At 66.5% G+C, this 228,813-nt stretch carries 190 protein-coding genes, 7 tRNA genes, 1 other RNA gene and 50 pseudogenes (2 of these 248 running past the window's edge); 114 read left to right on the plus strand and 134 right to left on the minus strand.

From position 1 onward, the window contains the following. From H0I39_RS03995 to H0I39_RS04040, 14 genes and pseudogenes are all read right to left on the minus strand, one after another. Positions 1–116 carry the 5' portion of a hypothetical protein gene (locus H0I39_RS03995; RefSeq protein WP_180549643.1) on the minus strand. 28 nt of this gene lie to the left of the window's left edge, so only the first 116 of its 144 coding nucleotides appear in the window; it begins with the start codon at positions 114–116; its stop codon lies beyond the left edge, outside the window. Positions 117–181: 65 nt separating this feature from the next. Further along, a pseudogene (locus H0I39_RS04000) lies at positions 182–2,283 on the minus strand (3'-5' exonuclease). 19 nt (positions 2,284–2,302) lie between these two features. Beyond that, positions 2,303–2,548, minus strand: coding sequence for a hypothetical protein (locus tag H0I39_RS04005; RefSeq protein ID WP_180549644.1), 246 nt, complete (start codon positions 2,546–2,548; stop codon positions 2,303–2,305). 37 nt (positions 2,549–2,585) lie between these two features. Further along, positions 2,586–3,062, minus strand: coding sequence for a hypothetical protein (locus H0I39_RS04010; RefSeq protein WP_180549645.1), 477 nt, complete (start codon positions 3,060–3,062; stop codon positions 2,586–2,588). A 5-nt stretch (positions 3,063–3,067) separates the two neighbouring features. Continuing rightward, positions 3,068–3,658 carry a hypothetical protein gene (locus H0I39_RS04015; RefSeq protein WP_180549646.1) on the minus strand — a complete coding sequence of 197 codons (591 nt, stop codon included), beginning with the start codon at positions 3,656–3,658 and terminating at the stop codon, positions 3,068–3,070. A 467-nt stretch (positions 3,659–4,125) separates the two neighbouring features. Continuing rightward, on the minus strand, positions 4,126–4,323 hold the full coding sequence (locus tag H0I39_RS21555; protein WP_257645609.1) for a hypothetical protein: 198 nt from the start codon (positions 4,321–4,323) through the stop codon (positions 4,126–4,128). Positions 4,324–4,343: 20 nt separating this feature from the next. Next, positions 4,344–5,546, minus strand: coding sequence for a helicase-related protein (locus tag H0I39_RS21560; protein WP_257645610.1), 1,203 nt, complete (start codon positions 5,544–5,546; stop codon positions 4,344–4,346). A 129-nt stretch (positions 5,547–5,675) separates the two neighbouring features. Further along, entirely contained in the window at positions 5,676–6,302 is a 627-nt protein-coding gene (locus H0I39_RS21565) for a hypothetical protein (RefSeq protein ID WP_257645611.1), read from the minus strand. Further along, entirely contained in the window at positions 6,275–7,150 is an 876-nt protein-coding gene (locus tag H0I39_RS21570; RefSeq protein WP_308645764.1) for a DEAD/DEAH box helicase, read from the minus strand. Before H0I39_RS21570 ends, H0I39_RS21565 begins: the two co-directional genes overlap by 28 nt. A gap of 101 nt (positions 7,151–7,251) precedes the next feature. Continuing rightward, on the minus strand, positions 7,252–8,850 hold the full coding sequence (locus H0I39_RS24580; RefSeq protein WP_444547277.1) for a DNA methyltransferase: 1,599 nt from the start codon (positions 8,848–8,850) through the stop codon (positions 7,252–7,254). Further along, positions 8,733–9,986: a DNA methyltransferase gene (locus H0I39_RS24585; RefSeq protein ID WP_444547265.1), complete on the minus strand. Its 1,254-nt coding sequence runs from the start codon at positions 9,984–9,986 to the stop codon at positions 8,733–8,735. The genes H0I39_RS24580 and H0I39_RS24585 overlap by 118 nt, the downstream gene beginning before the upstream one ends. 99 nt (positions 9,987–10,085) lie before the next feature. Continuing rightward, positions 10,086–13,169, minus strand: a pseudogene (locus H0I39_RS23905) (BPTD_3080 family restriction endonuclease). A gap of 8 nt (positions 13,170–13,177) precedes the next feature. Then, a complete protein-coding gene (locus H0I39_RS04035) occupies positions 13,178–13,519 on the minus strand; it encodes a type I restriction-modification system subunit M N-terminal domain-containing protein (RefSeq protein WP_180549647.1) in 342 nt (113 codons plus the stop codon). A gap of 48 nt (positions 13,520–13,567) precedes the next feature. After that, positions 13,568–14,008: a hypothetical protein gene (locus H0I39_RS04040; protein ID WP_180549648.1), complete on the minus strand. Its 441-nt coding sequence runs from the start codon at positions 14,006–14,008 to the stop codon at positions 13,568–13,570. A gap of 64 nt (positions 14,009–14,072) precedes the next feature. On the opposite strand from H0I39_RS04040, the gene H0I39_RS04045 reads away from it, so the two are divergent. Beyond that, on the plus strand, positions 14,073–14,360 hold the full coding sequence (locus tag H0I39_RS04045) for a hypothetical protein (RefSeq protein ID WP_180549649.1): 288 nt from the start codon (positions 14,073–14,075) through the stop codon (positions 14,358–14,360). Here the strand turns inward: H0I39_RS04045 and H0I39_RS04050 are convergent. Together H0I39_RS04050 and H0I39_RS04055 are read right to left on the minus strand one after the other, a co-directional pair. Then, positions 14,314–14,976 carry an SOS response-associated peptidase gene (locus tag H0I39_RS04050; RefSeq protein WP_180549650.1) on the minus strand — a complete coding sequence of 221 codons (663 nt, stop codon included), beginning with the start codon at positions 14,974–14,976 and terminating at the stop codon, positions 14,314–14,316. The two genes, H0I39_RS04045 and H0I39_RS04050, sit on opposite strands and share 47 nt — an antisense overlap. Positions 14,977–15,104: 128 nt before the next feature. Beyond that, positions 15,105–16,583, minus strand: a complete 1,479-nt coding sequence (locus H0I39_RS04055) for a hypothetical protein (protein ID WP_180549651.1) — start codon at positions 16,581–16,583, stop codon at positions 15,105–15,107. Positions 16,584–17,317: 734 nt separating this feature from the next. On the opposite strand from H0I39_RS04055, the gene H0I39_RS04060 reads away from it, so the two are divergent. From H0I39_RS04060 to H0I39_RS04075, 4 genes and pseudogenes are all read left to right on the plus strand, one after another. Next, the gene (locus H0I39_RS04060) at positions 17,318–17,665 is read left to right on the plus strand and encodes a hypothetical protein (RefSeq protein WP_180549652.1); all 348 of its coding nucleotides are present in this window, start codon (positions 17,318–17,320) and stop codon (positions 17,663–17,665) included. 63 nt (positions 17,666–17,728) lie between these two features. Further along, positions 17,729–18,708: pseudogene (locus tag H0I39_RS04065) on the plus strand (DUF932 domain-containing protein). Between the two features lie 78 nt (positions 18,709–18,786). After that, a pseudogene (locus tag H0I39_RS04070) lies at positions 18,787–19,805 on the plus strand (YqaJ viral recombinase family nuclease). Positions 19,806–19,818: 13 nt separating this feature from the next. Beyond that, positions 19,819–20,745: pseudogene (locus H0I39_RS04075) on the plus strand (recombination directionality factor). Here the strand turns inward: H0I39_RS04075 and H0I39_RS04080 are convergent. Together H0I39_RS04080 and H0I39_RS04085 are read right to left on the minus strand one after the other, a co-directional pair. Then, on the minus strand, positions 20,684–21,400 hold the full coding sequence (locus H0I39_RS04080; protein WP_180549653.1) for a hypothetical protein: 717 nt from the start codon (positions 21,398–21,400) through the stop codon (positions 20,684–20,686). The pseudogene H0I39_RS04075 and the gene H0I39_RS04080 sit on opposite strands and share 62 nt — an antisense overlap. Before the next feature lie 25 nt (positions 21,401–21,425). Continuing rightward, positions 21,426–22,502, minus strand: a complete 1,077-nt coding sequence (locus H0I39_RS04085; RefSeq protein WP_180549654.1) for a hypothetical protein — start codon at positions 22,500–22,502, stop codon at positions 21,426–21,428. 162 nt (positions 22,503–22,664) lie between these two features. Between H0I39_RS04085 and H0I39_RS04090 the strand changes: the two genes are divergently transcribed. Further along, positions 22,665–23,342: a hypothetical protein gene (locus tag H0I39_RS04090; protein WP_180549655.1), complete on the plus strand. Its 678-nt coding sequence runs from the start codon at positions 22,665–22,667 to the stop codon at positions 23,340–23,342. A gap of 1 nt (position 23,343) precedes the next feature. On the opposite strand, the gene H0I39_RS04095 is transcribed toward H0I39_RS04090, so the two are convergent. The 3 genes from H0I39_RS04095 to H0I39_RS23910 all read right to left on the minus strand — a co-directional run bounded on the left by H0I39_RS04095 (position 23,344) and on the right by H0I39_RS23910 (position 25,132). After that, positions 23,344–24,138, minus strand: coding sequence for a YagK/YfjJ domain-containing protein (locus H0I39_RS04095; RefSeq protein WP_180549656.1), 795 nt, complete (start codon positions 24,136–24,138; stop codon positions 23,344–23,346). 86 nt (positions 24,139–24,224) lie between these two features. Further along, positions 24,225–24,587, minus strand: coding sequence for a hypothetical protein (locus tag H0I39_RS04100; protein ID WP_180549657.1), 363 nt, complete (start codon positions 24,585–24,587; stop codon positions 24,225–24,227). Positions 24,588–24,835: 248 nt separating this feature from the next. After that, on the minus strand, positions 24,836–25,132 hold the full coding sequence (locus H0I39_RS23910) for a helix-turn-helix transcriptional regulator (RefSeq protein ID WP_373368330.1): 297 nt from the start codon (positions 25,130–25,132) through the stop codon (positions 24,836–24,838). 243 nt (positions 25,133–25,375) lie between these two features. On the opposite strand from H0I39_RS23910, the gene istA reads away from it, so the two are divergent. Together istA and istB are read left to right on the plus strand one after the other, a co-directional pair. After that, positions 25,376–26,920, plus strand: coding sequence for an IS21 family transposase (istA, locus tag H0I39_RS04110; RefSeq protein WP_086250723.1), 1,545 nt, complete (start codon positions 25,376–25,378; stop codon positions 26,918–26,920). A gap of 36 nt (positions 26,921–26,956) precedes the next feature. Continuing rightward, positions 26,957–27,694, plus strand: coding sequence for an IS21-like element helper ATPase IstB (gene istB, locus H0I39_RS04115; RefSeq protein ID WP_011805003.1), 738 nt, complete (start codon positions 26,957–26,959; stop codon positions 27,692–27,694). 720 nt (positions 27,695–28,414) lie between these two features. Here istB and H0I39_RS04120 read toward each other — a convergent pair. The 8 genes and pseudogenes from H0I39_RS04120 to ompA form a co-directional block, all read right to left on the minus strand. Continuing rightward, positions 28,415–29,654: pseudogene (locus H0I39_RS04120) on the minus strand (tyrosine-type recombinase/integrase). Between the two features lie 184 nt (positions 29,655–29,838). Further along, positions 29,839–30,213, minus strand: a transfer-messenger RNA (tmRNA) gene (ssrA, locus tag H0I39_RS04125). A 13-nt stretch (positions 30,214–30,226) separates the two neighbouring features. After that, positions 30,227–30,891, minus strand: a pseudogene (locus H0I39_RS04130) (HAD family hydrolase). A gap of 8 nt (positions 30,892–30,899) precedes the next feature. Next, a pseudogene (ubiG, locus tag H0I39_RS04135) lies at positions 30,900–31,615 on the minus strand (bifunctional 2-polyprenyl-6-hydroxyphenol methylase/3-demethylubiquinol 3-O-methyltransferase UbiG). 45 nt (positions 31,616–31,660) lie between these two features. Continuing rightward, on the minus strand, positions 31,661–32,359 hold the full coding sequence (locus tag H0I39_RS04140) for a hypothetical protein (RefSeq protein ID WP_180549659.1): 699 nt from the start codon (positions 32,357–32,359) through the stop codon (positions 31,661–31,663). A 92-nt stretch (positions 32,360–32,451) separates the two neighbouring features. Then, positions 32,452–32,886 carry a hypothetical protein gene (locus H0I39_RS04145; protein WP_180549660.1) on the minus strand — a complete coding sequence of 145 codons (435 nt, stop codon included), beginning with the start codon at positions 32,884–32,886 and terminating at the stop codon, positions 32,452–32,454. Beyond that, positions 32,877–33,206 (minus strand): hypothetical protein, encoded by a 330-nt coding sequence (locus tag H0I39_RS04150; protein WP_180549661.1) that lies wholly within the window; start codon positions 33,204–33,206, stop codon positions 32,877–32,879. The genes H0I39_RS04145 and H0I39_RS04150 overlap by 10 nt, the downstream gene beginning before the upstream one ends. A 282-nt stretch (positions 33,207–33,488) precedes the next feature. Further along, a complete protein-coding gene (ompA, locus tag H0I39_RS04155) occupies positions 33,489–34,145 on the minus strand; it encodes an outer membrane protein OmpA (protein ID WP_180551678.1) in 657 nt (218 codons plus the stop codon). A 237-nt stretch (positions 34,146–34,382) separates the two neighbouring features. On the opposite strand from ompA, the pseudogene gyrA reads away from it, so the two are divergent. From gyrA to H0I39_RS04205, 10 genes and pseudogenes are all read left to right on the plus strand, one after another. Next, positions 34,383–37,038, plus strand: a pseudogene (gene gyrA / locus H0I39_RS04160) (DNA gyrase subunit A). A gap of 102 nt (positions 37,039–37,140) precedes the next feature. Beyond that, positions 37,141–37,617, plus strand: a complete 477-nt coding sequence (locus tag H0I39_RS04165; protein WP_180549662.1) for a DUF2059 domain-containing protein — start codon at positions 37,141–37,143, stop codon at positions 37,615–37,617. 71 nt (positions 37,618–37,688) lie between these two features. Next, a pseudogene (gene pheA, locus H0I39_RS04170) lies at positions 37,689–38,797 on the plus strand (prephenate dehydratase). Beyond that, positions 38,790–39,662, plus strand: a complete 873-nt coding sequence (locus H0I39_RS04175; RefSeq protein ID WP_180549663.1) for a prephenate dehydrogenase — start codon at positions 38,790–38,792, stop codon at positions 39,660–39,662. Before pheA ends, H0I39_RS04175 begins: the two are co-directional and overlap by 8 nt. 14 nt (positions 39,663–39,676) lie before the next feature. Then, positions 39,677–41,682: pseudogene (locus H0I39_RS04180) on the plus strand (bifunctional 3-phosphoshikimate 1-carboxyvinyltransferase/cytidylate kinase). A gap of 210 nt (positions 41,683–41,892) precedes the next feature. Continuing rightward, on the plus strand, positions 41,893–43,572 hold the full coding sequence (gene rpsA / locus H0I39_RS04185) for a 30S ribosomal protein S1 (RefSeq protein ID WP_180549664.1): 1,680 nt from the start codon (positions 41,893–41,895) through the stop codon (positions 43,570–43,572). A gap of 46 nt (positions 43,573–43,618) precedes the next feature. Further along, complete coding sequence (locus tag H0I39_RS04190; RefSeq protein ID WP_180549665.1) at positions 43,619–43,933, plus strand: integration host factor subunit beta; 315 nt, start codon at positions 43,619–43,621, stop codon at positions 43,931–43,933. Between the two features lie 67 nt (positions 43,934–44,000). Beyond that, a complete protein-coding gene (locus tag H0I39_RS04195) occupies positions 44,001–44,270 on the plus strand; it encodes a LapA family protein (protein WP_373368253.1) in 270 nt (89 codons plus the stop codon). Further along, positions 44,260–45,419, plus strand: a pseudogene (gene lapB / locus H0I39_RS04200) (lipopolysaccharide assembly protein LapB). The gene H0I39_RS04195 and the pseudogene lapB overlap by 11 nt, the downstream one beginning before the upstream one ends. Before the next feature lie 129 nt (positions 45,420–45,548). Beyond that, the gene (locus H0I39_RS04205; protein ID WP_307776772.1) at positions 45,549–45,788 is read left to right on the plus strand and encodes a ComEA family DNA-binding protein; all 240 of its coding nucleotides are present in this window, start codon (positions 45,549–45,551) and stop codon (positions 45,786–45,788) included. 193 nt (positions 45,789–45,981) lie between these two features. On the opposite strand, the gene H0I39_RS04210 is transcribed toward H0I39_RS04205, so the two are convergent. The 3 genes and pseudogenes from H0I39_RS04210 to H0I39_RS23915 form a co-directional block, all read right to left on the minus strand. Further along, complete coding sequence (locus H0I39_RS04210; protein ID WP_180549667.1) at positions 45,982–47,307, minus strand: TRAP transporter large permease; 1,326 nt, start codon at positions 47,305–47,307, stop codon at positions 45,982–45,984. Further along, on the minus strand, positions 47,304–47,843 hold the full coding sequence (locus H0I39_RS04215) for a TRAP transporter small permease (RefSeq protein ID WP_180549668.1): 540 nt from the start codon (positions 47,841–47,843) through the stop codon (positions 47,304–47,306). The genes H0I39_RS04210 and H0I39_RS04215 overlap by 4 nt, the downstream gene beginning before the upstream one ends. 105 nt (positions 47,844–47,948) lie before the next feature. After that, positions 47,949–48,991 (minus strand): annotated as a pseudogene (locus H0I39_RS23915) (TRAP transporter substrate-binding protein). 245 nt (positions 48,992–49,236) lie between these two features. On the opposite strand from H0I39_RS23915, the gene gloA reads away from it, so the two are divergent. Beyond that, positions 49,237–49,653 carry a lactoylglutathione lyase gene (gene gloA, locus H0I39_RS04225; RefSeq protein WP_257645614.1) on the plus strand — a complete coding sequence of 139 codons (417 nt, stop codon included), beginning with the start codon at positions 49,237–49,239 and terminating at the stop codon, positions 49,651–49,653. Between the two features lie 99 nt (positions 49,654–49,752). Next, on the plus strand, positions 49,753–51,279 hold the full coding sequence (locus H0I39_RS04230; protein WP_180549670.1) for a CYTH and CHAD domain-containing protein: 1,527 nt from the start codon (positions 49,753–49,755) through the stop codon (positions 51,277–51,279). Between the two features lie 222 nt (positions 51,280–51,501). Here the strand turns inward: H0I39_RS04230 and H0I39_RS04235 are convergent, their stop codons facing one another. Beyond that, positions 51,502–51,984, minus strand: coding sequence for an OmpA family protein (locus H0I39_RS04235; RefSeq protein WP_308645765.1), 483 nt, complete (start codon positions 51,982–51,984; stop codon positions 51,502–51,504). A gap of 173 nt (positions 51,985–52,157) precedes the next feature. Here H0I39_RS04235 and H0I39_RS04240 point away from each other — a divergent pair, with 173 nt between their 5' ends. After that, the gene (locus tag H0I39_RS04240) at positions 52,158–52,796 is read left to right on the plus strand and encodes a gamma-glutamylcyclotransferase (RefSeq protein ID WP_180549671.1); all 639 of its coding nucleotides are present in this window, start codon (positions 52,158–52,160) and stop codon (positions 52,794–52,796) included. Positions 52,797–52,840: 44 nt separating this feature from the next. Continuing rightward, on the plus strand, positions 52,841–53,476 hold the full coding sequence (gene pdxH, locus H0I39_RS04245; RefSeq protein ID WP_180549672.1) for a pyridoxamine 5'-phosphate oxidase: 636 nt from the start codon (positions 52,841–52,843) through the stop codon (positions 53,474–53,476). Between the two features lie 84 nt (positions 53,477–53,560). Here pdxH and H0I39_RS04250 read toward each other — a convergent pair whose 3' ends face one another. Further along, positions 53,561–53,767: a hypothetical protein gene (locus H0I39_RS04250; protein ID WP_180549673.1), complete on the minus strand. Its 207-nt coding sequence runs from the start codon at positions 53,765–53,767 to the stop codon at positions 53,561–53,563. A 252-nt stretch (positions 53,768–54,019) separates the two neighbouring features. Next, positions 54,020–54,580, minus strand: coding sequence for a hypothetical protein (locus H0I39_RS04255; protein WP_180549674.1), 561 nt, complete (start codon positions 54,578–54,580; stop codon positions 54,020–54,022). Between the two features lie 557 nt (positions 54,581–55,137). Between H0I39_RS04255 and H0I39_RS21590 the strand changes: the two genes are divergently transcribed. Further along, positions 55,138–55,266 carry a hypothetical protein gene (locus H0I39_RS21590; protein WP_257645615.1) on the plus strand — a complete coding sequence of 43 codons (129 nt, stop codon included), beginning with the start codon at positions 55,138–55,140 and terminating at the stop codon, positions 55,264–55,266. Here H0I39_RS21590 and H0I39_RS04260 read toward each other — a convergent pair. From H0I39_RS04260 to H0I39_RS04275, 6 genes and pseudogenes are all read right to left on the minus strand, one after another. Next, positions 55,259–55,534 (minus strand): hypothetical protein, encoded by a 276-nt coding sequence (locus H0I39_RS04260; protein ID WP_180549675.1) that lies wholly within the window; start codon positions 55,532–55,534, stop codon positions 55,259–55,261. The two genes, H0I39_RS21590 and H0I39_RS04260, sit on opposite strands and share 8 nt — an antisense overlap. After that, complete coding sequence (locus tag H0I39_RS21595) at positions 55,531–55,665, minus strand: hypothetical protein (RefSeq protein ID WP_257645616.1); 135 nt, start codon at positions 55,663–55,665, stop codon at positions 55,531–55,533. Before H0I39_RS21595 ends, H0I39_RS04260 begins: the two co-directional genes overlap by 4 nt. Positions 55,666–55,823: 158 nt before the next feature. Continuing rightward, complete coding sequence (locus tag H0I39_RS04265; RefSeq protein ID WP_180549676.1) at positions 55,824–58,784, minus strand: response regulator; 2,961 nt, start codon at positions 58,782–58,784, stop codon at positions 55,824–55,826. A gap of 145 nt (positions 58,785–58,929) precedes the next feature. Next, positions 58,930–59,256, minus strand: a pseudogene (locus tag H0I39_RS23920) (type 1 periplasmic-binding domain-containing protein); the annotation flags it as partial. Next, positions 59,175–59,954, minus strand: coding sequence for an ABC transporter substrate binding protein (locus H0I39_RS04270; RefSeq protein WP_180549677.1), 780 nt, complete (start codon positions 59,952–59,954; stop codon positions 59,175–59,177). The gene H0I39_RS04270 and the pseudogene H0I39_RS23920, both read right to left, overlap by 82 nt. A 115-nt stretch (positions 59,955–60,069) precedes the next feature. After that, the gene (locus H0I39_RS04275) at positions 60,070–61,029 is read right to left on the minus strand and encodes an AEC family transporter (RefSeq protein ID WP_180549678.1); all 960 of its coding nucleotides are present in this window, start codon (positions 61,027–61,029) and stop codon (positions 60,070–60,072) included. Positions 61,030–61,415: 386 nt separating this feature from the next. On the opposite strand from H0I39_RS04275, the gene ribBA reads away from it, so the two are divergent. From ribBA to tolA, 8 genes and pseudogenes are all read left to right on the plus strand, one after another. Then, positions 61,416–62,510: a bifunctional 3,4-dihydroxy-2-butanone-4-phosphate synthase/GTP cyclohydrolase II gene (gene ribBA, locus H0I39_RS04280; protein ID WP_180551680.1), complete on the plus strand. Its 1,095-nt coding sequence runs from the start codon at positions 61,416–61,418 to the stop codon at positions 62,508–62,510. Positions 62,511–62,587: 77 nt separating this feature from the next. After that, positions 62,588–63,039 (plus strand): annotated as a pseudogene (gene ribH / locus H0I39_RS21600) (6,7-dimethyl-8-ribityllumazine synthase); the annotation flags it as partial. A gap of 80 nt (positions 63,040–63,119) precedes the next feature. Then, positions 63,120–63,548, plus strand: a pseudogene (gene nusB / locus H0I39_RS04290) (transcription antitermination factor NusB); the annotation flags it as partial. A gap of 188 nt (positions 63,549–63,736) precedes the next feature. Continuing rightward, complete coding sequence (locus H0I39_RS04295) at positions 63,737–64,966, plus strand: pyridoxal phosphate-dependent aminotransferase (protein WP_180549680.1); 1,230 nt, start codon at positions 63,737–63,739, stop codon at positions 64,964–64,966. Positions 64,967–64,977: 11 nt separating this feature from the next. After that, positions 64,978–65,394, plus strand: coding sequence for a tol-pal system-associated acyl-CoA thioesterase (gene ybgC / locus H0I39_RS04300; RefSeq protein WP_180549681.1), 417 nt, complete (start codon positions 64,978–64,980; stop codon positions 65,392–65,394). Further along, on the plus strand, positions 65,391–66,125 hold the full coding sequence (gene tolQ, locus H0I39_RS04305) for a protein TolQ (protein WP_180549682.1): 735 nt from the start codon (positions 65,391–65,393) through the stop codon (positions 66,123–66,125). The genes ybgC and tolQ overlap by 4 nt, the downstream gene beginning before the upstream one ends. 1 nt (position 66,126) lies before the next feature. Then, positions 66,127–66,546 (plus strand): ExbD/TolR family protein, encoded by a 420-nt coding sequence (locus H0I39_RS04310; RefSeq protein ID WP_180549683.1) that lies wholly within the window; start codon positions 66,127–66,129, stop codon positions 66,544–66,546. A gap of 30 nt (positions 66,547–66,576) precedes the next feature. Continuing rightward, positions 66,577–67,683: a cell envelope integrity protein TolA gene (gene tolA, locus H0I39_RS04315; RefSeq protein WP_180549684.1), complete on the plus strand. Its 1,107-nt coding sequence runs from the start codon at positions 66,577–66,579 to the stop codon at positions 67,681–67,683. 233 nt (positions 67,684–67,916) lie between these two features. Here tolA and dnaE read toward each other — a convergent pair whose 3' ends face one another. Then, complete coding sequence (gene dnaE / locus H0I39_RS04320) at positions 67,917–71,414, minus strand: DNA polymerase III subunit alpha (protein WP_180549685.1); 3,498 nt, start codon at positions 71,412–71,414, stop codon at positions 67,917–67,919. A gap of 326 nt (positions 71,415–71,740) precedes the next feature. On the opposite strand from dnaE, the gene H0I39_RS04325 reads away from it, so the two are divergent. From H0I39_RS04325 to H0I39_RS04345, 5 genes are all read left to right on the plus strand, one after another. Beyond that, entirely contained in the window at positions 71,741–72,454 is a 714-nt protein-coding gene (locus H0I39_RS04325) for a hypothetical protein (RefSeq protein WP_180549686.1), read from the plus strand. A gap of 16 nt (positions 72,455–72,470) precedes the next feature. Next, on the plus strand, positions 72,471–72,959 hold the full coding sequence (locus H0I39_RS04330; RefSeq protein WP_257645618.1) for a GTP-binding protein: 489 nt from the start codon (positions 72,471–72,473) through the stop codon (positions 72,957–72,959). Positions 72,960–73,009: 50 nt separating this feature from the next. Then, positions 73,010–73,402: a roadblock/LC7 domain-containing protein gene (locus H0I39_RS04335; RefSeq protein ID WP_180549687.1), complete on the plus strand. Its 393-nt coding sequence runs from the start codon at positions 73,010–73,012 to the stop codon at positions 73,400–73,402. Next, positions 73,399–73,764 carry a roadblock/LC7 domain-containing protein gene (locus H0I39_RS04340; RefSeq protein WP_180549688.1) on the plus strand — a complete coding sequence of 122 codons (366 nt, stop codon included), beginning with the start codon at positions 73,399–73,401 and terminating at the stop codon, positions 73,762–73,764. The genes H0I39_RS04335 and H0I39_RS04340 overlap by 4 nt, the downstream gene beginning before the upstream one ends. Positions 73,765–73,869: 105 nt before the next feature. Next, the gene (locus H0I39_RS04345) at positions 73,870–74,229 is read left to right on the plus strand and encodes a hypothetical protein (protein ID WP_180549689.1); all 360 of its coding nucleotides are present in this window, start codon (positions 73,870–73,872) and stop codon (positions 74,227–74,229) included. 243 nt (positions 74,230–74,472) lie between these two features. Here H0I39_RS04345 and H0I39_RS04350 read toward each other — a convergent pair whose 3' ends face one another. Beyond that, on the minus strand, positions 74,473–74,841 hold the full coding sequence (locus H0I39_RS04350; protein ID WP_257645619.1) for a DoxX family protein: 369 nt from the start codon (positions 74,839–74,841) through the stop codon (positions 74,473–74,475). Positions 74,842–75,026: 185 nt separating this feature from the next. Continuing rightward, complete coding sequence (locus H0I39_RS04355) at positions 75,027–75,728, minus strand: pirin family protein (protein ID WP_180549690.1); 702 nt, start codon at positions 75,726–75,728, stop codon at positions 75,027–75,029. A 105-nt stretch (positions 75,729–75,833) separates the two neighbouring features. Between H0I39_RS04355 and H0I39_RS04360 the strand changes: the two genes are divergently transcribed. From H0I39_RS04360 to gluQRS, 3 genes and pseudogenes are all read left to right on the plus strand, one after another. Continuing rightward, entirely contained in the window at positions 75,834–76,769 is a 936-nt protein-coding gene (locus H0I39_RS04360; RefSeq protein WP_180549691.1) for a LysR family transcriptional regulator, read from the plus strand. Positions 76,770–76,778: 9 nt separating this feature from the next. Next, a pseudogene (locus H0I39_RS04365) lies at positions 76,779–77,835 on the plus strand (NAD(P)/FAD-dependent oxidoreductase). Between the two features lie 162 nt (positions 77,836–77,997). Further along, positions 77,998–78,950: pseudogene (gluQRS, locus tag H0I39_RS04370) on the plus strand (tRNA glutamyl-Q(34) synthetase GluQRS). A gap of 21 nt (positions 78,951–78,971) precedes the next feature. Here gluQRS and H0I39_RS04375 read toward each other — a convergent pair. Beyond that, a complete protein-coding gene (locus H0I39_RS04375) occupies positions 78,972–79,793 on the minus strand; it encodes a hypothetical protein (protein WP_180549692.1) in 822 nt (273 codons plus the stop codon). A gap of 447 nt (positions 79,794–80,240) precedes the next feature. Here H0I39_RS04375 and H0I39_RS04380 point away from each other — a divergent pair, with 447 nt between their 5' ends. The 8 genes from H0I39_RS04380 to H0I39_RS04415 all read left to right on the plus strand — a co-directional run bounded on the left by H0I39_RS04380 (position 80,241) and on the right by H0I39_RS04415 (position 87,272). After that, a complete protein-coding gene (locus tag H0I39_RS04380) occupies positions 80,241–81,581 on the plus strand; it encodes a tyrosine-type recombinase/integrase (RefSeq protein ID WP_180549693.1) in 1,341 nt (446 codons plus the stop codon). A gap of 45 nt (positions 81,582–81,626) precedes the next feature. Next, complete coding sequence (locus tag H0I39_RS04385) at positions 81,627–81,956, plus strand: type II toxin-antitoxin system RelE/ParE family toxin (protein WP_180549694.1); 330 nt, start codon at positions 81,627–81,629, stop codon at positions 81,954–81,956. Further along, entirely contained in the window at positions 81,953–82,282 is a 330-nt protein-coding gene (locus tag H0I39_RS04390) for a helix-turn-helix domain-containing protein (protein ID WP_180549695.1), read from the plus strand. The genes H0I39_RS04385 and H0I39_RS04390 overlap by 4 nt, the downstream gene beginning before the upstream one ends. A gap of 92 nt (positions 82,283–82,374) precedes the next feature. Next, a complete protein-coding gene (locus H0I39_RS04395) occupies positions 82,375–82,941 on the plus strand; it encodes a hypothetical protein (RefSeq protein ID WP_180549696.1) in 567 nt (188 codons plus the stop codon). A gap of 782 nt (positions 82,942–83,723) precedes the next feature. Then, positions 83,724–84,491: a ParB N-terminal domain-containing protein gene (locus H0I39_RS04400; RefSeq protein WP_180549697.1), complete on the plus strand. Its 768-nt coding sequence runs from the start codon at positions 83,724–83,726 to the stop codon at positions 84,489–84,491. Further along, entirely contained in the window at positions 84,434–84,616 is a 183-nt protein-coding gene (locus H0I39_RS04405) for a hypothetical protein (RefSeq protein WP_180549698.1), read from the plus strand. Before H0I39_RS04400 ends, H0I39_RS04405 begins: the two co-directional genes overlap by 58 nt. Continuing rightward, positions 84,613–86,709: a DEAD/DEAH box helicase gene (locus H0I39_RS04410; protein WP_180549699.1), complete on the plus strand. Its 2,097-nt coding sequence runs from the start codon at positions 84,613–84,615 to the stop codon at positions 86,707–86,709. Before H0I39_RS04405 ends, H0I39_RS04410 begins: the two co-directional genes overlap by 4 nt. Next, positions 86,613–87,272, plus strand: a complete 660-nt coding sequence (locus tag H0I39_RS04415) for a primase/helicase family protein (RefSeq protein ID WP_180549700.1) — start codon at positions 86,613–86,615, stop codon at positions 87,270–87,272. The genes H0I39_RS04410 and H0I39_RS04415 overlap by 97 nt, the downstream gene beginning before the upstream one ends. Positions 87,273–87,935: 663 nt before the next feature. Here H0I39_RS04415 and H0I39_RS04420 read toward each other — a convergent pair. Both H0I39_RS04420 and H0I39_RS04425 read right to left on the minus strand, forming a co-directional pair. Further along, positions 87,936–88,259 (minus strand): BrnA antitoxin family protein, encoded by a 324-nt coding sequence (locus H0I39_RS04420; protein ID WP_308645767.1) that lies wholly within the window; start codon positions 88,257–88,259, stop codon positions 87,936–87,938. A 25-nt stretch (positions 88,260–88,284) separates the two neighbouring features. Further along, on the minus strand, positions 88,285–88,569 hold the full coding sequence (locus tag H0I39_RS04425; RefSeq protein ID WP_180549702.1) for a DNA-binding protein: 285 nt from the start codon (positions 88,567–88,569) through the stop codon (positions 88,285–88,287). Positions 88,570–88,597: 28 nt separating this feature from the next. On the opposite strand from H0I39_RS04425, the gene H0I39_RS04430 reads away from it, so the two are divergent. From H0I39_RS04430 to H0I39_RS04455, 6 genes are all read left to right on the plus strand, one after another. Next, positions 88,598–89,656, plus strand: coding sequence for a hypothetical protein (locus H0I39_RS04430; RefSeq protein WP_180549703.1), 1,059 nt, complete (start codon positions 88,598–88,600; stop codon positions 89,654–89,656). Beyond that, positions 89,637–90,131 carry an LPD3 domain-containing protein gene (locus tag H0I39_RS04435; RefSeq protein WP_180549704.1) on the plus strand — a complete coding sequence of 165 codons (495 nt, stop codon included), beginning with the start codon at positions 89,637–89,639 and terminating at the stop codon, positions 90,129–90,131. Before H0I39_RS04430 ends, H0I39_RS04435 begins: the two co-directional genes overlap by 20 nt. An 88-nt stretch (positions 90,132–90,219) precedes the next feature. Continuing rightward, the gene (locus H0I39_RS04440) at positions 90,220–90,420 is read left to right on the plus strand and encodes a type II toxin-antitoxin system Phd/YefM family antitoxin (protein ID WP_257645620.1); all 201 of its coding nucleotides are present in this window, start codon (positions 90,220–90,222) and stop codon (positions 90,418–90,420) included. Beyond that, on the plus strand, positions 90,417–90,830 hold the full coding sequence (locus H0I39_RS04445; RefSeq protein WP_180549705.1) for a PIN domain-containing protein: 414 nt from the start codon (positions 90,417–90,419) through the stop codon (positions 90,828–90,830). Before H0I39_RS04440 ends, H0I39_RS04445 begins: the two co-directional genes overlap by 4 nt. Positions 90,831–91,035: 205 nt before the next feature. Further along, the gene (locus H0I39_RS04450) at positions 91,036–91,194 is read left to right on the plus strand and encodes a hypothetical protein (RefSeq protein WP_180549706.1); all 159 of its coding nucleotides are present in this window, start codon (positions 91,036–91,038) and stop codon (positions 91,192–91,194) included. Positions 91,195–91,224: 30 nt separating this feature from the next. Further along, entirely contained in the window at positions 91,225–91,407 is a 183-nt protein-coding gene (locus H0I39_RS04455; protein WP_180549707.1) for a hypothetical protein, read from the plus strand. A gap of 222 nt (positions 91,408–91,629) precedes the next feature. On the opposite strand, the gene H0I39_RS04460 is transcribed toward H0I39_RS04455, so the two are convergent. From H0I39_RS04460 to H0I39_RS04485, 6 genes are all read right to left on the minus strand, one after another. After that, the gene (locus tag H0I39_RS04460) at positions 91,630–93,756 is read right to left on the minus strand and encodes a UvrD-helicase domain-containing protein (RefSeq protein ID WP_180549708.1); all 2,127 of its coding nucleotides are present in this window, start codon (positions 93,754–93,756) and stop codon (positions 91,630–91,632) included. A gap of 4 nt (positions 93,757–93,760) precedes the next feature. Continuing rightward, positions 93,761–95,155 carry a hypothetical protein gene (locus tag H0I39_RS04465; RefSeq protein WP_180549709.1) on the minus strand — a complete coding sequence of 465 codons (1,395 nt, stop codon included), beginning with the start codon at positions 95,153–95,155 and terminating at the stop codon, positions 93,761–93,763. Beyond that, entirely contained in the window at positions 95,139–95,540 is a 402-nt protein-coding gene (locus H0I39_RS04470; RefSeq protein WP_257645621.1) for a DEAD/DEAH box helicase family protein, read from the minus strand. Before H0I39_RS04470 ends, H0I39_RS04465 begins: the two co-directional genes overlap by 17 nt. A gap of 500 nt (positions 95,541–96,040) precedes the next feature. Continuing rightward, a tRNA-Lys gene (locus tag H0I39_RS04475) sits at positions 96,041–96,116 on the minus strand. Next, entirely contained in the window at positions 96,107–96,937 is an 831-nt protein-coding gene (locus H0I39_RS04480) for a tRNA threonylcarbamoyladenosine dehydratase (RefSeq protein ID WP_180551682.1), read from the minus strand. Before H0I39_RS04480 ends, H0I39_RS04475 begins: the two co-directional genes overlap by 10 nt. Before the next feature lie 5 nt (positions 96,938–96,942). After that, positions 96,943–98,061 (minus strand): YeeE/YedE family protein, encoded by a 1,119-nt coding sequence (locus H0I39_RS04485; RefSeq protein ID WP_180549710.1) that lies wholly within the window; start codon positions 98,059–98,061, stop codon positions 96,943–96,945. A 241-nt stretch (positions 98,062–98,302) separates the two neighbouring features. Here H0I39_RS04485 and H0I39_RS04490 point away from each other — a divergent pair. Continuing rightward, positions 98,303–101,156: pseudogene (locus H0I39_RS04490) on the plus strand (valine--tRNA ligase). Between the two features lie 159 nt (positions 101,157–101,315). On the opposite strand, the gene H0I39_RS04495 reads toward H0I39_RS04490, so the two are convergent. Next, the gene (locus H0I39_RS04495; protein WP_180549711.1) at positions 101,316–102,284 is read right to left on the minus strand and encodes an NAD(P)-dependent oxidoreductase; all 969 of its coding nucleotides are present in this window, start codon (positions 102,282–102,284) and stop codon (positions 101,316–101,318) included. Between the two features lie 98 nt (positions 102,285–102,382). Between H0I39_RS04495 and galU the strand changes: the two genes are divergently transcribed. Next, positions 102,383–103,270 carry a UTP--glucose-1-phosphate uridylyltransferase GalU gene (gene galU / locus H0I39_RS04500; RefSeq protein ID WP_180549712.1) on the plus strand — a complete coding sequence of 296 codons (888 nt, stop codon included), beginning with the start codon at positions 102,383–102,385 and terminating at the stop codon, positions 103,268–103,270. On the opposite strand, the gene H0I39_RS04505 is transcribed toward galU, so the two are convergent. The 3 genes from H0I39_RS04505 to cysM all read right to left on the minus strand — a co-directional run bounded on the left by H0I39_RS04505 (position 103,271) and on the right by cysM (position 105,030). Beyond that, positions 103,271–103,603, minus strand: coding sequence for a sulfurtransferase TusA family protein (locus H0I39_RS04505; protein WP_180549713.1), 333 nt, complete (start codon positions 103,601–103,603; stop codon positions 103,271–103,273). Continuing rightward, positions 103,512–104,060 (minus strand): NUDIX hydrolase, encoded by a 549-nt coding sequence (locus tag H0I39_RS04510; protein WP_180549714.1) that lies wholly within the window; start codon positions 104,058–104,060, stop codon positions 103,512–103,514. Before H0I39_RS04510 ends, H0I39_RS04505 begins: the two co-directional genes overlap by 92 nt. 67 nt (positions 104,061–104,127) lie before the next feature. Continuing rightward, positions 104,128–105,030 (minus strand): cysteine synthase CysM, encoded by a 903-nt coding sequence (cysM, locus tag H0I39_RS04515; RefSeq protein ID WP_180549715.1) that lies wholly within the window; start codon positions 105,028–105,030, stop codon positions 104,128–104,130. A 39-nt stretch (positions 105,031–105,069) separates the two neighbouring features. Between cysM and H0I39_RS04520 the strand changes: the two genes are divergently transcribed. Continuing rightward, positions 105,070–105,154 (plus strand) — tRNA-Leu (locus tag H0I39_RS04520). Between the two features lie 45 nt (positions 105,155–105,199). Here the strand turns inward: H0I39_RS04520 and H0I39_RS04525 are convergent. From H0I39_RS04525 to H0I39_RS04540, 5 genes and pseudogenes are all read right to left on the minus strand, one after another. Continuing rightward, complete coding sequence (locus H0I39_RS04525) at positions 105,200–106,333, minus strand: amino acid permease (protein WP_308645768.1); 1,134 nt, start codon at positions 106,331–106,333, stop codon at positions 105,200–105,202. A gap of 271 nt (positions 106,334–106,604) precedes the next feature. After that, positions 106,605–106,907 carry a hypothetical protein gene (locus H0I39_RS04530; RefSeq protein ID WP_180549716.1) on the minus strand — a complete coding sequence of 101 codons (303 nt, stop codon included), beginning with the start codon at positions 106,905–106,907 and terminating at the stop codon, positions 106,605–106,607. Then, positions 106,796–107,557 (minus strand): class I SAM-dependent methyltransferase, encoded by a 762-nt coding sequence (locus H0I39_RS21610; RefSeq protein ID WP_307776869.1) that lies wholly within the window; start codon positions 107,555–107,557, stop codon positions 106,796–106,798. The genes H0I39_RS04530 and H0I39_RS21610 overlap by 112 nt, the downstream gene beginning before the upstream one ends. 246 nt (positions 107,558–107,803) lie before the next feature. Beyond that, a pseudogene (locus H0I39_RS21615) lies at positions 107,804–109,006 on the minus strand (acyl-CoA dehydrogenase family protein); the annotation flags it as partial. Positions 109,007–109,324: 318 nt separating this feature from the next. Continuing rightward, positions 109,325–110,238, minus strand: a pseudogene (locus H0I39_RS04540) (NAD-dependent epimerase/dehydratase family protein). A gap of 48 nt (positions 110,239–110,286) precedes the next feature. Between H0I39_RS04540 and H0I39_RS04545 the strand changes: the two are divergent. Both H0I39_RS04545 and H0I39_RS04550 read left to right on the plus strand, forming a co-directional pair. Next, positions 110,287–111,327 (plus strand): CDP-6-deoxy-delta-3,4-glucoseen reductase, encoded by a 1,041-nt coding sequence (locus tag H0I39_RS04545; protein WP_180549718.1) that lies wholly within the window; start codon positions 110,287–110,289, stop codon positions 111,325–111,327. A gap of 289 nt (positions 111,328–111,616) precedes the next feature. Beyond that, positions 111,617–112,581, plus strand: a pseudogene (locus H0I39_RS04550) (Bug family tripartite tricarboxylate transporter substrate binding protein). 497 nt (positions 112,582–113,078) lie between these two features. Here H0I39_RS04550 and H0I39_RS04555 read toward each other — a convergent pair. The 8 genes and pseudogenes from H0I39_RS04555 to H0I39_RS04590 form a co-directional block, all read right to left on the minus strand. Further along, positions 113,079–113,795 carry an ABC transporter ATP-binding protein gene (locus H0I39_RS04555; RefSeq protein WP_180549719.1) on the minus strand — a complete coding sequence of 239 codons (717 nt, stop codon included), beginning with the start codon at positions 113,793–113,795 and terminating at the stop codon, positions 113,079–113,081. A gap of 1 nt (position 113,796) precedes the next feature. Continuing rightward, a complete protein-coding gene (locus tag H0I39_RS04560) occupies positions 113,797–114,570 on the minus strand; it encodes an ABC transporter ATP-binding protein (RefSeq protein WP_180549720.1) in 774 nt (257 codons plus the stop codon). 18 nt (positions 114,571–114,588) lie between these two features. Next, complete coding sequence (locus H0I39_RS04565; protein WP_180549721.1) at positions 114,589–115,776, minus strand: ABC transporter permease subunit; 1,188 nt, start codon at positions 115,774–115,776, stop codon at positions 114,589–114,591. Positions 115,777–115,927: 151 nt separating this feature from the next. Next, positions 115,928–116,856 (minus strand): annotated as a pseudogene (locus tag H0I39_RS04570) (branched-chain amino acid ABC transporter permease). 251 nt (positions 116,857–117,107) lie between these two features. Continuing rightward, positions 117,108–118,441 (minus strand): annotated as a pseudogene (locus H0I39_RS04575) (replication-associated recombination protein A). Positions 118,442–118,752: 311 nt separating this feature from the next. Next, positions 118,753–119,424 (minus strand): outer membrane lipoprotein periplasmic chaperone LolA, encoded by a 672-nt coding sequence (gene lolA, locus H0I39_RS04580; protein ID WP_180549722.1) that lies wholly within the window; start codon positions 119,422–119,424, stop codon positions 118,753–118,755. A 154-nt stretch (positions 119,425–119,578) separates the two neighbouring features. Beyond that, positions 119,579–121,917 (minus strand): annotated as a pseudogene (locus tag H0I39_RS04585) (DNA translocase FtsK). 89 nt (positions 121,918–122,006) lie between these two features. Further along, a pseudogene (locus H0I39_RS04590) lies at positions 122,007–122,680 on the minus strand (Crp/Fnr family transcriptional regulator). A 134-nt stretch (positions 122,681–122,814) separates the two neighbouring features. On the opposite strand from H0I39_RS04590, the gene trxB reads away from it, so the two are divergent. The 8 genes from trxB to H0I39_RS04630 all read left to right on the plus strand — a co-directional run bounded on the left by trxB (position 122,815) and on the right by H0I39_RS04630 (position 127,688). Then, complete coding sequence (gene trxB, locus H0I39_RS04595) at positions 122,815–123,765, plus strand: thioredoxin-disulfide reductase (protein WP_180549723.1); 951 nt, start codon at positions 122,815–122,817, stop codon at positions 123,763–123,765. Between the two features lie 178 nt (positions 123,766–123,943). Then, positions 123,944–124,177 (plus strand): 50S ribosomal protein L28, encoded by a 234-nt coding sequence (rpmB, locus tag H0I39_RS04600; protein WP_180549724.1) that lies wholly within the window; start codon positions 123,944–123,946, stop codon positions 124,175–124,177. Between the two features lie 23 nt (positions 124,178–124,200). After that, the gene (gene rpmG / locus H0I39_RS04605) at positions 124,201–124,371 is read left to right on the plus strand and encodes a 50S ribosomal protein L33 (RefSeq protein WP_124863365.1); all 171 of its coding nucleotides are present in this window, start codon (positions 124,201–124,203) and stop codon (positions 124,369–124,371) included. Between the two features lie 104 nt (positions 124,372–124,475). Continuing rightward, positions 124,476–124,563: transfer RNA gene (locus H0I39_RS04610), tRNA-Ser, on the plus strand. Positions 124,564–125,289: 726 nt separating this feature from the next. Beyond that, complete coding sequence (locus tag H0I39_RS23925; protein ID WP_180549725.1) at positions 125,290–125,517, plus strand: helix-turn-helix transcriptional regulator; 228 nt, start codon at positions 125,290–125,292, stop codon at positions 125,515–125,517. 12 nt (positions 125,518–125,529) lie between these two features. Then, complete coding sequence (locus H0I39_RS04620; RefSeq protein ID WP_180549726.1) at positions 125,530–126,891, plus strand: AAA family ATPase; 1,362 nt, start codon at positions 125,530–125,532, stop codon at positions 126,889–126,891. 57 nt (positions 126,892–126,948) lie between these two features. Beyond that, positions 126,949–127,266 (plus strand): hypothetical protein, encoded by a 318-nt coding sequence (locus H0I39_RS04625; RefSeq protein ID WP_180549727.1) that lies wholly within the window; start codon positions 126,949–126,951, stop codon positions 127,264–127,266. Next, entirely contained in the window at positions 127,263–127,688 is a 426-nt protein-coding gene (locus tag H0I39_RS04630) for a hypothetical protein (RefSeq protein WP_180549728.1), read from the plus strand. Before H0I39_RS04625 ends, H0I39_RS04630 begins: the two co-directional genes overlap by 4 nt. Positions 127,689–127,707: 19 nt before the next feature. Here the strand turns inward: H0I39_RS04630 and H0I39_RS04635 are convergent, their stop codons facing one another. Beyond that, positions 127,708–127,947, minus strand: a complete 240-nt coding sequence (locus H0I39_RS04635; protein WP_180549729.1) for a helix-turn-helix domain-containing protein — start codon at positions 127,945–127,947, stop codon at positions 127,708–127,710. A gap of 94 nt (positions 127,948–128,041) precedes the next feature. Between H0I39_RS04635 and H0I39_RS04640 the strand changes: the two genes are divergently transcribed. From H0I39_RS04640 to H0I39_RS04690, 12 genes and pseudogenes are all read left to right on the plus strand, one after another. Further along, positions 128,042–128,701 (plus strand): uracil-DNA glycosylase family protein, encoded by a 660-nt coding sequence (locus H0I39_RS04640; RefSeq protein WP_180549730.1) that lies wholly within the window; start codon positions 128,042–128,044, stop codon positions 128,699–128,701. Between the two features lie 482 nt (positions 128,702–129,183). Further along, positions 129,184–129,267: pseudogene (locus H0I39_RS23930) on the plus strand (Arm DNA-binding domain-containing protein); the annotation flags it as partial. A gap of 125 nt (positions 129,268–129,392) precedes the next feature. Next, positions 129,393–130,328 carry a tyrosine-type recombinase/integrase gene (locus H0I39_RS04645; RefSeq protein ID WP_373368331.1) on the plus strand — a complete coding sequence of 312 codons (936 nt, stop codon included), beginning with the start codon at positions 129,393–129,395 and terminating at the stop codon, positions 130,326–130,328. An 18-nt stretch (positions 130,329–130,346) separates the two neighbouring features. Beyond that, on the plus strand, positions 130,347–130,970 hold the full coding sequence (locus H0I39_RS04650; protein ID WP_180549731.1) for a YbjQ family protein: 624 nt from the start codon (positions 130,347–130,349) through the stop codon (positions 130,968–130,970). Between the two features lie 63 nt (positions 130,971–131,033). Beyond that, positions 131,034–131,183 (plus strand): hypothetical protein, encoded by a 150-nt coding sequence (locus tag H0I39_RS04655; RefSeq protein ID WP_180549732.1) that lies wholly within the window; start codon positions 131,034–131,036, stop codon positions 131,181–131,183. Beyond that, positions 131,164–131,445, plus strand: a complete 282-nt coding sequence (locus H0I39_RS04660; RefSeq protein WP_180549733.1) for a hypothetical protein — start codon at positions 131,164–131,166, stop codon at positions 131,443–131,445. Before H0I39_RS04655 ends, H0I39_RS04660 begins: the two co-directional genes overlap by 20 nt. Further along, positions 131,442–131,570 (plus strand): DnaB-like helicase C-terminal domain-containing protein, encoded by a 129-nt coding sequence (locus tag H0I39_RS04665; RefSeq protein WP_180549734.1) that lies wholly within the window; start codon positions 131,442–131,444, stop codon positions 131,568–131,570. The genes H0I39_RS04660 and H0I39_RS04665 overlap by 4 nt, the downstream gene beginning before the upstream one ends. Positions 131,571–131,687: 117 nt before the next feature. After that, positions 131,688–132,017 carry a hypothetical protein gene (locus H0I39_RS04670; protein ID WP_180549735.1) on the plus strand — a complete coding sequence of 110 codons (330 nt, stop codon included), beginning with the start codon at positions 131,688–131,690 and terminating at the stop codon, positions 132,015–132,017. Positions 132,018–132,446: 429 nt separating this feature from the next. Then, positions 132,447–132,742 (plus strand): annotated as a pseudogene (locus tag H0I39_RS23935) (DUF4031 domain-containing protein). A 16-nt stretch (positions 132,743–132,758) separates the two neighbouring features. Then, entirely contained in the window at positions 132,759–133,766 is a 1,008-nt protein-coding gene (locus H0I39_RS04680) for a thymidylate synthase (RefSeq protein ID WP_180549736.1), read from the plus strand. Then, positions 133,763–133,990 (plus strand): hypothetical protein, encoded by a 228-nt coding sequence (locus H0I39_RS04685; RefSeq protein WP_180549737.1) that lies wholly within the window; start codon positions 133,763–133,765, stop codon positions 133,988–133,990. The genes H0I39_RS04680 and H0I39_RS04685 overlap by 4 nt, the downstream gene beginning before the upstream one ends. Positions 133,991–133,998: 8 nt before the next feature. Then, entirely contained in the window at positions 133,999–134,685 is a 687-nt protein-coding gene (locus tag H0I39_RS04690) for an alpha-glutamyl/putrescinyl thymine pyrophosphorylase clade 3 protein (RefSeq protein ID WP_180549738.1), read from the plus strand. A gap of 26 nt (positions 134,686–134,711) precedes the next feature. Here the strand turns inward: H0I39_RS04690 and H0I39_RS04695 are convergent, their stop codons facing one another. After that, on the minus strand, positions 134,712–135,455 hold the full coding sequence (locus tag H0I39_RS04695; protein ID WP_180549739.1) for an ImmA/IrrE family metallo-endopeptidase: 744 nt from the start codon (positions 135,453–135,455) through the stop codon (positions 134,712–134,714). A gap of 537 nt (positions 135,456–135,992) precedes the next feature. On the opposite strand from H0I39_RS04695, the gene H0I39_RS04700 reads away from it, so the two are divergent. Continuing rightward, on the plus strand, positions 135,993–137,192 hold the full coding sequence (locus H0I39_RS04700) for an ISNCY family transposase (protein WP_257645624.1): 1,200 nt from the start codon (positions 135,993–135,995) through the stop codon (positions 137,190–137,192). Positions 137,193–137,317: 125 nt separating this feature from the next. Here the strand turns inward: H0I39_RS04700 and H0I39_RS04705 are convergent, their stop codons facing one another. The 10 genes and pseudogenes from H0I39_RS04705 to folC all read right to left on the minus strand — a co-directional run bounded on the left by H0I39_RS04705 (position 137,318) and on the right by folC (position 145,308). Then, the gene (locus tag H0I39_RS04705) at positions 137,318–137,509 is read right to left on the minus strand and encodes a hypothetical protein (protein WP_180549740.1); all 192 of its coding nucleotides are present in this window, start codon (positions 137,507–137,509) and stop codon (positions 137,318–137,320) included. A 293-nt stretch (positions 137,510–137,802) separates the two neighbouring features. Further along, positions 137,803–137,879: transfer RNA gene (locus tag H0I39_RS04710), tRNA-Asp, on the minus strand. Positions 137,880–137,926: 47 nt separating this feature from the next. After that, positions 137,927–138,002: transfer RNA gene (locus H0I39_RS04715), tRNA-Glu, on the minus strand. A gap of 27 nt (positions 138,003–138,029) precedes the next feature. Then, positions 138,030–138,105, minus strand: a tRNA-Ala gene (locus H0I39_RS04720). Positions 138,106–138,154: 49 nt separating this feature from the next. Further along, a pseudogene (gltX, locus tag H0I39_RS04725) lies at positions 138,155–139,560 on the minus strand (glutamate--tRNA ligase). A 44-nt stretch (positions 139,561–139,604) separates the two neighbouring features. Then, a pseudogene (locus H0I39_RS04730) lies at positions 139,605–140,827 on the minus strand (O-succinylhomoserine sulfhydrylase). A gap of 110 nt (positions 140,828–140,937) precedes the next feature. Beyond that, positions 140,938–142,443: an amidophosphoribosyltransferase gene (gene purF / locus H0I39_RS04735; RefSeq protein WP_257645990.1), complete on the minus strand. Its 1,506-nt coding sequence runs from the start codon at positions 142,441–142,443 to the stop codon at positions 140,938–140,940. Between the two features lie 114 nt (positions 142,444–142,557). After that, positions 142,558–142,980: pseudogene (locus tag H0I39_RS21625) on the minus strand (CvpA family protein); the annotation flags it as partial. A gap of 1 nt (position 142,981) precedes the next feature. Continuing rightward, complete coding sequence (locus tag H0I39_RS04740) at positions 142,982–143,998, minus strand: SPOR domain-containing protein (protein WP_180549742.1); 1,017 nt, start codon at positions 143,996–143,998, stop codon at positions 142,982–142,984. A gap of 10 nt (positions 143,999–144,008) precedes the next feature. Beyond that, positions 144,009–145,308 (minus strand): annotated as a pseudogene (folC, locus tag H0I39_RS04745) (bifunctional tetrahydrofolate synthase/dihydrofolate synthase). Positions 145,309–145,361: 53 nt separating this feature from the next. Here folC and H0I39_RS04750 point away from each other — a divergent pair. The 6 genes from H0I39_RS04750 (at position 145,362) to mepK (ending at position 151,186) form a co-directional block, all read left to right on the plus strand. After that, positions 145,362–145,718, plus strand: a complete 357-nt coding sequence (locus tag H0I39_RS04750) for an arsenate reductase (protein ID WP_180549743.1) — start codon at positions 145,362–145,364, stop codon at positions 145,716–145,718. Positions 145,719–145,723: 5 nt separating this feature from the next. Next, positions 145,724–147,181 carry a cardiolipin synthase gene (cls, locus tag H0I39_RS04755; RefSeq protein WP_180549744.1) on the plus strand — a complete coding sequence of 486 codons (1,458 nt, stop codon included), beginning with the start codon at positions 145,724–145,726 and terminating at the stop codon, positions 147,179–147,181. A gap of 303 nt (positions 147,182–147,484) precedes the next feature. Further along, a complete protein-coding gene (locus H0I39_RS04760; protein WP_308645907.1) occupies positions 147,485–148,975 on the plus strand; it encodes an NAD-dependent succinate-semialdehyde dehydrogenase in 1,491 nt (496 codons plus the stop codon). Between the two features lie 249 nt (positions 148,976–149,224). Continuing rightward, positions 149,225–149,563, plus strand: a complete 339-nt coding sequence (locus H0I39_RS21630) for a L,D-transpeptidase scaffold domain-containing protein (protein ID WP_257645991.1) — start codon at positions 149,225–149,227, stop codon at positions 149,561–149,563. After that, entirely contained in the window at positions 149,536–150,573 is a 1,038-nt protein-coding gene (locus tag H0I39_RS04765) for a L,D-transpeptidase family protein (RefSeq protein ID WP_308645908.1), read from the plus strand. Before H0I39_RS21630 ends, H0I39_RS04765 begins: the two co-directional genes overlap by 28 nt. A 46-nt stretch (positions 150,574–150,619) precedes the next feature. Then, positions 150,620–151,186 carry a peptidoglycan L,D-endopeptidase MepK gene (gene mepK / locus H0I39_RS04770; RefSeq protein ID WP_180549745.1) on the plus strand — a complete coding sequence of 189 codons (567 nt, stop codon included), beginning with the start codon at positions 150,620–150,622 and terminating at the stop codon, positions 151,184–151,186. Between the two features lie 510 nt (positions 151,187–151,696). On the opposite strand, the gene H0I39_RS23700 is transcribed toward mepK, so the two are convergent. After that, positions 151,697–154,966, minus strand: coding sequence for a UvrD-helicase domain-containing protein (locus tag H0I39_RS23700; protein ID WP_308645771.1), 3,270 nt, complete (start codon positions 154,964–154,966; stop codon positions 151,697–151,699). A gap of 232 nt (positions 154,967–155,198) precedes the next feature. After that, positions 155,199–157,723: pseudogene (locus tag H0I39_RS04780) on the minus strand (PD-(D/E)XK nuclease family protein). 102 nt (positions 157,724–157,825) lie between these two features. Between H0I39_RS04780 and trxA the strand changes: the two are divergent. From trxA to H0I39_RS04805, 5 genes and pseudogenes are all read left to right on the plus strand, one after another. Beyond that, positions 157,826–158,158 carry a thioredoxin TrxA gene (gene trxA, locus H0I39_RS04785; RefSeq protein WP_180549746.1) on the plus strand — a complete coding sequence of 111 codons (333 nt, stop codon included), beginning with the start codon at positions 157,826–157,828 and terminating at the stop codon, positions 158,156–158,158. Positions 158,159–158,396: 238 nt separating this feature from the next. Then, positions 158,397–159,662: a transcription termination factor Rho gene (gene rho, locus H0I39_RS04790; protein ID WP_180549747.1), complete on the plus strand. Its 1,266-nt coding sequence runs from the start codon at positions 158,397–158,399 to the stop codon at positions 159,660–159,662. A 247-nt stretch (positions 159,663–159,909) separates the two neighbouring features. Next, positions 159,910–160,164, plus strand: a complete 255-nt coding sequence (locus tag H0I39_RS04795; RefSeq protein WP_180549748.1) for a type B 50S ribosomal protein L31 — start codon at positions 159,910–159,912, stop codon at positions 160,162–160,164. An 868-nt stretch (positions 160,165–161,032) separates the two neighbouring features. Further along, entirely contained in the window at positions 161,033–161,986 is a 954-nt protein-coding gene (locus tag H0I39_RS21645) for a hypothetical protein (protein WP_257645625.1), read from the plus strand. A 55-nt stretch (positions 161,987–162,041) separates the two neighbouring features. Then, positions 162,042–163,426, plus strand: a pseudogene (locus H0I39_RS04805) (MATE family efflux transporter). On the opposite strand, the gene H0I39_RS04810 reads toward H0I39_RS04805, so the two are convergent. The 7 genes and pseudogenes from H0I39_RS04810 to pstS all read right to left on the minus strand — a co-directional run bounded on the left by H0I39_RS04810 (position 163,401) and on the right by pstS (position 170,103). Continuing rightward, positions 163,401–164,192 (minus strand): ATP-binding protein, encoded by a 792-nt coding sequence (locus tag H0I39_RS04810; RefSeq protein ID WP_307776774.1) that lies wholly within the window; start codon positions 164,190–164,192, stop codon positions 163,401–163,403. The pseudogene H0I39_RS04805 and the gene H0I39_RS04810 sit on opposite strands and share 26 nt — an antisense overlap. 603 nt (positions 164,193–164,795) lie before the next feature. Further along, on the minus strand, positions 164,796–165,524 hold the full coding sequence (gene phoB, locus H0I39_RS04815; RefSeq protein WP_180549749.1) for a phosphate regulon transcriptional regulator PhoB: 729 nt from the start codon (positions 165,522–165,524) through the stop codon (positions 164,796–164,798). After that, positions 165,521–166,221, minus strand: a pseudogene (phoU, locus tag H0I39_RS04820) (phosphate signaling complex protein PhoU). The gene phoB and the pseudogene phoU overlap by 4 nt, the downstream one beginning before the upstream one ends. Before the next feature lie 20 nt (positions 166,222–166,241). Further along, entirely contained in the window at positions 166,242–167,063 is an 822-nt protein-coding gene (pstB, locus tag H0I39_RS04825) for a phosphate ABC transporter ATP-binding protein PstB (RefSeq protein WP_180549750.1), read from the minus strand. Between the two features lie 41 nt (positions 167,064–167,104). Continuing rightward, positions 167,105–167,971: a phosphate ABC transporter permease PstA gene (gene pstA / locus H0I39_RS04830; RefSeq protein ID WP_180549751.1), complete on the minus strand. Its 867-nt coding sequence runs from the start codon at positions 167,969–167,971 to the stop codon at positions 167,105–167,107. A 1-nt stretch (position 167,972) separates the two neighbouring features. Beyond that, positions 167,973–168,911: a phosphate ABC transporter permease subunit PstC gene (gene pstC / locus H0I39_RS04835; RefSeq protein WP_180549752.1), complete on the minus strand. Its 939-nt coding sequence runs from the start codon at positions 168,909–168,911 to the stop codon at positions 167,973–167,975. 167 nt (positions 168,912–169,078) lie between these two features. Further along, positions 169,079–170,103 (minus strand): annotated as a pseudogene (pstS, locus tag H0I39_RS04840) (phosphate ABC transporter substrate-binding protein PstS). A 165-nt stretch (positions 170,104–170,268) separates the two neighbouring features. On the opposite strand from pstS, the gene H0I39_RS04845 reads away from it, so the two are divergent. After that, a complete protein-coding gene (locus H0I39_RS04845; RefSeq protein ID WP_180549753.1) occupies positions 170,269–171,777 on the plus strand; it encodes a Ppx/GppA phosphatase family protein in 1,509 nt (502 codons plus the stop codon). A gap of 256 nt (positions 171,778–172,033) precedes the next feature. Here H0I39_RS04845 and H0I39_RS04850 read toward each other — a convergent pair whose 3' ends face one another. Further along, positions 172,034–172,783: a tyrosine-protein phosphatase gene (locus H0I39_RS04850; protein ID WP_180549754.1), complete on the minus strand. Its 750-nt coding sequence runs from the start codon at positions 172,781–172,783 to the stop codon at positions 172,034–172,036. A gap of 181 nt (positions 172,784–172,964) precedes the next feature. Between H0I39_RS04850 and H0I39_RS04855 the strand changes: the two genes are divergently transcribed. Together H0I39_RS04855 and H0I39_RS04860 are read left to right on the plus strand one after the other, a co-directional pair. Next, entirely contained in the window at positions 172,965–174,440 is a 1,476-nt protein-coding gene (locus H0I39_RS04855; RefSeq protein WP_180549755.1) for an AI-2E family transporter, read from the plus strand. Then, positions 174,428–175,378, plus strand: coding sequence for a GAF domain-containing protein (locus tag H0I39_RS04860; protein WP_180549756.1), 951 nt, complete (start codon positions 174,428–174,430; stop codon positions 175,376–175,378). Before H0I39_RS04855 ends, H0I39_RS04860 begins: the two co-directional genes overlap by 13 nt. A gap of 63 nt (positions 175,379–175,441) precedes the next feature. Here the strand turns inward: H0I39_RS04860 and H0I39_RS21650 are convergent, their stop codons facing one another. The 12 genes and pseudogenes from H0I39_RS21650 to H0I39_RS04910 form a co-directional block, all read right to left on the minus strand. Then, positions 175,442–175,987, minus strand: coding sequence for a sensor histidine kinase (locus H0I39_RS21650; RefSeq protein ID WP_257645627.1), 546 nt, complete (start codon positions 175,985–175,987; stop codon positions 175,442–175,444). Positions 175,988–176,058: 71 nt separating this feature from the next. Continuing rightward, positions 176,059–176,790, minus strand: a complete 732-nt coding sequence (locus tag H0I39_RS23145) for a HAMP domain-containing protein (protein ID WP_308645772.1) — start codon at positions 176,788–176,790, stop codon at positions 176,059–176,061. After that, a complete protein-coding gene (locus tag H0I39_RS04870) occupies positions 176,777–177,457 on the minus strand; it encodes a response regulator transcription factor (protein ID WP_180549757.1) in 681 nt (226 codons plus the stop codon). The genes H0I39_RS23145 and H0I39_RS04870 overlap by 14 nt, the downstream gene beginning before the upstream one ends. 5 nt (positions 177,458–177,462) lie before the next feature. Next, on the minus strand, positions 177,463–177,771 hold the full coding sequence (locus H0I39_RS04875) for a hypothetical protein (RefSeq protein ID WP_257645628.1): 309 nt from the start codon (positions 177,769–177,771) through the stop codon (positions 177,463–177,465). Between the two features lie 22 nt (positions 177,772–177,793). Further along, positions 177,794–178,267: a Spy/CpxP family protein refolding chaperone gene (locus H0I39_RS04880; RefSeq protein WP_180549758.1), complete on the minus strand. Its 474-nt coding sequence runs from the start codon at positions 178,265–178,267 to the stop codon at positions 177,794–177,796. Between the two features lie 93 nt (positions 178,268–178,360). Next, the gene (locus H0I39_RS04885) at positions 178,361–179,383 is read right to left on the minus strand and encodes an aldo/keto reductase (protein ID WP_180549759.1); all 1,023 of its coding nucleotides are present in this window, start codon (positions 179,381–179,383) and stop codon (positions 178,361–178,363) included. 132 nt (positions 179,384–179,515) lie between these two features. Next, positions 179,516–180,474 (minus strand): annotated as a pseudogene (locus H0I39_RS04890) (Gfo/Idh/MocA family oxidoreductase). A 145-nt stretch (positions 180,475–180,619) separates the two neighbouring features. Further along, complete coding sequence (locus H0I39_RS21660) at positions 180,620–181,522, minus strand: class III extradiol dioxygenase subunit beta (RefSeq protein WP_308645909.1); 903 nt, start codon at positions 181,520–181,522, stop codon at positions 180,620–180,622. A 96-nt stretch (positions 181,523–181,618) separates the two neighbouring features. Then, positions 181,619–181,987 (minus strand): annotated as a pseudogene (ligA, locus tag H0I39_RS21665) (protocatechuate 4,5-dioxygenase subunit alpha); the annotation flags it as partial. A gap of 15 nt (positions 181,988–182,002) precedes the next feature. Continuing rightward, positions 182,003–182,937 (minus strand): annotated as a pseudogene (locus H0I39_RS04900) (amidohydrolase family protein). 149 nt (positions 182,938–183,086) lie between these two features. After that, on the minus strand, positions 183,087–183,770 hold the full coding sequence (gene ligK, locus H0I39_RS04905; protein ID WP_180549761.1) for a 4-carboxy-4-hydroxy-2-oxoadipate aldolase/oxaloacetate decarboxylase: 684 nt from the start codon (positions 183,768–183,770) through the stop codon (positions 183,087–183,089). A 3-nt stretch (positions 183,771–183,773) separates the two neighbouring features. Next, positions 183,774–184,820 carry an amidohydrolase family protein gene (locus H0I39_RS04910; protein WP_180549762.1) on the minus strand — a complete coding sequence of 349 codons (1,047 nt, stop codon included), beginning with the start codon at positions 184,818–184,820 and terminating at the stop codon, positions 183,774–183,776. A gap of 137 nt (positions 184,821–184,957) precedes the next feature. Here H0I39_RS04910 and H0I39_RS04915 point away from each other — a divergent pair, with 137 nt between their 5' ends. The 5 genes and pseudogenes from H0I39_RS04915 (at position 184,958) to H0I39_RS04935 (ending at position 189,975) form a co-directional block, all read left to right on the plus strand. Beyond that, a complete protein-coding gene (locus tag H0I39_RS04915) occupies positions 184,958–185,878 on the plus strand; it encodes a LysR substrate-binding domain-containing protein (RefSeq protein ID WP_180549763.1) in 921 nt (306 codons plus the stop codon). A gap of 220 nt (positions 185,879–186,098) precedes the next feature. After that, complete coding sequence (rpoH, locus tag H0I39_RS04920; RefSeq protein WP_180549764.1) at positions 186,099–187,037, plus strand: RNA polymerase sigma factor RpoH; 939 nt, start codon at positions 186,099–186,101, stop codon at positions 187,035–187,037. Positions 187,038–187,148: 111 nt separating this feature from the next. Then, complete coding sequence (locus H0I39_RS04925) at positions 187,149–187,796, plus strand: 7TMR-DISMED2 domain-containing protein (protein WP_180549765.1); 648 nt, start codon at positions 187,149–187,151, stop codon at positions 187,794–187,796. After that, positions 187,787–188,902: a 7TM diverse intracellular signaling domain-containing protein gene (locus H0I39_RS04930; protein ID WP_180549766.1), complete on the plus strand. Its 1,116-nt coding sequence runs from the start codon at positions 187,787–187,789 to the stop codon at positions 188,900–188,902. The genes H0I39_RS04925 and H0I39_RS04930 overlap by 10 nt, the downstream gene beginning before the upstream one ends. Before the next feature lie 81 nt (positions 188,903–188,983). Then, positions 188,984–189,975: pseudogene (locus H0I39_RS04935) on the plus strand (Bug family tripartite tricarboxylate transporter substrate binding protein). Positions 189,976–190,079: 104 nt separating this feature from the next. Here H0I39_RS04935 and H0I39_RS04940 read toward each other — a convergent pair. The 5 genes and pseudogenes from H0I39_RS04940 to H0I39_RS04960 all read right to left on the minus strand — a co-directional run. Beyond that, a pseudogene (locus tag H0I39_RS04940) lies at positions 190,080–190,693 on the minus strand (SCO family protein). Next, positions 190,690–191,601 (minus strand): heme o synthase, encoded by a 912-nt coding sequence (gene cyoE / locus H0I39_RS04945; protein ID WP_180549767.1) that lies wholly within the window; start codon positions 191,599–191,601, stop codon positions 190,690–190,692. The pseudogene H0I39_RS04940 and the gene cyoE overlap by 4 nt, the downstream one beginning before the upstream one ends. Beyond that, positions 191,598–192,772 (minus strand): annotated as a pseudogene (locus H0I39_RS04950) (COX15/CtaA family protein). The gene cyoE and the pseudogene H0I39_RS04950 overlap by 4 nt, the downstream one beginning before the upstream one ends. A gap of 110 nt (positions 192,773–192,882) precedes the next feature. Continuing rightward, positions 192,883–193,518: a redox-active disulfide-containing membrane protein gene (locus tag H0I39_RS04955; RefSeq protein ID WP_257645997.1), complete on the minus strand. Its 636-nt coding sequence runs from the start codon at positions 193,516–193,518 to the stop codon at positions 192,883–192,885. A 168-nt stretch (positions 193,519–193,686) separates the two neighbouring features. Further along, positions 193,687–194,271, minus strand: a pseudogene (locus H0I39_RS04960) (SURF1 family protein); the annotation flags it as partial. Positions 194,272–194,316: 45 nt separating this feature from the next. Between H0I39_RS04960 and H0I39_RS04965 the strand changes: the two are divergent. Next, complete coding sequence (locus H0I39_RS04965) at positions 194,317–194,553, plus strand: twin transmembrane helix small protein (RefSeq protein WP_257645629.1); 237 nt, start codon at positions 194,317–194,319, stop codon at positions 194,551–194,553. A gap of 68 nt (positions 194,554–194,621) precedes the next feature. Here the strand turns inward: H0I39_RS04965 and H0I39_RS04970 are convergent, their stop codons facing one another. The 9 genes from H0I39_RS04970 to H0I39_RS21675 form a co-directional block, all read right to left on the minus strand. Continuing rightward, complete coding sequence (locus tag H0I39_RS04970) at positions 194,622–195,503, minus strand: cytochrome c oxidase subunit 3 (protein WP_180549770.1); 882 nt, start codon at positions 195,501–195,503, stop codon at positions 194,622–194,624. A gap of 83 nt (positions 195,504–195,586) precedes the next feature. After that, a complete protein-coding gene (locus H0I39_RS04975; RefSeq protein ID WP_180549771.1) occupies positions 195,587–195,826 on the minus strand; it encodes a DUF2970 domain-containing protein in 240 nt (79 codons plus the stop codon). Continuing rightward, positions 195,823–196,434 (minus strand): cytochrome c oxidase assembly protein, encoded by a 612-nt coding sequence (locus H0I39_RS04980; protein ID WP_180549772.1) that lies wholly within the window; start codon positions 196,432–196,434, stop codon positions 195,823–195,825. Before H0I39_RS04980 ends, H0I39_RS04975 begins: the two co-directional genes overlap by 4 nt. A gap of 10 nt (positions 196,435–196,444) precedes the next feature. After that, positions 196,445–196,558, minus strand: a complete 114-nt coding sequence (locus H0I39_RS21670; RefSeq protein ID WP_257645630.1) for a cytochrome oxidase small assembly protein — start codon at positions 196,556–196,558, stop codon at positions 196,445–196,447. A gap of 22 nt (positions 196,559–196,580) precedes the next feature. Next, entirely contained in the window at positions 196,581–198,230 is a 1,650-nt protein-coding gene (ctaD, locus tag H0I39_RS04985; RefSeq protein ID WP_180551687.1) for a cytochrome c oxidase subunit I, read from the minus strand. 25 nt (positions 198,231–198,255) lie between these two features. After that, complete coding sequence (locus tag H0I39_RS04990; protein WP_180549773.1) at positions 198,256–198,507, minus strand: OmpA family protein; 252 nt, start codon at positions 198,505–198,507, stop codon at positions 198,256–198,258. Further along, positions 198,470–199,843, minus strand: a complete 1,374-nt coding sequence (coxB, locus tag H0I39_RS04995) for a cytochrome c oxidase subunit II (protein WP_180549774.1) — start codon at positions 199,841–199,843, stop codon at positions 198,470–198,472. Before coxB ends, H0I39_RS04990 begins: the two co-directional genes overlap by 38 nt. Positions 199,844–199,886: 43 nt before the next feature. Beyond that, positions 199,887–200,429: a DUF2244 domain-containing protein gene (locus tag H0I39_RS05000; RefSeq protein WP_257645631.1), complete on the minus strand. Its 543-nt coding sequence runs from the start codon at positions 200,427–200,429 to the stop codon at positions 199,887–199,889. A gap of 43 nt (positions 200,430–200,472) precedes the next feature. Next, the gene (locus tag H0I39_RS21675) at positions 200,473–201,060 is read right to left on the minus strand and encodes a biotin synthase (RefSeq protein WP_257645632.1); all 588 of its coding nucleotides are present in this window, start codon (positions 201,058–201,060) and stop codon (positions 200,473–200,475) included. A 386-nt stretch (positions 201,061–201,446) separates the two neighbouring features. On the opposite strand from H0I39_RS21675, the gene H0I39_RS05010 reads away from it, so the two are divergent. The 3 genes from H0I39_RS05010 to H0I39_RS05020 all read left to right on the plus strand — a co-directional run bounded on the left by H0I39_RS05010 (position 201,447) and on the right by H0I39_RS05020 (position 203,170). Continuing rightward, a complete protein-coding gene (locus tag H0I39_RS05010; protein ID WP_180549775.1) occupies positions 201,447–202,175 on the plus strand; it encodes a ComF family protein in 729 nt (242 codons plus the stop codon). Positions 202,176–202,220: 45 nt separating this feature from the next. Continuing rightward, the gene (gene trmL / locus H0I39_RS05015; RefSeq protein ID WP_180549776.1) at positions 202,221–202,688 is read left to right on the plus strand and encodes a tRNA (uridine(34)/cytosine(34)/5-carboxymethylaminomethyluridine(34)-2'-O)-methyltransferase TrmL; all 468 of its coding nucleotides are present in this window, start codon (positions 202,221–202,223) and stop codon (positions 202,686–202,688) included. Positions 202,689–202,846: 158 nt separating this feature from the next. Continuing rightward, a complete protein-coding gene (locus H0I39_RS05020; protein WP_180549777.1) occupies positions 202,847–203,170 on the plus strand; it encodes a hypothetical protein in 324 nt (107 codons plus the stop codon). 19 nt (positions 203,171–203,189) lie between these two features. Here the strand turns inward: H0I39_RS05020 and H0I39_RS05025 are convergent, their stop codons facing one another. From H0I39_RS05025 to H0I39_RS05035, 3 genes are all read right to left on the minus strand, one after another. Then, on the minus strand, positions 203,190–203,642 hold the full coding sequence (locus H0I39_RS05025; RefSeq protein ID WP_180549778.1) for a MaoC family dehydratase: 453 nt from the start codon (positions 203,640–203,642) through the stop codon (positions 203,190–203,192). 58 nt (positions 203,643–203,700) lie between these two features. Continuing rightward, positions 203,701–204,318: a nucleotide-binding protein gene (locus H0I39_RS05030; RefSeq protein WP_180549779.1), complete on the minus strand. Its 618-nt coding sequence runs from the start codon at positions 204,316–204,318 to the stop codon at positions 203,701–203,703. Positions 204,319–204,462: 144 nt separating this feature from the next. Next, positions 204,463–205,215 carry a sulfite exporter TauE/SafE family protein gene (locus H0I39_RS05035; RefSeq protein WP_180549780.1) on the minus strand — a complete coding sequence of 251 codons (753 nt, stop codon included), beginning with the start codon at positions 205,213–205,215 and terminating at the stop codon, positions 204,463–204,465. A gap of 169 nt (positions 205,216–205,384) precedes the next feature. Between H0I39_RS05035 and H0I39_RS05040 the strand changes: the two genes are divergently transcribed. Further along, positions 205,385–206,026, plus strand: coding sequence for a trimeric intracellular cation channel family protein (locus tag H0I39_RS05040; RefSeq protein WP_180549781.1), 642 nt, complete (start codon positions 205,385–205,387; stop codon positions 206,024–206,026). A 21-nt stretch (positions 206,027–206,047) separates the two neighbouring features. Here H0I39_RS05040 and H0I39_RS05045 read toward each other — a convergent pair. From H0I39_RS05045 to H0I39_RS05065, 5 genes and pseudogenes are all read right to left on the minus strand, one after another. Next, positions 206,048–207,006: pseudogene (locus H0I39_RS05045) on the minus strand (Bug family tripartite tricarboxylate transporter substrate binding protein). 139 nt (positions 207,007–207,145) lie between these two features. Continuing rightward, positions 207,146–207,850, minus strand: a complete 705-nt coding sequence (locus H0I39_RS05050) for an SDR family NAD(P)-dependent oxidoreductase (RefSeq protein WP_180549782.1) — start codon at positions 207,848–207,850, stop codon at positions 207,146–207,148. 7 nt (positions 207,851–207,857) lie between these two features. Beyond that, a pseudogene (gene pcaF, locus H0I39_RS05055) lies at positions 207,858–209,059 on the minus strand (3-oxoadipyl-CoA thiolase). Positions 209,060–209,082: 23 nt separating this feature from the next. Next, entirely contained in the window at positions 209,083–209,727 is a 645-nt protein-coding gene (locus H0I39_RS05060; RefSeq protein WP_180549783.1) for a 3-oxoacid CoA-transferase subunit B, read from the minus strand. A 27-nt stretch (positions 209,728–209,754) separates the two neighbouring features. Next, positions 209,755–210,470 (minus strand): annotated as a pseudogene (locus tag H0I39_RS05065) (3-oxoacid CoA-transferase subunit A). 269 nt (positions 210,471–210,739) lie between these two features. On the opposite strand from H0I39_RS05065, the gene H0I39_RS05070 reads away from it, so the two are divergent. Further along, a complete protein-coding gene (locus tag H0I39_RS05070) occupies positions 210,740–211,483 on the plus strand; it encodes an IclR family transcriptional regulator domain-containing protein (protein ID WP_308645773.1) in 744 nt (247 codons plus the stop codon). A 266-nt stretch (positions 211,484–211,749) separates the two neighbouring features. Here H0I39_RS05070 and H0I39_RS05075 read toward each other — a convergent pair whose 3' ends face one another. Further along, a complete protein-coding gene (locus tag H0I39_RS05075; protein ID WP_180549784.1) occupies positions 211,750–212,697 on the minus strand; it encodes a 3-hydroxyacyl-CoA dehydrogenase NAD-binding domain-containing protein in 948 nt (315 codons plus the stop codon). A 63-nt stretch (positions 212,698–212,760) separates the two neighbouring features. On the opposite strand from H0I39_RS05075, the pseudogene H0I39_RS05080 reads away from it, so the two are divergent. Then, positions 212,761–213,200: pseudogene (locus H0I39_RS05080) on the plus strand (DUF1841 family protein). A 140-nt stretch (positions 213,201–213,340) separates the two neighbouring features. On the opposite strand, the pseudogene H0I39_RS05085 reads toward H0I39_RS05080, so the two are convergent. Then, positions 213,341–214,005, minus strand: a pseudogene (locus H0I39_RS05085) (c-type cytochrome). A 109-nt stretch (positions 214,006–214,114) separates the two neighbouring features. On the opposite strand from H0I39_RS05085, the gene H0I39_RS05090 reads away from it, so the two are divergent. The 3 genes from H0I39_RS05090 to H0I39_RS05100 all read left to right on the plus strand — a co-directional run bounded on the left by H0I39_RS05090 (position 214,115) and on the right by H0I39_RS05100 (position 216,924). Further along, positions 214,115–214,957, plus strand: coding sequence for an AAA family ATPase (locus tag H0I39_RS05090; protein WP_180549786.1), 843 nt, complete (start codon positions 214,115–214,117; stop codon positions 214,955–214,957). A 144-nt stretch (positions 214,958–215,101) separates the two neighbouring features. Beyond that, a complete protein-coding gene (locus tag H0I39_RS05095) occupies positions 215,102–215,743 on the plus strand; it encodes a GNAT family N-acetyltransferase (protein WP_180549787.1) in 642 nt (213 codons plus the stop codon). Beyond that, positions 215,737–216,924, plus strand: coding sequence for a vWA domain-containing protein (locus H0I39_RS05100; RefSeq protein WP_180549788.1), 1,188 nt, complete (start codon positions 215,737–215,739; stop codon positions 216,922–216,924). Before H0I39_RS05095 ends, H0I39_RS05100 begins: the two co-directional genes overlap by 7 nt. A gap of 33 nt (positions 216,925–216,957) precedes the next feature. Here H0I39_RS05100 and H0I39_RS05105 read toward each other — a convergent pair whose 3' ends face one another. After that, the gene (locus H0I39_RS05105; protein ID WP_180549789.1) at positions 216,958–218,382 is read right to left on the minus strand and encodes a patatin-like phospholipase family protein; all 1,425 of its coding nucleotides are present in this window, start codon (positions 218,380–218,382) and stop codon (positions 216,958–216,960) included. 94 nt (positions 218,383–218,476) lie between these two features. Then, a complete protein-coding gene (locus H0I39_RS05110) occupies positions 218,477–219,025 on the minus strand; it encodes a hemerythrin domain-containing protein (RefSeq protein WP_257645633.1) in 549 nt (182 codons plus the stop codon). 137 nt (positions 219,026–219,162) lie between these two features. Here H0I39_RS05110 and H0I39_RS05115 point away from each other — a divergent pair, with 137 nt between their 5' ends. Together H0I39_RS05115 and H0I39_RS05120 are read left to right on the plus strand one after the other, a co-directional pair. After that, positions 219,163–221,094: an autotransporter assembly complex protein TamA gene (locus tag H0I39_RS05115; RefSeq protein ID WP_180549791.1), complete on the plus strand. Its 1,932-nt coding sequence runs from the start codon at positions 219,163–219,165 to the stop codon at positions 221,092–221,094. Next, positions 221,094–221,858 (plus strand): AsmA family protein, encoded by a 765-nt coding sequence (locus tag H0I39_RS05120; protein ID WP_180549792.1) that lies wholly within the window; start codon positions 221,094–221,096, stop codon positions 221,856–221,858. The genes H0I39_RS05115 and H0I39_RS05120 overlap by 1 nt, the downstream gene beginning before the upstream one ends. Before the next feature lie 267 nt (positions 221,859–222,125). On the opposite strand, the gene H0I39_RS05125 is transcribed toward H0I39_RS05120, so the two are convergent. After that, complete coding sequence (locus tag H0I39_RS05125) at positions 222,126–222,653, minus strand: hypothetical protein (protein WP_180549793.1); 528 nt, start codon at positions 222,651–222,653, stop codon at positions 222,126–222,128. Between the two features lie 1,478 nt (positions 222,654–224,131). On the opposite strand from H0I39_RS05125, the gene H0I39_RS21680 reads away from it, so the two are divergent. From H0I39_RS21680 to H0I39_RS05140, 3 genes and pseudogenes are all read left to right on the plus strand, one after another. Continuing rightward, positions 224,132–224,722, plus strand: coding sequence for a translocation/assembly module TamB domain-containing protein (locus H0I39_RS21680; protein ID WP_308645910.1), 591 nt, complete (start codon positions 224,132–224,134; stop codon positions 224,720–224,722). Beyond that, a pseudogene (locus tag H0I39_RS05135) lies at positions 224,635–225,345 on the plus strand (translocation/assembly module TamB domain-containing protein); the annotation flags it as partial. The gene H0I39_RS21680 and the pseudogene H0I39_RS05135, both read left to right, overlap by 88 nt. A 36-nt stretch (positions 225,346–225,381) precedes the next feature. Next, positions 225,382–225,456 (plus strand) — tRNA-Arg (locus H0I39_RS05140). Positions 225,457–225,489: 33 nt separating this feature from the next. On the opposite strand, the pseudogene H0I39_RS05145 reads toward H0I39_RS05140, so the two are convergent. After that, positions 225,490–226,871 (minus strand): annotated as a pseudogene (locus H0I39_RS05145) (L-serine ammonia-lyase). Between the two features lie 293 nt (positions 226,872–227,164). Here H0I39_RS05145 and H0I39_RS05150 point away from each other — a divergent pair. After that, the gene (locus H0I39_RS05150) at positions 227,165–227,404 is read left to right on the plus strand and encodes a hypothetical protein (protein WP_180549796.1); all 240 of its coding nucleotides are present in this window, start codon (positions 227,165–227,167) and stop codon (positions 227,402–227,404) included. A gap of 77 nt (positions 227,405–227,481) precedes the next feature. Here H0I39_RS05150 and H0I39_RS05155 read toward each other — a convergent pair whose 3' ends face one another. Both H0I39_RS05155 and H0I39_RS05160 read right to left on the minus strand, forming a co-directional pair. Next, positions 227,482–228,144: a LuxR C-terminal-related transcriptional regulator gene (locus H0I39_RS05155; RefSeq protein WP_180549797.1), complete on the minus strand. Its 663-nt coding sequence runs from the start codon at positions 228,142–228,144 to the stop codon at positions 227,482–227,484. 76 nt (positions 228,145–228,220) lie between these two features. Next, positions 228,221–228,813 carry the final stretch of a sensor histidine kinase gene (locus tag H0I39_RS05160; RefSeq protein ID WP_308645774.1) on the minus strand. It continues 664 nt past the right edge of the window, so 593 of the gene's 1,257 nt are visible here — the last part of the coding sequence; its start codon lies beyond the right edge, outside the window; it ends in the stop codon at positions 228,221–228,223.

The raw sequence follows: 228,813 nt of genomic DNA on the forward strand, positions 1-228,813 counted from the left end.
TACAACCCCGCCGGCCCCAGCAGCACGTTCTTGATCCCGGCCCTCACCCACTCCGAATCCAGCGCCTGTCTGCTCATGATCTGATGCCGCTCGAAGGCTTCGATGATGGCGCGCATCCTCTTCAGATTCAGTCCGTCCTTAGCCCGTCCGAATACCCTCAAAAATCTCTGATCGGCAGTTGTCAGTCGGTCAAGTCCGCCAAGAACTCCGAGGCCGGATTCACGCCGGAAACGTGCAGAAATTCTCTCGCACGCGTGCAGGCCACATAAAGAAGATGGCGCTCGGTCGCGTAAACCTCGTCCAGATCGCTTTCGTCGCTCACGCACTCGATGCGTGACTGCAGGGGATCACCTCGTCGTCACAGGCCATCACGGCGACGGCACGGAATTCCAGCCCCTTGGCGAAGTGCATGGTGGCTACGGATGCCTTGCCGATGACCGACTGCACTCTCTCGTCCAGGATCACGAAAGGCACGTCGGCGTGTTGCAGAGCTTCTCGGGCACGCTCCAACTCGGCCTCGCTGCGGACGAACACGCCGATCTCGTGCGCAGCCAATCCGGCATCGACCTGACTTCTGATCCAGTCGCCCACGACCTTGCTTTCGTCCTCCGGGGTCTTGAATTCCTGGACCGTGGGCGATGGACCGTTGAAGACAGACACTGTGCCCTTGCGAGATTCGCTATTGCCATCCACATCGGCGATTTCAGTACCGAGAAGCCGATCGGCCTGCGCACGGATCTGATGCGAGGTCCGGTAGTTCACCATCAAGGAACGCGAGCGTCCACGCACGTCCACGCCGAGTGATTTCCAAGAGAAAGCCGTCTGGAAGATCCGCTGGCCGAGATCGCCCGCAAAGAACAGGGCGTTCGGGCGCCCGCCGCCGACAGCGGCCAAAAACTTCAGCTGCGCTACCGACACATCCTGCGCCTCATCCAGCACCACATGCTCGAACGGCGGATGCTTGCGTTTGGGCACTTCTATGGCCAGCCGCGTGAACACCCCCGCCAACGAGACCAAGCCGTCGGCTTGCAGCTCCTGCCGAACCGCATCAAACACCGACCACAGCAATTGCCGCTGCCCTTCTGACAGCCGAGTCTTACGGCCCAGCCTCACAACGTCGCGATACTCCTCCCAGGTCTGCAACTGCCACGCATCAACGACCTGGTGCCACTCGCCGAACAGAAAGGATTCGCCAAAACGCGAGCCAGACACTTTCGCCGCGTGCTTGGCGAGTCGTGCCCGCACATCGCTGGCCGTAGCGAGCCGAGCCTTGCCAAAGCTGACCTCATAGAGGCGCAGGCCCACGGCGTCAAGTGCCGCCACCTCGATGCGTTCACCCAAGCGCGGTTCGGAACTGATGAGAAGCCGAAGCCTGGTTCGCAGCGCGGTCGCCAGACCTTCCGAAAATGTGGTCAGCAGCACCCGTGCGTCGGCATTGACGCGCGCCAGGTGCGCAGCACGGTGCAACGCTACGATGGTCTTGCCGGTGCCCGCAGAGCCGGATACGCGCGCAGGACCGTTGTAGTCACGCTCCACGAACTGGCGCTGATCCGGGTGCAGGAAAATCGTCCACTTCTCCCACGGATACTCGAAGGCGCGCTCCAGTTCCTCCACGTTCGCCACCACGCGAAAGCGTCGCAGGGCATCGGGGTGCTCGAAGGGATCGGCATTGGGCTGCACCACCACCGGCGCAGCCTTGGGCGTGCCACCCGTAGCCAGTTCCAGCAAGGCTTCGCCTGCTTCCGCGGGCAGGTGCTCGACCAGATCGAGCAGCGAGTCTTCGTCTGCCTTGCGCACATCCTCCAGCCATTCCACTGGCACGCCGAAGCCCAGCAGCAACTGTTCTGCCGTCTGTGCGAACAGCAAGGGCTTCGGTGTGGGTGAGGCGGATGCTGGCACGCGCACCGATGGCACCGGCTCGTCCACGTATTTGGGGACGCGGATTTCTTCCACACGCTCGCGCACTTCCACGAACTGTGCTGCGCCGGTAGTGGGATGCACTTCCAGCTTGCGCCGTTCCGCCCACGCATAGGCCTTGTCGTGGTGATCCACGTAGCAGAGCAGCAGACTGCTCGCAGATTTGTGGACGATTAGACGGATGTCGGAGCCCGCCCGCACCGACCAAAATCGAGTGTCCTTGGCGCGGTCGAGCTTGTGGAAGCTCATCCCCGGATGGGCCGGATTGAGTTGCAAGTCGAATGCAGTGGTCTTGACGACCTTCTGCTCGTCACCGGTCAACCGTGCGAGACTGTCAGTGAACGTGTCGGCAATGCGGAAGTTCATCGTTAACACGCATCCTTGCTTACATAGTTGTCACGCCATGCTCCACTTGGCGTTTCTCGCAACTTGGGCAGGGGAGGGCTTTGCGAAGATTGCCAATATCGACTCTGCTCAAACCGTACGCGACAGAGAGGCGATCGAAATCTTCCGTCGTTATGCCTTCCGCATCGAGATCCTCGGGGACGCCTAAATGCCACGCCTCCGCCCGCAGCCAGGACAGCCCCGGAACGGACGCAAGAGACTTCTCCAATTCAAGGTAGAACTTCATTCGCCCACCCCTCCACACAGGAAGAACGGTATGTCCGTCAGGGCTGATTGGTCCAAAGCCCGTTTCTCCAAGCGCGCCAGAACGCCCTGCCTTGCACTTGGGCCAGCACATTGGAGCTGTAGAACCCCTCATCGGGAGTCTTCGAATCTTTCGGGAACTGGATCGCGATTCCGCTGAAATAATCTCGGAAGCTCTCAGGCACGGCCCGCTGCTGATCGGTGGCGAACTTCGCATCCTTGAGCGGTTCCGTCAAAGCGGCGTCCGCTCGACTCTGGTCGAGAGCAGTGCTCCACCAATTCACTCGATGTCGATGAAGGTTGCTGACCCCGTTCGGCTCAACCACCGAGGTAAAGAACTCGAAGTCCCATTTGCCTCCTCGCGAAGGCTTTACATGGAATAGGGACGCATCGATCGTCCCCGCGCCGATGTCGGCCATCAGAAAGATGTTTCGGGCATTGACGTCAAAACTGGTCGAAACCACGAAGCCGTAAATCTGTGCGGCGATCTCGGGCAACGCAATCACCTCTGCATCATCTTCATCAGTCGGTTCCCCGTTGCGCGATCCAGCGCCGCTTGCACCGAGGCGAGACCCACGTCGCCAGCGGCGTTGGCACACGCCCACGCGGCGGAACCGATGCGCTGAAACAGTCTTGCGGTCTTCGGCGAATCGAGGTGATGGGCGGCTGGCAACCCGATGGCGAGCTTCCAGAAGAGTTGCGTGCTTCGGTAGAGCCCGCCACGAGTGCTAAGCAACCATCCGCGCGAGCGTCGGATGATGAGTGCTAGAAAAGCCACGGCACGACATTGCAGTGCAACTTGGTCTGGATCGGAGAGCAAGGAGAGCTTCAAGTCTCTGTGACACTCCGCGCCGTCCGTGAGTGAAAACCGCTCTCCAGTTTGGTACAGCCTAGAAGGAAGCAGATACTGCTCGATCCCTGTACCAGACCCCAGCGGCACAGCGAATGCTTGGCCCAGTTCATGGTCCCCAATGACCACCTTGACGCACGAGGTGCCGAAATCCAATCCCATCGTGACCTCATGCTGGTCCTCGACCTTGCCATGATGCGCTTGAGTAACGATACCGGAGAGCTCAAAGTCGTCTGACTGCACCGACGCGACGGGCATAGCTGGCCCAAGGTTGAATCTTGCATTGGCAGCGATGGAAAGCCTAATGGTCTGATCTGGCGGTTTCGGCGGTGAATTTTGCGCAGCAGGCCTACTCCGTGTCTGGGCTGATCGTAAACCCGCCTGCCCTGAGCGAGTGGGACCCCGGAGATGCGAGACTAGGCGCCCGTTCTTGGAATCGCTACGTGCCGGCCGTTCTGGTGGGACACCACCCATCGTCTCTCGTCGATTGTTGCTCCTCGTGTGATCAGGGTGAGAGTGAATAGGTTGTGCGTTGGCTCTCGATGCGCTGACGTCAGTAGGAGGCGGCCCCTGCGCAGCGCGACGAGTTGAGTCATCTGCACTTCGGTTCGCCAGGGCGCGATCAGGGCTGGATGCGCCCTTACGATCTGCTTCCTGTTGCGCCTTGATGAACGCCTCCCTTATTGATCGCGCCACCTTTGTCCCCTTCTTCAAACAACTTTGATAACACCCGCCGATACCAGGCTGCTCTGCTCGGTTGCCTTCGCCTTGAGTTCAAGCAAGGCGATGCGCTCCTCGATACGTTGCCGCTCATTGGCCTTGCGCTTTTCTTCCGCAGGCCGCATCCGCAGCTTCTTGGGATCGGCTGAGTGGGTATAGGCACGAATTCTCGCGTCGTACTTTTCCATCTTGTCGTCAAGGTGCTTTCTCAATGCACTGACGTTGAAGCGAATTCGATCCGCATCTTCGCGACGCGTGGACTCAACGAACTCTTTAAACTCCCGTTCAAGAATCTCGCGGCATTCGTCCTGAAGGTTGGCCGTTCTCGCTGTGTCGAGTTCTCCTGTCGCTCCCAGCCATTCCCGGCCTTGCAACGCGCCGACGTTGACGAGACGCTCCGCTGCACTGCCTTCGACAACCCGGCCGGTGTGCAACGATTTTGCAACGTACTCAAGCCGCTCCAGTTCGCGCGAACCTGACACAGACCAACGCATGACTGTGTAGACATAGATGTCAGGCGGCTGGCCTGCATCGGCACTGGATTCAAGCTGCACTGCTGCGACGGGGAGATACCTGGGGTCGCCGCCTGTCGCTTTGATGCGTTCGCTGACAAAGCGAACGAGTGGATGGTCCTGACTGACAATTTCCAAGCTGGATTTGGGTCCGCCAACCTTGTTGTCGAACCTAAGCAGCGGCGGCTTGACGACAACAATGCGGTCCGCGATTGCAGGCGATGAGCCTGCAAAAAATCTCCAAATGCCTGCTTGGCGTCTATCGACAACTCTGCGGTTTGAACAAGCGGCTCACCGGCGGCGGCAATGAGTCGAGTGCCTTCGAACTCATGCTTCAGGAAATCGCGCACATAGGCCAGTAGATCGTCACCGCGAATGTAGCGACCCAGTTCGTTCGCCGCCCTGACTTTGTTGGTGATGAACTCGCCGTGCGCGATCAGGTTTGACGCCTCCTCCTCAAGCTTAAGCTCTTGCTGCGTCCGGGTTTCAATCGCAACAGCGGCTCGATCGACTCGATCGCGCTCTTCGGCTGCCGTTAACCTATGCGATAGCAGTTCGTAACCCAGCTTGCGAATCTCCTCTCCGAGTACGGCCTCCATGCTGCCGAGTGCATTTCGGAATGTGTCCAGGCGCTGCATCAAGCGAGACTGGACGCGCTCGTCAATGGTGTCCGCATAGACCATGTTCCAAATCAGTATTCGTTCGGCTTGTTGCCCGATCCGGTCAATGCGACCAATACGCTGCTCGATCTTTGCGGGATTCCACGGCAGGTCGTAGTTGATGAGCAGACTTGAAAACTGGAGGTCTACGCCTTCAGAGGCCACCTCCGTGGACAACAAGATGTTGGCGCCATCGGGTTTCTCGAACCGCGCCAGTGCATCGTGCTTGTCCATCCCCATGGAGCACGATCGAGGTGATGCCGTCATCCTTTAGACGCTCTGCCAAGTAGTACAGCGTTTGCTTGTAAAAAGTGAACAGGACGACCTTGCGGCCCGGGTACTCCTTCCAATACTTGCTCAGCCGTTTCGTTAGCTCGCGATACTTCGAATCGTGTCTGGAGAGTTCCGCGGAATCGCCGACTGCGGCACTGATCTTCGCCAACTCACGCAGCAGCACACCGTCCTTTTGGTCTCACGATCGGCGAAGAACTCGTCCGCGTCCAGCTCGTATGCTGTTTCGGCCAAGCCCTCCCGATCGGACTCGCCGGTCAGCTTGCTGCGCCAGCCTGCACAGGCAGCAGCCATCGAACTAGCCATCTGGCGTTGAGGGATGGTGAGCATGAAACCTTCAGAGATTTCGAGGTTTTCACAGAACTCCCGGACTTTGTCCGTGACCAGCGTGTAGAACCTGGCCTCCACAGGCGCCATCGTCGCCTTTACAACCTCAGCGTATCGCTCCACCCTGTGCTCGTTGACGTCGCGTTTGAGTGTGCGGGTGATGATCTTGCTGAGCGGATTGATCCGATCCAGCCTGTCCGCGATCTCCGCGCGTCCCCGCGCGCTGGCCAGCACGGCGTCGCTTGGTGGGTTTTCCTGCAGGTAGGCGAGCTGCTCGTTATCGTCGAGATGGCCAGCACCGAGGGCCTCCTCGACCGCAGCGAGAAACTCCGCCTGACTAACGACAGAGTTCAGAACCCTGTCTCGCAGCCTGACCATCGGTACGTTGGCTTCCAGCGTCCACTCAAAAGTCCATTCAAAGGGAATGACTCCTTGTCGAGCAGGTGCAGAAGATTGAATAGATCGCGGTTATGTAACTGGATCGGTGTGGCAGACAACATCACCATGTTCTGCGCAGCCGATCTGAGGAACTCGCCCAGCCGATGGGTCTTCGTTTCCCTGTTGCGCAGGTAGTGCGCTTCGTCGATGATGACCAAGTCCAGCGGTGCATCGTCAAAATCAGCGTCGTCGAGAAACCGCGCTAGCTTCGCTGCGCCGGATTGTGGCGCATCGTCGGTCTCGTCCCAGTCCCGTGGTGGACGGATGCCCTGCAAGCTGGCAATCAGTGCGAACTCTTCGTGTGGGTCCCGAACCGCCTTCTCAAGACGCGCGAGGAGCTCTCCGGCGTTGACGATCTCGGCGCGCACGCCAAAGCGTTCGTTCAGTTCGTGACGCCATTTCTCGCAGAGCATGGCAGGACACGCCACCAGCAGGCGTCGTGCGTCCTGACGAGCTCGAAGTTCGGTCCAAATAAGCCCAGCTTCGATGGTCTTGCCCAAGCCAACTTCGTCGGCGATCAGGATGCCGTTGCTCGGGGAGTCCAGAAACTGGAGCACAGGCTTGAATTGATACGCGAGAAACTGCGTATTGGTGGAGTTGAGGCTGTAGATCAGGTTGGCCAGCTTCCCACTCAACCTGTAGTAGGTGATGGCACCCCGCAGATCGTGGACGCGGCCAAACCGACCGTGCAAGATCATCTCGTAGGGTCCTTGCGGCGTCCTATCGACCTTCTCCAGTGCGCCGGGAAGAAAGAAATCCTCGCTTCCGTCGAAGAAGTTGACAAGCACTCTCCGCCGTGACGCGGGGCCATCCGATTCGTTTGTGAGTATTCCGATTCGGCCAGGATTGGCCTTCAGTCTGACCCTGTCGCCTGGCTGCATGCGACCCCCTAGACGCGAAACACCTTCATGACTTCATCGCCGAGGTGATTGATCACCTTCACCGCGATTCGTCCCGACTTCGGCTTCTCGAACGGGCGCGAGGTGTCGCTGTTCAAGCTCGCCCACGCCTCCGCGTCGATCTCGGCCTTCAGTGTGGTCTTGAGTGCCTTGTACGGGTCGTTCGCGCCGAGGAAGTAGGCGTGGCGGACGAAGAAGCTCTCCTCGTTGTAATCGGTGTCGATGAACCAGCAGGCGATGCCGTCTGCGCCGTCGCTGCGGATTTCGCCGCTGTTGGGATGGAACACGTCCACGCCGTTCACCTTGACGCGCATCTGGTTGGCAGCGTCGTCCTCGCCGCCGTCGAGCAGGTCGATGTCCGGTTCACCGAAGATCACGAACAGGTTGCCCTTGCCGGTGTTCTTCAAGTCCTCGGCCATGTGCAGATCGGCGTTCATGCGCGCCTGCAGCACGCGGATGCGGCCGAGCTTGCCCAGCTCGCTGGCGTGGGCGTCGAAGCTGAAGGCGCAGGCGATCAACACGTCGAAGTCGGCCTCGGCCGCTTCGCGCGCGGCGGCGGCGAGGTCAACGCGGGTGACGGTGCCGAACTCGGGGCCGATGAAGATGGCGGCGCGCTTTTCATCCGTGCCTTCAAGATAACGCGCCTCGGCGCAGATCAACTCACCCGGCCAGGGTTCCAGCGCGGTGAAGTCGATCTTGTCGGCCTTGTGCGCCTGCTGCACGCCAGCGGTGCGCAGGTTCTCCAGGATGATGGCGTTGAAGTCTCGCCCGTATTCGGCCTGCGCTTCGGCAACGTGGTCGATGAGTTCGTCGTTTTCGTCCACACCCAGCACGCGGTGCGGGCTGAGACTTTCCACCGTGAACGGCCCGGCCACGCGCACCTTCTTCTTGTCTTCGTAGGGGCGGTCGTAGAGGAACTCGGAATCGGCCTTGGCGGCGATGCTGGCGTCGATTTCCTTCTGGCGGGCGATGCGCTGCTGCCACCAGTCCTTGTGCGCCTGCTTGGTGGCATCCGGCCACTTGGCGTCAAGCTCGCGCGGGATCTCCCATTCCTGCCACTGCTTACCAAGTGCCTTGTTCAGGGCTTCGCGCAGCGGTTCCAGTAGTTGCTGGAACTTGTCCCAGATGACATTAATCTCGGCGTTGTTGGCGATGGACTTCAGCGTGATGTGCGGCACGCGCTCATAGACGAAGCCGTGGCGGATGTTGCCGCTGGTGGGCTTGCTGCTGGGCGCGCTGCGGGTGATCTCGGCTTCCTTCTGCTGGCCTTCGCGGCTGTCGGCGAGCAGATAGAACGGATAGCGCGCGCCCATGACGCGGGCGCGGGCCAGTGCGAGCGCAACGCGGCTGGTGTCAATCGTGATCCAGCGACGACCCCATTGCTCGGCGACGTAGGCAGTAGTGCCGGAACCGCAAGTAGGGTCGAGCACGAGGTCGCCGGGGGTGGTTGCCATCAGAATGCACCGCTCAATCAACTTGTTCGCGGTTTGAACGACATAGATCTTGTCGCCACCAAACTGGTTTTGGCCAACAGCATCGCTCCAGATATTGTTAAATGGAAATGCAGGGAAATCATCGAGGTAGCGAATGTAGCCAAGATTACTTCCTGAGCTGCGTGAACGCGATTCGCGGCAAGCAATCGCGTCATGCCAGTTTGACCAGTTTTCCAAACGCCCGATGCAGGTCGAAATTCTCGACCTGATACGTTCACTGGATAACGAGTCTTGTCCACACCAGATGACGAAGTCAGATTATCAACGCCAAAAATCCGCGCTCCTTCAGGAATCGTTGCTCCGGTTTTCTCTTCTCTTTGTAGCGGTCGACGCAGGCCGGTTGCCTCCTCAACTTGCGTGTAGAGACTTCCGCCAGCAGCGCCAGCGACCTTTTCACGCCAGAGTTGCTTGTATTTCACAACCTCAATATTCCGGGCGAACCACAGAATGTTGTCAGCAACACCCGGGAGCGTCTTAAGTTCACCTGGACTGCCTGCGCCAGTGGTTTTCTGAGCAACAATGGATACAACGAAGTTTTGCTCGCCGAAAACCTCATCCATCACCGCCCGCACCCGATGCACGTTCTCATCCCCAATCTGCACGAAGATCGACCCACTCTCCGTCAGCAGATCCCGCGCCACCGTCAACCGATCGCGCAGATAGGTCAGATACGAATGAATGCCATCGCGCCAGGTATCGCGGAACGCCTTCACCTGCTCCGGCTCGCGCGTGATGTGCTCGGCGTTGCCGTCCTTCACGTCGCGGCTGGTGGTTGACCACTGAAAGTTGCTGTTGAATTTGATGCCGTAGGGCGGATCGAAATAGATGCACTGCACCTTGCCGCGCAAGCCCTCGCGCTCGGCCAGTGACGCCATCACCTGCAAGCTGTCGCCGAGGATGAAGCGGTTGGCCCAGTGCGCGTCGTGCTGGTAGAACTCGGTGCGCGCGGCCTCGTTGGGCAGGCCGTTGAAGTCGGCGAATAGATCGGCGAAGGTACCTTGCTTCTGCTGCGCCTGTGCCTGTGCCTCGCGGCGCGCTTCGCTCTGGCGGCGCAGGTCATCGACCAGCACCTTGGGATGCACCTTCTCCTGAATGTAGAGCGGCGCGGCCTGCACCACGAGGTCGACTTCGTCCTGCGCATCCTTGCCGCGCCAGACCAGTTGCGGGTCGAGATCGCGGTTGCGCCGCTCCATCGCCACGCGCACCGGCGCTTGCTCGGTCTTGGCCAGCACGGCCTGGTACTCCGCCGTGGGGATGTTCTTGCGCGTGGCTTCCTCGTGCTTGAAGGCTTCGACGCTGATCGGTGTTTTTCTTTCTTTCTCGTGGCCATATCAGGCGTCCTTCTTCGCAACGGTTTCCGTCATGGCGGCGTCGACCATGTGCTCGAAATGCTCCTTGATCTTGGCGGCAAAGTCATCTTGCATCTCGTACACGTCGGTGAACTCGGCGAATGCCCAGCGTCCGTATTTGCCGGCGTGGTTCACGCCGGGCACCCAGTAGGTTTCCATCGTCATCTTCTTCACCACCGCGTCTTCGCGCCGGTAGCCTTTCACTTCCACAATCAGGTGCAGGGGTCGTCTTCACCGTGGCCGTCGTCGAGCTTGACGATGAAGTCGGGGATGTACTTGCGCGTCTCGCTGCCTGCGCGGTAGGGCACTTCCAGGCCCAGGTTGTGGTTCTTGGTGTAGGCCAGCACCTTGGGGTGCGCTTCGGCCACGCGGCAGAACTCGGCCTCCCAGTCGCTGTCGAGGATGACCCAGTTGACGTGGTTCTTGGGCGGCGGCCCCAGCGTCTCAAAGCGGTCGCTGCGCGAGGTGTTGAAGGCGACATGCTTTGTGCTGCCTTCGGGGTTGTAAGGGTCGAACACGGCCTTCACCGGGCGGCCTTGCTTCAACTCCACGCGGGTGATGGCGGCGGTGATGCGCTCGCAGGCCTTGTCGGCCAGTTCCTGATAGAGCAACTGGCCGGGGAAGGTGCCGCCCTTGCAGACGAGGCAGGTGTCCAGCCATTGCTTGACGATGCGCTTCAACTGGCCGAACAGGTGCAGTTGCGGGGCGTCGCCCGCGTCGCGCCATTTGCTGAGGAGCAGGTGCTTGGTGAGGTGCATCAGCACGGTGGACGGGCGCACGTCGTCCAGATGCTGCAGGTTCAGTTCGACCGCCTCGCCGATGATGCCTGCCTGCACGTTGCGCGACGGGCCGACCAGTTCCGGCGTGAGTTCCAGCACGGAGTCTTCGTTGAACTCGGCGCTCAGGCGATCCTGCGGCAGTTCCACGCGGTAGCCGACCACGCGCGGGAAGCGGATTTCCAGCGCATCGCGTTCCGGGCGCACGGCGCGGACGCGGATCACCTCCGCAGGCGGCTCGGGCGGGATCACCACGGGTTGCGCCGTGAAGTTGAAGGGGATGCCCAGCACGTCGGCGTATTCGACGTTGAACAGGCCCTCGGCGTTGAGTTCGTAGGACTGGCGGCGCAGGGCGCGGCCCACGACCTGTTCGCACAGCAATTGGGTGCCGAAAGCGCGCACGCCCAGAACGTGGGTGACGGTGTTGGTGTCCCACCCTTCGGTGAGCATCGCCACCGACACCACGCAGCGCACCGATTCGCCGAGGCGGCCTTCCTTGCCGACGGTGTTCATCGCCTCGCGCAGCAGTTCCGAGTCGGTGAGCTTGTCGGCGGCGTGGGCGTCGCCGGTGCGCTCGATGATTTCGCGGCGGAAGCGGTCGATCTCGTCGCTGGCGATGGTGCGGAAGTTGTCGTCGAGGGCCTCGCCGGATTCAAGCTGTTCGCTGTCTACCAGCAGGGTGCGCGGCCGCGCCAGCGGGTTGCCGTGCTCGTCGTGGTTCTGGAACAGCTTGAGGCGCCCTTCCACCAACTGGCTGCTGCCGTCGTCGTTCTCCTGCTGAAAGCCGGAGATGAAGTCATAGACCAGCTTGGACGTGGAGGTGTTGTTGCACACCACGATGAAGCACGGCGGCACCTTGATGCCGGCCTTTGCCAGTGCTCGAACACCTTGACGTAGTGGCCGTAGAGGGCTTCGAGCGCGGTTTGCAGCTCCACCGGAAGGCTGAGCGGGTCAAGCCGGTTGCCCTTGCCGCGACCCTTCTTGGGCATGCGCTTGCCGATGTGCTTCCACAGCTCCCGATACACCGGCACCTCGTTGCCGGGGATGTTGTCGGCCACCGGCACGCGCGGCAACTTGACGATGCCGCACTCGATGGCATCCATCAGCGAGAAGTCGCTCATCGTCCACGGGAACAAGGTGCCTTCGGCGTAGCCTGATCCGCGCAGGAAGAAGGGTGTGGCGGAAAGATCGAACACGCGCGCGAGGCCGAGCTTGCGGTTCACCGCTTCGAGGCCGGAGATCCACAGCCGAGCGGCCTCGTTGTTCTCCTCGGCTTCCTTGCGGTCGTCGCCCTTGAGGTCTTCGTCTTCGTCGCTTTCGCTGGGCGGCTTCTCGCGGTAGCAGTGGTGGGCTTCGTCGTTGATGGCGAGGATATTCTTCAAGCCCATCAACTCCGGCAGCACGCGCTGGAGCATCTGGCCTTCGGTTTCCAGCGTCTGCATTTCCTCGCCGCCGCGCCCTTGCAGCAGACGGCGGCCACCGCTGGAGACTTCGAGCCGCTCGCGCAGGCGGAAGGCGTGGTAGTTGGTGATGACGATGCGTGCGTGGGCGATGTCCGGCAGCATGTCGCTGGGAACCAGCTCGCGGTTGGCGTAGTAGCTTTCCGTGTCGTTGGGAAGCAGCACGCGCAGGCGATCCTTGATGGTCAGACCCGGTGCGACGATGAGAAAACCGCGTGTGAACTTCTGGCTGTTGGGGCGGCGCACGGCATTGATGGTCTGCCACGCGATGAGCATGGCCATGACCGTGGTCTTGCCCGCGCCGGTGGCGAGCTTCAGGGCAAGACGGCTGAGTTCGGGGTTGGCCTCGGTGTTGGCCTTGGAAAGATGGTCGAGGAAACGCTGGCCGCTCTTGCCCAACTGCGGCGCGACCTCGGTGAGCCAGATCGCGGTTTCCACCGCTTCGACCTGACAGAAGAACGGTCGGATGCCAGAGAACGGGTGACCGCGCCAGTGCTGCAACAAGCGCGCGGTTTCCGGTGTGACGCGCCACTGAGCGGGTGGCAGCATCCGCCACTTGTCCACCTCTTCGCGCACCGCATTGATGACGGCGGTGTGGTCGTACTGCTGCTTATCCGTGGACAGACCCTGCCCTTCGTCGAACACCAGTGACGCCTGATCCCCGCCACCTTTTGCTTGCGCGGCTTCGGGATCGGAGTGATGAAGTCAGCTTGGCGGCGCGACTCTTTGATGATTTGCGTGGGCTGACCGGAGCTGTCCAGTTCCCAATGACGCGCAGGACGCGCGTAGGGCGAGTTCAGGATGGGCTGATCGAAGAACGGGTTGGACATGGCCCCTTTCATCCTTTGCTGTTTGTCTCTATGGGATGCCCCGGCATGTGGCGAGCAGCAGTGGCGCGGATCGGGTGAAGCTGCAACTTGTCCAAATTGAGCAGGTACTGGTTGAAGAACGGCAGGCCAATCTTGCGCGCGAGAAAGGAATCTGGATTGGTGCCGCGCTGCCGCCTGGTGGTCAGCTCAGCAAGGACGGCGTGCTTGGTCAATTCGATTTCGCAGCCTCGACGGCGCAGAACAGTGAACGGGAAGATGACCTTACCGCAAGCGGACTGCATGTAGTCGCCGCGCAGCAGGTCTGTAACGGACCTGATGAAAGAAGAGAAAGGTGTGGGCTCGAAGACCATGTGACTAAGTGTATCGGGGCGTGCCGCGCCCTCCCTGTCTTCACGCCCTCAGGCGGGCGAAGGCAGGCACCACCAAGTCTGCCGGAACGGCATGTTCCCGCCTGGACAATCGCTCTCGATCAAGACACGCTCGTAGCCTGTCAGCAGAACACCGCCCCGGTCGATCTGCAACAGCCGAACCTGCACCAGCCCCGGCAGTGGTCGAGTGCCATCGGGCAACTCAAAGCTGGCGAGCAGTTCGGCACGCCGGTTGCGGTCAGCCACGTGGCTCCACACCGTCAGGCGTCCGACCAGTGCACCGGCGCGCACCGCGTCGGCAGCTACCTTCTGCCCATGGTGACGCAGGCGATACACACGCCACAAGCCGCCCAAGTCGGAATCTGCAGGAGTTTCGGCCAACCCGGCATCGCCGGCCCGTACCCGGTCAGCTTGGACATTGCGATTTCCCAGACCATCAAAGAACGCTTGCGACAGGGTGGGGTTTGGCATGGTGCTTCTTGACGGCCTCCGGTGTACTGTGCAAATATACAGTATCTCTTGAAGGAGTCCGATCATGGACACGTCCCCGAACACTTCTCAATTGACCGCCCTGGAAGGGATCGTGCGTCGCCTGGTGCAGCAGCACATGATCGCCAACCCGGCCCACGGTGGCCCGGGTCACCTGGATGTGCCTGAGTTGCGCCAACTGATCTTCGACGCCCGTGCCTTGTTCAGCGCGGAGGAGCTGGAAGAGATGGAATTCGCGGCAATGGAATACAACGAGGACGGGGTTCACAGCGCGCCGCGCGCCGTTCTCAGGCCACCGCCGCTGCGTCGAAAGCCTCAGCCTCGGTCAGCCTGAGCAGTTCCTGGGCCTCGGCCATGGTGCCGGCCAGCCATTGATCGACGTCACTGGATTCGATGGGAATCACGCTGCGCTTGTCTTGGCTGTCCGGCGGCAGCTTCGGGTCGGGCTTGTGCATGCGGCTCATCAGCGGGTGGTGGTCAGCGTTGAGGGTGAGCATGGTGTAGCTCTCGTGCACCTCACCGGTGGCTCGGTCGGTCCAGGTGTTCCACAGGCCGGCCAGACCCCAGGGCGCGCCATCGGCACGGCGAAAACGCCACCAAACGTTCCTTCCAGTCTCCCAGCAGGGTTCATCGAAGCTGTCTGCCGGGATGATGCAGCGCTGGCCTTTGGCCCAGGGGGTGCGGTAGGTAGGCTTGGCGGCCAGTTCCTCGGACCGGGCGTTGTTGGTGCTGTAGGGCAGCTTGGCCGACTTGGCGAAGTGCGGGATCAGGCCCCACTGGCCGGCGACCAGTTCGCGTGAGTAGGCGGCATCGTGCACGGCGCGCCGGATGAAGACACCCCGGCCGCGAGGGAACACGACTTCATCCCACCAGCGCACCGGGTTGCGCCCGCCTATGTGCCAGGCACGCTCGATCTCGGCTTCATCGGGGGTGACGTAGCGGTTGCACATGGGGGCATTGTGCGGCGTCAGATTAGACGCGCCGCGGCTCAAGGCACGCAGAACCTCGACCAATGCAACGACAGCACACCAATCGAACCGCGCCTGGGTCCGAACCCAATCTCAAGCGTTGAAGGCCCTCAGTTGCACCGAACGGTCTCGCCACCCCAATTTCGTGCCAGCAACTGAGGTTGACATTGCTGACTGCGCACCTCGATCTCGCCCCATGCGGCTCGATAGCGACAGGCCTTCAACTCAGGCAAGACAGATTCCGCGACTGCGGACTGGCCAACGAGACAGGCGGTCACCTTCTCCGGCGCCTGTGCGCGCCGCCACACCTTGAGCTGCTCAAGCTGCGGCTCACAGTCGTACAACTGGGACGGAACAAACCATGAGTCGTTGTCCCCAACGAAAGCAGTCTGGCTTGCCGTTGCCGCGTGTTCCGCTGGGTGGGCTCGTGTGCCTGGCTTGGTCTTGCTGAACTGCCGGACATAGCAGCCGCACCAGGCGTCTGCGGAGCCATCGCCTCCTTGGCGCCGGCAGTTCTCGAAAATGGCCCGATACCGACCTTGCTCGCGGTCCCCGTCGGCCCAAGCAAGAGGTGAACGCATCTCGGGCGGCATCATGAGCCATTTCCCCAGGTTGGCGGTAAATCGCCTGGTTTCATTGCTGGTGCAGGCATGGCGTTTGACCAACAGGGAAGCGTCTTGCACTGCGTCTCGTGATTCCGGCAAGGTCATCAGGTCTTCTTTGCCTCTTTCACAGCGTTGTCGCTCTTCGTGGGAGTCCTTCGCATCGCAGTTCTCCATCATTACCATCCCTACAACGATGCTCGCAACGATCGATTGCGCCTCTTCGCGCGTGACTTGACCCCGTGCGGCTCGCGCCATGACCTCCTGTTGCCGGCGCACCAGTTGCTGAGTCATTTGCAGCTGGATCGCTTCGACCCCGAGTGCGGGACACATTTCGCCGAGCTGTCCAAGTGCCTGGTGAAAGTAGGTGCCGTCCCCGCGAATCGGGGGTACTTGGCTGAAGTTGCCTGCATGAATGGCCGCCATGGCCGCAGGCTGGCGGTAGCCATTGCTGGGCAACGAGGTGCTGACGGTTTCCGGCGCCGAACTCAAGATTCGGGAGGTCATCATGCCTTCCATGTGCGAGGCTTTTTCGAGGCACGTGTAGATGGCGAATTGTTCCGAGCGGTTTTCGTTGTTCTGAACCCATTGCGAGCGGCAGCGCTCGACAGCCGCACTGGAAACCAAACCCAACTGAAGCGCTTGCTCGACCAATGTACGGGGGCAGTAATCGCGATCACGCGGCTGTCCGGGTGTGCTTTCCTGCGCACAACGGCCGTAGTTGGCAGCACTCCAGTAGCTGAAGCTTCTTAGCCTTGGTGCCTGGGTCGCACCGCGGCACATCGGATGATCCGCATCCAGCGAACACATCCTGGCCGCCTGATCGGCACTGGCTCTTGGCGTCGCGTTGGTGGAGCGGGAGGCTGAGTCAGCCGACGGGGATTCGGTGCGCCCGACTGCGTGGCAGGCCGCGCCATCGATGAGGGTCGCGCCATCGATCCTGTCGAGCTGGTACCGGCGCCCCTGTCCGGCGGCAATGCGCCACACATGCGCTCATACTGTCTGCGCGCACTTGCGATCAGCGGTAGGTCGACGGAACGCTGTTCCAATCTTGCCAGGTTCTGACTCATGCGCTCGCATTGAGGTGAGCCCGATGCTGCCGCGTTGTGCGCCACGACAAGGAGGGACATGATCCCGAATGGCACTGATCGCCAGAGCAACCTTCTCACGGCAACCCACATGAAGTCGACCGTGGCATTCATGCCCGCTTGACGGACGCCATACGCAGCGAATCCCATGAGTCACATCCTCTCGATGAGAGTTTGAGTTCTGGTTTCTCGACGCCCATGCAGATGACCACATGGCGCGGCAAACGTGGATGCGAAGCAGAATGTAACGAACAAATTGTTCTTGTCAATTGTCGTTATTGGCTCCGCTCATCGGGACGTGCCACCGTAGGTGGAAGGTGCGACAGGTGTGTGAAGAAGATGTTGCTGGCACCTGCGAATCATGGCCAGGCAAGCCGTCTACCTGCCGCGCGGCCGGCAGACTTCACCTCGCGGAGACTCGGTCAAGGTCCCCATCAATCCAGAATTTTTCAACCACATATTACCCAGTAAGCACTTGACCCAGTGCTTGCCCCAGGCCCTCGCCAGCGCCCCTGAGCCCCCGCGGCTTTCTTCCTCCCCGACACCAACGCCCGGCCAGCCCCGCTGCGCCGGGCGTTGTGCCGTCTGCTGGCGTGATGGCCTGTTCCCTCTCATCCCTTTCAAGGAGTTCCCATGTTGACCTGCCCCAACTGCCAATCCACCCGCGTGGTCGAACGCCACATCGGCCGCGACACCGGTGGCGCCCTCGGCACCATCGCCGGCTCTGCCACCGGTGTGGCCGCTGCCCTGCGCGGCGCCACCGCCGGCGCCGAAACCGGAGCCGCCGTCGGCCTGATCGCCGGCCCCGTCGGCTCCTCCCTGGGCGCCATCGCCGGCGCCTGCGTCGGCGGCCTCATCGGCGGCGCCATCGGCCGCGAAGTCGGCCTGGAGATCGGCCACGCCATCGACACCCATTGGCTCGAAAGCCACCAGTGTGTCGTCTGCGGCCACACCTTCACGCCCCGCCTGCAGGTCGCCTGATCGATGGCTGTTCTCTTCCCTGTCTTTTCTTGTCTTGGCCCTTCGGGGCCTTTTTTGTATCTGTTGAAGGAGTATTCCCATGTCCGTAGCCTTAGCCACCCTCACCCCCGCCGAAACCCCTGGCAAACCCTGGGCAGCGACCTGCCCCGAAGCAACCCCTCGAAGCCTGGGCACGCGCTGCCGGCATGGACTGGCAAATCCGCGAAACCCCGGTGCGCTTTCTCACCGAGCAGGCCGGCTCGCTCGGCGCCATCCAGAGCTTCGACGAGCAGAAGGTGCTCTACCGCAGCGACACCCAACTGCCGCTGTCGGTGGTGGGATCGCGCTACCAGGTGGTGCAGCCACGCGAAGTGCTGGAGTTCTACCGCGACCTCGTGGCCGTCTCCGGCTACGAGCTGGAAACCGCCGGCGTGCTCAAGGCCGGGCGCAAGTTCTGGGCGCTGGCGCGCACCGGCCAGGAAACCGTCCTCAAGGGACGCGATCTGGTCAAGGGCTACCTGCTGCTGGCCAGCTCCTGCGATGGCAGCCTGGCCACCACCGCCACCCCGACCACGGTGCGCGTGGTGTGCCAGAACACCCTTGGCATCGCCCTGAACGGCGCCACCGGCGCCGTCAAGGTGCCGCACTCGACCCGCTTCGACGCCCAGGCCGTCAAGCAGCAACTCGGCCTGGCCGTCTCCCAGTGGGACGGCTTCATGTACCGCATGAAGACCCTGGCCGAGCGCAAGGTCAAGAGCCACGAGGCGATGAACTACTTCCTGCAGGTGCTGTGCCACGCCGATGGCCCGGGCGAGCCCCGCATGAAGCTCAGCAACGAGCAGGCCCTGAAGAAGGTGCAGAGCCTGTACGACGGCCAGGGGCGGGGTGCGGAAGTCGGCGCTGCCCACGACACCGCCTGGGGCCTGCTGTGCGCCGTCACCGAGTTCGTCGACCACGAGCGGCGTGCCCGCAGCCCCGAGTACCGGCTCGACAGCGCCTGGTTCGGCCCCGGTGCCCAGCTCAAGCAGCGGGCGCTGGATCAGGCCTTGCAGCTGGTGGCCTGAAGCGGCCTGGTATCCACCAACCCATGGCCCCGGTAGCCCAAAGGCACCGGGGCTTTTTTGTTTCTGAAGGAGAGCGTCATGAATCCCTTGATTGAATCGACCGGGCAACCCTCTGCGGTGCCCAAGTCCCGCCCGGCCCTGCGCCTGGTCAAGACCCAGCAACTCAGCCGTGCCGACTGGCTGCAGGTGCGCCAGCAGGGTATCGGCAGCTCGGATGCCGCGGCCGCCGTGGGCCTGAGCCCGTACAAGTCACCGCTGCAGCTGTGGGCGGAGAAGACCGGACAGGCCCGGTTTCCCGAACCCGATCCCCAGGATGACCGCCACCCCATGTACTGGGGCACCTTGCTGGAGCCCATTGTGGCGGCGCACTACACCCGGCGTACCGGGTTGCGGGTGCGCCGCATCAACGCGGTGCTGCAACACCCCCAGCACCCCTGGATGCTGGCCAATGTGGACCGCGAGGTGATGGGTTCCCCGGAAGTGCAGTTGCTGGAGTGCAAGACGGCCGGACTCCACGGTGCCCGCCTGTGGCAGGACGGCGTGCCGGAGTATGTGCAGTTGCAGGTGATGCACCAGCTGGCGGTGACGGGCAAGGCGGCCTGCGATGTGGCAGTGCTGATCGGGGGCCAGGAGCTGCGCATTCACCGCATCGAACGCGATGAGACGGTGATCGGGCGGCTGATCGCGCTGGAAGCGGCGTTCTGGCGCTGTGTCGAGACCCGGCAGGCGCCGCCGGTGGATGGTTCGGAGTCGGCCGAAGCCGCCTTGTGGGCGCTGTACCCGCAGGACGATGGGCAGACGCTGGATTGGACGCAGGACACGGAGATGGGGGCACGTTCTCCGATCTGCAGGCGATCCGCCAGCGAATCCAGGCCGCTGAGCTGGAGGAAGCCCGCTTGCGCCAGCGCATCGAGGAACGGATGGGCGAGGCGTCGAAGGCGGTGTTCGAGACCGGTGAGGTCAGCTGGCGCCGCAGCAAGGACAGCGTGGTGCTGGATACCAGGCGGCTGTTGCAGGAGCAGCCGGACTTGAAGGAGCGCTACGGCCAGGTCAGGCCGGGCAGCCGGCGTTTCCTGATGAGCGCGTCCAACGAATGAAGGAGAAACCGTTATGTTGAAAGGCTTGGCCATTACCCCGCCCGTGATCGGGCGGATTTCGATTGGGCGCGTGGTGGAGAGAAACGGCAAGCGCCTGCCGGAGAAGGACGATGAGTTCACGCTGACCAGCCAGGTGCAGGGCCTGGAAGGCTGGGTGCGGCATCCGCTGGATGCGGCCTTGCGCAAGGACGCCACCGCGAAGCTGCGCAGTATTCCGGTGCGGCTGGTGTTCGGAGCGCCGGAGTTGAATCTGCGAGCCAGTTTCACCCTGTTCGATCGCAGCAGCGGGCGGCCCTGGTGTGTCGGAGACGGGGAGCGCTGCAAGCGGGTGACGGAGCAGGGGATCGAGAGCTTGCCGTGTCCGACGCCGGTGGCCTGTCCCCTCGGGCAGGACGGGCGCTGCAAGCCGTATGGGCGGCTGCATGTGCGGGTCATCACGCCCGAGGCGGAAACGGGGGCTGGAGAAGACGATGGGCTGGGGAGCTTTGTGTTCCGCACCACGGGTTTCAACAGCATCCGCACGCTGGCGGCGCGGCTGGCTTACTTCAAGGCGGTGTCGGGGGATGCTGGCGTCCTTGCCCTTGATGCTGAGGCTCAGGGGCAAGTCGACGACGCTGTCGCACCGCACGCCGATCTACTACGTGGATCTGACGACGCCACCGGGCACCAGTCTGGAGCAGGCGATCGCGCAGGCAGCGGAAGTGGAGGAGCGGCGCCAGCAGCTGGGCTTCGATCAGTGGGCGCTGGATGAGGCGGCGCGCGAGGGCTATGCGGCCGGAGCGTTCGAGGAGTCAGAGGAAGAGGGGTGGCTGTGGTGGAGGAGTTCTATCCGGACGAGTCCTCGCAGGACCTGCCGGCACCTCAGGCGAGCCAGGGCATCAAGGCCAAGCTGGAGCGCCGGGTGCAGCAGGTGCAGCGGTCGGGCGATGGCGCCTCATGAAGCTGGTCGTCGGCGGGTCATCAAGACCCGTCGGCGGCGCCGCAGCAGGTGCCTGATGTAGCGCAGCCGTCTGCGCCACCAACCGAGCTGTTCGCGACGACAGGCCTGGGGGCTGGCGTTTGGATGATCCTGATCGGGCAGCCCGGTGGATTTCGAGCAGGTCGGAGATGGTCTGCACGCGCTGCAGAGTTTCCTGCTCCGGAGAGTACGTCAGGAAGTCGCGAAGACAGGCGAGCAGTTTCATGATTGCACCGCCTGATCGGAGGTTGAGGACGGGATTGCGGACGGTGCGAGGGCATCGTCCGCGGTCCTGGCCTTTGTTTTTGGGAGGCACGGGTGCGTCTGCAGCGGGAGCCGGTCTGGGGCAGTTGCGGATGCAGTGAACGTACGACAGCGGCTGCGTGAATTTGTTCGCGTAGTGGGCAACGAAGTGATTGCGATTAAAGCCGCCTGCGACGACCTGGATCTGATGGATGGGTCGGTTGGCAGCGTGGCGAGGGTGCAGCCTGAGCAGGTCTTGCAGGTCGGTCTGGTCGGCGGCGCTGATGGCCTGGCCGGGTTCGTAGCGGCGCAGCATGGCGCTGTAGTGCAGGCGTGCCTGGTTCTGGCTGGCGAACTCTCGATCTTCGAGTTTGACAGGAATGGCCGTTGGCATGGAAGCTCCTTTGCATTGGGATGGATCAACGAGTACGGGGAGCGCGTGGCTCCCCATAGGATTGGCTTCCGGTTTGCATTGGCATCGCGCGCACATGCTCACAGTCTGGTCGCCCAAGGGCCGCTGCCAAGCATCTCGGGGAATGGATAGGCTGCGCGCGTTGAAGCTGCTCGGGGACTTTGGGGACCGTTCCCATGCCATGGGTCTGAACTCCTGGCGAACGCTTCAGGGCAGCGAAGCGATCCGTCCACCGCAGATACACCGCCATGCGACGAAGGTGCTCTTCCACCGGCGTGTAGCGACGCTCGTCCTGACTGATGCCGCGGAAGCGAAACCGCAGGTCATTGGCCGCCAAATTGTTGTAGGCACAACCGTCGCCGCCCGTGACGTCATCACGCCAGGATCGGGCGACCTCGTGAGCCAGTGCGAAGGACTCGTTGCTGTCGATGTCGTCCTTGAGCAGCAACAGCAAGTGACCAACGTTGCCGCACCCCAACATGGCATCCTGGCTCCACGCATGGCCCAGCACGGCATCGCCGAACGTCGTCCTCACGTTCTCCACCAGCGAAGCGAGGTGACTGCTCACGATTTTCAGCGCAGGCACAGCATCCGCGGCACCGCTCGGCGCGCCGTTTCGATACGTGAAGTCCAGCGTGATGGGCAGCAACCTGGGATGCAGCTGAAGGATGGCCATCAGGTAGCCCTTCAGAGCCGTGTAGTTCTTCAAGGTCGCACGGACGTGCGCATTGACCTTCGACTGAAATCCTTTGCGCGCATGTCGTTGCCGCACGGCCTGTACGAACCCGTTCAAGGCGTCCACGCTTGCCAGCACGAGCGACTCATCGGTCCATGGTTGGACAGCGACGACGGTTGCCAGTCCTCGCCGGTCGGCCTCGTCCCAGAACATGTCAACCCGAGGGTCGAGGTCGTAGAGCACGAGCGACTGCCGCAAGTGATGGGCAGGCATCGCCAGCAGGCCCGCCACATCCCTGCCAAGCTCATCCGATCGGATCGCGATGCCACCCTGTGGAGTCCGAATGTGCCGAAACAACGGCTTCTGCGAGCGAGCGATCCGCTCAACGGCGTTGACGATGTCGACCAACCTGGGGACCCAGCCACTGTGCATGCCAGGCAGGTTGAGTACTGGATTACCGTGGTAAAAAAGTGGCAAAGCGCGCTCTGAAAGGGCGCAGATGATGTCCTCCGTCGAGGGGGCTTGGTTTGGGTTTTTACGTTCATGTCAAGAAATTTATTAGGTGAATTGATGGAGGAAAGCGAGCGTAGCTTTGGCCTGCAGGAGGCTCGCATCGCTTTGCTTTTGGATCTAGAACAATATGCCGAAAAGTATTTCGATATGAGTTTGGAGGAACTGGCACTGATAAAAACATTTGCGTTAGACAGGGGCGATCCGCAGGAGAGCAAGGTCCTGAGGAAGATCCAACTCCGAGAGGAGCCGAAGGACGCCTTTGTTGACCTGAGGCGAGATTTGAAAACGGCATACACGATCTTGCAGGAAGCCACACGACTCCTGGATGAGGACGAAAACGGCAGAGCGCTGCGCTGCCTCATTGACGCAGCGCAATTTGTTGGAAGAGTCGCTGCATATGAACGTATCGAAAACTTCGCATCCATCACCAAGAAGCGATCCGCAAAGAACCGCAGCAACGCGGTATCCAAGAAAAATAGTGAACTTAAGAGCTATATTGTTATTAAGATCGAGCGCCTTCCACTTGAGCAAAAGAAAAGTCTGTCCATGGCTTTGAAGCAGCTGGGTCCAGAAATCGAAAAATATGCATCCTCCATAGGCGTTGAACCTTCGTGGGGCGACGATAGCCTTGTGCGTGAGCGATTGAAGGACTGGCGCAAGCGGGATCCCGAATTTAAAGAAAGAATCGATGCTGCCCTGAGGAAAGAAATGCCATCGAATCTGCTGCCCAGCTGACTCATAGTGGATTACCCTGTAGCCCAAAAGATTTTCTCCGATGGGGGCCTGGTTTGTTCGTAGTGAGCCTGGGAATCACACTGGTGCCGAATGTCCGGTGCTTTTGATCAGAAGGAAGTTTCAATAGAACATAGTAGTCCGGCTTGCTCAGGTAATTGGCAATATGGCTAAGGCCTTTCCAGTGCCGCGATTCATGATATTGAAGCATCCCGACAGCCGGAAACTTGTAGTACCCACGATTTGCATTGCAGTTGCGAAAAATTCCCAGGCCGTTGGGAGCGTAGTCGGCCCAGATTTTTCCGATTTGGTTTCCTATGCTGATGTCCTGCCGATGGACGGAACCATTCAGCAGGAACACGCAGTGGTAATGGAAGCCTTTTCTTGCTCCATACTCTAGTTTCCAGATATACCCCAGCAAACCGGATCCGAATACGTCACGAATGCGGCGCAATGATTTTTCGCGCGCTGTATCAATTTCATCAAAGCCAAGTTGCTGGAGTAGATTTTTGAGCCGTTGGTCTTCGGCCTGTACTTGAGCGCCGGCGTGAGGGGCGTTGGGATTGACCGTCGCCTGTGGCCAAGGCGTCCTCGGTTCCTTGGAGTTGTAGAGCTCGTGGCGCTTGAGGCCGAAGTCAATGCGGACGACCATGACCTTGGAATGCCTGGCGAGGGTGGCCTTGAAGAGTTTAAAGAAGCGCCACCGGGCTCGGGAGGTGCGTCTGGCCCAATTCTTCTCAGCAGCACGGAAGGACGGCTGCGCCATGGCGATTTTCAGTTCGGCAACAATTTTATTCAAGCTGTCAATCCAATCCCGCATGTTGGCCGTAAAACGCGCATTTGGATGTAGGCGCAGCTCGTAAATCGCCGCATGACGCGTGTGCGCTAAAAAGCCTTCACCCAGGGGTTAAGCTCGTGGAGCGGGAAGGCCTCGACAATAGGCAGCATCGGTCGGCCGCACAGGCGGATGAAACTCTCCCCGAGCGGGTGCTGGTAGTAGTGGCGCCTGCCCCGTGTGTCAAGATCTATCCTAAAAAGTTCTTCATCGGTGTTCTTCAATGCTTTCATAAATGAAACGATTCTGTAAATAAGCTGTACAGCGTCTTGGTCTGCCGTGGTTTCAAGCTCGTCTGGATCTGACCTTTCAAAATTCAGGTTGGCAAGCCTCAATGCGACCGAATCGGTGACTCCGGCATCGCCCTTCTTCCGAGGGCGACTTTGAAATCGCCTGTTTTCGACGATGGGCATGCTGCGTGTTGAGGGGTTTGGGTGTAGCGCCTCTTGATGTGCATTAATCAAATTTTGATCCTTTGTGTGTAGTTGTTGATACTTAAAATCTTCGACCTTTCATCCAAGCTAGTTGCAGTTCAGAACGTAACGGGCAAGTACATCCTTTCAACTATCCTTTCAATAACATAAGAACCGAGTTTGCAGGGCGTCCCCGCCCCTAAAACCAGAGGACAGCTTCGGCCTAAAGGCTGAATATTCGGCATCCTCTATCGCGTCGACTTGTGCCCCTCCATGTTTCTTGCAATCCAGGCTTCTAGGTCGCAACTGCGAAACCCAATTGAGCGTACGCTGAGGTACACTTTTGCTGGAAATTCATCCTTGTAGTAGGGGCTATGCTGGTTCAGCCAATTGGCCAAAGTCGATCGCGAAATACCCAGCAGGCCTGGAACGTCTCGTTGACGGACGATTCGAGTTGAGGTCATTTGAATGCGTGCTTTGCGAGCGATGTGTTGAACACGACGCCACTGTCTCAAATCGCCAAAATTTCGAAAAGGCGCGAGCATAATTAAGGGCGATCGAGAAGTTCGCTCGCCCCTTGTCTCTGGTGAGAATTCGTGGTAGCCTGCGTATTCCACGCGATGGCGGACACGATTCCATGCTGATGGCGGACAGTGTTCCAGCGTGATGGCGGACAGTGTTCCACGCTGAAGGCGGACAGCATTCCAAACTGATGGCGGACACCTGCGGGGTGTTCTGAGTGACCCGAACGCGGCATACGCTGCCCGGTTTTTTGACCGGAACCAGCGATGCCCACACCCAGGGTCACCATGAGCAAACTACGACACACACTGCAACTGCTGCACCGCGGGGCCTTGAGCACCCGTCAAATCGGTGCCGCCCTCGGCATCTCCAAATCCACTGTCAGCGAGATAGCCAGCTACGCGCGCGTGGCCGGCGTGGACTGGGCACTGGCCCAGAGCCTGAACGACGACGAACTCCAGGCCCGGCTCTACAAGCCACCCGTGGCGCGCGAGTCCCGGCACCTTGAACCCGACCACGCCCACATCCACCGCGAACTGCGCCGACCTGGCGTGACGCTGCAGTTGCTTTGGGAGGAATACCAGCAACAGCACAGCGGGCAGGCGTACAAATACAGCGCCTTCTGCGAGAAGTACAAGGCCTGGGCCCGGCGCCTGCAGCGCTCCATGCGCCAGACCCACACGGGCGGTGACAAGCTCTTTGTGGACTACGCCGGCCAGACCGTTCCCGTGGTGGATGCCGACACTGGCGAGATACGCCAGGCCCAGGTCTTCGTGGCCGTGCTGGGCGCATCGAACTACACCTACGCCTGCGCCACCGCCAGCCAGAAGGCCACCGACTGGGTGGCCAGCATCATTAGCGCGCTGGAGTTCATCGGCGGCGTGCCCCGCCTGCTGGTGCCTGACCAGCCGCGCGCCCTCATGGCCCGACCCGACCGTTACGAGCCCACCGCGCACCGCCTGCTCGAAGAGCTCTGTGCGCACTACAGCCTGGCCGTGATGCCCGCGCGCCCGGCCAAGCCACGCGACAAACCCAAGGTGGAGGTCGCTGTGCAGGTGGTCGAGCGCTGGATTCTGGCCAGGCTGCGCCACCAGACCTTCTTCAGCCTGGCCGAGCTCAACCGGGCGATTGCCGCCTTGCTGGTGGACTTGAACCAGCGCGCGTTCAAGAAGCTGCCGGGCAACCGCACCAGCGCCTTCGCCGAACTCGACCGGCCAGCCCTGCGCCCCCTGCCGCCGGTGCGCATGCCCATCGCGCGCTTCAAACCCGCCCGCGTCAACATCGATTACCACGTTGAGCTCGATGGCCACTACTACTCGGTGCCCCACGCCCTGGTGGGTGAGCCGGTGGAGTTGCGCATCACGGCCGGCACGCTCGAAGTCCTGCACGGCAGCAAACGCGTGGCCGCCCACGCCCTCAATCCCCGACGGGGTGCACACACCACCACGCCCGAGCACATGCCGGCCTCGCACCGGGCGCACCTGCAGTGGACGCCGGCCAAGCTCATCGCCTGGGGTGAGCGCGTGGGCGCGGCCACCGCCGCCGTGGTGCGCTGGCAGATGGAGCACCGCCAGCATCCCGAGCAGGGTTACCGCTCCTGTCTGGGCCTCATGCGCCTGGGCCGTGAGTACGGGGCTGACCGGCTGGAGGCCGCCTGTGCGCGGGCGCAGTCGATTCGCTCACCGTCCTACAAGAGCATCGCCTCCATCCTGGGCTGCGGCCTGGACCAGCGGCCGCTGGATGCGCCGATGGCCGCACAGGCGAGCCTGCCGCTGCACGAGAACGTGCGCGGGCCGGGCTACTACCACTGAACTCCAACGTGCAAGCAAACCTAACAAGGAAGAACCATGCTCAACGAACAGACCTTGAACCAACTGCGCGCCCTGCGCCTGGACGGCATGGTGGCCGCCCTCAGCGACGCGGCCACCCACATCACGGCCAGCGAGCTGCCCTTTGAACAACGCCTGGCGCTGCTGGTGCAGCGCGAGGTGGACTGGCGTGACAGCAAGCGCCTGGAGCGCCTGTTGAAGGCGGCCCGCCTGAAGGTCTCCAGTGCCTGCCTGGAGGACATCGACTGGCGCGCCAGCCGGGGCCTGAGCCGAGAGGTCATCACCAGCCTGGCCGGCGGGGACTGGCTGCGCCATGGCCACAACGTGCTGCTCACCGGCGCCACCGGGTGCGGCAAGACGTGGCTCGCCTGCGCACTGGGGCAGCAGGCCGCGCGCCTGGGCTTCTCGGTGCTCTACACCCGCGCGCCACGGCTGCTGCAGGAGCTGCACGTGGCCCACGGCGATGGCAGCCTGGGCAAACGGCTGGCGCAACTGGCGCGGCTGGACCTGCTCATCCTGGACGACTTCGGCATCGCGCCGATTGCCGCGCACGAGCGAAACGACCTGCTGGAATTGCTGGACGACCGGGTGGGCACGCGCTCGACGCTCATCACCAGCCAGTTGCCGGTGACGGCCTGGCACGCCTGGCTGGACGAGCCCACGCTGGCCGACGCCATCCTGGACCGCATCGTGCACGGCTCGCACAAGATAGCCCTCAAGGGCGAGTCGATGCGCAAGCTCACCAAGGCCGTCTGAGCCGGCCGCGCCGACCGCCATTCCACGCTGATGGCGGACACTTCGGCTACGATTTGAGCGTCACTCAGGACACCCGCGCAACGTGTCCGCCATCGCCTGGAACGCTGTCCGCGATGGGAATGGAATCACTGTCCGCCATCAGTGGAATGCGCAGTAGCCGGTTTGGGCGAGCCGAAAGTGCTCTACCAAGTGCGGCGTGATGTCTCGCCAGCACTGCCCATTCAGGGCAGCGTCAGACACGAGAGCCACGTCGAGTTAGTGGTATCCGGCTCTCAGAGAATCGCGCAAGACGCGCCCTGGGAGCGGATGGCCAAGGTCGGCCCGGCCCGGAGGGCTCGTCGCGGGCGCTTCAACCGGGAGTGGAGGGGGTGGCTTGGTGCCTTCTGCGCTTTGAGCAGTCAGAAACCTGCTGCGGAGATCGGGGCGCCGGCCCTGGATGTTGTGCGTGGGCGACAAACGCGACCGGGACCGATCGGTCGGTTTGTCTCAAAAAGGACGCCAATCGGCACGCGTTCAGTACCAGGTCGCCCCCGGTCCGGAGTGTCGGGCTGCTGCCGTTGGTCTCCCAACTTGTGGTCAGCACGTCTTGCTGGCTTGCCGGCATCCGCCTTTTGAGTGGGTGGTGCCAGCGACCGCCGTTGTTGCGGCTCAGCTGCCCGTGATTGGTGGGTGGAGTCCCGCCACCACACCGGTCAGGCTGCACCAGGATATCGGGGCTTCTCAGGCAATCGCACGCAATGGGATCACGTCTGCGCCAGCAGCGAGTTTGTCGAGGTAGTCGGCCCAGCGCTGCATCATCTCTGTGCGCTGTTTCAAGTACGTGGTGCGGTTGTAGGCGCGTCCATTCGCATCCTTGACCGCATGTGCAAGCTGTGCCTCGATCACCAGCGGGTCGCATTCCAGTCGCTCGGCCAACATCGTCCGAGCCGTTGCCCTGAAGCCGTGCCAAGTCTGCACTTCTGACGTGTAACCCATGGCTATCAAGGCTGTACGCACAGAGTTTTCGCTGATCGGGCGATCATGGCTGCGCTCACCAGGGAAGACCTTGACGCCGTGCCCGGTGTAGCCATGAAGCCCCTCAGAATCTCCACGGCCTGACTTGGCAAAGGTACCAAGTGCGGATCGCCGTGTTCCTTTCCGTCCTTGCTGCGCTTCATCCTCGCCGAAGGGATCGTCCATAGCCCCGCATCCAGGTCAATCTCCGACCATTCAGCCGCACGCAGTTCGCCGGGCCGCTGGAAAAGAATCGGGGCCAGTTGCAGAGCGGCGCGCACGATAGGGCCGCCCTTATATGCCCTGATTGCGCGGATCAATTCACCCAACTTCACTGGGTCGGTAATGGCTGCAAAGTGTTTGCCACGGTACCGCGACAGCGCGCCCTTCAGGTCGGCTGTGATGTCTCTCTCCGCCCGTCCCGTTGCCACCGCGTATCTCCACACTTGCCGGGCGAGCATCAGGCCACGGTCAGCAGTTTCCACAGCCCCGCGCGCCTCAACCTTGCGCAAGGCCGCCAACAACTCCATGGGCGTAAGTTCCACCATCCTGCGTTCCCCAACCAGGGGAACAAGTCACGCTCCAACTGCCGCTTAGAGCGCACGGCGTGGGCCTCACTCCAATGTGGTTCCTGCTTCTCATACCACTCCAGCGCCACCACCTTGAAGGTATCGCCGGCCGGATTTGCGGCAACTAGCTTTTTGACTTTGCGAGCTTGCACCGGATCAACGCCGTCCGCCTTCTGCAGTTTCGCGACATCGCGCGCGCGCCGCGCCGCCGTCAACCCCACTGCAGGGTAGCTGCCCAGTGCCAGTCGCTTCTCCTTGCCTCCAATCCGGTACTTGAGAAACCAGCGTTTGGAGCCCTTCGGTGTCACTTCGAGATACAGGCCTCCAGCGTCAGCAAGCCGAGTTCGAGACTTCTCGGCAGGGCAGCTTGCCGTCTTGCATTGCACGTCAGTCAGCATGATGGGGAACTCCCTTTCCGTTCTTGTTCCCCCAACGGGGAAAAAATCACCTGTGTTCCCCCGATGTTCCCCTCTACCAACTGGATGTCAATGCGCTCCCTTGGACACCATTGGCACATAACCTATTGATTTACCAGGAAAAAGGCCGCCGGATGGACATCCTTGGCGGCCTTTGGATCAAAAATGGTGGAGCTGGCGGGATTTGAACCCGCGTCCGCAAATCTTCCACGCCCAGTTCTACATGTTTAGCGGTCTGTTTTGAGTCTCGCCACCTCGATCGCGCAGTCGCACGCTATCGAAGCAGCCAGTGCCCTTGAATCTCGTTCACGCCCAAGGCACCCGGACGTGAACCAGCCGATGTGGATTCCCTCGCAGCCGGGAGGTCTTGCGACCCCCTTGCCCAGCCCATCGGCCTGCTGTTGCGAGGCTCACCGGTGTTTAGGCGGCGAGTGCGAAACGTTCGTCGTTTGCAGTTAGTTTTTTCAGCGGTTTTACGAGGTGACTGAACCTCGACATGCCCTGAGGCGATTCCAACCCACGTCGAAACCAATGCAGCCCCTGTACCGGCTATTTTAGGCTGTATCGAACAAATTCAAGAGCTGGATGGGCGAATCGATGATGGCGTCCGCCAACCAGCGTGAAACATCGGCGCCGGCGCCAAGGTAGCCGTAACGTGCCGCCACGGTGGCCACGCCCGCGGCGCGCCCGGCCTGCATGTCGCGCTCGTCGTCGCCCACGTACACGCAATGCGCTGGTGACACGTTCATCTGTCGCATGGCCTCCTGCACCGGCGCGGGATGCGGCTTGATGTGCGGTGTGGTATCGCCGCAGACGATGGTGCCGGCGGCGCTGAACAGCGACATGGTTGCCGTGAGCGGAACAGTGAAGCGCCTCGACTTGTTGGTGACCACACCCCAGGCGATGCGTTGGCGCGTCAGCGTGAGCAGGAGTTGGTCGACCCCCTCGAACGGGCGGGTGAGGCGCGTCATGCGCTGCTCGTAGCGGTCGAAGAACTCTTCCTTCAAGGCGCCAAATTCGGCGTGCTCGGGGTGACGCCGAACGCCGTGCCCAGCATGCCCCGGGCGCCGGCGCCCGCGTGGGCCCGGTACGCTTCGATGGGCAGCGACGGCAAACCACGCGCGACGCGCATCTCGTCGGCGGCCAGGCCCAGGTCGGCAGCGCTGTCGATGAGGGTGCCGTCGAGGTCGAACAGCACGCAGCGGATGTGACCGAACATCTGCGCACTCAGCCAGCGGCCGGCGGCTTGCGTGCTGCCAGCATGAAGTTGACGCTGGTATCGCGCGACAGCCGATAGCGGCGCGTGATGGGGTTGTATTCGAGACCACAGCTGTGCTGCAGGTCAAGCCCCGCCGCACGGCAGAACTGGCCCAGTTCGCTGGGGCGCAGCAGGCGCGCGTATTCGTGCGTGCCGCGTGGCACCAGGTTCAGCAAGTACTCGGCACCGACGATCGCGAGCAGAAAAGACTTGGGGTTGCGGTTGATGGTCGAGAAGAACACCCAGCCACCGGGTTTGACCAGTTGCGCGCAGGCGCGGACGATGGAGGCCGGGTCGGGCACGTGCTCCAGCATCTCCATGCAGGTGACGACGTCGAACTGGCCAGGCAATTCATCCGCCAGCGCTTCTGCCGAGATCTGTCGGTAGGCGATGTGGGGCGTGCCGGCCTCCAGCGCATGCAGTTGCGCAACCTTGAGGGATTTTTCCGCCAGATCGATGCCCAGCACATCCGCGCCTTTGCGCGCCATCGCGTCGGCCAGAATGCCGCCGCCACAACCCACGTCCAACACACGATGCCCGTTCAGCGGTGCGATGCTGTCGATCCATTCGAGGCGCAGGGGTTGATGGCATGCAGGGGGCCGAACTCGCCCGCTTGGTCCCACCAGCGGTGCGCCAAGGACGAAAACTTGGCCAGTTCGGCATGGTCTACATTGGCTGTGTTCATGGCGGGCATTGTCCCATGCACGGGCCGCTGAACCAGAGCGGCTACTCAATCGCTCAGGCCATGGAACCGCGCAAACCTCGTGCGCTCTGCTGCCACTTCATCGTGCGTGATGCAGGCTTTTGGCGCATTCTCACCGCGTGACTTCCAGTAGCTGCGATACGCATGGCTTTGATAAGGGTCGGCGACGACGTAGCCGGCCTGCTCCGGGCAGCGCTGGGCGTCAGCGCAGTCACGCCATGTCGCACCGTAGATGACGCGCCCGTCCCGTGTCAGACCCGGGAACGCGCTGGCCAGCACCCGATGCTTGGCGTGCTCCAGCCTGAATGTCTGCCTGAGATCGCGGTCGTGCACATAAACATGGCCGAGATCGCTGTACGTCAGCCACGCGGAAGTGCCGGCGCGCGGGAAGCCAAACACGGCCTTGCTGGGCGACAGGCCCAGGTCTGCGCGCAGATCGCATGGGTGATCAAGCGCATCGGCGGCCGGCGCCAGCCCATAGACACGCATGGATGGCTGACCAGCACGCGGTGCTTGCGGAATGGCCGAGAACTCCGCGCCGTCAACCGACAGCATGGGCAGCGCATACACGTTGCCGTCGGCCGCGGCGCGATGGCCACAGATAAAGCGTGGGCCGACGGTATTGACGACCTTGGCAGTCGCCCCTGCATCCTGCACCTCGATGGCAGCCACTTGCAGAGGCCCGACGCCTTGCGCATCCGAATCGGCATTCTGGGGCCAGCTCAAAGATCGAATCTGCACGCGTTGGCCGCTTCCAGAAGAACCCTCCCCGCGGTCAACCCATGGTCCCAGTTCGGACGCTGCTGCGTAGAAGCCCGTCATTCCCCCTTGAACAGTGGCTTGGCCGCTGTCTGCAGACGCGGAATGTCGCTGAAGCGATAGTGTTCGCCAGAAACGTCGACAAGGTATCGCCATGTGCCCTGGACAGGAAATGCCTCGTTGGAAAACGGCGTGCGATAAGCCTTGACAGCGCCGCTGGATGTTGCAGGCAGTTCCATCAAACTCACCTTGCCCAACTGAGCGCCAGAATACGAGCGCAGGATGAAACGTCCGTCCGGGCTGATGCGTTCGTACGTTCCCAACGCTGCTACGCCGTGCGTGTCGCGGCCAACGATGTGGGCGTCCAGCGGCAGATAGGTCAAGGGCGGAATGCATGCCGGCCCTGCGGCGTGAGCCATCGCCATGGCGGCGCCGACGCCCAGCGCCAGCACACCCGCATGCCGGCCACCCCTGAACGCCCTGTTCAACGGCATGACACGGCCTCCAGTTCGGTGCCCCGCGCTTGCAGCAGACCATGCCATGCAGCGTCCGGCATGACGCCGAGGATCGGCCACGGGTGCGCGCGCCCACAACGGACAACGATGGTGGCGGGAGAGTGATTCAGCACTTGACAAGCCCGCCCGGTATCCGGGTCGAGCGCGGGAGCTTCGGTCAACTCCATTGCGCCGGCAGCAGCGACAGCCTGCAGCCACTCATCCTGAGCAACCCGGGGATCGCGAAAGACAACGACGTGGAATCCAGCCTCGCGGGCCACCCCAGCCATCCGGCGCCATTCCTGCAGCGCGTAAGGCATGCGGGGTGACAGCACCATCTGCGCGACAGGCTGCGTCCCAGGCTCCATGCGTGAGAGCCCTGCTCGAAAGTCACAAGGCGCCTCAAGAGCCCCGGCGACGACGTGATCACCTTGCGAACCGGCATTCACCGCCGGAGCAAGGCCAAAAAGGGCACCAGAGATCAGGACGATGGCCCCAACGCCACGGCACTTCATCGCGCAGACAATTTCATCGGTCCAATGAAAAAGCCCCGGGAGCTGACGCTCCCAAGGCTCTTTGAGTAATGTCCGAAAAGGATCGGATTACTTCGTGGCGCGCGTGCCCACCACTTCCACTTCCACGCGACGGTTCTTCGCGCGGCCTTCGGCGGTACGGTTGTCAGCCACAGGCTGCTTTTCGCCCTTGCCTTCGGTGTAGATGCGGTTGCGCTCGATGCCCTTGGACACCAGGTAGGCCTTCACGGCTTCGGCACGGCGGACCGACAGGCGCTGGTTGTAGGCGTCAGAGCCGACCGAGTCGGTGTGACCCACAGCAATGATGACTTCCAGGTTGATGCCTTGGATCTTGCTGACCAGATCGTCCAGCTTGGCGCGGCCTTCGGGCTTCAGCACCGACTTGTCGAAGTCGAAGAAGGCGTCGGCAGCGTAGGTCACCTTCTGGGCGGCCAAAGGAGCAGGTGCGGGAGCAGGTGCCGGAGCAGCTGCGGCAGGAGCCGGAGCGGCGGCAGGAGCGGGAGCGGCGGCCTTCGGTGCTTCCAGAGCGCCATCGCAGCCAGGAGCAGCGGTAGCGGGCGTCCAGAAGGCATCGCGCCAGCACAGTTCGTTGGTGCCGTTCTTCCAGATCAGGTTGCCGTGGCCGCTGCGCCAGTTGTCGGAGTTGATCGTCGAGCCAGCTGCGAAGGCGGAACCAGCCACGGTTGCAACAGCGAACATGATCGCTACTTTGTTCAGTTTCTTCATGGTTCTCCTCATGGGGAAAAAGCCGCAGCCGGGCTGCGATAAATCGGACGCTTCAAGTGACCACCACCAAAAACGTTGGATTGATTGTGCCACACGTCTTTGTGCATTCTTAACAGAACCGCGGCGCGCCCCGTCAGACAAGCGCTCAATTCAAGCCGAATGTTGCTGTGATACGACACCGCAAAGCGCCTAGAATCAGCGACTTTCGCCCGCTCGGGCGGGACTCTCTATATAGATATGACTTCATTCGCCAAAGAAACGCTCCCGATCAGTCTGGAAGAGGAGATGCGGCGAAGCTACCTGGATTACGCCATGAGCGTGATCGTGGGACGCGCACTTCCCGACGCACGTGACGGCCTGAAGCCGGTGCACCGCCGCGTGCTGTTCTCCATGCACGAGGCCAACAATGTCTGGAACCGTCCTTACGTGAAGTGCGCCCGGGTGGTCGGTGACGTGCTCGGCCGCTTTCACCCGCACGGCGACTCTGCCACTTATGAAGCACTGGTGCGCATGGCCCAGGACTTCTCCATGCGGTACCCACTGATCGACGGCCAAGGCAACTTCGGCTCGGTCGACGGCGACAGCGCCGCCGCTTACCGCTATACGGAATGCCGGCTGGAGAAGATCGCCGGCGAGATCCTCGCCGATATCGACAAGCAGACCGTCGACATGGTGCCCAACTACGACGGCAAGGAGCTGGAGCCCACCGTCCTGCCGACGCGCGTGCCCAACCTGCTGGTCAACGGCTCGGGCGGCATCGCGGTGGGTATGGCCACGAACATCCCGCCGCACAACCTCAACGAAGTGGTGGATGCCTGCCTGCATCTGCTGCGCCAGCCCGAAGCCAGCATCGACGAGCTGATGGAGATCGTGCCGGCGCCAGACTTCCCCACCGGGGGCATCATCTATGGCATCCAGGGCGTCAAGGACGGCTACCGCACCGGCCGTGGCCGTGTGGTGATGCGCGCCAAGGTGCACTTCGAGGACATCGACAAGGGTCAGCGCCAAGCCATCATCGTTGACGAACTCCCTACCAGGTCAACAAGAAGACGCTGCAGGAGCGCATGGCCGAGCTGGTGCACGAGAAGAAGCTCGAAGGCATCAGCCACATCCAGGATGAGTCCGACAAGTCGGGCATGCGCCTGGTGATCGAGCTCAAGCGCGGCGAAGTGCCCGAGGTGGTGCTGAACAACCTGTACAAGCAGACGCAGCTGCAGGACACCTTCGGCGTCAACATGGTGGCGCTGATCGACGGTCAGCCCAAGCTGTGCAACCTGAAGGAACTGCTGCAGGTCTTCATCCAGCACCGCCGCGAAGTGGTGACGCGGCGCACGGTGTACGACCTGCGCAAGGCCCGCGAGCGGGGCCACGTGCTGGAAGGCCTGGCGGTGGCGCTGGCCAACATCGACGAGTTCATCCGCATCATCCGCGAATCGCCCACCCGCCGGTGGCCAAGGCCGAGCTGATGGCGCGCAGCTGGGACAGCGCTTTGGTGCGCGAGATGCTGACGCGCACACGCGAGGACGGCGTCACCATTAGCGCCGACGACTACCGCCCGGATGACCTCGACCGTGCCTACGGTTTGCAGGCGGATGGCCTGTATCGCCTGTCGGACACGCAGGCGCAGGAAATCCTGCAGATGCGTCTGCAGCGCCTGACGGGGCTGGAGCAAGACAAGATCGTTGCCGAATACAAGGAAGTGATGTCCGAGATCGAGGATCTGCTCGACATCCTGGCCAAGCCGGCGCGCGTATCGACCATCATCAGCGAGGAGTTGACCGCGCTGAAGACCGAGTTCGGCCAGACCAAGGAAGGTGCGCGCCGCTCCACCATCGAGCACAACGCGCAGGACTTGGCCACCGAAGACCTGATCACGCCGACCGACATGGTGGTGACGCTGAGCCATACCGGCTACATCAAGGCGCAGCCCCTGAGCGAGTACCGCGCCCAGAAGCGCGGCGGCCGCGGCAAGCAGGCCACGGCGACCAAGGAAGACGACTGGATCGACCAGCTCTTCATCGCCAACACGCACGACTACATCCTGGGCTTTTCCAACCGCGGGCGGCTGTACTGGCTCAAGGTGTGGGAAGTCCCCTCGGGCTCGCGCGGCTCGCGCGGGCGCCCCATCGTCAACATGTTCCCGCTGGCCGAGGGCGAAAAGATCAACGTCGTGCTGCCGCTCACTGGTGAAGCACGCAGCTTCCCGGAGAACCGCTACGTCTTCATGGCGACGTCGATGGGCACCGTCAAGAAGACCGCGCTGCCCGAGTTCAGCAACCCGCGCAAGGCCGGCATCATCGCCGTCGACCTGGACGAAGGCGATTACCTGATCGGCGCCGCACTGACGGACGGCGAGCACGACGTGATGCTGTTCTCCGATGGCGGCAAAGCCGTGCGCTTCGACGAGAACGACGTGCGCCCCATGGGCCGCAACGCGCGCGGCGTGCGCGGCATGCAGCTGGAAGAGGGCCAGAGCGTCATCGCCATGCTGGTGGCCGACGCCGAGGCAGCCGAACCCGGCACGGAACCAAACGCCCGCAACAGCGTTCTGACCGCCACCGAGAACGGTTACGGAAAGCGCACCAACATTACCGAATACACACGCCACGGCCGTGGCACCAAAGGCATGATCGCCATCCAGCAGAGCGAGCGCAACGGCAAGGTCGTCGCCGCGACCCTCGTCGGCGTTGAGGATGAGATCATGCTGATCACCGACAAGGGCGTGCTGGTGCGCACCCGCGTGGCCGAGATTCGCGAGATGGGGCGCGCCACGCAGGGCGTCACCCTCATCGCCCTCGACGACGGCGCTCAGCTGAGCGGCCTGCAGCGCATCGTCGAGAACGATGCGCAGGAAGCCGCAACCGATGAACCCCAGGATCCCCCAATGGAGTAAACCTTGAAAGTCACTTATCTTCGCCTTCCTGCTGCTATCGTATTGGCAGCTGCTTGCGCACTATCCATGCCGGCTACAGCCCAAAATGATGGCAAACGTGCCTTGGCCACCAAGCTGGCGCAAATCCAGCTGAAGGCCGACAGTGCAGCGCTGGCCGAGCAGTTGACCGCCACCGCGGTGCAGCCGGTGCTGGCCAACTGGTCGCAACGCCTGGACGAAACCGTGCCGCCGGCCAAGCAGAAAGAAGTACGCGACAAGCTGGATGTCGAGTTGAAGAAGTTCGCGGACAGCACGCACAAGACCGTGGAAGCCCAGGTCGGCAAGGCTGGCGAAGCCGCGCTGGTGCCGATCTTCATGGAGAAGCTCACCGAAGACGAACTGAAGACCATCATCGCCTACCTCGAATCGCCGGTCAGCACCAAGTTTCAGGCACTGGGCCCAGAAGCCACCAACGCCTGGGCCAAGCGCGTGATCGACGCCACCCGCAGTTCAGTTGAAGCTGGTGCCAAGAACTTCGACACGGCAGCGAACCGCATCGTCAGTGCCAGTACGGGCTCTTCCAACGGCGGCAAGAAGTAAGAAACCGGCTCACCCCATGCTGCGCCGGCAACCTGCCGGCGCATTGTCGTTTTCCGGAGCATTCTGATCCCATGAGTTCGCCACCTCCCATCCAGTCCGAAGCACTGGCCAGGCTTCGGGTGCAGATCGACAGCCTGGACGCCCAGTTGCTGTCGCTGCTGAATCAGCGCGCCCGAGTGGCCGAAGAGGTGGGCGACCTCAAGCGCGAAGAAGGCACGCCTTTTTCCGCCCCGATCGCGTGGCGCAGGTCATCGAGAAGATACAGGCCGCCAACCCAGGGCCGCTGCTGAACCAGCACGTGGCCGCCATCTGGCGCGAGATCATGTCCGCCTGCCTGGCACTGGAAGTGCCGCAGCGCGTGGCGGTGCTTGGTCCGCAAGGCACGTTCTGCGAGCAGGCTGCCATCGAATTCTTCGGCAGCGCCGCCAACCTGATCTACTGCAACAGCTTCGACGAGGTGTTCCACGCCACGGCCGCCGGCACTTCGCAATTCGGCGTGGTGGGCATGGAGAACTCCACCGAGGGCGTGGTGGCGCGCTCGTTCGACCTGTTCCTGCATTCACCCGTGCACACCGTGGGCGAGGTCAGCCTGCTCGTGCGCCACAACCTGCTGCGGCAGGTCAATTCGCTCGAAGGCATCGAGGTCGTGCTGGCCCATCCCCAGGCCCTGATGCAGTGCCAGGGCTGGCTGTCAGAGCATCTGCCGAAGGCCGAGCGCCGCGCGGTGTCCAGCAACGCCGAAGGCGCTCGCCTGGCGTCCACCAACCCGGCCTGGGCCGGCCTGGCCAGCGAGCGAGCCGCATCGCGGTTCGGGCTGCACATCGTCGCCCATGCCATCCAGGACGAGGCCTACAACCGCACGCGCTTCGCCGTGATCTGCCTGCCGCAGACCCTGGCGATGCCCGCCGCCACTGCACGCGACTGCACCAGCATCGTGGTGTCGGTGCCCAACAAGCCCGGCTCGGTGCACGACATGCTGACTCCGTTGAAAAAGCACGGAGTCTCGATGACGCGCCTGGAGTCGCGCCCGGCCAAGTCCGGCAAATGGGAATACTATTTCTACATCGACCTGCAGGGGCACCCGAGCCAGCCCAACGTGGCGGCAGCACTGGCCGAACTTCAGGCCTACTGCGCGTTCTACAAGATGCTGGGCGCCTACCCTCTCGGACAAGATGTTTGAACAACTCGGACTGATCGGCTGCGGCCTGATGGGCGGCTCGTTCGCCCTGGCGCTCAAGCGCGCCGGCCTGGTGCGCCGGGTCGTCGGCTACAGCAAGTCGCCCTCCACCACCGCGCGGGCCTTGCAACTGGGCGTGATCGATGTCGAGGCGCCGTCTGCCCTGCTCGCCGTCTCTGGTGCCGATCTGGTGCTGCTGGCCGTGCCCGTGGCCGCCACCGAAACCACGCTGAAAGCCATCCGCCACCTCGTCAGTCCCGACATGCTGATCATGGACGTCGGCTCCAGCAAGCGCGATGTGGTCGACGCCGCGCGCCGCGTGCTCAAGCATGACGTCGGCGTGTTCGTGCCCTGCCACCCGATCACCGGCCGCGAAGTGTCGGGCGTCGAGAATGCCGACGCCGGTCTGTACGCCGGCAGGCAGGTCATCCTCACGCCGATCGAGCGCACCCTGACCACCAAGCTCGACCAGGCCGTCGCCCTGTGGCGCGCGCTCGGCTGCGAGGTGGTCACGATGTCGCCCGAGGCACACGACGCCGCCTTCGCCGCGGTCAGCCACCTGCCGCACCTGCTGGCGTTCGCGCTCATGAACAGCATCACCGGCCAGCCCGAAGGCAAGGACTACCTCTCGATGGCGGGTCCGGGGTTCCGCGACTTCAGCCGCATTGCTGCGGCTGATCCGCAGATGTGGCGCGACGTGCTGATCGCCAACCGCGAGGAGCTGGCGCGCCAGACCGAGCAATTCCAGCTCGCCCTGGCTGAATTCCAGCACTTGATCGTCAATGGCCAGGCCGACGAACTGGAGCGCCTGATCAACCGCGCCAGCCACGCACGGGCCAACTGGCGCGTGTCACCCGGCGCACGTTGACGCCGCTTCACCCCGTGTTCGATACCGAATTTCTCGACATACCGGCGCTGCGCTCTGTCTCCGGTACGGTGCGCCTGCCCGGCTCCAAGAGCATCTCCAACCGCGTGCTGCTGCTGGCGGCGCTGTGCGAAGGTCGGACCACCGTCCACGATCTGCTCGACTCCGACGATACGCGCGTGATGCTGCAGGCCTTGCGGCAGCTGGGTTGCAGTGTGACGGTCGAGGGCGCAACCGCCGTCATCAATGGCTTGGGCAGTCGCCCGCGCCAGCCGCAGGCCGACTTGTTCCTGGGCAACGCCGGCACGGCCATGCGACCTCTGACGGCCGCACTGGCGGTGCTGGGTGGCGACTACACGCTCAGCGGGATTCCACGCATGCACGAGCGGCCCATCGGCGACCTGGTCAATGCGCTGCGGGCCGTGGGCTGCCGCGTCGACTACCTCGGCCAGGAAGGCTACCCGCCGCTGCGCATCGGCCAGCCCCAGTTGCGGCTCGGCCAGCCGATCCCCGTGCGCGGCGACGTGTCCAGCCAGTTCCTCACAGCGCTGCTGATGGCCCTGCCGCTGGCTGCGCAGACGCAGGATGTCGTCGTTGACGTCGTGGGCGAGCTGATCTCCAAGCCCTACATCGACATCACGCTGCAGCTGCTGGCGCGCTTCGGCGTGCAGGTGCGGCGCGAGAACTGGGCACGCTTCGTCATCCCCGCAGGCAGCCGCTACCAGTCGCCCGGCCAAATCCATGTCGAAGCCGACGCTTCTTCAGCTAGTTATTTCATAGCTGCTGGCGCTTTATCGGCGCCGCCTGAAGGCCAGAAAGGCTTGAAAATAGAGGGCGTGGGCGAAACCTCCATCCAGGGCGACATCCGCTTCGTCGAAGCCGCACGGATGATGGGCGCCGAGATTCAAAGCGGTCCCAATTGGCTTCACGTGCGGCGCGGCCAGTGGCCGTTGAAGGCCATCGACTTGATTGCAACCACATCCCCGACGCGGCGATGACGCTGGCGGTGATGGCACTCTATGCCGACGGTCCGACCACGCTGCGCAACATCGCCAGCTGGCGCGTGAAGGAAACCGACCGCATCGCCGCCATGGCCACCGAGCTGCGCAAGCTGGGTGCGGAGGTCGAGGAAGGCGCCGACTTCATCCGCGTGATGCCATTGCCCGACGCTGGCGCCTGGCGCGCGGCGTCGATCCACACCTACGACGACCACCGCATGGCCATGTGCGGCTCGCTGGCAGCCTTCAATCCCGCCGGCCTGCCGGTGCGCATCGAAGACCCCAAGTGCGTCGCCAAGACCTTCCCGGATTACCTCGAAACACTGTTCGCCATCGCACAGCCAGCAGGTGCCGTGCCCGTCATCTGCATCGACGGCCCCACGGCCTCCGGCAAGGGCACGCTGGCCAGCGAAGTGGCGCGCCGGCTGGGCTATCACTACCTCGACTCCGGTTCGCTGTACCGGCTCACCGGCTTGGCCGCTCGCCGCGCGCAGCTGGAACCCGATCCGTGCAACGAGGCAGCAATCAGCGCCCTGGCCCAGTCCCTGCCGGTGCGCTTTGTGGCCGATCGCATCCTGCTCGGCGACGAGGACGTCAGCGACGCCATTCGCACCGAAGCTGCAGGCATGGATGCATCATGCGTTTCCGCCTTGCCTAGCGTGCGCCAGTCGCTCCTGAATTTGCAGCACGGCTTTGCCTGCCTGCCCGGCCTGGTGGCCGATGGGCGCGACATGGGCACCACCATCTTTCCGCAGGCGGCGCTCAAGGTCTATCTCACTGCCGGTGCTGCGCAGCGCGCCGAAAGGCGCCATAAGCAATTGATTTCCAAGGGAATTCCTGCTAATATCAACAGTCTTCGCGCCGACTTGGAAGCGCGCGATGCGCGGGATCAGTCCCGCACCGCATCGCCTCTCAAGCCCGCGCAAGACGCCCTGCTGCTGGACAACTCGCAGCTGACGGTCGAGGAATCGGTCGATCAGGTGCTCCGCTGGTGGCAGGAGAGGCAGCCGTTTCGCACCTCCTGAAGGTGTGGCTGCCCACCCGGTCAAGACACGTTGCTGCGCCTTGACCGGCCACCCGCCCCATTGGCTTCCCTCCGCGCGTTCAAGCGCACTGAGTCCATGGGTTGTTCAACCTGACCGCGGTCCTGCCGCAAACCACGTCCCCGCCACCAGCCTTTAGAAACGATTGCACCGTGCCGTCGTGAACCTGTGTGTGCGGACAAGGAACCTTTCATGTCTGAATCTTTTGCCCAGTTGTTCGAGGAATCCCTGCAGCGCACCGAAATGCGCCCGGGTGAAGTCATCACCGCCGAAGTCGTGCGCGTCGAGCACAGCTTCGTCGTCGTGAATGCCGGCCTCAAGTCCGAGGCCTACATCCCGATCGAGGAATTCAAGAACGACCAAGGCGAGGTCGAGGTCGAGCCCGGCGCCTTCGTGCCGGTGGCCATCGGCTCCATCGAAAACGGCTACGGTGACACCATCCTGAGCCGCGACACCGCCAAGCGCCTGGCCTCTTGGCTGGCGCTGGAACAAGCCCTCGAATCGGGCGACTTCGTCACCGGCACCACCGCCGGCAAGGTCAAGGGTGGCCTGACGGTGCTGGTCAACGGCATCCGCGCCTTCCTGCCCGGCTCGCTGGTCGACACCCGCCCCACCAAGGACCTGACGCCCTACGAGAACAAGACGCTCGAGTTCAAGGTCATCAAGCTCGACCGCAAGCGCAACAACGTGGTGCTGAGCCGCCGCGCCGTGGTCGAGGCCAGCATGGGCGAAGAGCGCGCCAAGCTGATGGAGACGCTGAAGGAAGGCGCCATCGTCAACGGTGTGGTCAAGAACATCACCGAATACGGCGCGTTCGTCGACCTGGGTGGCATCGACGGCCTGCTGCACATCACCGACATGGCCTGGCGCCGTGTGCGCCACCCCAGCGAGGTGGTGCAGGCTGGCCAGGAAATCACCGCCAAGATCCTCAAGTTCGACACCGAGAAGAACCGCGTGTCGCTGGGCCTCAAGCAGATGGGCGACGACCCGTGGCTGGGCGTGAGCCGCCGCTACCCGCAGGGCACGCGCATGTTCGGCAAGGTCACCAACATCGCCGACTACGGCGCCTTCGTCGAACTGGAGCCCGGCATCGAAGGCCTGGTGCACGTGTCCGAGATGGACTGGACCAACAAGAACGTGGCCCCGAGCAAGATCGTGTCGCTGGGCGACGAGGTCGAGGTCATGGTGCTCGAGATCGACGAGGACAAGCGCCGCATCTCCCTGGGCATGAAGCAGTGCCGCGCCAACCCGTGGCAGGAATTCGCGCAGAACACCAAGCGCGGCGACCGCGTCAAGGGCCCGATCAAGTCGATCACCGACTTCGGAGTGTTCGTCGGCCTGGCCGCCGGCATCGACGGCCTGGTGCATCTGTCCGATCTGTCGTGGAACGAGCCCGGCGAAGCCGCCGTCCGCAATTACAAGAAGGGCCAGGAAGTCGAGGCCATCGTGCTGGCCGTCGACGTCGACCGCGAGCGCATCAGTCTGGGCATCAAGCAGCTCGACCAGGACCCGTTCACCACCTTCGTGACGGTGAACGACAAGGGCCAGACGGTGACCGGCAAGGTCAAGAGCGTCGATGCCCGCGGCGCCGAGATCGACCTGGGCCAGGACGTGGTGGGCTACCTGCGCGCCTCCGAAATCAGCCGTGACCGCGTGGAAGACGCGAGCCAGGTGCTGAAGGTGGGCGACGAAGTGACTGCCGTGGTGGTCAACGTCGACCGCAAGACGCGCAACATCCAGTTGTCCGTCAAGGCCAAGGACGCTGCCGACCAGCAGGAAGCCATGTCCAGCCTGAGCCAGAGCAGCGGCACGGCCGGCACCACCAGCCTTGGCGCATTGCTGCGTGCCAAGCTGGACAGCAGCGAGAAGTAAGAAGGAAAGCACGGCCAGGCACCACCTTGGCCGTGCCTTCGGGAACATGACCCGCTCCGACCTGGTCGAACTGCTGGCCGAACGCTTCGGTCAGCTCACGCAACGCGACGCCGACGCGGCCGTCAAGACGATTCTTGACGCCATGAGCGATGCGCTGGTGCGTGGGCATCGGATCGAGATCCGCGGCTTCGGCAGCTTTTCCATCAACCGCCGGCCACCACGCCTGGGCCGGAATCCCCGCACTGGCGAGAGCGTGCACATCCCCGAAAGGCGGGTGCCGCACTTCAAGCCAGGCAAAGCCTTGCGTGAAGCCGTCGGCGCGCAACCCGTCGAAAGCGACGAGCGAGCGCCAGACTCCTGAGTGCCCGCCGCTAGAATCTTCTTCGACGCTGAAGAAGACACATGAACAAGCTCACCAGGCTGCTGACGTGGATACTGAAGGCAGCCGTTTTTTTGCCCTGTTCGCCTTTGCGCTGAACAACCAGCAAGACGCCACCGTCCATCTTCTGTTCGGTCACCAGTGGCGTGCGCCCATGATGTTGATCGTGCTGGCCGCGTTTGCGCTGGGCCTGGTGGTGGGCGTGCTCGGCATGCTGCCGGGCTGGTGGTCGCGCCGCAAACCTGCGCCCAGGCCAGCACCACACTCTGACCTCGCCCCGCTCGGCGACGAGCGGACGGACCCGCCGCATGGAGTTTGACCTCAGCTGGATCCTGCTGGGCCTGCCGATCGTGTTCGCGCTCGGCTGGATCGCATCGCGCCTGGATCTGCGCCAACTCCGCATCGAAAATCGCCAGGCGCCCAAAGCCTACTTCAAGGGCCTCAATTACCTGCTGAACGAGCAGCAGGATCAGGCCATCGACGCCTTCATCGAAGCGGTTCAGAGAGATCCTGACACGTCGGAACTGCACTTCGCGCTGGGCAACCTGTTTCGCCGCCGCGGCGAATACGAGCGCGCTGTCCGGGTTCACGAGCACCTGCTGTCCCGTGCCGATCTGAGCCAGGCCGACCGCGATCGGGCGCAGCACGCCCTGGCGCAGGATTTTCTGAAAGCCGGCCTGCTCGACCGGGCCGAAGCCGCACTGCACAAGCTGGACGGCACACATTACCAGGAGCAAGCCTGGCTGACCTTGCTGTCGCTGCACGAGCGCTCACGCGACTGGGTGCAGGCACGAGACATTGCCCAGCGCTTGCAGCAGGCGCATCAGGGCGACTTCACCGCCCGCCTGGCACATTACCAATGCGAGTTGGCCGCCCATGCCTGGGACAAGAAGAAGGATGCCGACACCGCCCGCACGTTGCTGGAGCAGGCCATCCAGGCAGCCCCTCACGCCGCCCGACCCCGCATCCAGATGGCTGGCCTGCTGGCCATGCAGGATGATCTGCGGGGCGCGTTCGAGCATCTGCTTGACCTTGAACCGCATGCGCCGCAAGCCCTCCCGCTGGTCGCGAGCGAGTTGGTGCGCATCGGCCAGGCCATTGGCGAACTGCCGCAGGCCACCGAGTTGCTCCAGCGACGCTATGCCGCAGCACCATCCGTCGACGTGGTGGATGCCATCGTCCAGGCGCAGATGATCGCGGGAGCGCCCCTGAAGGACGCGCGTGAGGGCTATGTCCGCCACATGTCGCAGGAACCCTCGCTGATCGCCGCTGCCCGCTGGCTCAGCCACGAGCCGTTTGCCCAGGAAGGGGCGCATCCTGTGGTTCAACGCTCCCTGGAGCATGCGGCCCGCCCGCTGGCCCGTTATCGCTGTGCCGCCTGCGGCTTCGAGGCCCAGGGCTATTTCTGGCAGTGCCCAGGCTGCCAGGCTTGGGAGAGCTTTCCCCCAAACGCATCGAAGAGTTGTAGCCGCGGCGCCACAAGCTCTACCCTGTACAGGGGATGCCCTGCAGAGCGCGGGCTTCCAGGCCGGGCGCGTCATGGCAAGATCATTGGCCGGCATGTGCCGGCTCTTCATCGTTACATCGGAGGAAACCCATGTTGAAAAAGCTTTTGGCGGCATTGACCATGTTCTACGCGGCCGTTTCGTTTGCCGCTGTCGATGTGAATACGGCCACGGCGGCCGATCTGGACAGCGTCAAGGGCATTGGCCCCGCCATGTCCACGCGGATCATCGATGAGCGCAAGAAAAGCAAATTCAAGGATTGGAATGACTTCATCGCCCGCGTGAAAGGCGTGGGCGAAAAAGTGCCAGCCGCTTCTCCGACAACGGACTGACCGTCAACGGCGCTGGCTATGCCGGTGCCCCCACCAAGCCGGCAGCCCAGAAGCCTGCGGCACCCGCAGCCGCCGCCACGGCCAAGCCTGCTGCGGCAGCGGCCAAGTAGCCGGACCGGCCTCGGCACAGGCCGCTCCCGGACATGAAAAAGCCGCGCGTTGCGCGGCTTTTTCGTGCCCATCGGGGTTGACGTCACGTCCCCAGGTTCACCAACCAGAGCGCCAGCACCGGGAACAGCACCAGCAGCACGATCCGGGTCAGGTCGGAGACCAGGAAGGGCAGCACACCGCGGGCGATCTCCATCAGTGGCACGGTCCGCGAGAGCTTCTGGATGATGAACAGGTTCATGCCCATCGGCGGCGTGATCAGGCCGATCTCGACCACCATCAAGGCCAGAATGCCGAACCAGATCGACTTGTCGGCCTGACTCAGGCCCCAGAAATCCAGGCCCATGATGATGGGATAGAAGATCGGGATCGTCAGCAGGATCATCGCCAGCGAGTCCATCACGCAGCCCAGCACCAGGTAGATGACCAGGATGGCGACCAGCACCATCATGGGCGGCATGCCGCTGTCCTTGACCCAGTTGGCCAGTTCCACCGGCATCTGCGTCAGTGCCAGGCCGGAGTTGAGCAGGTCGGCACCCACCAGCACCAGGAAGATCATGGCGGTGGCGTGGGCGGTGCCGATCAGGCTCTCGCGCAGGCCCTTCCAGCGCATGCCGTTGACGATGGCCAGCACCGCACAGGCGGCAGCGCCAATGGAGGCCGCCTCGGTCGGGTTGGCCCAGCCGCCGTAGATGCCGTAGATCACCACAATGAATACCAGGATCACGGGAATCACCGCCACCAAGGCAGCCAGACGCTCGCTCCAGCTCGACTTCTCGCCGGCCGGGCCGGCGCTGGGATTGAGCGCCACCACGATGCGGATGACCAGCATGTAGCCCAGCGTGGCAATGATGCCGGGGATGACGGCGGCCACGAACAGCTTGCCGATCGACTCCTGCACCAGCACGGCGTAGATCACCAGCGGCACCGAGGGCGGGATCAGGATGCCGAGCGTGCCGGCCGCAGCCAGTGTGGACGTGGCCAGCTTGCCCGAGTAGCCGTGCGCGCGCAGCTCGGGCAGCGCCACCTGCGCCATGGTGGCGGCGGTGGCCAGCGACGAGCCGCAGATGGCACCAAAACCCGCGCAGGCACCCGCTGCCGCCATGCCCAGCCCGCCCTTCAGGTGACCCAGGAAAGCCGCAGCGCAGCGGAACAGCGCCTTCGACAGCCCGCCGTGCGTGGCGAACTGGCCCATCAGCATGAACAGCGGCACCACCGCCAGATCGTAGTTCGACAGGCGCGCGTAGGCCGTGGTGTTGAGGGTGAACAGCAGCGCCGACGGGTCGCCCCCGTTCATGGCCAGGAAGGCCGCCGCGCCGCCCAGGAACATGCCGACACCCACGTGCACGCGGATCGCCAGCAGAAACAGCAGGATCGCGAAGATCCACAGACCGACCGTCATGCCGCTCATGCCGCACCTCCCGTAGCCGTGCGCAGCGACATGCCCAGGCGCGCCAGCGCCGCCACGGTCAGCAGCAGAAAGCTCGGCACCAGCATCGACACCGGCCACCACAGCGGCACCAGCAGCAGGGCAGATACTTCCATCGTCTCCTTGGCCGACACGGCGTACAGCGCGGTGCGCCAGGTCAGCATGGCGCCCATCAAGGCCAGCAGGCCGTGGCCCAGCACATCGAGCCAGGCACGCGCACGGGCGCTCAGGCCGTTGGTGAAGGCATCCACCTTGATGTGGTGGTCATACACCTCGCACAGCGGCAGGAAGGCCGCAGCCCCGATGGCCGAGCCCATCTGCAGCAGTTCCATGTCGCCCTGAATCGGCGCGGAGAACAGCTTGCGGCCGACGATGGAGATGATCGACATGACCACGATGGCGCAAAACAGCAGGCCGCCGAACAGCGCCCACCACGTGGCGATGCGGTCGAGCCAGCGCCCTGCGGCGCTGGTGAACGGACTCGGTTCTCCGGTAGCGCCCGGCGCAAGTTCAGCCACGCTGCCTCCTCGATGTGTTCTTGAATGATGAAAAGCCTGCCAGGAACGCAGCGCGTGTCCGTGGCAGGCCGGGCGTTCATGGGCGCGTTATAAGCCCATCCATCCTCACTTCGGCATGTATTTCGCGCCGATGGCGTGGGCCTCGGCAGCCAGCTTCTTGCCGTCCAGGCCGCGCGCGGTGGCCTGCTTGATCCAGTCGGCCTCGACGCTGGCGGTCTGCTTCTTCATCGCCGCCAGGTCTTCGTTCTTGATCGTCAGCACCTTGTTGCCGCGGGCAGCCAGCGACTTGCGGGCGTCGTTGTTGCCGTCGTCCCAGACCTTGCCCAGCCACTCGGCCGCGACCAGGCCGCTGTTCTTCTCCACCACGGCCTTCAGGTCGGCCGGCAGGCTGTCGAACTTGCGCTGGTTCATCAGCAGCGCCATCGGCGTCTGCGTGAAGCCGGGCTGGTTCGCCTGGCCTTCCATGTGGAACTTCACCACCTCGTCGATCTTGGTGGCCGGCAGCACCTCCCACGGCGCCATGGCGCCGTCGATCACGCCCTTGGACACACCCTCGGTCACCTGCGCCACCGGCATGTTGACGGGCGTGCCGCCCAGCGCCGTGAGGAACAGCGCGGCAAAGCGCGAGGGCTGCGCAGCTTCACGCCCTTGAAGTCGGCGGCGGTCAGGATCGGCTTGCTGGCGGTGGACAGCACCACGTTGGAGGCGCTCCAGATCGTCAGGACCTTGAAGTCCTTGTAGTCGTCGCGTGCGTGCTTCTCATAGAACTCCCACATGGCGCGGCTGCCGCCCATGCCATCAGGCGGCATGGTGAAGGGCAGTTCCAGCGCCTCGGTACGCGGGAAGCGGCCGGTGGAATAGCTGGGCGAGGTCCACACGATGTCGGACACCCCGTTCTTGACCTGATCGGCCAGCTGCGCGGGCGTGCCGCCCAGTTGCAGCGCCGGGTAGATCTGGCACTTGAGCTTGTCGGCCGAGTCCTTGGCGATCTTCTCGCACCAGGGCTCCAGGAAGTTCTTCTGGAAGTTCGAGCCCGGCGGCAGGAAGTGCGAGACTTTCAGCACCGTCTGTGCGTGGGCGCCCGTCAGCGCGCCCAGACCGAGCAACAGGGTGGCGGCGGCACGGGCCACCAGACGCTTGGATGTCATAGGAACAGTCTCCTGCAATAAAAGAAGCCAGCTGGGAATTCAGCTGGGCAGTCTAACGGTGCGGATCGCCCCTGCGTTTACGGGCCATCCCTAAACGCCGCATTTTATAAGTGTGCTAATAGTTGCGGGCGCAACCTGCATTATATTGCCTATTCCGTGCCAAGGTGCAAGCGATTTCTCCATTGCAGGCGCCAATGCGGGCTTGGCCTGGCGACGCTGTCACGCAGGCAGGTCACAATGGGCGCATGAGAATCCTGCACACCATGCTGCGCGTGGGCAACCTCCAGCGCGCCATCGACTTCTACACCCAGGTGCTCGGCATGCAACTGCTGCGCACGTCGGAAAACCCCGAATACAAGTATTCGCTGGCCTTTCTGGGCTTCGACGGCGGCAACCCCGGCCAGGCCGAGATCGAGCTGACCTACAACTGGGGCACCGAGCAGTACGACATGGGCACGGCCTATGGCCACATCGCCATCGGCGTGCCCGATGCCTATGCCGCCTGCGCCAAGATCAAGGCCGCCGGCGGCAAGGTCACGCGCGAGGCCGGCCCCGTCAAGGGCGGCACCACCGTCATCGCCTTCGTCACCGATCCGGACGGCTACAAGATCGAACTGATCCAGCGCGCGACCGACGGCGCCGGCGAAGGCCTGCGGTCATGATCGACCAACCTGGTTACTCACTTATTTATAGCTGCTGGCGCTTTATGTACGGCGCCTCAGACCATTTTTGACTTGAACAAGACCACCCCTCGAACCCCCATGACCTCCGCGACCAGCGCCGAGATCGAGCTCAAGCTCGCCATGCCCGGCGCGGATCCCAAGGCCATCGGCGAGCAGCTCGCCGCCCTGCCCTTGCTGGCCGCCCTGCCCGTCACCCAGCAGAAGCTGCGCAACATCTACTTCGACACCCCGGCCCAGCACCTGCGCCAGGCCCGCGCGGTGCTGCGCCTGCGCAGCCAGCGCCAGGACGGCGGCAAGGTGCACTGGCTGCAGGCCCTGAAGACCGAAGACAGCAGTGCCGGCGGCCTGAGTCAGCGCGGCGAGTGGGAAGCCACGGTGCGCGAGGGTAAGCTCGACCCCGTCGTGCTGCAGGGCACGCCCTGGCCCACGCTGGACGCAGACGGCACGCTGCTGCCGCAACTCGCGCCCTGCTTTGAGACCGACGCCACGCGCACGCTGCGCCTGTTCACCGGCGACGACGGCAGCCGCATCGAGGTGGTGCTGGACGTCGGCGCCATCCGCGCCGGCGACGAGCGTGCCGAGCTGTGCGAGCTGGAGCTGGAGCTGCTGAAAGGCGCGCCCGACGCCCTGTTCGCGCTGGCCGACCACATCGCCAGCCACCTGCCGGTGCTGCCCGACCCGGTGAGCAAGGCCGAGCGCGCCTGGCGCCTGGTCGACGGCACCACCCGCGCGCCGCGCCGCGCGCGCAAGCTGGAGCTGGCCGAGAACACCCCCGTGCTGCTGGCCGCGCAGACCGTGCTGGGCGAAATGCTGGGCCAGTTCATCGAGAACCTGAGCGGCATCGTGCGCGCCGACGGCCCCGAGCTGGTGCACCAGGCGCGCGTGGGCTGGCGGCGCTGGCGCAGCGCGCTGTGGCTGTTCAAGCCGCTGCTGGCCGACGCCCACCCGGCGCCCGACAGCGCCGGCCTGCGCCCGCTGCTCAATGCCCTGGGCGCCATGCGCGACCTGGACGTGGCGGCGCTGGAAAGCCTGCCGCAATGGGCCGACGCCTACATCGGCGGCACCGACGAAGCAGCCCGCGAGCGCGCGCAGGAATGGCAGACCATGGAAGCGGCCGTCACCGCCGAGCGCCGTATCCGCCGCGCCGGCCTGCTGGCCGCGCTGGGCGCCACCGGCACCGGCCAGGCGCTGCTGGGGCTGGAGCGCTGGCTGCACGCGCTGCCGCAGGCCGCATGGACGCCCGAGCTGGCCGAGCGCAGCATCGGCGACTGGGCCGCCAGCCGCACCAAGCGCCTGCACGCGCGCCTGGCCGCCGAGATCGAGGAAATGGAAGCCGCCGACCTCGACACCGAAGAAGGCATCGAGCACCAGCACAACGTGCGCCTGCTGGCCAAGCGCACGCGCTACGTGCTGGAGGCGCTGCGCACCGTGCTGCCCAAAGAGCGTACGCGCCGCTGGCAGGAGCAGGCGACCGAGCTGCAGACCAGCATCGGCGCCGCGCGCGACCTGATGCTGCTGGCCACGCTGCTGGAGCCGCTGGGCATCGACCGCGGCATCCTGGGCTTTCTGCGCGGCGTGGCGGCGGGGCGCATGGCGGAAGCCTGAACGCCGGTCCGTGCGACGCGGACAGCTCTGTCACGGACAGCGCCTTCCCCACCACGGCACAGCCCCAAAACAGGGAGTATGCATCGCCAGCGCCCATTCTACGGGCGCTATCGGCATGCATATAGGGAGTATCTGAAAATCCGGGGTGTGCGCCGCCTGCCGCCGCAACCCACGAAAAAGCCCGGCCAGGCCGGGCTTGATGCGCGCGTTTGCAGCAGCCGCTTACTGCAGGCTCACCTCGACGCGGCGCGCCTCGGCGTTGCTGCCGGTGGCGGTGGTCACCTCGGGCTTCTTCAGGTCCAGCTTGTCGTCGCCGATGCCCAGCGCCTTCAGCGCATCGCGCACGGCCAAGGCGCGCTGCTTGGCCAGCTCCTCGTTCTGTGCCGGATCGCCCGTGGTGTCGTGGTAGCCGCTGATCACGGCCGTCTGGCCGGCGGCCACGCCCTTCACCACGTCGCCCAGCGCATCGGCCGCGCCCGGCGCCAGGTCGGCGCTGCCGCTGGCAAAGTAGAACTTCACCACGCCGTTCTCGACCCGGATGCTGGGGCCATCGGCCGCGGCGGTGGTCATGTCGGCGGTGCTGGCCGGTGCTGCGCCGCCTGCGGCGGCCACGCCCGTCGCCGTGCCGGCGGCACCGTCAGCAGACGCCGTGCCCACCGCACCCGGCGCGGCACCACCGGCCACGCCCGTGCTGGCGCCCGCCACGGCCGTGGTGGGGCCGCACCCTTGCCGGTGCGATACAGCCCAAACCCGATGGCCAAGCTGATGGCGAGCAGGACCACGCCGATCAGCACGGTCCACACCACGCCCTGGTTGTCATCGTTCTGTGTACTCATGAGTTCTCCAAAGAAATTGGGGCGATTGTATAAAGTCCCGCCATGCAGCCCACTGACGCCGCCTATGCCCCCTACGAACATCTGCGCCCGCCCGGCCGCGACCCGCAGCGCATGCTGGCGCAGGCGCGCGCCGAATGGCACCGCCGGGCCGGCCCGCAACGCGACCTGTGGGTGTTCGGCTACGCCTCGCTGATCTGGCGGACCGATTTCGACTTCACCGAACGCCACGCCAGCCGCATCCACGGCTGGCACCGCGCGCTGGCCATGTGGAGCCGCGTCAACCGCGGCACGCCCGAGCTGCCCGGCCTGGTGTTCGCCCTGCTGCCGGGCGGCAGCTGCCAGGGCATGGTGTACCGCGTGCCCGGGCAACAGGCCGAGGCCGTGTTCGACACCCTGTGGGCGCGCGAGATGCCCAGCGGCGTGTACGACGCGCGCTGGCTGCCCTGCGCCACGCCGCACGGTCCCGTGCCGGCGCTGGCCTTCACGCTGTCGCGCCGCAGCCCGTCCTTCACCGGCGAGCTGGCGCCCGAGCAGTACCGCCACATCTTCCGCCACGCCAGCGGCCGCTACGGCACCACGCTGGACTACGCGCGCCGCACGCTCGACACGCTGCGCGAACACGGCATCCACGACCGGCGGCTGCGCGCACTGCTGGCGCTGGCGGACGACCCCGAGGCCTGACGCAAGCGGGGCCGCGCCCGCGCCCGCTGCCTATACTTCGGCGCATGAGTGACATCGCCCACCTGCGCAAGAGCTACGAGCGCGCCGAACTGTCCGAAGACGCCAGCCATGCCGACCCGATGGCGCAATTCGCCCAGTGGTTCGACGAGGCGCTGAAAAGCGAGCTGCCCGAGCCCAACGCCATGACCCTGGCCACCGTGGGCAGCGACCTGCGCCCCAGCACCCGCGTGGTGCTGATCAAGGAATACGACGCGCGCGGCATCGTCTGGTACACCAACTACCAGGGCCGCAAGGGGCTGGAGCTGGCCGGCAACCCGTATGCGGCGCTGCAGCTCCACTGGGTCGAGCTGGAGCGCGTGGTGCGCATCGAGGGCCTGGTCGAGAAGGTGAGCGAGGCCGAGAGCGACGCCTACTACGCCAGCCGCCCGCTCGACCACCGCCTGGGCGCCTGGGCCAGCCCGCAAAGCCAGGTGATCCCCGGCCGCGCCTGGCTGGTGGCTGAGGCGGCCAAGGTCGGCGCCAAGTTTCTGCTGCACCCGCCGCGCCCGCCGCACTGGGGCGGCTACCGCCTGAAGCCTGATCGGTGGGAGTTCTGGCAGGGGCGCAAGAGCCGGTTGCATGACCGGCTGCGCTACCGGCTGGAAGGCGGCGGCTGGGTGCGCGAGCGGCTGGCGCCTTGAAGCTTTTTCGGGCTCCAGCGCTTTACTGGCAAGCGCAGACAGCTATGATTTTCAAAGTGCCGGGCGTCTTCAGTAGCGCGCCGATCAACGCGACACGGTCACCGGCACCACGTCGCCATTGGCGCGCCTGGCATACACGTCCTGCCCCACCAGCCGGATGTCGTTGCAGGCCGAGGGGAAGACCTTGAACTCGAAGCAGACACGACCGCCCTCCTCGGCACGCCAGGTGCCGGTGTCCGAACGACCCGCGACGAAAACCTTCAGATTGTTCGAGTCGGCGGCGTAGTCCACCCGGATCGTGCCGCCGTTGGATAGGGGGCGTTGGTGGACTTGCCGCGCAGCAGCGTGGCCAGTTCGGCCGCCGAAGGCGCGCGGGCGCCGGCAGGAAGTCCTTGGCCGGCGGCGCGCTGGCGGCGCAGGCGGCGAGCAGCAGGGGTGACAGCAGAATCGATAGGCGGGTGGCGGTGTTCATGTGGGTCTCCAGCAATGAATGCAAGACAGGAGAGACGGACGCCCCAACCGGCGTCCGCCCCCGAGGGACCGTCAGAGTCCCAACTGGGTCTTCATGGCCGTCCAGGCCGCCTCGTTCAGGCGATGGGATGCCGCCTGACGCGAGACGAGGCCGGGCTTGGTCTCGTGGGCGCGGTACACCCACTGGGAATTCGGGTCGCCGGCAACCCAGCGGATCTCGCTGTACACCACGTGGTAGCGGATGGCTGGCGTCGGCGGCTGGCCGGTGAAGCGCAGCACGCGCTCGCCATTCACGTCGTCGATGCTGTAGGTGCCCGTGGTGGACGGCACGCAGTTGGACACCACGGTCTGCTCGGCATTGAGATCGCACTCGTAGTACTGCGCCGAGCCCTGGGTGGCGCTGGACGGCGCCATCGACACCCGCAGGTTCTTCAGCGCGCTGGTGGTCAGCGCCAGGTTCAGGGTGTTGGCCCCGGTGGGCGCAGCGGCGCCCGAGGTCGGGTAGTGGTTGATCAAAGCCTCCAGCGTGTTTCGACTCTGCGGCTGAGCGCGGTTCGCCAGGGCGTCGATCTGGATGGTCGACCCCAACACCACATTGGTGCGCAGCAGTTCCTCGGCACCCGCAGGGAACACGGTCGCGCCGAGCGCCCTTCAAGCCCACCGTCGGCATTCCGACGTTGATGGTGTTGGTGGGCAGGGTCTGCCAGCGGTCCACCAGATCGGCCATGGCCTGACCGGCCACACTGCTGGCGCGGGTGGAGCCCAGCGTTGTTTCGCCGTCGCAGTACACCGTGCGGCTCGGATTGCCGACCGTGGACCGGTGGACCACATCGCGCGTGCAGTAGGTCCAGCCGCTGGGCGTGAGAAAAGCGGTGCCGTAGAGCGCATTGTCCGGGCTGGGCTGACCGCCGCTCTTGCCGCTGCGGTTATCGACAAACTGCACGCCGGCACTGCCCGCCGCCTTGGCTTGCCGATCGTTGCTGCGCTCAAAGTAGTCGTCAGGGCCGACGTAACGCAGCGCGCGCAGCGTGGTCGATGCCGGTGCAGCCGCCTGCTGGTCGCCCACCTCCAGCGGCACACCGGTGCGCAGCATGCCGGAAACGACCGCGGCCGCCATGCGCGCCGTGTCGTGTATCTGGTTGGCATCCCAGGCCGGATCGTCCTGGTAGGCGTCGATCTTGGTGGCGTCGATGGCCAGCTGCAGCGCCACGTTGGCGCGCGCCGCCGCGTCGGTCATGCCGGCAGCCACGCCGGCCTGCACCAGGGTGGTCAGCGGGTTGATGGCGCCGCCCGAGCCGGCCGGTCGGTGCATCACGTAGTCGGCGTCGGTGGCGGCCACCCCGGGGTGGCCGAATCGATGGCCGTGGTGGCCGCGGCCGGATCGCCCGTCTTGACGAGTGCGATGAGGCGGGCCGACGCGGCGCCCGGCACGGCGGACGGGTCGTAGGTCAGGCTGTAGCGGCCATCGGCGCCGGTGGCGGCCGAGGTGGGTTCGCCGTCGTCGCAGGCGTCGTTGGCGTTCAGGTCCAGACAGACCACCACGTTCTGGAGGGGGCCGATGCGGGCCACTTCACCGCTGAGGGTCACGGGGGAGGCGGCGGTGGCGGCGGGGACGAATCATCGTCGTTATCGTCGCCGCTGCCGCCACAGGCGGCCATTGACAGTGCGGCGGTGGCGGCAAAGGCGTGGATCAGCAGGCTTCGCGTGCGGGGTTTCATGAGGCTCCTCCTGGGGTTGCTGGGGCTTGTCTATCGACACGAGAGACACTAAAAGAAACATTTCCCCGTACATCACCCAGTTGGGTGAGCGTGGCGTACCTCTCTTTGCTTTGACAACGGGCTTGGACGACGGCGGTGTCCACCGCGAGCGCCGCGGTTCAGGTGGAAGCGTCGTCCCCCAGCACCAGCCCCATGCGATTTGCCGCCACGATCGCCTGCGTGCGCGTGGTGACGGCGAGCGCGCGCAGCACGGCGCTGACGTGGGTCTTGGTGGTGTTGGGGCTGAGGCCCAGCTCGCGCGCGATCAGCTTCATCGGCTTGCCCTCCAGGATCAGCCGCAGCACCTGCGTCTGGCGCGGGGTGAGTCCGAGCTCGGCCGGGCTGGTGCAGGCCCGCGCCGGCACGGGCAGCGCGATGCCCGCCAGGCTGAGCGGGGGCACGTAGATGCGCCGTGCCAGCACGGTGCGCAAGGCCTCGAACATCTGGCCGGCCGGGGCCGACTTGGGGATGAAACCCATCGCGCCCAGCTGGATCGAGCGCAGCACGGTGACCTGGTCTTCCTGCGAGGACAGCATGACGAGCGGTACGCCGGGGTGGCGTTCGCGCAGCGTCTCCAGCGCCTGCAGGCCGTGCATGCCGGGCAGGATGACGTCGAGCAGGATCAGGTCGATGTCCGCGCTGTCGCCCAGGGTGGCCAGCGCCTCGTCCAGGCTGGCGGCATGCGAGACCTGTACCGCCGGGTCGAGCTCGCGCAGCAGCAGCGCGACGCCGTCGCGAAACAGCGCGTGATCATCGACCAGCAGGATCCTCATGGCCGGAGTCTGAGGGCGTTTCCGCCGCTGCGCCTCCCCAGTTGGGTGAGCGTCCAGCGCCGCCTCGATCGCCGCCAGCAGCCGGTCGGCGCCGACCGGCTTGTGCAGCAGCGGCAGGCCTGCGTCGGTGACGCGCCGCAGGTCGGCGGCGGCAATGTCGCCGGTGACGATGATCGCCGGCACCGCCTGGCCGATGCGCGCGCGTATCTGTTCGACGGCGTCCAGGCCGTCGCGGTGCTGGCGCAGCCGGTAGTCACTCAGGATCAGGTCGGGGTCGCGCAGGTGCTCGCCCAGCAGCGTCAGGCATTGCTTGGCCGACGCGGCGGTGAGCACGTGCGCGCCCCAGCTGTGGCACAGCGCCTGCATCGCGCGGCGCGTATCGGCCTCGTCGTCGATCACCACGATGAACGCGCCGACGACGCGCCGCCCGCTCGCCAGTGCGGCAGGCTGCGCCGGCACCTGCGGCAGCGCCTCGGCGCCCGGCAGCAGGATCGAGAAGCAGGTGCCGCGGCCCGGCGTCGAGCGCAGCACGTGCGGATGGCCCAGCAGATCGAGCGTGCGCTTGACGATGGCCAGGCCCAGCCCGAGCCCCTTGCCGCGGTCGCGCTCCGGGTTGTCGATCTGGTAGAACTCGTCGAAGATGTGCGGCAGCTGCTCGGGCGCGATGCCGATGCCGGTGTCCCAGACCTGTAGCTCGACGCCGCCGGGGCGCCGCCGGCAGCCCACCAGGACCTTGCCGCGTTCGGTGTAGCGAATCGCGTTGGCCACCAGGTTGCCCAGCACCCGCTCCAGCAGCACGGCGTCGGTGCGCACGGCACAGCGAGAAGGCACCACGACCAGGCGCAACTGCTTGCGCTCGGCTGCCGGCCCGTGGCTGGTCGCCACCCGGTGCAGCAGATCGGCCAGGGCGTGGTCGCCCAGCACGGGCTTGGCCGTGCCGGCGTCCAGCCTCGAGATGTCGAGCAGGCCGACGAACAAGGCTTCCATGGCGGACACCGACGCCTCGATGTGACTCACCAGCTTGCCGACCTCGGGCGTGACCGCCTGCCGGCGCAACACGCCGACCAGTAGGCTGATGGTGTGCAGCGGCTGGCGCAGGTCGTGGCTGGCCGACGCCAGAAAGCGCGTCTTGGCCTGGCTCGCCTGCTCAGCTTCGTTGCGCCGGGCACGCAGCAAGGTGTTGGCGCCAGCCAGCTCGTGGGTGCGTTCGGCCACGCGGGCTTCGAGCAACTGGACCGAATCGCCCAGGCGTTCGGCCATCTGGTTGAAGCGCGCCGCCAGCTGGCCCAGCTCGTCGCCGCGCCGCAGCACGATGCGGTGGTCGAGTTGGCCTTCACCGATGCGGTCGGCCCCCTCGGCGAGCTCCCGGATCGGCCGCACCACCCGGCGCGCCAGCACGATGCCCACGGCCGAGCCCGCCAGCACGGCGAACACCAGGATCAGCAGCGCCGTCGCCAGCGCGCGGCGGATCGGCGCGTAGGCTTCGTCGCGCGGCTGCTCGGTGATCAGCCGCCAGCCGGGCACGCTCAGCGGGGCGGCGCGAGCGACCATGGCGCGGCCCTCGGGCGTCGTGAATTCGATCAAACCGCCGCGATCCGCCCCCGCCGGCCTGATGGCCGCGCGCACCGGCGGATGGTCGGCCCAGTCGGGGCGTGCCAGCACCTGCAGAAAATCCGGATGCGCCAGCAGGCGGCCCTCGCCATCGACGACGTAGGCCTGGCCCTCGCGGCCAAAGCGGGTTTCGTCGATGATCTCGCGCAGCTGCGCCAATTCGACCTCTGCCGCCAGCACGCCGCTCTGCGGGAGGCTGCCGCGCCGCGCCAGGACCACGCGAGGCTGGTTGACGACAAAGGTGACCGGGCCGAACCACGGCGCCTCGGCGCTGGCGTACAGGAACTCGGGCGACTGGCTGCGGTCTTCGCGCACGCCGATGCGGTCGGGCTCCATGCGCGAGATGTGCACACGCTCCTGCCCGTGCTGGTCGATCCAGTACAGCGCCTGGATCGCGCGCGACTGCTTCATCAGCCGGTACAGCTCGAACTGGATGTCGGCATCAGCATCGTCCAGGTGGCGTGAGTCCTGCAGCGCCAGGGCGGCGCGCAGCAAGGCACCGGTCTGGCCGATGAAGCGTTCGATCCGGGCCGAGGCCCTGGCGGCTTCGAGCGCCTGCAGCGCCTCCACGGCAATGCGCGTCTCGCGCTGGATCAGCCAGAGCTGTGCCAGACCGCTGACGGTGAGCACCAGCGTCACCAGCCCGGCGACCGACAGGGCATAGGTCTGCCACAGGCGCTGGCCAGGTGGGCGCATCAGCGGGAGGGGGCTGGGCGGCAGCCCCGGCGTCACCCTTGGCGTCCGCCGTCGGCGGCAGCATACGGTCGCCCGGCCGGATCAGGCGGTCGGCACGCGCCAGCAGCGCGGGTGGCAGCGTCACACCGATGCGCTCGGCGGTGTCGAGGTTGACAACCAGCGCCGCCTCGTACAGCTCCTCGACCGGCAGCTCGGCCAGCGGGCGACCGCGCAGCACCTGGTCCACATAGCGCGCCCCGCGCCCGCACATGCTGACGCGGCCGATGGCGCCGTAGCTGAGCAGGCCACCGTGGCGGGTGGTGAACCAGGACGTGTGGGCGATCGCCGGCAGGCGCACCCGCAGCGCCTGCCGCGCGTGCTCGCCGTGGAATACCGCCGAATCCGGCCAGATCAGGACTGCATCGACCTGGCGCCGGGCCAACTCGTCCCAGGCGCCGGCAATGCCGGCCTCGCCAGAGAAGCGCACGCGCACCCCTCGACGCCGGCCTGCCCCAGCATGTCGGCGAAAGGCCCGAGGTCCTTCATCGCCTCGTGCCTCGGGTTGCCGTCGTTCGTGACCATGCCGACGCGGCGCGCCTGCGGGAACGCCTGCAGCAACACCTCCATCGGCTTGAGCAGGAACTGGCCCGACAGGCCCAGCGTGACGCCGGTGACATTGGCCAGCGGGCGCAACTGGGCATCGAGAACCTGGCGCAGGTTGGTCGGGCCCAGCACGACGATCGGCACCTCCTGCGTGGCGTTCATCAGTGCCTCGGATTCCGGATTGTTGGTCGCGAGCAGCACGGCAGGCCGGCGCGCCACCATCGCCTGCGCCACGGCTGCGTAGCGTGCCGGGTCGTTGGCCACGTCGTTCCATTCGATTCTCAGTTGCCGGTCGAAGGACCAGCCGGCCGCTTCCAGGCCGGCACGCACCTCGTTCATGCAGAGCCGGTTCGACTCGCTCGGCCCGAGGGTCAGGTAGGCGATGACGCGGGGCGCGGCGGCGGGCGTGGCGGCGCCCGGTGCGCTGGGGGCCGGCGGGGCGCTCTGCGCCGAGACCGGCGGACTGGCCACCAGCGCGGCGATGAACGCCGTCACGCTGATGGTGAGCCGCAAGCGGCCGAAAACCAGCCTGTCGGCGCGTGCTCTGGTTCTCGTTACCTCGTCGTACTGCTCCAGGCTGATCGACATGTCCTCTCCCCTCACGTTTGGACACAAAGATACCTTACCCGGCGAGCCGACGCCACGGGGTAGACGCTACAGATTGGGTGAATATTCACCATCCGGCGGGCCGCCAGCCGGTCATTCAGCCCGGCCAGCGCGCCAGCAGCGCCAGCGCGATCGAAATCGTCGCCACCGCCATCGCCGTCGACACGGCCACGCTGGCGGTGACCAGGTCCTCGGCCTTGTGGTAGCGCTGCGAGAACAGGAACACGTTGGCGCCCACCGGCAGCGCGGCGGCAGTCACCATCACGGCCAGCGGCAGGCCGCGGATGCCCAGCGCCCAGCCGGCCGCGGCCATCAACACCGGGTGCAGCACGGTTTTCAGCAGCGAGATGCCCAGCGCACCGCGCAGGTGCGGTCCGATGGCGGTCTGCGCCAGCGTCACGCCCACCAGCACCAGCGCCACCGGGCCGAAGGCGTCGCCCAGCAGCTTCAGCGGCCGCTCCACCACCGGGTGCAGGCCCCAGCCCGTCAGTGAATACAGAAAGCCCGCGATGATGGGCAGCGGCACCGGGTGCAGCACGGCGTTCTTCACCGCCTGCGCCACGGTGGCGGCAATGTGGCGGCGCGGCCCCTGGCCTGCCGCGGCCTGCTCGCGCGCCACCAGCAGCTCCAGCACCACGGTAGCCAGCGTCAGCAGGATCAGCGCGTGCATCGAGATCAGCGTGAACAGGTGCACCAGCCCGGCCTGCCCGTAGGCCAGTTGCACCAGCGGCACGCCGATCATCAGCGTGTTGCTGAAGATGGCCGCCAGCGCCAGCACGGCCGAGCGGCTGGTCAGCCCGCGGATGAACAGCAGCGCAAAGAACATGGCCCCGGCCACGATGTAGTACAGCGCCACCGATCGCAGGTCCAGCCGCGCCAGATCGGCCGTGGCCATGGTGCGGAACAGCAGCGCCTGCACCAGCACCAGGAAGACGAGGTTGGACAGATCGCGCACCGCCTCGCCGCGGATCAGCTTCAGCCGCCCGGCGGCGAAGCCGATGCCGATCAGCAGCACCACGGGGAGCAGGGACGAGGCGACGGGGTGATCGAGCGTCATGGGCGGCGGCGATTATGGGCTGAGCACGCCATGCACGCAGCGGCACGACCGCAGGTTTTTGAATGAAATCAGCCTCCAGCGCCCGCCCCACGAGCGCAAGCAGCTATCAAAACAGGACTTTTGTGGGAGCGGGCTTGCCCGCGGTGCCGCGCCTGCTTCCCTCATGACGCTCATCGCGGGCAAGCCCGCTCCCACAGCAAGCCTGCAACGCCAAGCCCACCACCGACGATGGCCCAGGCAAAGCGGGATAATCGCCCTTTACCGACGCGGCCCCCGCGCGGTGCCGTTCTTTGCAGGTGCGCCCTTCGGCGCACGCCGGCGCCGACGCGGCGGCCGGCCACCGCCATGAACGCCCCCACACCCCCACCGCCCCCGCCTCCAGCGCCATCTCGCCCGTCGAGGACATCGTGGCCGATCTGCGCGCCGGCCGCATGGTGATCCTGGTCGACGAGGAAGACCGCGAGAACGAAGGCGACCTGATCCTGGCCGCCGACCACGTGACGCCCGAGGCCATCAACTTCATGGCGCGCTTCGGTCGCGGCCTGATCTGCCTGACGCTGACGCGCGAGCGTTGCGAGCGCCTGCAGCTGCCGCCCATGGTGGCGCGCAACGGCACCAAGATGGGCACCGCCTTCACCGTCAGCATCGAGGCGGCCGAGGGCGTGACCACCGGCATCAGCGCCGCCGACCGCGCCCGCACCGTGCAGGCCGCCGTGGCGCCCAATGCCCAGGCGGCCGACCTGGTGCAGCCCGGCCACATCTTCCCGCTGCAGGCCGTCGACGGCGGCGTGCTGATGCGCGCCGGCCACACCGAGGCCGGGTGCGACCTGGCCGGCATGGCTGGCTGCTCTCCGGCCGCGGTGATCTGCGAGATCATGAAGGACGACGGCACCATGGCGCGCCTGCCCGACCTGCAGCTCTTCGCCGCGCAGCACGGGCTGAAGATCGGCACCATTGCCGACCTGATCGAGCACCGCAGCAAGACCGAAACCCTGGTCGAGAAGATCGCCACGCGCCCGCTGCGCACCGCGCACGGCGAGTTCATCGCCCACGCCTACCGCGACCAACCCAGCGGCGAGCTGCACCTGGCGCTGGTGGTGGGCCAGTGGCAGCCGCAGGACGCCGTGCCCGTGCGCGTGCACGAGCCGCTGTCGGTGCTCGACGTGCTGGAAAGCGGCCGCGGCACGCATTCGTGGAGCGTGGATGCGGCGCTGAAGCGCCTGCAGCAGGAAGGACGCGGCATGGCCGTGTTCCTGAACTGCGGCGAAAGCGCTGAGCAGTTGTTGGCCCAGTTCAGCGGCACGGCGCGCGCAGCGCACGCGCCCGCGCGCGGCCGCATGGACCTGCGCAGCTACGGCGTGGGCGCGCAAATCCTGCGCGACTGCGGCGTGCACCGCATGCAGCTGCTGGGCACGCCGCGCCGCCTGCCCAGCATGGCCGGCGGCTACGGGCTTGAAGTGGTCGGCTACATCACCGAATAAGGCGTGCGCCGGCCGCCCGTGCGCCTGGCGTCGCGCGGCCGTGCACGTTGCAACCATCAATATGAAAAGGACTCCGCATGTTCGGCGCTGACAAAGGCCATACCCCTCCCTCGACGGCAGCCGCCTGCGCGTCGGCATCGTGCAGGCGCGCTTCAACGAAGGCGTGACCAACGCCCTGCACGCCGCCTGCCTGGCCGAGCTGACGGCGCTGGGCGTGCGCGACGAGAACATCACCCATGTCACCGTGCCCGGTGCGCTGGAAGTGGCCAGCGCGCTGCAGATGCTGGCACGGCGCGGCGACGTGGACGCGCTGGTGGCGCTGGGCTGCATCATCCGCGGCGAGACCTACCACTTCGAACTGGTCGCCAACGAATCGGGCGCCGGCGTGACCCGCGTGGCGCTCGACAGCGGCCTGCCCGTGGCCAACGCCATCCTCACCACCGAGAACATGACGCAGGCCATCGTGCGCCAGATCGAAAAAGGCAAGGACGCGGCGCGCGTGGCGGTGGAAATGGCGCTGCTGAAAGAAAACTCCAATGAGCACCGCGAAAAAGACGCCGGGCGCCAAACCGTCCAACCCCGGCACGCGCAAATCGTCCACCAAGTCGGCCCGCTCGCGCGCGCGAATTTGCGCTGCAGGGCCTGTACCAGCACTTCGTCGGCGGCAGCGACGTGGCTGTCATCGACGCCTTCACGCGCGAGTTGCAGGGCTTCAACAAGGCCGACTCGGTGCACTACGACGCGCTGCTGCACGGCTGCATCGAACTGGCGGCCGACCTGGACGCACTGATCGTGCCGCTGCTCGACCGCGAGCTGGGCCAGATCTCGCCCATCGAGCACGGCTGCATGTGGATCGGCGCCTACGAGTTCCTGAAATGCCCCGACGTGCCCTGGCGCGTGGTGCTGAACGAGTGCATCGAACTGGCCAAGGACTTCGGCGGCACCGACGGCCACAAGTACGTCAACGCCGTGCTCAACGGCATCGCGCCCAGGCTGCGCACCGTCGAAGTGGAAGCCGACCGCGCCGCCAAGGCCTGAGAGCTGCCTGCGGCCGGGCGCCCCGCGACGTGCATGGCATTCGCCGCCACGCCGCATCGTCAGCGCTCGCCATTGATTGAAAACGATAGCTGCTCGCGCCCGTCATTAGCCGTTTTCAGATGATTTTTCATCTGAAACCATTGCATATAAAGCGCCAGCAGCTATCATATTGAAAGTACATTGACGCCATGAGAATCTCCGCCCGCGCCCAGCGCATCGAGCCTTTCTACGTGATGGAGATGGCCAAGTCGGCCGCCGCCATCGCGCGCGAGGCCGCCGGCAGCGACCGGCCGATGATCTACCTGAACATCGGCGAGCCCGACTTCACCGCGCCGCCGCTGGTGGCCGAGGCGGCCGAGCGGGCCATCCGCGACGGCAAGACGCAGTACACCCAGGCCACCGGCCTGCCCGAGCTGCGCGAGCGCATCAGCGGCTGGTACCGCCAGCGCTTCGGGCTCGACGTGCCGGCGCGCCGCATCGTCGTCACCGCCGGCGCCTCGGCCGCGCTGCAGCTGGCCTGCCTGGCGTTGATCGAAGCGGGCGACGAGGTGCTGATGCCCGACCCCAGCTATCCCTGCAACCGCCAGTTCGTCAGCATGGCCGAGGGGCGCTCGGTGCTGATCCCGTCCACGCCGGCCGAGCGCTTCCAGCTCAGCGCCGACAAGGTGCAGCAGGCCTGGGGTGCGCACACGCGCGGCGTGATGCTGGCCTCGCCCTCCAACCCCACCGGCACCTCGATCCACCCGGACGAGCTGAAGCGCATCCACGACGTGGTGACCGAGCGCGGCGGCATCACGCTGCTGGACGAGATCTACCTGGGCCTGAGCTTCGACGACACCTACAGCCACAGCGCGCTGGGTTTGAGCGACCAGATCATCAGCATCAACAGCTTCAGCAAGTACTTCAACATGACGGGCTGGCGCCTGGGCTGGCTGGTGGTGCCCGACAGCATCGCCGGCACCGTGGAGCAGATCGCGCAGCACCTGTTCATCTGCGCCAGCACCGTGTCGCAGCACGCGGCGCTGGCCTGCTTCGAGCCCGAGAGCCTGGCCGAGTACGAACGCCGCCGGGCCGAATTCAAGGCGCGGCGCGACTGGTTCGTGCCGCAGCTCAATGCGCTGGGTCTGGATGTGCCGGTCACGCCCGACGGCGCCTTCTACGCCTGGGCCGACTGCAGCGCGGCATGTGACAAATTGTTCGGCACGCACAGCGCCGCGCGCTCCGAATACAATAGCGGCATGCAAGCAGCCGGCAGTTGGGATTTCGCCTTCGAGCTGATGAAGCGCGCGCACCTGGCGGTGACGCCCGGGCGCGACTTCGGCCACGCCGACACGGCGCGCTACATCCGCTTCTCCACCGCCAATTCGATGGCGCAGTTGGAGACGGCCGTCGCCCGCCTGCGCGAGGTGCTGGCCTGACAGGCGGGTTGATGACGGCGTTCGAATTCCCGATCCGCATCTACTGGGAAGACACCGATGCCGGTGGCATCGTGTTCTACGCCAACTACCTGAAGTTCTTCGAGCGCGCGCGCACCGAATGGCTGCGCGCGCTGGGCATCCACCAGCGTACGCTGCGCGAGCAATCCGGCGGCATGTTCGTGGTGGCCGATGCCGCGCTCAAATACCTGCGGCCGGCGCGGCTGGACGATGAACTTGTCGTCACCGCGCGGCTCCAAGAAGCCGGCAGGGCAGGCATGGTGCTGGCCCAGCAGGCGTTTCTCATCGAGCCCGGCACGGCTGCGCGCACGCTGCTGTGCGAGGGCACCATCCGCGCCGGCTGGGTCGATGCGCAGACCATGAAGCCGGCACGCATTCCTTCCGACATCCTGCAAAAGCTCCACCCATGAATCAGGACCTCTCCATCCTCCACCTGGTGGTCAACGCCAGTTTCATCGTGCAGCTGGTCATGCTGGTGCTGCTGGTGGGCTCCATCACCAGCTGGGCCGCCATCTTCCGCAAGCTGCGCGCGCTCAAGATCATCAAGGCACAGAACGACGAGTTCGAGCGCGACTTCTGGTCGGGCACCAGCCTGAACGACCTGTACGCCAGCGCGGCGCAGAACGCCAAGCACGGCGGGCCCATGGAGCGCATCTTCGCCAGCGGCATGCGCGAATACCAGAAGCTGCGCGAGCGCCGCATCGCCGACGCCGGCACGCTGCTCGACGGCGCCCGCCGCGCCATGCGCGCCAGCTACCAGCGCGAGCTGGACGCGGCCGAGGTCAACCTGTCCTTCCTTGCCTCGGTCGGCTCTGTGTCACCGTACGTGGGCCTGTTCGGCACCGTGTGGGGCATCATGCACGCCTTCACCGGCCTGGGCGCGCTGCAGCAGGTCACGCTGGCCACCGTGGCGCCCGGCATTGCCGAGGCGCTGGTGGCCACGGCGCTGGGCCTGTTCGCCGCCATCCCGGCCGTGGTGGCCTACAACCGCTTCGCGCGCGACATCGACCGCATTGCCATCAAGCAGGAGACCTTCATCGAGGAGTTCTCCAACATCCTGCAGCGCAACCTGGGTGTGCAGGCGCCGCCGGCTTCTTCTTCAGGCCCGTCGTCGCAGTTCGGCAGCCCCACCGGATACTGACATGCCCAACGTCGCCTCCCGCGGCCGCGGCCGCCGCGCCATGAACGAGATCAACATGGTGCCCTTCATCGACGTGATGCTGGTGCTGCTGATCATCTTCATGGTCACCGCCACCGTCATCACGCCCGGCAGCATCAATATCCCGCGCTCCGGGCAGTCCAGCAAGGCGCCCGACAACCCCGTCACGGTGATGATTGCCGCCGACGGTGCCATCACCGCCGACGGCGGCAAGAACGGCCCCAACCTGCAGAACGCGGGCGAGGGCGACATCTTTGCCGCCATCAGCGATGCCGCCAGGGGCAACCCCGACCTGGCCGTGATGGTGGCCGCCGACAAGGATATCGCCTACCAGAAGGTGATCGACGTCACCTCGCGCCTGCGCCAGGCCGGCGTGGCCCGCGTGGGCCTGGCCGTCAGGTAAGCACCGCGCACGCAGGAGTTCCAGCAGTACATGAACGCCACCACCGTCGAACGCAACGAGTTTGCCCCGCCGCCGCCGCGCGGCCTGGGCCGCGCGCTGGCGCTGGCGCTGCTGGCACACCTGCTGCTGATCCTGGCCTTCACCTGGGGCCTGCGCTGGCAGCGCGACGCGCAGGACGACGCGGTGGAGGCCGAGCTGTGGTCGCCCACCGTGCAGCGCGCCGCACCCAAGGCCGCGCCACCCCCGCCACCGCCCGCGCCCGCGGTGGAGCGCGCCCCGCCCCCGCCGCCCAAGCCGCAGCCAGGCGCCAAACCCGAGCCCGTCGCCAAGGCCCCGCCCCCACCACCGCCCAAGCCGCAGGTGGACGAAGAGCGCGACGCCGAGATCGCCCTGGCGCAGAAGAAGAAGCAGGAAGAAGCCCGCAAGGCCGCCGCCGCCAAGCGCGAGGAAGAGCGCCGCCGCGAGCAGGAGCGCCGCGAGGCCGAGCAGGAAAAGCGCGAACTGGCGCAGAAGAAAGCCGCCGAGGAAAAGCAGCGCAAGGCCGAAGAGCAGCGCAAGCTGGCCGAGAAGAAGAAGGCCGAGGAAGCCGAGCAACGCAAGCTGGCCGAGGCGAAGAAGAAAGCCGAAGCGGAGGCTGAACGCAAGGCCGAGGCCGAAGCGAAGGCCAAGGCGGTGGCCGACGCCAAGGCCAAGGCCGCCGCCGAAGCCAAGGCCACCGCCGCGCGCGAGGCGCGCGAATCCGACGCACGCCGCAAGGCGGAACTGGCGCGCCTGGCCAAGCTGGCGGGTGCGGGCGCCGAGGGCGGCAGCGCCGCCGGCCGGAGCAAGGGTGGCGGCACGGCGGGTGGCGACGACGAGCACGACGCCGGCCCGTCGGGCAACTACGCCGGCCGCATTCGCGCCGCGGTGCGGCCCAACATCGTGTTCACCGACGACGTGCCGGGCAACCCGGTGGCCGAGGTGGAAGTGCGCACTGGTCCCACGGGCCAGATCATCAGCCGCCGCGTCACCAAGTCGAGCGGCGTCAAGTCGTGGGACGACGCCGTGCTGCGCGCACTGGACCGCACCGAGAAGCTGCCCTCCGACAACGGGCGCTACTGGAACCCGATGCTGATCACCTTCAGGCTGCGCGACTGATGCGAACTTGCTTTCAAAATGACCAATGACTTCGCTGCGCTTCAGTGACCAAGCGGCCGTTCGTCATTGGTCATGCGGCGCCAGCCGTGGTCATTGGTCATCGCTTTGAACGCATAGCGGCATGCAGCCCAGTGGTGGGGAAATCCGCCACGCTCCTCATATACTCCCCATATAGCAGTCCGCTAGCGCCCGCTCAATAAGCGCTGCAGACCGATACCCCCATATCGGCAACCCTACTCGTACACCACGCTGGCCCGCCCCTCATCCGCCTGCGCCATCCAGCTGGCCAGCGCGGCGTCGCTGGGGAAGAATTGCGCCTGGTCACCGAGTTGAATCTGCGCCATCACGCCGCCCTTCTCGCCGCGCCGCTCCACCAGCAGGCGCACCGGCAGGCCGCGCAGCAGATCGCCCTGCTCGGTCTGCTCGACCTGCGGCGGGTATTCCGACAGCAGGCGCCGCACATCGGGCGCCTTGCCGTTGACGGCCACGCGCAGGAACTTGCCGAAGCGGCAGCGCGCCGTGGGCAGGTCCCAGATCTGCGTGATGTTGAGCTGCAGCCCGCCCGAGAAGCGATCCGGCAGGGCCTTGGCCATGACGACGATGAATTCGTCGTCCTTCAGCAGGTTGCGGTGCTGGTGCAGCAGGCCTTCCTCGACGCGCGCATCCAGCGTGCCCGACTTGTCGTCGAGCTTGAACAGGCCCAGCCGCCCGCGCTGGCCGTTGATGACGCGGAAGTCGCCCACGATGCCGGCCAGCAGCTGCGGCTCACGGCTGTCCACCAGTTCGTCGATGCGGCGGCGCACGAACTGGCGCACCTCGCGCTCCACCTCGTCGAACAGGTGGCCCGACAGATAGAAACCGATGGCCGTCTTCTCCAGCGACAGGCGCTCCTTCACGCCCCAGGGCGTCACCTGCGGCAGCTCCGGCTCCTGCGCGCTGGAGCCGTGGCCGTCGTCCATCAGGTCGAACAGGCCGCCCTGGTTGGCGTTGGCTTCGTTGGCGGCGGCGTAGTCGAAGGCGAGGTCGATGGATGCGGCCAGCGCGGCGCGGTTCATGTGCAGTGAATCGAAGGCGCCGGCGCGGATCAGCGCCTCGACGGTGCGCTTGTTCACGCGCGTGCGGTCGATGCGGCGGCAGAAGTCGAACAGGCTGGTGAACGGCCCGCTCTCGCCGCCGGCGTTGCCCTCGCCCCGCCCCTCGCGCGCGGCGACGATGGATTCGATGGCCTGCTGGCCCGTGCCCTTGATGGCGCCCAGGCCATAGCGGATCAGCGTGTCGCTCACCGGCTCGAAGCGGTAGCCGCCGCGGTTCACGTCGGGCGGCTCGAACGCCATGCCCTCTTTCAGCGCGTCTTCGTACAACACCTTCAGCTTGTCGGTGTTGTCCATTTCCACCGTCATGTTGGCGCAGAAGAACTCGGCCGTGTAGTGCACCTTCAGCCAGGCCGTGTGGTAGGCCAGCAGCGAGTAGGCGGCGGCGTGCGACTTGTTGAAGCCGTAGCCGGCGAACTTCTCCATCAGGTCGAAGATCTCGTCGGCCTTGGCCTCGCTGATGCCGTTCTTGGCCGCACCGTCGCGGAAGATCAGGCGGTGCTCCGCCATCTCCTCGGGCTTCTTCTTGCCCATGGCGCGGCGCAGCAGGTCGGCGCCACCCAGGCTGTAGCCGCCCAGGATCTGCGCCGTCTGCATCACCTGCTCCTGGTAGACCATGATGCCGTAGGTCTCGCTCAGCATGTCGGCCACCAGCGGGTGCGGGTACTCGACCGGCTCGCGCCCGTGCTTGCGCGCGACGAAGCTGGGGATCAGGTCCATCGGGCCGGGGCGGTACAGCGCGTTCAGGGCGATCAGGTCTTCCAGCCGCGTCGGCCGCGCGTCGCGCAGCATGCCCTGCATGCCGCGGCTTTCAAACTGGAACACGGCCTCGGTGCGGCCGTCCTGGAACAGCTTGTAGGTCTTGGCGTCGTCGAGCGCGATGTTCTCGAAGGCGAAATTCTGCTGGCCCGCATGGCGCTTGACGATCAGCTCCTTGGCTATCTCCAGGATGGTGAGCGTGGCCAGGCCCAGGAAGTCGAACTTGACCAGGCCCACGGCCTCCACGTCATCCTTGTCGTACTGGCTCACGGCCGACTCGCTGCCGGGCTGCTGGTAGAGCGGACAGAAGTCGGTCAGCTTGCCGGGCGCGATCAGCACGCCGCCGGCGTGCATGCCGACATTGCGCGTCAGCCCCTCCAGCTTCTGCGCCAGCGCCAGCAGGGTCTTGACCTCGTCCTCCTTGGCCAGGCGCTCGGCCAGCAGCGGCTCCACCTTCAGCGCGCCGTCGATGGTGATGTGCTGGCCCGGCTTGTTGGGGATGAGCTTGCTGATGCCGTCGCAGAACATGTAGCTCATGTCGAGCACGCGGCCCACGTCGCGGATGGCGGCGCGCGCGGCCATGGTGCCGAAGGTGGCGATCTGGCTCACCGCCTCCTTGCCGTACTTGGCCTTCACGTAGTCGATCACCCGGTCGCGGTTGGCCTGGCAGAAGTCGATGTCGAAGTCGGGCATCGACACGCGCTCGGGGTTCAGGAAGCGCTCGAACAGCAGCTTGTATTCCAGCGGATCCAGGTCGGTGATCTTCAGCGCATAGGCCACCAGCGATCCGGCGCCCGAGCCACGGCCCGGCCCCACCGGGCATCCGTTGTTCTTGGCCCAGTTGATGAAGTCGCCCACGATGAGGAAGTAGCCCGGAAAGCCCATCTTGAGGATGGTGTCGATCTCGAACTCCAGCCGCTCCAGGTAGCGCGGGCGCTCGGCGTCGCGCTTCGCCGCATCGGGGTACAGGTGTTGCAGGCGCTCTTCCAGCCCGTCGATGGAGGCCTGGCGGAAGTAGGTCTCGATGGTGTGGCCCTCGGGCACCGGAAAGTCGGGCAGCTGCGGCTTGCCAAGCACCAGCGTGAGGTTGCAGCGCTTGGCGATCTCGACCGCGTTGGCCAGGGCCGAAGGCACGTCGGCGAACAACGCCTGCATCTCGGCCGTGGACTTGAAGTACTGCTCGGACGTGAAGCGGCGCACGCGGCGCGGGTTGCCCAGGATTTCGCCCTCGGCAATGCACACGCGGGCCTCGTGTGCCTCGTAGTCGTCGGGCGTCGCGAACTGCACCGGGTGCGTGGCCACCACCGGCAGCTTCAGCCGTGCCGCCAGTTGCACGGCCGCGGCCACGTGCGCTTCGTCGTCGGCGCGGCCGGCGCGCTGCAGCTCCAGATAGAAGCGGTGCGGAAACAGCTCGGCCAGTTGCAGCGCCACATCGCCCGCCAGCCGCTGGTTGCCCTGCAGCAGCGCCTGGCCCACCGGGCCGGCCTGCGCACCCGACAGCAGGATCAGCCCCTCGGAAAGCTCACCCAGCCAGTCCCAGCGCACCGTGGCCTGGGCCTTCACCACGCCCTGCGTCCAGGCGCGGGCCAGCAACTCGGACAGGTTCAGGTAGCCCTGGTGACTGGCCGCCAGCAGCAGCACGCGCGAGGGCAGGTCATTGTCGGCATCGCGCCCCGCCAGCAGCACCTCGGCACCGATGATGGGCTTGACGCCCTTGCCGCGCGCGGCCTTGTAGAACTTGATGGCGCCGAACAGGTTGGACAGGTCGGTGATGGCCAGTGCGGGCTGGCCGTCACGCGCGGCCGCGGCCACCATGTCGTCGACGCGCGTGGTGCCGTCGACCACGGAGAACTCGGTGTGCAAACGCAGATGGACAAACATGGGCGGAGGGCGTGAACAAGGCGTCTGCAAAGTGGCGATGAACGCCGCTTGCAACGCGGGTGTGACTTAGTTGCAGGGTAGGCGCCGAGGCCCTGTGCGGCTTGCGGCGGGCTTCTGCGCATTAGTGCGCACATTGCGCTGAACGAGTCGCCGATGCGAGTGAAGTCAAAAATATACTTCTTTCCAGCAGTCGCCCAGGTGCCTCGCGAGTATCCGCCAGAACGTCGGATGAGGCATCACCCACAGGCAACGCACCGCCCGCAGCCATGGCTGCAGCGCGCCGCAGACTGACCCTTCAGAACCCAGAACAAAGCGATCACAAACCGATGTCGACCTTGAGGCTTGGCGCCTACAAACTACCTGCCGCCGAAGTGGTGCTGGTGCAGACGTTGTTCCGCCTGTACGCGCACGGCGACGCGTTCCGCTGGACCTTCGTCACCGCACCGCCCTACGACGCGCTGCTGGCCGACGGCACCACCGACGAGGGCATGAGCCCGGCCGTGGATGCCATGGCCAAGGCCGTGCTGCGCCTCACACGCATGAACTCGGGCCAGGCACCCAACACGCTGGAGCGCCCGATCCGCGCCGACCGGCTGCAGGACTGGCTCAAGTCCACCGAGCACGACCTGCTGCAGACGCGCCCGGCCACGCTGATCGAGGAAGCGACGCAGCCCGATGCCGTCGAGGCCGAGGCGACGACCCCGGCGGCGCCGATCAACCCGGTGCGCTTCAAGCTGCGGCGCTGGCCGCCGGCGGCGCTGCTGCGCTCCGACCCGAACCACATCCGCATGGCCACGCTGCTGTCGCGCCGCGCGCTCAACGCCGCCGAGCTGGCCACCATCAGCCAGCAGCCGGTGCAGGAGTGCCAGGCCTTCCTGACGACCCTGCAGACCACCGGCCTGGTGGACGTGCAGAAGGAGCCCGCGCCGGCCCCCGCACCCGCCGCCGCCGGCGCGCCCGCGCCCGCCGCGCCGCCCAAGCCGGCCCCCACGTTTGCCCGCGGCCTGATCTCCGGTATCCGCCGCCGCCTCGGCCTCTGATCCCGCTGCAGCCATCATGAACGAATACAAGATCCTCTTCACCGGCACCATGGGCGCCGGCAAGACCACCGCCATCGGCGCGGTGAGCGAAACGCCGCCCATCGTGACCGACGTGGTCAACAACGACCAGTCGCACACCAAGGAACGCACCACGGTGGGTCTGGACTTCGGCCAGTTCACGCTGGACAACGGCGACCGCATCCGCATGTTCGGCACGCCGGGCCAGTCGCGCTTCGACTTCCTCTGGAAGATCCTGTCGAAGAACGCGCTCGGCATGATCATCCTGACCGACAACTCGCGCCCCGACCCGCTGGCCGACCTGCGCGTGTACCTCGAAGGCTTTGCCGACGACCTGGACATCATGCCCTGCGCCATCGGCATCGGCCGCCTGGGAGAACACCCTCGCCGTCGATGGACGACTACATCGAGGAGCTGGCCAGGCACAACCGCGTGCTGCCGGTGCTCGAGGTCGACGTGCGCAAGCGCGATGACGTCATCCTGTTGATCGATACCCTGCTGGCCCAACTCGAGGCCGGCATGTTTGGAGAGTAAGCCATGTCCGTGAATCTGAAACTGTCGCCGACGGCGAAAGTCATTGCCGCGCGCGAAGCGCAGAACTTCCTCGACGAGGTCAACGGCGTCACCGCCGTGGTGATCGCCACCGTCGACGGCTTCGACGTGGCCTCGGCCATGCGCGCGGGCGATGCGGCGCGCGTGGCGGCCATGGCCAGCTCGATCTCGGCCATCAGCTCGGTGGTGTCGCAGGAGGCCAACCTGGGCCGCAACAAGAGCGTGACCATCGACACCGAATCCGGCTTCGCCATGGTGTACAGCGTGCACCGCGACGATGCCGAACTGGTGATCAACGTGATCGCCGACGGCAGCGCCATCCTGGGCCAGGTGGCCTACCGCATCGCGCAGTTTGCCCGCACGCTGGCCGAAGCATGACACAGAAAGCACTGCGTGATGCGCTGGAGTCCATGGCCGCGATGCCCGGGCTCGAAGGCTGCGCACTGGTCGAGATCGAGGCCGGCATGGTGTGGCACCACGCCGGCCAGATCGAAGGCGTGCAGACCTTTGCCGAAGCGGCCAGCGACTACTGGCGCCTGTACAACCGCCTGTCGCACCAGTTCAAGGACCTGGGCGACCTGAAGGCCTCGGTGATGATGCACGCGCAGGGCCGCATCACGCTGCTGCCCTGCGGCACCGGCATGCTGCTGGTGACGCTGACGCGCCAGAAGTCCGACATCGACTGGGCGCTGTGGCAGGAAAAGACCAAGGAACTCGCCCGCCTGGTGGACGAGCTGTAAACCCCACGGTTTCCAACCGGGAGACGGCGTTTTTCTGCGTGGCGCCCCTCCTGCTGAATCACTTCCCACGCAATGGCTGAATCAACCCAACGGAGAAAAGGCGGCATGGCCAATATCAAGCAAACCCTCGACGAACTGATGACCCTGGACGGCGCCATGTGCGCGGCCGTGGTCGACTCTGCCAGCGGCATGATGCTGGGCTCGGTCGGCTCCGGCGTCGATCTGGAAGTGGCTGCCGCCGGCAACACCGAAGTGATCCGCTCCAAGATGAAGACCATGCGTTCGCTGGGTCTGAACGACGTGATCGAGGACATCCTGATCACCCTGGGCAAGCAGTACCACATCCTGCGCCCGTCGGCGCGCAAGGACGGCGTGTTCATCTACTTCGTGCTGGACAAGCAGCGCGCCAACCTGGCCATGGCCCGCCGCAAGGTGCTGGACGTGGACAAGGAAATGAACTTCTGATCTGGCGCCCGCGCCACATCGCATGAACGAAGCCCCGGCATGCCGGGGCTTTTTCATGGTCACCATCGAGGCATTTTTACTATACTTTTTATAGCTTGGTGCGCTTGATCAACGGGCGATACAGGCATTTTTCATCAAAATTACCCCTGTCCACCAGCGCCCTGGCCATGGCAGATGGATGGCGCCAGACTGCCGGAACCAAAGAAGGCCCCCGAAGGGGCCAGCGTGCGGAATCCGAGGGTTTCAGCCCCTGCGTCGGCCATCCAGCCCCAGCGCACCACCACCCAGGGCCGCCATCGCCAGCAGGCCGCCGGCGATGCCCAGGTTCTTGGTGAACATCAGCTTCTGCACCATCTGCTGGTCGGCCGGAACGCCCCAGTAGTTGTGGAAGAACACGGCCGCGCCCAGCGTGAACAAGGCCAGCAGCAGGGCCGACCAGCGGGTCTTGAAGCCGACGAGCAAGGTGATGCCGGCGCCGATCTCGACCACGATGGCCAGCGCTGCCAGCACCTCGGGCATGGGCAGGCCCTTGGAGGCGATGTAGCCCACGGTGCCGGCAAAGCCCGCACCCAGCTTGCCGATGCCGGCGGGAATGAAGACGTAGGCCAGCAACAGGCGACCCAGCAGGGCCAGGGATTTTGCAGTGCGTTCATGGTGGTTTCCTTGTGACAACAAAGTGGGATGAAAAAGGGCGAGCCTGCCCACGGTGCGCCGCCAGCGGGCACAGCCGGGCCGCGCCGACCTGCGACAGGTCGGCGCGAGCAGACAAACTCGGTGAAGCGTCTGGAAGTGGGCGGTCAGGCCGCCAGGTCGAACACCAGCACCTCGGCGTCCTGGCCGCCATCCAGGCGGATGCGGCTTTCCTGCTCGATCAGCGCGGCATCGCCGCCACTGAGGCGCTGGCCGTTCACGCTCAGCTGGCCGCGCACCAGGTGCACGTAGGCCTTGCGGGCGGGGTCGATGGCCAGCTCGGTGCTTTCGGCGCCGTCGAACAGGCCGGCGTACAGGGCGGCGTCGGCGTGGATCTTCACGGCATCGCCCTCCGGCTCGCACGCCGCCACCATCCGCAGCTGGCCGCGCTTGTCGGCATCGGGCACCGTCTTCTGCTCGTAGCTGGGCGCGATGCCGGTCACGTTGGGCTCGATCCAGATCTGCAGGAAGTGCGTGGTCTGGCCCACCGCATGGTTGAACTCGCTGTGCATCACGCCGCTGCCGGCGCTCATGCGCTGCACGTCGCCGGGCGGAATGCCCTTGACGTTGCCCATGCTGTCCTTGTGCGCCAGGTTGCCCTGCAGCACGTAGCTGATGATTTCCATGTCGCGGTGGCCATGCGCGCCGAAGCCGGTGCCGGGAGCGATGCGGTCTTCGTTGATGACACGCAGGTTGCCCCAGCCCATGTGCGCCGGGTCGTAGTAGCCGGCGAACGAGAAGCTGTGGTATGACTTGAGCCAGCCGTGGTCGGCGTAGCCGCGGTCCTGTGATTTGCGAATCGTGATCATGTGTGAACTCCTTGTATGTCCTCGACTTTAGGTGGCGGCAGCGTTTTTGAAACCGCACATCATTGATGGCATCATTCAAAAAAATGAATCAAGGAGACATGCCCCATGGCCGAGCCGACCGACGTCCTGAGCCCGGATGCCTTTCGCATCCTCAACGCCATCGCCAAGGCGGGCAGCTTTGCCGCAGCGGCGCGCGCGCTGGGCATGGTGCCCAGCGCCCTGACCTACCGCGTGCGCCAGATCGAGGACGCGCTGGACGTGCTGCTGTTCGACCGCAGTTCGCGCCAAGCGCGCCCCACCGCCGCCGGCGCCGAACTGCTGGCGCAAGGCGAACGCCTGAAGCAGGAGGTGGACGCCGTGGTGAACCGCGTCAAGCGCGTGGCCACCGGCTGGGAGCCCGAGCTGACCATCACCGCTGACGGCCTGATATCGCATTCGGCCCTGATGGAGCTGTGCTGCGACTTCTTCAACCTCAACCCGCCCACCCGCCTGCGCCTGCGCGAGGAAATCCTCAGCGGCACCGTCGGCGCGCTCACCTCGGGCAAGGCCGATCTGGCCATCGGCGTGATCCTGGAGCCCTCCAGCGCCGCCAACCTGCGCGCCAAGCCGCTCGGGCAGGTGCGCTTCGTGTACGCCGTGGCGCCGCACCACCCGCTGGCGCGGGCCGAGGAGCCGCTGTCGGATACGGAACTGCTCAAGCACCGCGGCATCGTGGTGGCCGACTCGGTGCAGAACGGCACCACGCAATCCTTCGGCCTGCTGTCGGGGCAGGAAACCTTCACCGTGCCCAGTCTGGCCGCCAAGCTCGACGCCCACCTGCGCGGACTGGGCGCCGGCTTTCTGCCGGAGCCGATCGCGCGGCCGTACCTGTCCACCGGCCGGATGGTGGCGCGGCGGGTGGAACGCAGCACCCGCATTGCCCAGCTCAGCTACGCCTGGCGCGCCAGCGCCAACCCAGGCAAGGCCCTGAGCTGGTGGCTGGAACAGCTGGAGCGCCCCATCACCCGGCGCGCGCTGCTCGAACAGCACGGCAGCATGTAGAGTTCGCCCATGGCCCGCTCACACCGCACCCCGCGTCGTCAATTCGCCGTCATCGGCGCCGGCATGGCCGGCCTGGCCTGCGCCCGCACGCTGCAGCGCGCCGGGCATGCGGTGCAGGTGTTCGAGGCCGCGCCCGAGCCCGGCGGGCGCGTGGCCACGCACCTGTCGCCCTTCGGCAGCTTCGACACCGGCGCGCAGTACTTCACGGTGCGCGATGCGCGCTTCACCCAGGCGCTGGACACCACCGCCCCCGACCTGGTGCGCCGCTGGAGCGCCAACGCGGTGCGCGTGCTGGACGAACACGGCCGCGTGGTCGAGGCCGCGCCGCCCCGGCGCGACGCCCATTGGGTCGCCATCCCGGCCATGCACCGCCTGCCCCAGCGCTGGGCCGAGCCGCTGCAGGCCGCCAGCGCCCTGCACCTGGGCACGCGCGTCACCCACATCGCACGCGATGCGCTGGTGCCCGCGCGCTGGCAACTGCACACGCAGGGCCTTGAAGGCGATCAACGGGTGCATGCCGGTTTCGACCGCGTCATCCTGGCCGTACCGGCATCACAGGCGCGCAGCTTGCTATTGATTTCAGAGCTTCCCAGCCTGGCTGAGGCGCTGGCGGCCGTTGACATGGCGCCCTGCTGGACCCTGATGCTGGCCTACCCGAACGCCTCGCAACCCGGCCTGCAAACCCTGGGCCCGCAATGGAACGCCGCCCGCAGCACCCACCACCGCGTGGCCTGGCTGGCGCGCGAATCGTCCAAGCCCGGCCGAGAGCCGGTCGAACGCTGGACGGTGCAGGCCAGCCCCCTTGGTCGCGCGAACACGAGAACGACGATGCCGGCCGCGTGATCGGCAAGCTGACCAAGGCCTTCGCCGAAATCACCGGCATCCGCGCCACGCCCGCGCTGGCCGAAGCGGTGCTGTGGCGCGAGGCGCAGACCCTGAAGCCACTGGGGCAACCCTGGCTGTGGAACGCCAGCCTAGGCGTCGGCCTGTGCGGCGACTGGTGCATCGGCCACCGCGTCGAGGACGCCTTCGTCTCGGGCCCGAGCTGGCCCTGGCCATCGCCTGAGCAACGCTTGCTCCCAGGGGCGCTTTCATTTTATAGTCGCTTGCGCATATCCCGCCAGGGTTTCAAGAGAAAACCATTGAAACAACCGAGCAGAAAGCGCAAGCAGCTATTTTTTGATAGAACCGACCATGACCTGAACCGCAACGGTCCTTGCCCAACGCCATGTACATCGGCCGCTTCGCCCCCTCCCCACCGGCGCGCTGCACGCCGGCTCGCTGGTGGCCGCACTGGCCAGCTGGCTCGACGCGCGAGCGCACGGCGGGCAATGGCTGGTGCGCATCGAAGACGTCGACACGCCGCGCTGTGTCCCGGGGCCGATCAGGCCATCCTGCAGCAACTGGCAACGTGCGGGCTGGTGCCCGATGCGCCGCCAGTGTGGCAATCGCATCGCACCCATCTCTACGAAGCCGCGCTGGCCCGTCTCGTCGATGCCGGCCTCGCCTACCCCTGCGCCTGCTCACGCAAGGACATCGAACTGGCGCACGCCGCACGCGGACTCAGTCGCCTGCGTGGCGCCGAACTGCCCTACCCCGGCACCTGCCGCCCCGAACGCGGCGGCCTGCACGCCAGGCCGGCGCGCGCCTGGCGTCTGCACACTGCGCGCTCCAATCAAAAATGCCGCCAACGCCCACGGAAAGGGCGCTGACAGCTATCGACAACGAAGCATCCACGGCTTTGAACTTGGTGCATTGGCACGACCGTCGGCTGGGTCCACAGCAGCAGGACGTCGAGCATGAGGTTGGCGATTTCGTGCTGCGCCGCGCCGATGGCCTCTGGGCATATCAACTGGCCGTGGTCATCGACGACGCCGAACAGGGCGTCACGCACGTCGTGCGAGGTGAAGATCTGGCCGACAACACGCCACGGCAGATCCTGCTGCAGCGCGCCCTCGGCGTTCCAACGCCACGCTACCTGCACACCCCCTGGTGCTGGCTGCCGACGGGCAGAAGCTGAGCAAGCAGAACGGGGCCCAGGCGCTGGATCTGACCGATCCCACAGCCGCCCTGACCCAGGCCGCGTCAACCCTCGACTTGCCCCTCCCGTCCGATGGCGCGACGCTTGCGGACATGCTGGCCGAATGGACGGCCGAATGGGCGGCGCGCTGGCGGTCGTAAGCCCCAGAACGGAAACCCTGGTCATTGCATGGGCAGGCCCGTGGCTAGAGCGTCCTTGTCTGGCGGTGGAACGTCCTTATGGCCGGACGTTGGCTGGAAGCCTTCGGGCAGCAGCAGCAACGCGATTCTGGCCTGTCCCTCCGCCAGCAGTTCTGCGGGCAGAAGACGCGGATGATTCGCCGAAATCGACACAGAAACCTCTTCGACGCCGCCCCTGTCATCCATCACAGCAGCCTTCAGGGCCAAGCGCTGGTTGTAGTGATTCCACTTGTCACACGCACCCGGCGGGATGGGTATGCAGACGCCACGCTCGTCACCCACAACCAGCCTGTTGAACGCGCCAGACAGCCCGATGTGACTGGAAATGATCTCCATCAGATCAGTGCCCAGGCCTGTGAGAACCGCCGTCTTGCCCAAAGGAACAAGAAACAGGTTGGACGCGAGATTCTGGTCAGCATACCCCCGCGTAGAAAGCTCCGCCAAAGACGTCAAGGTGTCTTTCATTCGCTCATCGGCCAGCAGTTTGCCGATGGGCACTGACAGGCGTTTGGTGCGTGGACGGTCGAAAGCAAAGTTGCCGGAGAGCGCAACCTTGTAATCATGCGCTCCATCAGGGCCGGCTATAGAAAAACCTTGAGCAGCCAGATACGTCTCCGTTATCTTCGCCAAGGCTGGGTTGTCTTCGAAAGCCACCTGCAGCCGAGGTAGCGGCGCATCGCGCGGAAAAGGTGACCATCCCAGAACTCTTGTGACGATGGTGACGGGTGGCTCAGGATCTTTCGCAATGGCCTGGCCCATGACGGCGAAGGCCAGCACCAGAGTGAGGCAGAGAGACTTGATCATCGGTTTTGCTGATGACGGTTGATCGGTGCCAACGATGTTGTACTACGCCGAACATGTTGGCCCCAGCGCAGGCCGTTTCAACGCACCCATCCATCGCAAGAAACGGTTGTCCGATTGTCACCACACCAGAAAACAAAAAGCCCGCTACATAATAGGTAGCGGGCTTTTGAGGCTTGGCGCCGTTTTTCTGGTAGGACGTGCAGGATTCGAACCTGCGACCAACGGATTAAAAGTCAGCAAGAGTAGGGGTTGAGGGGTGTTGAGTGGTGTAGAGATTTCCATGATAAATCAATGACTTGCGTGAATTTTTATCCTTGCACTGTTGATGGGTATTCGGCAAAATAGGGCAAAGTTGGCTACATAGTGGCTACATGGGAGACCAGCGGATCCGTTCCGCCCGGCCCCGAAGCCATGTAGCCGCACCGCAGCCCCAGCCCCTGACCGACCATGGCCCGACCACGAAAGACCGAAGCCCCTGACCTGGCGCACGCCGTTGACTTGACAGCCGGCGCCATCGAACGCCTGAGCTGCCCGACCGGCAAGCAGCAAGCCTTCCTGCGCGACAGCAAAGCCCCCGGCCTGCGCGTGCGCGTGACCGCTGCCGGTGCCAAGGCCTACGTGTTCGAGGCGAAGCTGAACCGGCAGACCATCCGCCGCACCATCGGTGACGTGCGCGCCTGGACGATTGAGCAGGCCCGCGCCGAAGCCAACCGCCTGCGCGTGACCTTGGATGCTGGGCAAGACCCGCGCGAACTGGAACGCGAGCGGCAGGCGAAAGCCCAGGCCGCAAAAGCCGCCCAGGCTGCCCAGGCCGTCACGGTGGGCGAGACATGGGCCGCCTACATGCAAGCCCGCCGCGCGCATTGGGGCGCCCGGCACCATGCCGACCATGCGAAGCTGATTCGCCCTGGCGGCGAGAAGGCCAAGCGTGGCACCCGCGGCCGGGGCGTGACCATCGCCGGCCCCCTGCATCCCTTGATGGCGCTGCGGCTGGGCGAACTCGACGCCGACACCATGCGGGCATGGGCGAAGCGCGAAGCCGAGACCCGGCCCACATCAGCCCGGCTGGCGCTGCGCTGCCTCAAGGCCTTTCTCGCCTGGTGCGGCGAACAGAAAGCCTATGCGGGGCTGGTGAACACCGACGCCGCCAGCGGCCGGGACGTGCGCGAGGTGCTGGGGCGCGCAAAGCCCAAGACCGATGCGCTGCTGAGTGAGCAGTTGTCGGCATGGTTCTCCGCCGTGCGCGCCATCGGAAACCCCGTCATAGCCGCCGCGCTGCAAGTCATGTTGTTGACCGGCGCCCGGCCCGGCGAAGTGCTGGCGATGAAGTGGGCGGACCTGAATCACCAGTGGCGCGGAATCACCATGCGCGACAAGGTAGAGGGCGACCGCGTGATTCCGCTCACGCCCTACGTGGCGCAGTTGCTGGCCGGCCTGCCGCACCGCAATGCGTGGGTGTTCTCAAGCCCCGGCGCCGCCGATGGCGTCCTGAGCTGGCCCGCCAAGCCGCACGCCCAGGCCTGCGCCGTGGCCGGCATCGAAGGCCTGACCCTGCATGGCCTGCGCCGCAGTTTCGGCAGCCTGTCCGAGTGGCTGGAACTGCCGGCCGGCGTGGTGGCGCAGATTCAAGGCCACAAGCCCAGCGCCACGGCTGAAAAGCATTACCGCGTCAGGCCGCTTGACCTGCTGCGCGTGCACCATGAGCGCATCGAAGCATGGATGCTCGAACAGGCCAAGATTGAGTTTGACGCGAAAGCCAAGCCCGGCAAGCTGCGGGCTGTGAAGTGACACCGGGAACCAACGGGCACATACAAATATCTATATACTTCCACCATGAAGCCGATTGAGTTTCGGGCTACCGCATTGGATGACTTGAGGGCGTTCCCGCCATCGGCCATGCGCGATGCGGGTTATCAACTGGACAAGGTGCAGCATGGCCTACAGCCGGACGACGCCAAGCCGATGCCGTCGATTGGAGCTGGGGCAATGGAGCTTCGCGTCTGGGACGAAGCCGGGACGTTCCGCGTGGTGTACGTCGCCAAGCTGGCCGATGCCGTGTACGTGCTGCATTGCTTCCAGAAGAAGACCCAGCAGACAGCCCAGCGCGATATTGAGCTGGCCCGCAGGCGCTTCAAGGCCTTGATGAAGGAGATTCAGACATGACTGCAAACCGCCGCTTCGCCAGCGTCTGGGACGCTATCGAGAACACGCCCCAAGAGGCCGCCAGCATGCGTGCGCGCTCCGAATTGATGATGAGCCTGGCCGAAACCATCCGCGAACAGGGCATGACGCAAGCGCAGGCCGCCGAGCTATTCGGGGTGACGCAACCCCGTGTGTCCGACCTGGTGCGGGGCAAGGTGAGCCTGTTTTCCCTGGACACGCTGATTGACATGGCTGCAACGGCCGGCATGGGGCCGGTGGTGAAAGTCAGCAGGCCGAAGCCGCCCAAACGGCAGACGGTACGACGCTCAAAGGCTGCCGTCGCCTGACCGAATCGCCCCAGCTAGGCCCGCGAACCGAAAAGCGGGTCACCTTCACCCGCCTGCTGGGGCGCGCCAACGAAGGCCCGAGGAAGGCGGACATGAGCGATCAAGCTGAAAGACACATTACGCAGTTCCAAAAGCGCCGGCTTGAAATCAAAGGGCGCCTTTCACGACCTATCGAACGCTCTGAAAACCCAAGCGAACAGGAACGCATTGCAATCACCAAGGAACTGAACGAGAGGACGGAATTGCTCTTTGAGCGCCATGGCATCAAGCATGGTGATTGGGAGACGCTTGCGATGACACTGGCTTTTCTGCATGAGCCAGGATTTCGATTTAAGAAGCAAGCGGGAGCGAAAGAGAAGTGGAATCTTGATGCGGTGACGCGCTTCTGTCGCGACGTTGACGCAATCATGAGCGGAAACAAGCACCTGTCGAGAATCGATGCGGGCCGCATCGTGGCTCGAAGAGAGCAATGGCGCAATTTGTTTTCGAGCAGAAGGGCAAGCGATCCTACGGATGCGGCCATACAAAAGGTTCTTCAGAAATACCCAGCCTTGATTGCGTCTGAAGATGCAAGGCAGTTAAAGGCGGCGAGAGACGGATACAGAATGCTGTTCGGCGAGTTGCCAGAAGGCTTAGGCGACCAAAGTCCCGACGAGTAGAAGCAAAAATATAGTCTGGAAAGAATTGCCGGATTACTATTCTTTCCATAGTGCGACGGGCAACCTAGCTCCATTCGGTGCTGTTGCTCTCCTTTCGGAGCGCCGGCATCGGCTGGAGCATCCGATGCAGTCTGCGTACCCCCGAACGCCGCCAAGCTGGCGGCTGCGGAGAAGAAGTCCGGCGCCACCATCGTCGCTGGCAAAGCACTCAGCGAAGCCGCGCCGCCGACCGGCTCGCCGCTGAAGCAAGAACCGTCCGTCGCCGAAAATCAATCCGGCGCTGTGGTCATTGCCAGTGCAGAAGCGCCGCCGGTTGACGCGCCGCCGCCTAAGGCGCGCGCCCCGCGTGTCGTCTATACCCCGATCGATCAAGAGACGCGCAGTCACGTCGGCACGCAGCAGGCCGGTTATTACCTGGGCAGGGCGGCCCAGACATTGAGAATTTGGTCGTGCCGTGAAGACGGCCCCGTCCGCCCGATCCGCGTACACGGCCGCCTCATGTGGCCCATGGCAGGCATCCGCGCCGCGTTGGGGTTGTCCTGATGGATGCGCGGACCGCCACCAGCACCAGGGCGCAGGCGCTCTACGACGGCTACGCCGCCGATGGCTACAGCCACCGCGGGACGGCGCGCTATGAACTTGTGAGCGAGCCGGAACCCAAGGCGGAGGTTCTGACTGATGCGCCGCACTCTCCGCTTCATCCGCCACTGCATCCGCCTGCGCTCGTTCTCGCGTGCGCTGTGGGTTGATGCGTTCGAGAACCACAAGCCCAAACACGAGCAATGAAGACGATCAGCATTGAGGCCATCCGCATCGATCGCGAAACCCAATCTCGGGCAGAGATTCACAACGACACGGTTGCAGAGTACGCAGACGCTCTGGAAAGCGGGACAACCCTCCCACCCATCATCGTGTTCTTCGATGGCGTGGACTACTGGCTGGGCGATGGCTTCCATCGTGTTCATGCGTTCCGTCAGGCAGGCCGCGCCAGCATCAATGCCGACGTGCGAGAGGGTACGCAGTCCGACGCGCAACTGTTCAGCTACGGCGTCAACACTGACCACGGTCTGCGCCGCACCAATGCCGACAAGCGCAAGGCCGTGACCGGCGCACTGCAGCATCCGGTGTCGTGCAAGTGGAGCGACAACCAGATTGCGAAGCACTGCGGGGTATCCGATAAGACTGTTTCCGCCGTGCGGACTTCTATCTTCGGAAATTCCGAAGATGCGAAGCCCACGGAGCGCACAGTCACGCGCGGCGGCACGACTTACACGCAGAACACGGAGAACATCGGCGGCAAGAAGAAGGCGGGCGAGGCGGTTAACAAGGCGACGGTTAACACCGGAGTTAACACCGCTGGCGCTGTTTCGAGCCCGTTCTGCCGGTATCACCGCTGGCGATTCCCGAGTCAACGACCGATGACGGCGCCCCTTCCGAGGAAGAAATTGCCGCCGCGCTGGCCGCCGTGGAGGCAGACGGTCAGGCGCTCCAAGTGCTGCTCGACGCCGATGACAAGCTGGCCGCAGCGTCCGAGGAGATCAAACGCCTGAACGCGGTGGTCAACGTCCTGACGCAGCGCAATGCGGGGCTGATGGAGAAAGCCAATGAGGCCATTAAGGCGGCCAAGAGGTGGCAGAAAAAGCATGATGCCTTGGCGAAGAAGGTGGCGACATGACGTTGTTCGAAGACGCCCCCAACTACGCGTCGGCAAAGTTCAAAGAGCCGCGTCCGTTTCAGAGAACCGCACTTCCGGCGCTGCGCGATGGCATTCGGCAGGGTCACCGCCGCCAAATGCTGATGGCTCCCACCGGCGCCGGCAAGACGTATCTCGGTCTTCGGCTGATTCATGAGGCGTTGGTCAAGGGCAAGCGCGCCATATTCGTCTGCGACCGACGCACGCTGATCGACCAGACCAGCGCGGATGCGGATCGCTACGGTCTGGCCGCACACGGTGTTCTGCAAGCTGATCACTGGCGCACCAATCCTGACGCGCCGTTCCAGATCGCCAGCGCGCAGACACTTGCGCGCCGCACTTGGCCGGATGCCGATGTGATCGTGATCGATGAAGCGCACACGCAGATGGCGGCGTGGGTTGACCACATCCCGAACTGCCGAGCGGCAGTGGTTGGCTTGTCGGCGACACCGTTCAGCCCCGGTCTGGGCCGCTTGTTCACGCGGCTGGTGAACGCCACGACCATGCACGAACTGACCGAATCCGGCGTGCTGGTGCCCATGCGCGTGCTGAGTTGCACCAAGCCCGACATGCGCGGCGCCGAAACATCGGGCGGCGAATGGACGGACAAGGCTGCCGAAGAACGCGGCATGGAAATCATCGGCGACGTGGTGACGGAGTGGGCCAAGCACGGTGACAACCGCAAGACCATCGTCTTCGGCGCCACCATCGCCCACTGCGAAGAACTGTGCCGCCAGTTCAACGAGGTCGGCGTGATGGCGGCGGTGTTCACGTCTCATACCACCGACACCGAGCGAGAGGCGCTGCTGAAGGAGTACCGCAAGGCAGATTCACGTCTGCGCGTGCTGGTGTCGGTCGAAGCACTGGCAAAGGGCTTCGACGTGCCGGACGTGGGCTGCGTGGTCGATTGCCGGCCGTTGCGCAAGTCTCTCTCGACGGCGATTCAGATGTGGGGTCGCGGCCTGCGTTCGTCGCCCGAAACTGGCAAGAAGGATTGCATCCTGCTCGATCACAGCGGCAACGTGATCCGGTTCCGCGAAGACTTCGAGAGCATCTATTTCAACGGCCTGGACACGCTCGACGCTGGCGAGAAACTGGACAAGGCGATCCGCAAGGACGTTGACGATGAAGACAAGGAAGTGAAGGCCTGCCCAGCCTGTGGGCACAAGCCGTTCACCAAGCGCTGCATGGCCTGCGGGTTCGAGCGCCAGAGCCTTGCCCTGGTCGAAGCCAGCGCGGGCGAGATGCGCGAAGTCGTGATGCTTGGCGGCAAGCGCATGGGCGATGACCGCGCGCACGTCTGGGCTCAGGTGGCGACCTATGCGAAGGCCTACAGCCGACCGGAGAAGCAACAGGGCCGGGCCGCCAATCTGTACCACGAGATCACTGGCCAGTGGCCGCCGCGCTCATGGACGGCTTTGACGGCGCCGACGGTGGAGATCACCAAGCCGGTGCTCAACAAAATCAAGTCGCTCAACGTGGCGCACGCCAGAGGAGGCAGCGCCATGCAGTTTGCTGAATTCTGCCGCGCCAATGGCCTGATCGTTGACCGGATCATTGAGGGGCGCTGGGTGCGCGTGCCTACCTTGGATCACCCGCGCAAGAGCAATGGCGCCTATCGCTTCATGGGGTCGGTCGGCTGGGTGCAGAACCATGCCACCGACAGCGAGGTCAGCACCTGGCGGCCGGACGGCCATGATGACGTGCGGGTCGATCCGGCGCTGATCGCCGCAGCAGCGGACTACGAACGTCGGCAGCGCGCCGGGTGGGATGCCGCAGCACAGACCGCCGCCGACATGCTGGCCCGCTGTAAAAGCGGCGAGGCCGCCTATCTGGCCTACAAGGGGCTGGCGGACGTTCCGGGGCTTCTTCTCGAAGACGACGCGCTGTTCGTGCCGATGCGGCACTACGCAACCAATCGCCTGCAGGGCGCCCAGATCATCCGCTGGCTGCCGGCGGAGATGCGGCACGAGAAAAGATGCTGCGCGGCATGCGCGCCAAGGGCTCCGTGTTCCGCATCGGCAGCCCGAAGGCACGCCGCACATGGCTGGTGGAAGGGTATGCCACTGGTCTGAGCTTGCATGCCGCGCTGACGCTGCTGCGCCTGCCGGATGCGGTGCTGGTGTGCTTCAGCGCTAGCAATCTGAAGTACGTGGCCAGCGTTGTGCACGGCGTGCGGCTGGTATTCGCCGACAACGATGCCAGCGGCACCGGCGAGCGCGTTGCACGCGAAACGGGCCTGCCGTATTGCATGGCGCCTGTGGTCGGTTGGGACGCAAACGACATGCACATCAAGCAAGGCGTGTTCGCCCTGGCGGACTTGGTGCGCGCCACCGTGGCGGGGCCCCCATGCGATGTTGACCATCCCCCGCGATACCTGCCCCGAAGTCAGAGAGGGATATGCGGTTCTCCGAACACCGCAGCAGGCATCGCCAACACTGCGCTGGTTGGACATGGTTTAACGGCAGCGGCGCAGGGTGAGTCCCCTACTGTTGGATCAGGTGCTGAAACAGGGGAAAGGGTGGCGAAGCTAGCGCCCTTGCATCGAACGGCTGGCGGGTCATGCAACGCGACGGGTGAGAAGTCGGAACATGTGAAGGCCTACCCAGGATGGGCTAGGTCTGTCCGCTCGGGGTGAGGGCTTGGGGGATCAAGAAGAAGATGAAGAATAGGGGTATCCATCCCAGAGGGGTGCCCGAGGGTGGGGGGACTGCGCTGCCGCCTGTCGCTGCCATCGGCGCCGCCGCTCGGATACCGCTGCCATCAAGATCACCCAGGCGGCTTTCCAGAATTACGCAAGACGCGCCCGCCGCTCGATTTGGTGCGAGATAGCCACCGGGCCGGGAAAGGGCGCGAGGGGCTGATTTCGAGGCCGCTCCCGCCAGCATGAGAAAGTACCCCGGTACGACGGATTTTGAAGCGATCAGGGATCGAATCGTGCCGTCCTACGCCCGAAGCGATACCGGGGATGCGCGTATTGTCTACCCGGATGGGCCTCGGGCCAAAAAGAAGCCCGGTGTGCATAGATTGGATGCTGCTGATGCTGCATCGCGTCCGGCTCCTGCCGAGGCTTCGGCCTCCAGTGTAGCTGCCGGCGGCCAACAAAAATTCCCTGCTGTCAAATGGGTGGACTCGACTGTTCAAGCTGATGGGCTTGACCCGACTTCCGACCTGCCCGGCAGGGGAGTCCAAAATTTAGCGCGATGGCCCGGTGCTATATGGCTTGAAAGGAACTGGCGAAACCAGCGCCCGCTGCCCACTGGAACCGAGCCGTCAGCGGCCAGTGTAGCGCCGCTCAGCGCTACGGCCGGCGCCGATCTTCCGCTGGCTTGGTTGCCGGCAGCTTGCCCGCCAGCATCAGCGACGCCCGCAAGGTGTCGTTGATACGGGTCTGCCAGCCGTCGCCGGTGGCGCGCAGGGCAGTCAGCACGTCATCGTCCAGCCGAATCTGCACGGGCTTCTTGGTGGTGGCCTGCACGCTGCCCAAGGGGCGGCCAGCTTTGCGGCGGGCACGGATTTGCTCAGGTGTGTGCACGGCGGCGTACTCGCCGCGCTTGGCTTGCTCAAGGCCGGCGCGCAGGCCTGGAGTGGCGTGACCGGCATCGGTTTCGATGGCCTTGGCCACTTTCTCGACGTTCAGATTTTTCATTTCACTTTGCCTTTCTGATGGCCTTGGTGGGCAGGTTTTCACGGACGCTCTTGGTGTAGGCGGCGATCAGCACGATGTAGCCATCATCCAGCACGTTGAAATAGATCAACCGTGCGCCGCCACGCTTGCCACGGCCCTGCGACGCCCAGCGCACCTTTCGCGCCCCATCAGCACCCGGAATCACGTCGCCGGCCAGCGGGTTCTCGGAAAGCCAGCCGATGCCATGCGAGAAGTTTGGGATCAGCCCCGTCCAGATAAGCCAACGATTTCCCAACAGTGTTTCCAAATCGGCGCACGCTGTTGCGGAATAACTGGTGTCGGCTCAAAACGCCCTGGCTTCGACCTCGAACGCCTCGGCGCGTCGGCAGGCGGGAGCGATCCGGCTGCAGCAGGGCGAGCAGAACCCGGACGGCACAGGCTGGGGTCTGGCGCACATGGAGGCGCGGCACGGCAAGGAGATTCGCGCAGCCGGATTCGACTCCGTGGAGGCATTCCTTATTGACGCCTTCCATAATATGGACGGAATCTGGAAGCCAGGTGCGACATCGCAGTTGATCGCTGTTCAGTCTGGTCGCACCGGAAAGGTGGCGTTCATTCAGTTGGAGGTAGACACCCAAGGTAGTAAAGATTTCTACCGGGTGAACAGTGCATTCCCTGCAAACGAGAAGTTTGTGTCTCGCAAGGAGAAACGAGAGGGGTGGGAACCGCTTTGGAGCAGGTACCCCGTTCCTGCTGATGCGTCCGGCGCATCGGGCTTTGTAGGCCAGTCTCCTAATGCCGGTGAGACGGCCCCCACGGTAAGCGGCCAAAGCGATAGCGCCAGTGTACCGCCTGCCGCCACGGATGCCAATACCGCCAGCCCACAAGCCCAATTCGAGCGCCTGCGCGCAGAATCCAAGGCCGAGAACCCCGGTGTTGCAGCCTTCGCCAAGGTGGCCGGCGCGAGCGGAGAGTCTGCCGCCGACGTGTACGGCCGCTGGCATCAGGTCATGGGGTTCAATGAAGCGCTGGCGAACGATACAGGCGCGCAGATCGCGGCCAAGATGGCGGAAAACCTGCCGCGCAAGCCGTGGGGCAACGATGACGCCTATCCCGGAGCCAACCTTCCGGCCAACAACGTGCCTGCGGCGCACGCGCACAAGTTTTCCGAGCGCGCAGAAGCTGCCAAGCGCAGTTTCGACCGCGACATGGACACCCGCGAGCTGATGGCGCGCGATGCCGAGAACTTCGGCGTTGACGAAAATGCGGTGGCGCAGACGCGCGCCACGGTGCGCGAAATGCGCAAGAAGGCGAACGACAACATGGCTGACGGTCAACGTTCCAGTGGAATGGCGTGGCCTGGATCATGTGGCCTTGCGCGAGCACATGGCTGATGCGCTGGATCGGATGGTCAAGAACAAGACGGCCATCACGCATCCGGAGCTGGGAGAAATCAGGGTGGGGCGCGAGGGCGCCAAGAAGTCCGAGAACTCGGCGCGTGACCCGGCAAAGTCATTGGTGACGGCTGATCTTGAGGCCGTGTTGCCGCAGTCCATCGTGGCGCGCAGCGAGCCGTCGCGGGGCATGGATGGCCCTGACATCGCAGGGTATTCGACGCTGCTGGCCCGTGTGAATGTGGATGGCGTGCCGCTGGTTGCCGCATTCACCGTGCGCCACCAGTCGGATGGCCGCTGGTACTACAACAGCGTTGCACAGCACGACGCGCAAGAAAAACCCGCGATTCCTATGGGCGTCCTGACCAGCAATCCGGTTCAAGTGTCGCCCCGATTGTGTGTGCCGGTCTTCAGGCCCCCAACTGCACGCGCCGCGCAGCCCGCGCGCTTGCAAACCACGGCAGTTTGCCGATAATATGACCATATGGTCATTTTTAGGAGTCCGCCATGAGAAACGTCACCGTGGTCGAAGCCAAAGCCGCTTTTCCGCCCTGCTGGCCGAGGTGGACGAAGGCGCCGAAATCGACATTACCCGCCACGGCAAGGTGGTGGCACGCTTGGTGCCCGCCCGCCCGCGCATGGCCAGCGAAGCCTTTGCCGATTTCTGGAGCGACACCGATGGGTTCGACCTGCAAGCTCCGCCCGATCTTCCCCCGAAGACCCACCCGCGCTGGACGCCTGACTCTCCCCTGATCCACCCATGAGCACCCGCTACCTGCTGGACACCAACATGCTGATCGCCGCCCTACGGGGCACGCCCGAAGTGCGCCAGCGCCTGCACAGCGTGCCGCTGACCGACCTGTTGCTGTCCACCGTGGTGCTGGGCGAGCTGGAGTTCGGCGCCGAGAAAAGCGCATGGGCGCAGCGCAACCGCCAGCGCCTGAGTGAGCTGACCGAGCGCCTGCCGCTCATCGGCATGGACGCCGGCACCGCCCGGCACTACGCGCGCATTCGCGCCCAGCTGGAGCGCCAGGGTCAGCCCATCGGCGCCAACGACCTGTGGATCGCCGCCCAGGCGCTGGCGGCCGAAGCTACCCTGGTGACGGACAACGAAGGCGAGTTTCGCCGCGTGCCGGGGCTGGCGCTGGAAAACTGGCTCAGGCCCGAAGCGTGACCCCGGTGTATATGGGTCAAATCAGCCTCCAGCGCATGTCCATCAAGCGCAAAAAGCTATTGTTTTCGTAGTTATTGCCGGACATCCACCCGGCCCAGCACGGCATCGGCAATGGTGGCCGCGCGCAGTTCTTGTAGCAGCGTGATGGCTTCTTGGGTGTGGGTGATAAGGGCGTCGATCTTGGCTGCCGCCCAAGGAGCGCAAGATGGACAACAGCAATCTGCTTGCGCCGCTTGATGGCCTGCGCGCGCATTCCGTTTCGCTCGTATCCAAGTCGCTGGTATCCAAGGACTTGGTATCCAGGGCGGTATCCAAGCCATGGTCAACAGCGATGTATACACCGGAATTGGTGGGTTGGGCGTGACCTGGGTCGGGCTGGCGCCGATGGCTTCGGGTGCTGGTACGCAAAGAGGTACGCAAGAAACCCGTGCTGTCGGAGTGCTCCGTCGTCAACGCCAATCCCGAGGCCGTTGCGCCGGTGCAAGCGGCTGCGCTTGAACGCCGCACCGGGCACATCGCCGACACCCTCAGCGCCGATCCTTTGTCTCCCGGTGGGTTTTTGACAAGAGATCATTGAATGCACAAGCAGCGCTCTGCAAGGCCCTCGATCCATCAACGACACTGGCTGGAAACCCGCACGGAACAAGCGTTTCCCAGCGTTGGGGCCTGCTTGTTCAAATTCTGAACAGGGGGCTTGCGCAACTTGTGCAGCTGAACCAGTTCAGTCCGACTTTGTGACGATGTAGCGTTGGTGGTCAGGACGATGAAGCTGGGATGTAGGGCTCCATGACCCACGAAATCAGTCAAGCTCAATCAGCATCGCTCCGCGTTTTGCGCGGGTCAACGCGACGTACAGCAACTTGCGCTGAGTCTCGGTTTCTTCTGGCGCATCCAAGTAGCTCCTGGGTGCGACCACGATGACACAATCAAACTCGAGTCCCTTGGCGCGGTGCATGGTGGCAAGGTGAATCACATCCCGTGCATCGGCATGATTGCTTTGCGCCGTGATCGCGATGCAATGCAAACCCGCCGACTGAATGAGACTGGCCATCGCATCCCGGCTCTTCTCGCTGGCTGCAATGACGCAGAAGGAAAGCGGCAATCCCTCACCCTGCGCAAGGTTCCAATCGCGAACAAATTCAACGGCGTGCTTGGCTGCATCCTCAATTCCTTTCACGCTCAGCACCGAGGGTGCCGGGCCGTGTGACAAGGACTTGTAGCGCTTGGTCTCATCGTGGCCGTCATCAAGGTCGTCGATTTCGCAGCCTTGCAGCAATGCCACCGCCTGCCGGCGTATCTCGTCGGTGGTGCGGTAGTTGAGGTACAGCTTTCTGGCCCGTCCCCGAATATCGATTCCGCAGCGGCTCATCGCAGCCTTGTTGCGGCTGTAGATGCGCTGGTGCCCGTCGCCCACGAAAAAGAGGTCATTCGGACCCGCAGGCACCAACGCACGAAGCAGCCGAAGGGCCTGCGGCCCCAGGTCCTGGGTTTCGTCCGCAACGATGGCGCTGTAAAGAGGTCTGGCGCTTTCTCTTTCTCTTTCTGCTTCAGCGCTCAGCACATCAGCGACTTCGCGGAAGGCATCATCCACTTCCTTGAGCTTGCGCGATGCTAGCTGTCCACGATACTCCTCGAACACCGGCCAGACGGCATCGCGTTTGGCGCGACTTAGGATGACGCCACGTCCTGTTCGTCGAGCCGTACGGTACTGGTCCAACGTGGTGATGCCTTGCGCCAGCACCACCTGTTCAAGCTCCTGTTCATAAAAACTGTCGGGCAGGTCCAGTGCCGAATCCTTGACCGCCAATGCCGCTTGCCATGCCTGATAGGCGGCATCCCGCTTTCGGTCATACACGATTCGATGCTCCAGCTTGCGGCTACGCATGAAGGCATTGACCCAGGCATCGAGGTTGCGGACCTCCAGCTTGGCAAATGTTTCACTGCTGCAGAGCGTGCGCAGGTTCTGCTCGATATCGGCTGCCAGGTTCCTGGTGAAGGTGGTGACAAACACCTTCTGGTTCGCCTCAGTCCGGTTCTCTGCCAGCCACCTGGCGCGGTGCATCGCCAGAACGGTCTTGCCGGTTCCCGCGCCCCCAAGCACCCGCACAGGACCGCTGCGGTCGCCAACTGCAAGCTTGTTCTGCGTAGGATGCAGAAACACCCGCCATTGCGCTAGGGGCGCATTCAGGATGGCGGTCATGGACTCGTCGTCGCTCACCACCACAAACCGCGACTGCGACTCTGGCGTGGCCAGGGCTGCTGCGAAGTCTTGGGTATCGATGGCCTTGTCCACCCGGGTCTCACGGGCGTTGAGCACCTGACCAACCGTGTCGCCTGCCGCAACAAGGAACAGGCCTTCGTAGGCTTCCAGCGGTAGCTGTGTCTGCTTGGCATCCAGCTCGTCCTCGGTCGCGATGGCCCGAACGAAAGCCAGCAACTCCTGCGGGACACCGAGGCTCATCAACTCGCGGTCATCCAAGTCCGCAAAGAGCGCCGGAGCCGCTGCAGCGGGCGTCACCTCGGCACGGTCCACAGCCGCATCGTTGGCGCTCATGGCTTCTTGAGGCCCCGGCTCTGCAACGCTCTCGACAGTCAACATCTGCATCGCCCCGGTGACCGGGTTGATGGTCAGCTTGCGCTTTTCGGCCCAGCGGTAGGCATCGTCGTGGTGGTCCACATACAGCAGTACATACACATCACCCGCGGATGGCTTGAAGACAATGCCGCGCCAATCCCCGTCGAGCCGAACCGACTTGAGGTTCGGGTCCCGCGCGCCATTGATGTTCTCGTAGTTGATGCCTGGGCTCTTCGGGTCGGCCTGGAACTGAATGGCCCACTTCATCACCTTGGTATGGACTTTGGCAGGCAACTTGGCCAGTTGCAGCAGAAATTCGTTGCTCAGCGCAACCTTGGGTTTGAAGCTCAAAGTTCTACTCCTGGTATTCGATGGTCAGCCCCAACGCCGTCGCAGCAGCAGCCTCCCAAGGCTGTGCCGTGCACTGCGTCAAATCCTCGTCCAGACACAGCACCGTCCACCCCTGTGCGGCCCACGCCTGGGCCATATCTGCCTGGTCCGACCGCAGCACCGCCACTTGGGCTGCGGACCAAACCAGCTCTGCTTCGGCCAGTACACGGCCCTTGTCGTCTGCCAGCTCTGGGCCAACTTCCGGAATGCCCGCCCCGGCCTGCGCCAGCCGAACCATACCCGGTTTGAGCGGAACCAAAACACTGTCGAGTACCTCCAGCCAGGCGCCGTTCAAAGAGGGCTGCGTGGCGGGCTGCGCCGCTGCGGATGCCTGCAAGGTGCGCAGGCCATCGTAATCCTGGTGGTCCAGACCGCTCGCCGTGACAAGCCACATCCCGGGCAGCGACTGGGTGGTGTTGAACAGATGCAGCCATTGGCGCCACGCAAAATGCAGCGCGGCCTCATCGTCAGCCTTGGCTTCGTCCAACACCAGAACGCCAGGTGCCATCCAGCCTGCCTCCTGGGGAAGACCCTTGGCGGCAGCCAAGGGCCACCAGCCAACTTGCTGGCATGCCCCTGAGCCTTTGGACAGACTGGGGGCAAAACCCTTGCCCGGCTCCTTGACGTGTGCGGGCAGTCGGTGAATCCACTGCCCAAGCTGGTGTTCACAAGCCGATTTTTCCTGCTCAGTGTCCGGCACCATCAAGTAGCCAAGCCACAGGGCATTGCGCTGCAACTGCTCCACTGCGGGGTCGCCCGCCGGTCCCTCCGCCGGGGTGGCCAGCCAATGCAGCAAAGTGGCCACGGCATGCTGGGTGAAAGCCTTTTCCTGCGCGCGTGGCACCGCTGCCGGAGCCTTGCCCCGTTGTGTCGGGACAGGCTGACCAAAGGCGACTCCAGGTCGGTATCCAGTTTTCCGGCAAGGGCGTCCATCACATCGTTGTGCGTGACAGACCAACACCAAAACCCGCCACTGGCCATCCGACCACATCACATCGCCGCACGAAGGACACGCCACGTAGGTGTCTGCCTCCACCGTCAGGTTCTGCATGTGATGGCACGACGTGCAGAAACGCCAACCCGTCGTAAAAAGGTGGCTCACCAAGCCGCAGATGGGTTCGGCCATGCGTGACTGCTCATCCAGAAAGCAAACGCTGGAGCCGCCCGCAGGCTTCTTCGAGAATGGCGAACTTCCCAGCCAGCGCTGCACCAGCGTGGCGGAACTGCGAACAACCGGCGAAAGCTGCTGCGGATCGCCTGCGAACAGATAGCTGCGGCCTAACGGCATCAAGGCCAGGGCATGTGCAAGGCCGACTTGACTGGCTTCGTCAAAAACCACCAGATCAAAGGTGGGCACCATTCCTTCTGGAACTGGGTGAGCATGGCTTTTGCGTGACCACCAGGATGCGCTTGCCGCGCCCGCGCTGTATCAGCTCGGTGGCCAGGATGCCAGCCTCCAGCGTTTTGCCCAGGCCGACGGCATCGGCAATCAGGATGCGCGAGCGCGGCTGGCGCAGCGCCTGCAAAGCCGGGTCGAGCTGGTAGGGCACCAGGTTCATGACGCCCTTGTGGCCCAGGCGAATCTTCTCGTCGTTGGGCACGCTGCGCCGGCGCAGGCTTTCCAGATACAACACGGTGGCGTTGTAGGCGGGGCTGGTGTCGGGCACCAACTCGGTCTTTGCGGGGTCGAGCACCTCGATGGTGTCTTCCAGCGCCGTCAGAAACAGCGCCGACTGCCCCCGCACCAGGTCGGAAATGCCATCACAGGTGAGCAGCCATCGTGGCGGAGGTCGAGCGCCTCGTCGAGCAAATGCGCGACGAAGAGCAGACATGATGCTGGCCTGACAGCCCTCGTGCTGGTGCCGCTGAGGGTGCTAGCCGGACTGCCAAAAACCTCTTACATCCGCCGTTACATCGGCGGTCAACAAAAAGCCTGCTACCGATTGAATAGCAGGCTTTCTAGTGTTTACTGGGTTGGCTGATGGGACTCGAACCCACGACGACCAGAATCACAATCCGGCTGGCCGACGGTTGCCTAACCGTTGTCTAACTGTTACCCAACCGTTGTGCTGGCCGCCACCACACCAGCGAAGCCCAGCGGCACGAACGACCCCCGATGGCTAGGACCCGCACCGCAGGCCCCGTGCGCCCCCGAAACCCTGCACTGGTGGCTACATGGTGGCTACATGACCCCGGAAAGAAAAAGCCCGCTACATATTCTGCAGCGGGCTTTCGTTGTGTGGCTTGGTAGGACGTGCAGGATTCGAACCTGCGACCAACGGATTAAAAGTCCGCTGCTCTACCAACTGAGCTAACGTCCCACATCCCTTGCACTGACGAGCAGTGCGCCGGAAAGCCTCGAATTATAGCGTGGTTTTTCGGCTCCTCGCGCAATTTGATCCAGAACCCATCCGGCCGCGCACAGGCCGAAGGTGGCGGTGACGGCAACGGTCGATCCGTAGCCATGACAGTTCAGCGAGCCGTCCATGTCATCGCCCACCTCGCAGGCTTCGGGCATGACCACGTTCTCGCGGCTGAAGACGGCAGCCACACCGATGGGCCGCCCGCCCGACGGTGCGCCATGATGGCGGCGCAGGCGGTAGCGCAGTTGGGCGATCAGCGGGTCGTGCGTAACCTGCGCGATGTCGGCGATCTCGACCAGCTCGCCCTGCCGCTTGCCCCCGGCCGCGCCCACCGTGATGAAGCCCGCCCGCTGCTGCATCGCCCAGGCCGCCATGGCGACCTTGGCAGCCAACTTGTCGCAGGCGTCGATGACGACCTGCGGCGTCGCCGACAGCAGGCCGGGCCAGTTGGCAGGTTCGACGAACTCCTCGATCTCGTCCACCTCGCAGCCGGGGTGAATCTGCGCGATGCGCTCGCGCATGGCCTGCACCTTGGCCTGGCCGATGGTGTCGGTGAGCGCGTGAATCTGCCGATTGACGTTGGATTCGGCCACGTGGTCAAGGTCGATCAGCGTGATGCGCGCCACGCCGCTGCGGGCCAGCGCCTCGGCCGCCCACGAACCGACGCCGCCGATGCCGACCACGGCGACGTGCGCCTGGCGGATGCGCACGGCGCCTTGCGCGCCATACAGGCGGGCCAGCCCGCCAAAGCGGCGCTCCAGGTCGGGTGCATCGGCCACCGTGCTCACGCCGCCCGCTCCAGCCGCCACATCTGGTACTTCAGCGCGGCCACGGCGCCAGCCGCAATGCCCGCCACCGCGGTGAAACTGGTCAGGCTGAGGTTGGACACACCACTCAGCCCCTGGCCGATGGTGCAGCCCAGCGCCGTCACGCCGCCCACGCCCATCAGCGTGGCGCCGATCAGGTGGTTCGCCAGGTCTTCGGTGGTTCGAAAGCCTTCCCAGCGGAACTGGCCGGTGAGCAGCGCATGCAGGCCGGCCCCCACGGCCACGCCGGCGACGGAGGCCACGCCCAGGCTCAGGCGCTGGTTGCTGTCGCTGAAGAACATCACCCAGTCGATGGTGTGGGCCAGCGGGCCGGTGAAGGTCATCGCCTCCATGCGGCCGCTGCGCGTGGCCAGGTAAGCGGCTTCCAGCGTTTCGGGGTGTTCGGCCAGGTGCCCCACATGACCGCTGAGCCACCACATGGCGACGATCACGCCGCCCACGCCCAGCCCGGCCAGCAGGTTGTTGCCGGTGATGAAGCCGCGCCCGGCCAGGGCCCAGGCCGTCAGCGGCAGGCCGACCAGCAGCGCCGCGCCCAGCAGCGCCGCCGGCACCGGCCAGCCCGCCGCGGCCGACGCCAGATGGCCCACCGTGGCCGGGCCGTTGAAGGTGACGAACACCTGGTCCACCGTGCGATCGCGCAGCACGGCGGTGATGCCGCGCATCGTCGCGTAGGCCGCCAGCGCCATGACCACGAACACCACCAGCGCCTTCAGGTTGCCCGCGCCTAGGCGAATCAGCGTCTTGCTGCCGCAGCCCGAGGCCAGCACCATGCCAACGCCGAACAGCGCGCCGCCCACCAGCGCCGACAGCCACATCCAGCGCGGCGTGGCGTAAAGCGAATCGGCCGCCTGCACCCAGCCGCCCGCGGCCAGCGCGCCAAAGCCGATGATGGCCACGCCCACCGCCAGCGCCCACTGGCGCAGGCGCGTGGCGTTGCCCATGGTCACCATGTCGGCAATGGCGCCCATGGTGCAGAAGTTGGTGCGGTGCACGATGGCGCCGAACACGGCGGACAGCGCAAAGGCCCCCAGCAGCACGGCGCGTGCAAGTGAATCAACGTCGGGCTGGGTCGGCATGGGGCGGGATTCTATTGAACGGGCGCGAAGCTGTTTCACGCCCGCACGCCAGGCACTATTCATTTGATAGCTTCCGGCGCTTTACAGAAAAGGGCTCAGGCCGATTTTTATTCATGAAGCCGGGGCGTATCGGCCCGCCGCGCCGCGCCGGGGTGGGCCGTTAAAATTTAGGGTTTCGCCCTCTTCCGGCGTGCGCCTTCCGCGCCGCGCCCCTATCAGCGGCCTTGCGCCGCCCTCCACCATGTCAGAACAGCTCTCGCAACCGGGCCTTGCCGCCCTGTCCAAGTCCTTCGAGCCCGCCGCCATCGAGGCGACCTGGGCCCCGCGTGGGAGCAGGCCGGCCTGGGACGCGCCGGCTTTCGCGGCACCGGCGCGCCGAACGCCGAGGCAGCGGCGCGCGGCGACAACTTCGCCATCCAGTTGCCGCCGCCCAACGTGACGGGCACGCTGCACATGGGCCATGCGTTCAACCAGACGATCATGGACAGCCTGACGCGCTACCACCGCATGAAGGGCTACAACACACTGTGGGTGCCGGGCACCGACCATGCGGGCATCGCCACGCAGATCGTGGTGGAGCGCCAGTTGCAGGAGCAGGGCCAGAGCCGGCACGACCTGGGCCGCAAGAACTTCGTCGCCCGCGTGTGGGAGTGGAAGCAGCAGTCCGGCGACACCATCACGCGCCAGATGCGCCGCATGGGCGCCAGCGTGGACTGGGGCCGCGAGTACTTCACCATGGACGACAAGCTGTCCAAGGTGGTTACCGAAACCTTCGTGCGCCTGTACGAACAGGGCCTGATCTACCGCGGCAAGCGGCTGGTGAACTGGGACCCGGAGTTGAAGACCGCCGTCAGCGACCTGGAAGTCGAGAGCGAGGAAGAGGACGGCCATCTGTGGCACATCGCCTATCCGCTGGCCGATGGTTCGGGCGAGAAGCTGGTGGTGGCCACCACGCGGCCCGAGACCATGCTGGGCGACGTGGCGGTGATGGTGCACCCGGAGGATGAGCGCTACAAGCACCTCGTTGAACAGAAAGCGAAAGTGATACTCCCGCTGGTGGGGCGCGAGATTCCGGTCATCGCCGACGACTACGTGGACAAGGATTTCGGCACCGGCGTGGTCAAGGTCACGCCCGCGCACGATGCCAACGACTACGCCGTGGGCCAGCGCCATGGGCTGCCGATGATCGGCGTGCTGAACCTCGACGCCACGATCAACGACAACGCGCCCGAGATCTTCCGCGGCCTGAACCGCTTTGCCGCCCGCAAGGCCATCGTGGCCGATCTGGAGGCGCAGGGCCTGCTGGTCGAGACCAAGAAGCACAAGCTGATGGTGCCGCGCTGCGCCCGCACCGGCCAGATCATCGAGCCGATGCTGACCGACCAGTGGTTCGTGGCCATGAGCAAACCCGACGAGACCGGCAAAAGCATCGCGCAAAGGCCATTGATGCCGTGCAAAGCGGCGCGGTGCGCTTCGTGCCCGAGCAATGGGTCAATACCTACAACCAGTGGATGAACAACATCCAGGACTGGTGCATCAGCCGCCAGCTGTGGTGGGGGCACCAGATTCCGGCGTGGTACGGCGAGGACGGCTCCTTGTTTGTCGCGCGCAGCGAGGACGAGGCGCGCGCCAAGGCGCAAGCCGCGGGCTACAGCGGCGCGCTGACCCGCGACGAAGACGTGCTCGACACCTGGTATTCATCGGCATTGGTGCCCTTCAGCAGCCTGGGCTGGCCCGAGAAGACCGAAGACCTGTCGCTCTACCTGCCCTCCTCCGTGCTGGTCACCGGCCACGACATCATCTTCTTCTGGGTCGCGCGGATGATCATGATGACCACGCACTTCACCGGCCAGGTGCCGTTCAAGGACGTGTACATCCACGGCCTGGTACTGGATGCGCACGGCAAGAAGATGAGCAAGAGCGAAGGCAACGTGCTCGACCCGGTGGACCTGATCGACGGCATCGCGCTCGAGCCGCTGCTGGACAAGCGCACCACCGGCCTGCGCAAGCCCGAGACGGCGCCGAAGGTGCGCGAGAACACCAGGAAGGAGTTTCCCGACGGCATTCCCGGCTATGGCGCCGATGCGCTGCGATTCACCTTCGCGGCCATGGCCACGCTGGGGCGCACGGTCAATTTTGATAGCAAGCGCTGCGAGGGCTACCGCAACTTCTGCAACAAGCTGTGGAATGCCTCGCGCTTCGTGCTGATGAACTGCGAAGGCCATGACTGTGGCCTCGACGCCGATCAGGCGCCGGAACGCAGCGCCGCCGACCGCTGGATCGTCAGCCTGCTGCAGAAGGCCGAGGCCGCCGTGGCCAAGGGCTTTGCCGACTACCGCCTCGACGCCGTCGCCAACACGCTCTACGACTTCGTGTGGAACGAGTACTGCGACTGGTACCTGGAAATCGCCAAGGTGCAGATCCAGACCGGCAGCCCCGCGCAGCAGCGCGCCACGCGCCGCACGCTGGTGCGCGTGCTCGAGGCGATCCTGCGCCTGGCGCACCCGATCATTCCGTTCGTCACCGAGGCCCTGTGGCAAGCGGTCGCCCCCGTGGCGGGCAAGACAGGCACCTCGATCGCCGTCGCGCCCTACCCGCAGGCGCAGGAAGCCAACATCGACGAAGCCGCCGAGGCGGAAGTGGCGCGCCTGAAGGCCGTCGTCGACGCCTGCCGCAACCTGCGCGGCGAGATGGGCGTCTCACCCGCGCAGCGCCTGCCGCTGTACGCGCTGGGCGACGCGGCCTTCATCACCGCCCACGCACCCGTGCTGCAGGCGCTGGCCAAGCTGAGCGAGGTGAAGGTGTTCGAGCGCGAGGCCGACTGGGCAGCCGCCGCGCAGGCCGCGCCGGTGGCCGTGGTGGGCGATGCGCGCCTGGCCCTGTTCATGGAAGTGGACAAGGACGCCGAGCGCGCCCGCATCGGCAAGGAGATCAAGCGGCTGGAGGGCGAACTGGCCAAGGCATCGGCCAAGCTGGGCAACCAGGCCTTCGTCGCCAAGGCGCCGCCGGCGGTGATCGAGCAGGAGCAGAAGCGCGTGGCCGACTTCGGCGCCGCGCTCGACAAGCTGCGCGACCAGCTTCAGCGCCTGGGTTGAGGCGACCGGTGCGGCATACGGCCGACTGTTAAAAATCATAGCTTCTTGCGCCCGATACATAAGGGTTTCAGGCAGTTTCACGCCTGAATTCCTCGCAGGACGTTCGAAAGCAGCTATAAAAACATACTGATTGCAGGGCAACCGCCGCCCTTGCGCCGCTCAGGCCAGCGGCATCGGCTCGCTGTCGGTGGGCCCGAGCTGGCTGTGCAGTTCGCTCAGCAGCAGGGTTTCGTGAATGCGGTCGGCCAGGTACCAGCTGCCGCGCAACTGCGATTCCTGCGTGAACGGTGCCAGGCGCGGCGTGATGCGCAGGTTGGTCAGGCCGTGCAGCGGCGAGTCGGGCGCGGTCAGCCGTTCGTCGTCGCTGTCCATCATGAAGGCACTAATGCGGCCCGAGCGCAGGGCGCCCGCCAGCGCCGGCAGGTCGAACAGCGACGGCCGGCTGATGCTGGTCCACAGCTGGCCCGGCTTGCAGGATTCGAGCACACGCTCGCTCACCAGCCCGCGGTAGCGCGAGGCGTAGATGGTCTGCACCGACACCGCGTCGGCCACCTCCAGCATGTCGGTCAGCGCCATCGGCTGCACGCCCAGGCGGCGCCACAGCTCGGCGTTGCGGTGCACCGCCGGGTCGTAGCCGACCACACGCACGCCCAGCGGCACCAGCATGGTGGCCAGCACGTGCGCCGGCGGCGCCAGGCCGAACAGCGCGATCACGCTGTCGTTGATCTCGCGCCCCGGATGGCCCCGCGAGCGCGGGTCGCCGTCGCCGCGCCGGCGCACGCCCTGGCGGAACAGCGACAGCAGGCTGAGCAGCAGGTATTCGGCGCTGGCGCGCACCGTGGCGCTGGAGGCCTGGATGACGCGCACGCGCCGCTTCTGGCAGGCTTCGAAGTCGATGTTCTCGGTGCCGTCGTGGATGCGGCCCACGGCCGCCAGGTGCGGCGCGGCGTCGAGCAACTGGGTGTTGATCTTCAGACGGGGCGGCACCACCAAAGCGTTGACGCGCTGCAGGCGCTGGTGCAGCAAGCCCTCATCGTCCAGCAGCTCTGGCCGATAATCGACCTGATGCCGGGCTGCCAGCCACTGGCGCGCGTCGGTGGCCAAATCCTCCAGCAGGAGAATGTCCAAGCGTTCCTCTCTGATTTTCTGTCGTTCTGTGCGCTGACCGGCGCCGCACGCCCGCATCAACCGCCTGCACAGCACTTTACCATCCGGTTTATTCGCCCATGCACACCACCCGTCAGGTCAACACCGCCGTCTTTCCCGTCGCCGGACTCGGCACGCGCTTTCTGCCCGCCACCAAGGCCAGCCCCAAAGAGATGCTGCCCATCGTCGACAAGCCGCTGATCCAGTACGCGGTGGAGGAGGCCTACGCCGCCGGCGTGCGCCACATGGTGTTCGTCACCGGCCGCAGCAAGCGCGCCATCGAAGACCATTTCGACACCGCCTACGAACTGGAGAGCGAGCTCGAGGCCGCCGGCAAGCACGAGCTGCTGAAGGTGGTGGAAGCCGTGGCGCCTGACGACATGGACTGCACCTACGTGCGCCAGCACCGCTCATTGGGCCTGGGGCATGCCGTGCTGTGCGCGGCACACATCGTGGGCGAGCAGCCGTTTGCCGTGCTGCTGGCCGACGACCTGATGGTCGGCCCGCCCGGCGGCCAGCCGGTGCTGGCGCAGATGGCCGACGCGTTCGAGTCGCTCGGCCGCTCGGTGCTGGCGGTGCAGGAGGTGCCCGAGGACCAGGTGCGCCGCTACGGCATCGTGGCCGGCGCGGCGGCGGGCGAGCGGCTGATCAGCATCGAGCGCATCGTCGAGAAACCCGCGCCCGAGGCCGCGCCCTCGCGCATGGGCGTGGCCGGGCGCTACATCCTCACGCCGCGCATCTTCGACGAGATCCGCAACCAGCCGCCCGGCGCCGGCGGCGAAATCCAGCTCACCGACGCCATCGCGCGCCTGATGACCAAGGAGCGCGTCTACGCTTACCAGTACAGCGGCAAGCGCTACGATTGCGGGAGCAAAGAGGGTTTTCTGGAAGCCACCGTTGAACTGGCGCTGCAACACCCCGAGATGGGTGCGCCGTTCCGCGATTACCTGAAGACGCTGAAGCTCTGATCAGCGCCGGCGCAGGATGTGCGCCGTGGTGTTGCCTTCGGTGGTCTGCTCGACCAGCTCGTTGCCGGTCTGCCTGGCAAAGGCCTCGAAGTCGCGCACGGCACCGGGGTCGGTCGACAGCACCTTCAGCAACTGGCCGCTCTGCAGTTCGGCCAGGCCTTTCTTGGCCTTCAGGATGGGCAGCGGGCAGTTCAGCCCCGTGCGTCGACTTCTTTGGCGATATCCATGCAGCGATTGTGCGTCAATCCAGCCCGCGGCGCCGCTCGGCGTTTTCCTCGGCGGTGAAGAACACCGGCTCGTGCCCGCGCGCGCGCAGCCAGTCGGCCAGCGCATAGCCGGTGCCGGCGGGCCAGCACTTCAGCTCGGGCAGGTCGTACAGGCGGTAGTCGATCAGTTCGGGCGAGAGCTTCACTTCGCCGGTGCACACGGTGTGGAAGGCGATGATGACCTGGTTCATGCGCTGGAAGTCGTACACGCCCACCAGATCGAGCGACTGCACGTCGAGGTTTGTCTCTTCCTTCACCTCGCGCGCAATGCCCTCCTGCGCCGACTCGCCCGCCTCCATGAAGCCGGTGATCAGCGCGAACATCTTGGCCGGCCACAGCGCATTGCGCGCCAGCAGCACCTGGCCTTGGTATTCGACGATGGCGGCCAGCACCGGCGTGGGGTTGTTCCAGTGCGTGAAGCCGCAGCCGGCGCAGCGCAGGCGCTCGACGATGCCGCTGTCTTCCTGCATGGGCAGCATCTCCAGCGGCGTGGCGCATTGGGGGCAGTAGTTCCAGCGGGTCATGGTTGCTTTTGTATTGATAGCTGCCTGCGCCCGCCAGATGCGCGCTGCAGGCCGATTTCGTTCAAATTCAGGCCGGGAACACGCCGGTCGACAGGTAGCGGTCGCCGCGGTCGCACACCACGAACACGATGGTCGCGTTCTGCTCGCGCGCCGCGATCTGCTGCGCCACCCAGGCCGCACCGCCCGACGAGATGCCGCCGAAGATGCCCTCGCGCCGCGCCAGCTCGCGCGCCATGTCCTCGGCGTCGAGCTGGTCCACCAGCACCAGCTCGTCCACCGCCTGGGGGTCGTAGATCTTCGGCAGATACTCCTCGGGCCACTTGCGGATGCCCGGAATGCGCGAGCCTTCCGACGGCTGCGCGCCGATGATCTGCACCTTCGGGTTCTTCTCTTTCAGAAAGCGCGACACGCCGGTGATGGTGCCCGTGGTGCCCATGGCGCTGACGAAATGCGTGATGCGCCCGCCGGTCTGCTCCCACAGCTCGGGGCCGGTGGTCTCGTAGTGGATGCGCGGGTTGTCGGCGTTGGCGAACTGGTCCAGCACGCGGCCCTTGCCCTGCGCCACCATCTTGTCGGCCAGGTCGCGCGCATATTCCATGCCGCCCGAGCGCGGCGTCAGGATCAGCTCGGCGCCGAAGGCCTTCATGGTCTGCGCGCGCTCGACCGACAAGTCCTCCGGCATGATCAGCACCATGCGGTAGCCCTTGATGGCCGCCGCCATGGCCAGCGCGATGCCGGTGTTGCCGCTGGTGGCCTCGATCAGGGTGTCGCCGGCCTTGATCTCGCCGCGCTCCTCGGCGCGCTGGATCATCGACAGCGCCGGGCGGTCCTTCACCGAGCCGGCGGGGTTGTTGCCCTCCAGCTTGGCCAGCACCACGTTGCCGCGTGCGGCGTTGTCGTCGGCGTTCACGCGCTGCAGGCGCACCAGCGGCGTGCGGCCGATGGCGTCTTCGATCGTGGGGTAGTTCATCGGATGCACTGTGCCATAATTTCCAGCTTGCCTTGCGCAGCCCGGGTGGCGAAATCGGTAGACGCAGGGGATTCAAAATCCCCCGCCGCAAGGTGTGCCGGTTCGAGTCCGGCCCCGGGCACCACCAACGTGAAAAAGCCGCAGGTTCTCAGCAGAACCTGCGGCTTTTTCATCGCCGCCGGTCGATGGGCACCGTGGCCGCCGCCGGCACCGCGGGGCCACCGCCGCGCGCCTCCAGCCACAGCAGGATCACCGCCCCCACCGCCAGCACGCCCACGCCGGCCAGCGCGCCCGCCTTCACGTAAACCACCGACGACCACAGCATGTAGCCGCACACCGCAGCAAACAGCAATGGCATCAGCGGGTACAGCGGCACCCTGAAGGGGCGCGGCGTGTCGGGCTCCTTGCGGCGCAGCACGATCAGCGCCAGCGTGCACAGCAGGAAGAACAGCCAGAACACCGGCGCCGTGTAGTCCACCATGGTCTGGAAACCGCTGCGCAGGCTGGCGCCGAACACCACCAGCACCAGCGCGAAGGCCGACTGCGCGTACAGCGCCGCCGCCGGCACGCCGCGGTCGCCCTCCCAGCGGCCCAGCGCGTGCAGCGCGGCCCAGTCGCGGCCCACGGCGAAGTTGGTGCGCGCGCCGACGATCATGGTGGCGTTGATCGAGGTGAGCGCCGCCACGGCCACCATCACGGCGATCAGCGTCTCGCCCGTGCGCCCGAACGCCACGCCCAGCAGATCGGCCGCCACCGCCTCGCTTTTCGCCATGCCCTGCAGGCCCAGCCCGTACACATAGGCCAGGTTGACCAGCAGGTACAGCACGGTGATCAGCGTGATGCTGATGACCAGCGCGTGCAGGATGCCGCGGCGCGAGCCGCGCAGCTCGGCGCTGAGGTAGGCCGCCTCGTTCCAGCCGCCGAAGGTCAGCAGCACGAACACCATGGCCAGCCCCAGCATGCCCAGGGCCGGCGCGGCCGAGCCGCCACCGGCGCCCTCGCCTGCCGTCGCCACCGGCATGGTGTGGCCCGCATCGCCCCACAGCCACAGCCCGGCCACCACCACCAGCACCAGGCCCAGCACCTCGGCCAGCGTCAGCCAGCTTTGCGCGCTGGCGCTGGCGTGGATGCCGCGCGCGTTGACCCAGGTCAGCACGATCACCGCCAGCGCGCCCCACACCGCCGAGCTGTAGGCCCCCAGCGGCACGATGGCGCCCATGTAGTCGCCGAACACGAAGGCCAGCATGGCGATGGAGCCCGTGGTGATGACCGCGAAGCGCGCCCACGCGAACAGGAAGGCCACGCGCCTGCCATACGCCCGGTGCAGGAAGTGGTAGTCGCCCCCGCGTGCGGCCAGGCCGCCGCCAGCTCGGCGTAGCACAGCGCGCCGATGAGCGAGATCACCCCGCCCGCCAGCCAGGCGGCCATCATCCAGCCGGTGGAGCCGGTGAACTGCGCCACCAGCGAGGGCGACTTGAAGATGCCCGCGCCGATGACGATGCCGACGATGATGGCGATGGCCTCGCGCAGGCGCAGCGTCTGCTGCGGCTGGATGGTTTCTGCGTCGGCGCGGCTCATTCGGTCCCCAGCGATTCGGCCTCGTGCTCGGGCGCGGGGCCGGCGCCGTCGAAGGGCGGTGCCGCACCCAGCCGGCGGGCGCTGAACGGCTGGCGCGCGCCGTTGTTGGTGAAGTCGTACACCGAGCCTTCCATGCGGTCGCCCGCCACGCGGCCGACGAAGCGGCGCAGGTGGCCGTCCTCGTCGGTCAGGTCGAACGACAGGCGCTCGCCCAGCAGCTTGCCGTCGCTCGGCAGTGCCGTGAAGTCCTTGAACAGCGCTTCGCCGGTGACGTACTGGAAGCGCTGCGTGAACGACATGCGCACGGTGCGCGGGCCGCTTTGCTGCGGAAAGCTGAACTCCCAGTCGCCGCCCGCGTTGGCCGGCACCAGCCACAGGTGCACCGAGGCATGCCCGACCTTGGCGCTTTCGTCCGGCGCCAGCGGCCCATGCGGAACTCGTGCGACACCACGCGCGTGCCCGGCTTCAGCGCCAGGATGCGGTGGCGCAGCCGCAGGTTCAGGTGCGGCAGCAGGTACATGGTGATGACCGTGGCCTGGCTGAAGTCCGACTCGAAGATGTCGGCCTTCTCGAAGCGCGCGCGGTCGGCCACCTTGGCCTGCTGGGCGCGGCGGCGCGACAGCTCGACCATGTCGGGGTTGTATTCGATGCCCAGCCCCCGTGCGCCCTCGCGCGCGGCGGCGATGACGATCTTGCCGTCACCCGAGCCGAGGTCGATCACGTAGTCCTTGGGCGTGACCTGCGCCATGCGCAGCATGCGGTTGACCAGCGTGTCGGGCGTCGGGATCCAGATCACGTCCTTGCCGGACTGGCCGCGCTCCGGCTCGTAGGTGACGGCGCCGGTCTGCGCCCACAGCGCCGGTGTGCCCAGCAGGCCGCCCAGGGCGATGGCGCCGGAGCCGGTCAGCAGCTGGCGGCGCCGTGCGCCGAAGGCGTCGAGAGGGGTCATGCGTTGAAGTTCCTTGACATCAGGGGTTGGGGTGGACTCACCCAGACAGACCGTCTGCGCGGCCAGCCCGCAAGCCTGACGGCCCGCGGCCCGGGATGAAAAATAGCACGGCTTTGCCCGAGCGCCGCCGCAGCCTATTGCCGCCCGCGGCCGCCGCGCCGGGCGGCTGGCGTCACACGGCGTCGCCAGCGCTGTCGGGCGGCATCCAGCGCTGCAGCTGCAGCACGTTCTCGCCCCGGTGGCGCGGCTGCGGGCCAGCTCCTGCCGCGCCACGGTGCGCAGGTGCACCTCGTCGGGGCCATCCAGAAAGCGCAGGGCGCGGCCCCAGCTCCACAGCGCGGCCAGCGGCGTGTCGGGCGTCAGGCCCACGGCGCCGAACACCTGCATGGCGCGGTCGATCACCGTGGTCTGCAGGCGCGCGGCCACCAGCTTGATGGCGGATACGTCGGTGCGCGCGGCCGCGTTGCCTTCCACGTCCATGCGCCAGGCGGCGCGCAGCACCAGCAGGCGCGCCTGGTCGATCTCGATGCGGCTCATGGCGATCCAGTCCTGCACGTTGGCGAAGTCGGACAGGTGCCTGCCGAAGGCCATGCGCTCCAGCGCGCGCTCGGCCATCAGCTCCAGCGCCAGCTCGCACTGGCCGATGGTGCGCATGCAGTGGTGCACGCGCCCCGGCCCCAGCCGCGCCTGCGCCATGGCGAAGCCGTCGCCTTCCGATCCCAGCAGGTTGGCGGCCGGCACGCGCACGTCGCGGAACAACAATTCGCAATGCCCCTCGATGGCCTGGTGCTGCATCACCGGGATGTTGCGCACGATCTCCAGCCCCGGCGCATCCATGGGCACCAGCAGCATGCTGTGGCGGCGGTGCGCGGGCGCGTCGGGCGAGGCATCGGAGATGCCCATCACGATGGCCAACCGGCAACTGGGGTGCGCCGCGCCGGTGATGAACCACTTGCGGCCGTTGAGCACGTAGCTGTCGCCATCACGCGCGATGCGCGTGCCCAGGTTGGTGGGGTCGGACGAGGCCACGTCGGGCTCGCTCATGGCAAAGCATGAGCGGATGGCGCCTTCCATCAGCGGTTCGAGCCACTGCGCACGCTGCTCCGGCGTGGCGAACAGGTGCAGCAGCTCGATGTTGCCGGTGTCGGGCGCGCTGCAGTTGAACACCTCGCTGGCCCAGGGCACGCGGCCCATGATCTCGGCCAGGGGCGCGTATTCCAGATTGCTGAGGCGCGTGCCGGGTTCGCCCTCTTTCAGGCCCGGCAGGAACAGGTTCCACAGGCCGGCTTCGCGCGCCTGGCGCTTGAGCGGCTCGATCACGTCGAGCGGGTAGACACCCGCATCGGCCCAGCGGTGCCAGTCGCGGTGCGAGGGCAGGATCAGGTCATCCATGAAGCGCTGCACCTGGCTTTGCAGCGCCTGCACGCGGGGCGGGTAAGCGAAGTCCATGCGGTCACTCTACGCCCTTCGGGGGTGGCGGCGCAGTCCTGTCGAAGACAGCATTACTACAAATAAAGTAGCTTCTGGCGCCCTCCGCAAGCCATTTTCAGATACTTTTCTCTTGAATTCGTTGCTGGATGGGCGCTGGCCACTATCAAAACAGATTGATCATCAAGAAGTCTCGGATGACGCGCGGACGCCATCCGCTGTGGGGAGCGGGCTTGCCCGCGATCAGGCGTTCGTGGCGACGAGGCGCCTCATCGCGGGCAAGCCCGCTCCCACAACACGGTCTGAGGCTTCTTGATAGTCAAGCAAGACGGTGGTCATTCAGGCAGGCGCCAGCCCGGTGGCCACCGTCGGATAGCGCAGGCGCAGGCGCAGCTCCTGCTTCAGCCGGCGGTTGTGCATGCGGCGCGATTCGCGCATGAAGGACAGCTGCACCGCGCTCAATTGTTCCGTTGCCTGCGCGCGGCTGATGCGCGGCGGCCGTGGCAGGCCGTACAGGTCGGCCGCTTGATCGAAGTAGTCGCCCATCCGCAGGTCGCTGTCGTCGCTGGCGTGCACCACGCGCTGCGGCTTGCCGCGCCACAGGGCGGCCAGCACGGCGCGCGCCAGGTCGTCGGCGTGGATGTGGTTGGTGAACACGTCGTCGGCTGCCGCCAGCACGGGTGTGACGCGCTGCAGGCGCTCGCGCGGCGTGCCGTTAGGGCGATCAGCGGCGTAGATGCCGGGAATGCGCAGGATGCTGGCGCGCACGCCCGCCGCGCGGCCGAAGGCGCGCACCTGGCCTTCGGCGGCCACGCGGCGGCGTGCGCGGGCGGTCTGCGGGTTCAGGGCGCGCGTTTCGTCGATCCACGCCCCGCCGCAGTCACCGTACACACCGCTGGTGGAGCCGTAGACCAGCGCCGCCGGCACGCTGCGCCGCGCCAGCACGCGCAGCAGTGCCTGCGTGCGCGCATCGCCCTCGCCTTCGCCCGGCGGGGGTGCCAGGTGAATCACGTGCGTGGCGATGCCGGCCAGTCGCCGCAGGCTGGCTGTGTCGTCCAGGTCGCCCGCCAGCGGCGTGATGCCCTGCGCGCGCAAGGCGGGCGCCGCCGCGGCATCGCGCACCAGCGCCAGCACGCGCACACGCGGCGACAGCCGCCGCGCCGCGCGCCCCACGTCGCCGCAGCCGACGACGAGCACGCGCACGCGCCTGAAGCGCGCCGGCAGCGCACCGAGGGAGTCTGGTTTGAGGGCAAAATTGGCCGGTTCAGCGGGGTGGAAGTCCCCGCGAGGATACTCAAGCCATGACCTACACCATCACCGTGCAACCCAGCGGCCGCAGCTTCGAGGCCGAACCGGCCGAAACCATGCTCGCCGCCGGCATCCGCCAAGGCATCGGCCTGCCCTACGGCTGCAAGGACGGCGCCTGCGGCTCGTGCAAGTGCAAGAAGATTTCGGGCACCGTCACCCACGGCCCGCACCAGGACAAGGCGCTCAGCGCCCAGGAAGAGGCCGACGGCTACGTGCTGACGTGCTGCGGCACCGCCACCAGCGACGTGGTGCTGGAATCGCGCCAGGTCACGCACGCGGGCGCCTTCCCGATCAAGAAGATGCCGGCGCGCGTGGCGACGCTCGAAAAGCTGTCGCCCGACGTGGTGCGCCTCAAGCTGCAGTTGCCCGCCAACGACATCATCCAGTACCACGCGGGCCAGTACGTCGAGTTCATCCTGCGCGACGGCGCGCGGCGCAGCTACAGCATGGCCAACGCGCCGCACACGCTGATCGAAAGCGGCGCGCCGATGGTCGACCTGCACATCCGCCACATGCCCGGCGGCAAGTTCACCGACCACGTGTTCGGCGCGATGAAGGAGAAGGAAATCCTGCGCATCGAGGGGCCGTACGGCAGCTTCCACCTGCAGGAATCGCCCAAGCCCATCGTGCTGCTGGCCTCGGGCACGGGCTTCGCGCCCATCAAGGCCATCATCGAGCACATGCAGTTCATGGGCATCACGCGCGAGGCCGTGCTGTACTGGGGCGGCCGCCGCCCGCACGATCTGTACATGGACGAGTGGGTGAAGGCCCGCTGCGCCGAGATGCCGCACCTGAAGTATGTGCCGGTCGTCTCCGACGCGCTGGCCGAGGACGGCTGGAGCGGCCGCACCGGCTTCGTGCACCTGGCGGTGCTGCAGGATTTCGCTGATCTTTCAGGCCACCAGGTCTACGCCTGCGGCGCGCCCATCGTGGTCGATTCGGCGCGCAAGGACTTTGTCGAGAAAGCCGGCCTGCCCGAGCACGAGTTCTTCGCCGACGCCTTCACCAGCGAAGCGGACAAGTTGAGCGTGTGAAGTGCGGCGCATGCGTGCCGACTCTTCTTTTGATAGTGGCTTGCGCTGGATGGAAGCCATTTTCAAGAACAAATGACCTGAATTCATTTTTTGGCAAGCGCCAGCAGCTATCATTTTTTGACTATCAAGAAGTCTCAGATGACGCGCGAACAGCATCCGCTGTGTGGGAGCGGGCTTGCCCGCGATGAGCCGACTCGTCGCCACGAGGGCCAGATCGCGGGCAAGCCCGCTCCTACAACGCCGTTCGAGACTTGTCGCCGATCCGGCATTTTTTAACTTGAGTTCCCTGATGCAACGACGCCATCTGCTCATCACCACCCTCGCCCTGGCTGCCAGCACGGCGGCCTTCGCGCAGTCCGCCAAGCCGATTCGCCTGATCGTGCCCTATGCCCCCGGCGGCCCGCTGGACGTGACGGCGCGCGCGCTGGCCGAACAGGTGAAGGATTCGCTGGGCACCGTCATCGTCGAGAACAAGCCCGGCGCCGGCGGCAACATCGGCAGCGACTACGTGGCCAAGGCCACGCCGGACGGCAGCGTGATCGGCCTGGCCGCCGTGGCCACGCACGCCATCAACCCCTGGCTGTTCAGCAAGATGCCCTACGACGCCGCCAGGGACTTTGCCCCCATCACGCAGATGGTGCGCGTGCCCAACGTGCTGGTGATGAACGCCGACACCGCCGCGCGGCTGAAGATCAACACGCTGGCCGACCTGATCGCGTATGCCAAGCGCAACCCCGGTCAGCTCAACTACGGCTCGGGCGGCAACGGCTCGGCCGGGCACCTGGCGGGCGAGATGTTCAAGCAGGGCGCGGGCGTGTTTGCCGTGCACATCCCCTACAACGGCGCCAACCCGGCGCAGCTGGCGCTGGTGTCGGGCCAAGTGGATTTCAACATCGACAACCTGGCCTCTGCCGCGGCCAACATCAAGGCCGGCAAGCTGAAGGCGCTGGCCGTGACCCCGCCAAGCGTTCGCCCATGCTGCCGGGCGTGCCGGCCATGGCCGAGACGCTGAAGGGCTTCGAGGTCGACACCTGGTGGGGCCTGGCGGCGCCCGCCGGCACGCCGAAGGACGTGATCGACAAACTCAACACCGCCTTCACCGCCGCGCTGAAGAGCCCCGAGACGCAGCAGCGCTTTGCCATGCTGATGGCCGAGCCCGTGCCCACCACGCCCGAGCAGTTCGGCCAGCTCATGCAGCGCGAGCGGGCGCGCTACGAGCCGGTGGTCAAGCGCTCGGGCGCCAAGGTGGACTGATACGGATTGGCTTTCAATAAAGCTTGACCATCAGGAAGTCTCGTTCCGCCTCCACTTGAAAACGTGAACAACCGTCGTCCCGGCGAAAGCCGGGATCCAGGTGTTCTTGCACACGCCGTCTGGATTCCGGCTTGCGCCGGAATGACGAATTTCTGGCTGTCTTGATCGGGAATTGAATCAGATGCCGCGCGGATCGCATCCGCGGTGTGGGCGCGGCCTTGCCCGTAACGGGGCATCTCGTCGCCACCAACGCTTGATCGCGGGCAAGCCCGCTCCTACAACGCTGCCTGAGACTGGTGACGCATCAAGCAACACGGCCCTGCCGACGATGTGAGAGCAGTTGGGCGGGGCCGGGGACAGGCATATACTCACCACCATGCAGGCCGCCAGCACCCGCCAATCAAGCGCAAGAAGAACATACTCCCCTCTTCTTCTGGCGCCGATGCGCAGCCCGGTGATTGAATCAAGCCCGGCCTGGCAGGGCTTGCCAGCACCGCCTACTCGCCCAGATACGCCGCGCGCACCTTCGGGTCGGCCAGCAGGTCCTTGCCGGCGCCCGTCATGCTGATGAGGCCCGATTCCATCACGTAGCCGCGGTCGGCCAGCGCCAGCGCGCGGCTGGCGTTCTGCTCGACCAGCAGGATGGTGACGCCCTGCGCGTACACGTCGCGCACCACCTCGAACACCTTGTCGACCATGATGGGCGACAGGCCCATCGATGGTTCATCGAGCAGCAACAGCTTGGGCCGGCTCATCAGCGCGCGGCCCATGGCCAGCATCTGCTGCTCGCCGCCCGACATGGTGCCGGCCAACTGGTCCTTGCGCTCGCGCAGGCGCGGGAAGATGGTGAACACCTTCTCGATGTCGGCGGCGATGCCGGCCTTGTCGTTGCGCACGTAGGCGCCCATGTGCAGGTTCTCGGTGATGGTCATGCGCGTGAACACGCCGCGCCCTTCCGGCACCATGGCCAGGCCCTGCTTTACCAGGTCCCACGGGCCCTGGCCCTTGATGGACTTGCCCAGGTATTCGATGTCACCGCCGGCCAGCGGCAGCGTGCCGGTGATGGCCTTCATGGTGGTGGTCTTGCCGGCGCCGTTGGAGCCGATCAACGACACCAGCTCGCCCTCGCGCACCTCGAAGTCCACGCCCTTGACGGCCTGGATGCCGCCGTAGGCCACCTGCAGGCCCGATACTTTCAACAGGGTCTGGGCCATCTCAATGTCCTCCGGTGCCCAGGTAGGCCTCGATCACTTTTTCGTTCTTCTGCACGTCGGCCGGCGTGCCCTCGGCAATCTGCTTGCCGTAGTCGAGCACCGTCACGCGGTCGCACAGGCCCATCACCAGCTTCACGTCGTGCTCGATCAGCAGGATGGTGCGGTTGTCCTTGCGGATGCGGTCGATCAGCTCGCGCAGCTGCACCTTCTCGGTGGCGTTCATGCCGGCGGCGGGCTCGTCCAGCGCGATGAGCTGGGGGTCGGTGGCCAGCGCGCGGGCAATCTCCAGCCGGCGCTGGTCGCCGTACGACAGCGTGCGCGAACGGAAGTGCGCGTATTTGCCGATGCCCACGTAGTCCAGCAGTTCCATCGCACGTTCGGCGATGGCTTCTTCCTCGGCCTTGAAGCTGGCGGTGCGGAAGATGGCGCCGAACAGGCCCGAATGGGTGCGCACGTGGCGGCCCACCATCACGTTCTCCAGCGCCGTCATCTCGGCGAACAGGCGGATGTTCTGGAAGGTGCGCGCGATGCCCGCCCGGGCCACGTCGTGCACGGCCTGCGGCTTGTAGGGCTTGCCGCCCAGCTCGAAGCTGCCGCCATCGGGCGTGTACAGCCCGGTGATGACGTTGAAGAAGGTGGTCTTGCCGGCGCCGTTGGGGCCGATCAGGCCGTAGACCTGGCCGCGCTGGATGGTGATGCCCACGTCCGACAGGGCCTGCAGCCCGCCGAAGCGCTTGGACACGCCCTGGACGCGGAGTACGGTATCGCTGCTCATGGTGCTCGTCCTCGCGGCTCAGGGGTTGATGGCGTCCTGGCGGCGCACGGTGCTGCCGGGCACGGCGTCGGCCGGGAAGTCGATGCCCGGCGGGTTCTGCTGCGCCGTGGTGGGCATGACCTTGCCGGTGGCCAGCGGGCGCGCCTTGCCGTGCTCAGGCGTGGGCCACAGGCCGCGCGGGCGCAGCAGCATGATGCTGATCATGGCCAGCGCGATCAGCAACTGGCGCAGGATCGCCGAGTCGAGGCGGCCGTCGGTCATGGCCTGCAGCGGGCCGGCCACGTAGCGCAGCACCTCGGGCAGCGCCGCCAGAAGCACCGCGCCCAGGATCACGCCCGGCAGGTGGCCGATGCCGCCCAGCACCACCATGGCGACGATCATCACCGACTCCATCAGGCTGAACGATTCGGGCGAGACGAAGCCCTGGAAGGCCGCGAACATCGAGCCCGCCACGCCGCCGAACGAGGCACCCATGCCGAAGGCCAGCAGCTTCATGTTGCGGGTGTTGATGCCCATGGCCTGGGCGGCGATCTGGTCCTCGCGCACCGCCATCCAGGCGCGGCCGATGCGCGAATCCTGCAGCCGGTAGCAGACGAACACGGTGACCAGCACCAGCACCAGGAACAGGTAGTAGTACAGCGAGACCGAGGCGATCTCGAAGCCGCCGATGGTGAGCGGCCGGCCCAGGTCGAGCCCGAAAATCTTGACCGAGTCGATCTGGTTGATGCCCTTGGGGCCGTTGGTGATGTTGTAGGGGTGGTCGAGGTTGTTCAGGAAGATGCGGATGATCTCGCCGAAGCCCAGCGTGACGATGGCCAGGTAGTCGCCGCGCAGCTTGAGCACCGGAATGCCCAGCAGCACGCCGGTGAAGGTGGCCAGCAGCAGCGCCACCGGAATCACCAGCCACAGCGAGGTGTGGAAGCCGTTGGGAAACGCCGCGCCGATGGCGGCGAAGGTGCTGGTCAGGTGTGGCGAGGCCAGCAGGCCGTAAAGATACGCGCCGACGGCGAAGAAGGCCACGTAGCCCAGGTCCAGCAGGCCGGCCTCGCCCACCACGATGTTCAGGCCCAGCGCCAGCATCACGTACAGCAGCGCGATGTCGACGATGCGCACCCAGGCGTTGCCGAACTGCTGCAGCACCAGCGGCAGCACCAGCAGCGCGATGCCGCACAGGGCGAAGACGATGATCTTGTTCTTTTGGCTCATGAGAGTGATCCGATGTGCGTGCGCGGCAGCGCACCAAGGGCCGCGGAGCCGGCCATGCCAGCGAACGCCGTGCCCGGACCTGCGCCGGGCACTGGCGTTGTCCCCCTCGCACCGCAGAGGGGGAAGGCGCCGCAGGCGACTCAGGGGGTGTTCATGCCCTGTCCGCCACGCGCTCGCCCAGCAGGCCGGAAGGCCGCAATGTGAGCACGATGATCAGCACGATGAAGGCGAAGATGTCGGTGTAGTGGCTGCCCAGCAGGCCGCCGGTGAGCGTGCCGATGTAGCCCGAGCCGATGGCCTCGATCAGCCCCAGCAGCAGCCCGCCCAGCACCGCGCCCCCAGGTTGCCGATGCCGCCGAACACCGCGGCGGTGAAGGCCTTGAGCCCCGGCAGGAAGCCCATGGTGTGCTGGGCCGTGCCGTAGTTGCTGGCGTACATCACGCCGGCAATGGCCGCCAGCACGGCACCGATGATGAAGGTGGCGGAGATCACCACGTCGGGCTTCACGCCCATCAGCCCGGCCACGCGCGGGTTCTCGGCCGTGGCGCGCATGGCGCGGCCGATCTTGGTGTAGTGCACCAGGTACATCAGCAGCGCCAGCGACACGGCGGTGACGCTCAGGATCATGATCTGCGTGGGCGTGATGTAGGCACCGCCGACGTTGAACGGCGCGCTGGGCAGCAGCGTGGGAAAGGGCTTGTAGTTGGGCTTCCAGATGATCATCGCCAGCGTCTGCAGCAGGATCGACATGCCGATGGCGGTGATCAGCGGTGCCAGGCGCGGGCTGTTGCGCAGCGGCCGGTAGGCCACCTTCTCGATCACGAAGTTGAGCGCCGCCGCCACCACGCAGGCAATCAGCATGGCCAGGATCAGGATCACCCAGCCGGGCGCGCCGGGCATGGCGGCCTGCATCATGCCGATGACCGACCAGGCGGTGAGCGCCCCGACCATGAGCACTTCACCGTGCGCGAAATTGATGAGTTGGATGATGCCGTAGACCATGGTGTAACCCAGGGCGATCAAGGCATACATGCTGCCCAGCACCAGACCGTTGATGATCTGCTGAAGCAAGACTTCCATTCCGTTCCTCCTGCGCCGTGGCGCGTGGTCGACGGGGCGGCCTTGTTGATGGTGTACCCGGCAGCGCCTTGTGGGCGCCATCAGCCACCTAGCAAAAAACCCGCCAGGTGGTCTGTAGCGGGTTTTGGTGAAAATAATTCTAGCGGCGGGCAAGGCCGGCCAAGAGCCAGATGCACCGGGGTTTTCCTTGTGGGCGACGCACCGTCGCGGTGCGCCGCGGCGCAGGCGGGTGCCCATCCTGGGGCGGCGCGCTATGCGTCGGGGGCACCATCGGCCGCGTCGCGGTTGCGTCGACGCAACTCGGCCAGCTTGTCGCCGATCCTGATCTCGAGCCCGCGCGGCACGGGCTGGTAGAAGTGCTGCTCCGGCATGCCGTCGGGCAGGTAGCGCTCACCCGCGGCAAAGCCGCCGGCCTCGTCGTGTGCGTAGCGGTAGCCCTTGCCGTAGTCGAGCTGCTTCATCAGCTTGGTGGGCGCGTTGCGCAGGTGCAGCGGCACGGGGCGCGTGGTGTCGTTCTTGACGAAGGCCTTGGCGGCGTTGAAGGCCTTGTAGACGGCGTTGCTCTTGGGCGCCACGGCCAGGTAGACCACGCATTCGGCCAGGGCCAGTTCGCCTTCGGGGCTGCCCAGGCGCTCGTACACGTCGGCGGCGTCCAGGGCCAGGCGCAGCGCGCGCGGGTCGGCCAGGCCGATGTCCTCGCTGGCCATGCGGATCATGCGGCGCGCCAGGTAGCGCGGGTCGGCGCCGCCGTCGAGCATGCGCACGAACCAGTAGAGCGCGGCATCCGGGTCGCTGCCGCGCACCGACTTGTGCAGCGCGCTGATGGTGTCGTAGAACTGCTCGCCGCCCTTGTCGTAGCGGCGCAGGCGCTCGCCCAGCACCTTCAGCAGCCAGGCGTCGGTGATGGTGTCGACATGCTCGGCGCGGGCGGCGACGAACAGCGTCTCCAGCGTGTTCAGGAGGCGCCGCGCATCGCCGTCGGCGTAGGCGATCAGGCGCTCTTGCGCTTCTTTTTCGATAGCTGTCTGCGCTTGCTCCGACTGCGCCCGGGCCAGAATCTGCTTCAGATCGTCTTCATCGAGCGGCTGCAGCACGTAGACGGCGGCACGCGACAGCAGCGCGGAGTTGACTTCGAACGAGGGGTTCTCGGTGGTGGCGCCGATGAAAGTGAACAGCCCGCTCTCGACGTGCGGCAGGAAGGCATCCTGCTGGCTCTTGTTAAAGCGGTGCACCTCGTCGACGAAGACGATGGTGGCCTGCGGCGTGAGGCTGTCACGCGCCTTCTCGGCCAGCTCGACCGCATCGCGGATGTCCTTGACGCCGCCGAGCACGGCGCTGATGGGGATGAACTGCGCGTCGAACGCGTCGGCCATCAGCCGCGCGATGGTGGTCTTGCCGGTGCCGGGCGGCCCCATAGGATGCAGCTGTGCGGCTGGCCCGATTCGAAGGCAATACGCAGCGGCATGCCCTCGCCCAGCAGGTGCTGCTGGCCCACCACCTCGGCCAGCGTGCGCGGGCGCAGGCGCTCGGGCAGGGGCACGTGCAGTGGCGCGTGGGCGGCGGTCTTGGGTGGCGGGCGAGGCATGGACGGATTCTAGGAACGCCGGCGCAGACGCCGCCCATGCCATCGATGAATCAAATGATCTTGATGATCAAGAAGGCCCAGATGATGCGCGGTCGTCATCCGCTATGTGGGCGCGGGCTTGGAGCGTTCGTGGCGACGAGGCGCCTCATCGCGGGCAAGCCCGCTCCCACAACACTGTCTGAGACTGGTTTCCAATCAATAAAGATAGCTGCTTGCGCCTGCCATTGCTTGCTTTCAGATAGATTCATATATGAAATCGTTTAATGACGGGCGCAAGCAGCTATCATTTTATTCATGCCACGCCTATTGTTTCAGCACGTCCACCCCTTGGGCGGCACGAAGCTGAAGTGGCTGGCGGGCACGGCGGCGTTCACCTCGAAGCCGGTGAAGGTCAGCACCGAGCGCTGGCCGAAGCTGTCCAGAATCTCCAGCGTGCCCAGCTCGGCCCCCTGGGCGCCGGGCTTGAAGCCGACGCGGATGCTTTGCAACTGGCCGTCGCGCGACTTGGGCACCGCCTTCACCCACTGCTGGCCGTCGGCATCAGGCTCTTCGCTCAGCGTGAAGTCCTTCTCCAGCGCCTTCAGGTCAGGCGCAGCGGCCACGATGGCCGCCGGCGTGGAGCCCAGCACCTGGTCCTGCGGACGTGAGGTGACCTGGTTCAGGTCCACGTCGTGCAGCCACAGCGTCTTGCCGTCGGCGACGATGGTCTGCTCGAACGGCTTGGCGTAGACAAAGCGGAATTTGCCCGGCCGCTGGAATTCGAAGGTGCCGCTCTGCGTGCGGGCACGCGGCGCCTGGCCATCCTTGGCCGGCGCGGTGACGACCTGCGTGAACGCCGCCTTGCCCGAGCGCGTGCCCTTGACGAACTGCTCCAGGCTGTCCAGCCCGCCGGCCCAGGCCGACTGCGCCGCCAGCGCCACGAGAGAAGCGGCCACGGCCAGCCGGCCGAGCACGCGAAGATGGGAAGAGGGTTGCTTGCTCATGTGCATAGGACCGGCATTGTGGCGCCGGGTTCAGCGCCGGACGGTGAAGAAGGGTCAAGAAACGCAAAGTTGCGGCGGCGGCCTACACGCCGGTGCGCCGTGGCCGCCCGGGCGAGCCGGCCCGCGCGTTTCGGTTCGCGAGCTTCGGTCGGTGTTATTCGGCCCGCGTCGGCACCAGGATGTCGCGCTGGCCGCGCTCGTTCATGGCACCCACCAGGCCGGCCTTTTCCATGTCCTCGACCAGCCGCGCGGCGCGGTTGTAGCCGATCTTCAGGTGGCGCTGCACCAGCGAGATGCTGGCCTTGCGGTTCTTCAGCACGATCTCGACCGCCTGGTCGTACAGCGCGTCCTTCTCGCCGCCGCTGTCGCCGCCATCGCCGAAGCCGCCCTCCTCGCCATCGACGGTGCCGCCTTCCAGCACGCCCTCGATGTAGTTGGGTTCGCCCTGGCTCTTGAGGTATTCGACCACGCGGTGCACCTCGTCGTCGCTGACGAAGGCGCCGTGCACGCGCTGCGGAAAGCCGGTGCCGCTGGGCATGTAGAGCATGTCGCCCATGCCCAGCAAAGCCTCGGCGCCCATCTGGTCGAGGATGGTGCGGCTGTCGATCTTGCTGCTGACCTGGAAGGCGATGCGCGTGGGGATGTTGGCCTTGATCAGGCCGGTGATCACGTCCACGCTGGGCCGCTGCGTGGCCAGGATCAGGTGGATGCCGGCGGCGCGCGCCTTCTGCGCCAGGCGGGCGATCAGTTCCTCGATCTTCTTGCCAACCACCATCATCAGGTCGGCCAGCTCGTCGATGACAACCACGATGTAGGGCAGGCGCTCCAGCGGCTCGGGGTCGTCGGGTGTCAGGCTGAACGGGTTGTAGATGAATTCGCCGCGCGCCTTGGCCTCGTCGATCTTCTGGTTGAAACCGGCCAGGTTGCGCACGCCGGACTTGCTCATCAGCTTGTAGCGGCGCTCCATCTCGGCCACGCACCAGTTCAGGCCGTTGGCGGCCTGCTTCATGTCGGTGACCACCGGCGCCAGCAGGTGCGGAATGCCTTCGTAAACCGACATCTCCAGCATCTTGGGGTCGATCATCAGCAGGCGCACGTCCTTGGGCTCGGCCTTGTACAGCAGCGACAGGATCATGGCGTTGATGCCGACCGACTTGCCCGAGCCGGTGGTGCCCGCCACCATCACGTGCGGCATCTTGGCCAGGTCGGCCACCACCGGCTTGCCGACGATGTCCTTGCCCAGGCCCACGGTGAGCAGGCTCTTGGCGTCGTGGTAGATCTGCGAGCCGAGAATCTCCGACAGCTTGATCATCTGCCGCTTGGCGTTGGGCAGCTCCAGCGCCATGTAGTTCTTGCCGGGGATGGTCTCGATCACGCGGATCGACACCAGGCTCAGCGAGCGCGCCAGGTCCTTGGCCAGGTTCACCACCTGCGAGCCCTTCACGCCCGTGGCCGGCTCGATCTCGTAGCGTGTGATCACCGGGCCCGGCGCCGCCGCCACCACGCGCACCTCGACGCCGAAGTCCTTCAGCTTCTTCTCGATCAGGCGGCTGGTCATCTCCAGCGTTTCGGGCGCCACGCTGTCCTGGTGCGCCGGCGCGCCGTCGAGCAGATCGACCTGCGGCAGGTTGCTGTCGGGCAGTTCGGTGAACAGGGGTTTCTGCTTTTCCTTGGCCACACGCTCGCTCTTGGGCACCTGCACCAGCGTGGGCTCGATCAGCACCGGCGCCGGGTGCTGCTCCTCGATCACCTCGCGCTCGTGGTGCACCACCTCCTCGCGCTCGCGCGCGGCCTGCTTGCCCAGTGCCAGATCCTGCGCTATCTCGCGGCGTTCGCGGCGCGATTCGACCAGCGCATACAGGCCGGCGCCGATGCGCTCGGCCAGCCGACTCCAGGAAAAGCGGAACGCCAGCGCCGCGCCCAGCACCAGCGTGGCGATGCCGAACAGCGCCGAGCCCGTGAAGCCCAGCCATTGCACGGCGATCGGCCCGCCCAGATAGCCCAGAATGCCGCCCGCCGAGCCCGGCAGGGCGTCGTCCCAGCGGTACAGGCGCGACCATTCCAGACCGGTGCTGGCCGCCAGCACCAGCAGCAACCCCAGCCAGAAGGCCGCACGGGTGGACATGAGATACGACCAGACCGACCGCTCGACTTTCTCGGCCGCGGGCTGGCCACCGTTCATCCAGCGCGTGACGCCCCCAGCCAGCCGCGCACGGCCGCCGCCACGCACCACCAGGCCGAAAAACCCAGGGCCACGTAGGCCACATCCGCCAGCCACGCCCCCAGCTTGCCGGCCCAGTTGTGCGGCGGGCCGCCCGTGCCGGAGGTGGACCAGGCGGCATCGTGCGGCGAATAGCTGGCCAGCGCCATGGTCGCGAAGATGATGAGCGCCAGGCCCAGCACCAGCACCACTTCCTGCGTGAAGCGGCCCACGCCCGTGCGCGGCGCGGGCGCCGGCTGGGCATCATTGAACGTATTGAGAGGGTAAGCCATGGACAAAACTACAGTATCGGGAGCTTACCGCAAGAGGCGGTGGCCGCAGCCGGCGCGGCCCGGCCCAAGGCAGGCGCGGGCAGGAAAAATCACCCCAGCGCGTTCAGGCGCTCCTTGACCACGATGGAGCCGTTTTCCTGGGTCTGAATAAAGCCGCGCTCTTCCAGATCCTTCATCACGCGGCTGACCATCTCGCGCGAAGCGCCCACCATCTTGGCGATGTCCTGGCGCGAAATCTTCTCGCGGATCAGCATCTCGCCGTCGCCGGTCTCGGTGGCGAACTCGAGCAGGGCGCGCGCCACGCGGCCGTACACGTCCATCAGCGCCAGCGATTCGATCTTGCGGTCGGCGTGGCGCAGGCGCTGCACCAGGCCGCGCATCACCGCATAGGCCATGGAACTGTTCTCGGGCAGGCAGCGGGCGAACTCGATGCGGCCGAGCATCAGCACGTCGGTCTGCACCTCGGCGCGCACGGTGGCCGAGTGCGGCTCGTTGTCGATCAGGCTCATCTCGCCGATGTGATCGCCCGGCTGCAACGTGGCCAGAATCACCTCGCGGCCGCGGCTGTCGGCCGTGACCACGCGCGCGCGGCCGTTCAGCAGGATGAACAGGGCATTGGATTTCTTGCCCTGCTCCACGATGACTTCCCGCGCTTGAACCGGCGCTTGACCACCGCATCGGCGACCGAGATCGCCTGCGATTCGGTCAGCATCGAAAAGAGCGGGACCCGACGGATCAGATCGAGACTCGACAGCATGGTCATGTCAGTAAACCTCCGGCCTTCGCGCCATTCTTCGAATTCTTAGAATTTCGCACCTTGCACAAGGCGCCAAAACGATGATGTGAAAAATCCACATCTATTATCGTAGCGTAGACCCCCGAATTCCAAAGGCTCCCATGACCATCAAGCACGCCAAAGTCCTCATCCTCGGCTCCGGCCCCGCCGGCTACACCGCCGCCATCTACGCTGCCCGCGCCAACCTGCAACCCATGCTGATCACCGGCATGGCGCAAGGCGGGCAACTGACCACCACCACCGACGTGGACAACTGGCCCGCCGATGCCGAAGGGGTGCAGGGCCCCGACCTGATGCAGCGCTTCCTGCAGCACGCCGAGCGCTTCAAGACCGAGATCGTGTTCGACCACATCCACACCGCCGACCTGGCAACCCGCCCCTTCAAACTGACCGGCGACAACGCCACCTACACCTGTGACAGCCTGGTCATCGCCACCGGCGCCTCGGCGAAATACCTCGGGCTGCCGTCGGAAGAGGCGTTCATGGGCCGGGGCGTTTCGGCCTGCGCCACTTGCGACGGCTTCTTTTACCGCGAGCAGGACGTCTGCGTCGTCGGCGGCGGCAACACCGCCGTGGAAGAAGCGTTGTACCTGTCCAACATCGCGCGCAAGGTCACCCTGGTGCATCGGCGCGACAAGTTCCGCGCCGAGCCGATCCTGATCGACAAGCTGATGGACAAGGTCGCCGCCGGCAAGATCGAACTGAAGACTTTCCACGTATTGGACGAGGTGCTGGGCGACGACAGCGGCGTCACCGGCATCCGCATCAAGCACGTGGAAAGCGGTCAGACGGAGGACATCGCACTCAAGGGCTGCTTCATCGCCATCGGCCACTCGCCCAACTCCGACATCTTCAAGGGCCAGCTCGACATGGACGGCGGCTACATCAAGACCCAGGGCGGTCTGCAGGGCTTTGCCACCCAGACCAGCGTGCCCGGCGTGTTTGCCGCCGGTGACGTGCAGGACCACGTCTATCGCCAGGCCATCACCAGCGCGGGCACCGGCTGCATGGCCGCACTGGACGCACAGCGGTTCCTGGAACAGCAGGAATAAGAAGGCACGCCGCCGCCATTCGAGCTATAATTTGAGGCTTTACTCGATCTGGCGCCCCATGGCGCCTGAATCTTGTTGGGGCTACCGCCACCCCTAACCTGGCGAGGTGAGGCTGAAGCGAGTCGCGGGCACGAATGCCGGCGGCGCCAGCAACAGCCGTGATGACTGGAGTCATTCAATGGCACGCGTGTGCGAAGTCACGGGCAAGAAGCCCATGGTCGGGAACAACGTTTCCCACGCCAACAACAAAACCAAGCGCCGGTTCCTCCCGAACCTGCAACACCGCCGTTTCTGGGTCGAGAGCGAGAACCGCTGGGTGCGCCTGCGTGTTTCCAGCGCCGCCCTGCGCCTGATCGACAAGAATGGCATCGACGCCGTGCTCGCCGACATGCGTGCCCGCGGCCAAGCCTGAACCCCCGTTAAAGGAGCAGCAACATGGCCACCAAAGGCGGACGCGAAAAGATCAAGCTGGAATCCACGGCCGGTACCGGTCACTTCTACACCACCAGCAAGAACAAGAAGACCATGCCCGAGAAAATGTCGATCATGAAGTTCGACCCCAAGGCTCGCAAGCACGTCGAATACAAGGAAGTCAAGCTGAAGTGATTCAGCAAGGCTGATCCTGACGACCAACCCGCTGCCCTTGCAGCGGGTTTTTTCTCCCTGTCGACCTCGCGCCAGTCGCTAGAATCGACGAGCAGTTTCGACGCGGAGGTGTGGCAGAGTGGTCGATTGCACCGGTCTTGAAAACCGGCAACGGGCAACCGTTCGTGAGTTCGAATCTCACCGCCTCCGCCAGAGAAAACAGCGCCGGCATTTTGTCGATGCGCAAGAAAAACGGGCCGTGAAGGCCCGTTCTTGTTTTGACTTTCACAGATCAGATCCACGCCGACAACCGAAGTCTTGTGCTGGCTCGAGCGCAGCCTGCGACCCGATTCCAGACACTGGATTATCAGAACCTGAAAATGGAAACGGGTTACGCCATTTCTGGCGTAACCCGTTGATTTACTTGGCGGAGTGGACGGCCACTCAGGATGCACCTCATACGGGGTGATGGGGTGCCACATGACGTCAAGCATACCCTGAAAGCTGAACCTCCAGTGCACCAGGCAGTGTCACCAAGGCCCGCGAAATGTCTAGCTGACCGATGGGTGAAGTGATGGATAGTCGTGAGTAAGTGGCTGACTCCGGAGCCGCCGTACCACTGCAATATTCAGACCTGCTCAGCTATGTTTTTGGTCCGTGGCGCTAATCGCAACTCACCACGAAGCCACCACGCAAAGACACATATAGATACATTCTTCCAATTGGCGTCGCCTGAAACGGCGTTTGCAGGTGTGGCCTGCGCAATTTCTGCCCCAGCACACAAAAGCTGCGGAGAAATTCCACATGGCGAAATATTTGACCGGTTTTCCGGCTAATCCACCCTCTAATGGCCTCGACTTCGGTCGGGACAACAGCGCTTTCCCTCCCAATCAGGAGCGACGAACTAGGGATAAGTGTAATAGTTTGAAACAGAGATCGATGGCGCTAGAGCCCCAAGATGGTGGCTACAAGACATCGCAATCAGCATTGGCCCGACACCTTCGGCTCAAGGAGGTAACAGCCCTAGTTCGAATGTCACCGTCGACAGTTTGGCGGAAGGTCAAAGATCGATCTTTTGTTCAGCCGATCAAGCTATCGGCGCGAATCACTGTTTGGAGTAGCGCCGAAATCGAACGCTGGCTTGAGGCCAAGGAGGGTGGGCGATGAGCGCATTCACCTTTGCCCCCGTGGGACGAACACGATACCGACTATACCGAACGGGCGGTCGGCTACGAGACCTTCGAGTCTCCTTGGGATAAACACGACGCTGACTACAGCGAACGGACACGCCAGGACGCCCTCCAGCCTCCTTTGGATGCATATGAGGCCGACGACAGCGAGCGCGGACCGCTGTTGTCGCTGTCGCTGCGAATCGACCCCGTCAGCAAAGCACTAATTCGCCACATCGACGGCACTCCGCACCCACTTGACGTACAGCATGCTGCGACGTTCGCGAAAGTAACCCGCGCAGTGCCTGATTGCGGTCGCACCATGCCGGTACCGCCCACGGCGAGGCTGAGGCGTACCTGTGTTCCTTCACAGTTTGGCGAACTGCCGCGCTTGGAATGGTTGATGGAACCGCTGATTCCACGCAGATCCATAGGGATCATTTTCGGCTCATCCGGCGTCGGTAAGAGCGCGTTCTTGATCGATCTCGGCATTGCGTTCGCTTCGGGGCGCTTGTGGGCAAACCGATTCGACGTGGTCAAAGGCGCGGTCCTAATTTGCTGTCAAGAGGGTGAGGAAGGAATGCGGACGCGCGCGTTTATCAGCACGCGCGCGGAAGACCCAGCGGTCAGCGCCAGACTGCACTTCTGTTTTGATGCCCTCAACATAGGGGCCGAGGCCGACATTGATGACCTCGCCGCCACTATCGTTCGATTGGGTGCGTTTGTGGTCTTCATCGACACCCTGTCCGCCTCGCTAGCCGGGGCATTGGAGGAAAACTCCACCTCCGACATGGCCAAGATGATCGGACTATTGAGGCGCCTCATCCGGATGACCGGGGTAACCGTGATCTTGATTCACCACACCGGTCACCAAGACGGCCGGGAGCGCGGCGCATCCGTGCTGCGCAGAGATGTAGACGTGTCGATCATGTTGACCCGCAAAGGCTCAGAAATCGAGTGGCGCACCGTCAAGGCCAAGGATGGTCCATCGGATATCTGCGGTCGTTTTGAGCTTGAGCCTGTTGAGGGATTGGACGCTCAGGGTGTGTGGCAGCAGTCCATCAGCGTCAAACACTGCGATCAGATCGAAAGCGTGACTTCTGCGCGCCCAACTAAGCGGCTCCTCTCAAGCAACCAAGCGAAGGTGCTGGAAACCGTGAAGACATTGCTCTCGGAGCAGGCGATCAGCGCTTCCGACAAGGACTCGGATGCGCCCTACGTCGAACGAGAGCGCGCTGTTTCGGCATGCCTGGGTCATTTCCAGCACGCAGCGCAGAAGCACCGTTCATCGCGTGCGCGGGAGACCCTGCAGGCGCTGGTCGACAACGGCCATCTGACCGACCACGACGATCGCCTTCGCCTCGCCAACTAACTCCTGTTTCTCTTCATTCGCAGCCGAATGCTGCTTTCTCTTTTTCGAAAGATTCCCATGAAAATCAAATCCTTTTGGATCGTCCGTCGCGCTGCTGCATACCTGAACTACCTTGCAGCGCAAGATCAAGTTGTTACAGGCGCCGAGTTCGCCCAGATGCTGGGATTAGTCACACCCGACCGGCGATTCGCCGGCATCCGGCGTGCAATCGAAATCCTAAAACTCCTTGATTATGATGACCTTCGCAAAAGTCGCCCCAGGCGCGCCGCAATGGTTGTTCAAGAGCGCGGCGCGATGGCGGGATTACCCTACCGCTTCTTTTGGAAAGACGACATAACGACCATCCAAGAGCGCAATACACGCCACCAAAAATGATCTGGCACGTCGTGCAATACCCTTATTCATTGAGATGCACCGAGGAGCAGCGCCGGCACATTGAGTCAGTGCTTAGGATAGACAACGGCACGACGAGATATCGGAGCGAGTTGCCGCGCCGCCAGTGGCGTGAGCAAAAGAACCGCAAACCCAGCAAGATGGAAACTTCGATAACCGCGAACTGGCCTACCAGCGCACTTACACGCTCGCACAATGGACTACTGCAAGACATCGCTTCTCTGATGCGCAAGACCTCCAGCTTGGGTCAGGCCGGACTATCCAGGGATCAGGTAGCTGAGAGCATCATGTACTACATGCCACCCGAATACTCAGTGGAGGAATTGGGCGAGGACATCGACCACTTGGTGAAAACCGGATGCTTGCGTGAGGTTGATGGCATTCTTACGCTGCCTCTCCATTGACTGTCACCCGGAACACCTGCTAGCGTGCTCTGCGCGCCAGCACGGCGGCCATGAGGTCGTTGAGCGGCACGTCTAGCGCCTGCGCAAGCAAATGAAGCGCCGTCAACGTCGGTTGATTGGTCGCGAGTTCGAGCTTGGCCACATAGGTGCGGTTTAGCCCCGCCCTGTGGGCCAACTCCTCTTGCGAGACACCCAACCCTGCGCGCCGCGAGCGAAGCTCGTCCGCGAACGCAGTAATCAGCGCCTTGTCCCGAATCATCGCCCGGGACTGTCTGCGGCCACCCGAGTTTACGCACCCGCATATGTGATACAAATTTCCCTGCGGCGCTGTGCTGCGCAAACAGGAGGATCACATGCTGTCGAGGGACAAACTCTGGAAACTGTCGTCGGGCGCGCGTGCCAATGGTTGGGGGTTCGAGCAGCAAGACTTGCCGAACGGCATCAGCGACGCCCAGGTGTTTCCGGAACCTGCGCAGATTTTTCGGGCGCTGGAGTTGGTGAGTCCGGCGCAGGTCAAAACTGTGATCGTTGGGCAAGACCCTTATTTCAGCCTTTCGGCGGGTGGCAAGCCGCACGCGACCGGGGTCGCTTTCGCGGTAGCTGGTCAGGACGCACCTTCGTCACTGCAGAGGATCAAGGCGCACGTTTACCCGAAGGGTCAAGGCAAGAACGACTTGGCGGACTGGGTAGACAGCAAAGGCCTACTACTGCTGAACGCGGGGTTGACGGTTCCCGCCACCGGAGGCCGCGAGGCTGCCGGCAAACACCTGCGGCACTGGCGAGAATTCTTCAAGTCGGTCATAAATCAAGCCCACGAGGCGAGTCCGCGGGCGGTCGTCGTGGCGTGGGGCACCAAAGCCCGAGATGCCTCCGCCAGCGCCCTTGGTATCGACTGGCAGAGCCCTCCACCGTGGTTCGATTGGACTTACCATCCGGTCGCCGCCAAGTCCGGGCCGCACAGCTTTGCCAACTTCTGGACCACGCCGGCTGGCAAAGCCTTGGTTATGCGGTAACACCGTCGCCTGACTGAGCAGCGCGCGGCCCCTTCCGCGCCCCATTTCTCTACCTGTTGCCGTGGCCTAAAGGCCATGTCCGGCAAGAAAACTCGCGCCTTGCTTGTCCCGCTTCGCACGCGGGATGGTGCACGCATCGCCGAATCAGACGCTGAAAATCCTGATGAAAATCAATGGGTTACAACCCATTGTCATTAATAGCTATTGATTTTGTAGCAAACAATCGAGCAAAGAAGGGGAGAGGAAGACAGCGCCTTATTTGGCGCGGGTTTCCGGCCGGTTAGTGGTCACTTCACCATTTTTTCGATTTCGGCGAACCATCACGTCAGCGCCGCTAATGGCGTTTGAAGGGAACATGAATGAAGGCAAAGGAAATGAGCGCGCTGGCCGTGGCCAGCATCAAGAGTCGGGGTATTCACTTCGTCGGTGGCGTCACCGGCCTGGCCCTGAATGTCACGAAGTACGGTTCGCGCAGTTGGGTCATGCGCTTTCAGATCAAGGGGAAACGTCGCGACATGGGGTTGGGTCCCTACCCATCGGTCACGCTGGCCCAAGCGCGTGAATCGGCGCGTGCCGCGCGGGAAGTGCTGCGACAGGGCGTAGACCCGGTAGAACACGCCCGGGCGGCACGCCAGCGTCTGATCGTGGAGCGGAGACGGCCGTCGCGTTCGCCGACGCGGCGACGCACTACATCGCCACGCATGAACATGGGTGGAGGAACGCCAAGCACGCCCAGCAGTGGCGCAACACCATCGAGACCTATGCCAACCCGGTCATCGGCAAGGTGCCGCTGCGTGACATCGACGTGGCCATGGTGCGGCGCATTCTGGAGCCAATCTGGACCACCAAGAACGAGACCGCCAGTCGCGTCCGGGGACGCATCGAGTCAATCATCGACTGGGGCATCACCATGGGCTACCGCACCACGACCAATCCGGCACGCTGGAAGGGGCATCTGGAGCATTTGCTGGCGCAACCTTCCAAGGTGGCCCGGCGCACCCGTCAACCCGCCCTGCCCTATGCCGACATGCCGGCGTTCATGCAGGCGCTGCGCAAGCAGCACAACACGTCGGCTCGGGCGCTGGAGTTCCTGATCCTGACTGGCGTTCGGTCCGGCGAGGTGCGCAACGCCACATGGAGCGAGTTCGACCTGGACAAGGCGGTGTGGACGATTCCAGCGGAGCGCATGAAGGGCGGCAGGGAGCACCGGGTGCCGCTGTCCGAGCAGGCGTTGAGGCTGGTGCGGGCGCAGCAGGAGGTGTCTTTCTGCTCCTTCGTATTTCCGAGTCCGAATCGACCACGCGACCCGGAGGCGGATGGCACAGCGCTGTCCGACATGGCGTTGACCGCCGTGATGCGGCGCATGGCGTTGAAGCAGAAGGCCGTACCGCATGGGTTTCGTTCAACCTTCCGTGATTGGGTGAGCGAGACCACCACGCATTCGAACGAGGTGGCCGAAATGGCGCTGGCCCACAGCATCCGCAACAAGGTCGAGGCGGCGTATCGGCGCGGTGACCTGTTCGAGAAGCGGCGCCAACTGATGCAGGAATGGGCGGATTTTGTACTGCGTCAGCAGCCCTCACCCAACGTGTTTCCAATCAGCGAGGGACTCCGACTTGCCGCCTGAACTGGAGAGCAGACGATCATGAGATTTCAGAATCCAGCCAACGGGCATATCGAAGAATTTGGCGAGGCCACTTGGCTGTGGGTGCTGGTGGGCGGTCCGTTCTACCTCGCCTACAAGCAAATCTGGCTGCACGCAGTGATAGCGGCGGTGTTGTCCCTGTTCACTGCCGGACTGTCTTGGGTGCTGCTGTACCCGCTGATCATCAAGTGGGTGATACGCAGCCATTACGCCAAGCTGGGATGGAAAGAAATCACGGAAGGCAAAGCAGTAGTAAGAAGTTCGTCCGGGGCGCCTAGCACCGATGTGCGCATCCTTTCTACGCCCCCGGACGGCGACTATCGCGTGCTGGGCGAGATCATGGTCAAGCTGACCCGATGGACGCCGCTGGAGCGCAAGTACGGCCGGGAGGACGTGGATCAGCGCCTGCGGGAGAAAGCCTTGGCCTTGGGTGCCAATGCCATCGTGAACGTCCGCTACGAACAGAAGGATGAATCGTGGACCAACGCCGGCTCTATCGAGGGTAGAGGCTTGGCAGTCGTGAGTGAATCCGACACCACGACCTGTCCGTTCTGCGCGGAACGCATCAAACGCGCCGCCACGCGCTGCAAGCACTGCGGGTCAGACATTCCGAAGGCTGCGTGACCGCCGGTCTTGCAACTGCGCATTCTTCATCAGAAATCAAACCTCACCTGCAGGAGCCTCGCCATGGACGACGACATTGGCCTTGGTGAACTACTGATCGACAACCTCTTGGGCCTGATCGGTGCATTGATACTGATCTGGGCATTCTTGTTCGTTTGCGTGGGCCTGCACCGCGTCATCACGGGATCACAAGATGAGCACCACGCCGATTGATTGCAGCACCACCGTGAAGGTGGTTTACCTGCGCTACGCCGACCCCGGCTTCATACCGCGTTACCGGCAGTGGATCAAGACGATGACGTCACTGGTGCCACCCGAGGCATTGCGCGTGGAGATCGTGACGATGGATCAGCCGGAGCCACCACTTTCTGAGGTAGTCGCTGGACTCGAGGCATTCGATTATCTGTTGTTCGATCCCGTCTTGACGGCGCCCAAACAACATGACCGGAAGTCCTCGGAGGAAAGAGTGTCATGACCAACAACCAAATCATCGTCGCCAAGCAACGCAACGGGCCGACAGGAACCACCAAGTTGGCCTACGTCCAGCAGTTCACACGGTTCGAGAATTTGGCAGCCGGACGCTACACAGATGACTTCTAGCCTGTACCAAGTTGCCCTTCCCCGGTTCCCCGCCCGCCCGGTCTTTCTTTTAGAAGACCGGGCGGGCGGGGGACCGGGGTAGGCGTGCTCAGGTGAATTCACCGAAAGGAAATAGCTATGAATTCAAGAGCAAAAGCGATCACCACTTTGGTCGCCGGTATCACCCTGAGCTTTGCTGCGGTGGCTCAGACGCCGAAGTTCAAGCGGGGCGAAGACTACGGTTCGATCCGGGTCAAGCTGCTACAACAGGGCTGGAAGCCATTGATCCTGCCGGACTCCGACGAATGCATGGAGGACGACACCCGGTGCCAAGGTAGGCCCGAAATGCAATGGTGTTCGGGTACGGGGCTGGCGGGCTGCCAGTTCAACTGGGTGAAGAACGGCAAGTGGCTCAGCATCTGCACCATGGGCGAAGAAAAGGCGAGCTTCAGGAGCTATTGCCGGTGATCGACTGCCGATTGCTCAAGGTGGTAGCGAGGAGTGCCTTCTTGGTACTTCTTTGGTCCCTGGAACAGGCTGGATGGGGGAGCCATGGCGACCGGATCAAGCTGCCACTCGATCAAGGACTGGGACGCTCGGCATCGCTGCCTAGCCGAGGTACGGGGCAACTACTCATACTGCTACGCGATCCGCGACCATGACGGGCGCAAGCTATGCTTGGCGAAGACGAAACGACAGCGGGGGTACTGCCACTCGATCCGGGACGAATCGGAGCGAAAACGCTGCTTGGTGATCGTGCATTAGAGCCCCTGCGCGCCTATTCACTAAGGGGTTCTTGACGGCAGCTTCATAGCCATTCCGGGTCATCGGATCGGGAGTGTACTTCGCTATCGCGAGTCAGGTGTTAGATTCCTGCCCGGAGAGAGAGAACTACAAGTGATATACGTCGATGACGCCGAGGTCATAAAGCACGGTTATGCGTGGTTTCACCTCGTGGCGGATAGCATACAGGAACTGCACGAATTCGCGGCTCGCATCGGGCTACCCGCCAGCGCCTTCCATCGCGGTGCGCGGCACCCCACTACGATGTTACAGCTAACCAACGCTTGCGCGCACTTCAATACGGAGCTACTGCGATCTCTGCTCGGTACGCAGTGCAAGTCTGCCTGAAATCAGCCTCGTCGGCGCGTGCCATCGAAGCGGATTCTCCTCAGTTCTGCCTCTTTGCCTAACCCAGCGAGGCAAGGCGTGTACATCGCAGCTGACTCCCTCGACGACCTGCTGTTAAAGGTATACAAGCAAATTCTCGAGCGCGGCATCACGATAAAGCCGTCTAAGGGCGATGCGCGGGAAATCAGCGGCATTCTGCTAAAGCTCTCGGCGCCACGGGCCCGTCTCAGCCGGTCAGAGTCACGGGGCCTCCTCTTCAGTTGCCTTGGCGAACTACTGTGGATACTTGCCGGTAGCGATCGGCTGGACTTCATACAGCACTATATCCCTGGCTATGACGAATTCTCCGACGACCAGAAAACCATCTACGGGGCATATGGACCCCGCCTTTTCGGCAAAGTGCCAAATGATCAAGTTCCACGTGTCATCCAGTTGTTGAAGGACAAGCGCGATTCTAGGCAAGCCGTTTTGCAATTGTTTGACCGCACTGACACGCTTACATTCCATAAGGATGTTCCATGCACCTGCACGCTGCAGTTTATGGTGCGTGATAGTCGGCTGCACATGTTGACGTCTATGCGTTCCAATGACGCTTGGCTTGGTTTGCCTCATGATGTCTTCACCTTCACCATGATTCAGGAGCTCGTTGCACGGTCAGTGGGTATAGAGCTTGGCGAATACAAGCACGCCGTAGGCAGCTTGCACCTCTACAACAAGCACCAAGATAAAGCCCTCCGGTTCGTGAGCGAGGGCTGGCAGACGCGGCGCCCAATGCCTCCTATGCCCAAGGGCGACCCGTGGGCCTCGGTGAAAAGCCTCGTTGCTTTCGAGAAGAAGGTGCGAACTGGCCACGGTGCCATGCCAACGCCACCGATAGACCCGTATTGGGAAGACTTGGCCACGTTGCTGTCCATCCACAAGGCTTCTCGCGTCCCGAACAACCAGCCAGAAATACGGCGTCTGAAGCGGCGAATCCACGACGACGTTTACTCGACTTACATCAAGAGGCACGGCAAACTCCTTTCCGAGAAAGATCAGCTGTCTATATTCAACGGTTCGACAGCCCCGATCAAGGAACCCGCATGAACGGCCCTGAGAAGCAGCTTCGAAGAGAAGCGCTCGAAGCACAACTGATGAAGTTCCACAAGGAAAAGATACCACTGACTGGCATCGTCCCCGTAGAGAACATGCTGTCCTTCATCGAGCAACTCATCGACAGTCTTCAGCGCGTCGAGTTTGTGCGTAAGGTACAGACTAGGCCCATTAGCCTATTGCGTGCCGACCCAAAGAGCCCCTATTCGACCCTATAAGGGCCGCAATGCTCAGAGCGTCGGACGGACATCCGGAAGAGGCGTTCTGGCTAGTATTCCTGGCCACGCATTGCGGCCGGAACCTACGCACCGGATGGCAGCTCGCTGGCGAGTTATACGGCGCATATGAGAACACGCTTTGGAACTGGTCGCGAGTTGCCACTGACCCGACTGCTTTTGGCGAATGGCTGGAGGATAATCGCGCCAACTTCAAAGGAAAGTTCGGCAATCACCGCAAGTATGAGTCGCTCAAGCAGGGCGCTCGCGGCACCGGTGTCGTCGTGAGGACCTACGTTGAATGGGTCAAAGCAAACGGCTCGCACGGCCAGATGATCGCCACTGCATTAGCCCAGGCGAAGGGCCATCCTCGCCAAGCATTCGCACTGTTGTATGACTCGATGGATGCGGTTGTGAGCTTCGGGCGCACTGGGCGCTTCGATTACCTCACAATGCTTTCGAAGCTCGGCCTCGCCGCGATTGATGCCAACTCGACGTACATGAACGAGGCCACTGGCCCCAAGAAGGGCGCGCGCTTGCTATTTGACGGACAAATCGACTCGAATACCGGTGCCAAGACCCTCGAAGCGCGTGTTGCGGCCTTAGAGAGGCACTTAGGCGTCGGCATGCAGGTGATGGAAGACGCCATGTGCAACTGGCAGAAAAGCCCCGGGAGGTATCTGCCCTTCCGCGGCTAGGGATCAGCCCCAGGTGTATCGCTTCTTTAGGAAGTTGAGCTTCTCCCGAGGCACCAAGCCTCGGTGTTGAAGCTGCCCAACCACGATGCCGGGGACACTGAAAGATTACGCGCAAACCTCATGATGGTCTTGTAATCATGAGGAAGTGCGCTCAGCGCAGCCTCTTGCGACGGCGGGATCAGAATCTTCGCAGCGAAGTCATTCGCTTCCCTCTCTTCCGACTCATCGAGGTGTCGATTCTCTGACCACTCTAGGAAAAGACGATTCTCGTGTAGAACCAGATGTCCGGCCTCGTGGAAGAAAGTGAACCAGAAGCTGTCGTCACGCAGATACCGCGCACTGAGCTGAACGATGGCTTGACCATTTCTGATCCGTGTTGCGCCGCTTGCCGGGCAGCCTTTAGGGGTCCGAACAATGACAACCGCGACTCCACACTCGGCACACCTACGCTGAAGCTGAGGGATGAAATCAGCCGGCTTTTCGATCCTCGTCAGCCGCCTCAACTCCGGCAAGATTCGCTCGAAGTTAATGCGGGACCATTGCGCGGTGCTGATCCGGCTCGCGAGTCGCTCACCCTGCCGAAGCCAAGCAGCGGCAGAAGCCCCTTGTCTCGCGAAGACCGGCGACGTCCTATACGCCGTCAGGCCGGCGTGTTGAGAAAGCCATCTATCTCGCCACTCATCGACGCTCGATACCCCGAAAAAGGCGAAAGCCATGTCGAGTTTGTCCGCACCCGTGCTAGCGGCGTCTAACCAGCCGAACTTTGCCATGTCGGCTAGCGGAAGGCTGGACACCCACGCACGGGCATCGTCGTAAATCGTCTGTAACGAATGGCGGTACTGCGCCTCCCGCGCAAGCCAGAAGCGTGAGGTAGCCCCGACAAAGATTGCAAGCCTTTCAGCTCTCGCTTTAGTAATTGGTAAGTCCCCATCGAGCACCCGAGCGAGCTCGCTCTCAGCAACCCCGAGGGCGTTAGCAACTATCGCTTGTGTAATCCCCGTCCGTTGAGCGAGCTCTCGAATGGTCTCTCCCGGAGGAGACGCCCATGCTGGACAGAATTCAGCGGTGACGCTCACTTGCTTCCCCGATGTGGACTACTTTGAGCCTCGTAACTTGAGCCCAATCAATCGTTCCACCACTCATTGGCGCGCTTTGTTGATTCACATTGCATAAGAGACTAAGTCCTTCGCTCAACTGGAACCGTAGCATTGTGTGTTCCTGCGCGCAATTGTCGATTTCGAGCCCTGTCAGCAGTAAATGAGTTGTCCGGTTCGTAGCAAGTAATCTGTCCGGTTTATGGAGGAGCGATGCAACACGCCCCCATGAGCCGGGCCCGCTACATGCAGGAGAACCGGAAGATGAGATTCACAGAAGCCTTGGAAGGCTGGACACAAGGGCGACTGACCCAGGCCGAAGCGGCCTTGCTGCTGGGGCAGTGCGAACGCAGCTTTCGCCGTCACATTGAACGCTACCAAGCCGACGGCCTGGACGGGCTGTTGGACAAGCGACTCAGCCAGATCTCCAAACGCCGTGCCAGCGCAGCGGAGGTGGACCACGTGGTGGCACTCTACAAAAGTGGGTTTGCCGGCTGGAACGTGGCGCACTTTCACACCAAGTACAAAGCCGAGTGTGGCGGTGCACGCAGCTACAGCTGGCTCAAGAGCGTGCTGCAGGGCGCTGGGGTGGTCAAGGCCTCCAAACGACGGGGCACCCACCGCATCAAGCGCGAACGAGCCCCGCTGGCGGGCATGCTCATGCACCAGGACGCCAGCACCCACCGCTGGGTGCCCGCCCACGTCTGGGACCTGGTGGTGACCCTGGATGACGCCACCGGCGAGCACACCAGCATGTTCTTCTGTCACCAGGAGGGCACAGCGTCGAGCTTTCACGGCATCGGCCAGACGATCGCACGCTATGGCCTCTTTGCCAGCCTGTACACCGACCGGGGCAGTCACTACTTCACCACGCCCGAGGCAGGCGGCAAGGTTGACAAGGCGCACCTGACTGAGGTCGGGCGCGCGCTCAAGCAACTTGGTATCGAGCACATTGCGGCCTACTCGCCCGAGGCGCGTGGCAGAAGCGAGCGGGCGTTCCAGACCCATCAGGGGCGTCTGCCGCAGGAGTTGGCCCGTGCCGGGATCACCGATATGGACAACGCCAACCGCTACCTGGAGGAGGTCTACCGAGCCAGCCACAACGCCGAATTTGGTGTGTCCAGCACGTTGCCGGGCACGGCCTATGTGCCCTTCATCAGCGGCAGCCTGCCCGACATCTTGTGTGAGCAACACGAGCGCACCGTGGGCAATGACAACTGCGTGGCGTTTGCAGGTCTGAGTCTGCAGATTGCGGCCGATGAGTTCCGCTACCACTACGTGCGCACCCGGGTGCGCGTGCACCGCTATGTGGACGCCACGCTGGCGATCTTTCATGGCCCTCGCAGGCTGGCAAGCTTCGATGCCCAAGGCAAACCAACGCGGGACAAGGAGGTGCAGCGGCTGGCCGCATGAGCTCGCCTTGACCCATCGCGTGCTGGCAGCCAAGCCGCTTCGGGCTGCGCCCTTCGCAGCTTGGCTGCCAGCACCATCACATCAAGTCAAAGCGGACAATCTACTTGCTGCCAAACCGGACAGTTCTATTTACTGCTGACATTGTCGATTTCGAGCCCCATATCAAACAGTTCTGCGACAGTTTCAACTGCGTTCATGTCTGCCAGCACTCGGCGCAGCGCTTTACTTCCTAGCTCACCAAGCTCCCGCTTCGCCCTCGCCGGACTTTCACAGGTGGCGCGCAGTTCCCTCGTCTGAAAGGCAATCTCAAGCGGCATAGAGCCAGAATTGTCAGCGAAAGACCGAGGGGCGTCTCAATTCCTACCTGGATGAGCATAAGTTTGTCAGCTTGCGACAATTACTGTCAATTTCCGAGAACCGCATGGCTGCAACCAGCCTGTGGTTCACGTTGACTTAAGGGCCGGCAAAACTCCGGCTGCGCAGCAAACACCAGCACAACCCATCAGACGCAGTGACTCACGACGCGTCACAACGTGCCATCCTCGCCGACGGGTAAAGTGATGGGTAGAAAGAAAAAACGGGCCGCGAAGGCCCGTTTTCCTTTGTCGATTGGCGGAGTGGACGGGACTCGAACCCGCGACCCCCGGCGTGACAGGCCGGTATTCTAACCGACTGAACTACCACTCCGCGTCGGCAGCTGCGTTGTGCTCTTGCGAGCCAAGTGCAGCCAAACTTGGCGACCCTACGGGGATTCGAACCCCGGTACCCACCGTGAAAGGGTGGTGTCCTAGGCCTCTAGACGATAGGGTCAAAACCTAGAATCTTCTTCGACAACCTTGGTGGAGGTAAGCGGGATCGAACCGCTGACCTCTTGCATGCCATGCAAGCGCTCTCCCAGCTGAGCTATACCCCCGTTCGAGTTTCCCCGTGTGGGTGTCGAGCCTTGCATTATATGCTGGAAATCAAACGTTCTGCAAGCGTGACAAAACTATTTCGCGCCGGTGCAACGCCAGCATGGCGTCGACCGAGGGGTCTGCGGCGTGCCCATGACCAGCACGCGCACCGGCATGGCCAGTTGCGGCATCTTCAGGCCGTGCTCGGCCAGCGTGTCCTTGATGGCGGCGGTGATGGCAGGTGTGGTCCAGTCGGCGGCGGCCAGCCTGTCGCGCAGTGCCGCGACGGCCGGCTTCACGGCGTCGGTGACGTGCTTGGCCAGGTCGTCGGCGCTGGGCGTGACGTCCGCGTAATAAGCCTGCGCCCAGTCGGCCAGGGCCACAGTGGTGTCGCAGCGGTCCTTGAACAAACCGCAGATGGCGGGCAGGCGCTCGTCGGCGGCGATGCCGCGCTTCTGCAGCTGCTCGGCAACCAGCGGCGCCAGCGCATCGTCGTCCATGGCCTTCAGGTGCTGGGCGTTGACCCAGCGCAGCTTGGCCTCGTCGAACTGGGCGGCGCTGCGGCCGAGGTGATCGAGGTCGAACCACTCCAGGAACTGCACGCGGCTGAAGATCTCGTCGTCGCCGTGGCTCCAGCCCAGGCGCGCCAGGTAGTTGACCATGGCGTCGGGCAGGTAGCCCTCGTCGCGGTATTGCGTGACAGGCTTGGCGCCGTTGCGCTTGCTCATCTTCTCGCCCCGCTCGTTCAGCACGGTGGGCAGGTGCGCGTACACCGGCGGCTCGTGGCCGAGGGCGCGGAAGATGTTGATCTGGCGCGGCGTGTTGTTCACGTGGTCGTCGCCGCGGATCACGTGGGTGATCTTCATGTCGATGTCGTCGACCACGACGCAGAAGTTGTAGGTGGGCGTGCCATCGGGCCGGGCGATGACCAGATCGTCCAGCTCGTCGTTGCTGATCTCGATGCGGCCCTTGACCTTGTCGTCCCACGCCACCACGCCGCCCTGCGGGTTGCGAAAGCGCAGCACGGGCTGCACGCCTTCGGGCACGGGCGGCAGCTGCTTGTCGCGCTCGGGGCGCCAGGTGCCGTCATAGCGCGGTTTCTGCCTGGCGGCCATCTGGCGCTCGCGCAGGGCGTCGAGTTCTTCCACGCTCATGTAGCAGGGGTAGACGTAGCCGGCGGCCTGCATCTGGGCCAGCACTTCCTTGTAGCGGTTCATGCGCTGCATCTGGTAATACGGCCCCTCGTCGTGGTCAAGGCCGAGCCAGGCCATGCCTTCGATGATCACGTCGACCGCGGCCTGCGTGGAGCGCTCCAGGTCGGTGTCTTCGATGCGCAGAATGAAGTCGCCGCCCTGCGCGCGGGCGAAGGCCCACGGATACAGCGCCGAGCGGATGTTGCCCAGGTGGATGAAGCCGGTGGGCGATGGGGCGAAGCGGGTACGCACGCGCGGCGCGGAAACAGGTTTATCGGTCATTTCGGCATTCAGCGCTTGTGCAGCAAGCGCAAGCAGCTATCAATTCAATAGTTATCGCAATCATCCAGGCCACGCGCCAGGTCGGCCTGGATGTCGGCCGGGTGCTCGAGCCCCACGGCCAGGCGGATCAGCCCTGCACCACGCCGGCGGCCTGGCGCTGCGCCTCGGTCAGGCGGCCGTGCGAGGTGCTGGCAGGGTGGCAGATGAGCGTCTTCACGTCGCCCAGGTTGGTGGCCAGGCTGCACACGCGCGCCGAGTCGAGCACGTGGAAGGCGCGGGCGCGCTGCTGCTCGGGCGATGCACCCTTGACGCTGAACGCGATCACCGCGCCGCCCACGCCGCCCTGCTGGGCCATGGCCAGCGCGTGCTGCGGGTGCGACGGCAGGCCGGGGTAGAACACGCGGTCGACGGCGGGGTGCGATTCAAGCCACTGCGCAATCTGCAGCGCGTTGGCGCTTTGCGCGCGCACGCGCACGGCCAGCGTCTCCAGCCCCTTGTGCACCACCCAGGCGTTGAACGGCGCCAGCACCTGACCGGTGGTGCGGATCAGCGGCGCGAACACCTCGTCGATCAGCTTCTGCGAGGCACACAGCGCGCCGGCCATCACGCGGCCCTGGCCGTCGAGGAACTTGGTGCCCGAGTGGATGACCACATCAGCCCCCAGCGCCAGCGGCTTTTGCAGCACCGGCGTGGCAAAGCAGTTGTCCACCGCCAGCAGCGCGCCGGCGTCGTGCGCCAGCGCGGCCAGCGCAGCGATGTCGCACACCTCGGTCAGCGGGTTGGTAGGCGTTTCGGCGAACAGCAGTTTCGTATTCGGCTTGAGCGCCGCGCGCCATTCGGCCACGTCGGTCTGCGAGACAAAGGTGGTCTCGACGCCGAACTTGGCGAATTCGCTGCCGAACAGCTTCATGGTGCTGCCGAAGACCGAGCGCGAGCAGACCACGTGGTCGCCGGCCTTCAGCAGGCCCATGCCCATCAGCAGGATGGCGGACATGCCGCTGGCCGTGCCGATGGCCGCCTCGGCGCCTTCCAGCGCGGCCAGGCGGCGCTCGAACGCGGTCACGCTGGGGTTGCTGGTGCGGCTGTAGGTGTAGCCGTCTTCCTCGTTGGCGAAGCGGCGCGCCGAGGTGGCGGCATCGGGCTGCACGAAGCAGCTGGTGAGGTACAGCGCCTCGGAGTTCTCGCCGTACGGGCTGGCGTCGATGCCCACGCGCACGGCCAGCGTGTCGGGGTGCAGGCCTTCAGGCAGGGGTTTGTCAGGGTTCATCGGTAACTCTTGTTTTTGTAGCTGCTTGCGCCTGTCATCAGGTCATTTCAGATGGATTCATATCTGAAATCGTTTTATAGCAAGCGCAGCCAGCTCCTCAATCAATAGCATCAGGTTTCGGTGGAATTGGGCAGTGCCAGCCGCGAGGTGTCCATGTCGTCATCGCCCGTCTTCACGCGCTGCTGGTTCATGCGGTCGATGTCGCCGTCGGTGATGTCGCCGGTGACGTACACGCCGTCGAAGCACGAAGCGTCGAAGCCCTTCACCGCCGGGTTCAGCTCGCCCACGGCGCGCTTCATGGCATCGACGTCCTGGTAGATCAGCGCGTCGGCGCCGATGATCTGGCGCACTTCCTCGATGGTGCGGCCGTTGGCCACCAGCTCTTCCTTGGTCGGCATGTCTATGCCGTACACATTGGGGTAGCGCACCGGCGGCGCGGCGCTGGCCATGTAGACCTTGCGCGCGCCGGCCTCGCGCGCCATCTGCACGATCTCCTTGCTGGTGGTGCCGCGCACGATGGAATCATCGACCAGCAGCACGTTGCGCCCGGCGAATTCGCTGGTGATGGCGTTCAGCTTCTGGCGTACCGATTTCTTGCGCACGCCCTGCCCCGGCATGATGAAGGTGCGGCCCACGTAGCGGTTCTTCACGAAGCCTTCGCGGTAAGGCTTGCCGATCAGCTGCGCCAGCTCGGTGGCGCTGGGGCGGCTGGATTCGGGGATCGGGATCACCACGTCGATCTCGCTCGGCGGCACGGCGGAGACCACGCGCTGCGCCAGCGTCTTGCCCAGGTTCAGGCGCGCCTGGTAGACCGAGATGCCGTCGAGCACCGAATCGGGCCGCGCCAGGTACACGTATTCGAAGATGCACGGCGACAGCTGCGTCTTGGCGGCGCACTGGCGCGTGTGCATGGTGCCGTCCAGCGTGACGTATATCGCTTCGCCGGGCGCCACATCGCGCTCGGGCGTGAAGCCCGTGCCTTCCAGCGCCACGCTTTCGCTGGCCAGCATCACCGTGCCGTCCGGCCCGCGCCCCATGCAGAGCGGGCGGATGCCGTACGGATCGCGGAAGGCCAGCATGCCGCGCCCGGCGATGTGGGCGATGACGGCGTAGGAGCCGCGGATGCGCCGGTGCACGGCCGCCACGGCGGCAAACACCTCGTCCGGCCCCAGCGCATTGCCGCGCGTGGCGCCCTCCAGTTCGTGCGCCAGCACGTTCAGCAGCACCTCCGAGTCGCTCTCGGTGTTGATGTGGCGGTGGTCGGTGGTGAACAGCTCGGTCTTCAGCGCGGCGGCGTTGGTCAGGTTGCCGTTGTGCACCAGCACGATGCCGAACGGCGCGTTGACGTAGAAGGGCTGCGCCTCTTCCTCGCTGTTGGCGTCGCCCGCCGTGGGGTAGCGCACCTGGCCCAGGCCGCTGTTACCGGGCAGCGCGCGCATGTTGCGGGTGCGGAACACGTCGCGCACCATGCCCTTGGCCTTGTGCATGAAGAACTTGCGGTCCTGCTGCGTGACGATGCCGGCCGCGTCCTGCCCGCGGTGCTGCAGCAGCAGCAGCGCGTCGTAGATCAGCTGGTTGACGGGTGCGTTGCTGACAACGCCGACGATGCCGCACATGGTTTGCGATCCTGAAAGTGTGTGAAAGGCGAAACCCGTATTGTCACGCCGAGAGGTATTTGCCGAAGCCCGCGGGCAGCCAGGGTGCAGTTGCGCCAGGGCCGTTTCCAGCCACGGTGCGCTGAGCGACTGGCGCCACCAGGGCTCGTCGCGCAGCGGCGTCATCAGCACCAGCGCGGCCAGCACCAGCAGCATCAGCACGCCGCGCAGCACGCCGAACAGGGCACCGAAGAAGCGGTCCACCGGCCGCATGCCGATGGCCTTGGCCGCCCGGCGCGCCAGCGTGGCCAGCGCGCCGCACAGGAAGGCGGTGGCGATGAACACCAGGGCGAAGCCGGCGGCGTAGCGCAGCGGCTCGGACGATTCACCCATGGGCAGCCAGCCGCCCACCACCGGCGCGGCCCAGCGCGCCGCCAGGAAGGCGATCACCCAGCCGGCCAGCGCCAGCACTTCATACAGCAGGCCGCGCCACAGGCCCAGCAGCAGCGATGCCACCACCACGAACAGCGCCAGCCAGTCGATGGCGGACAGGGTCATGTCAGAGCGCCAGCACGGCGCCCGCCAGGCCGGCCTTCTTCAGCGTGGCGGCGGCCTTGTCGGCCTCCTCACGGCTGCCGAAGGGGCCGACGCGCACGCGGGTGCGCTTGCCATCCTTGGTGTTGACCACCTGGGTGTAGGTGCGCACACCGGCGCGCTCGGCCTTCTGGCGCGCTTCGCGCACCGCCGCGTCGTCGGCAAAGGCGCCCACCTGCACGATGAAGCGCCCGCCCTGGGTTGCCGCCGCGGCCGGCTGCGCGGCGGCGGGGCTGCGGCCTTCCAGCAGGGCACGGGCACGGGCGGCTTCTTCACGCTTGGCGCGCTGCTCGGCCTCGCGCTTGGCGCGGGCCTCTTGCTGCTCCTTGGCGCGCGCGTCCTGCTCGCGCCTGGCCTGCGCCTGCGCCCTGGCCTGCTCCTCGTCGCGGCGTGCCTGGGCGGCCTTGGCGCGCTCCTCGTCGCGCTGGGCCCGGGCCTCTTCCTCACGCCTGCCGCGGGCTTCGGCCTGCGCCTGGGCGCGGGCAGCTTCGTCGGCCTTGGCCTTGGCGGCGGCATCGGCCTTGGCAAGGGCTTCGGCGGCGGTGTCGGGCTTGGTGTCGGGCTTGGGGTCGCGCGCCGCTGCGGGCGGCTGGCTGCGCGCGGGCGGCGCCAACGGGGCCGCGGCCGGCTTGCTGTCGCGCGCGGCAGGGCCGGACGTGACCACTTCCTCGCGCTCGTCCAGGCTGGCGTCGGCCGACACCGGCTCGGGAATGGTGAGCGGCGCCACCTGGTCCTTGTCGGGGATGGTAATGGGCGCGTTCACGGCCACCGGGCGCGGCTGGGTGTCGAACAGCAGCGGAAAGCCGATGATGGCCAGCAGCACCAGCACGGCGGCGCCCACCAGGCGGTGCCGCGCGCGGCGGCGCATGCTGTCGATGCTGTCCTGGGGGCCGGCCGCGGCCGGTTCCTTGCCCCGGCCGCGGCCGCGTCCGGTGGGTTCGGGCTGGGGCTGGCCGCGCTGGCGGAACTTGAAAAATGCCATAAATCCTGCGTCAGCCGACCGCGTCAGAGCCGGGCTGGCCGGCGTGCAAGCGGGGAACGCCGTGCTCCAGCACGCCGCCGACGGTGTAGAACGATCCGAAGACGACGATTCTATCTGTGGCCTGCGCCTGCGCCTCGGCGGCGCGCAGGGCCGCCATGGGGTTGTCGAACACGGCGCTGGCGGCGTCCTTGCGCTGCGTCAGCGCCTGCCAGGCGGCCTGCAGCGCGGCGCCGCTGGCGGCGCGGGGCGTGGGCAGGTCGGTGAAGTACCAGCGATCGATGAGCGGATCCATGCGCGCCAGCATGGGCGCCAGGTCCTTGTCGGCCATGGCGCCGAACACGGCATGCGTGGTGGGGTAGAAGCCCATGGCGTCCAGGTTCAGCGCCAGCGCGGCGGCCGAATGGGGTTGTGCGCCACGTCCAGCACCAGCGCGGGCTGGCCGGGCACCACCTGAAAGCGCCCCGGCAGCTCGACCAGCGCCAGCCCGTTGCGCACCGCCTGCGCCGTCACCGGCAGGCGCGGGCGCATGGCCTCCAGCGCGGCCAGCACGCCCGCCGCGTTGATCAGTTGGTTGGCGCCGCGCAGCGCCGGGTAGGCCAGCCCGGCGTAGCGCCGGCCGCGCCCGGCCCAGGCCCACTGCTGCTGGTCGCCGCTGTAGTTGTAGTCGCGCCCCAGCAGCCACAAGTCGGCGTCGATCTCGCGCGCGCGGTCCAGCACGCTTTGCGGCGGCACCGGGTCGCTGACGATCGCCGGGCGGCAGGTGCGCAGGATGCCGGCCTTCTCCAGCCCGATCTGCTCGCGCGTGTGGCCCAGCAGTTCGGTGTGGTCGACATCGATGCTGGTGATGATGGCGCAGTCGGTGTCAATGATGTTCACCGCGTCGAGCCGGCCGCCCAGGCCGACCTCGAGCACCACCGCGTCCAGCCCCGCACGCGCCAGCACGTGCAGGATGGCGAGCGTGGTGAACTCGAAGTACGTGAGGGAAATATCGCCCCTGGCGCTCTCCACCACGGCGAAGGATGCTACTAATTCAGAAGCATCCGCCGACTCGCCGCGGATGCGGCAGCGCTCCTCGAAGCGCACCAGGTGCGGCGAGGTGTAGACGCCGGTGCGAAAACCGGCCTCCAGCAGGATCGCCTCCAGCATGGCGCAGGTGGAGCCCTTGCCGTTGGTGCCGGCCACGGTGAACACCGGGCAGTCGAAGCCCAGCCGCATGCGCTGGGCCACCGTGCGCACGCGCTCCAGGCCGAGTTCGATGGTTTGGGGTGCAGGCGCTCGCAGTGGGCGAGCCAGTCGTCGAGGGTTTTCATTGCGTCATGGATTGTCACCGAGCGGCCCGCGCCGCGTGGCATGATGCCGCGCCATGGCCAGCATCACCCTGTACGGCATCCCCCACTGCGACACCGTGAAGAAGGCGCGCGCCTGGCTGGCCGAGCGCGGCGCCGAGGTGCGCTTTCACGACTTCAAGAAGCAGGGCGTGCCCGCCGACCACCTGGCGCGCTGGATCGACGCCGTGGGCTGGCAGAAGGTGCTGAACCGCCAGGGCACCACCTGGCGCAAGCTCGACCCGGCCGCGCAGGCCGCCGTGCAGGACGGCGCCAGCGCCGCCGCCCTGCTGGCGCGCGAAGCCAGCGCCATCAAGCGCCCAGTGGTCGAGTGGGCCGATGGCGCCGTCACCGTGGGCTTTGCGGCCGACGACTGGGCGCGCCGCCTGGGCTGAGCCCCATGGACGAGCTGCCGCGGCTGCTGATCGCCGGCCACCCCTGGACCTTCTGGCTCGGCTGGACCTGGACCCTCTCCAGCGTCGTCCTCACCACCTGGATCATCCTGCAGCGCAAATCGCCCGTGTCCACGCTGGCGTGGATCATGGTGCTGAACCTGATGCCGGTGGTCGGGCTGGTGGTGTACGCCTACTTCGGCCCGCAGCGCATCAAGCGCCAGCGCCTCAAGCGCTGGCACAAGAAGGCCGCGCTGATGTCGAAGGAAGACCTGAGCGCGCTGCGCGCCGAGCACACGCATGCGCCGCTGTGGGCGCAGCAGCACGCGCAGCTGATCGACGCCGCCTGCGGCCTGCCGATGTCGAGCGCGCAAAGCGTCGACATCCTGCCCAGCGGCGGCGCCACGCTGGAGGCGCTGCTGCACGCCATCGACGGCGCGCGCGGCCACATCCACCTCGAGTACTACATCTTCGAGCCCGACGAAACCGGCACCCGCCTGCTGCGCGCGCTGGCTGCCAAGGCGCGCCAGGGCGTGAAGGTGCGCCTGCTGGTCGATGCCATCGGCTCGCCCAAGCTGCTGTCGCGCCGGCACCGCGCGCGGCTGAATGAATACCGCGACGCCGGCGGCGAGTTCGCCGTGTTCCACCCCACGCGGCTGGACCGCCTGCGCCCGCTGGTCAACCTGCGCACGCACCGCAAGATCGTGGTGGTGGACGGGCGCACCGGCTTCGTCGGCGGCATCAACGTCAACGACGACGGCAACGAGCAGGTGCGCCCCGACCGCGCCTACCGCGACACGCATTTGCTGATCCGCGGCGGCGCGGTGCGCTGGCTGCAGTACGTGTTCCTCAAGGACTGGCACTACGCCGAAGGCCCGCCGCCCGCGCCCGACGAAGACCTGCTGCCCGCCCAGGCGCCCGGCCTGGTGCCGGTGCAGATCGTCACCTCGGGTCCTGATTCAGACATGGAGGCCATCCACCGCGCCATGATCGACGCGCTGAACCTGGCGCGCGAGCGCGTGTGGCTGGCCACGCCCTACTTCGTGCCCACCGAATCGGCGCTGACGGCGCTGACCAACGCGGCGCTGCGCGGCGTGCAGGTCAAGCTGATCGTGCCGGAGATGAGCGATTCGCGCATCGTCACCGCCGCCGCGCGCTCGTACTTCAAGGAGTTGCAGGACGCTGGCGTGCTGGTGTTCGAATACCGCGGCCGCATGTTCCACGCCAAGACGCTGCTGGTGGACCAGCTGTACGGCATGGTCGGCAGCGCCAACTTCGACAACCGCAGCTTCCGGCTCAACTTCGAGGTGATGGCGGTGGTGATCGAGCGCGACTTCAACCAGCGACTGGCCGCCATGTTCGACGACGACCTGTCGCAATGCAAGCTGGTGCCGGCAGGCCGCCAGTCGCCGCCGCACCAGCGGCTGTTCGAGGCGGTGGCGCGGCTGGGTTCGCCCTTGCTGTAGGGTGGAACCGCGCCAGCGATTCCGCCGCAGGGTCATGACCGATACGCAGATGGCGGAATCTCCTGCGGAGGTTCCGCCCTACTGAACTGAATGCCGGTGGGGGACGTCTTAAATTTTTGGATGTCAAAAAATGGCTCCAGTGCCCGATTAACAGGCGCAAGCAGCTATTTTTACATACCGCATATTGGCGCCAAATGGCTATCGCCTGTTTGGCCTTCCGCGGGCCGTGGCCCACCAGGCCAGACCGTGCTGAAAGCCACCCCGGCGCCGCCGCCGCGCCACGCGCTGCCTACAATCGTTTCGATCAATCAAGGAGACACCCATGGACGCCGCCGCCAGCCCCTCGCGCTGCTGAAAGACCCCACCCTGCTGAAGACCGACGGCCTGATCGACGGCCAATGGGTCAAGGGCAAGGCACGCTTCGACGTCATCGACCCGGCCACCGGCTCAAAATTAGCCGACGTGGCCGACCTGGGGCCGAAGGAAACCAAAGCCGCCATCACCGCCGCCAACGCCGCCTGGCCCGCCTGGCGCGCCCTCACCGCCAAGCAGCGCCACGCCATCCTGATGAAGTGGTTCCAGCTGCTGATGGCCAACCAGGACGACCTGGGCCGCATCATGACGGCCGAGCAGGGCAAGCCCCTGCCCGAGGCCAAGGGCGAAGTGGCCTACGGCGCCAGCTTCGTCGAGTGGTTTGCCGAAGAGGCCAAACGCGCCCATGGCGAAACCCTGCAGACCTCCGACCCCACCAAGCGCCTGGCCGTGCTGCGCCAGCCGATCGGCGTGTGCGCCGCCATCACGCCGTGGAACTTCCCGCTGGCCATGATCACGCGCAAGGTGGCCCCGGCGCTGGCCGCCGGCTGCCCGGTGGTCATCAAGCCGGCCGAGCTGACGCCGCTGACCGCGCTGGCCGCGGCCGAACTGGCGGTGCGCGCGGGCGTGCCGGCGGGCGTGATCAACGTCATCATCGGCACCGACGCGCCGGCCATCGGCAAGGTGCTGTGCGATAGCGACACGGTGCGCCACCTGTCCTTCACCGGCAGCACCGAGGTCGGCCGCATCCTGATGGCGCAGTGCGCGCCCACGGTGAAGAAGTTGGCGCTGGAACTGGGCGGCAACGCACCCTTCATCGTCTTCGACGATGCCGACATCGACGCCGCCGTCGAAGGCGCCATCGCCAGCAAGTACCGCAACGCCGGCCAGACTTGCGTGTGCGCCAACCGCCTGTACGCGCAGGACGGCGTCTACGACAAGTTCGTCAAGAAGCTGGCCGCCAAGGTGGCGAAGATGAAGGTCGGCAACGGTTTCGACGAAGGCGTGACCATCGGCCCGCTGATCGAGGACGCGGCCGTGAAGAAAGTGGGCAAGCACGTGGCCGACGCCGTCAAGAAAGGCGGCAAGGTGCTGACCGGCGGCGAGAAGCTGAAGGGCCAGTTCTTCCAGCCCACCGTGATTGCCAACGCCACGGCCGACATGCTGGTGGCGACCGAAGAAACCTTCGGCCCGCTGGCGCCGGTGTTCCGCTTCAAGACCGAGCAGGAAGCCATCGACGCCGCCAACGCCACCATCTTCGGCCTGGCCAGCTACTTCTACGCCCGCGACATCGGCCGCATCACGCGCGTGAGCGAGGCGCTGGAATACGGCATCGTCGGCATCAACACCGGCATCATCTCGGTCGAGCAGGCGCCCTTCGGCGGCGTCAAGCAGTCCGGGCTGGGCCGCGAGGGCTCCAGCCACGGCCTGGACGAATACCTGGAGATGAAGTACCTGTGCATCGGCGACATCCACAAGTGACGCGGCACACGCGCCGCTGGGCCGCCTGCGGCCTGCTGGCGCTGGCCGCGCCCTGGGCGCAGGCCGCGCTGTGGCTCGACGACGCCGGCCACCCGCGCGCCGCCGCGCGCGAAGCCGTGCAATGGCTGACCAGCGCCGAGCAGCAAGGCCTGCGCCCCGCCGACTACGACGCGCAGCAGCTCGTCCGCGCTGGCCGAGGCCGAGCGCCACGCCCTGCCGCCCGGCGCCGCCACGCAGCTGGACGAGCGCCTGACGCGCCACGTGCTCGACTACCTGGGCGACCTGCGCCATGGCCGGGCCGACCCGGCGCGCGTGCAGGCGCGCTACGACAGCGCCACCGCCCCCGCGCCCGACCTGGCCGCCAGCCTGCGCGACGCCCTGGCGCGCGGCCAGGTGCACGACGCCCAGCGCGCCGCCCTGCCCCCTGGCCGCAGTACGCCGAGTTGCAGCAGGCGCTGGCGCACTACCGCGGCTTGGGTGACCACCCCGCCTGGCAAGCCCGGCTGCCCGCCCTGCCCGGCGGCAAGCTGCAGCCCGGCCAGCGCTGGGCCGGCCTGCCCGTGCTGGCGGAACGCCTGCAGGCGCTGAGCGATCTGCCCGCCGGCAGCGCGGTAGCCGACACCTACGACGCGACACTGCAGGACGCCGTGCGCGCCTTCCAGCGCCGCCATGCGCTGGCCGACGACGGCGTGGTCGGCAAGGCCACGCTCGACGCGCTGGCCGTGCCGCCCGCCGCGCGCGCGCGCCAGATCGCCCTGGCCATGGAGCGCCTGCGCCTGACGCCGCTGCCCGAGGCGCTGCGCTTCGTCAGCGTCAACGTGCCCGAGTTCATGCTGCGCGCGCAGCGCCACGAGGCCGGCAGCGTGCGCGAAGACCTGAAGATGCGCGTCATCGTCGGCAAGGCGCTCGACACACGCACGCCGCTGTTCGACGAGGACATGCTGTGGATCGAGTTCAGCCCGTACTGGAACATCCCCGCCTCCATCGCCCGCAAGGAGACGGTGCCCAAGATCCGCGCCAACCCCGGCTACCTGGCCTCGCAGGGCATGGAGTTCGTCGGCGCGGGCGGCGTGTCGACGGCCGTCACGCCCGAGAACCTGGCCGCCGTGCTGGCCGGCCAGCAGCGCATCCGCCAGCGGCCGGGGCCGAAGAACGCGCTGGGCGACATCAAGTTCATGCTGCCCAACAACCAGAACATCTACCTGCACCACACGCCGTCCACGGGTCTCTTCAACCGCACGCGGCGCGACTTCAGCCACGGCTGCGTGCGCATCGAGGAGCCGGTGGCGCTGGCCCTGTGGGTGCTGCACGGCCAGCCCGAATGGACCGAGGAGCGCATTCGCCAGTCCATGGGCCTGCCGCGCCCGGTCATCGCCCGCCTGGCCGAGCCCGTGCCCGTGCTGCTGACCTACCAGACCGCCGTGGTCGACGACGGCTTGCTGCGCTTCGTGCCCGACCTGTACGGGCAGGACGCGCTGCTGGAGCAGGCGCTGAAGCAGCCGCGCCCGCAGCGCTTGGCCTCGGTCAAAACAACGCCCACCGCGCCGCCCCCGTTACACACTCGCGCTGGCGCTGCGGAGTCGATAGCGGCAGAATAACCCGCTGTCCGGCGCGCCCCGCGCCCTGTCAATCGGTTTGCCCTTCATGAACAGTCCCCATCGCCGCCAGTTTCTCGGCCGCAGCCTGGGCGTGGCCCAGGTGGCCGTGGCCAGCGTGCTGCTGCCCGGTGCCGCCCGCGCCTTCGCGCCCGCCACCTCCGCCGACGCGCGCCGCCTGTCGTTCAACCACCTGCACACGCGCGAGCGCACGGCGCTGGTCTACGCCGTCGGCAGCGACTTCCTGCCGCCCGCGCTGACGCACCTGAACCACTTCCTGCGCGACCACTACACCGGCGAAGTCGGCCAGATGGACCCCGAGCTTTACAACGTGCTGCACCGCGTGCGCCGCGAGCTGGGCACCGACCTGCCGTTCCACGTCATCTCCGGCTACCGCAGCCCGGCCACCAACGAAACCCTGCGCACCACGCGCGGCGGCGGCGTGGCCCGGCGCAGCCTGCACATGGACGGCAAGGCCATCGACGTGCGCCTGCCCGGCGTGGCCCTGGCCGACCTGCGCGACGCCGCCATCGCCCTGAAGGCCGGCGGCGTGGGCTTCTACCCGCGCGAGGACTTCGTGCACATCGACACGGGGCGCGTGCGCAGCTGGGGTTGAGCCGCTTGACCGGCTGCGGTCAATACGTCAATTCAACCTAGAAACGGCAGTTGGATGCGCCCGAGCGTGCCGTGATGGGCGCGTCAGGCAAGGCGTGAGGACGCGGCAGGCCCGTGCCTGCGAGGACGAGCAACGCCGCATGGCGCGACCAGCGCGGTGCGATCGGGTGCATAGCGCGCTCACCCAACAGGTGAACGCGACCGAAGCCGTGAAAGTCAGCATTCATGCGGGTTGCCCAAGGATAGCGAGCGGTCAACTGCCGTTTCTAGGTTCAAGGGAGTATGTGTCTTTGGCGCCCGTCAGACGGGCGCTGGCGGTGACCCTATGGGGAGTATCCAACTCCCCATGCCTGTGGGAGCGGGCTTGCCCGCGATGACCACCTGCAGCTTCATCACCGCCCCTGCGCGCACCAGCCCGCTCGCCCACCCGGGCCGAACCGGCTGATCCAACGAAGTCGGCACGCAGCCGATCCGCGCCGCGCCGCCGCACCCACTTCGCTTCCGCGGCCCTTCAAACCCGCGTCACCCGCCCATCCGCACTCAGGAACGCTGCCTGCACCTCGGCGCCCGGGTACAGCCGCGCCACCGCCGCGCGGTACTGCGCCAGCTGCGCCTGCAGCAGCGGGTCGTCCTCGGGCCGCGTGGCGCTCTTGTAATCCAGCACCCACCACGCCTCGCCGCCGTGCGGCCCGGCGCGGCGGCGCACCAGGCGGTCGATGCGCAGGCGCTGGCCCTGGTGCGTCAGTTCCACTTCGTCGAAGGCCTCCAGCACCTCGTCGGCGCGCCAGGCCCAGGCGGCTTCGCCGGTGTGGATGGCACGGGCCAGTGCCTCGGCGCGCGCGGCCTGCGCGTTGGTGACGGCAAAGCGGCGCACGGCCTGCGCCACGCGCTCGGCGTGCCAGCCGGTGGGGGTGTCGGCCGCGTGCTCCAGCAGCCAGTGCATGGCTTCGCCGAGGCGCGAGGCGTCGGTGGGCGCCGCGGGATCGGCTTCGATCACTATGCTTTCAGGAGCTGCTTGCGCTGATCCAGCAAGCGCTGAAGGCAGATTCAGCATGAAGAACGTGGTGGCAGCTTGCGCCGTCCCAGCCAGCGGCGCAGGTGCCGGTTCGATCGGCTCGGCCAGCGGCGCCAGGCGCTGCCACCAGCTGGACGCCGGCTGGCGGTAGGGTGTGACGCCGGACAGCACCAGCCGGTGGCGGGCGCGGGTCATGGCCACGTAGAGCGCGTTCAGCTCCTCGCGCGCGCGGGCGTCGGCCTCCTGCTGGGCCAGGTCGTGCAGGCTGGGCGGGGCCGCCTTGTCGCTGGTGAGGAAGGCCAGGCGCGTGGGCACGCGGGCTTGGCCGGGCCAGTCGATCAGCACCGCCGGGCCGTTGGCGCGGCCTTCGGGCGCGGCGGCGCTGTGCAGCAGCAGCACGGTGTCGGCCTCCAGCCCCTTGGCGCCGTGCACGGTGAGCAGGCGCACGGCGTTCTGCACCGCCGGGCGCGGCGCGGCCAGCGACTGGCGGCGCAGCGCGCGCAGCCACTGGTAGGCCGTCAGAAAGCGCCCGCCCTGCACCTGCAGCGCGGCGGCCAGCAGCGCGCGCAGATCGGCCAGCGTGGCGGCGCGCTCGGGCGGCGGCGCGGCGGCGGCAAAGCGGGCCAGGGCATCGCGGTGGTCGAAGATGGCCTGCAGCGCGTCGTGCGGAGGCAGGCTGAGCAGCCAAGCCTGGTACAGCATCAAATCGGCGTGCAGCGCTTGTGCATCCTGCGCGAGCAGCTCTGTTTTTGGTAGTGCGTCGAGCCAGGACGGGCGGGCAGAGCGCGCAGGTTGCGCTGCTGGCCCCTCACCCCCACCCTCTCCCCAGAGGGGCGAGGGAGGTTCCTCGCGTGCGGCACGCACGGTGAGGGCAATGCGCACCAGATCCTCGTCCGACAGGTTGAACAGCGGCGAGCGCAGCGCGTGTGCCAGCGACAGGTCGTGCCCCGGCGACACCAGCGCGTCGACCAGCGCCAGCACGTCGCGCACGGCGGGCAGCTGGCCCAGCACGCGGTCTTCGGGCTGCTCGCAGGCGATGCCCAGCGCCCGCAGTTCTTCGTGCAGCACGCTGAGCGGCGCGCGCTTGCGCGCCAGCACCATCAGCTCGCGCGCTGGCGTGCCGCTGGCCATTTGCGCCGCCAGCCAGTGCGCGGCCTGCTGGGCCTCCCGCGTCATCAGGGTCTCTTCCGGCAGTTCACGCGGCTCGGTCAGACTGTCGCGCCAGGCAGGCAGGTCGCCGCTGTCCTGCACTTTCTCGGGCCGCTCGATCAGCGGCAGGGCGGCCAGCCCACCCGTGGCGGCGGGCGATTCGGTGGTGTGCGGGCGAAAACCGGCGTAGTCGCCCACGGTCTGCGCCTGGCCCATCACGGCGTTGACGGCGGCCAGCACGGCGGGGGCGTTGCGGCGCGTGTGGTCGCAGGCCAGCAGGTCGCCGCCCAGCCCCTCGGTGATGAACTGCTGCGCGGCGATGAACACCTGCGGCTCGGCGCGGCGGAAGCGGTAGATGCTCTGCTTGGGATCGCCGACGATGAACACGCTGGGCCCCTCGCCACCGCCGCCCGCCCCGGCATAGCTTTGCAGCCAGGCGTGCAGCGCCTGCCATTGCAGCGGGTTGGTGTCCTGGAACTCGTCGATCAGCAGGTGGCGCACGCGCGCATCCAGCCTCTGCTGCACCCAGCCGGAAAGCACGTCGTCGCTCAGCAGCGTGAGCGCGGCGCGCTCGATGTCGCCCATGTCGATCCAGCCGCGCTCTTGTTTCAGGAGCGAAAACTCATGGATCAGCGGGCGCGCGAGGCGCGTGAGGCGCTGGTGGTAGACGCGCGCCTGGTGCTGCTTCTGCGCCGCCAGCAGACGCTGCAATTCGGCTTCTGCCTCTTGCGCGGCCTCGAACTTCTCCAGGTGCTTGGTCAGGCGATCCTCCGACGCCACGAAGCAGGCCTTGCGCAGCGCGGCCAAGCATTCGCCAGCATCGGCGAGCGCCAGCGCGTCGATGATGGCGGCGGCAGCCTTCTGCGGCGTCTTGGCCGATTCGGCGCCCAGCGCGCGGGCGCGCGCCTGCCAGCGGGCGATGGCGGCCTCGGCCAGCAACGCGTCGCAGGGCTGGTCGAAGCCGGCGAATTCGGCGTACACCTTGCCAGCCGGCGCCACGGCCTCCTCCACGTGCCCGGCGTCGTCGGCCAGCGTGAATTCGACCCGCTTGTCGAGCGCCGAGGCCAGCGCCTCGTGCGCGCGGGTGCGGCCGAGTTGCGCCACCAGCGCGGCGTAGTCGGCGCGCAGCCCGGCATCGGCCGCCACGCGCGGCAGCCAGCGGCGCCACAGCTCGGCGACGGCGTCGGTGGTGTCTTCCAGCAGTTCGTAGCTGGCCGGCAGGCCCAGGTCGGCCAGCGCCTGCAGCGGCGCGCTGCGCAACAGCGCGGCGAACCAGCTGTGGAAGGTGCGGATCTGCACCGGGCGGCCGTGGGCCAGCACGGATTGATATAGATTTTGTAGCTGCTCGCGCTGGTTGGAAGCCACCTGCGGCTCGATTCCTCTTGAAACCAGTTCGGCATGCAGACGCTGCTGCCATTGCGCCGGTGTTTCGTCGCCGCGCGGGCGCGCGAAGTCGGCCAGCAATTCCTGCAGCCGCTGGCGCATCTCGCCCGCCGCCTTCTTGGTGAAGGTGATGGCCAGGATCTCCTGCGGCTCGGCGCCGTCCAGCAGCGCGCGCAGGATGCGCGACACCAGCATCCAGGTCTTGCCCGCGCCGGCGCAGGCCTCCACCGCCACGTGGCGGCGCGGGTCGCAGGCGATGGCGTAGAAGGCGTCGCGCGAGCAGGGTGCCGTTGTGTTCGTAGGCGGGGGCGCTCATTGGACAGCCCCCGAAAACCGAACAGCCGGACGCAGAGGACGCAAAACTCGCAGAGGACGCAGAAGAAAGGCAATTTGGTTTTCGTTTTGCGTCCTCTGCGAAACCTTTGCGTCCTCTGCGTCCGGCTGTTGGGCTTGAAAGCGTCACTCATCACGGCTGGCTCCAGAAGTCCTTGCGGCACAGCCCGCGCGCCGCGCACCAGTCGCAGGCGCTGCCTTCGCCCAGCGCGGGCAGCGGCGCGCCGGCGGCCATGCGCGCCAGGTCGTGCTGGATGCCGTCGGCCAGCAGCGCGGCCAGGGCGGTGATGTCGGGGCTTTCGTGCAGCTTGGCGGGGTCGCGCTCGCCCACGTTCAGGTAGGCGGCGCGCGGCGTGTCGTGGCCGGTGAGCAGGGCGTAGAACGCCAGTTGCGTGTCCTCGGTGCCGGCCTTGAGGCGCGATTCGGTGCGCGTGGCCGATTCGGTCTTGTAGTCGATGACCAGCGGGCTGCCGTCGGGCTGACGGTCCAGGCGGTCCAGCCGGCCGTGCAGTTGCAGCGCGCCCAGCGCCAGCTCGTGGTTCACCTCAGCGGCCTCGAAGCGGGCACCGGTAGATTCATGCGCCTGCAGCCACTGCAGGTAGCCGTCGCGCAGCGCGGGCCAGGCGACGGAGAACGGCAGGAACTCGCCCTCCTCCAGCGTCAGCGCGTGCGCGGCCTCGGTGGCGGCGCGGTCCATCAGCGCCACGCGGTCGGCCTCGGGGCGGCGCGCAGCGCGGTGTGGAAGGCGCTGAGCACGGCGTGCACCCAGGTGCCGAAGTCGCGCTTGTCCACGTCCACATCCAGCTCGCCGTCTTCCGCCAGGCCCAACTGGCGCAGCGCGAAGAAGCGGTAAGGGCAGCCGCGCAACTGTTCGTAGGCACTGGCGGACAGCCGCGTGACGGGCAGCGCGGCGCCACTGGGCGCGGGGCGGGCCACGGGCGTGGCCGCCACTTCGTGCGCCAAACGAGGGGCCATCCCTTGTGTGACAAGCGCGGGCAGCTCCTGAAATTGAAGCGCCTGCACCAGGGGCGAAGGCAGCAGCGCCTCGCCGCTGTCGTCGCCCTGGCGCCACAGCACGTCGACCTGCGGCACGGCCAGGGCCAGCTGCCAGGCGGCCTGCTGGGCCTGGCGCAGTTCCTCGCGGCTGGGCAGGCGCAGCAGCTCGCGCTGGGCGGCGCTCCAGGGGCCACTGGGTTCGGGCGCGGCGGGCAGGCGCTGCTCGTCGGCGCCGGGCAGCACCAGCGCGGCCAGCGGGCGGCCGAGCAGCTGGCTCATCGGCAGCACGATGACGTCGGGCGCGGGGGCGGCGGGCGGCTTGAACGACGCCGCCTCCAGCGTGGTGCGCACCCATTGCGTGAATTCGGCCAGGCGCAGGCGGCGCTCGGCGTGCGGGTGGGCCACGTCGACCAGATCGCCCGCATAGCCCAGCGCGCCCAGCACGGCCTGACCGGCGGCGTCCTGCGCCAGCGGCGCCCACAGGCCGCAGGCGCGCAGGGCGCCGTGCAGGCTGTCCTGCCAGCTGCCCAGGCTGCGCGTGCCCTGCAGGCTGGCGCGCACGGCTTCGACGGCGCCGACGAATTCATCATCCGCCATCAGCACGGCGGCGCGCGGCCAGTCGCGCACGGCGTCGCGGCGCAGGCGGCGCTCCAGCGCAACGAGTTCAGGGCCGGCGAAGGCCGGGCTGAGTTTGAGCCAGTCGAGCACGGCATCGGACGAGGCGCGCGGCGCGCCGGCGGCCAGCAGCGCCACCACGCCGGCGGCGGCGTGGGTGGTGGAGAGCTTCCACCCCGTTTCGTCGCGCATCCGCACACCACGCGTGGCCAGCAGCGCGCTGATGCGGCGCGTGAGCACGCGGTCGCCCGCCACCAGGCCCACCGGCGCGCGGCCTTCGTGCAGGTGCCGCAGCACGCAGGCGGCGGCGCGCTCGGCCTCGTCCTCGGCGTCCATGCAGGCGTGCAGGGCGATCTGGCCGGGCGGTGGCGGCTCGGGCCAGGGCAGGTGCACGGTCTTCTCGAAATAGTGTTCGGCCAGCGACAGCACCAGCGGGTCGGGCTGCAGGCCGGGGGCGATGAGCAGCGCGTCCAGCGCGGCGCCCACGCGCGGGCCGAACAGCACGTCGCTGGCGTAGTCCGAGGTGCCGGCCCAGGCCACGGCCAGGCGCGCCAGGGCGGCGTCGAGTTTGAGCGGGCCGTCGCCGGCCGATGGCATGGCGCCCTGCGCCAGCGCCATCCAGTCGGGGCGCATGGCGGCGGGCACGCTGGCGGCCAGGCGCGCCAGCTGGGTGGCCTGCTCGACCAGCGGGCCGGCCAGCGCGGCGCGCTGTTGGCGCAGGCCCGCGCCTTCGAGCAGCGAGGCGGCGGTGAGCAGGTCGCGCCCCGGGTCGAAGCTCACATCGTTCGGCCCTGGCGCGAAGTCGGCGCAGCGCGTGGCCCAGTTGTGCGTGGTCTCGAAGCGCGGCGCAAAGCCGTCCGGGAACTTCGCCGCCCACAGGCGCGCCGCCACGGGCAGCAGCTGGGCGTAGGGCAGCAGCACCACGCTGCGCGCCGGGTGCGCGCCCAGCGCGCGCAACTGGGCGTCGACCTGCGCCAGCAGCGCATCCCAGGCCGCCAGCACGGGCTGGCCAGCCGCGGCAGGATCGATTTCAGCTGTCACGGTCATAGCGTCGGGCGGTGCGAGGGGGCACAAACGGTCTTGGGGTTTCTGTCAAAATGGTCCTCACTGTATCTGGTCGATTCGACCGCAACTCCCAAGGAATTCCTCATGGCCAACGATTTGATCAAACATGTGAACGACAGCTCTTTCGAAGCCGATGTGCTGCAGTCCGACAAGCCCGTGCTGGTCGACTTCTGGGCCGAGTGGTGCGGCCCCTGCAAGGCCATCGCACCCACGCTGGACGAGCTGGCCACCGCCTACGACGGCAAGCTGCAGATCGCCAAGATCAACGTCGACGAGAACCGCACCATCCCGGCCAAGTTCGGCATCCGCGGCATTCCCACGCTGATGGTGTTCAAGAACGGCCAGCTGGCCGCCACCAAGGTGGGCGCGCTGACCAAGGCGCAGCTGTCGCAGTTCATCGACCAGCAACTGGCCTGATGCCGCCGGCCGGCAGGCCGGACGCGCCCTGCCGGGGCGCGCTTTTTTTCCTGTCATAATCGTTTCTCGAAAGCTGGTGCTCAGGTAGGCGCCAGCCCGGCGCCTGAATCACAGCGCGCCCTGCCAGCCCCACTCTCGAGCTGGCCAACCTCCCCCGATCTTTCCTTTCAGATTTCCTGTCCACCCCGACCGGTCGATCCGCCGAAGGATCGCAGGTTCCTCGCAACCGCCGACCCCCATGCACCTGAACGAACTCAAAGCACTGCACGTTTCCGAATTGCTGAAGCAGGCCGAAACGCTCGAAATAGACAACGCGGGCCGCATGCGCAAGCAGGAGCTGATGTTCGCGATCATCAAGAAGCGCGCCAAGGCCGGCGAGCAGGTGTTCGCCGACGGCGTGCTGGAAATCCTGCCGGACGGCTTCGGCTTTCTGCGCAGCCCCGACACCAGCTTCACCGCCAGTACGGACGACATCTACATCAGCCCCAGCCAGGTGCGCCGCTTCAACCTGCACACCGGCGACATGATCGAGGGCGAGGTGCGCATCCCCAAGGATGGCGAGCGCTACTTCGCGCTGACCAAGCTGGACGCCGTCAACGGCGGCCCGCCGGAGCAGAACAAGCACAAGGTGATGTTCGAGAACCTCACCCCGCTGTTCCCGCGCGAGCAGATGAAGCTGGAGCGTGACGCGTTCAAGGGCGAGGAGAACATCACCGGCCGCGTGATCGACGTCATCGCCCCCATCGGCAAGGGCCAGCGCGCGCTGATCGTGGCGCCGCCCAAGAGCGGCAAGACGGTGATGATGCAGACCATCGCCCACGCCATCAGCGCCAACTACCCCGACAGCCACATGATGGTGCTGCTGGTCGACGAGCGGCCCGAAGAGGTGACCGACATGCAGCGCTCGGTCAAGGGCGAGGTGATCGCCTCCACTTTCGACGAACCGGCCGCGCGCCACGTGCACGTGGCCGAGATGGTGATCGAGCGCGCCAAGCGCCTGGTCGAGCTGAAGAAGGACGTGGTGATCCTGCTGGACTCCATCACCCGCCTGGCGCGTGCCTACAACAACGTCGTGCCCTCGTCGGGCAAGGTGCTGACCGGCGGCGTGGACGCCAACGCCCTGCACCGCCCCAAGCGCTTTCTGGGAGCGGCCCGCAATGTGGAGGAAGGCGGCAGCCTGACCATCATCGCCACCGCGCTGATCGACACCGGCAGCCGCATGGACGAGGTGATCTTCGAGGAGCTCAAGGGCACCGGCAACAGCGAGATCCACCTGGACCGCCGCCTGTACGAGAAGCGCGTGTTCCCCAGCATCCAGCTCAACCGCTCGGGCACCCGCCGCGAAGAACTGCTGCTGGCGCCCGAGGTGCTGCAGAAGACCCGCATCCTGCGCCAGTTCATGTACAACATGGACGAGATCGAGGCGATGGAAATGGTCATCAAGAGCATGAAGGCGACCAAGACCAACGTCGAATTCTTCGACATGATGCGCCGCGGCGGCTGACCCGCCCTGCCCCGACCTCAGGCGCATGCACGGCATGCGCTTTTGTTTGATAGCTGCTTGCGCCCGATATGCAAGCATTTCAGATACTTTTCAACCTGAAATCAAGCAACAGCAAGCGCAAGCAGCTACTAAAATTAAAGCAATCAAGGCGGCCACGGTACTGCGCTGCCCACTATAATGCTGGGTTTCGTGGAAAGTACGCCGGATGGGCCGGCGCGGCTGCCGCAACTGCACACAAGGATTCATCATGCGCGAAGGCATTCACCCCAACTACCGCGAAGTCTGCTTCGTGGACCTGTCCAACGGCTTCAAGTTCGTCACCCGTTCCTGCGTCAACACCAAGGAAACGGTGAAGATGGACGATGGCCGCGAGTTGCCGCTGTTCAAGCTCGACACCTCCAGCGAATCGCACCCCTTCTACACCGGCACGCAGAAGTCGGTCGACAACATGGGCGGCCGCGTCGAGAAGTTCCGCAACCGCTTCGGCAAGGTCGCGCGCTAAGCACGCCACAGGCGCCCTGCCCCCAGCCGGGCCCTGGCAGGAAAGCAGCACGGTTTCGTGCTGCTTTTTCGCGCTCCTCCGGCAGAATCGGCCGGTGATCCTCTTGCGCTCGCCTTGAACAAGCCCAGCCCCGCCATCGTCACCCAGGACGCCGTGCGCCGCCTGCCGCGCTGGGCGCTGCTGCTGCTGTGCGTGGCGTACATCGTGCCCGGCTACGTGGGCCGCGCGCCGTGGAAGAACGCCGACATCGCCAGCTTTGGCTACATGCTGTCGCTGCTGGACGCCGGCCACTGGCGCGAGTGGCTGCAGCCGTCGATGATGGGCATGGCCCCAGACACCGGTGCCCTGCTGCCCTACTGGCTCGGCGCCTGGGCCATGCAGTGGCTGGGGCCGCTGGGCATGGCGCCCGAACTGGCCGTGCGCGTGCCCTACGTGCTGATGCTGGCCGGCACCCTGGCGGCCACGTGGTACGCCGTGTTCCACCTGGCGCGCCACCCCAGCGCGCAGCCGGTGGCCTTTGCCTTCGGCGGCGAGCCGGCACCGCTGGACTACGCCCGCGCCCTGGCCGACGGCAGCCTGCTGGCGCTGATCGCCACGCTGGGGCTGGCGCAGTTCTCGCACGAGACAACGCCCGCGCTGGCGCAGCTGTTCTTCGGCACCCTGGTGTTCTACGGGCTGGCGGCGCTGCCCACGCGCACGATGGGCGCCACCGCGGGGCTGCTGGCGGGCACCGTGGGGCTCACGCTGTCGGGCGCGCCGTTCACCGTGCTGATCTACCTGGGCCTGAGCCTGACCGCGCTGGCGCTGCCCGGCCCCACGCACGCCAGCGGCGGCGCGCGCGCGCGCCCTGCTCACGCTGCTGGCCCTGTTGCTGCTGTGCCTGGGCCTGGGCTGGGCGCTCGAGCTGTTCCGCTGGCAGCTGGCGCCCTGGCGCACGCAGTGGACGGAATGGCGCTCGCTGTTCCAGCTGGGCCTGTGGTTCACCTGGCCCGCCTGGCCGCTGGTGCTGTGGACGCTGTGGCGCTGGCGCCGGCAGCTGGCCTCGCTGCGCCAGCAGCGCCACCTGGGCTTGCCGCTGGTCATCGCCAGCGTGCCGGTGCTGACCACGGTGGCCACGCTGGCCGGCGACCGCGCCCTGCTGCTGGCGCTGCCGGCGCTGGCGGCGCTGGCGGCGCTGGCGCTGCCCACGTTCCAGCGCAGCGTGGCCTCGCTGATCGACTGGTTCACGGTGCTGTTCTTCACCGGCTGGGCCATCGTCATCTGGGTGGTGTGGGTGGCCATGGAAACCGGCGTGCCCGCCAAGCCGGCGGCCAACGTGGCGCGGTTGGCGCCGGGCTTCGAGCCGGTGTTCCAGTGGCCGGCCTTCGTCGCCGCCATGGCCGGCACGCTGGCCTGGATCGCCCTGGCACGCTGGCGCACCGGGCGCCACCGCACCGCGCTGTGGAAGAGCCTGGTGCTGCCCGCCGCCGGCGCCACGCTGTGCTGGCTGCTGCTGATGACGCTGTGGCTGCCGGCGCTGGATTACGGCCGCAGCTTTGCGCCGCAGATGCGCGAGGTGCGCGCGCTGGTGGGCGATGCGCCCTGCGTGGAAGTGCACGGCCTGGGCGCGCCGCAGGTGGCGGCGGTGCGCTTTCACGGCGGCTGGCAGCCGACGCCGGCACGCGGACCGGTGCAGTGCCCGTGGCTGCTGGTCGACGTGGACGCGCAGGCCAGCCTGCCGGCCACCGTGACCATGGCCCACTGGCGCCTGGAAGAGCGCGTGCGCCGCCCCACCGACGACAACGAGAGCCTGATGGTGTTCCGCCGCGTGGTGACACCGTGAACTCCTTTATTGATAGCTGCCTGCGCTTGCCAGACGGTCGCTGGAGCCCGATTTGATGCCTGAAACCGGCGCATCGCCGCTGCTCCCGCCGTCGCGCGCTGCCGAGCTGCGCACCATCGGCAGCCATGCCGGCGTGGTGCTGGTCGGCCAGCTGGCGGTGATGGCCTTTGGCGTCACCGACACGGTGGTGGCGGGCCGCTATTCCGAAACCGCGCTGGCCGCGCTGGCCGTGGGCACGGCCGTCTACATCAGCGTCTACGTCGGCCTGATGGGCATCCTGCAGGCGTTGCTGCCGGTGTGGGCCGAGCTGCACGGCAGCCGGCGCAACGCCGCCGTGGGGCCGTCGGTGCGGCAGTCGCTGTACCTGTGCGCAGCCACCATCGTGGTCGGCATGGTGGCCCTGCTGTCACCCGGCCCGCTGCTCAACGCCGCCGGCGTGCCGGCCGAGCTGCAGGTGGAAGTGCGCCGCTACCTGGCGGTGCTGGCCTGGGCCCTGCCGCCGGCGCTGCTGTTTCGCCTTTACAGCACGCTGAACCAGAGCTGGGCAAGCCGCGCCTGGTGTCGGCGCTGCAGATCGGCTCGCTGGGGCTGAAGATTCCGCTGTCGGTGTGGTTCACCTTCGGCGGCGCCGGGCTGCCGGCGCAGGGCGCGGCCGGCTGCGCCTGGGCCACGCTGGTGGTCAATTACGCGCTGCTGGGCTTTGCGCTGTGGCTGCTGCTCACGCAGGGCTTCTACCGCCCCTACGCGCTGTGGCGCCGCATGGAGCGGCCCGACTGGCCGCAGCTCGGCGCCTTCCTGCGCCTGGGCATTCCGGCTGGGCTGGCGGTGCTGGTGGAGGTGTCGTCGTTCACCTTCATGGCGCTGTTCATCTCGCGCATGGGCACCACGGCAGCGGCGGGGCACCAGATCGCCTCCAACATGGCCGCCGTGCTGTACATGGTGCCGTTGGCGCTGGGCATTGCCACCAGCGCCCGCACCAGCTACTGGCTGGGTGCCGGGCAGCCGGGGCTGGCGCGGCGCGCCACCTGGCTGGGCCTGGGCAGCACCATGGCGCTGGCGGCAGTGATGGCCACGGCGCTGGCCCTGCTGGCGCGCCCGATCGCGGCGCTGTACGTCAGCCAGCCGGCCATCATCGCCGTGGCGGCGGGCCTGCTGGTGTGGGTGGCACTGTACCACCTGGGCGATGCGGTGCAGGCCGTGAGCCTGTTCGTGCTGCGCAGCTACCGCATCACGCTGTCGCCGCTGCTGATCTACGGCGTGTTCCTGTGGGGCCTGGGGCTGACGGGCGGCTACCGCTGGGCCTTCCACGGCCTGGGCGGCGTGCCGCGCTGGGCCGATCCGGGCGCCTTCTGGCTGGCCAGCGCGGGCTCGCTCGGGCTGGTGGCCCTGCTGTTCCTGGCGCTGCTGGTGCGCGTCACGCGGCGGCTGCCAGCGCGCTGACGGCCGCGGCCCCTGCGGGCAGCGGGCGCACGCGCGGCGGCGGAAACACCAGCGCGAAGGTCGAGCCCTTGCCCAGCTGGCTGCTCACCTGCAATTCACCGCCATGGCGCTGCGCCACGTGCTTGGTGATGGCCAACCCCAGCCCGGTGCCGCCGGATTCGCGCGAACGGCTGCGGTCGACGCGGTAGAAGCGCTCGCCCAGGCGCGGCACGTGCTCGGGCGCGATGCCGGGGCCGGTGTCGGTGACCGACAGGCGCGCGCCGCCGTCGGGCAGGCGCTCCCAGTGCACGTCGATGGTGCCGCCGGCCGGCGTGTAGCGCACGGCGTTGTTGATCAGGTTGGAGACGGCGCTGCGCAGCTCGCTGGCGGCGCCGGTCAGCTCGAACGGCGGCGGCGCGTCGAAGTACAGCCTCTGCGGCCGTGCGTCGTCGGGATGCAGCAGCTCGGACAGCCCGCGCGCCTCGTTCTCGCACTGGGCCATCAGCGCCCCCAGATCGACCACCTCGTTGACGCCGGGCAAGGGGCTGCCTTCGAGGCGCGACAGCAGCAGCAGGTCGTTCACCAGTGTCTGCATGCGCGCCGACTGCGCGGCCATCAGCTCCAGGTACTTGGCGCGCTCCGGCTCGGTCAGCGGCAGGCTCTGCATGGTCTCGACGAAGCCGGCCAGCACCGTCAGCGGGGTGCGGATCTCGTGCGACACGTTGGCCACGAAATCGCGCCGCATGGCGTCGGCCTGCGCCAGCGCGGTGATGTCGCGCGACAGCATCAGCTTGTGGCCGCTGCCGTAGGTGCAGCTGCACCGACAGCTTGACCGGCTGGCTGGCGGTGCCGCCGCGGCCGAACATCTTGACCTCGCGCTCGTAGTTGCGGCTGGCGTAGTAGGCGGCGAACGCCGGCTCGCGCACCAGGTTGCTCACGTGCTGCAGCAGGTCGCGCTGCGGATGGATGCCGAAATGCAGCCCGGCGATGTCGTTGCACCATTCGATGCGGCCTTCCGGGTCCAGCAGGATCACGCCATTGGGCGAGGCCTGGATGGCGGCCAGGAAATCGGTGAGGCGCTGGGCGCTGTCGCGCGCCTTCTGCTGTTCGGCCCGCAGCGCCCGGGCCGTGCGGTAGGACGCCTCGCCCCACAGGCCGCGCAGCACGGGCGGTGCGGAGGTATCGGGCTCGCGGCTCCAGTCGATGAAGCGCCGGCCGCACACCGAATCCACGCCCCAGACGATGGCCGCGCCCAGCACCACGCCGGCCAGCGCGCCCGGCCAGCCGAGCCACCCCCGCCGATCCCGCCGAGGACCAGCAGCGTCAGGATGAAGGAAAGAATCCGGAGGGCCATGATGAGGACCGCGTGCGCAACGCGGGCCCCACGATATCAGGAAGAGGTGGCCGCCTGCGCGCCCTGCAGTTGTGCCAGCGGCTGCGCCGTCAGGCGGTAGCCGGCGCCGCGCACGGTTTCGATCAGCACGCCGGCCACGCCCAGCGCCTCGCGCAGGCGCTTGACATGCACGTCCACCGTGCGCTCCTCGATGAAGACGTGGTCGCCCCACACCTTGTCGAGCAGCTGGCCGCGGCTGTGCACGCGCTCGGCGTTCTTCATGAAGTAGTGCAGCAGCTTGAACTCGGTCGGGCCCATCCTCAGCATCTGGCCGTCGTACGAGACGCGGTGCGTGGACGCATCCAGCAGCAGCGGCCCGATGGCCACCGAGCCGCCCACCTGCTCGGGCGCGCGGCGGCGCAGCACGGCGCGGATGCGCGCCAGCATCTCCTTGGTGGAGAAGGGCTTGATGATGTAGTCGTCGGCGCCGGCATCCAGCCCGGCCACGCGGTCGGCCTCGTCGCCGCGCGCGGTCAGCATCAGGATGGGTACGGCCTTGGTGCGCGGGTCCTTGCGCCATTTCTTGGCCAGCGACAGGCCGCTTTCGCCCGGCAGCATCCAGTCGAGCAGGATGACGTCGGGCAGCACGGCGTCCAGCTCGCGCTGGGCGGCTTCGCTGTCCATGGCCCAGGTGGGCTGGAAGCCGTTGTGCCGCAGGTTCACGGCGATCAGTTCTGCGATGGGCGCCTCATCCTCGACGATGAGGACGCGTGGCATGGTTCTCATTGCGTGATCGACTCCACGTGCTCCAGCGCGCTGTGGCGCACATCGGTGCCCTTGACGATGTAGATGATGAATTCGGCGATGTTCTTGGCATGGTCGCCGATGCGTTCGATGGCCTTGGCCAGGGTCAGCAGATCGAGGCTGGCCGATATGGTGCGCGGGTCTTCCATCATGTAGGTGATGAGCTTGCGCACGAAGCCGTCGAACTCCTCGTCGATGTGATCGTCGTCGCGGATGATGGCCACCGCGTCATCCACCGACAGGCGCGCGAAGGCATCCAGCGCCTTGCGCAGCTGCTCGCCGGCCAGGTCGGCGGCGTGGCGCAGTTCGGCCGTGGGCAGCACGCGCGCCTTGCCCGAATCGATGATGCGCTTGACCATGCGCGCGATCTTTGCGGCCTCGTCGCCCACGCGCTCCAGGTTGGCCGTGGTCTTGAGATCGCCAGCAGCAGGCGCAGGTCGATGGCCGTGGGCTGGCGGCGCGCGATGATGTTGGACAGCGCGCGGTCGATCTCCAGCTCCAGCGCGTTCACGCGCGCCTCCTCCTTTTCCACCTGGTCGGCCACCTCGACGCTGAACTCGGACAGCGCGTAGATCGCCTGCCTGATCTGCATCTCGACCAAGCCACCCAGTTCCAGCACGTTGGACGAAACGCTGTTGAGTTCGCTGTCGAACTGGCTGGACAAATGCTTGTCGTACATGGACACGTCTCCTGGTGTTGTCAGCCGAAGCGGCCCGTGATGTAGTCTTCGGTCTCTTTGCGTTTGGGCTTGAAGAACAGCTCTTCCGTGGCCCCGAATTCGATCAGCTCGCCCAGGTACATGTAGGCGGTGTAGTCGCTCACGCGCGCCGCCTGCTGCATGTTGTGCGTGACGATGGCGATGGTGTAGTCGCGCTTCAGTTCGTGCACCAGCTCTTCCACCTTGCCGGTGGAGATGGGGTCGAGCGCCGAGGTCGGCTCGTCCAGCAGCAGGATCGAGGGCTTCACGGCCACGCTGCGCGCGATGCACAGGCGCTGCTGCTGGCCGCCGGACAGCGACAGGCCATTCTGGCCCAGCTTGTCCTTGACCTCGTTCCACAGCGCGGCCTTCGACAGCGCCCACTCCACGCGCTCGTCCATGTCGGCCTTGTTCAGGTTCTCGTACAGGCGCACGCCGAAGGCGATGTTGTCGTAGATGGTCATCGGGAACGGCGTCGGCTTCTGAAACACCATGCCGACCTGGGCGCGCAGCAGGTTGACGTCAACGCTGGGGTCAAGTACGTTTTTGCCGTACAGCAGGATCTCGCCCACCGCGCGCTGGCCCGGGTACAGGCTGTACATGCGGTTGAGCGTGCGCAGCAGCGTCGACTTGCCGCAGCCCGACGGGCCGATGAACGCCGTCGCCTTGTGCTCCGGGATCGACAGGTTGACGTTCTTCAGGCCCTGGAATCCATTGCCGTAGAAGAAGTCGAGGTTCTTGATTTCCAGTGCCAGGCGCTCCTGGTCAAAACTGACGCCATTGCCGCGAATGCTGGCTTGCGGGACGCGGGTCGCAACTTCCATGATGAATCCTTGTTGAATTTTTAGGCGATACGGGCGGGCGCTCAGTGGCCGGCCGATTTTTCGCGGAAGAACACCCGCGCCACGATGTTGATGATCAGCACCGTCAGCGTGATCAGCAGCGCGCCGCCCCAGGCCAGGCGAATCCAGTTGTCGTACGGGCTCATGGCGAACTGGAAGATCACCACCGGCAGGTTGGCCATGGGCTGGCTCATGTTGGTGCTGAAGAACTGGTTGTTCAGCGCGGTGAACAGCAGCGGCGCGGTTTCGCCGCTGACGCGCGCAATCGCCAGCAGCAGGCCGGTGATGACGCCGCTCTTGGCTGCGCGCAGCGTGATCATGAGCGACACCTTCCAGCGCGGCGCGCCCAGGGCGGCGGCCGCCTCGCGCAGGCTGCCGGGCACCAGGCGCAGCATGTTTTCGGTCGTGCGCACCACCACCGGAATGGCGATCAGCGACAGCGCCAGCGAACCGGCAAAGCCCGAGAACTGGCCCATCGGCGCCACCAGGATGGCGTAGACGAACAGGCCCAGCACGATGGACGGCGCCGACAGCATGATGTCGGTGACGAAGCGGGTGAACTCGGCGGTCTTGCTCTCGTCGCCGTATTCGGCCAGGTAGATGCCGGCCAGGATGCCGACCGGGGTGGACACCAGCACCGTCAGGCCCAGCATCATCAGGCTGCCGACGATGGCGTTGCGCAGGCCACCGCCTTCGGAGCCCGGAGCCGGCGTGTCGCGCGTGAACATGTTCCAGTCGACCGCTGCAAGGCCCTTGCTGAGCAGCACGAACAAGATCCACAAGAGCACAACAAGGCCCAACGCCATGGCCGCCATCGAAAGTGCAAGCCCAATGGCGTTGGCGGACTTGCGCTTCTTGTAGAGCGCGCTTTCCAGTTTAATCGTCGCCATCTCAGGTCCCCTTGGCGCGCTCGGCGCGCAATATCATGATCTTGGCCAGCGCCAGTACGACGAACGTGATAACGAACAGTAGAAAGCCCAGTGCAAACAGCGTCGACAGATGCAAGTCGGCTGCCTCGCCAAACTCGTTGGCGAGCACCGAGGCAATCGATGTGCCAGGCGAGAAAAGCGACGTCGGCATACGGTTGGCATTACCGATCACAAAGGTGACGGCCATGGTCTCGCCAAGGGCGCGGCCCAGCCCCAGCATGATGCCGCCGATGACGCCCTTCTGCGTGTAGGGCAGCACCACCCTGCGCACAACCTCCCAAGTTGTGCAGCCCAGACCGTAGGCGGATTCACGCAGAATCGGCGGCACGATCTCGAACACGTCGCGCATCACGGCAGCGATGTAGGGCAGGATCATGAATGCCAGCACGATGCCGGCGGCCAGGATGCCCATGCCATTGATGGCGCCGCCGAACATCCAGCCGATCAGCGGCATGCCGCCCAGCAGGCTCTGCAGCGGTGTCTGGATGAAGTCGGCAAAGATCGGCGCGAACACGAACAGGCCGAACATGCCATAGATGATCGAAGGCACTGCCGCCAGCAGTTCAATGGCCGTACCCAGGGGACGCCGCAGCCACGTCGGGCAGTTTTCAGTTAGAAATAACGCGATGCCAAACGCTAGAGGCACCGCGATGAACAATGCGATGCTGGCACTCAACACCGTGCCCACGACCGCAATGGCAGCACCAAACTGCTCGTTGATGATGTCCCATTCGGCTGTCCAAAGAAACTTCAGGCCGAATGTCTTGAAGGTCGGCCATGCGTTCAGGAACAGGGATACGATAATCCCAAGCAGCGCCGCCAGCACGAGCAGCGAGAAAGCCTGCGTGCCGCGATGAAAAAGCACGTCCTGCCAACGCTGGCGGCGCGCGATGGCCACCATGCGGGGGCGATCAGGCTGGTTGCCTTGTCTGGCGAATGCGGCAGATTGTTGATGGACGTCATTCCCACGCTCATACAGTCCTCATCACGCTCATTATGGTTTGTGCGGCTTGAAATCGGCCCGGCAGGCACTGGCTGCGCCTGCCGGGCCGCGCTCTGAACCAGGCGTTACTTGGCGATCTGCGACCAGACCTTGGAGCGAATATCGTTCGTCAGACTGTCGGGCAGCGCAACATAGTCCAGCTCGGCCGCCATCTGCTTGCCGTTCTTGAACGCCCAGTCGAAGAACTTCAGCACTTCGGCGGACTGAGCCTTGTCGGTCGGCTGCTTGTACATCAGGATGAAGGACGCCGTCGACACCGGCCAGGACTTGTCGCCCTTGGCATCCACCATCGACACGCCCATGCCCGGCACGCTGAACCAGTCCACGCCCGCTGCTGCCGACGCGAACGCCTCATCGTCGGGGCTCACGTACTTGCCAGCCTTGTTCTGCAGCTGCATGAAGTTCATGTTGTTCTTTTAGCGTAGGCGTACTCCACATAACCGACAGAACCCTTGATGCGGTTGACGTTGGCGGCCACGCCCTCGTTGCCCTTGCCGCCGACCGACGTCGGGGCGGGCCATTTGACCGCGGCACCCCTGCCCACTTTGTCGGCGAAATCCTTGCTCACCGTGCTCAGGTAGTCGGTCCAGTTGAACGTGGTGCCCGATCCGTCAGCACGATGCACCACGGTGATGACTTGGTCTGGCAGGTTCTTGCCGGGGTTGAGGGCGGCGATTTTGGGGTCGTTCCATTTCGTGATATTGCCCAGGAACATGTCGGCAAGCACGGGGCCGGTGATGCGCAGCTCGCCCGGCTTGAAACCATCGAGGTTGATGACCGGAACGGTTCCGCCAATGATGGCCGGAAACTGCACCAAGCCGTCTTTATCCAGTTCTTCGCCTTTGAGCGGGGCATCGGTGGCACCAAATGCCACAGTCTTGGCACGGATCTGGCGAATGCCGCCGGACGAGCCGATCGACTGGTAGTTCAGGCCGGTGCCGGTTTCCTTCTTGTAGGCCTCGGCCCACTTGGCGTAGATCGGGTACGGAAAGGTCGCGCCGGCGCCCGTGATATCGGCCGCTAAGGCCGCGGTGCTGACGAAGGCGCCCAGCGCCGTGACGGCCAGGGCCTTGAGGAAGGTACGTTTCATGGAAAAAATCCTTGGTAGGGGTTAAGGCAGACAGGGCGACTGTATTTAGCCAATGTGACAACTTCGTGACATCACACAAGCACGCGACGGCGCCAGCGTGCCCCGTGGAATGCGCCACAATCGGCAGCGACTTCTTTGCGGCGCCACCAGGCGCCAGCCTCATCTATGCAATCCGGCACCCGTCTTGCGGCTGTGGACCTGGGCTCCAACAGCTTCCGTCTCGAAATCGCCCGCCTGGAGCTGGGACAGCTCCAGCGCATGGAATACCACAAGGAGACCGTGCGCCAGGGCGCGGGGCTGGACGCCGACCGTTGCCTGTCGCAGGACGCGATGCAACGCGGCTGGAACTGCCTGGCCCGTTTTGCCGAGCGGCTGGCCGGCTTTGCGCCCAACCAGGTGCGCGCGGTGGCCACGCAAACGCTGCGCGAGGCGCGCAACCGCGAGGAATTTCTCACCGTCGCGCAGCAGATCCTGGGCTTTCCGATCGACGTCATCGCCGGCCGCGAGGAGGCGCGCCTGATCTACCAGGGCGTGGCGCACATGCTGCCGCAGTCGGACGAGCGCCGCCTGGTGCTGGACATCGGCGGCCGCTCGACCGAGCTGATCATCGGCACCGAGTACACGCCGCACACCATGGAGTCGTACCGCGTGGGCAGCGTGGCCTGGTCGATGCGCTACTTTGCCGACCAGCAGCTGAATGCCAAGAACTTCGAGCGCGCCGAGATCGCCGCCAAGGCGGTGCTCGACGACGCCATCAGCACCCACGGGCGCAAGCACTGGGACGTGGCCTACGGCTGCTCGGGCACCGTGGGCGCGATCGCCGACACGCTGCTGCTGGCCGGGCGCACGTCCGAGCGCTACCTGATCACGCGCGAGGGCCTCGACTGGCTGCGCGACAAGCTGATCAAGGCCGGCCGCTTCGACGCCATCAAGCTCGAAGGCATCAAGGACGAGCGCAAGGCCGTCATCGGCGGCGGCCTGGCGGTGCTGCGTGCGCTGTTCGACTTGCTGGGCATCGAGCGCCTGCAGTACGCCTACGGCGCGCTGCGCCACGGCGCGCTGTACGACATGCTGGACCGCCAGCACCAGAAGACCGACGTGCGCGCCGCCGCCATCGAGGCGCTGGCCGCCAAGTTCAGCGCCGACAAGACGCAGGCCGAGCGCGTGGCGCGCACCGCGCTGCACCTGTTCAACCAGCTGGCGGTGGGGCTGAAGAAAAAGCAGCGCCCCGAGGCCGAGCGCCAGATCGAATGGGCCGCGCGCCTGCACGAGATCGGCTCGCGCATCTCGCACGCCGACTACCACAAGCACGGCGCCTACATCCTCGACCACGCCGACGTCTCGGGCTTCGCCATGCACGAGCTGCACGACCTGAGCCAACTGGTGCTGGGCCACCGTGGCAAGCTGCGCAAGCTGGAGGCGCGCTTCGGCCAGCCGCTGTTCATGCGCCAGCTGCTGGCGCTGCGGCTGGCCGTCATCCTGTGCCATGCGCGGCAGGACCCGGACTGCGTCGACATCCAGGTCAGCCCCGACGCCGAGCCGGCGCGCGGCTTCACCCTGAGCTGCCGCCCCGGCTGGGCCGAGGCCTGGCCGCAGTCGGCCCACCTGCTGCGCGAGGAAGTGGTGGCGTGGCAGAAGACGCCATGGGGTTTGCAGTTCGCCGCGCGGGACTGAGGCCCGCAACTGAACTTCCCAAGGGGAGTATGCACCTCTAGCGCCCGCCAGACGGGCGCTGGTGGATTGCATATGGGGAGTATCTGTTGCCTCAGCGCCGTAGACCCACTTTGGGTCCGGGCTTGCCCGCGATGCGGCGCGTCTGAACAGCAGGCGCTGTCATCGCGGGCAAGCCCCTTCCCACCAGCAGCTCGACGCGCCGCAGTGAATGGAAGCCGCACAGCCCACCAGGCCGGCGGCCCGCCCTCACAACCGCTCAATCGTGCTGCAGATACCAGCGCTTGAGCTGCGCGCGCTCGGCCTCGCCCACGCCCAGCGCGCGCGACAGGTAGGGCTGCACGCCGCCGTAGTCGGCGTCCACGGCGTGCAGCGCGGCGTCGAGGAACTCCTGCTGCACGCGCCACAGCACGTGCAGCACCTCGCGCGGCGCGCGGGCGTCGGGCAGCGCCGGCATGCGGTACAGGTCGTTGGTGAGCAGGTAGTCCTGCATCACCACGTCGCGCGGCACGTCCAGCGCCAGCAGGATCAGCGCGGCGGCGAAGCCGGTGCGGTCCTTGCCGGCGGTGCAGTGAAACACCAGCGGCGCGTCGCTGTCCAGCAGGTGCTGGAACAGCGCGGCAAAGCGCGCCGCGTTGTCGTGCACGAAGGCGCGGTAGGTCTCCTGCATCAGCTCCACCGTGTGCGCGGGCGTCACGGCCTTGCCGGCGTCCAGCAGGTCCTTCATGCGCTGCACCACCGTGGGCTCGATGGGCAGCGGATGCTGGGCCACGCCGGGCAGCTCGTAGGGCACGGCGGCGCGCTCGTCGCGGCCGCGAAAGTCGAACACGCGCGTGACGCCGAGCGACGTGAACACCTCGGCATCCTGGGGCGTCAGGGCCGCCAGGTGGTCGGAGCGGAACAGCCGCCGCCAGCGCACCGGGCGCGCGTCGGCGCCGGTGTAGCCGCCCAGGTCGCGGAAGTTGCTGGCACCGGCGAGCTTGAGGGAGCGATCAGGATCGGTAGACATGGGCGCATTGTGGGCCAAGCGCAGGTCGCACCGGCGCCGCACCCGGCGTCGCGCACTCGTCCTACAGCCGCCTGCGCGGGGCGGCCCAACAATCGCGTCACGCCATGCAGTGCAGCCGTGCCGCAGCGCCCTCTCGCCAGGGCCGGAAAGTGCATCAGGGCTTCAGGGAGAACAGCGGCTCGTGACCACCCCCGCATCCACCACGCAGACGACGGACGTGCCGGCCGCGCCGGGGCCGGAGCGCGACCGCGCCACCCTCGACGTCGCCTCGCAGACGGCCGAGGCGCTGTCGCGCCAGCCGCTGGTCAACGGGCTGGTGAGCGGGGCCGTCATCGTCGCCGCGCTGTACTTCGGGCGCGATCTGCTGGTGCCGCTGGCGTTGTCGATCCTGGTCGGCTTCGTGCTCGATCCGCTGGTGTCGTGGTTGAAGCGCCGCGGCGTGCCGCGGGCGCTGGCGGTGTTCATCGTCATGGCCACCACGCTGGTACTGCTGGCCGGCACCGCCTTCTTCATCGTCGGGCAGCTGCGCCAGCTGGGCAACAACCTGCCGAGCTACGAGCAGACCATCAACCGCAAGCTGCGCAACTTCGGCGACATGATGCGCCAGCCCGGCCTGCTGGACCAGTATTCGCGCGTGGTCACCAAGGTCGAGCGCGAGATCGACCAGGCGCAGCGCCAGGCCGAGCCGCCCAAGCCCGCCGCCGAGCGGCCGCAGCGCGTGGAGATCGTCGGCCAGAGCGTGCGCCCGGCCGAGCGGGTGAAGCGCTGGGTCGACAGCTTTGCCACGCCGGTGGTGATGATCGGCATCGTCATCGTGTTCGTGTTCCTGATCCTGCTGGACAAGGGCGACCTGCGCGACCGCGCGCTGCGGCTATTGGGCAGCAACCTGCACCGCACCACCGACGCGCTGAACGAGGCGGCGCGCCGCGTGAGCAAGTACCTGGGCATGCAGCTGATCGTGAACGCCACCTACGGCATTCCGATGGCGCTGGGGCTGCTGCTGATCGGCGTGCCGGGCGCGCTGGTGTGGGGCCTGCTGGCGGCGATGCTGCGCTTCGTGCCCTACGTGGGGCCGATCATCGGCGCGGTGTTCCCGCTCACGCTGGCCTTCGCGGTTGACCCCGGCTGGGACATGGTGCTGTGGGCGCTGGCGCTGATCGTGACGCTGGAAGTCATCAGCAACAACGTCATCGAACCCTGGCTGTACGGCGCCACCACCGGCCTGTCCACGCTGTCGCTGATCCTGGCGGCGATGTTCTGGACCGCCATCTGGGGGCCGATCGGCCTGATCCTGTCGACGCCGATCACCGTGGTGCTGCTGGTGCTGGGCCACCACCTGCCGCAACTGCAGTTCCTGGAGGTGCTGCTGGGCAGCGAACGCGCGCTGGACGAGCCCACGCGCCTGCACCAGCGCCTGCTGGCGGGCGACGTGGAGGAAGCCGTCGACCTGGCGATCCAGCACGCCGACGCCGAATCGCCCCGGCACTTCTACGACGAGGTCGGCCTGGGCGCGCTGCGCCTGGCCACCAGCGCGCACGGCACGGTGGCCACGGCCGAGCACCGGCACCGCGTGATCTCGGGCATGGACCAAGTGATCGACGAACTGCGCGACCAGCACCCCCGCCGCCCGAGCTGCCGGTGCGCGTGGCCTGCCTAGGCGGGCGCTGGGCGGTGGACGCGCTGGCCGCCGACATGGCCGCGCACACGCTGGCGCTGGAAGGCATCGGCAGCCGCGCGGTGCAGGTCAGCGTGATGTCGGCCGACTACTTCGCCCAGCTCGACCTGCAGGATGCCGAGGTGCTGGTGCTGTGCTACCTCACGCACGACCCGACCACGCTGGCCAAGTACTTCGTGCGCCGCCTGCGCCGCCGCTGGCCCGACGTGCAGGTGATCCTGGCGGCCCTGAACTACCTGCCCGACCACCCGGAGGCCGACATCGCCACGCTGGTGGGCGCCGACGCGCTGGTCACCTCGTTCGACGAGCTGGTGGCGCAGGCACAGAGCCGGCTCGTCAACACCGCCGACGACGCGCCCTACACCCCGGCACCGCTGCCGGGCAACGAAGCCGAGCGCCTGCAGGCGCTGCGCGATAGCGGCGTGCTGGCACCGGCGCTGCGCGGGCGGCTCGACGCCATCGCCAAGCGCGCGGCCGACACCTTCGACTGCGCCATGGCGCAGGTGTCGCTGGTCGACGAGCAATGGCAGCTCACCCACGGCGACGCCAGCGCCGCCGGCCGGCCCGATGACGGCGCGCCGGAGCAAGGCACGCCGCGTGCGCTGTCGCTGTGCGGCCATGTGGTGGCCGACGGCGAGCCGCTGGTGGTGCCCGACGTGGCGCGCGACCCGCGCTTTGCCGCCAACCCGGTGCTGAAGGAGCGCGGCATCCGCTTCTACGCCGGCGCGCCGCTGCGCACGCGCGAGGGGCAGGTGCTGGGCACGCTGTGCCTGCTCGACACGCAACCGCGCACCCTGTCGCCGCGCGACGTGATGCTGCTGCAGAACATGGCCGACGACGTGATGCGCGCCGTGCGGCAGCAGCAGAAGCAGCGCGATGGCGGCGTGGCGGACGAGGGGCCGGCGCTGGCGCTGCCGTGACGGGCGCCGGGAGCGGTTTCAAACATTTTCAGGCTGAAAGCGCCATTTGACGGGCGCCAACAGCTATTGATTTGATTGCAAGTCAGAATGCGCCGGCAGCACCACCTGCGCCAGCAGCCCCGGCTCGGCGTTGCGCAGCAGCAGCCGCCCGCCATGCGCCTGCGCCACCATGCGCGCCAGGTACAGCCCCAGCCCCACGCCGCCGGTGCCGCGCTGGCGCGCGCCGTCGGGGCGGTAGAACGGCTCGGCCAGCTGCGCCAGCTGCTCGGGCGGCACGCCGGGGCCGTGGTCGCGCAGCTCGATCAGCACGCCCTCGGCGCTGCGGCGCAGGTGCAGCTCGGGCGGCGGCGCACCGGCCGGTGTGTGGCGCAGCGCGTTGTCGAGCAGGTTGCGCAGCAGCAGGCGCAGGCGGCCGGCATCCAGCGACAGCGGCGCGGCCAGCGCGGCATCGGCCTGCAGGCGCACGCTGGCAGCCAGCGGGTTGGCCACGGCCAGTTCGTCGATCAGCGCGCGCGCCAGCGCCGGCAGGTCGGTCGGCGTGCGCTGCAGCGCGGCGTGCGGGCTGGCCAGGCGCTCGCTTTCCAGCAGATCGGCGATCAGCTCGCGCATCTGCCCCAGGTCGCGCAGCAGGGCATCGCGCGTGGGCTGGGTGGCAGCGTCCTCGGGCAGCAGCTCGGCGTTCAGGCGCGCGCGCGTGAGGGGCTGCGCAGCTCGTGGCTCATGGCCAGCAGCAGCGTGCGCTTGGCGTCCAGCATCTGGCGGATGTCGCCGGCCATGTGGTTCACGGTCTGGGCCAGTTCGCTCAGTTCGTCGGGGTGCCGTGCGTGCTGCACCGGAATCGGCGGCTCGAACTGCCCGGCACCGAAGCGGCGCGGGCCCTCGCCAATGGCGCGGATGGGTCGCAGCATGCGGTGCACCAGCGCGTAGGCCGCCGCCGTCAGCGCCAGCAGCAGGGCCAGCGTAATCCAGACGAAGCGTTGCGCGCCCTGCGCCGGCCGCGCGCTCAACGACAGCTCGATGCGGTGGCCGTCGGCGGTCTGGCGAAGCACCGCGGCGCGGTCGGGCCGATCCTCGCGCGCCCACGGCGGGCCGCGCTGCGGCCGCGCGCCCGAGGCCCAGTTCACCTGCGGCCCGCTGATGTGCACCACCACCGGCAGGTGCGCCGCGATGGCCTGCGCGCGCTCGACGCTCGGTGGCGAGCCGATCTCGGCCACCAGCCGGTCGGCATAGTCGCCGATCAACGGATCGACCGCGCCCCGCCAGCCGCTGGAAAACGCCTTCCCGATGCCGCCCAGGAACACGGCGCTCATGGCCACCGCCAGCAGCAGAAACAGCAGCACCAGCCGCACGCGCAGGAATGGCGAGCGCGGCGCCACCAGGATGGCCGCACGGCCTCGCTCATGGCAACTCACGCGGCAGGGCCAGCGTGTAGCCGGCATTGCGCAGCGTCTTGATGGCGTCCAGCGGCTCCAGCTTCTTGCGCAGGCGGCTGACCACGATGTCCACGGCGCGCGTGTACAGCTCGGCCTCGTGCCCGCGCAGCGCGGCCAGGATGTCGTCGCGGCTGAACACCTTGCCCGGCGCGCGCGCCAGCAGGTGCAGCAGATCGAACTCGGTGCTGGTCAGCTCGACCGGCTCGCCGCCGCGCTGCACGCTGCGCGTGACCGGGTCAAGCGTCAGGCCATCGAAGCGCAGCGGCGCGTCGGGCGTTGGTGCGGCCACGCGCCGGCGCAGGATGGTCTGCACGCGCGCCACCAGCTCGCGCGGCTCGAACGGCTTGGGCAGGTAGTCGTCGGCGCCCAGTTCCAGCCCCACCACGCGGTCCATCACCTCGCCGCGCGCGGTGAGCATCAGGATCGGCAGGTCGCTGTCCTTGCGGATGGTGCGGCACAGCGCGAAGCCGTCCATCTCGGGCAGCATGACGTCGAGGATGGCGGCGTCGAAGCCGCCGGCCCGCAACCGCGCCAGCCCGTCGCTGGGCGTCAGCGCCTGCGCCAGCCGCAGGCCGAAGCGCTCGAAATACTGCGCCAGCGGCGGGCCCAGGTGTTCGTCGTCGTCGATCAGCAGGACGTTGACCATGCCGATCATTGTGGCGCGTGCGCCAGGCGCCCATGGCGCGCCACCAGGCTGCGCAGGTGCGCCTGCGACGCGCCATCCAGGTGATCGAACAGATCCGCGGCAGCGAGGAGATCACCGCTCAGGTGCGCACGCTGCTGCGCATCGGCCTGGGCGATCAGGCGCAAGGCATGGGCGCGATCGAAGCGCACGCACCAGAGCAGCGAGAGCAACTCATCGTGCGGCTCGGCCTGACGTGCCAACAGGGCCGACCCGCGGGCACGGGCCAGGTCCACCAGGGTCCGCCGGGCCGCCAATGCGTTCGCGTCTGCGCGCATGGTGCTGGCGCCCTTGGACGCCTCAACCACCACGCCGCCAGCCGCGGCGCTTCTGCATGAAGTCACGCACCTGCTGCTGCTGCGCGGGGTTCAGGCTGTCGTAGAAGTCGCCCATGGCCGCGATCACCTCGGGGCTGCCGGTGCGCACGGCGTCGGTCTTCTGCTGCACCAGGGCCTGCGCCTTGGCGCGGTCGAAGGTGGCGCCGGCCACCAGCGACTGCACCTCGGCGCGCGGGTCAGTGCTGCCGCGCACAGCAAGGCGCTGGGCGTGCAGCTTGTCGGACAGCACGGTGAGCTTGGCCTTCTGCTCGGCGTTTAGGTCCAGCTTGCCCGCCACGCGTTCGACCATGCGGCCGCGCCATTCGGCCGATTGCTCGGGCGTGGCGTCGGCGCGCCAGCCGCCGTGGTGCATGCGGTGGCCGCAGGCGGTGAGGCTGCCCAGCACGATGCCGGCGCTGGCCAGGGCGAAGAGACTGCGTTTGATCCAGGTTTTCATGACGGTGCCTTTCAATGAGGCGTGTTGAACATGACCGTCATGGTGCCGCGCGGGCGGCGCCGCGTCTTCTCGGCGCGGTATCGCTGTGTTTCGTTATTTTTCAGCGAAGTCTTCGGTGTCGACTTCACGCCGCGCCTGCTCGGCATAGCGATGGCCGCTGACGGTGGCGGGGTTGATGAGGGCGTCAAGCTCGGCCAGCACGTCTGCAGAAAGGCGCACGTCGGCCGCGCCCAGGTTCTCATGCAGGTGCTCGACCGTGCGCGTGCCAGGGATGGGCAGGATGTCGTCGCCCTGTTGCAGCAGCCAGGCCAGCGCCAGTTGCGCCGGGGTGCAACCGGCATCGGCGGCCAGGCGGCGGTAGTCGGCCAGCAGCGGCAGGTTGCGCGCGAAATGCTCGGGCGCAAAGCGCGGCATGGGGCGGCGGATGTCCTTCTCGGGCAGCGCCTGGACAGCGGCCACATCGGGCAGCGCGCCCGCCAGAAAGCCACGGCCGACCGGGCTGAAGGCGACGAAGCTCACGCCCAGGTCGCGGCAGGCTTGCAGCACGGCAATCTCGGGGTTGCGCGTCCACAGCGAATACTCGGTCTGCAACGCGGCGATGGGGTGCACGGCGTGCGCGCGGCGCAGCGTGTCGGCCGAGACTTCCGACAGGCCGATGGCGCGGATCTTGCCCGCGCGCACCAGCTCGGCCAGCGCGCCCACGCTGTCCTCGATGGGCACGGCCTTGTCCCAGCGGTGCAGGTAGTACAGGTCGATGACGTCGGTCTTCAGCCGCCGCAGCGAGCCTTCGCAGGTGGCGCGGATGGTCTCGGGCCGGCCGTCGATGACGCGGCCGGGCTTGACCGTGCCGTCGCCCGTCTCGTGCGTGAGGCCGCACTTGCTGGCCAGCGTGAAGCGGCTGCGGTGCGGCGCCAGCACCTGGCCGACGATGGACTCGCTGGCGCCGAAGCCGTACAGCGCGGCGGTGTCGAAGTGCGTCACGCCGGCATCGAGCGCGGCCAGCAGCAGCGCCTCGGCCTGCTCGGGCGGCGGCGCCACGCCGTAGGCGTGGCAGATGTTCATGCAGCCCAGGCCGATGGGGCTGACGGTGAAGGGGCCGAGGGCGCGTGGGGGCATGGCTGGGGCTTGTGGGAGTGCGTTCGCGGCTTCCGCCGCTCCTACAATGGGAGCTGCTTGCGCCTGTCAATCAATGATTTCATGCATAAAACAATCTGAAATCCTTATGTATCAGGCGCAGGCAGCTATTAATCAAGAAGCGTTCAGCTGTTGCTCCAGATCGTGCAGGACCTGGTAGCAGGGCAGCACCTGCGCCACGCTGGCGTTGGGCTCGCGGCCTTCGCGGATGGCGGCGAAGAACTCGCGGTCCTGCAGCTCGATGCCGTTCATGCTGACATCGACCTTCGACACATCGATCTTCTCCTCCTTGCCGGTGAACAAATCGTCGTAGCGCGCGATGTAGGTCGCCGTGTCGCCGATGTAGCGGAAGAAGGTGCCCAGCGGGCCGTCGTTGTTGAAGCTCAGGGACAGCGTGCAGATGGCGCCGTTGGCCGCCTTGAGCTGGATGCTCATGTCCATGGCGATGCCCAGATCGGGGTGGATCGGGCCCTGGATGGCGTTGGCCTGCACGATGGGGCTGCCGGCCTGGTAGGCGAACAGGTCCACCGTGTGGGCGGCGTGGTGCCACAGCAGGTGGTCCGTCCAGCTGCGCGGCTGGCCGGCGGCGTTGATGTTGCTGCGGCGGAAGAAGTAGGTCTGCACATCCATCTGCTGGATGTTGAATTCGCCGGCCTTGATCTTCTTGTGCACGTACTGGTGGCTGGGGTTGAAGCGGCGCGTGTGGCCGCACATGGCCACCAGGCCGGTCTTCTTCTGCACTTCGGCCACGCGCTGGCCATCGGCCAGGTTGTCGCACAGCGGAATCTCGACCTGCACGTGCTTGCCGGCCTGCAGGCACTGGATGGACTGCTCGGCGTGCATCTGCGTGGGCGTGCACAGGATGACGGCATCGACCTCGGGCAGCGCCAGGCTTTCGGCCAGGTCGGTCGCCACGTGCGGGATGCCGTACTTGTCGGCCACTTCCTGCGTCGGCTCCTGCGGCGGCCGATGAGGGACACGACCTCGACGCCGTCGATGTTCTTAATGCCGTCCAGGTGCTTGATGCCGAAGGCGCCGGCACCGGCCAGCGCGACTTTGATGGGTTGGGTCATGGTGATTCCTGTGTGTGTAGAAACGCTGCCGAAACAGCCGGACGCAGAGGACGCGGAGGTTCCGCAGAGGACGCAGAAGATACCGAAGGCTCAGAACACAGTTTGAATTTTCTGCGTCCTCTGCGTATGGACGGCGTTAAAAGCCTCAGACTTGGTTCTCCAGAATAAGGTGCCCCACGGCCGTGTTCGACGCCGGCACATGGAAGAAGCGGTGCGCCACCTTCGGCGCCTGGCCGCTGCCGGCCACGTCGCTCATCGCGCCGCGGGCGATCAGCCACATCACCAGCTCGATGCCTTCGCTGCCCGCCTCGCGCACGTAGTCGATGTGCGGCATGGTGGACAGATCGGCCGGGTCGGCGATCAGGCGGTCGAGGAAGCGGTTGTCCCATTCGGCGTTGATCAGGCCGGCGCGCGGGCCCTGCAGCTGGTGGCTCATGCCGCCCGTGCCCCAGATCTGCACCTTCAGCGGCTCGTCGTAGCTCTCGATGGCGCGGCGGATGGCCTGGCCCAGCGCAAAGCAGCGCTTGCCCGACGGCACGGGGTACTGCACCACGTTGACGTGGAACGGGATCACCTTGCAGGGCCATTCAGCCGGGCTGCCGAACATCAGGTTCATCGGCACCGTCAGGCCGTGATCCACCTTCAGGTCGTTGACGATGGTGAGGTCGAAGTCCTGCTGGATCACCGACTGCGCGATGTGCGAGGCCAGCTTGGGATGGCCCTTGACCACCGGCACGGGGCGCGGGCCGTAGCCTTCGTCGGCCGGCTCGAACTCGGCCGCGGTGCCGATGGCAAAGGTCGGGATCACGCCCAGGTCGAAGTTGGTGGCATGGTCGTTGTAGACGAGGAAGATCACGTCGGGCGTGTTCTCCTTCATCCACTGCTTGCTGAACTCGAAGCCCTTGAACATGGGTACCCAGTACGGCTCCTCGGTCTTGCCGTGGTCGATGGCGGCGCCGATGGCCGGCACGTGCGAGCTGTAGACCGACGCGGTGATACGGGCGTTGCCGTTTGCTCCTGTTCTAGGAGCTTCCTGCGCCTGCTGCACGGCGTCTGCGAGCTCTTTCTGTGCTTTTTCTTCCCACGCCTGCCAGGCATCGGAGCGGGCCATGGGGCCCTGCGCATTGCCACCCTCGCCCACCACGCGGTTGCCCTCGGGCGTGCGGCCGCCGGCTACCATCATGTCGCGGTACTGCTGCTCGGTCATGCCGGTCATGCTGCCGGCCATCTGCTGAAAGCTCAGGCCATCGGTGGCGCCCAGCTTGCTCAAGAAATAGATGTTGCCGCCGGTGCGCATCATCCAGTTCAGGTCGCGCGCACGCACGGCCGCACGCTGCTCGTCGGTCATGGGCCATTCGGCCAGGTAGGCATCCTCGTCAGCCTTGAAGCGTTTGCGGTTTTCGTCCTTCATAAGGCTCATGCAGAACTGGTTGAGCCAGTAGCCCTTGCGGCTCTGGTCGGCATCGAAGATGGTCGTGCCGGGGACGTCGAGATAGGGTTTGTCGAGTGCCATGGTGTGTCTCCTCGTTTACTTCACTTCTTCAGGCCAATACAGGCGCATGGGATTGTCGACCAGCAGCTTGCGCTGCAGTTCGGCCGTGGGCGCGATGTGGGGATGAAATCGACCAGCAGCCCATCGTCGGGCATGTGGTCCTTCAGGTTGGGGTGCGGCCAGTCGGTGCCCCACAGCACGCGGTCGGGGAAGGTTTCGACGATGCGGCGCGCGAAGGGCACGACGTCGCGGTAGGCGGCCTGCTCGCCATCCAACGCCTTGGGGCCGCTGACCGACAGGCGCTCGGGGCAGCTCACCTTGCTCCACACGTTGGGGTGCTCGCGCATGAACCTCACGAACAGCTCGAACTCGGGGCCATCCACCGGCTGGGTCACGTCGGGGCGGCCCATGTGGTCGACCACCACCGTGGTCGGCAGGCTGGTGAAGAAGTCCCAGAGCTCGGGCAGATCGACCGCCTCGAAGTAGATGACCACGTGCCAGCCCAGTTTGGCGATGCGGCCGGCGATTTCCATCAGTTCGTCGCGCGGGGTGAAGTCGACCAGGCGCTTGACGAAGTTGAAGCGCACGCCGCGCACGCCGGCATCGTGCAGGCGCTGCAGCTCTTCGTCGCTGATGTCGCGCCGCACGGTGGCCACGCCGCGCGCCTTGCCGTTGCTGGCGATGCAGGCATCGACCATGGCGCGGTTGTCGGCGCCGTGGCAGGTGGCCTGCACGATGACGTTGCGCGCGAAGCCCAGGTGGTCGCGCAGCGCGAACAGCTGCGCCTTGCTGGCATCACAGGGCGTGTACTTGCGCTCGGGCGCGTAGGGAAATTCGGCGCCGGGGCCGAACACGTGGCAGTGCGCGTCGACGCTGCCAGGCGGCAGCGCAAAGCGCGGCTTGCTCGGGCCTTCGTACCAGTCGAGCCAGCCCTTGGTTTTCTCGAAATCGCCGGTGGTGGGTTTGGTCATGGTGGGCTTGAAATCCTGAATACCGGACGCAGAGGATTCGCAGAGAACGCAAGAAAGAAAACCTTTTATTTTGGTTGTTTCTTTTGCGTCCTCTGCGCAATCTCTGCGTCCTCTGCGTCCGGCTGTTTGGCTGTTTGGCTGTTCTAGCGTCAGTCGATGTAGCGCAGCCCCGCCTTGGCCAGCGGCTCGCGCATCTTGTACATGTCGACGCCGAGCACGCCGCTGGCGAGCTGCTCGCGCTTGGCGCCTTCGTTGGCTTCGCGTGCGGCGGCGGCTTCCAGCGTCTTGGCCGCCATGGCGCGCGGCACGCAGACCACGCCGTCGTCGTCCGCCACGATCACGTCACCCGGGTTGACCACCATGCCGGCGCACACCACGGGGATGTTGACGCTGCCCAGCGTGGCCTTGATCGTGCCCTTGGACGAGATCGCCTTGCTCCAGACCGGGAAGCTCATTTCCTTCAGCGTCTTCACGTCGCGCACGCCGGCGTCGATGACCAGCGCCCGCGCGCCACGCGCCTGGAAACTGGTAGCCAGCAGGTCGCCGAAGTAGCCGTCGGTGCACTCTGCGGTGATGGCGGCGACCACGATGTCGCCCGGCTGAATCTGCTCGGCCACCACGTGCATCATCCAGTTGTCGCCGGGGTGCAGCAGCACGGTGACGGCCGTGCCGCTGACCTGCGCGCCGGGGTAGATGGGCCGCATGTAGGGCTTGAGCAAGCCGACGCGGCCCATGGCCTCGTGCACGGTGGCGCTGCCGTATTGGGCCAGCGCGTCGGCCGTGGCCGCATCGGTGCGAGTGATATGGCGGTAGACGACGCCGAGTTCGTACATGGCTTATTTCCCCTTCTTCTTGAGTGCTGCGTCGAGCCGCGGAAACACGCGCCGCGCGTTGCCTTCGTAGACCTTGTAGCGCTGCTCATCCGTCAGATTGTCGGTGGCCTGCACGTAGCGCTTGGTGTCGTCGTAGTAGTGGCCGGTCTCGGGGTCGATGCCGCGCACGGCGCCGATCATCTCGCTGGCGAACAGGATGTTGTCGACGGGGATCACCTTGGTCAGCAGGTCGATGCCCGGCTGGTGGTACACGCAGGTGTCGAAGAAGATGTTGTTCAGCAGATGGTCCTGCAGCAGCGGCTTCTTCATCTCCTGCGCCAGGCCGCGAAAGCGCCCCCAGTGGTAGGGCACCGCGCCGCCGCCGTGCGGGATGATGAACTTCAGGCTGGGGAAATCCTTGAACAGATCACCCTGCAGGCACTGCATGAAGGCCGTGGTGTCGGCGTTCAGGTAATGCGCGCCGGTGGTGTGGAAGCACGCATTGCACGAGGTGCTGACGTGCACCATGGCCGGGATGTCGTACTCGACCATCTTCTCGTAGATGGGGTACCAGTGGCGGTCGGTCAGCGGCGGGCTGGTCCAGTGGCCGCCGGAGGGGTCCGGGTTCAGGTTGATGCCGACGAAGCCGTAGTCCTTGACGCACTTTTCCAGTTCGGGGATGCAGGTGGCCGGATCGACACCCGGCGACTGCGGCAGCATGGCGGCGCCGATGAAGTGGTCGGGGAACAGCTGGCTGACGCGGTAGCACAGCTCGTTGCAGATCGCCGCCCAGGTGCTGCTCACGGCGAAGTCGCCGATGTGGTGCGCCATGAAGCTGGCGCGCGGGCTGAAGATGGTCAGATCGCTGCCGCGCTCCTTCATCAGCTTGAGCTGGTTGGTCTCGATCGACTCGCGCAGTTCGTCGTCGGAAATCTTCAGATCGCTGACCTTGGGCTTGGCTGCGGGGTCGGCGATGCCGGCAATCTGCTGGTTGCGCCAGTGCTCCAGCGCCTTGGGGGCGGTGGTGTAGTGGCCGTGGCAGTCGATGATGAGCGGATTGGCTTGGCTCATGGGCTCCTCGGATGCTTCTGGTGGGGGATGAGCCATTGTGCGATGCCGACCTTCCCAGCGCTACCGGTAGGCGGCACTATCAGATATGCCAATAGGGCATCGCTGATTTAAAGTTATGCTCAAATTTAAATATCGCCATGGACCTGCGCCAACTTGAATACTTCGTGCGCGTGGCCGAACTGGGCGGCTTCACCCGCGCCGCGATTGCGCTGGGCGTGGCCCAGCCGGCCCTGAGCCGCCAGGTGCGCCTGCTGGAGGTGGAACTGCGCCAGACCCTGCTGGCGCGCAACGGCCGCGGCGCCGTCCCCACCGAGGCCGGCCAGGTGCTGCTGGAGCATGCGCGCGGCATCCTGCACCAGGTAGACCGTGCGCGTGAGGAACTGGCCCGCCTGCGCGGCGGCCTGGCGGGGCGCGTCACGCTGGGGCTGCCGCCGTCCGTGGCACGTGCGCTGGCCGTGCCGCTGCTGCAGGGCTTTCGTCAGCAACTGCCGGATGCGCGCCTGTCGATCACCGAGGCGCTGTCAACCGGCATGCAGGAGCAGGTGGCCAGCGGCCGCCTCGACATCGCCGTGCTCTACAACGCGCAGCCCGTGCCGGGCCTCGAAATCGCCCCGCTGGCCAGCGACGCGCTGCTGCTGGTGCGCCGCGCCGAAGAAGCGGGGCACGCCGCCCCAGACGCGGAGATGACGCTGCCCGAAGTCGCCCGCCTGCCGCTGGTCATCCCCACCCGGCCCAACGCCATCCGCATGCACATCGAAGCGGAAATGGCGCGGGCGGGTTGCCGCCCCGAGGTGGCGCTGGAGATCGACGGCGTGGCCGCCATCCTGGACCTGGTGCAGGATGGCGCCGGCTGCGCCATCCTGTCGCGCCACGCCCTGGCCGGCGCCGCGCAAGCTGCCGCCTTCCAGGCCTGCCCCATCGTCACCGCCACCGGGGCACGGCTGCGCATCCCGCTCTACACCGCCGTCAGCAGCCTGCGCCCCACCACCGGCACGCAGCAGGCCGTGCTGGCTTTGGTGCGCGCCCTGGCCCATGAACGCCTGGACGCGCCATGTTGATATTGTTTTTATAGCTACTCGCGCTTTCCTGGTGGGCGCAAAAGCCATTTTTCATTCATTTTTCCTGCCAGAAACCGCACCCGACACAGGGCATCGCCTTCAGCCTACGTCCAGAGCACCGGCCGTGCCGCAGAATGCAGGCAAGGGATTGAACTTTGCCCTTAGCACTCAATCGAAGAGAGTGCTAGAATACCTGAGCAACATGAAAGGACATTCGACGATGACCCATTCGGCAACCACTTCAGCAAACGCCGTGGCGCTGGCCAACCCGTGGGCTGTTGTACCGCCGCTGGGCAATCTGGACGCCTACATCACGGCCGTCAACCGCCTGCCCATGCTGACGCAGGAGGAAGAGCAGCGCTTTGCGCGCGAGTTGCGCGACAGCGGCGACATCGAGGCGGCCGGCAAGCTGGTGCTATCGCACCTGCGGCTGGTGGTCAGCACTTCGCGCCAGTACCTGGGCTACGGCCTGCCGCACGCCGACCTGATCCAGGAAGGCAACGTGGGCCTGATGAAAGCCGTCAAGCGCTTCGACCCCGACCAGGGCGTGCGCCTGGTGAGCTACGCGCTGCACTGGATCAAGGCCGAGATCCACGAATACATCCTGAAGAACTGGCGCCTGGTCAAGGTGGCCACCACCAAGGCGCAGCGCAAGCTGTTCTTCAACCTGCGCTCGATGAAGCAGGGCTTCAAGGTCGAGGACGCGGCCGATGACATCACGCACCGCGACGCGCTGACCGACGCGCAGATCGACGTGGTGGCGCGCGAACTGAACGTGAAGCCGGAAGAAGTGCGCGAGATGGAAACGCGCCTGTCCGGCGGCGACATCCTGCTGGATCCGGCGCCCTCGGACGACGGCGAGCAAGCCTTCGGCCCCATCGCCTACCTGTCGGACGCCGGCCACGAGCCGACGGCGATGATCGAATCGGCCCAGCGCGACGTGCTGGCCACCGAGGGCATTGCCACGGCGCTGAAGAGCCTGGACGAGCGCAGCCGCCGCATCGTGACCGAGCGCTGGCTGAACGTGAACGACGACGGCTCGGGCGGCATGACGCTGCACGAGCTGGCCGCCGAGTACGGCGTGAGCGCCGAGCGCATCCGCCAGATCGAGGTGGCGGCCATGAAGAAGATGCGCACGGCGCTGGCCGAATACGCCTGACGCCCCACGCGGCGGGCAAGCGCAGAAAAACTTCACGGAACCCGGGCTTGCCCGGGTTTTTCTTGCCCGTTTGTAAGCCAGGCATGTAACGAACTGGCTTAAAAGTTCGGCGTGCCTGCCGTCGTTGCCTTGCTTCACTGGTTTCTTCGCCTGCCGGGCCGTGCGCGCCATGGCCTGGCGCTGGTGTTGCTGGCGCTGGGCAGCGCCGCGCTAGCCGGCCCGCCACCGGCGGTGATCGAGCTCGATGCCCGGGTGCGGCCGGTGGTGCCGCTGCCAGGGCATGCGCAGTTCTGGATCGACAGCGGCGGCCAGCTCGACATCGACGCCGTGGCGCGCCAGGGTGACGCGCTGGACTGGCGCCCCGTGCTGGACGAGGCGCGCTACCCGCTGGACGGGCAGGTGCTGTGGTTCCGCTTTCGCGCGCACCAGCAGTCGGCGCCCCAGCGCTGGTTCATCGAGCTGATGGATTCCGGCATCGACCGCGCCGTGCTGTACCAGCGCAGCGGCGACGGCGCCTGGCACCGGCAGGAAGCCGGCGACGCCGTGCCCGTGCCGCACTGGCCGGTGCCGGGGCGCCTGCCCACCTTTTCGCTCACCACCAAGACCGAGACGCCGGTGGATTACTGGTTGCGCGTCGAGCACGCGCGCGTGGCCTACTCGGCGCCCATCCGCCTCATCAGCGGCACGCCGCTGGCCGTGTCGCGCGATCAGGAGCAGTTCCTGCTCGGGGCTACTTCGGCCTGCTGGCCATGGTGCTGATGATGGCGCTGGCGCTGTCCATCGCCTGGCGCGACCGTCTGATGATCGGCTACGCGGCCTACGTGGCCTCGGTCGGCATCACCCAGCTGGCCCAGCTGGGCACCGGCGCGCAGTACGTGTGGCCGTACTGGGACTGGTGGAACCGCCTGTCCACCTTCGTCGCGCCATCGCTGTCGGCAGTCGTCGGCCTGCTGTTCATCCGCATGCTGACCGAGCCGGCGCGCAGCTCGGTCTGGCTGGACCGCGCGGTGCTGGCCGTGGCCGCGCTCACCACCACGCTGGTGCTGGTCGACATCGCCGTGCCGCTGGGCGCCACCTACCGGCTGATCGGCGACGTGTTGCTGCTGCTGCTGGCACTGGTCGCCGTGTGCATGGCGCTGGCGTGGCGGCGCAGCCCCGACCGGCACCTGCGCCTGGCCATCCTCGGTTTCATGCCCATGCTGCTGCTGGCGCTGTTTCCGCTGGCGCGCACGCTGGGGCTCATCGCCACCAGCGGGCTGACGCGCTACGGCCTGGCCATCGGCGCGGCGCTGGAGATGCCGATCCTGCTATACGCCATCGCCACCGGCGTGGCCAGCCGGCGCGAAGCGCGCGTGCGCGCCGCGGCCTCGGCCACCACCGACGCGCTCACCGGCCTGGCCAACCTGCGGGTGCTGACGCCGCGCCTGGACGGCGCCCTGGCGCGCGCCGACAAGCAGGGCAGCAGCTTTGCCGTGCTGGTGGTGCACGTGGCCAACTGGAAGGACATTGCCGCCGCGCACGGCCTGCAGGCCGCCGAGCGCGCGCTGGTACTCACGGCCTCGCGCCTGCGCCGCATCGCCGGCGAGGTGGACCTGGCCGCGCGCGTGAGCGAGGCCGACTTCGCCGTGCTGCTGGAAGCACCCACCACGCGGCACGACGCCATCGCGCGAGCGCTCCGCATCGTCGACGAGGGCGCGCGCGACTCCGCGCTGCTGGCCAAGGGCGACGCGCTCGACCTGCGCGTGAGCGTGGCCATGCTGCCGAGAAAGCCGCTCAACGGCGCTGCCGTGCTGCGCTGGATGCTGGGCGCCGCGCGCGCCGGCCGCATGGGGCCGGCCGAAGACCGGGTGCGCGTGCTGGGCTGAGGCGCGCCCGGCGCCGGCTAACATCGCGTTTTTCAGCGGCCGCCACCGCGGGCCGCGCCCTCGCCCATTCACGACACCACCATGCCCATTGCCCCGCTCTCCCGCCGCGCGCTGATCGCCGGCGCCGCCCTGCTCGCTGCCATCGGCGCCGCCACGCCGGCCTTCGCACAGGCCGCGGCCTGGCCTGCCAAGCCGCTGCGCATCATCGTCGGCTTTCCGGCCGGCTCGTCGCCCGACCTGACGGCGCGCGCGCTGGCCGACCCGCTGGAGAAGGCGCTGGGCCAGCCCGTCATCGTCGACAACCGCGCCGGTGCCGGCGGCAACATCGGCGCCGACGCGGTGGCCAAGGCCACCGACGGCCACACCATCGGCCTGATGATCAACGGCAACATGACCATCGCCCGGCTGCTGAACCCCGCCGTGCGCTACGACCCGCTGAAGGACCTGGCGCCGGTCAGCCTGGTCGGCGTGGCGCCGCTGGTGCTCACCGCCCCGGCCAGCGCCGCGGGCGGTGATGCGCGGGCCTTCTTCGACGCCGCGCGCGCCGCCGGCGACAAGTGGAGCTACGGCTCGCCCGGCGTGGGCACGGTGGGCCACATCGGCATGGAGCTGCTGAAAAGCCGCGCTGGCATCGCGCCGGTGCACGTGCCCTACCCCGGCTACCCGCAGGTGTTCAACGCCATGGTGGGGGCGACCTGCAGCTGTCGATGCTGCCACCGGCGCTGGCCAACACGCAGATCAAGGCCGGCAAGCTGCGCGGCATCGGCGTCACCTCCAGCGGGCGCAGCACGCTGGTGCCCGACCTGCCCAGCCTGGCCGAAGCCGGCGTGAAGGATTTCAACCTGGAGATCTGGAACGCCGTGGCCGCGCCGGCCAGCATGCCGAAGGCGCATGTCGAGAAGCTGGCCGCGGCCGTCAGCGCCATCGTGCGTGCGCCCGAGATGCGCCAGCGCCTGTTCCAACAGGGTTGGCAGGCCGTGGGCTCGTCGCCCGAGGGGCTGGCCAACCGCATCCGCAGCGACGCGCAGGTGCTGGGCGGCATCATCCGCACGCAGGGCATCAAGGCGGAATGAGGCGCTTCAATAAAGTGAGCTGCTTGCGCCTGCTACGTCTTGATTTCAGATGATTTTATATCTGAAACCCTTGTATACCAAGCGCAAGCAGCTATCTTTATTGATCAGGCCCCACCCAGCAGCAGCTTGATGTCTTCGGCCACCAGCTTCGGATCGCTGCCGTAGCGGCTGTACAGGCGCAGCCGGCCCTGCGGATCGTAGATGTAGCTCTGCGCGCTGTGGTCCATGCTGTAGCTGGTGGGGTCTTGCCGTCGACCTTCTTGAAGTAGATCTTGTAGTCCTTGGCCAGCGCGGCCAGCGCCTCGGGCGATGCGGCGTACAGGCCCAGGAAGCCGGGGTCGAAGCTGCCCATGTAGGCCTTCAGCACCTCGGGCGTGTCGCGCTCGGGGTCAATGCTGACGAACAGCACCTGCAGCTTGTCGCCATCCGGCCCCAGCAGTTGCTTGACCTGCGCCATCTCGGTCATGGTGGTGGGGCACACGTCGGGGCATTGCGTGAAGCCGAAGAACATCACCACCGCCTTGCCCTTGAAATCCTGCAGGGTGCGCGGGCGGCCGTTGAAGTCGGTGAGCGCGAAGTCCTTGGCGTAATCGGCACCGGTGATGTCGATGCCGCGAAACTGCGGCTTGCCGGGCTGGCAGGCAGTCAAAACGGCCGCAGCGCCTGCCAGCAGGGCGCCAGCAGCTATTTGTTTAATAGCAATTCGACGTGGATTCATAGCAGGTAGTGGTCCAGCAGCAGCGCCGCGAACAGCAGCGACAGGTGGATCAGCGAGAAGCGGAAGGTCTTGCGCGCCTGCGCGTCGGAGTAGCTGCGCCACAGCTTGAAGGCGTGCCAGATGAAGCCCGCGTTGAGCACCAGCGCCGCCGCCAGGTAGATCCAGCCGCTGAGGCGGTAGATGAAGGGCAGCAGGCAGGCCGCCAGCAGGATGAAGGTGTAGAGCAGAATCTGCAGGCGCGTGAACTCGTTGCCGTGCGTCACAGGCAGCATGGGCAGGCCGCTCTTGCGGTAGTCCTCCACGCGGTACAGCGCCAGCGCCCAGAAGTGCGGCGGCGTCCACAGGAAGATGATCAGCACCAGGATCAGCGCCTCGGGCGCGACGTGGTTGGTCATCGCCGTCCAGCCCAGCAGCGGCGGCATGGCGCCGCTGGCGCCGCCGATGACGATGTTCTGCGGCGTCAGCGGCTTCAGGATCACGGTGTAGATGACCGCATAGCCGACGAAGGTGGCGAATGTCAGCCACATCGTGAGCGGATTGACCCACACGTACAGGATGGCCGAGCCGAGGGCGCACAGCAGGGCCGAGAAGGCCAGCGCCTGCGTGTCGCTGAGCTGCCCGCGCGCCGTGGGGCGCCAGGCGGTGCGGCGCATCTTGGCGTCGATGGTTTTCTCGATCAGGCAGTTGAACGCCGCTGCCGCGCCGGCCACCAGCCAGATGCCGGCGCAGGCGATCAGCATGCGCCGCAGCGCCGCGCCGCTGGGCAGGCCCGGCACCGCCAGCACCATGCCGATGAGCGCGCAGAACACGATGAGCTGCACCACGCGCGGCTTGGTCAGCACGTAGTACTGGCGCCAGACCGGCATGGCCGACAGGGTGACGGTGGGCGTGGCGGGCTGGGCGCTCATGCGGCCACCTCGCGCGCCGCCCGCGTCTCGGCCGTCACGGGCACCGCGGCGCGGCGGCTGGCGCACAGCGCCCAGGCCAGCACCGTCATCAGCGCCGCGGCGCCGCCGGTGTGCAGCACGGCGGCCAGCAGCGGCCAGTCGAGGATCACGTTCGACAGGCCTGTGACCAGTTGCAGCGCCGCCAGGCCGACGATCCAGCGGCGCTGCCGCGCCAGCCGGCCGCGCTGGTGCAGGCGCCAGGCCAGCAAGCCCAGCACCACGAACACGGCGTAGGCGAACAGCCGGTGCGTGTAGTGGATGGCCGTGAGCGCATGGAACGCCAGCGGCGAACCGTCGGCCGAGGTGCCCAGCGGCCGCCACAGCTCGAAGCCCTGCGCGAAATCCATCTCGGGCCACCAGCTGCCCTGGCACATCGGGAAGGTGTTGCACACCAGCACGGCGTAGTTGGTGCTCACCCAGCCGCCCAGGGCGATCTGCAGGCCCACCATGAGCGCCGCCGCCCACAGCAGCGCGCGCAGGCCGCTGCCCACGGGCTCGACCGGCGCGCCGGCGGCCTGCCGGTAGCGCTCGGCCTGCACCGCCAGCAGCACCAGCAGGCCCACGCCGCCCAGCAGGTGCAGGGTGACGATGGCGGGAAACAGCTTCATGGTGACGGTGAGCGCGCCGAACGCGCCCTGCGCGCACACCCACGCCAGCGTGAACAGCGGCCAGCCCGGGTGCACCGGTGCCGCGCTTTCGCCCACCGCCGCGCGCGCGCGCGCCACTGCAGCCAGGTGGCCAGCGCCAGCACGATGATCAGCACGCCCACGCCGGTGGCCAGGTAGCGGTGGATCATCTCCACCCAGGCCTTGCCGTGGGTGACGGGGCCGGTGGGCATGGCCTCTTGCGCGGCGGCAATGTGCTCGCGGGCGCCCACCGGGCTGGCCTTGCCGTAGCAGCCGGGCCAGTCGGGGCAGCCCAGGCCCGAATCGGTAAGCCGCGTGAAGGCGCCGAACAGCACCAGATCGAAGGTGAGGAACAGCGTGAGCAGCGTCAGCGCCTGCAGGCGCCGGGCCGGGCTGGCGCTCTGGTGCCGCAGCCACAGCCAGGCCAGCGGCCCCAGCGCGACCACCAGCCCCATGCCCATCAGGCGCAGGGCCGGGCTCAGGTCGTACAGGGGCGTGGTGTCCATGGCTCAGCAACCGCTCTCGCACAGGCGGTCATCGCGGCCAAGGCCGCTGCCACCAGCGCAGCGTCGAATCGAATGGCCCGCGGAGGGCGACCCAGGGTGGCGCATCAGCATCACCTCCCAGCCTCGTCCCAGCTGGCCGAGGCGCGCATCAGGCGCAGCAGATCGGTCTTGGCCTTGGACGCCGTCGCCTTGTCCAGATGCGGCGGAAAACGCATCATCCAGTGGCCCATCGGGTCGACCACGTACAGGTGGTCGGGCAGCTGCGCACCCGCGGCGGGCTGCAGCCATTGCGCCAGCGCATCGGCCGGCACGCGCACCACGGTGGCCTGGCCCAGCGCCGGGCGCAGGGTGTCGGGGATGCGGGCGTCGTCGCTGACCAGCCAGACCCAGTCCAGGCGGTCCTTGTCGCGCCCCAGGCTTTCGCGCAGCTGGCGCTGCAGGTACAGGTTGCTCTGGCAGGCCTCGTCGCAGGCGCCGCCGGCCACGCTGAGCAGCAGCCACTGGCCCTTGAGCGAGGTCAGGTCGAACGGACGACCGCTCAGATCGGTGGCGGCAGCGGCGGGAATGGGGCGCTGCGGATCGATCAGCTCGCCATAGTTGCGCCGTCCCTCGGGCCGCACGACGTAGTAGCTGAAGTACGAGGCGATCACCGGCGCCGCGCACACCAGCGCCAGCAGCAGCATCTGCCAGCGCCCGGCGCGTGTGCGGCGTGCATCCTGCGCCACGGCATCGCCCAGTGACGGCATGGTGTGCACGGTCAGGCCGAGCGGCTGGTCGCCGTGCTTGGCGTCAGGAGCGGCGGGAGCGGTAGAAAGGTCTGACAACTTGAAACCACAAAAAAGCAGCGCGATCAATGCACACAGACCGAACCACTGAAAGGCATAGCCGTAGTGCTTGTCGACCCCGGTGGTGGGCTCGGGCCAGTCGCGGCGCAGGCCCTCGGACGGCGCGCCGGTCTGCAGCACCATCAGGTTCGCCAGCGGCAGGCCGGTTTCAGCGCGGAAGGCGTCCAGGTCGAGATTCTGCCGGATCGGCCCGCCCTGCTCTTCGCCCAGCGCATACAACCTGGGTGGGTGCGCGGCCATGCGGCCACTGATCTGCACCTCGCCGGCCGGCGTCTGCACCGGCGGCAGGGCCGTGCGCTCGGCGATGTGGCGCGGCGCCCAGCCACGCTGCACCAGCACCACGGCCTGGGTGCCCGCCAGCCGCAGCGGCGTGAACACGTAGAAGCCGGTGGCCCGCAGCATCGGCCGGTTGTCGAGAAAGATGGTGTGGTCGGCCAGCCATTCGCCGCGCAGCGTGACGCTGCGGTGCAGCAGCTCGGCGGCGGCGGCCTCGTCGAGCGGGCGGGCCAGCGTGGCGCCGTCGAGCGCGGGCAGCTGCTCGCGTTGCTGGACGGCGGCGAACAGCGCCTGCTTCTCGGCGGCGCGCGACAGCTGCCAGCGGCCGAGCGAGAACGTCGTGGCCACGCCGACCACGGTGGCCAACAGCACCACCATGGCGCGCCAACCCGTGTGCCAGCTTTTCACGGAATAATGCGCCCCATGACAAAAGTGCTCGTCGGCGTGGCGTTCCTCGGCATTCTGGGCAGCCTGGCCTCTGCGCTGTTCTTCATGATGAAACCCCGCCAGCCGGGCGACGCCGACGACCCGGCGCGCGCGGGCCGCATGATGCGTGCGCTGGCGCTGCGTGTCGGGCTGTCCGTGGTGCTGTTCATCTGTGTGCTGATCGCGTGGAAGCTGGGCTACATCCAGCCGACCGGGATTTCCTCGGGCCCCTGAGCCTGCGGGAGGGGAACCAGCAAAAAGAGCGCCAGGGGCGCTCTTTTTGTTTGATCGGGTGTGTCGCCTTACATCCAGTACACCAGGATATACAGGCCCAGCCACACCACGTCCACGAAGTGCCAGTACCACGCAGCCCCTTCGAAGCCGAAGTGGCGCTGCGGCGTGAAGTGGCCCTTCATCAGGCGCAGCGTGATGAAGAACAGCATCAGCATCCCGACCAGCACGTGGAAGCCGTGAAAGCCCGTCAGCATGAAGAAGGTGGAGCCGTACACGCCCGAGCTGAGCTTGAGGTTCAGGTCGCGGTAGGCGTGCATGTACTCGTAGCCCTGCACGAACAGGAAGATCAGGCCCAGCAGCACCGTCATCCACATGAAGGCGATGCAGCGGGCGCGGTTGTTGGCCAGCAGGGCGTGGTGGGCGATGGTCAGCGTCACGCCCGAGGTCAGCAGCAGCGCGGTGTTGATGGTGGGCAGCCAGAACGGCCCCATGGTCTGGAACGGCTCGACGATGCCGGCGGGCGACGCGGTGGCGCCGGCGGCCACGCTGGGCCACACGGCCTTGAAGTCGGGCCACAGCAGGGCGTTGTCGAGGCTGCCCAGCGCCGGCACCGAGTGCGCGCGCGCCCACCACAGCGCGGTGAAGAAGGCGCCGAAGAACATCACCTCGGAGAAGATGAACCAGCTCATGCTCCAGCGGTACGACAAGTCGATCTTGCGACCGTACAGGCCGCCTTCGCTTTCGCGGATCGCATCGCCAAACCACTGGTAGAGCACAAACAGCCACCAGACCAGCCCCAGGAAGAAGGCGTACGGCGCCCACACCGCGCCGTTCATCCACATGCCGGCACCGACGATCAGGAAGAACAGCCCGATGGCCGCCATCACCGGATGACGCGACTCCGCCGGAACAAAGTAATACGGCGTGTGGCCGTGGGTCGTGCTGGACATGTTCACTTCACTCCTGTACTCTCAATTTTGTAGCTTTTCGCGCTTATCTGGATTGGCCTCAAGGCCATTTTCATTCAAAATTCTCAAACCGCCGGCGTGGCACCGGAAACCACCCAGTTGACGATGCCCAGCAACAGCAGCACCAGCAACAGCACGCCCACGATGCCCGCCAGGACGATGTGGAACGGGTTCACCTGCGCCAGGTCCTGCTGGTATTCGCTGCGCTTGCGGATGCCCAGGAAGCCCCAGGCCACGATGCGCATCGAACGCCAGAACGAACTCCTGGGCGGCTGCGTCGGCACGGCGGGGCGCTGATCGGTCATGCGCCGGCTCCAGCTGGTGTCGCGGCCGCACGGGTCTCGGGGGCCGCAGGCGTCTGCCCGCCGACCTCGAAGAAGGTGTAGGACAGCGTGATGGTCGTCACATCCTTGGAGATGCGCGGATCGATCACGAACGCCACCGGCCACTCCTTCTTCTCGCCCGGCTCCAGCGTGTACTGGTTGAAGCAGAAGCACTCCAGCTTGTTGAAGTGCGCCGTGGCCTGGCGCGGTGCATAGCTGGGAATGGCCTGCGCGGCCATGCGCCGGTTCTGCACGTTCTGGAATTCGTACATCACGGTGGCCAGTTCGCCCGGATGCACCTGGATCGACCGCTGCGCTGGCTTGAAGTGCCAGGGCCCGCGCACGTTGGCATCGAACTCGACGGTGATGGTGCGGCTTTCGTCGACCTGGCTGTTGAGCAGCACCTGCGCCGCCTTGCCGGCCTTGCCGCCGCCGGGCACCTGGCGCTCGGACAACGACAGGATGTTGATGCCGGTGGCCTCGCAGATGGCGCGGTAAAGCGGAATCATGGCGTAGCCGAAGGCGAACATGCCCAGCGCCACCACGCTGAGCTTGCCCACCATCCTGAGGTTTTCAGTGCGCAACCGCATCGCCTGCCCCTCAGCCGCCCAGCACCAGCATGCGGACGATGAAGCCGATGAAGAACACCAGCGCCACCGACCCCAGGATCAGCCCCAGACGGACGTTGCGCTTGCGTTGTTCCGAAGTGGTCATCGTCTTGGCACCATGAACCACATCAGCCGATCACGCGGGTCGCCGTGGCGTCCAGCTTGGGCGGGTTCTCGTAGGTATGGAAGGGCGCCGGCGACGGCACTTCCCATTCCAGGCCCTCGGCGCCTTCCCACGGGCGCTGGGGCGCCGGCTGGCCCTGGCCGCGCATGGCGGGCAGCACCACGAACAGGAAGAAATACACCTGCGCGAAGCCGAAGAAGAACGAGCCGATCGACGCGATCATGTTGAAGTCGGCGAACTGCATGGGGTAGTCGGCGTAACGGCGCGGCATGCCCGCCAGGCCCAGGAAGTGCATCGGGAAGAAGGTCACGTTGAACGCGATCATCGACCACCAGAAGTGGATCTTGCCGCGCGCTTCGTTGTACATCACGCCGGTCCACTTGGGCGCCCAGTAGTAGAAACCGGAGAACAGCGCGAACAGCGAGCCGGCCACCAGCACGTAGTGGAAGTGGGCGACGATGTAGTAGGTGTCCTGGATCTGGGTGTCGATCGGGGCCACGGCAGGGATCACGCCGGTGAAGCCGCCGATGGCGAACACGAAGATGAAGCCAACGGCGAACAGCATCGGGGTCTCGAAGGTCATCGAGCCGCGCCACATGGTGGCGATCCAGTTGAAGATCTTCACGGCCGTCGGCACGGCGATCAGCATGGTGGCGTACATGAAGAACAGCTGGCCCGTCACCGGCATGCCGGTGGTGAACATGTGGTGCGCCCAGACGATGAACGACAGGATGGCGATGGCCGCCACCGCATACACCATGGAGGCGTAGCCGAACAGCTTCTTGCGCGCGAACGCCGGCACCACTTGGCTGATGATGCCGAAGGCCGGCAGGATCATGATGTAGACCTCGGGGTGGCCGAAGAACCAGAAGATGTGCTGGTACATGATCGGGTCGCCACCGCCGGCGGGGTTGAAGAAGCTGGTGCCGAAGTGGCGGTCGGTCAGCGTCATGGTGATGGCGCCGGCCAGCACGGGCATGACGGCGATCAGCAGATAGGCCGTGATCAGCCAGGTCCAGCAGAACATGGGCATCTTCATCAGCGTCATGCCGGGGGCGCGCATGTTCAGGATGGTGACGATGATGTTGATGGCGCCCATGATGGAGCTGGCGCCCATGATGTGCATGGCGAAGATGCTGGTGTCCATCGACAGGCCCATCTGCAGCGTCAGCGGGGCGTACAGCGTCCAGCCCGCGGCCGGCGCGCCACCGGGCATGAAGAACGAGCCCACCAGCATGATGCCGGCCGGGATCAGCAGCCAGAAGCTGAAGTTGTTCATGCGCGCGAAGGCCATGTCGCTGGCGCCGATCTGCAGCGGAATCATCCAGTTGGCGAAGCCCACGAAGGCCGGCATGATGGCGCCGAACACCATGATCAGCCCGTGCATGGTGGTGAGCTGGTTGAACAGCTCGGGGTTGACCAGCTGCAGGCCGGGCTGGAACAGCTCGGCCCGGATCAGCAGGGCCAGCACGCCGCCGATCATCAACATGGTGAACGAGAACAGCAGGTACAGCGTGCCGATGTCCTTGTGGTTGGTGGCGAACACCCAGCGGCGCCAGCCGGTCGGCGCGTGGTGATGGTGGTCGTCGTGCGCGTGGTCGGCGTGACCGGTGTGGGGGTGGGAAGAACGGCGCTCATGGAGGACTCTCCGGATAAATCTCTGAACTTGGTGGGCGGCTTCAGCCGGCGGCGCCGATGTCGACGCGGCGGGCGGCCTGGTCGGAGCCCTGGCCGGCGGTGATCACTTCGGGCTTGCGCAGCTCGATGCGCTCGGCCGCAATGCCGCCGGCCTGCAGCGCATCGCGCACGGCCTGGGCACGGTTCTTGGCGAGTTCGGCATTGACGTCCGCGTTGCCGGTCGAGTCGACGAAGCCGGACAGCGCCACCTTCACTTCAGGATGGGCCTGCAGATAATCGACCGCGGCCTTCAACGTGGTGCTGGCCTCGCCGTCGAGAGCGCTCGCCGGTGGCGAAGAACACCTGGAACGGCATGCCGGCGGGCGCCGCTGCCGCCGTCGTGGGTGCCGAGGCAGCCGGCGCAGCCGCCGGTGCCGCGGTCGCCGCCGTGCCGCCACCTTCGGGGAACTTGCCGGCGCGCGCCGCAGCGAAGTCCGACGGCTGGATCATCTTGCCGGTCTGGTTGGTCCAGTGGTTCTTGCTGTAGGTGGCCACCGCTGCCAGCTCGACGTCGGACAGCTGCTTCCACGACGGCATGGCGCCGTTCAGGCGGCCGTTCAGCAGCACGCGCATCTGCTCGGCAGGATCGTGCAGCACGACCTGGCTGCCGTCCAACGGCTTGATGGCACCGCCGCCCTTGCCGTTTTCCAGGTGGCAGGCAGCGCAGTTGGCGGCATACACCTTCTGGCCCCTCGCGACCAGTTCAGGCAGGGTCCAGACCTTGTTGGGGTCGTCGGCCAGCGCGGCCATGCGCTTGTTCTGCTCCTCGACCCAGGCGGTGTATTCATTCTGCGGCAGCACCTTCACGTGGATGGGCATGTAGGCGTGTTCCTTGCCGCACAGTTCGGCGCACTGGCCGTAGAAATCGCCGGTCTGCTCGGCGCGGAACCAGGTGTCGCGCACGAAGCCCGGAATCGCGTCCTGCTTGACGCCGAAGGCCGGCACCATCCAGGCGTGGATCACGTCGTTGGCCGTGGTGATGATGCGGATCTTCTTGCCGACCGGCACCACCAGCGGGTTGTCGACGCGCAGCAGGTAGTCGTCGCCCTGGGGCATGCCGGCGTCCGACAGCGCGCGCTGCGACGAATCCAGTGTGGACAAAAAGCCGATGCCCGCGCCCTCGCCGTTGATGTAGTCGTAGCCCCACTTCCACTGGTAGCCCGTGGCCTTGATGGTGAGATCGGCGTTGGTGGTGTCCTTCTGCGCCACCACCACCTTGGTGGCCGGCAGCGCCATGCCGATGACGATCAGGAACGGCACCACGGTCCAGGCCACCTCGACCGCGACCGATTCGTGGAAGGTGGCCGCCTTGGCACCCTGCGACTTGCGGTGCTTCCAGATGGAATAGAACATCACCCCGAAGACCAGGATGAAGATGACGGTGCAGATGATCAGCAGCATCCAGTGCAGGCCGTGCTGCGCTTCGGCGATCTTGGTGACCGGCGGATGAAGGTTGAGCTGATTGACCGCCGGCCCGCCCGGAAGATCGTTCACCCGGGCCGCGTGTGCCGCGGTGGAAGCCATCCACGCCGCACTCCAGATGGCCACCTGGCCCGGCACGCCGGACAGCTTGTTTGCAATGCTTTTCATCGTGCCCACGTTGTTTACCGCCTCAACCATATTCACTTCCCGATCAGCGCAGTGGTTGCGAACCTGCCGCATCCAAGGCCCTGCGCATCTCCCCGGCCAGCACTGGCCGCCACTCCGGCCGCACGTGACGCCCGATGTCCAGCCGCTGTCCGTGCGCCATCACCTCGATCAGGTTCTGCTCGCTCGTCAGCGGCGCGATGCGGACATGCGCACAGCCGAACTCCACCTTCTCACGCCTGCCGGCGTATTCCCTCTCCACCACCAGACGGCCGCCTTGCAGCGATACCGTCTCGCCATCGGCCGCGTGCCGTGCATAGGCCAGAAACGCGGCGCCGACCGCCAGCAGTTCCAGCCCTGCGAACCCCAGCACCAGCTTGGCGCCCAGCCACCAGAAGCCGATCGCGATGCCGAGCGACATCAGGCACAGGCCTGCATAGATGCCGCCCAGCTGGCGCGGCGTGACACTGCAGTTGCGCCTGAGGTGCCACGCCACCGCTTGATCGCTGACGCGGGCCAGCCGATATGCTGACGCTTCCTGCAAGGCAACACCCTCCGGATTTACGCTAAGCACCAACGCCTCGCGCAAGTGGGGGCAGTTTACCCGAGTGGGCGAAGGTCTTTGATAAACCTCAAAGAGAGCGCTGATTCCTATTGCGTTGCCGCAACGTTGCCCGCATTTCGTCGAGTCCGATCGCGGTTTCGTCTTTCACGCTGTGCCTGGGTGGCGCTTTCACGGCGTGGCCGTAGATGACCTCGAAGCTCAGCGACAGCGGCTCGCCGCTGCCCGGCGCCCGCAGTTGCTCGTCCATCGCGGCCTCCAGCCGCTGGCGCCAGCCATGCGAGCGCAGGGCACCAAAACGGCCGACGTGCAGGTTGCGGCCCAGCTCGCGCAGCTCGGCCAGCAGGCGCTGCGGCGAGGCGAAGGTGAGCGTGATGAGTTCCATGTCCATCACCGGCTCGGCAAAGCCTGCCGCCACCAGCTGGTCGCCCCAATCGTGCATGTCGGTGAATTCGTGCGCCGGCGGCGGCCAGCCGAGGCGGGCGTACAGGCCACGCAATTCCTTCAACGTGTCCGGGCCGAGACAGGAGAACATCACGAAGCCATCCACCGCCAGCGCACGGTGCCAGTCGGCCAGCAGCGCCGCCGGATCGGCCGCGTGGTGCGCCAGCATGTTGGCCCACACCAGTTGCACCGAGGCCTCAGGCGGACGCGCCACGGCTTCTTCGCTGGCGCGTGCCCCCACCAGCTTGCGCCACCAGCCGGTTGCTTCTTTTTTGTAGCATCTGGCGCTTGCTGCAAGCCGTCAAACACCCGAAAACACCTGGAACCCGGGTAATGCGCCGCCACCAGATCGTGCCCCGCCAGACCACCTCGCACGGGCTCCCAGTGCGCCCAGGCCTGCACCGGCAGGCGGATCACGCCCAGCCGTTCGGCCATGCGGCGCGCCACCTCCTCGTGAAGCCAGGGCGAGGCGGCATGCGGGCGCCCGGCCCAGCGGCGGGCGGCCACGGGGTCGATGCTGGGCGGAAGGTGGCTGCGGTCGGTGGCCATGAGCGGGCAGTATATTTACCGGGCCCCGCACGCCATCGCTTGTTCGAGCCCATGTTCACTCGCCTGCTGAACCGCCCCTCTGGGCCGCACCAAGCTGCGGCGCACTGGCCCAGCCAGTGCATGGTGTGCCGCGCCTGGCCGGCCAGCACGCTGTGCGCGGACTGCGTGACACGGTTCGCGCCGATGGTGCCGCGCTGCACCACCTGCGCGCTGCCCGTGCCGCCGGGAGTGCCCATCTGCGGTGCCTGCCTGCGCGATCCGCCACCCATGGCGCAGTGCCTCGCCGCCCTGCCCTACGCCTGGCCATGGTCGATGTGCCTGGGTCACTGGAAGTTCGAGGGCGACGTGGGTCTGACCCGCCCCTTCGCGCGGCTGATGCTGGCCGCACCCGGCGTGCGCGATGCGCTCGACGCCGCCGAGCACGTGCTCCCCATGCCGATGTCTGCCGCGCGCCTGGGCCAGCGCGGCTACAACCCGGCGCTGCTGCTGGCGCGGCGCCTGGCGCGCAGCCGCACGCGGGCCGACCTGTTGCTGCGCACGCGCGACACGCCGCCGCAACGCAGCCTGCCACGCGCGCAGCGGCTGAAGAATGTGCGCGGGGCGTTCCAGGTCGATCCCTTGCGCGCGCAGGCGCTGCAGGGCCGCCGCGTGGTGCTGGTCGACGACGTGATGACCACCGGCGCCAGCGTGCGTGAAGCGGCCGCGGCCTTGCGGGCGGCAGGCGCGGCGCAGGTGACCGTGCTGGTGCTGGCCCGCACCGACGAGCCGGCGCGAAACTGACACCGCGCACAAAACACCACGCAACCGCGCGCACAATCGCGCCCCATGTTCCACATCGTCCTGGTCGAGCCCGAGATTCCGCCCAACACCGGCAACGTCATCCGCCTGGCGGCCAACACCGGCTGCACGCTGCACCTGATCGAGCCGCTGGGCTTTTCGATGGACGACAAGCACCTGCGCCGCGCCGGGCTCGATTACCACGAGTACGCCACGCTGCGCCGCCATGCCGGCTGGCCGGCCTTCATCACGGCCGAATGCCCCGCGCCCGCGCGCCTGTTCGCCCTCACCACGCGTGGCACGCGCGCCGTGCACAACGTGGCGTTTCAGCCTGGCGACTGGCTGGTGTTCGGTGCCGAAACGCGCGGCCTGCCGCCCGCCGTGCGCGCGCACGTGCCGCCGGCGCAGCAGCTGCGCCTGGCCATGCGCGCCGGCCAGCGCAGCCTGAACCTGTCCAACGCGGTGGCGGTGGTGGTCTTCGAAGCCTGGCGGCAGAACGGCTTTGCCGGCAGCTGATGCGCCCAAGCGTGCTTTTTGGCTGCAGCGCGGTGCGGCCGCGGTTGATCTTTTGTAACACGCCGCTACACTGAAAAGCACACCCGTGTCGGCGCCACCCTGCCGCTTCCAGTTTCCTGATGCGGCCCACAAGGCCGCCCCATGCGACCACCCCAACCATGATGCAGACCCTTCGTCCCCTGGCCCAGGCCGCGTTGAACGTCGGCCGGCGCTTCACCGGGCCGCGCCCGGCCACGCTGGCCGATCTGGCGCGCATTCGCCGCGTGATGGGCGAGCAGGTGCTGGATTGCGAGCTGCGCGTGGCGCGCCGCGTGCGCGCCCACCTGGACGGCGCCAGCAGCGTGATGCAGCTGTGGCTGCTGCGGGCCGAGATCTACCAGGCCGTGGCCGACGAATTCGGCCAGCCCGAGGCCATGCGCCGCGTCGAGCGCCTGGCGCCGCTGTTCGACGGCCTGCTGCCCGCCAGGCAGCGCGCCACCTGAGCGCCTGGCGCGGCGCGCTTCAGGTATAGGAGCGCGACAGCGATTCGGCCACGCACACCGGCTTGGCTTCGCCCTCGCGCTCGATGGTGCACTTCCAGGCCATCTGCATGCCGCCCTCGATGGGCGTGGCCTCCATCAGCTCGATGCGCACGCGCAGCCGGCTGTTCACCGGCACCGGCGCCATGAAGCGCACCTTGTTCAGCCCGTAGTTGATGCCCATGCGCACGTTCTTCACCTTGAGCGCGCGGTCGAAGAAGCCGGCCAGCAGCGACAGCGTGAGGTAGCCGTGCGCGATGGTGGCGCCGAAGGGCCCGGCCTTGGCGCGTTCGGCATCGACGTGGATCCACTGGTGGTCGCCGGTGGCGTCGGCAAACTGGTTGATGTGCTGCTGCGTCACCTGGTGCCAGTCGGTGACGGTGATTTCCTGGCCCGCCAGGGCCGCCAGTTCGTCGAGGGTGTCGAAGGTTTTCATGCGCGCAATCTAGCGCGCCGGGCAGCGCACGGCTGTCCGCCGCGTGACTGGCGTCATGTCACTGCTCGAGCCATTGGCAGATGCCCAGCCATTGCGCCAGGTCGCGCTGCACGCGGCCGGGCGCGACGTCGAAGATGGTCAGCCCGCGTGCCGCCAGATAGACGTAGTTCTGCGTCGGCCGCAGGGTGGCCAGCACCGGCAGGCCCAGCCCCTCGGTGAACTGGCGCAGCTGGTCGGCGGCGATGGTGCGCTCGTCCACCCGCATGCCGACCAGGCCGATGTCGCGCTTGTCGGCGCCCTTGGCCTCCACCAGGTGGTCGACGAATTCGCGCGTGGCGTAGATGTCGAAGATGCTGGGCTGCAGCGGCACCAGCACCTTGTCGGCGATGCGCAGCACCTCCTTCAGCTTGCTGCCGTGCAGGCCGGCGGGCGTGTCGAGCACGACATGCGTGGTGCCCTTGGGCGGGCGCACGATGAAGTCGCGCTGCACGTCCCAGGTGCTGATGGGGCGCGCGGCCTCGGGCCGCAGGCCCAGCCACAGGCGTGCCGACTGCTGCCGATCGACGTCGCCCAGCATCACGGCGTGGCCGCGGCTGGCGTAGTAACCCGCCACGTTGGTGGCCAGCGTGGACTTGCCCACGCCGCCCTTGGGGTTCGCGATCACCACCACCGGCATGACGTCATCCTTTCAAGCTGCGTTGTGTCGGGCACCGATGTTACCGGGTGTGCATGACCGCCTGCGGTGACGCACGAAATATGAGCAAAATCGGCCTCCAGCGCTTACACAGCAAGCGCAAGCAGCTATTTTTATGGTAGCAACTCAGAGCGCCAGCGCATCCCACACCAGCTTCAGCCCCGTCAGCAGCATGCCCGCGTAGATGAAGCGGTAGAACAGCTTCTGGTCGATGCGCCGCGCGATGCGCACGCCGATCCACACGCCCAGCGGCGCCAGCGGCAACAGCACCAGCGAGGTGGCCAGGTTGCGCCAGTCCAGCAGGCCCAGCCAGGCGTAGGGCAGCCACTTGGCCAGGTTGATGACGAAGAAGAAGAACGCCATGGTGCCGGTGAACACCACCGGCGACAGCCGCAGCGGAATCACGTAGGCATTGATGGGCGGCCCGCCCGCGTGCGCCACAAAGCTGGTGAAGCCCGAGGTGGCCGTCAGCAGCGCACCCACCCAACGCGGCGGTGGCGCGCCGTCGGCCCGCGGCGGAAACAGCAGCCGCTGCGCCAGAAACAGCAGCGTGAACACGCCCACGATGCCCGCCACCCACTGCGGCTGCAGCAGGCGGAATGACAGCGTGCCGACCACGATGCCCAGCAAGCCCCAGGGCAGCAGGAACGCCAGCAGCCGGCGGTCGAAATCCTTGCGGAAGGCGGCGATGCCCAGCAGGTCCATCACCAGCAGCACCGGCATCAGGATGGCCGCGGCCTGCGGCACTGTGACCACCAGCGCCATCATCGGTACCGCCAGCGAGCCGAAGCCGGCGCCAAAGCCGCTCTTGCTGATGCCCAGCAGCAGCACCGCTGGCACGGCCACGGCGTAGAACGTCCAGTCGGTGATGGGGTTCATGATCAAATCGCGCTGAAACGCTTATCCATCAAACGCTGCAAGCTATCAATATAGAAGCAAACCGGATGCATGCCAACGCCTGCGGCATCGTGTGAAAGCGGGCACTTTAACGGGGCCCGCGCTGCCGGGCGCGGCCGGCCGGCGGCGCACCGGGCCGATAATCTGCCGCATGTACGACTTCTCGACCTGGGGGCCCACGGCGCGCTACACCGTGGAAGTGATCGGCACGGTGGCCTTCGCGCTGTCGGGCATCCTGGCCGGCGTGCGCAAGCGCATGGACATTTTCGGCATCTCGGTGCTGGGCTTTCTGGCCGCCTTCGGCGGCGGCACGCTGCGCGACGTGCTGCTGGACCGCCGCCCCTTCTTCTGGGTGGCCGAGGTCGAGATGCTGTGGCTGGTGATCGCCCTGTGCGCGGTGTCACTGGTGCTGCTGCGGCTGGGCCGCCTGCACGTGGGCGACAAGGCCATCCAGCTGGCCGACGCGCTGGGGCTGGGCCTGTTCGTGGCCAGCGGCGTGCAGTCGGCGCTGGTGGCGCAGCTGCCGGTGGTGGTGGCGGTGATGATGGGCGTGGTGACCGGCGTGTTCGGCGGCGTGATGCGCGACATCGCCTGCAACGAGATGCCCACCGCCTTTGCCGACCACCGCCCCTACGCCGTGTGCGGCTTCATGGGCGGCTGGATGTACATCTTCGGCGAATGGCTGGACTGGGCCGGCTGGGTGGTGGCGCTGGCCAGCATCGCCACCACCACGGGCCTGCGCCTGCTGGCGCTGAAGTTCGACTGGCGGCTGCCCGACTGGCGCAACGGCTGAGCGCCCCGCCCGCGCGCCGCCTCAGTCGACCGTGGCGCCCGACTGCTTGACCACCGGGCCCCACTTGGCGGTCTCGGCCTTGATGAAGGCCTCGAACTCGGCCGGCTTCTCAGGGTGCGCCACGGCGCCCTGCTCGGCCATCTGCTTGATCACTTCGGGCTTGGCCAGGATCTTCACCATGGCGTCGTTCAGCTTGGCCAGCACGTCGGCCGGCACCTTGCGGTTGGTGAACAGGCCGAACCACGAGGTGGCGTTGTAGCCCGGCACGCCGGCTTCGGCGATGGTGGGCACGTCGGGCAGTTCGGGGTAGCGCTTGTCGGTGGTGACGGCGATGGCGCGCAGCTTGCCCGCCTTCACGTGCTGGAAGGCCGAGGGCATGTTGTCGAACATGATGTCGGTCTGGCCGCCCAGCAGGTCGGCCACGGCGGGTGCGCTGCCCTTGTAGGGCACGTGCATCATGTCCACCTTGGCCATGCTCTTGAACAGCTCGCCCGACAGGTGGATCGAGGTGCCGCTGCCCGATGAGGCGTAGTTCACCTTGCCCGGGTTCTTCTGCGCGTAGTCGATCAGCTCCTTCACCGTCTTGTAGGGGCGCGAGGGTGCGCCACCAGCAGGTTGGGCACCATGGCCACGCGCGTGATGGGCTGGAAGTCGCCCAGCGGGCTGTAGGGCAGCTTCCTGTAGAGCGACTCGTTGATGCCGTGCGTGCCCACCGTGCCCATGAACAGCGTGTAGCCGTCGGGCTTGGCGCGGGCGGCCTGCTGCGCGCCGATGTTGCCGCCGGCGCCGGCCTTGTTGTCGATCACCACGGGCTGGCCCAGTTCGCCCTCCAGCGCCTTGCCGACGATGCGCGCCAGGATGTCGGTGGTGCCGCCGGCCGAGAACGGCACGACCATGGTGATGGCCTTGGTGGGGTAGGCCTGGGCCAGCGCCATGCCGGGCAGTGTGGCGGCCACAGCCAGGGTGGCGGCCACGGCCAGTGCGCGGCGGCGGGGAAGTTGGTGGAGGTCATGTCGGTTCCTTTCAGGTTCAGCGGTTGCGACGAAAAATTTCAAGCCAAAACAGGCTCCAGCGCTTATGGGTCGGGCGCTGGAAGCTATTCATAAGTGAGCAAATTTCTCAAACACCGGCCACGCCCACGGTCATGCCGCCGCACACGTACAGCACCTGCCCGGTGACGAAGCCGCTGCGTGCGTCGAGCAGGAAGGCCGCGGCGTGCGCCACGTCCTCGGGCGTGCCCACGCGCTTCACGGGCACGGCATCGATGATGGCCTGCGTGCGCGGCGCGCCGGGCGGGTTGGCCTTGTCGAACAGTTCGGTGCGGATCGGCCCCGGGCCGATGGCGTTGGCGGTGATGCCGTGCGCGCCCAACTCCAGCGCCCATACGCGGGTCATGCCGATCAGGCCGGCCTTGGTGGCGCTGTAGGCGGTGCGCAGTTCCTTGCCCAGCGCGGCGCGCGAGGACATGTTGACAATGCGCCCAAAGCCCGCCGCCTTCATGCCCGGAAGCAACGCCTGCATGCACTGGAAGGCACAGCGCAGGTTGAGCGACAGCGCGAGGTCGAACTCGGCCAGCGTCTGGTGCTCGGCATCATTGGGCACCACCACACCGACGTTGTTAACGAGGCGCGTGATGGGGCCGCCGGCCAAGGCCTCGGCCAGTGCGCGGGCGGTGTCGTCGGGGCTGGACAGGTCGGCACGAATGCCGTTGCCCACGCGATCAATGATGACCGGCTCCCAGCCCTCGGCGCGGCAGCGCGCGGCCGTGGCCGCGCCGATGCCGCTGGCGCCGCCGGTGATGAGCACGCGCTCGGGTGTCGTCATCCGGCGATCAGACCTTTTCCAGAATCAGCGCGATACCCTGCCCCACGCCGATGCACATGGTGCACAGCGCATAGCGGCCGCCCGTGGCGTGCAGACGGTTGACCGCCGTGGTGGCCAGGCGGGCGCCGCTGGCACCCAGCGGGTGGCCCAGTGCGATGGCGCCGCCCCAGGCGTTGACGCGCTCGTCGTCGTCCTTCAGACCCAGCATGCGCAACACGGCCAGGCCTTGCGCGGCAAAGGCTTCGTTGAGTTCGATGACGTCGATCTGATCGAGCTTGAGGCCGGTCAGCTGCAGCACCTTCTCGGTGGCAGGCGCGGGGCCGATGCCCATCACGCGCGGCGGCACGCCGGCGGTGGCCATGCCGACCACGCGCGCCTTCGGCGTCAGGCCGTACTTGCCGGCGGTGGCCTCGTCGGCCAGCAGCAGCGCGCACGAGCCGTCGTTCACGCCGCTGGCGTTGCCGGCCGTCACCGTGCCATCGGGCTTGACCACGCCCTTGAGCGAGGCCAGCTTTTCCAGGCTGGTCTCGCGCGGGTGCTCGTCGGTGTCGACCACCACCGGATCACCCTTGCGCTGCGGAATCGTCACCGGCGTGATCTCGCGCGCCAGGTGGCCGGCCTTCTGCGCCGCCACGGCCTTGAGCTGGCTGGACAGGGCCATCCTGTCTTGCGCCTCACGCTCGATCTTGTAATCCACGGCCACGTTCTCGGCCGTCTCGGGCATCGAGTCGACGCCGTACTTTTCCTTCATCAGCTTGTTGATGAAGCGCCAGCCGATGGTGGTGTCGTACACAGCGTTGGCGCGGCTGAAGGCGCTTTCGGCTTTGGGCATCACGAAGGGGCGCGGCTCATGCTCTCCACGCCGCCCGCTATCATCAGAGTAGCTTCTTCCGCTTTGATGGCGCGCGCTGCGGTGCCCAGGGCATCCAGACCGGAGCCGCACAGGCGGTTGATGGTGGCGCCCGGCACTTCCACCGGCAGGCCGGCCAGCAGGCTGCTCATGTGGGCCACGTTGCGGTTGTCCTCGCCGGCCTGGTTGGCGCAGCCGTAGAGCACGTCGGTGAGCGCACCCCAGTCGACCTTGGGGTTGCGTGCTATCAGCGCCTTGAGCGGGACGGCGCCCAGGTCGTCGGTGCGCACGCTGCTGAGGGCGCCGCCGTAACGCCCGATGGGCGTGCGGATGGCGTCGACGATGAAGGCTTGTTTCATGGTGTCTCCTGAAGAAAAACGGTTTACCGGGCGATGGGCTGGCCGACCAGGCGCTGCAGTTCGTCGAACGGCAGGCCGTCCACGGCATCGATCAGGCGCAGCCCCTGCGGCGTGCATTCGAAGGTCGCCAAATCAGTGTAAATGCGCTTGACGCAGGCGATGGCCGTCAGCGGGTAGGTGCACTGGGCGACGATCTTGCTCTCGCCCTTCTTGGTCAGCAGGTCCATCATCACCCAGGTCTGCCGGGCGCCCACGGCCAGGTCCATGGCGCCGCCCACCGCGGGGATGGCACCGGGCTCGCCGGTGCTCCAGTTGGCCAGGTCACCCGTGACCGAGACCTGAAACGCGCCCAGCACGCACACGTCCAGGTGGCCGCCGCGCATCATGGCAAAGCTGTCGGCGTGGTGAAAGAACACGCCGCCCGGCAGCAGCGTGACGGGCTGCTTGCCGGCGTTGATGAGGTCGTAGTCCTCGCTGCCCGCCGCCGGCGCCGGGCCCATGCCCAGGATGCCGTTCTCGCTGTGCAGGATGACCTCGCGCCCTTCAGGGATGTGGTTGGCGACCAGGGTGGGCTGGCCAATGCCGAGGTTGACGTACGAGCCGTCTTCGATGTCCTGCGCCACGCGCCGGGCCAGCTCGTCTTTGCTTCGTTTCTGATAGCTTTTCACGCTTGTTCTCCTTGCGCCGGATGCCGATCAGGCCGCGGCCTTGAAGCCGCCCGCCATCGTCGCCTGGCGCGGCACCTTGACGATCTTGCTGACGAAGATGCCGGGCGTGACGACGCTCTCGGGGTCCAGCTGGCCCAGCTCCACCACCTCGTGCACGCTGGCCACGGTGAATTGGGCCGCCATGGCCACCACGGGGCCGAAGTTGCGCGCGGCCATGCGGTAATTCAGGTTGCCCCAGCGGTCGCCGCGCTCGGCCTTGACCAGCGCCACGTCGCCGTGGATGGGGTACTCGAGCACGTAGTCGCGGCCGTTGATGCGGCGCGTTTCCTTGGGGCTGCCGTCGGCGTTCAGCGCCAGTTCGGTGCCGTAGCCGGTGGGCGTGAAGAAGGCACCCACGCCGGCGCCGGCAGCGCGCATGCGCTCGGCCAGGTTGCCCTGCGGCACCAGTTCCAACTCCACTTTTTGGCACGGTACAGCTCGTCGAACACGTAGCTGTCGGCCTGGCGCGGAAAGCTGCAGATGACCTTACGCACGCGCCCGGCCTTGAGCAGCGCGGCGATGCCGTGGTCGCCGTTGCCGGCGTTGTTGCAGACGATGGTGAGGTCGGTGGCGCCCTGTTCGATCAGGCCGTCGACCAGTTCGTTGGGCAGGCCGGCGGTGCCGAAACCGCCGACGAGCACGGTCGAGCCATCCTTGACATCGGCCAGTGCCTCGGCCACCGAGGCGGCGATCTTGTTGATCATGGAAAGGTCTCCTGGGACAGGCGGTGCGCTGGCAGATGCCCAGCGCGCCCGCCGAAACACGTCGGACGATCGAGCTGCGCCGGCATCCACGCCGGCCAAGGCAAACTCGATCTCGAAATTTGTTCTTATTACGAACACTTGTTCGTATAATGAATGAATTGTAGAGGTCTGGAGGCCTTTGTGAAGCCCGCCCACCCCACCGAATCCCCGGCCACCCGGCGCACGCTGTCGCGCCCGCGACGGAGGCGCCGCGCCCCGGCGACAGCTACGTGCAGTCCTTCGCGCGCGGGCTGGAGGTGATCCGCTCCTTCAACGCCAGCGCGCCGCAGCAGACGCTGTCGGAAGTGGCCGCGCGCACCGGCCTCACGCGTGCGGGTGCGCGGCGCATCCTGCTCACGCTGCAAACGCTGGGCTATGTGCACAGCGACGGCAAACTGTTCCGCCTGACGCCGCGCATCCTGGACCTGGGCTTTGCCTACCTGTCGTCGATGCCGATCTGGAACCTGGCCGAGCCGGTGATGGAGGACCTGTCGACCCAGGTGCAGGAGTCCAGCTCCATCGCCGTGCTGGAAGGCACCGACGTGGTTTACGTGCAGCGCGTGGCCACGCACAAGATCATGAGCGTGAGCCTGGTGCCCGGCTCGCGCCTGCCGGCCTGGTGCACCTCGATGGGCCGCGTGCTGCTGGCCGCGCTGCCCGAGGGCGAGGCGCGGGCCCTGCTGCAGGCCAGCCCCATCGCCGCGCACACGCGCCGCACGATCACCGACCTGACGGCGCTCATGGCCGTGATCGCGCAGGTGCGCGCGCAGGGCTGGGCGCTGGTAGACCAGGAGCTGGAAGAAGGCCTGATCTCGGTGGCCGCGCCCATCACCGGCCGCGCCGGCCAGGTGCTGGCCGCCATCAACGTCAGCGGCCAGGCCAACCGCACCAACGCGCGCGCCATGCAGACCGACATCCTGCCGCCGCTGCTGCAGGCGGCCCGGCGGATTTCGGGGCTGCTGGCGGGGCGCTGAGGAAGCTTTCATAAAAAGATAGCTGCTGACGCCCTGTGAAAGCCGGTTTCATATCGATTTATATCTGAAACCCTTTTGCAGTGTGCGCAAGCAGCTATCTTTTATTTTAAAGATCAAGAAATCTTGGATTACGCGCGGGCCGCATCCGCTGTGTGGGAGCGGGCTTGCCCGCGATCAAGCGGCCGGCGTGGCGAGTCGCGGCATCGCGGGCAAGCCCGCTCCCACAACACCGTCTGAGGCTGGTTGCGCATCAAGCGCTTTTTGCATCACGCAGCGTCCTGCTCGCGCCGCTGCAGCCACGCCGCCAGTTCGGCCAGCGCGCGCGCCTTGTCGGCCTGCACGCGCTCGCGCCGCTCGGGCGGCCAGTCGTAGAAGCCGCGGCCCGACTTGGCGCCGATGTCGCCGCGCTCGACCATCGCCGCCATCAGCGGCGCCGGCGTGCTGCGGTTCTCCAGGTCGGCATACAGGTAACTGGCGATCGCGTGGTGCACGTCGATGCCGTTCAGGTCGCGCTGCTCCAGCGGCCCCGTCAGCGCCAGGCGGATGCCCAGACTCCAGCGCACCACCTCGTCGATGTCGGCGGCGCTGGCCACGCCCTGCTCCAGCAGCGCGATGGCCTCGCGCGCCAGCGCATGCTGGATGCGGTTGGCGATGAAGCCGGGAATGTCGCGCCGCACCAGCACAGGCCGCTTGCCGGCGGCGCGCAGCGTGGTCATGACGAAGTCGATGGTGGCGTCGGACGTGGCGTCGCCCCGCACCACCTCCACCAGCGGAATCACATCGGCCGGCGTGAAGAAGTGCGCACCAACGAAGCGGTCGCGCCGCGCCACGGCCTGCGCGATGGCGTTGATCGACAGGCCGGAGGTGTTGGTGGCGAACACGGTGTGCGGCGGGCACAGCGCGTCCAGCTCGGCAAACAGGCGCTGTTTCAGCTCCAGCCGCTCGGGCGCGGCCTCGATCACCAGATCGGCGCTGGCCGCCGCAGCCAGCTCGGGCGACGGCGCGATGCGCGCGCGCACCGCCGCCACCTCGGCGCCCACGGCGGTCAGCTGCCGCGTTATCGCTGCATCGGCCCGCGCCAGCGCGCCGTCGACGGGGTCGATCAGCGCCACCGCAAAACCCTGGCGCGCAAACAGCGCCGCCAGCCCGCTGCCCATGGAGCCGGCGCCGACGATGGCGATGCGGGTGGAAACCGGAGTCTGGATGGTGTTCATGGAGTCTTCGATGGGCTGTCGGCGCCACGCACGGCCCTGCCGCCGGATGATACGCTTGGCCCCATGTTCGCACCCTCACAGGAACAAGTCCGACGCTTTTTTGTAGCGCCTGGGCCAGGCAACAAGCCGGCCAGCCGATGGAAGCCATCGAGCAGCTGGCCGCCGGCTGGATCGCCGAGCACCCCGAGTGGCACGCCGACTTCGGCGACGCCGAGGCCGCCGTGGCGCGCGACTATGGCGACGGTGCGGTGGGCGGCAACCCGTTTCTGCACCTGTCGATGCACCTGTCGATCAGCGAGCAATGCAGCATCGACCAGCCGCGCGGCATACGCCAGGCGGTGGAACTGCTGGCCGCCCGCCGCGGCGACCTGCACGCCGCGCACCACGAGGTGATGGAATGCCTGGGCCAGATGCTGGCCGATGCGCAAGCCAGCGGCCGCCCGCCGGATGGCGACGCCTACATCGCCGCCGTGCAGCGGCGGGCCACGCGCGATGCAGGTTGATTTGCTACTTAAAATATAGCTGCCAGCGCTTGATACACGGGCGCCGCAGGCCTGAAACACTCAAATTCACCGCACAATGAAAAAGCCCGCATGCGGCGGGCTTCTTGTCTGGACGCGCGCGCCGGCAGGCGGCGGCGCGATCAGCGGAACTTGGACTGCGGAATCGTCTTCAGCTCGCCCGGCAGGTTGCCGATGTACTGGGCCATGGCCTTCAGCTCGGCGTTCGAAAACTGCTTGGCCATGCCGGCCATGATGGGGTTGCCGCGGCCCCAGGTGGCGTTGGTGTTGTCGCGGTAGGCCTTCAGCGCCACGTACAGGTAGTCGGGGTGCTGGCCGGCGATCTTGGGGTAGCTCGGGTCGATGGACTCGGAGAAGTTGGCGCCGTGGCACGACACGCAGGCGCCCTTTGCAGCAGCTGGCCCACCTGGGCACTGGGCTCGCGCGGGGCCGGCAGCGCGGCGGCGCCCTCCACCTTGCCCTGCGCGGCGTAGTAGGCGGCCACGTCGGCGATGTCCTGCTCGGTCATCGAGGTGGCGATGCCGCGCATGCTGGGGTGCTTGCGGTCGCCCTTCTTGTAGCTGTCGAGCACGACCTCGATGTACTTGGCGTTCTGGCCCGAGATCCTGGGCACCCGGTACACCTCCGGGAAGCTGGACTTGTAGCCCACGATGCCATGGCAGCCGATGCACATGGCGACCTTGCCCGCACCGGCCGCGGCGTCGCCGGTGACCTGGGCTTGCACGGGCAGGGCGGCTGCCACGGTCAGGGCCAGCGCAGCGAACATGGGGGACAGGGTCGTTTTCATTTTGCGCGCACAATCCAAGTTTGTTTGATCCAGGTCAGGGCGGATTGTAATCACGCTTGCAATGCCGGCAGTACCCTGATTAACCCCGCCACAGCGCTGCTTTTTCACCATGAAATTCCAAGGCTCCGAGAACTACGTCGCCACGCAGGACCTGATGCTGGCCGTCAACGCGTCCATCACGCTCAAGCGCCCGCTGCTGGTCAAGGGCGAGCCCGGCACGGGCAAGACCATGCTGGCCGAAGAGGTGGCCGAGGCGCTGAAGCTGCCGCTGCTGCAGTGGCACATCAAGAGCACCACCAAGGCGCAGCAGGGCCTGTACGAGTACGACGCCGTGAGCCGCCTGCGCGACAGCCAGCTGGGCGACGACCGGGTGAAGGACATCCAGAACTACATCGTCAAGGGCGTGCTGTGGCAGGCCTTCACGGCCGACGAGCCGGTGGCGCTGCTGATCGACGAGATCGACAAGGCCGACATCGAATTCCCGAACGACCTGCTGCGCGAATTGGACCGCATGGAGTTCCACTGCTACGAGACGCGCGAGACCATCCGCGCCAAGCATCGGCCGGTGGTCTTCATCACCTCCAACAACGAGAAGGAACTGCCCGACGCCTTCCTGCGCCGCTGCTTCTTCCACTACATCAAGTTCCCCGAGCCGGAGACGATGAAGCAGATCGTGGACGTGCACTTCCCGAACCTGAAGAAAGAGCTGCTGTCGGCCGCGATGAAGGTGTTCTACGACGTGCGCGGCCTGCCCGGCTTGAAGAAGAAGCCCTCCACCAGCGAACTGATCGACTGGCTCAAACTGCTGGTGGCCGAGGACATTCCGCTCGAAGCCCTGCAAAGCGCCGACAGCAAGATCGCCGTGCCGCCGCTGGTGGGCGCGCTGCTGAAGAACGAGCAGGACGTGACGCTGTTCGAGAAGCTGGTGTTCATGAACCAAAGAAATAGATAACCCCTGAGTCGCCTGCGGCGCCTTCCCCAAGGGGACAACGCTGGTGGCCGGGGAGACCCCGGCCACGGCGTTCCCGAAGGGTCTGCTCCGCGACCGTTCGATCAGGCCTGCTGCGCGGCCTGCCCAAGAAACCATCGCCCCACCATGCCCACTGCCGACGAGTTCATCCAGCCCTGCGTGATGCGCGACCGTGACGTGCGGCTCGAGCCGCTGCGCGCCGATCACCACGACGACCTGGTGGAGGCCGTGCGCGATGGCGAGCTGTGGAAGCTCTGGTACACCAGCGTGCCCACGCCCGAGGGCCTGGCGGCCGAGATCGAGCGCCGCCTGGGCCTGCAGGCGCGCGGCAGCATGCTGCCGTTCGCGGTGATTGCGCAGGCCGGCGACCTGGCCGGTCGAGCGGTGGGCATGACCACCTACATGAACATCGACGCGCCCAACCGCCGGCTCGAGATCGGCTCCACCTGGTATCGCCGCGCCGTGCAGCGCAGCGCCCTCAACACCCAGGCCAAGCGCCTGTTGCTGGCGCACGCGTTCGAAACGCTGGATTGCATCGCGGTCGAGTTCCGCACGCACTTCTTCAACCACGCCAGCCGCCGCGGCATCGAGCGCCTGGGCGCCAGGCTCGACGGCGTGCTGCGCAGCCACCAGATCAACCCGCACCCCGATGCCCGCGGCAGCCTGCGCGACACCTGCGTCTACAGCATCGTCGCCAGCGAATGGCCGGCCGTGCGGGCCCATCTGGACTTCCGGTTGTCCCGACCACGGGAGGGCATCCCATGCTGATCGACTTCTTCTACACCCTGCGCGCCGCCAAGCTGCCGGTGTCGGTCAAGGAATTCCTGACCCTGCTGGAGGCCCTGCAGGCCGACGTGGTGGGGCCGCGCCAGCCCGATGCGTGCAGCATCGACGACTTCTACTACCTGTCGCGCACCGCGCTGGTCAAGGACGAGAAGCACTTCGACAAGTTCGACCGCGCGTTCGCCGCCTACTTCAAGGGTGTGGAGCAGATCGCCGACTTCCGCAAGGAAATCCCGGCCGACTGGCTGCGCAAGATCCTCGAGAAGGAACTGACGCCCGAAGAGAAGGCCGCCATCGAGAAGATGGGCTGGGACGAGCTGATGGAGACGCTGAAAAAGCGTCTCGAAGAGCAGAAGGAACGCCACCAGGGCGGCAGCAAGTGGATCGGCACCGGCGGCACCAGCCCGTTCGGCCACGGCGGCTACAACCCGCAGGGCATCCGCATCGGCGGCAAGGGCGGCAACAAGAGCGCCGTGAAGGTGTGGGACCAGCGCGCCTACAAGGACTACGACGACAGCCAGGAACTGGGCACGCGCAACATCAAGGTCGCGCTGCGCCGCCTGCGCAAGTTCGCGCGCGAGGGCAACGAGCTGGAGCTGGACCTGCCCGACACCATCCGCAGCACCGCCGCCAACGCCGGCTGGCTCGACATCAAGATGGTGCCCGAGCGCCACAACAACGTGAAGGTGCTGCTGCTGATGGACGTGGGCGGCACCATGGACGAGCACATCCAGCGCGTGGAAGAACTGTTCTCGGCCGTCAAGGCCGAGTTCAAGCACCTGGAGTTCTATTACTTCCACAACTGCGTCTACGACTTCATGTGGAAGAACAACCGCCGCCGCTTTGCCGAGAAGTTCCCGACCTGGGACATCATCCGCAAGTACAACAAGGACTACAAACTCATCTTTGTGGGCGATGCCACCATGAGCCCCTACGAGATCCTGCAGCCCGGCGGCAGCGTGGAATACAACAACGAGGAAGCCGGCGCCGAATGGCTGCAGCGCCTGACGCACGCCTTCCCCAAGTTCGCCTGGATCAACCCCGAACCGCAGGGCGTGTGGCAGTACCGCCAGAGCATCGCCATCATCCAGCAGCTGATGGGCCAGCGCATGTTTCCGCTCACCCTCAAGGGGCTGGAGGATGCGATGCGAATGCTCTCTAAATAATAGCTGCCTGCGCTTGACTGGCGGCGCCTGCAGTCACTTTTCCTTCATATTCACTGAACGCGTGCTGGGAAACACCCCGCGCGCGCCCAGCGCCCGCACCAGCGCCTGGAAGTCGGGCGAATAGCGCAGCACCTCGCGCCCGGCGGTGATCAGCTCGGTCACCTCGCTGTCGGACACGGTGAAGGCGGTGGGCACGCGCAGCAGCTGGCGGCGGTCGCTGTGCAGCGCCGCGTCGCGCAGGTTCACCATGATCACGTGGATGTCGGCATCGGCCGCGAACACGCTGGCGCCCGCCGCGGCGTGGGCCTCCAGCTCGCTGCTCCACTCGCGGATCACGTCCTGCAGGTATTCCTGCGTCTCGCGCGTCTTGCGGGCACCGGCGCCGAACAGCAGGGTCTCGGCCACGTCAAACATGCCGGGCACGGTGTCGCTGGCGTCGATGTCGTGCGTTGGCTCGCGCTCGGCGTTCACCACCACCAGCACCACCTTGTGCACGCTGCCGGGCGGGATCACCACCTCGCGGAAGGTCTGCCGCAGCCCGCCTTCCATCAGCGCGCGGTCCAGCAGCCGCTGCACGCCCAGGTTGTCCGACAGGCCGCCGTCGACCAGGTGGATGTAGGGGCGCTGCGCGGCGTTCAGGTAGGCATCGGCCTGCGCGCGGTACAAGCGACGGCGGAAGTCGGCCGGGCCGGCGCGGGCCACGGCGCCATCGCCCTGGATGCGGCGGGTCACCTCGGCCGGGCAGCGGTCGGCGTAGTTGCGCAGCGTGACCGGGCTCAGCAGCAGGGGCACGGCCGACGAGGCGGCGACGGCAAACGACAGGGGCACCCGGCCCAGGTCGGAACAGATCAGCGTGAACTGGTCCCAGGTGAACTCGAAGCCCGTGCCGCGCGCCAGGTCGGTGGCGGTGACGATCAGCTGCGGGTGGCGCGGGTTGCGCTCCAGGTCGGCGAAGGTCTTGCCCTCGTACAGCGTGTCCAGGCGCCGCGCCAGCAGGTGCGCGCGGCCGAACCAGGGCGAGCTGAGGTCGCGCAGGTTGCCCGGGCGCGCCATCATCCCCAGCAGGCTTTGCTGGAAATCCTGCCGCAGGAAGTCGTGCTCGAAGCGCGGCAGGCCGGTGCGGCCGAACGCCGCGTAATACGCCGCCACGATCGACCCGCCCGATACCGCACTGATCAGATCCGTGGCTTCCAGCAGCGTCAGGCGCCGGCCACGCCAGTCGAACTCGTGGTCTTCCAGCTCGCGCAGCACACCGTAGCCGAACGCCGCGGCCCGCGCGCCGCCGCCCGAGATGGTGACCGCCATCACCAGGCTCGGGTCGCGCGTCTCGTTCACGTGCATCGACCGCAGCTGATCGGCCTGCATGGCGGTGTTGAGCCAGGGGCGCACCGACGAGCACGCCGTCAGCAGCGCCGCGCAGGCGGTGACGGCCAGCCAGCGCCCGCCGATCACCCGCATGCGGCGGAGCTGGCCCGCGGCCTGGCCGGGTTCAGTGATTCGCTGGACGCCATCCGGAGATGTTAGCGGCCGAAGGGCGATGGGCCGCGCCGCCTCAGCCGCGCCGGCGCTGCGCCATCTCGGTGCCGATGCGCTCCAGCTCGGCCGGGCTGAACAGGGGCCGCGCCGCCGGATACACCACCGACTCTTCGAGCGGAATGTGGCGCTGGTACGCGGCCACGAAGTCGCGCACCAGGGTGCGATCCGCATCGGTGATGGCGGGCGCCGGCTCGGCGTCGCGCCAGGCCAGCAGCACCGCGCGCAGGCGCTGCCATTGGTCGTGCATTTGCACGTGGTCGGCCTGCAGCTGCACCACGGCATCGCGCACCAGGGCGTCGGCATGCTGCTGCAACGGCGGGAACACGTGGCGCTCCTCGTCCTCGTGGTGGTGCGGGCCGGCGATGTCGAAGTAGCGCAGCACGTCGCGCGCGGCACTGCGCGAATCGGCGTCGTGGCCGTTGCGGTCCACGTGGTCGACCAGGCGCTGCAGCAGCGCCAGGCTGCGCTGCACGCGCTCGTGGCAAGCTTCGAGCATCTCGAAGGGCTGTTCAAAGCCCACGCCGGGCGATGCGAAGCCGGGCAGGCTGACGGAAGACTGGGCCATGCGGGGCATTGTCCTGCCGACGACCGCCCTTCGCCTGCACGCAGATCAAGAACCCCGCGCGCTGGAATGGCTCCAACCCGCATGTTCAGAGGCAAAACGCGGCCTTGTCCGACAAGGGGGCCACTAAACTCGAGCGGGTGACCTGCACGCGCCCCGATTCGCCTGCGGCCGGTCCTGCCCGCCGCACACTGCCCTGCGCCGCCGCCCTGCTGGCGCTGCTGCTGGTGCTGCCGGGTTGCGCCTGGCTGGGGCTCAACGACAACGCCGAGCCTGCCACGGCGACCACGCCACGCGCCGACACCACCGCCGCCGGCCAGGTGGGCGCGCGCACGGGTGACGCGCCGGCCGTCACCGCCTTCGACATCCGTGTGGAGTGCGAGGACGAGGACCTGCGCGGGCTGGTCGAGCGCCACAGCGAACTGCAGCGCTACCGCGCCCTCACCGACCTGGACGAATCCGAATTCGCCCGCCTGATGGCCGTGACCGAGCGCGACGTGCGCAACCTGCTGGGCACCGAGGGCTACTTCAACCCCGACGTGCGTGTGCGTCGCGAAGGCGCGCCCAGTGCGCGGCCCACGGTGGTGATCGCCATCACGCCCGGCGAGCCCGCCACCATCGCCGGGGTGGACATCGGCTTCGAGGGCGACATCGCCGCCTCGGCCGATGCGGACGCCATCGGCCAGCGCGAAGGCATCGTGGCCGACTGGAGCCTGGATGAAGGCCGCCGCTTCACGCAGGACCGCTGGTCGAGCGCCAAGACCGGCGCCCTGCGCAGCCTGGTGGAGCGCCGTTACCCACAGGGCCGCATCGCCTACAGCCTGGCCGACGTGAGCGCGGCCGAGGCGCGGGTCAAGCTGGGCCTGCGGCTGGATTCCGGCCCGCTGTTCCGCCTGGGCGCGGCCACCGTCAAGGGCGCCAGCCGCTACCCGCCCGAGCTGGCCGAGCGGCTGTCGTGGCTCAAGCCCGGTGACATCTACGACCAGAAGAAGCTGGTGGATGCCCAGCAGCGCCTGGCCGGCAGCGGCTATTACGACTCGGCCTACATCAGCATCGACCCCGAGGGCGACCCCGCTGCCACGCCCGTGACCTACACCGTCACCGAGGCCAAGCGCCACAAGGTGCAGCTGGGCGTGGGCTACAGCACCGACGGCGGCCCGCGCCTGACGCTGGAGCACCGCGACAACACCGCCCTGGGCACCAGCTGGCGCGCCGACACCAAGCTGCACTTCGACCAGAAGGCGCCGCTGTTGCAGACCGAATGGACCTCGCTGCCGCGCGCCAGCGGCTGGCGCTGGGCGGCGCTGGCGCGCTACATGCGGCAGGACGACGGCGCGCTGACCACCACCTCCAAAACGCTGCGCCTGGGCACGCTGCGCACCGATGAGAAGTACGACCGCAACTTCTACCTGCAGTACGACCACGCCAGCGTCACCGGCTCGGGCACGCGCAACGTGCCCGACGCGCTGCTGGGCGACGGCGCCGCCGTCAGCGCCAACTACGCCTGGACCGGGCGCTACTTCGACAGCCTGCCCATCCCGTCGCGCGGCTATGGGCTCGGCACCGACATCGGCATCGGCATGACCACGGTGGGTGAGCGCAAACCCTTCCTGCGCCTGCACGGCCGCGCGCTGGGCATCGTGCCCGTGGGCAGCAGCGGCAGCCGGCTGGCGCTGCGCACCGAGGCCGGCGCCATCCTGGCCGACAAGCAGGCGCGGCTGCCGGCCACCTACATGTTCCGCACCGGCGGCGACAACACGGTGCGCGGCTACGGCTATCGCCGCATCGGCATCCCGTTCGACGACCTGGTGGGCCCCGGCCGCTACATGGCCGTGGGCAGCATGGAATGGCAGCGCCCGATCATGCGCGAGCGCTTTCCCGGCCTGCTGGAGCACACGCTGTTCATCGACGTCGGCGGCGTGGCGAACGAGGTCAACCAGCTGCGCGCGCACTGGGGCGTGGGCACCGGCGTGCGCCTGATCACGCCGGTGGGCCCGATGCAGCTGGACATTGCGTACGGCCTGAAGTCGAAGGACATCCGGCTGCACATGAACGTGGGCTTCGTGTTCTGATGACCGCGCCAGAGCCGCGCCCTGCGGACGACAAAACTCCTGAAATAATAGCTGCCAGCGCCCGACCGGCGGGCGCTGAAGGCCAATTTGACTCTGAAACCGCAACGACGCCACCGGTGCGGCGCCGCTGCATCTGGCGCTGGCTGGGCGGGCTGTTGGCGGCCTTGCTGGCCTTGCTGCTGCTGGCGCTCGGCGGCCTGTGGTGGTGGACGGGCAGCGAGGGCTCGCTGGCCACCGCGCTGCGCTGGGCCGGCGCGCAGCAGCCGCTGGTGTCCGACGAAGTCACCGGCAGCGTGCGCAGCGGCGGCAAGGTGCGCCGCCTGGTGTGGGACAAGGACGGCCTGCGCGTGGAAGTGCACGACGCCGAGCTCCAGTGGACGCCCGCCGCCCTGCTGGCGCGTACGCTGCAGATCGACACGCTGAGCGCCCGCCGCATCGTGGTGGACGACCAGCGGCCGAAAGGCGACGAGCCCGCCGCCGGCCCACCCGAATCCTTCGCGCTGCCGCTGCACATCCAGGTGAAGGCGCTGCGCGCGGGCGAGCTGCAATGGGCCGGCCCACCTCCCTACACGCTGAGCGATGTGGCCGGCCGCTTTGATTACGACGGCGGCCGCCACCTGCTGGAGCTGGACAGCGCGCGCATCGAAGGCGGCAGTTACCGCCTGCGCGCCGCCGCCACGGCGCACGCACCGATCCGCGTCGACGTCGCCATGGCGGGCGCGCTGGCCGCCCCGTGCCCGGTGCCCAGGCGCCGGTGCCGCTGACCCTGCAGGCCACGCTGCGCGGCCCGCTGACCGAGCTGCAGGCGCAGGCAGATCTGCAGGCCGCGCCGACGGCGCCCAGTACGTCAGCGCCCGCCGTTCCGGCGCTGCCGCCGCTGGCAGGCTTTGCGCCGGGGCCGACCCCACGCGCTTCCGCAGCAACGCCTCCAGCAGCACCGCCCCCGACCACGCCAACCGCCGGCGCCACCGCCGTGCCCGCCACCCCGGCCGCCGCCAGTGACATCCCGGAAGCCCATGTCACCGCCCGCATCACCCCTGGGCGGCACAGCCGCTGCCCGAGGCGCATGCCCGCGTGCGGGCACTCGACGTCGGCGCCATCTGGGCCGAGGCGCCGCGCACCCAACTGACGGGCCGGCTCGACGTGACGCCGCTGCCCGACGGCGGCGCGCCCGGCTGGGCCGTCGACGCCGACCTGGCCAACCGCGCCGCCGGGCCGTGGGACCAGCGCCAGCTGCCGGTCGAGCAGTTGCTGGCCGATGTCACCTGGCAGGGCGGCGTGGCCACGGTGCGCGCGCTCAAGGCGCAGGTGGGCGGAGGCAGCGTCGAATCCACCGGCCGCTGGGTCAGCCCGCCCGCCACGCAGCCGGCCACCGCGCCGACGCCCGCGGGCTCGGCCCCCATTACGGGCGACGGTGCGGCCGCGGCGCCAGCCAGCACGGCCGGCACCTGGCAGATCGACACCCGCATCACCGGCGTCAACCCGGCGCGCGTGCACACGCAGCTGGCCGCCTTTCCGCTCGACGGCACGGCCCAGGTGACGGGCGAAGGCGCCGGCATCGGTTTCGACGTGGCACTGCAGGCGCGGCCCACGCGCGCCAGCCCCCGCGCGGCGCGGCGAATCGGCCAGCGAGGCGCTGGCGCGCGATCTGCGCGCGCTGCGCCTGCGCGACGCCGCCGCCACCGGCCGCTGGGCCGACGGCCTGCTCAGCCTGAGCGCGCTGCGCGTGCGCACCGACGATGCGCAACTGGCCGGCAACGCCCAGGTCCGCCCCGACGCACCCGGCGGCCGGGCCGACCTGACGCTCAGCGCCCCCGGCGCCAGCGCCGTGGTCAAGGGCGAGCTGCAACCCACGACCGGCGCCGGCACCCTGCGCGCCAGCGTGCAGGACGCCGCGCGCCTGCTGGCCTGGGCGCAGAAGCTGCCCGGCGCCGGCGACGCGCTGGCCGGCGCGCAGGCACGCGGCAGCGCCACGCTGGACGGCAGCTGGCGCGGCGGCTGGCGCGACCCGAGCGTGCAGGCGCGCCTCCACGCGCCCTCGTTCGACTGGACGCCGCCCGGCGCCGCCGCCACGCCGCTGCAGGCGCGCGGGCTGGAGGCCACGATCAATGGCCGCCTGGCCCAGGCCCGGATCGCCGCCAGCGGCCGCGTGCTGCAGGGCGAACGCCAGCTCGACCTGCGCCTGACCGCCAGCGGCGGGCGCACCACGCCCAATGCCTCGTTGGCGGCGTCGGCCTGGCGCTTCGACCTGGGCGCCCTGCGGGCCGGCGTGCGCGACCCGGCGCTGGGCGAAGGCGTGTGGCAGCTGGCCAGCCGCGGCGCCGTGCCGCTCAGCTGGTCGCCGGCACAGGGCGGTCAGCTGGAGGTGGGTGCCGGCGATCTGACCATCACCTCGTCCGCACCCACGTCGCAGGCCCAGGTGGCCTGGGGGCCGGTGCGCTGGCGCCAGGGTGCGCTCACCACCACCGGCCGCATCACCGGCCTGCCGCTGCAGTGGGTGGAGCGCGTGGCCGGGTCGCAATTGCAGGACGCCGGTCTGACCGGCAACATCGTCTTCAACGGCGACTGGGACGCCGCGCTGGGCCAGCAGTTGCGCGTCACCGCCAACCTGGTGCGCGCCAGCGGCGACATCACGGTGCTGACCACCGACGCACAGACCGGCGTGCAGTCGCGCGTGGCCGCCGGCCTGCGCGATGCGCGCCTGACGCTGCGCAGCGAGGGCAACGCGCTCAACCTCAACCTGGTGTGGGACAGCGAGCGCGCCGGCACCATCAACGGCCAGCTGCGCACCGAGTTGGCGGCTGCGCGCGACGACGACGGCAACACCAGTTGGTCGTGGCCCGACAGCGCGCCGCTGCAGGGCCAGGTGCAGGCGCGGCTGCCGCAGATTGCCGCCTGGTCGGTGCTGGCGCCGCCCGGCTGGCGCCTGCGTGGCGCGCTGGCGGCCGACGCACGCGTGGCCGGCACGCGCGGCGAGCCCCTGGTCAGCGGCACCGTGACGGCCGACGACGTGGCGCTGCGCTCCATCGTCGACGGCGTGCAGTTCGAGGGCGGGCGCCTGCGCGCCCGGCTGGACGGCACGCGCCTGCTGATCGACGAGTTCACGCTGCAGGGCGCGGGCGAGAAAGGCAGCGGCGGCCGGCTGCGCGCCACCGGCGAAGCCGGGCTGGTGGACGGCCGCGCGCAGGCACGCCTGAACGCCACGCTGGAGCGGCTGCGCGCCAGCATCCGCGACGACCGGCAGGTCACCGTCTCGGGCAACGTGCAGGCCGCGCTGGAGGGCCGCACCCTCAGTGCCGACGGCCGCCTGCGTGTGGACCGCGCGCTGATCCTGCTGCCCGACGAGAACCGGCCCACGCTGGGCGACGACGTGATCGTGCGCGGGCCCGACGGCAAGATCATGTACGGCAAGGAAGGCCCCGGCGCCGTGGCCCGGCCCACCAGCGCCGCCGGCCAGCAGGCCGCGCAGCAGCAGGCCCGCAGCGACGCCGCGCGCGCCAAGGCCGACGCCCAGGCCCGCGCCAGCGAGGCCGGGCCGCTGCTACCAACGTCAACGTGCAGGTCGACCTGGGTGAGGACTTCCGCCTGCAAGGCATGGGCATCGACACGCGCCTGGCCGGCGTGCTGACGCTCACCGCCAAGGGCCCGCTGACCGAGATGCCCAGCTTGGTCGGCCGGGTGCGCACCGAGGGCGGCACCTTCCGCGCCTACGGGCAGCAGCTCATCATCCAGCGCGGCTTCATCAACTTCAGCGGACAGATCAGCAACCCCACGCTCGACATCGTGGCCCTGCGCCCCAACTACACCAGCGACCAGCGCGTGGGTGTGCAGGTCATGGGCACGGCGCTGCTGCCGCGCGTGCGGCTGTATTCCGAGCCCGCCCTGCCCGACAACCAGACGCTGGCCTGGCTGCTGCTGGGCCGCCCGGCGCCCAACAGCGGCGCCGAGGCGGCCATGCTGCAGTCGGCCGCGCTGGCCCTGCTGGGCGGGCGCGAAGGGCGCGGGCTGGCGGCCAACTTCGGCCTGGACGAGCTGAGCTTTTCGGGCGGCGGCGACGGCGAGCTGAGCAGCGCCAGCGTCACCCTGGGCAAGCGCCTGTCCGACCGCCTGTACGCCGCCTACGAGCACAGCCTGGCCGGCACGGGCGGCACGCTGATGATCTTCCTCGAGCTGTCGCGCCGCTGGACGCTGCGCGGCCAGGCCGGCGAGAACTCGGCCGTGGACCTGATCTACCGACTGACCTTCGACTGAAGCCGAGCAGGCCGGCCGATACAATCGCCGGGCCCTGCCGCCGTAGTTCAATGGATAGAACGAGCGCCTCCTAAGCGCTAGATACAGGTTCGATTCCTGTCGGTGGTGCCAGGCTTCTGGCGCGCATCGCGCCCTGCCCGCGCCTCAGCATTCGGTGAACGCCACCGCCAGCCCGCCGCGCGAGGTTTCCTTGTACTTGTCGAGCATGTCGCGCCCGGTGTCGCGCAGCGTGAGGATGGCCGCGTCGAGGCTGACCTTGTGCGTGCCGTCGCCCGACAGCGCCAGCTGCGCGGCGTTGATGGCCTTCACGGCCGCCATGGCGTTGCGCTCGATGCAGGGTACCTGCACCAGGCCGCCAATGGGGTCGCAGGTCAGGCCCAGGTTGTGTTCCAGGCCGATCTCGGCGGCGTTCTCGATCTGCTCGGGCGTGCCGCCCAGCACCTGCGCCAGCCCGGCCGCGGCCATGGCACAGGCCGAGCCGACCTCGCCCTGGCAGCCGACTTCGGCGCCCGAGATGCTGGCGTTGGTCTTGATCAGCACGCCGATGGCGGTGGCCGCCAGCAGGAAGTCGACCACGTCGTCGTCGCCGGCGCCACGCTGGAAGTCCATGAAGTAGTGCAGCACCGCGGAATGATGCCGGCCGCGCCGTTGGTGGGCGCCGTCACCACGCGGCCGCCCGCGGCGTTCTCCTCGTTGACCGCCAGGGCGTACAGGTTCACCCAGTCCATGGCCGAGAAGGTTTGCGTGATGAGGTTCGGGCGGCTGTCGCGCGCGTTCAGCCGGGCGTGCATGGCCTGCGCCCGGCGCGGCACCTCCAGCCCGCCGGGCAGCACACCCTCGCACTTCAGGCCGCGCGCCACGCAGCCTTTCATCACCTGCCAGATCGCCAGCAGGGCGCTGCGCGTTTCGGCGTCGGGGCGCCAGGCGCGCTCGTTGCGCAGCACCAGGTCGGCCACGCGCAGGCCGTGCTGCCGGCACAGGGCCAGCAACTGTTCGCCGCTGGCGTAGGGCAGCGCCACGGCCACGTCGTCCGCGCCGCTGCCGCCGGCGGCGGCCTGGGCCTCGTCCACGATGAAGCCGCCCCCGACGGAGTAATAGGTGTTCTCGTACAGCACCGCGCCATCGTCGCCGTGCGCCGTCAGCCGCAGGGCGTTGGGGTGGCGCGGCAGGTTGACGGGCAGCAGTTGCAGGTCGCGCGACCAGTCGAACGCGATCTCGCGCTCGCCCGCCAGGCGCAGCCGGCCGTCGAGCCGCACGGCGTCCACCGCCTGCGCCATGGCATCGGGATCGACCCGGTCGGGCTGCTCGCCCAGCAATCCGGCCACGGTGGCGCGGTCGGTGCCGTGCCCGATGCCGGTGGCCGACAGCGAGCCGTACAGCCGCACCTGCACGCGCTGCACGGCGCCGAGCCAGCCCGCGGCGCGCAGCTGCTCGGCAAAGGTCCAGGCCGCCCGCATGGGCCCCACGGTGTGCGAGCTGGAGGGCCCGACGCCGATCTTGAAGAGGTCGAGAGCACTGATGGTCATGAACGCCTGCATCGCCGGGAAGGTGCATCGCCCGCAGGGACGAGCCGTCCGCCGCATGGTACTGCGAGCAGGCCGCGCGGCCACTGAATACCCTCGTCGAGGGTGCGACACCGCGGCTGGCGGCGCGGGCACTTGGCCGACACGCAGAACAGCGCCTTCGCCCGGCGGTGGCAGGTGCTGCGCCGTCAGCAGCCCCGGCGGCGCGCGGCTATCGTGCGATCATCCCGATCACATTTCTCTGGCTGGAGGCCCGCATGCGTGGATTCATGGTTGCTTTGGCGCCTGCCCTGTTGATGGCCAGCTGCGCCGCCACCAGCACCGGGCCGGTGGCCGGGTTCGACGGTTCGTGGACCATCAGCAAGCGCGGCGTGGTGGCCACCCAGCCCGAGGCGCTGACGCGCGCCGCCACGCAGGAGGCCACCGCGCATTGCGCCGTGCAGGGCAAGCGCTTCAGGCAGGTCGACCTGAAGGAAAGCCCGTCGGGCCTGCTGGCACCGCGCGCGGAGACCGCGTTGACTTTCGTCTGCGAGTGACTCGTTAGCTATCACATATATAGCTTTTTGCGCTTACCTGGCGGGCGCTGCAGCCAATTTTCTTATAAATTCTCACCTCACCCAGCGGTGACGGCCCGCGCCGCCACCACGGCCTCGGTGCGGTTGCGCACCTTCAGCGCGCGAAAGATCGCGGCCAGGTGAATCTTCACCGTGCCTTCGCTGATGCCCAGGTTGCGGCCGATCTGCTTGTTCTGCTGCCCTTCGGACAGCAGGCTCAGCACTTCGAGTTGACGATCCGTCAGCACATGGCGCAGGTGCGCCGCCGCCGCATGCGCGCCCCGCGGGCTGGCGGCCGGGCCCGGCGTGCGGTGCCCGTCGTCTAGGCCAGGGTGCGACATCATCAGGGGCGGCACGTACACACCGCCTTGCAGCACCAGCCGTATCGCCGACAGCATGACGTCGGGCGAGTAGGCCTTGGGGATGAAGCCCGATGCCCCGGCGTCGAGCGCGGCATGCATGATGGCCGGGTCTTCCTGGCCCGACAGCACCACCATGCGAAGCCCCGGTTGCCGCTGATGCACCTGCGCGATGTGGCCCACGCCGTGTGCGCCGGGCATGCCGAGGTCGATGACGGCCAGGTCCAGATCGGCCGACACGCTGTCGAGCAACTCCTGCACGCTCAGCGCCTGCACGAAGCCGACCTGCGGCGCCAGCTCGGCCAGTTTCTCAGCCACGGCTTCCAGGATGAGGCGGTGGTCGTCGGCGATGAGGATTTTCATGGCGTGACTGCAAGGTTGATGCGGCCTTCAGGCGGTCGCGGGACCACTTTGACGATAAACGGGTTGCACGCGCGGATCAAGGCGCCGGGCACCGGCCAAAGGCGTAGGCCAGTGCCTCACGCCACGGCCAGCGGCGCCTGCGCGCCGGGCGGCACCAGCGCCGGCAGCGGCGCCGCTGGCACCGCACGCCCGTCCCAGCCGGCGGCGCCAGGGCATCGCAGGGCATGGGCAGCGCCGCGGCCTCGTCGGCCGCCGGCGCCCAGGCCGGCTCGGGTGCGGCCATGGGCACCTCGAAATGAAAGCGCGCGCCCCGGCCGGGCGCCGATGTCAGGCCGATCTGCAGGCCGAGCAGCCCGGCCAGCCGCTGCACGGTGGCCAGGCCCAGACCCGTGCCGCGCGCGGCCAGGTCCGGGCTCGACGGGGCCTGATAGAACTCGTCGAAGATGCGCTGCTGGTGCTCGGGCGCGATGCCGATGCCGGTGTCGATCACGTCGATGCGCACCTGCGGCCCGCGGCGGCGCGCCGCCACCAGCACGCCCCCGCGCGGCGTGTAGCGCACGGCGTTGGCCACCAGGTTGCCGACGATGCGCGACAGCATGAAGTAGTCCGACCGCACCCACAGGTCGGTGTGCCGCACCACCAGGCGCAGATGCTGCGCCTCGGCCACCG

Source organism: Ottowia beijingensis (assembly GCF_013423955.1).
Taxonomy (GTDB): Bacteria; Pseudomonadota; Gammaproteobacteria; order Burkholderiales; family Burkholderiaceae_C; genus Ottowia; species Ottowia beijingensis.

Bases quoted from the DNA above. Each gene is read 5' to 3' on its own strand.
- H0I39_RS04845 (WP_180549753.1), top strand. From the start codon at position 170,269: ATGCAATCCGGCACCCGTCTTGCGGCTGTGGACCTGGGCTCCAACAGC.
- H0I39_RS04670 (WP_180549735.1), top strand. From the start codon at position 131,688: ATGAATTCAAGAGCAAAAGCGATCACCACTTTGGTCGCCGGTATCACC.
- H0I39_RS04485 (WP_180549710.1), bottom strand. From the start codon at position 98,061: ATGCCGACCCAGCCCGACGTTGATTCACTTGCACGCGCCGTGCTGCTG.
- H0I39_RS04345 (WP_180549689.1), top strand. From the start codon at position 73,870: ATGGCCAATATCAAGCAAACCCTCGACGAACTGATGACCCTGGACGGC.
- H0I39_RS04885 (WP_180549759.1), bottom strand. From the start codon at position 179,383: ATGCCCCCACGCGCCCTCGGCCCCTTCACCGTCAGCCCCATCGGCCTG.
- H0I39_RS21595 (WP_257645616.1), bottom strand. From the start codon at position 55,665: ATGAAACCCCGCACGCGAAGCCTGCTGATCCACGCCTTTGCCGCCACC.
- H0I39_RS21560 (WP_257645610.1), bottom strand. From the start codon at position 5,546: ATGGGGATGGACAAGCACGATGCACTGGCGCGGTTCGAGAAACCCGAT.
- H0I39_RS04660 (WP_180549733.1), top strand. From the start codon at position 131,164: ATGAGCACCACGCCGATTGATTGCAGCACCACCGTGAAGGTGGTTTAC.
- H0I39_RS04240 (WP_180549671.1), top strand. From the start codon at position 52,158: ATGCAGCCCACTGACGCCGCCTATGCCCCCTACGAACATCTGCGCCCG.
- pstA (WP_180549751.1), bottom strand. From the start codon at position 167,971: ATGGCGACGATTAAACTGGAAAGCGCGCTCTACAAGAAGCGCAAGTCC.
- H0I39_RS04530 (WP_180549716.1), bottom strand. From the start codon at position 106,907: ATGTCGTTCACGCAGCGCTTCCAGTACGTCACCGGCGAAGCGCTGTTC.
- H0I39_RS04390 (WP_180549695.1), top strand. From the start codon at position 81,953: ATGACTGCAAACCGCCGCTTCGCCAGCGTCTGGGACGCTATCGAGAAC.
- H0I39_RS04810 (WP_307776774.1), bottom strand. From the start codon at position 164,192: ATGCTGTCGCGCGACATCACCGCGCTGGCGCAGGCCGACGCCATGCGG.
- H0I39_RS05100 (WP_180549788.1), top strand. From the start codon at position 215,737: ATGCTGATCGACTTCTTCTACACCCTGCGCGCCGCCAAGCTGCCGGTG.
- H0I39_RS04265 (WP_180549676.1), bottom strand. From the start codon at position 58,784: ATGCGCCCACCTGGCCAGCGCCTGTGGCAGACCTATGCCCTGTCGGTC.
- rpmG (WP_124863365.1), top strand. From the start codon at position 124,201: ATGGCCACCAAAGGCGGACGCGAAAAGATCAAGCTGGAATCCACGGCC.
- lolA (WP_180549722.1), bottom strand. From the start codon at position 119,424: ATGAGCAAGCAACCCTCTTCCCATCTTCGCGTGCTCGGCCGGCTGGCC.
- H0I39_RS05035 (WP_180549780.1), bottom strand. From the start codon at position 205,215: ATGAACCCCATCACCGACTGGACGTTCTACGCCGTGGCCGTGCCAGCG.
- H0I39_RS04690 (WP_180549738.1), top strand. From the start codon at position 133,999: ATGCTCAGAGCGTCGGACGGACATCCGGAAGAGGCGTTCTGGCTAGTA.
- H0I39_RS04555 (WP_180549719.1), bottom strand. From the start codon at position 113,795: ATGGCCCAGACCCTGTTGAAAGTATCGGGCCTGCAGGTGGCCTACGGC.
- H0I39_RS04325 (WP_180549686.1), top strand. From the start codon at position 71,741: ATGTCGACCTTGAGGCTTGGCGCCTACAAACTACCTGCCGCCGAAGTG.
- pstC (WP_180549752.1), bottom strand. From the start codon at position 168,911: ATGGTGGCCATCGCGCGCCGCCAGCGTTGGCAGGACGTGCTTTTTCAT.
- H0I39_RS04750 (WP_180549743.1), top strand. From the start codon at position 145,362: ATGGCCAGCATCACCCTGTACGGCATCCCCCACTGCGACACCGTGAAG.
- H0I39_RS04695 (WP_180549739.1), bottom strand. From the start codon at position 135,455: ATGGCAAAGTTCGGCTGGTTAGACGCCGCTAGCACGGGTGCGGACAAA.
- H0I39_RS04340 (WP_180549688.1), top strand. From the start codon at position 73,399: ATGACACAGAAAGCACTGCGTGATGCGCTGGAGTCCATGGCCGCGATG.
- ybgC (WP_180549681.1), top strand. From the start codon at position 64,978: ATGACGGCGTTCGAATTCCCGATCCGCATCTACTGGGAAGACACCGAT.
- H0I39_RS05090 (WP_180549786.1), top strand. From the start codon at position 214,115: ATGAAATTCCAAGGCTCCGAGAACTACGTCGCCACGCAGGACCTGATG.
- H0I39_RS05010 (WP_180549775.1), top strand. From the start codon at position 201,447: ATGTTCACTCGCCTGCTGAACCGCCCCTCTGGGCCGCACCAAGCTGCG.
- H0I39_RS23910 (WP_373368330.1), bottom strand. From the start codon at position 25,132: ATGCTCGCGCCTTTTCGAAATTTTGGCGATTTGAGACAGTGGCGTCGT.
- H0I39_RS04150 (WP_180549661.1), bottom strand. From the start codon at position 33,206: ATGCCTTACGCGCTGCAGGAATGGCGCCGGATGGCTGGGGTGGCCCGC.
- H0I39_RS21555 (WP_257645609.1), bottom strand. From the start codon at position 4,323: ATGGAAAAGTACGACGCGAGAATTCGTGCCTATACCCACTCAGCCGAT.
- H0I39_RS04295 (WP_180549680.1), top strand. From the start codon at position 63,737: ATGAGAATCTCCGCCCGCGCCCAGCGCATCGAGCCTTTCTACGTGATG.
- H0I39_RS05125 (WP_180549793.1), bottom strand. From the start codon at position 222,653: ATGCCGGCGCCTTCGCCCGTCACCTGGGCCGTGCCGTCGAGCGGAAAG.
- H0I39_RS04880 (WP_180549758.1), bottom strand. From the start codon at position 178,267: ATGAAAACCTGGATCAAACGCAGTCTCTTCGCCCTGGCCAGCGCCGGC.
- cysM (WP_180549715.1), bottom strand. From the start codon at position 105,030: ATGAACTACCCCACGATCGAAGACGCCATCGGCCGCACGCCGCTGGTG.
- rpsA (WP_180549664.1), top strand. From the start codon at position 41,893: ATGTCTGAATCTTTTGCCCAGTTGTTCGAGGAATCCCTGCAGCGCACC.
- H0I39_RS04415 (WP_180549700.1), top strand. From the start codon at position 86,613: ATGCTGCGCGGCATGCGCGCCAAGGGCTCCGTGTTCCGCATCGGCAGC.
- H0I39_RS04510 (WP_180549714.1), bottom strand. From the start codon at position 104,060: ATGACCCGCTGGAACTACTGCCCCCAATGCGCCACGCCGCTGGAGATG.
- H0I39_RS04705 (WP_180549740.1), bottom strand. From the start codon at position 137,509: ATGCCGCTTGAGATTGCCTTTCAGACGAGGGAACTGCGCGCCACCTGT.
- H0I39_RS04655 (WP_180549732.1), top strand. From the start codon at position 131,034: ATGGACGACGACATTGGCCTTGGTGAACTACTGATCGACAACCTCTTG.
- H0I39_RS04970 (WP_180549770.1), bottom strand. From the start codon at position 195,503: ATGTCCAGCACGACCCACGGCCACACGCCGTATTACTTTGTTCCGGCG.
- tolA (WP_180549684.1), top strand. From the start codon at position 66,577: ATGAACGCCACCACCGTCGAACGCAACGAGTTTGCCCCGCCGCCGCCG.
- H0I39_RS04045 (WP_180549649.1), top strand. From the start codon at position 14,073: ATGGACACGTCCCCGAACACTTCTCAATTGACCGCCCTGGAAGGGATC.
- trxB (WP_180549723.1), top strand. From the start codon at position 122,815: ATGACCATCAAGCACGCCAAAGTCCTCATCCTCGGCTCCGGCCCCGCC.
- H0I39_RS04360 (WP_180549691.1), top strand. From the start codon at position 75,834: ATGGCCGAGCCGACCGACGTCCTGAGCCCGGATGCCTTTCGCATCCTC.
- H0I39_RS05110 (WP_257645633.1), bottom strand. From the start codon at position 219,025: ATGGCCCAGTCTTCCGTCAGCCTGCCCGGCTTCGCATCGCCCGGCGTG.
- H0I39_RS04100 (WP_180549657.1), bottom strand. From the start codon at position 24,587: ATGCCCATCGTCGAAAACAGGCGATTTCAAAGTCGCCCTCGGAAGAAG.
- ompA (WP_180551678.1), bottom strand. From the start codon at position 34,145: ATGAAGAAACTGAACAAAGTAGCGATCATGTTCGCTGTTGCAACCGTG.
- H0I39_RS05030 (WP_180549779.1), bottom strand. From the start codon at position 204,318: ATGCCGGTGGTGGTGATCGCGAACCCCAAGGGCGGCGTGGGCAAGTCC.
- H0I39_RS04795 (WP_180549748.1), top strand. From the start codon at position 159,910: ATGCGCGAAGGCATTCACCCCAACTACCGCGAAGTCTGCTTCGTGGAC.
- H0I39_RS21650 (WP_257645627.1), bottom strand. From the start codon at position 175,987: ATGCGCGAGCTGATCGCCGATCTGCTGGAAAGCGAGCGCCTGGCCAGC.
- H0I39_RS04050 (WP_180549650.1), bottom strand. From the start codon at position 14,976: ATGTGCAACCGCTACGTCACCCCCGATGAAGCCGAGATCGAGCGTGCC.
- H0I39_RS05095 (WP_180549787.1), top strand. From the start codon at position 215,102: ATGCCCACTGCCGACGAGTTCATCCAGCCCTGCGTGATGCGCGACCGT.
- H0I39_RS04090 (WP_180549655.1), top strand. From the start codon at position 22,665: ATGGAGGAAAGCGAGCGTAGCTTTGGCCTGCAGGAGGCTCGCATCGCT.
- H0I39_RS04060 (WP_180549652.1), top strand. From the start codon at position 17,318: ATGTTGACCTGCCCCAACTGCCAATCCACCCGCGTGGTCGAACGCCAC.
- H0I39_RS04275 (WP_180549678.1), bottom strand. From the start codon at position 61,029: ATGACGCTCGATCACCCCGTCGCCTCGTCCCTGCTCCCCGTGGTGCTG.
- trxA (WP_180549746.1), top strand. From the start codon at position 157,826: ATGGCCAACGATTTGATCAAACATGTGAACGACAGCTCTTTCGAAGCC.
- H0I39_RS04740 (WP_180549742.1), bottom strand. From the start codon at position 143,998: ATGGCATTTTTCAAGTTCCGCCAGCGCGGCCAGCCCCAGCCCGAACCC.
- H0I39_RS04175 (WP_180549663.1), top strand. From the start codon at position 38,790: ATGTTTGAACAACTCGGACTGATCGGCTGCGGCCTGATGGGCGGCTCG.
- rho (WP_180549747.1), top strand. From the start codon at position 158,397: ATGCACCTGAACGAACTCAAAGCACTGCACGTTTCCGAATTGCTGAAG.
- istB (WP_011805003.1), top strand. From the start codon at position 26,957: ATGCTCAACGAACAGACCTTGAACCAACTGCGCGCCCTGCGCCTGGAC.
- H0I39_RS04005 (WP_180549644.1), bottom strand. From the start codon at position 2,548: ATGAAGTTCTACCTTGAATTGGAGAAGTCTCTTGCGTCCGTTCCGGGG.
- H0I39_RS21590 (WP_257645615.1), top strand. From the start codon at position 55,138: ATGGCCAGCTGCAGCGCCACGTTGGCGCGCGCCGCCGCGTCGGTCATG.
- H0I39_RS04355 (WP_180549690.1), bottom strand. From the start codon at position 75,728: ATGATCACGATTCGCAAATCACAGGACCGCGGCTACGCCGACCACGGC.
- H0I39_RS04145 (WP_180549660.1), bottom strand. From the start codon at position 32,886: ATGCCGTTGAACAGGGCGTTCAGGGGTGGCCGGCATGCGGGTGTGCTG.
- rpmB (WP_180549724.1), top strand. From the start codon at position 123,944: ATGGCACGCGTGTGCGAAGTCACGGGCAAGAAGCCCATGGTCGGGAAC.
- H0I39_RS04850 (WP_180549754.1), bottom strand. From the start codon at position 172,783: ATGTCTACCGATCCTGATCGCTCCCTCAAGCTCGCCGGTGCCAGCAAC.
- dnaE (WP_180549685.1), bottom strand. From the start codon at position 71,414: ATGTTTGTCCATCTGCGTTTGCACACCGAGTTCTCCGTGGTCGACGGC.
- H0I39_RS05120 (WP_180549792.1), top strand. From the start codon at position 221,094: ATGACCGCGCCAGAGCCGCGCCCTGCGGACGACAAAACTCCTGAAATA.
- cls (WP_180549744.1), top strand. From the start codon at position 145,724: ATGGACGAGCTGCCGCGGCTGCTGATCGCCGGCCACCCCTGGACCTTC.
- H0I39_RS04465 (WP_180549709.1), bottom strand. From the start codon at position 95,155: ATGGTGCCCACCTTTGATCTGGTGGTTTTTGACGAAGCCAGTCAAGTC.
- tolQ (WP_180549682.1), top strand. From the start codon at position 65,391: ATGAATCAGGACCTCTCCATCCTCCACCTGGTGGTCAACGCCAGTTTC.
- ligK (WP_180549761.1), bottom strand. From the start codon at position 183,770: ATGTACGAACTCGGCGTCGTCTACCGCCATATCACTCGCACCGATGCG.
- H0I39_RS04955 (WP_257645997.1), bottom strand. From the start codon at position 193,518: ATGCCGTCACTGGGCGATGCCGTGGCGCAGGATGCACGCCGCACACGC.
- H0I39_RS04875 (WP_257645628.1), bottom strand. From the start codon at position 177,771: ATGCGCGCAGACGCGAACGCATTGGCGGCCCGGCGGACCCTGGTGGAC.
- H0I39_RS04080 (WP_180549653.1), bottom strand. From the start codon at position 21,400: ATGCCAACGGCCATTCCTGTCAAACTCGAAGATCGAGAGTTCGCCAGC.
- H0I39_RS04385 (WP_180549694.1), top strand. From the start codon at position 81,627: ATGAAGCCGATTGAGTTTCGGGCTACCGCATTGGATGACTTGAGGGCG.
- H0I39_RS04685 (WP_180549737.1), top strand. From the start codon at position 133,763: ATGAACGGCCCTGAGAAGCAGCTTCGAAGAGAAGCGCTCGAAGCACAA.
- H0I39_RS21670 (WP_257645630.1), bottom strand. From the start codon at position 196,558: ATGACCACTTCGGAACAACGCAAGCGCAACGTCCGTCTGGGGCTGATC.
- H0I39_RS04395 (WP_180549696.1), top strand. From the start codon at position 82,375: ATGAGCGATCAAGCTGAAAGACACATTACGCAGTTCCAAAAGCGCCGG.
- H0I39_RS04375 (WP_180549692.1), bottom strand. From the start codon at position 79,793: ATGATCAAGTCTCTCTGCCTCACTCTGGTGCTGGCCTTCGCCGTCATG.
- coxB (WP_180549774.1), bottom strand. From the start codon at position 199,843: ATGAAAAGCATTGCAAACAAGCTGTCCGGCGTGCCGGGCCAGGTGGCC.
- H0I39_RS04915 (WP_180549763.1), top strand. From the start codon at position 184,958: ATGGACCTGCGCCAACTTGAATACTTCGTGCGCGTGGCCGAACTGGGC.
- H0I39_RS04205 (WP_307776772.1), top strand. From the start codon at position 45,549: ATGTTGAAAAAGCTTTTGGCGGCATTGACCATGTTCTACGCGGCCGTT.
- H0I39_RS04400 (WP_180549697.1), top strand. From the start codon at position 83,724: ATGAAGACGATCAGCATTGAGGCCATCCGCATCGATCGCGAAACCCAA.
- H0I39_RS04650 (WP_180549731.1), top strand. From the start codon at position 130,347: ATGAGATTTCAGAATCCAGCCAACGGGCATATCGAAGAATTTGGCGAG.
- H0I39_RS04230 (WP_180549670.1), top strand. From the start codon at position 49,753: ATGACCTCCGCGACCAGCGCCGAGATCGAGCTCAAGCTCGCCATGCCC.
- H0I39_RS04335 (WP_180549687.1), top strand. From the start codon at position 73,010: ATGTCCGTGAATCTGAAACTGTCGCCGACGGCGAAAGTCATTGCCGCG.
- phoB (WP_180549749.1), bottom strand. From the start codon at position 165,524: ATGAGAACCATGCCACGCGTCCTCATCGTCGAGGATGAGGCGCCCATC.
- H0I39_RS04980 (WP_180549772.1), bottom strand. From the start codon at position 196,434: ATGCGGTTGCGCACTGAAAACCTCAGGATGGTGGGCAAGCTCAGCGTG.
- H0I39_RS04630 (WP_180549728.1), top strand. From the start codon at position 127,263: ATGATCTGGCACGTCGTGCAATACCCTTATTCATTGAGATGCACCGAG.
- H0I39_RS04870 (WP_180549757.1), bottom strand. From the start codon at position 177,457: ATGGTCAACGTCCTGCTGATCGACGACGACGAACACCTGGGCCCGCCG.
- H0I39_RS04975 (WP_180549771.1), bottom strand. From the start codon at position 195,826: ATGACCGATCAGCGCCCCGCCGTGCCGACGCAGCCGCCCAGGAGTTCG.
- H0I39_RS05050 (WP_180549782.1), bottom strand. From the start codon at position 207,850: ATGACGACACCCGAGCGCGTGCTCATCACCGGCGGCGCCAGCGGCATC.
- H0I39_RS04625 (WP_180549727.1), top strand. From the start codon at position 126,949: ATGAAAATCAAATCCTTTTGGATCGTCCGTCGCGCTGCTGCATACCTG.
- galU (WP_180549712.1), top strand. From the start codon at position 102,383: ATGCACACCACCCGTCAGGTCAACACCGCCGTCTTTCCCGTCGCCGGA.
- H0I39_RS04635 (WP_180549729.1), bottom strand. From the start codon at position 127,947: ATGATTCGGGACAAGGCGCTGATTACTGCGTTCGCGGACGAGCTTCGC.
- mepK (WP_180549745.1), top strand. From the start codon at position 150,620: ATGAACAGTCCCCATCGCCGCCAGTTTCTCGGCCGCAGCCTGGGCGTG.
- H0I39_RS04930 (WP_180549766.1), top strand. From the start codon at position 187,787: ATGGTGCTGATGATGGCGCTGGCGCTGTCCATCGCCTGGCGCGACCGT.
- H0I39_RS21565 (WP_257645611.1), bottom strand. From the start codon at position 6,302: ATGGTCAGGCTGCGAGACAGGGTTCTGAACTCTGTCGTTAGTCAGGCG.
- H0I39_RS04545 (WP_180549718.1), top strand. From the start codon at position 110,287: ATGACCTACACCATCACCGTGCAACCCAGCGGCCGCAGCTTCGAGGCC.
- pdxH (WP_180549672.1), top strand. From the start codon at position 52,841: ATGAGTGACATCGCCCACCTGCGCAAGAGCTACGAGCGCGCCGAACTG.
- H0I39_RS05150 (WP_180549796.1), top strand. From the start codon at position 227,165: ATGGCCAGCTGCGCCGCCACCAGCACCGGGCCGGTGGCCGGGTTCGAC.
- H0I39_RS23925 (WP_180549725.1), top strand. From the start codon at position 125,290: ATGGCGCTAGAGCCCCAAGATGGTGGCTACAAGACATCGCAATCAGCA.
- H0I39_RS05105 (WP_180549789.1), bottom strand. From the start codon at position 218,382: ATGCGGGTGATCGGCGGGCGCTGGCTGGCCGTCACCGCCTGCGCGGCG.
- H0I39_RS04380 (WP_180549693.1), top strand. From the start codon at position 80,241: ATGGCCCGACCACGAAAGACCGAAGCCCCTGACCTGGCGCACGCCGTT.
- H0I39_RS05075 (WP_180549784.1), bottom strand. From the start codon at position 212,697: ATGAACACCATCCAGACTCCGGTTTCCACCCGCATCGCCATCGTCGGC.
- trmL (WP_180549776.1), top strand. From the start codon at position 202,221: ATGTTCCACATCGTCCTGGTCGAGCCCGAGATTCCGCCCAACACCGGC.
- H0I39_RS04910 (WP_180549762.1), bottom strand. From the start codon at position 184,820: ATGAGCCAAGCCAATCCGCTCATCATCGACTGCCACGGCCACTACACC.
- H0I39_RS04210 (WP_180549667.1), bottom strand. From the start codon at position 47,307: ATGAGCGGCATGACGGTCGGTCTGTGGATCTTCGCGATCCTGCTGTTT.
- H0I39_RS04565 (WP_180549721.1), bottom strand. From the start codon at position 115,776: ATGAGCCAAAAGAACAAGATCATCGTCTTCGCCCTGTGCGGCATCGCG.
- istA (WP_086250723.1), top strand. From the start codon at position 25,376: ATGCCCACACCCAGGGTCACCATGAGCAAACTACGACACACACTGCAA.
- rpoH (WP_180549764.1), top strand. From the start codon at position 186,099: ATGACCCATTCGGCAACCACTTCAGCAAACGCCGTGGCGCTGGCCAAC.
- H0I39_RS05020 (WP_180549777.1), top strand. From the start codon at position 202,847: ATGATGCAGACCCTTCGTCCCCTGGCCCAGGCCGCGTTGAACGTCGGC.
- H0I39_RS21610 (WP_307776869.1), bottom strand. From the start codon at position 107,557: ATGACCCCTCTCGACGCCTTCGGCGCACGGCGCCGCCAGCTGCTGACC.
- cyoE (WP_180549767.1), bottom strand. From the start codon at position 191,601: ATGAGCGCCCAGCCCGCCACGCCCACCGTCACCCTGTCGGCCATGCCG.
- H0I39_RS04330 (WP_257645618.1), top strand. From the start codon at position 72,471: ATGAACGAATACAAGATCCTCTTCACCGGCACCATGGGCGCCGGCAAG.
- pstB (WP_180549750.1), bottom strand. From the start codon at position 167,063: ATGGAAGTTGCGACCCGCGTCCCGCAAGCCAGCATTCGCGGCAATGGC.
- H0I39_RS04190 (WP_180549665.1), top strand. From the start codon at position 43,619: ATGACCCGCTCCGACCTGGTCGAACTGCTGGCCGAACGCTTCGGTCAG.
- H0I39_RS04505 (WP_180549713.1), bottom strand. From the start codon at position 103,603: ATGCGCTGGCCGACTGGCTGCGCGCGCGCGGGCACGAGCCGGTGTTCT.
- H0I39_RS04310 (WP_180549683.1), top strand. From the start codon at position 66,127: ATGCCCAACGTCGCCTCCCGCGGCCGCGGCCGCCGCGCCATGAACGAG.
- H0I39_RS05040 (WP_180549781.1), top strand. From the start codon at position 205,385: ATGTACGACTTCTCGACCTGGGGGCCCACGGCGCGCTACACCGTGGAA.
- H0I39_RS05155 (WP_180549797.1), bottom strand. From the start codon at position 228,144: ATGAAAATCCTCATCGCCGACGACCACCGCCTCATCCTGGAAGCCGTG.
- H0I39_RS04410 (WP_180549699.1), top strand. From the start codon at position 84,613: ATGACGTTGTTCGAAGACGCCCCCAACTACGCGTCGGCAAAGTTCAAA.
- gloA (WP_257645614.1), top strand. From the start codon at position 49,237: ATGAGAATCCTGCACACCATGCTGCGCGTGGGCAACCTCCAGCGCGCC.
- H0I39_RS05025 (WP_180549778.1), bottom strand. From the start codon at position 203,642: ATGAAAACCTTCGACACCCTCGACGAACTGGCGGCCCTGGCGGGCCAG.
- H0I39_RS04450 (WP_180549706.1), top strand. From the start codon at position 91,036: ATGGACAACAGCAATCTGCTTGCGCCGCTTGATGGCCTGCGCGCGCAT.
- H0I39_RS04700 (WP_257645624.1), top strand. From the start codon at position 135,993: ATGCAACACGCCCCCATGAGCCGGGCCCGCTACATGCAGGAGAACCGG.
- purF (WP_257645990.1), bottom strand. From the start codon at position 142,443: ATGTGCGGCATCGTCGGCGTTGTCAGCAACGCACCCGTCAACCAGCTG.
- H0I39_RS04640 (WP_180549730.1), top strand. From the start codon at position 128,042: ATGCTGTCGAGGGACAAACTCTGGAAACTGTCGTCGGGCGCGCGTGCC.
- H0I39_RS04560 (WP_180549720.1), bottom strand. From the start codon at position 114,570: ATGAGCAGCGATACCGTACTCCGCGTCCAGGGCGTGTCCAAGCGCTTC.
- H0I39_RS04445 (WP_180549705.1), top strand. From the start codon at position 90,417: ATGAGCACCCGCTACCTGCTGGACACCAACATGCTGATCGCCGCCCTA.
- H0I39_RS04035 (WP_180549647.1), bottom strand. From the start codon at position 13,519: ATGGTCTTCGAGCCCACACCTTTCTCTTCTTTCATCAGGTCCGTTACA.
- H0I39_RS04965 (WP_257645629.1), top strand. From the start codon at position 194,317: ATGACAAAAGTGCTCGTCGGCGTGGCGTTCCTCGGCATTCTGGGCAGC.
- H0I39_RS04665 (WP_180549734.1), top strand. From the start codon at position 131,442: ATGACCAACAACCAAATCATCGTCGCCAAGCAACGCAACGGGCCGACA.
- H0I39_RS04040 (WP_180549648.1), bottom strand. From the start codon at position 14,008: ATGCCAAACCCCACCCTGTCGCAAGCGTTCTTTGATGGTCTGGGAAAT.
- H0I39_RS04270 (WP_180549677.1), bottom strand. From the start codon at position 59,954: ATGTCGATCAGCCTGGAGCAGTACGACGAGGTAACGAGAACCAGAGCA.